214 protein-coding genes, 6 tRNA genes, 1 other RNA gene and 1 pseudogene (2 of these 222 running past the window's edge) are annotated in these 229,098 nt (G+C 58.6%); 90 read left to right on the top strand and 132 right to left on the bottom strand.

Features of this window, described 5'->3' with window-relative positions; genetic code table 11:
- The 3 genes from plsY to RSF91_RS01320 form a co-directional block, all read right to left on the bottom strand.
- Positions 1-4, bottom strand: the 5' portion of a protein-coding gene (gene plsY / locus RSF91_RS01330) for a glycerol-3-phosphate 1-O-acyltransferase PlsY (protein WP_099736532.1). 683 nt of this gene lie to the left of the window's left edge; 4 of the gene's 687 nt are visible here — the first part of the coding sequence; its start codon is at positions 2-4; its stop codon lies off the left edge, out of view.
- 112 nt (positions 5-116) lie between these two features.
- Positions 117-617 (bottom strand): Cys-tRNA(Pro) deacylase, encoded by a 501-nt coding sequence (ybaK, locus tag RSF91_RS01325; protein WP_099736531.1) that lies wholly within the window; start codon positions 615-617, stop codon positions 117-119.
- A 73-nt stretch (positions 618-690) separates the two neighbouring features.
- Positions 691-1,752, bottom strand: coding sequence for an aldo/keto reductase (locus tag RSF91_RS01320; protein WP_332566723.1), 1,062 nt, complete (start codon positions 1,750-1,752; stop codon positions 691-693).
- 181 nt (positions 1,753-1,933) lie between these two features.
- Between RSF91_RS01320 and RSF91_RS01315 the strand changes: the two genes are divergently transcribed.
- Positions 1,934-2,905, top strand: a complete 972-nt coding sequence (locus tag RSF91_RS01315) for an alpha/beta fold hydrolase (protein WP_332566722.1) — start codon at positions 1,934-1,936, stop codon at positions 2,903-2,905.
- 118 nt (positions 2,906-3,023) lie between these two features.
- Here RSF91_RS01315 and RSF91_RS01310 read toward each other — a convergent pair whose 3' ends face one another.
- Positions 3,024-5,669, bottom strand: a complete 2,646-nt coding sequence (locus RSF91_RS01310) for a penicillin acylase family protein (RefSeq protein ID WP_442878775.1) — start codon at positions 5,667-5,669, stop codon at positions 3,024-3,026.
- Between the two features lie 68 nt (positions 5,670-5,737).
- Here RSF91_RS01310 and RSF91_RS01305 point away from each other — a divergent pair, with 68 nt between their 5' ends.
- Positions 5,738-6,121, top strand: coding sequence for a hypothetical protein (locus RSF91_RS01305; RefSeq protein ID WP_332566721.1), 384 nt, complete (start codon positions 5,738-5,740; stop codon positions 6,119-6,121).
- 25 nt (positions 6,122-6,146) lie between these two features.
- Here RSF91_RS01305 and RSF91_RS01300 read toward each other — a convergent pair whose 3' ends face one another.
- Positions 6,147-6,395, bottom strand: coding sequence for a hypothetical protein (locus RSF91_RS01300; RefSeq protein WP_332566720.1), 249 nt, complete (start codon positions 6,393-6,395; stop codon positions 6,147-6,149).
- A gap of 261 nt (positions 6,396-6,656) precedes the next feature.
- Between RSF91_RS01300 and fusA the strand changes: the two genes are divergently transcribed.
- Positions 6,657-8,780: an elongation factor G gene (fusA, locus tag RSF91_RS01295; RefSeq protein WP_332566719.1), complete on the top strand. Its 2,124-nt coding sequence runs from the start codon at positions 6,657-6,659 to the stop codon at positions 8,778-8,780.
- Positions 8,781-8,848: 68 nt separating this feature from the next.
- Here fusA and RSF91_RS01290 read toward each other — a convergent pair whose 3' ends face one another.
- The 7 genes from RSF91_RS01290 to RSF91_RS01260 form a co-directional block, all read right to left on the bottom strand.
- Positions 8,849-9,214 (bottom strand): STAS/SEC14 domain-containing protein, encoded by a 366-nt coding sequence (locus tag RSF91_RS01290; RefSeq protein WP_332566718.1) that lies wholly within the window; start codon positions 9,212-9,214, stop codon positions 8,849-8,851.
- A 91-nt stretch (positions 9,215-9,305) separates the two neighbouring features.
- A complete protein-coding gene (locus tag RSF91_RS01285; RefSeq protein WP_332566717.1) occupies positions 9,306-11,099 on the bottom strand; it encodes a hypothetical protein in 1,794 nt (597 codons plus the stop codon).
- On the bottom strand, positions 11,096-11,566 hold the full coding sequence (locus tag RSF91_RS01280) for a hypothetical protein (RefSeq protein WP_332566716.1): 471 nt from the start codon (positions 11,564-11,566) through the stop codon (positions 11,096-11,098). The genes RSF91_RS01285 and RSF91_RS01280 overlap by 4 nt, the downstream gene beginning before the upstream one ends.
- Positions 11,567-11,641: 75 nt before the next feature.
- A complete protein-coding gene (locus tag RSF91_RS01275) occupies positions 11,642-12,688 on the bottom strand; it encodes an LD-carboxypeptidase (protein ID WP_332566810.1) in 1,047 nt (348 codons plus the stop codon).
- Between the two features lie 179 nt (positions 12,689-12,867).
- The gene (gene tadA / locus RSF91_RS01270; RefSeq protein WP_332566715.1) at positions 12,868-14,268 is read right to left on the bottom strand and encodes a tRNA adenosine(34) deaminase TadA; all 1,401 of its coding nucleotides are present in this window, start codon (positions 14,266-14,268) and stop codon (positions 12,868-12,870) included.
- 64 nt (positions 14,269-14,332) lie between these two features.
- Positions 14,333-15,532 carry a branched-chain amino acid ABC transporter substrate-binding protein gene (locus tag RSF91_RS01265; protein ID WP_332566714.1) on the bottom strand — a complete coding sequence of 400 codons (1,200 nt, stop codon included), beginning with the start codon at positions 15,530-15,532 and terminating at the stop codon, positions 14,333-14,335.
- A gap of 66 nt (positions 15,533-15,598) precedes the next feature.
- Positions 15,599-15,847: a hypothetical protein gene (locus tag RSF91_RS01260; RefSeq protein WP_099736519.1), complete on the bottom strand. Its 249-nt coding sequence runs from the start codon at positions 15,845-15,847 to the stop codon at positions 15,599-15,601.
- A gap of 116 nt (positions 15,848-15,963) precedes the next feature.
- On the opposite strand from RSF91_RS01260, the gene RSF91_RS01255 reads away from it, so the two are divergent.
- Positions 15,964-17,970, top strand: coding sequence for a peptidase U32 family protein (locus RSF91_RS01255; RefSeq protein WP_332566713.1), 2,007 nt, complete (start codon positions 15,964-15,966; stop codon positions 17,968-17,970).
- 266 nt (positions 17,971-18,236) lie between these two features.
- On the opposite strand, the gene RSF91_RS01250 is transcribed toward RSF91_RS01255, so the two are convergent.
- The 3 genes from RSF91_RS01250 to RSF91_RS01240 are packed head-to-tail and all read right to left on the bottom strand — an operon-like array spanning position 18,237 to position 21,466.
- On the bottom strand, positions 18,237-19,178 hold the full coding sequence (locus RSF91_RS01250; protein ID WP_332566712.1) for an alpha/beta hydrolase: 942 nt from the start codon (positions 19,176-19,178) through the stop codon (positions 18,237-18,239).
- A gap of 59 nt (positions 19,179-19,237) precedes the next feature.
- Complete coding sequence (locus RSF91_RS01245) at positions 19,238-20,701, bottom strand: flavin-containing monooxygenase (protein ID WP_332566711.1); 1,464 nt, start codon at positions 20,699-20,701, stop codon at positions 19,238-19,240.
- Between the two features lie 12 nt (positions 20,702-20,713).
- Entirely contained in the window at positions 20,714-21,466 is a 753-nt protein-coding gene (locus tag RSF91_RS01240) for an SDR family NAD(P)-dependent oxidoreductase (RefSeq protein ID WP_332566710.1), read from the bottom strand.
- A 301-nt stretch (positions 21,467-21,767) separates the two neighbouring features.
- On the opposite strand from RSF91_RS01240, the gene RSF91_RS01235 reads away from it, so the two are divergent.
- Positions 21,768-22,568 carry an SDR family oxidoreductase gene (locus tag RSF91_RS01235; RefSeq protein ID WP_332566709.1) on the top strand — a complete coding sequence of 267 codons (801 nt, stop codon included), beginning with the start codon at positions 21,768-21,770 and terminating at the stop codon, positions 22,566-22,568.
- 51 nt (positions 22,569-22,619) lie between these two features.
- On the opposite strand, the gene RSF91_RS01230 is transcribed toward RSF91_RS01235, so the two are convergent.
- The 12 genes from RSF91_RS01230 to RSF91_RS01175 all read right to left on the bottom strand — a co-directional run bounded on the left by RSF91_RS01230 (position 22,620) and on the right by RSF91_RS01175 (position 37,067).
- Complete coding sequence (locus RSF91_RS01230) at positions 22,620-24,206, bottom strand: class I adenylate-forming enzyme family protein (protein WP_332566708.1); 1,587 nt, start codon at positions 24,204-24,206, stop codon at positions 22,620-22,622.
- A gap of 63 nt (positions 24,207-24,269) precedes the next feature.
- Positions 24,270-25,073: an SDR family oxidoreductase gene (locus RSF91_RS01225; protein WP_332566707.1), complete on the bottom strand. Its 804-nt coding sequence runs from the start codon at positions 25,071-25,073 to the stop codon at positions 24,270-24,272.
- Positions 25,074-25,079: 6 nt separating this feature from the next.
- Positions 25,080-26,624, bottom strand: a complete 1,545-nt coding sequence (locus RSF91_RS01220) for a class I adenylate-forming enzyme family protein (RefSeq protein WP_332566706.1) — start codon at positions 26,622-26,624, stop codon at positions 25,080-25,082.
- A 15-nt stretch (positions 26,625-26,639) separates the two neighbouring features.
- Positions 26,640-27,506, bottom strand: a complete 867-nt coding sequence (locus tag RSF91_RS01215; protein ID WP_332566705.1) for a 3-keto-5-aminohexanoate cleavage protein — start codon at positions 27,504-27,506, stop codon at positions 26,640-26,642.
- Positions 27,507-27,568: 62 nt separating this feature from the next.
- Positions 27,569-28,729: an acyl-CoA dehydrogenase family protein gene (locus RSF91_RS01210; protein WP_332566704.1), complete on the bottom strand. Its 1,161-nt coding sequence runs from the start codon at positions 28,727-28,729 to the stop codon at positions 27,569-27,571.
- Positions 28,722-30,698 carry an acetyl/propionyl/methylcrotonyl-CoA carboxylase subunit alpha gene (locus RSF91_RS01205; RefSeq protein ID WP_332566703.1) on the bottom strand — a complete coding sequence of 659 codons (1,977 nt, stop codon included), beginning with the start codon at positions 30,696-30,698 and terminating at the stop codon, positions 28,722-28,724. The genes RSF91_RS01210 and RSF91_RS01205 overlap by 8 nt, the downstream gene beginning before the upstream one ends.
- Complete coding sequence (locus tag RSF91_RS01200) at positions 30,695-31,537, bottom strand: enoyl-CoA hydratase/isomerase family protein (RefSeq protein WP_332566702.1); 843 nt, start codon at positions 31,535-31,537, stop codon at positions 30,695-30,697. Before RSF91_RS01200 ends, RSF91_RS01205 begins: the two co-directional genes overlap by 4 nt.
- Positions 31,538-31,548: 11 nt before the next feature.
- Positions 31,549-32,727, bottom strand: a complete 1,179-nt coding sequence (locus RSF91_RS01195) for an acyl-CoA dehydrogenase family protein (RefSeq protein WP_099736506.1) — start codon at positions 32,725-32,727, stop codon at positions 31,549-31,551.
- A gap of 53 nt (positions 32,728-32,780) precedes the next feature.
- A complete protein-coding gene (locus tag RSF91_RS01190) occupies positions 32,781-34,424 on the bottom strand; it encodes an acyl-CoA carboxylase subunit beta (RefSeq protein ID WP_332566701.1) in 1,644 nt (547 codons plus the stop codon).
- Positions 34,421-35,311 (bottom strand): SDR family oxidoreductase, encoded by an 891-nt coding sequence (locus tag RSF91_RS01185; protein ID WP_332566700.1) that lies wholly within the window; start codon positions 35,309-35,311, stop codon positions 34,421-34,423. The genes RSF91_RS01190 and RSF91_RS01185 overlap by 4 nt, the downstream gene beginning before the upstream one ends.
- Entirely contained in the window at positions 35,311-35,958 is a 648-nt protein-coding gene (locus RSF91_RS01180; protein WP_332566699.1) for a TetR family transcriptional regulator, read from the bottom strand. Before RSF91_RS01180 ends, RSF91_RS01185 begins: the two co-directional genes overlap by 1 nt.
- An 89-nt stretch (positions 35,959-36,047) precedes the next feature.
- Complete coding sequence (locus RSF91_RS01175; RefSeq protein WP_332566698.1) at positions 36,048-37,067, bottom strand: AraC family transcriptional regulator; 1,020 nt, start codon at positions 37,065-37,067, stop codon at positions 36,048-36,050.
- Positions 37,068-37,181: 114 nt separating this feature from the next.
- Here RSF91_RS01175 and RSF91_RS01170 point away from each other — a divergent pair, with 114 nt between their 5' ends.
- From RSF91_RS01170 to RSF91_RS01135, 8 genes are all read left to right on the top strand, one after another.
- Complete coding sequence (locus tag RSF91_RS01170; protein WP_332566697.1) at positions 37,182-38,366, top strand: lipid-transfer protein; 1,185 nt, start codon at positions 37,182-37,184, stop codon at positions 38,364-38,366.
- A 10-nt stretch (positions 38,367-38,376) separates the two neighbouring features.
- Entirely contained in the window at positions 38,377-38,817 is a 441-nt protein-coding gene (locus RSF91_RS01165; RefSeq protein WP_332566809.1) for a MaoC family dehydratase N-terminal domain-containing protein, read from the top strand.
- A 14-nt stretch (positions 38,818-38,831) separates the two neighbouring features.
- Positions 38,832-39,245: a MaoC family dehydratase gene (locus RSF91_RS01160; protein ID WP_332566696.1), complete on the top strand. Its 414-nt coding sequence runs from the start codon at positions 38,832-38,834 to the stop codon at positions 39,243-39,245.
- Between the two features lie 29 nt (positions 39,246-39,274).
- Entirely contained in the window at positions 39,275-40,105 is an 831-nt protein-coding gene (locus RSF91_RS01155) for an SDR family NAD(P)-dependent oxidoreductase (protein WP_332566695.1), read from the top strand.
- A gap of 2 nt (positions 40,106-40,107) precedes the next feature.
- Entirely contained in the window at positions 40,108-41,268 is a 1,161-nt protein-coding gene (locus RSF91_RS01150; protein WP_332566694.1) for an acyl-CoA dehydrogenase family protein, read from the top strand.
- A gap of 50 nt (positions 41,269-41,318) precedes the next feature.
- Complete coding sequence (locus RSF91_RS01145; protein ID WP_332566693.1) at positions 41,319-42,875, top strand: acyl-CoA synthetase; 1,557 nt, start codon at positions 41,319-41,321, stop codon at positions 42,873-42,875.
- Positions 42,875-43,657: an enoyl-CoA hydratase/isomerase family protein gene (locus tag RSF91_RS01140; protein ID WP_332566692.1), complete on the top strand. Its 783-nt coding sequence runs from the start codon at positions 42,875-42,877 to the stop codon at positions 43,655-43,657. The genes RSF91_RS01145 and RSF91_RS01140 overlap by 1 nt, the downstream gene beginning before the upstream one ends.
- 129 nt (positions 43,658-43,786) lie before the next feature.
- Positions 43,787-44,431 carry a 3'-5' exonuclease gene (locus RSF91_RS01135; RefSeq protein ID WP_332566691.1) on the top strand — a complete coding sequence of 215 codons (645 nt, stop codon included), beginning with the start codon at positions 43,787-43,789 and terminating at the stop codon, positions 44,429-44,431.
- 25 nt (positions 44,432-44,456) lie between these two features.
- Here RSF91_RS01135 and RSF91_RS01130 read toward each other — a convergent pair whose 3' ends face one another.
- Positions 44,457-45,686 (bottom strand): GGDEF domain-containing protein, encoded by a 1,230-nt coding sequence (locus tag RSF91_RS01130; protein WP_332566690.1) that lies wholly within the window; start codon positions 45,684-45,686, stop codon positions 44,457-44,459.
- Between the two features lie 209 nt (positions 45,687-45,895).
- Between RSF91_RS01130 and RSF91_RS01125 the strand changes: the two genes are divergently transcribed.
- Positions 45,896-47,173, top strand: a complete 1,278-nt coding sequence (locus RSF91_RS01125) for an O-acetylhomoserine aminocarboxypropyltransferase/cysteine synthase family protein (RefSeq protein WP_332566689.1) — start codon at positions 45,896-45,898, stop codon at positions 47,171-47,173.
- 46 nt (positions 47,174-47,219) lie between these two features.
- Here the strand turns inward: RSF91_RS01125 and egtB are convergent, their stop codons facing one another.
- From egtB to RSF91_RS01105, 4 genes are all read right to left on the bottom strand, one after another.
- Entirely contained in the window at positions 47,220-48,560 is a 1,341-nt protein-coding gene (egtB, locus tag RSF91_RS01120) for an ergothioneine biosynthesis protein EgtB (RefSeq protein WP_442878777.1), read from the bottom strand.
- Positions 48,547-49,614 (bottom strand): L-histidine N(alpha)-methyltransferase, encoded by a 1,068-nt coding sequence (gene egtD / locus RSF91_RS01115; protein ID WP_332566688.1) that lies wholly within the window; start codon positions 49,612-49,614, stop codon positions 48,547-48,549. Before egtD ends, egtB begins: the two co-directional genes overlap by 14 nt.
- A 403-nt stretch (positions 49,615-50,017) precedes the next feature.
- Entirely contained in the window at positions 50,018-50,614 is a 597-nt protein-coding gene (locus tag RSF91_RS01110; protein ID WP_332566687.1) for an OmpW/AlkL family protein, read from the bottom strand.
- Between the two features lie 210 nt (positions 50,615-50,824).
- Positions 50,825-51,838, bottom strand: coding sequence for a DUF808 domain-containing protein (locus RSF91_RS01105; protein ID WP_332566686.1), 1,014 nt, complete (start codon positions 51,836-51,838; stop codon positions 50,825-50,827).
- 145 nt (positions 51,839-51,983) lie between these two features.
- On the opposite strand from RSF91_RS01105, the gene RSF91_RS01100 reads away from it, so the two are divergent.
- A complete protein-coding gene (locus tag RSF91_RS01100; RefSeq protein ID WP_332566685.1) occupies positions 51,984-52,193 on the top strand; it encodes a hypothetical protein in 210 nt (69 codons plus the stop codon).
- A 39-nt stretch (positions 52,194-52,232) separates the two neighbouring features.
- Here RSF91_RS01100 and RSF91_RS01095 read toward each other — a convergent pair whose 3' ends face one another.
- The 6 genes from RSF91_RS01095 to purL form a co-directional block, all read right to left on the bottom strand.
- Positions 52,233-53,354 carry a VWA domain-containing protein gene (locus RSF91_RS01095; protein WP_332566807.1) on the bottom strand — a complete coding sequence of 374 codons (1,122 nt, stop codon included), beginning with the start codon at positions 53,352-53,354 and terminating at the stop codon, positions 52,233-52,235.
- A gap of 101 nt (positions 53,355-53,455) precedes the next feature.
- The gene (locus tag RSF91_RS01090; RefSeq protein WP_332566684.1) at positions 53,456-56,011 is read right to left on the bottom strand and encodes a DUF5682 family protein; all 2,556 of its coding nucleotides are present in this window, start codon (positions 56,009-56,011) and stop codon (positions 53,456-53,458) included.
- A 169-nt stretch (positions 56,012-56,180) separates the two neighbouring features.
- Entirely contained in the window at positions 56,181-57,263 is a 1,083-nt protein-coding gene (locus RSF91_RS01085; RefSeq protein ID WP_332566683.1) for an ATP-binding protein, read from the bottom strand.
- Between the two features lie 34 nt (positions 57,264-57,297).
- Complete coding sequence (locus RSF91_RS01080) at positions 57,298-59,076, bottom strand: DUF5691 domain-containing protein (RefSeq protein WP_332566682.1); 1,779 nt, start codon at positions 59,074-59,076, stop codon at positions 57,298-57,300.
- A complete protein-coding gene (locus tag RSF91_RS01075; protein ID WP_332566681.1) occupies positions 59,073-60,485 on the bottom strand; it encodes an SWIM zinc finger family protein in 1,413 nt (470 codons plus the stop codon). The genes RSF91_RS01080 and RSF91_RS01075 overlap by 4 nt, the downstream gene beginning before the upstream one ends.
- 288 nt (positions 60,486-60,773) lie before the next feature.
- Positions 60,774-64,784 (bottom strand): phosphoribosylformylglycinamidine synthase, encoded by a 4,011-nt coding sequence (gene purL / locus RSF91_RS01070; protein ID WP_332566680.1) that lies wholly within the window; start codon positions 64,782-64,784, stop codon positions 60,774-60,776.
- Between the two features lie 173 nt (positions 64,785-64,957).
- Between purL and map the strand changes: the two genes are divergently transcribed.
- The 3 genes from map (at position 64,958) to RSF91_RS01055 (ending at position 68,928) form a co-directional block, all read left to right on the top strand.
- Positions 64,958-65,770, top strand: coding sequence for a type I methionyl aminopeptidase (map, locus tag RSF91_RS01065; RefSeq protein ID WP_332566679.1), 813 nt, complete (start codon positions 64,958-64,960; stop codon positions 65,768-65,770).
- A gap of 189 nt (positions 65,771-65,959) precedes the next feature.
- Positions 65,960-68,608, top strand: coding sequence for a [protein-PII] uridylyltransferase (locus tag RSF91_RS01060; RefSeq protein ID WP_332566678.1), 2,649 nt, complete (start codon positions 65,960-65,962; stop codon positions 68,606-68,608).
- A 56-nt stretch (positions 68,609-68,664) separates the two neighbouring features.
- A complete protein-coding gene (locus RSF91_RS01055) occupies positions 68,665-68,928 on the top strand; it encodes a hypothetical protein (protein WP_099736481.1) in 264 nt (87 codons plus the stop codon).
- Positions 68,929-68,994: 66 nt separating this feature from the next.
- Here RSF91_RS01055 and asd read toward each other — a convergent pair whose 3' ends face one another.
- Positions 68,995-69,858, bottom strand: a complete 864-nt coding sequence (gene asd / locus RSF91_RS01050; RefSeq protein WP_332566677.1) for an archaetidylserine decarboxylase — start codon at positions 69,856-69,858, stop codon at positions 68,995-68,997.
- A 406-nt stretch (positions 69,859-70,264) separates the two neighbouring features.
- Between asd and infA the strand changes: the two genes are divergently transcribed.
- On the top strand, positions 70,265-70,522 hold the full coding sequence (gene infA / locus RSF91_RS01045) for a translation initiation factor IF-1 (protein WP_332566676.1): 258 nt from the start codon (positions 70,265-70,267) through the stop codon (positions 70,520-70,522).
- 69 nt (positions 70,523-70,591) lie between these two features.
- Positions 70,592-70,668 (top strand) — tRNA-Pro (locus RSF91_RS01040).
- A 210-nt stretch (positions 70,669-70,878) separates the two neighbouring features.
- Here the strand turns inward: RSF91_RS01040 and RSF91_RS01035 are convergent.
- From RSF91_RS01035 to RSF91_RS00895, 29 genes are all read right to left on the bottom strand, one after another.
- Positions 70,879-71,328, bottom strand: a complete 450-nt coding sequence (locus RSF91_RS01035; RefSeq protein WP_332566675.1) for a hypothetical protein — start codon at positions 71,326-71,328, stop codon at positions 70,879-70,881.
- Positions 71,329-71,420: 92 nt separating this feature from the next.
- Positions 71,421-71,942, bottom strand: a complete 522-nt coding sequence (locus RSF91_RS01030; protein ID WP_332566674.1) for a hypothetical protein — start codon at positions 71,940-71,942, stop codon at positions 71,421-71,423.
- A complete protein-coding gene (locus tag RSF91_RS01025; protein WP_332566673.1) occupies positions 71,942-72,475 on the bottom strand; it encodes a hypothetical protein in 534 nt (177 codons plus the stop codon). Before RSF91_RS01025 ends, RSF91_RS01030 begins: the two co-directional genes overlap by 1 nt.
- The gene (locus tag RSF91_RS01020; protein WP_332566672.1) at positions 72,472-73,731 is read right to left on the bottom strand and encodes a phage head spike fiber domain-containing protein; all 1,260 of its coding nucleotides are present in this window, start codon (positions 73,729-73,731) and stop codon (positions 72,472-72,474) included. Before RSF91_RS01020 ends, RSF91_RS01025 begins: the two co-directional genes overlap by 4 nt.
- Positions 73,728-74,318: a hypothetical protein gene (locus RSF91_RS01015; RefSeq protein ID WP_332566671.1), complete on the bottom strand. Its 591-nt coding sequence runs from the start codon at positions 74,316-74,318 to the stop codon at positions 73,728-73,730. The genes RSF91_RS01020 and RSF91_RS01015 overlap by 4 nt, the downstream gene beginning before the upstream one ends.
- Positions 74,315-75,199, bottom strand: coding sequence for a hypothetical protein (locus tag RSF91_RS01010; protein ID WP_332566670.1), 885 nt, complete (start codon positions 75,197-75,199; stop codon positions 74,315-74,317). Before RSF91_RS01010 ends, RSF91_RS01015 begins: the two co-directional genes overlap by 4 nt.
- Positions 75,200-80,743 carry a phage tail length tape measure family protein gene (locus tag RSF91_RS01005; protein ID WP_332566669.1) on the bottom strand — a complete coding sequence of 1,848 codons (5,544 nt, stop codon included), beginning with the start codon at positions 80,741-80,743 and terminating at the stop codon, positions 75,200-75,202.
- A gap of 203 nt (positions 80,744-80,946) precedes the next feature.
- Positions 80,947-81,264 (bottom strand): DUF1799 domain-containing protein, encoded by a 318-nt coding sequence (locus tag RSF91_RS01000; protein WP_332566668.1) that lies wholly within the window; start codon positions 81,262-81,264, stop codon positions 80,947-80,949.
- 38 nt (positions 81,265-81,302) lie between these two features.
- A complete protein-coding gene (locus RSF91_RS00995; protein WP_332566667.1) occupies positions 81,303-81,788 on the bottom strand; it encodes a hypothetical protein in 486 nt (161 codons plus the stop codon).
- 53 nt (positions 81,789-81,841) lie between these two features.
- Positions 81,842-82,780: a hypothetical protein gene (locus tag RSF91_RS00990; protein WP_332566666.1), complete on the bottom strand. Its 939-nt coding sequence runs from the start codon at positions 82,778-82,780 to the stop codon at positions 81,842-81,844.
- 3 nt (positions 82,781-82,783) lie between these two features.
- Positions 82,784-82,984, bottom strand: coding sequence for a hypothetical protein (locus RSF91_RS00985; RefSeq protein WP_332566665.1), 201 nt, complete (start codon positions 82,982-82,984; stop codon positions 82,784-82,786).
- On the bottom strand, positions 82,981-83,415 hold the full coding sequence (locus RSF91_RS00980) for a phage tail terminator protein (RefSeq protein ID WP_332566664.1): 435 nt from the start codon (positions 83,413-83,415) through the stop codon (positions 82,981-82,983). The genes RSF91_RS00985 and RSF91_RS00980 overlap by 4 nt, the downstream gene beginning before the upstream one ends.
- A 2-nt stretch (positions 83,416-83,417) precedes the next feature.
- Positions 83,418-83,879 (bottom strand): gp436 family protein, encoded by a 462-nt coding sequence (locus RSF91_RS00975; protein WP_332566663.1) that lies wholly within the window; start codon positions 83,877-83,879, stop codon positions 83,418-83,420.
- A gap of 2 nt (positions 83,880-83,881) precedes the next feature.
- Entirely contained in the window at positions 83,882-84,190 is a 309-nt protein-coding gene (locus RSF91_RS00970; RefSeq protein WP_332566662.1) for a hypothetical protein, read from the bottom strand.
- Between the two features lie 4 nt (positions 84,191-84,194).
- Positions 84,195-85,151 (bottom strand): major capsid protein, encoded by a 957-nt coding sequence (locus RSF91_RS00965; RefSeq protein WP_332566661.1) that lies wholly within the window; start codon positions 85,149-85,151, stop codon positions 84,195-84,197.
- A 69-nt stretch (positions 85,152-85,220) separates the two neighbouring features.
- Complete coding sequence (locus RSF91_RS00960; RefSeq protein WP_332566660.1) at positions 85,221-85,586, bottom strand: DUF2190 domain-containing protein; 366 nt, start codon at positions 85,584-85,586, stop codon at positions 85,221-85,223.
- Positions 85,587-85,595: 9 nt separating this feature from the next.
- Positions 85,596-86,762, bottom strand: coding sequence for a hypothetical protein (locus RSF91_RS00955; RefSeq protein ID WP_332566659.1), 1,167 nt, complete (start codon positions 86,760-86,762; stop codon positions 85,596-85,598).
- Between the two features lie 71 nt (positions 86,763-86,833).
- On the bottom strand, positions 86,834-87,346 hold the full coding sequence (locus tag RSF91_RS00950; RefSeq protein WP_332566658.1) for a phage virion morphogenesis protein: 513 nt from the start codon (positions 87,344-87,346) through the stop codon (positions 86,834-86,836).
- Positions 87,347-87,631: 285 nt separating this feature from the next.
- Positions 87,632-88,933 carry a phage minor head protein gene (locus tag RSF91_RS00945; RefSeq protein WP_332566657.1) on the bottom strand — a complete coding sequence of 434 codons (1,302 nt, stop codon included), beginning with the start codon at positions 88,931-88,933 and terminating at the stop codon, positions 87,632-87,634.
- Positions 88,930-90,468: a DUF935 domain-containing protein gene (locus tag RSF91_RS00940; protein WP_332566656.1), complete on the bottom strand. Its 1,539-nt coding sequence runs from the start codon at positions 90,466-90,468 to the stop codon at positions 88,930-88,932. The genes RSF91_RS00945 and RSF91_RS00940 overlap by 4 nt, the downstream gene beginning before the upstream one ends.
- On the bottom strand, positions 90,465-91,817 hold the full coding sequence (locus RSF91_RS00935) for a terminase large subunit domain-containing protein (protein WP_332566655.1): 1,353 nt from the start codon (positions 91,815-91,817) through the stop codon (positions 90,465-90,467). Before RSF91_RS00935 ends, RSF91_RS00940 begins: the two co-directional genes overlap by 4 nt.
- Positions 91,814-92,347 carry a phage protein Gp27 family protein gene (locus RSF91_RS00930; RefSeq protein WP_332566654.1) on the bottom strand — a complete coding sequence of 178 codons (534 nt, stop codon included), beginning with the start codon at positions 92,345-92,347 and terminating at the stop codon, positions 91,814-91,816. Before RSF91_RS00930 ends, RSF91_RS00935 begins: the two co-directional genes overlap by 4 nt.
- A 14-nt stretch (positions 92,348-92,361) precedes the next feature.
- Positions 92,362-92,679: a hypothetical protein gene (locus tag RSF91_RS00925; RefSeq protein WP_332566653.1), complete on the bottom strand. Its 318-nt coding sequence runs from the start codon at positions 92,677-92,679 to the stop codon at positions 92,362-92,364.
- A 14-nt stretch (positions 92,680-92,693) separates the two neighbouring features.
- Entirely contained in the window at positions 92,694-92,987 is a 294-nt protein-coding gene (locus RSF91_RS00920) for a hypothetical protein (protein ID WP_332566652.1), read from the bottom strand.
- A 23-nt stretch (positions 92,988-93,010) separates the two neighbouring features.
- On the bottom strand, positions 93,011-93,553 hold the full coding sequence (locus tag RSF91_RS00915) for a hypothetical protein (RefSeq protein ID WP_332566651.1): 543 nt from the start codon (positions 93,551-93,553) through the stop codon (positions 93,011-93,013).
- Entirely contained in the window at positions 93,550-94,230 is a 681-nt protein-coding gene (locus RSF91_RS00910; protein WP_332566650.1) for a lysozyme, read from the bottom strand. Before RSF91_RS00910 ends, RSF91_RS00915 begins: the two co-directional genes overlap by 4 nt.
- Positions 94,231-94,274: 44 nt before the next feature.
- Positions 94,275-94,874: a hypothetical protein gene (locus RSF91_RS00905; RefSeq protein WP_332566649.1), complete on the bottom strand. Its 600-nt coding sequence runs from the start codon at positions 94,872-94,874 to the stop codon at positions 94,275-94,277.
- Entirely contained in the window at positions 94,871-95,434 is a 564-nt protein-coding gene (locus RSF91_RS00900; protein WP_332566648.1) for a hypothetical protein, read from the bottom strand. Before RSF91_RS00900 ends, RSF91_RS00905 begins: the two co-directional genes overlap by 4 nt.
- 22 nt (positions 95,435-95,456) lie before the next feature.
- Complete coding sequence (locus tag RSF91_RS00895; RefSeq protein ID WP_332566647.1) at positions 95,457-95,870, bottom strand: helix-turn-helix domain-containing protein; 414 nt, start codon at positions 95,868-95,870, stop codon at positions 95,457-95,459.
- Positions 95,871-95,989: 119 nt separating this feature from the next.
- Between RSF91_RS00895 and RSF91_RS00890 the strand changes: the two genes are divergently transcribed.
- From RSF91_RS00890 to RSF91_RS00820, 15 genes are all read left to right on the top strand, one after another.
- A complete protein-coding gene (locus RSF91_RS00890; RefSeq protein ID WP_332566646.1) occupies positions 95,990-96,244 on the top strand; it encodes a helix-turn-helix domain-containing protein in 255 nt (84 codons plus the stop codon).
- Between the two features lie 9 nt (positions 96,245-96,253).
- Positions 96,254-98,374 carry a Mu transposase C-terminal domain-containing protein gene (locus RSF91_RS00885; RefSeq protein WP_332566645.1) on the top strand — a complete coding sequence of 707 codons (2,121 nt, stop codon included), beginning with the start codon at positions 96,254-96,256 and terminating at the stop codon, positions 98,372-98,374.
- A gap of 82 nt (positions 98,375-98,456) precedes the next feature.
- Complete coding sequence (locus tag RSF91_RS00880; RefSeq protein WP_332566644.1) at positions 98,457-99,206, top strand: ATP-binding protein; 750 nt, start codon at positions 98,457-98,459, stop codon at positions 99,204-99,206.
- Positions 99,207-99,208: 2 nt separating this feature from the next.
- Positions 99,209-99,829, top strand: coding sequence for a hypothetical protein (locus RSF91_RS00875; protein WP_332566643.1), 621 nt, complete (start codon positions 99,209-99,211; stop codon positions 99,827-99,829).
- A complete protein-coding gene (locus RSF91_RS00870; RefSeq protein WP_332566642.1) occupies positions 99,816-100,190 on the top strand; it encodes a LysR family transcriptional regulator in 375 nt (124 codons plus the stop codon). The genes RSF91_RS00875 and RSF91_RS00870 overlap by 14 nt, the downstream gene beginning before the upstream one ends.
- Before the next feature lie 2 nt (positions 100,191-100,192).
- On the top strand, positions 100,193-100,372 hold the full coding sequence (locus RSF91_RS00865; protein WP_332566641.1) for a hypothetical protein: 180 nt from the start codon (positions 100,193-100,195) through the stop codon (positions 100,370-100,372).
- A complete protein-coding gene (locus RSF91_RS00860) occupies positions 100,369-100,503 on the top strand; it encodes a hypothetical protein (protein ID WP_332566640.1) in 135 nt (44 codons plus the stop codon). The genes RSF91_RS00865 and RSF91_RS00860 overlap by 4 nt, the downstream gene beginning before the upstream one ends.
- Positions 100,500-100,757 (top strand): hypothetical protein, encoded by a 258-nt coding sequence (locus RSF91_RS00855; RefSeq protein ID WP_332566639.1) that lies wholly within the window; start codon positions 100,500-100,502, stop codon positions 100,755-100,757. Before RSF91_RS00860 ends, RSF91_RS00855 begins: the two co-directional genes overlap by 4 nt.
- A 30-nt stretch (positions 100,758-100,787) precedes the next feature.
- Positions 100,788-101,210 (top strand): hypothetical protein, encoded by a 423-nt coding sequence (locus RSF91_RS00850; RefSeq protein WP_332566638.1) that lies wholly within the window; start codon positions 100,788-100,790, stop codon positions 101,208-101,210.
- A 37-nt stretch (positions 101,211-101,247) separates the two neighbouring features.
- On the top strand, positions 101,248-101,862 hold the full coding sequence (locus tag RSF91_RS00845) for a DUF3164 family protein (protein WP_332566637.1): 615 nt from the start codon (positions 101,248-101,250) through the stop codon (positions 101,860-101,862).
- Complete coding sequence (locus tag RSF91_RS00840) at positions 101,859-102,086, top strand: hypothetical protein (protein WP_332566636.1); 228 nt, start codon at positions 101,859-101,861, stop codon at positions 102,084-102,086. Before RSF91_RS00845 ends, RSF91_RS00840 begins: the two co-directional genes overlap by 4 nt.
- A 98-nt stretch (positions 102,087-102,184) precedes the next feature.
- The gene (locus tag RSF91_RS00835; RefSeq protein WP_332566635.1) at positions 102,185-102,457 is read left to right on the top strand and encodes a hypothetical protein; all 273 of its coding nucleotides are present in this window, start codon (positions 102,185-102,187) and stop codon (positions 102,455-102,457) included.
- Between the two features lie 26 nt (positions 102,458-102,483).
- Positions 102,484-102,744 (top strand): hypothetical protein, encoded by a 261-nt coding sequence (locus tag RSF91_RS00830; RefSeq protein WP_332566634.1) that lies wholly within the window; start codon positions 102,484-102,486, stop codon positions 102,742-102,744.
- A gap of 5 nt (positions 102,745-102,749) precedes the next feature.
- Positions 102,750-103,220, top strand: a complete 471-nt coding sequence (locus RSF91_RS00825; protein ID WP_332566633.1) for a gp16 family protein — start codon at positions 102,750-102,752, stop codon at positions 103,218-103,220.
- 7 nt (positions 103,221-103,227) lie between these two features.
- Positions 103,228-103,647, top strand: a complete 420-nt coding sequence (locus RSF91_RS00820) for a Mor transcription activator family protein (protein ID WP_332566632.1) — start codon at positions 103,228-103,230, stop codon at positions 103,645-103,647.
- Positions 103,648-104,076: 429 nt separating this feature from the next.
- On the opposite strand, the gene RSF91_RS00815 is transcribed toward RSF91_RS00820, so the two are convergent.
- The 5 genes from RSF91_RS00815 to RSF91_RS00795 form a co-directional block, all read right to left on the bottom strand.
- On the bottom strand, positions 104,077-104,625 hold the full coding sequence (locus tag RSF91_RS00815) for a DUF6933 domain-containing protein (protein WP_332566631.1): 549 nt from the start codon (positions 104,623-104,625) through the stop codon (positions 104,077-104,079).
- A 353-nt stretch (positions 104,626-104,978) separates the two neighbouring features.
- On the bottom strand, positions 104,979-105,110 hold the full coding sequence (locus RSF91_RS00810; protein ID WP_332566630.1) for a hypothetical protein: 132 nt from the start codon (positions 105,108-105,110) through the stop codon (positions 104,979-104,981).
- 168 nt (positions 105,111-105,278) lie between these two features.
- A tRNA-His gene (locus RSF91_RS00805) sits at positions 105,279-105,354 on the bottom strand.
- Between the two features lie 110 nt (positions 105,355-105,464).
- Positions 105,465-105,540, bottom strand: a tRNA-His gene (locus RSF91_RS00800).
- A gap of 64 nt (positions 105,541-105,604) precedes the next feature.
- Complete coding sequence (locus tag RSF91_RS00795) at positions 105,605-107,503, bottom strand: SurA N-terminal domain-containing protein (protein ID WP_332566629.1); 1,899 nt, start codon at positions 107,501-107,503, stop codon at positions 105,605-105,607.
- 544 nt (positions 107,504-108,047) lie between these two features.
- Here RSF91_RS00795 and RSF91_RS00790 point away from each other — a divergent pair.
- The 3 genes from RSF91_RS00790 to RSF91_RS00780 all read left to right on the top strand — a co-directional run bounded on the left by RSF91_RS00790 (position 108,048) and on the right by RSF91_RS00780 (position 110,340).
- Positions 108,048-109,198, top strand: a protein-coding gene (locus tag RSF91_RS00790; protein ID WP_332566628.1) for an IS3 family transposase whose coding sequence is annotated in 2 segments (ribosomal slippage) — positions 108,048-108,297 and positions 108,297-109,198 — 1,152 coding nt in all. Because the reading frame shifts where the segments join, the coding sequence is not laid out codon by codon here.
- Positions 109,199-109,226: 28 nt separating this feature from the next.
- Positions 109,227-109,619 (top strand): DNA breaking-rejoining protein, encoded by a 393-nt coding sequence (locus RSF91_RS00785; protein ID WP_332566627.1) that lies wholly within the window; start codon positions 109,227-109,229, stop codon positions 109,617-109,619.
- A 271-nt stretch (positions 109,620-109,890) separates the two neighbouring features.
- Positions 109,891-110,340: a universal stress protein gene (locus RSF91_RS00780; RefSeq protein WP_332566626.1), complete on the top strand. Its 450-nt coding sequence runs from the start codon at positions 109,891-109,893 to the stop codon at positions 110,338-110,340.
- Positions 110,341-110,688: 348 nt separating this feature from the next.
- Here the strand turns inward: RSF91_RS00780 and RSF91_RS00775 are convergent, their stop codons facing one another.
- Positions 110,689-110,922, bottom strand: coding sequence for a hypothetical protein (locus tag RSF91_RS00775; RefSeq protein ID WP_332566625.1), 234 nt, complete (start codon positions 110,920-110,922; stop codon positions 110,689-110,691).
- A gap of 177 nt (positions 110,923-111,099) precedes the next feature.
- Between RSF91_RS00775 and RSF91_RS00770 the strand changes: the two genes are divergently transcribed.
- A complete protein-coding gene (locus RSF91_RS00770) occupies positions 111,100-112,494 on the top strand; it encodes an aminotransferase-like domain-containing protein (RefSeq protein WP_332566806.1) in 1,395 nt (464 codons plus the stop codon).
- 171 nt (positions 112,495-112,665) lie between these two features.
- On the opposite strand, the gene RSF91_RS00765 is transcribed toward RSF91_RS00770, so the two are convergent.
- The 7 genes from RSF91_RS00765 to RSF91_RS00735 form a co-directional block, all read right to left on the bottom strand.
- Positions 112,666-112,741 (bottom strand) — tRNA-Val (locus RSF91_RS00765).
- 15 nt (positions 112,742-112,756) lie between these two features.
- The gene (locus RSF91_RS00760; RefSeq protein ID WP_099737394.1) at positions 112,757-113,029 is read right to left on the bottom strand and encodes an HU family DNA-binding protein; all 273 of its coding nucleotides are present in this window, start codon (positions 113,027-113,029) and stop codon (positions 112,757-112,759) included.
- Positions 113,030-113,433: 404 nt separating this feature from the next.
- Entirely contained in the window at positions 113,434-113,997 is a 564-nt protein-coding gene (gene pgsA / locus RSF91_RS00755; RefSeq protein ID WP_332566624.1) for a CDP-diacylglycerol--glycerol-3-phosphate 3-phosphatidyltransferase, read from the bottom strand.
- 64 nt (positions 113,998-114,061) lie between these two features.
- Complete coding sequence (gene uvrC, locus RSF91_RS00750; protein WP_332566623.1) at positions 114,062-116,014, bottom strand: excinuclease ABC subunit UvrC; 1,953 nt, start codon at positions 116,012-116,014, stop codon at positions 114,062-114,064.
- A gap of 160 nt (positions 116,015-116,174) precedes the next feature.
- Positions 116,175-117,161 carry a Bug family tripartite tricarboxylate transporter substrate binding protein gene (locus RSF91_RS00745; RefSeq protein ID WP_332566622.1) on the bottom strand — a complete coding sequence of 329 codons (987 nt, stop codon included), beginning with the start codon at positions 117,159-117,161 and terminating at the stop codon, positions 116,175-116,177.
- Between the two features lie 79 nt (positions 117,162-117,240).
- Positions 117,241-118,221 (bottom strand): hydroxymethylglutaryl-CoA lyase, encoded by a 981-nt coding sequence (locus RSF91_RS00740; RefSeq protein WP_332566621.1) that lies wholly within the window; start codon positions 118,219-118,221, stop codon positions 117,241-117,243.
- Positions 118,218-119,450: a CaiB/BaiF CoA transferase family protein gene (locus tag RSF91_RS00735; RefSeq protein WP_332566620.1), complete on the bottom strand. Its 1,233-nt coding sequence runs from the start codon at positions 119,448-119,450 to the stop codon at positions 118,218-118,220. Before RSF91_RS00735 ends, RSF91_RS00740 begins: the two co-directional genes overlap by 4 nt.
- A 137-nt stretch (positions 119,451-119,587) precedes the next feature.
- Between RSF91_RS00735 and RSF91_RS00730 the strand changes: the two genes are divergently transcribed.
- From RSF91_RS00730 to RSF91_RS00705, 6 genes are all read left to right on the top strand, one after another.
- The gene (locus RSF91_RS00730) at positions 119,588-120,502 is read left to right on the top strand and encodes a LysR family transcriptional regulator (protein ID WP_332566619.1); all 915 of its coding nucleotides are present in this window, start codon (positions 119,588-119,590) and stop codon (positions 120,500-120,502) included.
- Positions 120,503-120,507: 5 nt separating this feature from the next.
- Positions 120,508-121,620 carry an elongation factor P maturation arginine rhamnosyltransferase EarP gene (gene earP, locus RSF91_RS00725; protein WP_332566618.1) on the top strand — a complete coding sequence of 371 codons (1,113 nt, stop codon included), beginning with the start codon at positions 120,508-120,510 and terminating at the stop codon, positions 121,618-121,620.
- A gap of 194 nt (positions 121,621-121,814) precedes the next feature.
- Positions 121,815-122,369, top strand: coding sequence for an elongation factor P (efp, locus tag RSF91_RS00720; RefSeq protein WP_332566617.1), 555 nt, complete (start codon positions 121,815-121,817; stop codon positions 122,367-122,369).
- 195 nt (positions 122,370-122,564) lie between these two features.
- Entirely contained in the window at positions 122,565-123,308 is a 744-nt protein-coding gene (aat, locus tag RSF91_RS00715; RefSeq protein ID WP_332566616.1) for a leucyl/phenylalanyl-tRNA--protein transferase, read from the top strand.
- Between the two features lie 36 nt (positions 123,309-123,344).
- Positions 123,345-124,112, top strand: a complete 768-nt coding sequence (locus RSF91_RS00710) for an arginyltransferase (RefSeq protein ID WP_332566615.1) — start codon at positions 123,345-123,347, stop codon at positions 124,110-124,112.
- Positions 124,113-124,212: 100 nt separating this feature from the next.
- Complete coding sequence (locus RSF91_RS00705) at positions 124,213-125,049, top strand: IclR family transcriptional regulator (RefSeq protein ID WP_332566614.1); 837 nt, start codon at positions 124,213-124,215, stop codon at positions 125,047-125,049.
- A gap of 147 nt (positions 125,050-125,196) precedes the next feature.
- Here the strand turns inward: RSF91_RS00705 and pbpG are convergent, their stop codons facing one another.
- The 7 genes from pbpG to RSF91_RS00670 all read right to left on the bottom strand — a co-directional run bounded on the left by pbpG (position 125,197) and on the right by RSF91_RS00670 (position 134,653).
- Positions 125,197-126,414 (bottom strand): D-alanyl-D-alanine endopeptidase, encoded by a 1,218-nt coding sequence (gene pbpG, locus RSF91_RS00700; protein ID WP_332566613.1) that lies wholly within the window; start codon positions 126,412-126,414, stop codon positions 125,197-125,199.
- 112 nt (positions 126,415-126,526) lie between these two features.
- On the bottom strand, positions 126,527-128,065 hold the full coding sequence (locus RSF91_RS00695) for a 2-isopropylmalate synthase (protein ID WP_332566612.1): 1,539 nt from the start codon (positions 128,063-128,065) through the stop codon (positions 126,527-126,529).
- Positions 128,066-128,169: 104 nt separating this feature from the next.
- Entirely contained in the window at positions 128,170-129,843 is a 1,674-nt protein-coding gene (gene leuA, locus RSF91_RS00690; RefSeq protein ID WP_332566611.1) for a 2-isopropylmalate synthase, read from the bottom strand.
- Positions 129,844-130,072: 229 nt separating this feature from the next.
- On the bottom strand, positions 130,073-130,942 hold the full coding sequence (pssA, locus tag RSF91_RS00685) for a CDP-diacylglycerol--serine O-phosphatidyltransferase (RefSeq protein ID WP_198461732.1): 870 nt from the start codon (positions 130,940-130,942) through the stop codon (positions 130,073-130,075).
- A gap of 197 nt (positions 130,943-131,139) precedes the next feature.
- Positions 131,140-132,156, bottom strand: a complete 1,017-nt coding sequence (gene ilvC, locus RSF91_RS00680) for a ketol-acid reductoisomerase (RefSeq protein ID WP_332566610.1) — start codon at positions 132,154-132,156, stop codon at positions 131,140-131,142.
- A 63-nt stretch (positions 132,157-132,219) separates the two neighbouring features.
- Positions 132,220-132,711 carry an acetolactate synthase small subunit gene (gene ilvN / locus RSF91_RS00675; RefSeq protein WP_099737407.1) on the bottom strand — a complete coding sequence of 164 codons (492 nt, stop codon included), beginning with the start codon at positions 132,709-132,711 and terminating at the stop codon, positions 132,220-132,222.
- Between the two features lie 154 nt (positions 132,712-132,865).
- The gene (locus RSF91_RS00670) at positions 132,866-134,653 is read right to left on the bottom strand and encodes an acetolactate synthase 3 catalytic subunit (protein ID WP_332566609.1); all 1,788 of its coding nucleotides are present in this window, start codon (positions 134,651-134,653) and stop codon (positions 132,866-132,868) included.
- 264 nt (positions 134,654-134,917) lie between these two features.
- Here RSF91_RS00670 and RSF91_RS00665 point away from each other — a divergent pair, with 264 nt between their 5' ends.
- The 6 genes from RSF91_RS00665 to RSF91_RS00640 all read left to right on the top strand — a co-directional run bounded on the left by RSF91_RS00665 (position 134,918) and on the right by RSF91_RS00640 (position 138,382).
- Positions 134,918-135,487 (top strand): RNA polymerase sigma factor, encoded by a 570-nt coding sequence (locus tag RSF91_RS00665; protein WP_332566805.1) that lies wholly within the window; start codon positions 134,918-134,920, stop codon positions 135,485-135,487.
- Positions 135,484-135,936, top strand: coding sequence for a DUF3619 family protein (locus tag RSF91_RS00660; protein ID WP_332566608.1), 453 nt, complete (start codon positions 135,484-135,486; stop codon positions 135,934-135,936). The genes RSF91_RS00665 and RSF91_RS00660 overlap by 4 nt, the downstream gene beginning before the upstream one ends.
- 23 nt (positions 135,937-135,959) lie before the next feature.
- On the top strand, positions 135,960-136,772 hold the full coding sequence (locus tag RSF91_RS00655) for a DUF3106 domain-containing protein (RefSeq protein ID WP_332566607.1): 813 nt from the start codon (positions 135,960-135,962) through the stop codon (positions 136,770-136,772).
- A 61-nt stretch (positions 136,773-136,833) separates the two neighbouring features.
- Positions 136,834-137,382, top strand: a complete 549-nt coding sequence (locus RSF91_RS00650) for an RDD family protein (protein ID WP_332566606.1) — start codon at positions 136,834-136,836, stop codon at positions 137,380-137,382.
- A gap of 11 nt (positions 137,383-137,393) precedes the next feature.
- Positions 137,394-137,792, top strand: coding sequence for a diacylglycerol kinase (locus RSF91_RS00645; RefSeq protein WP_332566605.1), 399 nt, complete (start codon positions 137,394-137,396; stop codon positions 137,790-137,792).
- The gene (locus RSF91_RS00640; protein WP_332566604.1) at positions 137,789-138,382 is read left to right on the top strand and encodes a TIGR00730 family Rossman fold protein; all 594 of its coding nucleotides are present in this window, start codon (positions 137,789-137,791) and stop codon (positions 138,380-138,382) included. Before RSF91_RS00645 ends, RSF91_RS00640 begins: the two co-directional genes overlap by 4 nt.
- 112 nt (positions 138,383-138,494) lie before the next feature.
- On the opposite strand, the gene RSF91_RS00635 is transcribed toward RSF91_RS00640, so the two are convergent.
- Both RSF91_RS00635 and RSF91_RS00630 read right to left on the bottom strand, forming a co-directional pair.
- Positions 138,495-138,833 (bottom strand): P-II family nitrogen regulator, encoded by a 339-nt coding sequence (locus tag RSF91_RS00635; RefSeq protein ID WP_332566603.1) that lies wholly within the window; start codon positions 138,831-138,833, stop codon positions 138,495-138,497.
- 51 nt (positions 138,834-138,884) lie between these two features.
- Positions 138,885-140,525, bottom strand: a complete 1,641-nt coding sequence (locus RSF91_RS00630) for an NAD+ synthase (protein ID WP_332566602.1) — start codon at positions 140,523-140,525, stop codon at positions 138,885-138,887.
- On the opposite strand from RSF91_RS00630, the gene RSF91_RS00625 reads away from it, so the two are divergent.
- Positions 140,524-141,855 (top strand): GNAT family N-acetyltransferase, encoded by a 1,332-nt coding sequence (locus tag RSF91_RS00625; RefSeq protein WP_332566601.1) that lies wholly within the window; start codon positions 140,524-140,526, stop codon positions 141,853-141,855. The genes RSF91_RS00630 and RSF91_RS00625 overlap by 2 nt on opposite strands.
- Positions 141,856-141,934: 79 nt before the next feature.
- Here RSF91_RS00625 and RSF91_RS00620 read toward each other — a convergent pair whose 3' ends face one another.
- The 4 genes from RSF91_RS00620 to RSF91_RS00605 form a co-directional block, all read right to left on the bottom strand.
- On the bottom strand, positions 141,935-143,701 hold the full coding sequence (locus RSF91_RS00620; protein ID WP_332566600.1) for a methyl-accepting chemotaxis protein: 1,767 nt from the start codon (positions 143,699-143,701) through the stop codon (positions 141,935-141,937).
- Positions 143,702-144,162: 461 nt separating this feature from the next.
- Positions 144,163-145,947, bottom strand: coding sequence for a methyl-accepting chemotaxis protein (locus RSF91_RS00615; protein ID WP_332566599.1), 1,785 nt, complete (start codon positions 145,945-145,947; stop codon positions 144,163-144,165).
- A 137-nt stretch (positions 145,948-146,084) separates the two neighbouring features.
- The gene (gene ppa / locus RSF91_RS00610) at positions 146,085-146,612 is read right to left on the bottom strand and encodes an inorganic diphosphatase (RefSeq protein WP_219345463.1); all 528 of its coding nucleotides are present in this window, start codon (positions 146,610-146,612) and stop codon (positions 146,085-146,087) included.
- Between the two features lie 228 nt (positions 146,613-146,840).
- Positions 146,841-147,365, bottom strand: coding sequence for an Mpo1 family 2-hydroxy fatty acid dioxygenase (locus RSF91_RS00605; protein WP_332566598.1), 525 nt, complete (start codon positions 147,363-147,365; stop codon positions 146,841-146,843).
- Positions 147,366-147,426: 61 nt separating this feature from the next.
- Between RSF91_RS00605 and RSF91_RS00600 the strand changes: the two genes are divergently transcribed.
- The 6 genes from RSF91_RS00600 to RSF91_RS00575 all read left to right on the top strand — a co-directional run bounded on the left by RSF91_RS00600 (position 147,427) and on the right by RSF91_RS00575 (position 152,792).
- Positions 147,427-148,236 (top strand): Crp/Fnr family transcriptional regulator, encoded by an 810-nt coding sequence (locus RSF91_RS00600; RefSeq protein ID WP_332566597.1) that lies wholly within the window; start codon positions 147,427-147,429, stop codon positions 148,234-148,236.
- 215 nt (positions 148,237-148,451) lie between these two features.
- Positions 148,452-149,033: a DUF2889 domain-containing protein gene (locus tag RSF91_RS00595; RefSeq protein ID WP_332566596.1), complete on the top strand. Its 582-nt coding sequence runs from the start codon at positions 148,452-148,454 to the stop codon at positions 149,031-149,033.
- 97 nt (positions 149,034-149,130) lie between these two features.
- Positions 149,131-150,273, top strand: a complete 1,143-nt coding sequence (gene moaA / locus RSF91_RS00590) for a GTP 3',8-cyclase MoaA (protein ID WP_332566595.1) — start codon at positions 149,131-149,133, stop codon at positions 150,271-150,273.
- Positions 150,266-150,955: a molybdenum cofactor guanylyltransferase MobA gene (gene mobA, locus RSF91_RS00585; RefSeq protein WP_332566594.1), complete on the top strand. Its 690-nt coding sequence runs from the start codon at positions 150,266-150,268 to the stop codon at positions 150,953-150,955. The genes moaA and mobA overlap by 8 nt, the downstream gene beginning before the upstream one ends.
- 78 nt (positions 150,956-151,033) lie before the next feature.
- Positions 151,034-152,407 carry a molybdopterin molybdotransferase MoeA gene (moeA, locus tag RSF91_RS00580; RefSeq protein WP_332566593.1) on the top strand — a complete coding sequence of 458 codons (1,374 nt, stop codon included), beginning with the start codon at positions 151,034-151,036 and terminating at the stop codon, positions 152,405-152,407.
- A 58-nt stretch (positions 152,408-152,465) separates the two neighbouring features.
- Positions 152,466-152,792 (top strand): thioredoxin family protein, encoded by a 327-nt coding sequence (locus RSF91_RS00575; RefSeq protein ID WP_332566592.1) that lies wholly within the window; start codon positions 152,466-152,468, stop codon positions 152,790-152,792.
- A gap of 125 nt (positions 152,793-152,917) precedes the next feature.
- On the opposite strand, the gene rnhA is transcribed toward RSF91_RS00575, so the two are convergent.
- Positions 152,918-153,367, bottom strand: coding sequence for a ribonuclease HI (gene rnhA / locus RSF91_RS00570; RefSeq protein ID WP_332566591.1), 450 nt, complete (start codon positions 153,365-153,367; stop codon positions 152,918-152,920).
- Positions 153,364-154,209, bottom strand: a complete 846-nt coding sequence (locus tag RSF91_RS00565; protein ID WP_332566590.1) for a class I SAM-dependent methyltransferase — start codon at positions 154,207-154,209, stop codon at positions 153,364-153,366. Before RSF91_RS00565 ends, rnhA begins: the two co-directional genes overlap by 4 nt.
- A 19-nt stretch (positions 154,210-154,228) precedes the next feature.
- On the opposite strand from RSF91_RS00565, the gene gloB reads away from it, so the two are divergent.
- Together gloB and RSF91_RS00555 are read left to right on the top strand one after the other, a co-directional pair.
- Entirely contained in the window at positions 154,229-155,014 is a 786-nt protein-coding gene (gene gloB, locus RSF91_RS00560) for a hydroxyacylglutathione hydrolase (RefSeq protein ID WP_332566589.1), read from the top strand.
- The gene (locus RSF91_RS00555) at positions 155,014-156,519 is read left to right on the top strand and encodes a transglycosylase SLT domain-containing protein (RefSeq protein WP_332566588.1); all 1,506 of its coding nucleotides are present in this window, start codon (positions 155,014-155,016) and stop codon (positions 156,517-156,519) included. The genes gloB and RSF91_RS00555 overlap by 1 nt, the downstream gene beginning before the upstream one ends.
- Before the next feature lie 138 nt (positions 156,520-156,657).
- Here the strand turns inward: RSF91_RS00555 and recR are convergent, their stop codons facing one another.
- The 3 genes from recR to dnaX all read right to left on the bottom strand — a co-directional run bounded on the left by recR (position 156,658) and on the right by dnaX (position 159,965).
- The gene (gene recR, locus RSF91_RS00550) at positions 156,658-157,248 is read right to left on the bottom strand and encodes a recombination mediator RecR (RefSeq protein WP_332566587.1); all 591 of its coding nucleotides are present in this window, start codon (positions 157,246-157,248) and stop codon (positions 156,658-156,660) included.
- A 206-nt stretch (positions 157,249-157,454) separates the two neighbouring features.
- Complete coding sequence (locus RSF91_RS00545; RefSeq protein WP_099737431.1) at positions 157,455-157,787, bottom strand: YbaB/EbfC family nucleoid-associated protein; 333 nt, start codon at positions 157,785-157,787, stop codon at positions 157,455-157,457.
- Between the two features lie 27 nt (positions 157,788-157,814).
- The gene (dnaX, locus tag RSF91_RS00540) at positions 157,815-159,965 is read right to left on the bottom strand and encodes a DNA polymerase III subunit gamma/tau (RefSeq protein WP_332566586.1); all 2,151 of its coding nucleotides are present in this window, start codon (positions 159,963-159,965) and stop codon (positions 157,815-157,817) included.
- A gap of 101 nt (positions 159,966-160,066) precedes the next feature.
- On the opposite strand from dnaX, the gene ffs reads away from it, so the two are divergent.
- The 5 genes and pseudogenes from ffs to RSF91_RS00520 all read left to right on the top strand — a co-directional run bounded on the left by ffs (position 160,067) and on the right by RSF91_RS00520 (position 163,806).
- An RNA gene (gene ffs / locus RSF91_RS00535) (signal recognition particle sRNA small type) lies at positions 160,067-160,162 on the top strand.
- A 116-nt stretch (positions 160,163-160,278) separates the two neighbouring features.
- A pseudogene (locus RSF91_RS19790) lies at positions 160,279-160,458 on the top strand (DUF6538 domain-containing protein); the annotation flags it as partial.
- 183 nt (positions 160,459-160,641) lie between these two features.
- Positions 160,642-161,802 (top strand): site-specific integrase, encoded by a 1,161-nt coding sequence (locus RSF91_RS00530; RefSeq protein WP_332566585.1) that lies wholly within the window; start codon positions 160,642-160,644, stop codon positions 161,800-161,802.
- Positions 161,803-162,857: 1,055 nt separating this feature from the next.
- Positions 162,858-163,289: a hypothetical protein gene (locus RSF91_RS00525; RefSeq protein WP_332566584.1), complete on the top strand. Its 432-nt coding sequence runs from the start codon at positions 162,858-162,860 to the stop codon at positions 163,287-163,289.
- Positions 163,290-163,668: 379 nt separating this feature from the next.
- The gene (locus RSF91_RS00520) at positions 163,669-163,806 is read left to right on the top strand and encodes a hypothetical protein (RefSeq protein WP_332566583.1); all 138 of its coding nucleotides are present in this window, start codon (positions 163,669-163,671) and stop codon (positions 163,804-163,806) included.
- 278 nt (positions 163,807-164,084) lie between these two features.
- Here RSF91_RS00520 and RSF91_RS00515 read toward each other — a convergent pair whose 3' ends face one another.
- The 11 genes from RSF91_RS00515 to tolB form a co-directional block, all read right to left on the bottom strand.
- Entirely contained in the window at positions 164,085-164,234 is a 150-nt protein-coding gene (locus RSF91_RS00515; RefSeq protein ID WP_332566582.1) for a hypothetical protein, read from the bottom strand.
- A gap of 37 nt (positions 164,235-164,271) precedes the next feature.
- A complete protein-coding gene (locus RSF91_RS00510) occupies positions 164,272-164,985 on the bottom strand; it encodes a KilA-N domain-containing protein (RefSeq protein ID WP_332566581.1) in 714 nt (237 codons plus the stop codon).
- A gap of 84 nt (positions 164,986-165,069) precedes the next feature.
- Positions 165,070-165,216 (bottom strand): hypothetical protein, encoded by a 147-nt coding sequence (locus RSF91_RS00505; protein ID WP_332566580.1) that lies wholly within the window; start codon positions 165,214-165,216, stop codon positions 165,070-165,072.
- Between the two features lie 161 nt (positions 165,217-165,377).
- Positions 165,378-165,968, bottom strand: a complete 591-nt coding sequence (locus tag RSF91_RS00500) for a recombinase family protein (RefSeq protein WP_332566579.1) — start codon at positions 165,966-165,968, stop codon at positions 165,378-165,380.
- Positions 165,969-166,045: 77 nt separating this feature from the next.
- Complete coding sequence (locus RSF91_RS00495; protein ID WP_332566578.1) at positions 166,046-166,381, bottom strand: hypothetical protein; 336 nt, start codon at positions 166,379-166,381, stop codon at positions 166,046-166,048.
- 799 nt (positions 166,382-167,180) lie between these two features.
- Positions 167,181-168,560, bottom strand: coding sequence for a 30S ribosomal protein S12 methylthiotransferase RimO (rimO, locus tag RSF91_RS00490; protein WP_442878768.1), 1,380 nt, complete (start codon positions 168,558-168,560; stop codon positions 167,181-167,183).
- 193 nt (positions 168,561-168,753) lie between these two features.
- Positions 168,754-168,829: transfer RNA gene (locus tag RSF91_RS00485), tRNA-Lys, on the bottom strand.
- 87 nt (positions 168,830-168,916) lie between these two features.
- Positions 168,917-169,738: a tRNA threonylcarbamoyladenosine dehydratase gene (locus tag RSF91_RS00480; RefSeq protein ID WP_332566576.1), complete on the bottom strand. Its 822-nt coding sequence runs from the start codon at positions 169,736-169,738 to the stop codon at positions 168,917-168,919.
- Positions 169,738-170,499 carry a tol-pal system protein YbgF gene (gene ybgF / locus RSF91_RS00475; RefSeq protein WP_332566575.1) on the bottom strand — a complete coding sequence of 254 codons (762 nt, stop codon included), beginning with the start codon at positions 170,497-170,499 and terminating at the stop codon, positions 169,738-169,740. The genes RSF91_RS00480 and ybgF overlap by 1 nt, the downstream gene beginning before the upstream one ends.
- The gene (gene pal, locus RSF91_RS00470) at positions 170,499-171,026 is read right to left on the bottom strand and encodes a peptidoglycan-associated lipoprotein Pal (protein WP_332566574.1); all 528 of its coding nucleotides are present in this window, start codon (positions 171,024-171,026) and stop codon (positions 170,499-170,501) included. The genes ybgF and pal overlap by 1 nt, the downstream gene beginning before the upstream one ends.
- A 64-nt stretch (positions 171,027-171,090) precedes the next feature.
- Positions 171,091-172,410 carry a Tol-Pal system beta propeller repeat protein TolB gene (gene tolB, locus RSF91_RS00465; RefSeq protein ID WP_332566573.1) on the bottom strand — a complete coding sequence of 440 codons (1,320 nt, stop codon included), beginning with the start codon at positions 172,408-172,410 and terminating at the stop codon, positions 171,091-171,093.
- A 299-nt stretch (positions 172,411-172,709) separates the two neighbouring features.
- Between tolB and msbA the strand changes: the two genes are divergently transcribed.
- The gene (gene msbA, locus RSF91_RS00460; protein WP_332566572.1) at positions 172,710-174,575 is read left to right on the top strand and encodes a lipid A export permease/ATP-binding protein MsbA; all 1,866 of its coding nucleotides are present in this window, start codon (positions 172,710-172,712) and stop codon (positions 174,573-174,575) included.
- Positions 174,576-174,671: 96 nt separating this feature from the next.
- Here the strand turns inward: msbA and RSF91_RS00455 are convergent, their stop codons facing one another.
- The 6 genes from RSF91_RS00455 to mltG form a co-directional block, all read right to left on the bottom strand.
- Positions 174,672-175,406, bottom strand: a complete 735-nt coding sequence (locus RSF91_RS00455) for an ankyrin repeat domain-containing protein (protein ID WP_332566571.1) — start codon at positions 175,404-175,406, stop codon at positions 174,672-174,674.
- Between the two features lie 27 nt (positions 175,407-175,433).
- The gene (locus RSF91_RS00450) at positions 175,434-176,243 is read right to left on the bottom strand and encodes a TatD family hydrolase (protein WP_332566570.1); all 810 of its coding nucleotides are present in this window, start codon (positions 176,241-176,243) and stop codon (positions 175,434-175,436) included.
- A gap of 136 nt (positions 176,244-176,379) precedes the next feature.
- Positions 176,380-176,736, bottom strand: coding sequence for a PilZ domain-containing protein (locus RSF91_RS00445; RefSeq protein ID WP_332566569.1), 357 nt, complete (start codon positions 176,734-176,736; stop codon positions 176,380-176,382).
- 91 nt (positions 176,737-176,827) lie between these two features.
- The gene (locus RSF91_RS00440) at positions 176,828-177,865 is read right to left on the bottom strand and encodes a DNA polymerase III subunit delta' (RefSeq protein ID WP_332566568.1); all 1,038 of its coding nucleotides are present in this window, start codon (positions 177,863-177,865) and stop codon (positions 176,828-176,830) included.
- A complete protein-coding gene (tmk, locus tag RSF91_RS00435) occupies positions 177,862-178,551 on the bottom strand; it encodes a dTMP kinase (protein ID WP_332566567.1) in 690 nt (229 codons plus the stop codon). Before tmk ends, RSF91_RS00440 begins: the two co-directional genes overlap by 4 nt.
- A gap of 87 nt (positions 178,552-178,638) precedes the next feature.
- Positions 178,639-179,631, bottom strand: coding sequence for an endolytic transglycosylase MltG (mltG, locus tag RSF91_RS00430; RefSeq protein WP_332566566.1), 993 nt, complete (start codon positions 179,629-179,631; stop codon positions 178,639-178,641).
- Between the two features lie 44 nt (positions 179,632-179,675).
- Here mltG and ygfZ point away from each other — a divergent pair, with 44 nt between their 5' ends.
- The 4 genes from ygfZ (at position 179,676) to RSF91_RS00410 (ending at position 183,432) form a co-directional block, all read left to right on the top strand.
- Positions 179,676-180,632, top strand: coding sequence for a CAF17-like 4Fe-4S cluster assembly/insertion protein YgfZ (gene ygfZ, locus RSF91_RS00425; protein ID WP_332566565.1), 957 nt, complete (start codon positions 179,676-179,678; stop codon positions 180,630-180,632).
- Positions 180,633-180,707: 75 nt separating this feature from the next.
- Positions 180,708-182,207 (top strand): sensor histidine kinase, encoded by a 1,500-nt coding sequence (locus RSF91_RS00420; RefSeq protein ID WP_332566564.1) that lies wholly within the window; start codon positions 180,708-180,710, stop codon positions 182,205-182,207.
- Positions 182,204-182,785, top strand: a complete 582-nt coding sequence (locus RSF91_RS00415; protein ID WP_332566563.1) for a response regulator transcription factor — start codon at positions 182,204-182,206, stop codon at positions 182,783-182,785. The genes RSF91_RS00420 and RSF91_RS00415 overlap by 4 nt, the downstream gene beginning before the upstream one ends.
- A 131-nt stretch (positions 182,786-182,916) precedes the next feature.
- Entirely contained in the window at positions 182,917-183,432 is a 516-nt protein-coding gene (locus RSF91_RS00410) for a GlcG/HbpS family heme-binding protein (protein WP_332566562.1), read from the top strand.
- A gap of 232 nt (positions 183,433-183,664) precedes the next feature.
- On the opposite strand, the gene RSF91_RS00405 is transcribed toward RSF91_RS00410, so the two are convergent.
- Positions 183,665-184,522: a GNAT family N-acetyltransferase gene (locus tag RSF91_RS00405; protein WP_332566561.1), complete on the bottom strand. Its 858-nt coding sequence runs from the start codon at positions 184,520-184,522 to the stop codon at positions 183,665-183,667.
- Positions 184,523-184,542: 20 nt separating this feature from the next.
- On the bottom strand, positions 184,543-185,523 hold the full coding sequence (locus RSF91_RS00400) for an alpha/beta hydrolase (protein ID WP_332566560.1): 981 nt from the start codon (positions 185,521-185,523) through the stop codon (positions 184,543-184,545).
- Positions 185,524-185,788: 265 nt separating this feature from the next.
- Between RSF91_RS00400 and kdpF the strand changes: the two genes are divergently transcribed.
- The 7 genes from kdpF to RSF91_RS00365 all read left to right on the top strand — a co-directional run bounded on the left by kdpF (position 185,789) and on the right by RSF91_RS00365 (position 195,284).
- Positions 185,789-185,884 (top strand): K(+)-transporting ATPase subunit F, encoded by a 96-nt coding sequence (gene kdpF, locus RSF91_RS00395; protein ID WP_332566559.1) that lies wholly within the window; start codon positions 185,789-185,791, stop codon positions 185,882-185,884.
- A gap of 114 nt (positions 185,885-185,998) precedes the next feature.
- Positions 185,999-187,705 carry a potassium-transporting ATPase subunit KdpA gene (gene kdpA, locus RSF91_RS00390; RefSeq protein ID WP_332566558.1) on the top strand — a complete coding sequence of 569 codons (1,707 nt, stop codon included), beginning with the start codon at positions 185,999-186,001 and terminating at the stop codon, positions 187,703-187,705.
- A 55-nt stretch (positions 187,706-187,760) separates the two neighbouring features.
- Positions 187,761-188,447: a K(+)-transporting ATPase subunit C gene (gene kdpC, locus RSF91_RS00385; RefSeq protein WP_332566557.1), complete on the top strand. Its 687-nt coding sequence runs from the start codon at positions 187,761-187,763 to the stop codon at positions 188,445-188,447.
- Positions 188,448-188,450: 3 nt separating this feature from the next.
- On the top strand, positions 188,451-190,535 hold the full coding sequence (gene kdpB, locus RSF91_RS00380; RefSeq protein ID WP_332566556.1) for a potassium-transporting ATPase subunit KdpB: 2,085 nt from the start codon (positions 188,451-188,453) through the stop codon (positions 190,533-190,535).
- 28 nt (positions 190,536-190,563) lie between these two features.
- The gene (locus RSF91_RS00375) at positions 190,564-193,254 is read left to right on the top strand and encodes a sensor histidine kinase KdpD (RefSeq protein ID WP_332566555.1); all 2,691 of its coding nucleotides are present in this window, start codon (positions 190,564-190,566) and stop codon (positions 193,252-193,254) included.
- Positions 193,255-193,260: 6 nt separating this feature from the next.
- Entirely contained in the window at positions 193,261-193,971 is a 711-nt protein-coding gene (locus RSF91_RS00370; protein WP_332566554.1) for a response regulator, read from the top strand.
- 176 nt (positions 193,972-194,147) lie between these two features.
- Positions 194,148-195,284, top strand: a complete 1,137-nt coding sequence (locus RSF91_RS00365; protein ID WP_332566553.1) for an iron-containing alcohol dehydrogenase — start codon at positions 194,148-194,150, stop codon at positions 195,282-195,284.
- A gap of 81 nt (positions 195,285-195,365) precedes the next feature.
- Here RSF91_RS00365 and RSF91_RS00360 read toward each other — a convergent pair whose 3' ends face one another.
- The 7 genes from RSF91_RS00360 to RSF91_RS00330 form a co-directional block, all read right to left on the bottom strand.
- Complete coding sequence (locus RSF91_RS00360) at positions 195,366-197,765, bottom strand: AI-2E family transporter (protein ID WP_332566804.1); 2,400 nt, start codon at positions 197,763-197,765, stop codon at positions 195,366-195,368.
- Positions 197,766-198,116: 351 nt separating this feature from the next.
- Positions 198,117-199,136 (bottom strand): patatin-like phospholipase family protein, encoded by a 1,020-nt coding sequence (locus RSF91_RS00355; RefSeq protein WP_332566803.1) that lies wholly within the window; start codon positions 199,134-199,136, stop codon positions 198,117-198,119.
- A gap of 133 nt (positions 199,137-199,269) precedes the next feature.
- A complete protein-coding gene (locus tag RSF91_RS00350; protein ID WP_332566552.1) occupies positions 199,270-199,761 on the bottom strand; it encodes a sensor histidine kinase in 492 nt (163 codons plus the stop codon).
- Positions 199,762-200,130: 369 nt separating this feature from the next.
- Complete coding sequence (locus tag RSF91_RS00345; protein ID WP_332566802.1) at positions 200,131-200,814, bottom strand: response regulator transcription factor; 684 nt, start codon at positions 200,812-200,814, stop codon at positions 200,131-200,133.
- 254 nt (positions 200,815-201,068) lie between these two features.
- Positions 201,069-201,911 carry an HDOD domain-containing protein gene (locus RSF91_RS00340; RefSeq protein WP_332566551.1) on the bottom strand — a complete coding sequence of 281 codons (843 nt, stop codon included), beginning with the start codon at positions 201,909-201,911 and terminating at the stop codon, positions 201,069-201,071.
- 64 nt (positions 201,912-201,975) lie between these two features.
- On the bottom strand, positions 201,976-203,220 hold the full coding sequence (locus RSF91_RS00335; RefSeq protein ID WP_332566550.1) for an alpha/beta hydrolase family protein: 1,245 nt from the start codon (positions 203,218-203,220) through the stop codon (positions 201,976-201,978).
- A gap of 59 nt (positions 203,221-203,279) precedes the next feature.
- Entirely contained in the window at positions 203,280-205,676 is a 2,397-nt protein-coding gene (locus RSF91_RS00330) for a Tex family protein (protein ID WP_332566549.1), read from the bottom strand.
- Positions 205,677-205,855: 179 nt separating this feature from the next.
- On the opposite strand from RSF91_RS00330, the gene RSF91_RS00325 reads away from it, so the two are divergent.
- Positions 205,856-206,989, top strand: a complete 1,134-nt coding sequence (locus RSF91_RS00325) for a DUF72 domain-containing protein (RefSeq protein WP_332566548.1) — start codon at positions 205,856-205,858, stop codon at positions 206,987-206,989.
- A 137-nt stretch (positions 206,990-207,126) separates the two neighbouring features.
- Here the strand turns inward: RSF91_RS00325 and RSF91_RS00320 are convergent, their stop codons facing one another.
- From RSF91_RS00320 to cysQ, 3 genes are all read right to left on the bottom strand, one after another.
- Positions 207,127-208,230 (bottom strand): enoyl-CoA hydratase/isomerase family protein, encoded by a 1,104-nt coding sequence (locus tag RSF91_RS00320; RefSeq protein ID WP_332566547.1) that lies wholly within the window; start codon positions 208,228-208,230, stop codon positions 207,127-207,129.
- A 278-nt stretch (positions 208,231-208,508) separates the two neighbouring features.
- Positions 208,509-209,480: a tripartite tricarboxylate transporter substrate binding protein gene (locus tag RSF91_RS00315; RefSeq protein WP_332566546.1), complete on the bottom strand. Its 972-nt coding sequence runs from the start codon at positions 209,478-209,480 to the stop codon at positions 208,509-208,511.
- A gap of 85 nt (positions 209,481-209,565) precedes the next feature.
- Complete coding sequence (cysQ, locus tag RSF91_RS00310) at positions 209,566-210,339, bottom strand: 3'(2'),5'-bisphosphate nucleotidase CysQ (protein ID WP_332566545.1); 774 nt, start codon at positions 210,337-210,339, stop codon at positions 209,566-209,568.
- Positions 210,340-210,456: 117 nt separating this feature from the next.
- On the opposite strand from cysQ, the gene cysD reads away from it, so the two are divergent.
- The 9 genes from cysD (at position 210,457) to RSF91_RS00265 (ending at position 219,750) form a co-directional block, all read left to right on the top strand.
- A complete protein-coding gene (gene cysD / locus RSF91_RS00305) occupies positions 210,457-212,376 on the top strand; it encodes a sulfate adenylyltransferase subunit CysD (protein WP_332566544.1) in 1,920 nt (639 codons plus the stop codon).
- Entirely contained in the window at positions 212,376-214,289 is a 1,914-nt protein-coding gene (cysN, locus tag RSF91_RS00300; RefSeq protein WP_332566543.1) for a sulfate adenylyltransferase subunit CysN, read from the top strand. Before cysD ends, cysN begins: the two co-directional genes overlap by 1 nt.
- Positions 214,290-214,406: 117 nt before the next feature.
- A complete protein-coding gene (locus RSF91_RS00295; protein ID WP_332566542.1) occupies positions 214,407-215,516 on the top strand; it encodes a DUF1214 domain-containing protein in 1,110 nt (369 codons plus the stop codon).
- Entirely contained in the window at positions 215,513-216,709 is a 1,197-nt protein-coding gene (locus RSF91_RS00290) for a sulfotransferase family protein (protein ID WP_332566541.1), read from the top strand. The genes RSF91_RS00295 and RSF91_RS00290 overlap by 4 nt, the downstream gene beginning before the upstream one ends.
- A 28-nt stretch (positions 216,710-216,737) precedes the next feature.
- Positions 216,738-217,445 carry a hypothetical protein gene (locus RSF91_RS00285; RefSeq protein ID WP_332566540.1) on the top strand — a complete coding sequence of 236 codons (708 nt, stop codon included), beginning with the start codon at positions 216,738-216,740 and terminating at the stop codon, positions 217,443-217,445.
- 31 nt (positions 217,446-217,476) lie between these two features.
- Entirely contained in the window at positions 217,477-217,932 is a 456-nt protein-coding gene (locus tag RSF91_RS00280) for a nuclear transport factor 2 family protein (protein ID WP_332566539.1), read from the top strand.
- Between the two features lie 18 nt (positions 217,933-217,950).
- Complete coding sequence (locus tag RSF91_RS00275) at positions 217,951-218,430, top strand: SRPBCC domain-containing protein (protein ID WP_332566538.1); 480 nt, start codon at positions 217,951-217,953, stop codon at positions 218,428-218,430.
- 42 nt (positions 218,431-218,472) lie between these two features.
- Positions 218,473-219,267: an SDR family oxidoreductase gene (locus RSF91_RS00270; RefSeq protein ID WP_332566537.1), complete on the top strand. Its 795-nt coding sequence runs from the start codon at positions 218,473-218,475 to the stop codon at positions 219,265-219,267.
- A gap of 18 nt (positions 219,268-219,285) precedes the next feature.
- Positions 219,286-219,750 carry a nuclear transport factor 2 family protein gene (locus RSF91_RS00265; protein WP_332566536.1) on the top strand — a complete coding sequence of 155 codons (465 nt, stop codon included), beginning with the start codon at positions 219,286-219,288 and terminating at the stop codon, positions 219,748-219,750.
- 221 nt (positions 219,751-219,971) lie between these two features.
- Here the strand turns inward: RSF91_RS00265 and RSF91_RS00260 are convergent, their stop codons facing one another.
- A complete protein-coding gene (locus RSF91_RS00260) occupies positions 219,972-221,705 on the bottom strand; it encodes a class I adenylate-forming enzyme family protein (RefSeq protein ID WP_332566535.1) in 1,734 nt (577 codons plus the stop codon).
- Positions 221,706-221,761: 56 nt separating this feature from the next.
- Complete coding sequence (locus RSF91_RS00255) at positions 221,762-223,210, bottom strand: acyl-CoA carboxylase subunit beta (protein WP_332566801.1); 1,449 nt, start codon at positions 223,208-223,210, stop codon at positions 221,762-221,764.
- Positions 223,211-223,405: 195 nt separating this feature from the next.
- Between RSF91_RS00255 and RSF91_RS00250 the strand changes: the two genes are divergently transcribed.
- Positions 223,406-224,029, top strand: coding sequence for a TetR/AcrR family transcriptional regulator (locus tag RSF91_RS00250; protein ID WP_332566534.1), 624 nt, complete (start codon positions 223,406-223,408; stop codon positions 224,027-224,029).
- A gap of 339 nt (positions 224,030-224,368) precedes the next feature.
- Here the strand turns inward: RSF91_RS00250 and RSF91_RS00245 are convergent.
- Positions 224,369-224,445 (bottom strand) — tRNA-Pro (locus tag RSF91_RS00245).
- Positions 224,446-224,885: 440 nt separating this feature from the next.
- Between RSF91_RS00245 and RSF91_RS00240 the strand changes: the two genes are divergently transcribed.
- Positions 224,886-226,280 carry a tyrosine-type recombinase/integrase gene (locus RSF91_RS00240; RefSeq protein WP_332566533.1) on the top strand — a complete coding sequence of 465 codons (1,395 nt, stop codon included), beginning with the start codon at positions 224,886-224,888 and terminating at the stop codon, positions 226,278-226,280.
- Positions 226,281-226,428: 148 nt separating this feature from the next.
- A complete protein-coding gene (locus tag RSF91_RS00235; RefSeq protein ID WP_332566532.1) occupies positions 226,429-226,887 on the top strand; it encodes a helix-turn-helix transcriptional regulator in 459 nt (152 codons plus the stop codon).
- A 127-nt stretch (positions 226,888-227,014) separates the two neighbouring features.
- On the opposite strand, the gene RSF91_RS00230 is transcribed toward RSF91_RS00235, so the two are convergent.
- Positions 227,015-229,098, bottom strand: the 3' portion of a protein-coding gene (locus tag RSF91_RS00230) for a type I restriction endonuclease subunit R (protein ID WP_332566531.1). The gene runs 1,129 nt beyond the window's last position; 2,084 of the gene's 3,213 nt are visible here — the last part of the coding sequence; its start codon lies beyond the right edge, outside the window; its stop codon occupies positions 227,015-227,017.

Raw genomic sequence — 229,098 nt, 5'->3', positions numbered from 1 at the left:
TCAACGAAATTCCTCGGCCAGAATCTGGCACTGAGAGCCGCAGCGTCAAAAATGATGCGACTCGTGTTGTTGTTTGAGTTTTTACCTACCGGGCCAATTGCCCGCCAAGCCAGCCCCTATTCTGCCAGCGCGCAGTGCACCGGCTGGGCATTGAGCAGACGGGTACAAACCTCAGGGGCCAGTTGCACCAGATAACCGCGCCGCCCGCCATTGATGGCAATGCGGGGCAGCTCCAGAATGGTGTCCTCGATATAGACCGGCATATCGCGCTTGGTGCCAAAGGGCGATGTGCCGCCCACCAGATAGCCGCTATGGCGGTTAGCCACTTCGGGCTTGCAGGGCTCCACGCTCTTGGCGCCAATCTGGCGGGCCAGGTTCTTGGTAGAAACCTTGCAATCGCCATGCATGAGAACGATCAGCGGCTTGGCGTCCTGGTCTTGCATCACCAGCGTTTTGACCACCATGTGCTCGGTCAAACCCAGCTGCTTTGCCGACTCTTCGGTACCGCCATGCTCAACGTATTCATAGGGGTGCTCAGAAAACTCCACCTTGTGGGCCTTGAGCATTTGCGTGGCGGGGGTTTCGCTCACATGGGCGTTTTTGTCTTTTTTGGCCATGATTCAAATTTGATAGCTGTTAGCGCATACTGGATTTGCGCTAGCAGGCATTTTTACTCAAAACTGCACAGTCTCAAACCGCCGGGTCACGCATCTCCCAGCGGATGGCATCAATCTCGGCCAGCAGCTCTGGCGAGAGCTGGGTGCCCCATGCGTTCAAGTCCTCATCAAGCTGCGCTACTGAGGTCACGCCGATGATGGTGCTGCTCACCTGCCACTTGGTATAGCAAAACGCCAGCGCCATCTGCACCGCCGTCATGCCATGTTTGCGGGCCAGCGCGTTGTAGCGGCGAGCAGCGGCCAGTGCATCGGGGCGGCCCCAGCGCTGCTTTTGCACCGATTCATATTTGCCAATACGCGAATCCTTGGGTGCGCCCGCGTCTGTCGGGGCGAACTCGTCAAACTTGCCGGTCAGCAGACCAAAAGCCAGTGGCGAATAAGCCAGCAAGGACACATTCAGACGGTGGCAGGTCTCGTCAAGCCCATTTTCATAGCTGCGGTTAACCAGGCAATACGGGTTCTGCGTGGTGGCCACGCGCGGCAGGCCATGCTGCTCGGCCAGTCGCACAAATTCATGAACACCATAAGGGCTCTCGTTCGAGAGGCCGATATGGCGAATCTTGCCCTGCTTGACCAGACCGGCCAGCGCATCGAGCTGCTCATGGATGGGGGTGGCCGAGGTTTCCTTCTTCGGGTCGTAATACATGGCACCGAAGGCGGGCACATGGCGCTCAGGCCAATGAATCTGGTAGAGGTCAATCACCTCCGTCTGCAGGCGCTGCAGGCTGGCGTCGCAAGAGCGAACAATGTCTGCTGACGTCATGCCCGCACCTTCGCGAATCCAAGGCATGCCACGCGTCGGGCCGGCCACCTTGGTGGCCAGGGTGAGCTGCTCGCGCATTCCCGGACGGGCCTTGAGCCAGCGACCGATGATGGTCTCCGTCGCGCCAAAGGTGGCGGCCCGGGCGGGCACGGAATACATCTCGGCCGTGTCGAAAAAGTCCACGCCGCGCTCCACCGCGCGATCCATGATGCGGTGCGCTTGTACCTCATCGACCTGCTCGCCAAACGTCATGGTGCCCAGACAGATGGGGTTGACGCGCAAGTCACTCTGCCCCAGAGCGACGGGATTCATGGAAAGGCGATGGTTTTGAGCTGCAGAAGTCATAGGCATCAGTTTATGGCCTGAGCCTGCAAAACCACGGCAGCCCCCGTGTTTTTGCTGACGCCCCTCTTTCCCGTCTGTGTCCCATCTGTGTCCCATTCACGACGGCGCTGACCGCCACAACCGCAATAATCAAAACAACGGAGACACAATGACAACGCACACCCCAATCGATCAGAGCACCGCCACCGAGCAAACGCCCTACCAGCCCCGCCGCCAGTGGCAGTCGCACATGCTGCCGGTGCGCAATATGCACTACCACCTGCGCAGCTGGGAGCCCGCGCAGATCAACCCCGATCTGCCCGTGCTGGTGCTGGCCCATGGCTGGATGGATGTGGCCGCCTCTTACCAGTTTGTGGTGGATGCCTTTAGCGAAGCCTTTGCGCAGGGCCGCCGCATCGTCGCCCACGACTGGCGCGGTTTTGGACTCAGCCGTACGGCCCAGCCTTGCGACAGTTACTACTTCACCGACTATCTGGCCGATCTGGACATGCTGCTGGAGCAGGTCTCGCCAGACCGCCCTGTGGACCTGGTTGGCCACAGCATGGGCGGCAATATCTCCTGCATGTACGCCGGCGCGAGGGCCGAGCGGATTCGCCGCTTTGTCAATCTCGAAGGTTTTGGCATGCCCGAAACCGCTGCCAGCCAGGCCCCAAAGCGGCTGGCGCAATGGATGGACGAGCTGCGCGAGCAACGTGCGGGCGGCATGGCCCTGGCCCCTTATGAGAGCGTGGAAGCCGTGGCCAGCCGTCTGCAAAAAACCAACCGCCGCCTGCCGCGCGACAAGGCGCTGTGGCTGGCCCACCACTGGGCTGCGCCCGATGAGCAGGGCCGCTGGCGCATTCTGGGTGATGCATCGCACAAGATCACCAACCCCTATCTGTACCGGGTGGATGAGGCCCTGGCCTGTCTGGCCGCCATTACCGCGCCCACTTTGTCGGTTGAGGCGTCTGACGACAGTCTGGGCCAGTGGCACAAGGGCCGCTATTCGCTGGCCCAGTATCACGAGCGCCTGACGCATATTCCGCAGTGCGAGATAGCCGTTGTGCAAGATGCAGGCCACATGCTGCACCACGACCAGCCAGAGGCCGTGGCCAAGCTGATTGAAGACTTTTTGCGCTGAAGTTTTGCTATAGCCACATGAGCTTGTAGCGCTTGCATTGACTTGATTTCAGGCAATTTATGATCTGAAATCTATGAATTACCATCGCTAACAGCTCATATCTTCATAGCAACACTATTCAGCGCTTTGCGGCCTTCTGCGGCTGCAGCTCCAGCACATGGCGCCAGTGCGCGGGCTGCATCTGCAGCTTGCGATAGCGGCCATCGGCCCATTCCTGGCTCATATCGCCATAGCGCCCCGACAGCGCCAGCCCGCTCTGCCCCGTCTGATAAATGAACTGCGACGATTCCAGATCGCCCAAGTCATAAATGGCGCGCAACGACGGCGCATGGCGGCTGATAAAGCGCCCGCCCAGCAGCTTCCTGGCAGCCGCAGCTTTCACATCCGCAGGCACAGGGTTGGCGTTGTACTGACCGACGTTGACCGTATAACTATCTCCGCCCGATGGCACGCTGACATTAAAAATACCCGCCAATGCCGCCACCGATCCAAACGGTTTGTGCGCGCTCAGCGCAGGGTGCGCATCGCCCCAGCGCCACTGGCGCATATCGCTGCCGTAAGCAGCCTGCAGCTTGCTCAACGTGCGGGTCAGCGCCTCGCCTGCCTGCTGTTCACAGCTCAGCGGTGCGCACCACCACGCATCGTTGCGCGCCAGAATGCCTTCCAGCCCGGCACGAAAGTCGCGCTTGCCATAGGTCATGGCAAAGCGCTGCTCGCCAATGCGGGGGATGACGATGCCGCGCGTCAGTTCATCCACCCAGACCGAGAAAATCAGCGGCTCAGGGCGGACCTTGTCCATCTGCCCCTCAAACCCCGCCAGCAACTGCTGGGCCTGCTCAGCCAGTGCATGGTTTGACTGCAAGCTGCGCAGCACGGGCAGCAGCGCTTGCGTGGCCAGCGACTGCACATCGCCCTGCAGCGCCGCCATGCTGGCTGTGTCATGCTGGTTGCTGGCCACCAGCGCCTGTTCTATGCGCTGATAGCGATACGGCAGATGCCAGTCCTGGGTCAAGAAATGTGGGTAACCGGGCTCGGTCACGCGCTGGTTGGCCGTAGCCACAAAGCCGCGCGCGCTGCCATCATCCTGCGGAGTCTGGGCGTAACTCAGCCAGCCCTGCCAGTCATAGCGCGCATCCCAGCCGGGGGCCGGGGCCACGCCGCGCAAGTCATGCGCACTTGATCGCACCGGCACCTTGCCTGCGGCCTTGAAGCCGATAGCCCCATGCACATCGGCAGCCACAATGCTTTGCATGGGCGAGTGGTAGCCCGAAAATGCATCCAGCAGTTGCGCCACCGTCTGCGCGCCATTGGCTTTAAGACCGGCCTCTACCGTGCGGTTGTCCGTGTCCAGCGCCGCCCAGCGCAGGGCCAGCGCGTATTTATCGGTGTTGATGACCTTGCCGTATTGCTGCTGCGCATCACTGACCACCGGGCCATGGCGCGTGCTGCGCAGCGTCACTTTCACATCGCTCTGGCCTTTGACCTTGAAGACCTCCTCACGCACACCAAATTTTTCCCAGCCCGCGGGTGTGCGGTACTGGCTGGCATCTGCGGGGTTGATCTGCTCAAGATACAAATCTTGTACATCGGGATTGGTGTTGGTGAAGCCCCAGGCCACCTGGGCCGTTCGACCCAGCACCACAAAAGGCATTCCGGGCAAGGTTGCGCCCGTCACATCCAGCGCGCTCAGGGGACTGCCATCAGCCGCTCTGCCGCCCGGCGACTGCAAGCGGGCAAAGTACCAGATAGCCGGTGCGCTCAAGCCCAGATGCGGGTCGTTGGCCAGCAGTGGTTTACCGCTTTTCGTCTTGCTGCCTGCCACCACCCAGTTATTGCTGCCCAGCCCATCATTGGTGCCCATGTCACGCACGGCTGCGCCAGCCCATTGCTGCAGGGCCGATTGAATCTGCTGCGCTGGGGCGGAGACTTTTTGTAGGGCATCAGCGTTGCGGTACACGCCCAGCTGCCGATAAAGCTGGGCCAGATCAACCGCCGTAGCCGGTTGCTCCCCCGGATAAGCGGGCATCAGTTGCCACAGTTGCTCGGTACTCAAGACCTGAAGCAAGTTGAGCCGCGCAAATTCATTGCCCCAATTGCCCCCCAGATCCAAGGCCATCATCAGCGCCCAGCCGACGGTGTCTTCAGGGTCCCAGGCCGATGCCCCGCCCGCCCCGGCCTTGGTGCCCAGCAGCAAAAATTCAGGTGCCATGGCCTGCGAAGGCTTCGCGTAGAAAGCGGCAATACCGTGGCTGTAGACCTGCAGCGACTCCTGCACCGATGGCGGCAGGGCTTGGTACTGGCGGCGGGCGGCGCCGCGAATATCCAGAGAACGCATGAGTTGATCCAGCTCCAGCGTGGCCGGGCCCAGAATTTCAGACAAGCGCCCCTGCATCAGCCGCCGGTTAAATTCGAGCTGCCAGCCCCGCTCCTGCGCGTGCACAAATCCCAGCGCGCGCCACACATCCTGCGGAGATTGCGCGCTGATATGCGTGACATCCGCCTCATCTCGGCGTACCCACACCTTGCTTGCCAGCCCGGCCACGGCCAGTTTTCCATCCATGCGCGGCTGGGCCCGCACGCCATAGACGGCCCCAACAGCGCCCGCCAGCAAGGCCAGCCCAGTCAATGCAGCCCCGGCATGAAGTACGCGCCGAGTCCATGGGGCAGATGAAACCGTGCCTCCTGAGTTTTTGTCTGCCGCCATGTCTCCCATATGCACCTCTTTTTGCTGGTCTTCTTGCTGATCTGTGCGCAACAACCACATGGCCGTGGCCACAAAGCATGAGAGACAATACCTGTTTGGGCACAGGCCCGGTGTTAGGAATTCAACGCATGTGGCCATTCAGCCTGCTCAAAAAACTCAGCCAGGACCCTCCCGCAGGCCAGACCCGTGGCGACTATATTGGCTGCTATCTGCTGGGCACACACACCACGGGCCGCGACGATAACGTCAGCTATATCTCGCTAGCCACCACCCGTGAGCAGCTGGGAATAGATGCACGTCAATATCTGCAGGAGTTTTTGCAGCAGCACCCACAGCTCAAAGATTCTGAGCGTGTGGCCCTGCAAGACCTGCTTGAGCATTGGGAAGAGCGCGCTGACGCGCACCTGGCCGCCGCCACCGGCAAGCCCCTGGCCGTGCAAGGCGGCAGCGATCTGTTTTTGCGCACCGGCATGCGGGCACGCAAAAAAGAAAAAGGCATTTATCTGGAGTAAGGATGGGGCAGCCCCCTCCCTCTCTTTACTGGGTGAAGTTCATATCAAAACCGGCCTCGGTCAGGCGCACTTCAGCATCCGGACCTTGCTCCAGCCAGCCCTTGCTGATGGCCCAGTCCAGCGCAGGCTGACGCTCGCTCTCGCTGATGCCATGTCTTTGCAGATCTGACGCTAGCGCCTTGATGCTCATGCTCTCGCCGGCACGCAAGCTTTGCTCCACCACCAGGATGTAGAGAATTTTGTGGGCCGTAATCTGAATGCTTTGCTCCGCCATATTCCAGACTCCTTTGGCAGGCTTATCGCCTGTGTAACGTAAAAACCGCGCAGCGCCACGACGGCCAGAGCGACAGGCTCGGGCAGCAGTCACCAGAGCCATCTGCAAAATATTTTTCCTTGTATGCTGCCAGACTTCCCCGCGATACCTGCACTGGGAGTACGCTTGTAGCCGCGCATTCAGTGCGCTTCGTCAGGTTGCCGGTGCCGCAACGGCGGTTTCGGTGCTCCATTTGCAGAACCGTGTTTCAGGGAGGTCATCATGGCTCGCCATACCCCTATAGAGCGCTATCGCAATATCGGCATTTCCGCGCACATCGATGCCGGCAAGACCACGACAACCGAGCGCATCCTGTTCTATACCGGGGTGAACCACAAGCTGGGCGAGGTGCATGACGGCGCTGCCACCATGGACTGGATGGAGCAGGAGCAAGAGCGCGGCATCACCATCACCTCGGCGGCGACCACGGCCTTCTGGTCGGGCATGGAGCACCAATTCCAGTCCCATCGCATCAACATCATCGACACCCCCGGCCACGTGGACTTCACCATTGAAGTCGAGCGCTCCATGCGCGTGCTGGATGGCGCCGTCATGGTCTATGACTCCGTGGGCGGCGTGCAGCCGCAGTCTGAAACCGTCTGGCGCCAAGCCAACAAGTACAATGTTCCGCGCCTGGCCTTTGTCAACAAAATGGACCGCGTAGGAGCCGACTTCTTTCGCGTGCGCCAGATGATGATTGACCGGCTCAAGGCCCATCCCGTGCCCGTCGTCATCCCCATTGGGGCTGAAGCCGACTTTCATGGCGTGGTCGACCTCATCAAGATGAAAGCCATTCTCTGGGACGATGAATCGCAGGGCGTGAAGTTCGAATATCAGGACATTCCTGAAGCCTTGAAATCCAGCGCCAGCGAATGGCGGCAGAAGATGGTGGAAGCCGCTGCCGAGGCCACGGAAGCCTTGACCGAAAAATACCTGAACACCGGTGACCTGAACACAGAGGAAATCATCACTGGCCTGCGTCTGCGCACAATAGCGACCGAGATTCAGCCCATGCTCTGCGGCTCAGCCTTCAAGAACCGGGGCGTGCAACGGCTGCTGGATGCGATCGTTGAACTCATGCCCTCGCCGCTGGATGTTCCGCCCGTAGAGGGACACAGCGAAGACGACGATGCCAGCGCCACACTGGTGCGCCATGCCAGCGACGATGAAAAGTTCGCGGCCTTGGCCTTCAAGCTCATGACCGACCCGTTTGTCGGGCAACTGACCTTTGTGCGCGTGTACTCGGGCGTGCTATCTAAAGGTGATCTGGTCTACAACCCGATTCGCGGCAAGAAGGAGCGCATTGGCCGCATCGTGCAAATGCATGCCAACGCCCGCCAGGAAATCGAAGAAATCCGCGCAGGCGATATTGCTGCCTGCGTGGGGCTCAAGGACGTGAGCACGGGCGAAACCCTTTGCGACCCGCATGCCCCGATCGTTCTGGAAAAAATTGCCTTCCCCGAGCCCGTGATTGCCCAGGCAGTCGAGCCCAAGACCAAGGCCGATCAGGAAAAAATGGGGATTGCACTGGCCCGCCTGGCGGCTGAAGACCCCTCCTTCAGAGTCAGTACCGATGAGGAATCGGGCCAGACCATCATCGCCGGCATGGGCGAGTTGCACCTTGAAATCATCGTGGACCGCATGAAGCGCGAGTTCAACGTAGCGGCCAATGTGGGTAAGCCACAAGTTGCCTACCGCGAAACGATTCGCAAGGCCGTGGCCGATGTGGATGGCAAGTTTGTGCGCCAGTCCGGCGGCAAAGGCCAGTACGGCCATGTCGTACTGACAGTAGAGCCGCTTGAATCAGGCAAAGGCTTTGAGTTTGTGGACGAGATCAAGGGCGGCGTCATTCCACGCGAGTTCATTCCTGCCGTGGAAAAAGGCCTGCGCGAAGCCATGACTTCGGGCGTTCTCTCGGGCTACCCCGTGGTTGATGTGCGCGTGCGCCTGACCTTCGGCTCATACCACGATGTGGACTCGTCAGAGCAGGCCTTCAAGATGGCAGCCATTCTGGGCTTCAAGGAAGCCTGCAAAAAAGCCAGCCCGGTGATTCTGGAGCCCATCATGGCTGTGGAAGTAGAGACTCCCGAGGACTACGCAGGCACCGTCATGGGCAATCTGTCTTCACGCCGCGGTGCGGTTCAGGGCATGGACGATATAGCGGGTGGCGGCAAGACCATCAAGGCCGAAGTACCGCTGTCGGAGATGTTTGGCTACGCCACGCATCTGCGCTCTATGACCCAGGGCCGTGCCACCTACAGCATGGAATTCAAGCGCTATGCCCAAGCTCCATCGCAGGCTGTAAGCACCACCGCGACAGCGCAAGCCAGCCGAAAACAAGGTTAGAGGTTAGGCAGTGCCGCCATCTCTCTCGTATTTTTTGCGGGAGAGATGGCTCGCAGTTAAGACAAGGCTCAAGCCGAATGCAGCCATTGCATGGCCTTGGCATCTTCGGTAAACGGAAAATGCCGAACCTCGGCCCCCAAGAAATGCTTGCCCATGAACTCGGCCATACCTGCCAGATGGCTGTCTGTGACCAGAGCAACCTGCTCCACTTGCTTGCGATGGTCACGCACGAAGTTCATATGAGCACTGAACCCAGCCCAGTTTTCCCAGCCGGGAAAGTCCTTGGCCTGAACCATCACGCCGTGCAGCTTGGGGTGTTCTTCCAGAAATGCGTCCACATCCTGGCTTACGCCGTCGAAATCCTGCTCGGTCAACGGCCCATGGGGCTCCAGCAACAAGATTCCTTCAGGTTTCATAAGGGAGTAATTGAGCATGTTCAACTCCTGCAATGAATCATCACTGTACGACTTTGCAGGCGCGATCGCAGCCCTAGACAGTACACGCGTCGCAGGTTTTGAGCCCAACTTATGGGCAGCCCATGGCCTGACTCACTGCCTGAAGCTGCTCTTTCAGCGCCGTGCGCAAATCCTCGCGCATGGCGTCCCGGGTCAGCAGCTCCTCGGCGTATAGAGCAGCCCAGTCAATGCCCACGCCCAGCAAGGCACCGGCCACGGCTCCGGCAACCGCACCGGCAGCCGTACCAATGCCTGGCACAACCGAGCCCACGGCCGCACCAGCCACCGCTGCGCCTGCCTTGCCCAGCCCCTGCTTGGCGGCGGCTTTGGCCAGCACCTTGCTTGCGGCTTTCATGGAAGTTTTGGCCATGGCCTTGCCTGCGACCACCGCCGCAAAAGCGCCAGCCCCCGTGCCTGCCGCTGCGCTGACCGTCAGACGCTGGCGAGCATTGCCCAGCAAATCCAGTGCGGGCAATTGAGGCACAGCGGCCCGCACCCGACATTGGCTGGCATCCAGCGCCAGATGGTGGCGCGCCAGCGTTTCCTGAATCTGTTGCTGACCTTGTGAAAGGACTGCGCCACTTGTCTGAGCCTGCTTTTGCAGGCTCTGAATCCAGCCCTCAAGCCCGGGCGTTGCGCCTAAGGTCTCGGTCAGTTTGCGCTGCAAAAACTGACTGACATCACCCGTCAGCAGGCTGAAGATACGCCCCCACTCTGCGCCTAGGCTGAAGTACCAGTCCAGATAGCGCTCCACGGCCGCATCCAGTTGCTGATTGATGGCCGGAATGCTCTGGCACAGCGCCTTGCTCGCCTGTGTCTTGCCCAGTATTTGCAAGGCCTGCTTGCGTGTCGCCTCCAGCGTCCCAAGGCTGTAGAGCTGCTGACCAATGCGCTCGCATTCGATCAGAGGTTTAAGCGCCAGCGGGCTCTCGTTCTGGCGTGCCAGCCCATCCACACTGGCGGTGGTTTGAACCAGAATGCCCAGAACCAGCACAGCCACCAGTGCCAGCAACGGCGCGCTATTCACTGCAGAGCCAGCAGCCTGAGGCGGCCTGGCCTGCCGAAAAATAGCCGCAGAGCCTGCAGCCCCCTGCATGGCGCTGCCCAGACACAGCAGTACACCCACCGGCCCAAACAGCGCCAGCAGCAGCCAACGCAAAACAGGTGTTTGCGGTAAATCGGCCAGCGCGCCGCCTGCGATCTGCACGGCCAGCAAAGCATCCAGCCCCCAGCGCACCAAGCCAGATGGAGCAGCGTGAATCTGGTTCAACGCGGCATTCAATACCGCAGGCTCCATACCTGCAGAAAGCGCACGGCCAAAGTCCTGCTGGCGAGCCATGCCATACAACCAGGCGCTGCCCAGAATCACCAGCAGCAGCCACTTAGCCATGCGCTGGCTCCACGCCCATGCAAAGGCTGAAGAAGAAAATTCAAGCGCCAGCTTGCGCTGCGCCCACCCATTCCAGCCCACATACAGCAAGGGAGCGCAGGCCAGCAGCCCCCATTCCCAAGGCGCCAGAAACCATGATTGCCAGAGCGTTGCTGTGCACAGCAGCAACGCCAGCACCAATGCCTTGCAGGCTGGCCACCAGCCGCCTGAAAGCCAGCGCGCTATGCGCCCCTGTGGTGAAAATTGAAAGCGCAGCAGCTTTTTGCGCAGCATGAAAGCCAGCCACAGGCCCCATGCAGCCAGCAGTGCCAGCAGCAGTACGGCAAGCAGCCAGGCCCATGGCGGCAGCCGTGTCAGAAGGTGAGAAAAACCGGCCAGCGCTGCCAGCCAGAGCCAGCCCAGAAGCACCGTACGCACTGCCCGCAAAGGCATGGCGCGCATCAATTCAGCATCTGGCTGGTGGCTTGCACTCATGGCTGACTGGTGAGGTCTTCCGCTGACTGGCCTGTGCCACCTCTGCCCGCTGCCGCAATGCCTCGCGCCATGCGGGCGTTGTAAACACTCAGGCGGCTCAGGCCCAGCTGCAGGGCCACTTTGGCATCCGATGCGGTGCCGAGCAAGGCGACCGCAGCATCGCTCCAGACAAAAGCGCTGGTGCCAGCGCCGGTTACAGAGGCAATACCCAGCTCACCTCGCTTGGCCACTACGCTGGCTTTGCTGATACCCAGTTGCTTGGCCAGCTCAGCATCTGACTCGCTGCCCAGCAACGCAATGGCCTCAGGCGTCCACTGAAAATGTCCAAAAGCCGCAATCCCCAGCGCATTGCGTTTGAGGTTTACGGTCTTGGCCGATGTGCCCCAGCGCTCAGCCAGCACAGCATCTTTTTCGCGGCCCAGCTGGGCAAGCATCTCATCGGTCCATTGCAGTGCAGCTTTGCCCATGCGAGCCCATTCCTTTTTTGTATTCCATTAAAAACAGGCTGTAGCGCTTATTGATCAAGCGCCAGCAGCTATCAATTAATGAGTATGACCCCAGTAAATCAGGGCGTCACGGCCTTCCACGGACAAAGACACTTGTGCACCAACAGGCAGCAGCACCTTGGTCGGCACATGACCAAACGGCAGGCCTTGCAGCACAGGGCGCTTGATCTGCATGCGCAACCAGTCGATGACGGTCTGCAGCTTGAAGCCCTTGTCGTGCGTGGTGAGTTTGAACTCGGTGAACTGACCAAACACGATGGCCTTCTGCTTTTGCAGCACTCCGGCCAGCATCAGCTGAGTGAGCATGCGCTCAATCTTGTAGGGGTGCTCGCCCACGTCTTCAATAAACAGAATGCCGCCCTCAATCTGCGGAAAGTACGGCGTACCCAGCAGGGACACCAGCACCGCCAGGTTACCGCCCCACAGCGTGGCAGCGCCGGGCACATAGAAGTCCTTGAGCTGGGGCTTGCCGTTGGGCAGCTCGCCAATCTTGGGCATTTGCCAGCCTGCGCCCTCGCCCTGACCGCTGAGCAAATCCTCAAAACAGTCGAGCATGATGTCGTCCACGGGTTCACCCGTTTTCTTGGCGTCCACACCAAAGTCGGCATTCAGCGCGGGGCCAGCCCAGGTGGTTGCACCGGTCTGGGCCAGCATGGCCAGCTGGAAGGCGGTGAAGTCGCTCAGGCCCACAAACTTGGTGCCGTTGGCGATCGCCTTGGCCACGGTCTTGTACTTGATGCCAGGCAGGATGCGCGTGAGGCCGTAACCACCGCGCGAGATCAGTGCCACATCGGCGCCGCTGGCGGCAGCGCGGTGAATGGCGGCCAGACGCGTGGCGTCATCGCCCGCAAAGCGCTGGCTGCTGGTCAGTGCATCAGCATCGACCTCAACCTCGTGGCCCAGAGCCTCCAGTTGCTTGATACCGCGCTTGAAGGCTGCCTTGTCGCGCACCGCGCCCGAGGGCGAATAGATATAAATGTGCCTGGAACCATGGCTGTGGTCATGGCCACAGCAGCTGACGTCGGCGCTATGCACATGATCGTGATGCGCGTGGTGTTCATGGCCGCAATGCTCGTCGTGCACATGCTCTTCATGGCCGTTTTTGTGCGAATGCTGGTGTGCGTGATCGTGGCTGGATGCCGGGGATTTGCGCGAGGTTGCCAAAGCCTTTTCATGCAGCCGCTGGCTGCATGCTCCGTGAAAGGGTGATGAATCCGCAGATTCAAGAGTTCAGATCAATGATCTGCAGCATGGGCTGCAGACTACGGCGCAAAGTATTCCACAGCCGCTGCGGCGCTGCCCTGCTTTGTCGCAGGAACCGGAGAGCCATGCTGGGTTTGCAGCCAGACTTCAGACAATTGCGGCATCTGCGACAGTTGCGGCGCAGCTTGCTGCCATGCGGCCTGCCACTGCGCAAGCGATACGAGTTGCTCAGATGCTGACGGCTGCAGCCACAGCTTGCAGGCCTGCGCCCATTGCAGCAAAAGAGGCTCAGGCACGGCGGGCAATTCAGCCTGCACACGCGGCCAGGCCTTGAGCGCAGCGCGGTGACCGCTTTGCGCAAAAGGGGCGCTCCATGCACGGGCCTCTCCAGCCTTTTCGGCCTCATCTCTCTTTGCTCCGCCCTCAATCTGCGCCATCGCCTCGGTCACATCCCATGAGGGCTTGCGCGCCGCCTGCTCCATCCATTGCTGGCGGCGCTCGGGCTGCTCGGTCAGCGGCCAGACATCTATCAGCCATGCGCCTGCAAAACGCTCAGGCATGGCTTGTACAGCCGCCAGCCCCAGCCGCCCACCATCTCCACGGCCCAGCAAAATCACCTGCTGCAGATCCAGCGACTGAACCAGCTCTGCAATGATTTGCTGATGCCATTGCGCTGTGTGCTGCCTGTCTTTCTTGGGTTGGTCGCTGCGGCCAAAGCCCGGCAGGTCGGGCACAACCACCCTGTGCCCAGCCGCCAGCAGTCCCGCCAGCAGATGCCTGAATTCATAGCCCCAGCCGGGGCTGCCATGCAGGCACAGCCAGGTCAGCGGTGCGCTGGCTGGGCCTTCATCCAGCACGGCCAGACGCAGTCCGTTGAGTGCCGGCAGATCGCTGCGCCACTGCGGCTGCCATGGCCAGTGGGGTAAATCAGCAAAGGCTTCTGCAGGGTTGCGCAGCGCCCAGTCTTTGAGCGGGTGCGGCTCAAGTACCTTTTTTTCCTTGCGGCGCTGCTGAAAGAACTCGGCCATCAAGGCAGCGCATTCCTCGGCCAGCACGCCGCGCAGAACCTGAGTCTGGTGGTTGATTTCAGAGTAGCCAAACACATTGAGCACCGAGCCCGCCGCGCCAGTCTTGGGCTCGGCCGCACCATAGACCACCGTATCCACGCGCGCATGCAGCATGGCTCCGCTGCACATGGTGCAGGGCTCCAGCGTCACGTACAGGGTGCAGCCTTCCAGCCGGTAATTGCCCAGCGCCTGCGCCGCTTCGCGCAACGCCAGTACTTCAGCGTGGGCCGTAGGGTCGAGGGCAGACAGCGGACTATTGCGCCCACGGCCAATGACCTCGCCGTTCCTGACCACCACCGCGCCGACCGGCACCTCGCCACAAGCTGCAGCCGCGCGGGCCTGCTCCAGCGCCTGGCGCATGAAGTGCGGGTGCACGGAATCATCAAAATCCATAGCTATATGCGCTTTATGCGAAAGGGCTAGCGGGTGATTTCTTCAAAAACCAGCCCATTAACATTCAACGAGCCGGCACCACCAGCTCTTTGCGTTCGCCCGAGGCATAGCCGTAAAGCGTGACGCGCGGGTTCTCCAGCTCGCCTTGAGAATCAAAGGCAATCGTACCGGTCACGCCTTCGTAATGCGTCTGGCGCAGGCGGGGAAGATAGGCTTCGGGGTGAACAGAATCCGCGCTGATGATGGCCTGCGCCAGCACCATGGTGGCGTCATACGCGTAAGGGCTGTAAACCTGATATTGGCCGGGGAAGCGCTGGTCGTACTTCTGCTTCCACGCCAGACCACCGGGCATGCTGGCGAGCGAGTTGCCGCTCATCACGCAGACCACATTCTTGAGTGCGGGGGCCTTGTCGGCCATCACCGGCAAGCGCTCGGAACATTGGGCGTCACCGCCCAGAAACTTGACCTGATTCATGGCCAGCTGCGACATCTGGCGCAGGATGGGGCCCGCCTGAGCATCGAGACCCGCAAAGAAGATCGCGTCGGGCTTATGGCCCTTGATAGCAGTGAGGACGGACGAGAACTGCGTAGCCTTGTCGCTGGTGTACTGCTTATCCACGATCTGCACATCATGCTCGGCAGCGGCCGCTTCAAACAGCTTGACGATGCCCTGGCCATAGGCAGTTCGGTCATCAATGATGGCTACGCGCTTGACACCCTGATGCTTGACGGCATAGTCCAGCAAGGCATCGACCATGGCTTTGTCGCTGGCGATGACGCGGAAGGTGTCGTCATAGCCCACGTCAGTAATGGCTGGGTTGGTGGCTGCGGGCGTGATGTTAGGGATGCCGCATTCGTTGTAAATCTTGGCTGCAGGCAGCGTGGTGCCAGACTGCAGGTGGCCAACCACCGCTGCCACCTTCTTGTCGCAGAACATGCGCGCCAGAGAAGTGGCCTGACCGGGGTCACCGGCATCGTCACCAGCTTCCAGCTTCCACTGCACATTGCGCCCGCCTAATTGCAGCTTGCGGGCGTTGAGATCTTCAATCGCCATGCGCACACCGTTTTCTTCATCCTTGCCCAGCGCGGCGATGGGGCCAGAGATCGGGCCGCCATGGGCAATGCGTACCACCAGAGGCTTGTTCACATCAGCCGCGCCTGCTGCATACGCCATAGGCATCAGTGGCAGGCCTGTTGCAGCCAGTGCCAGAACGGATGGGATATGGATACAACGGCTCAGGGCCGCACGAACAGTCATGGACATGCTTTCTCCTAGGGTGAAACAAGAGGCTGGCACACCGGCCTGAGCGCTGCAGGCTTGGCGGTGAAATCAGGGCGCCTGGTCAGGCATGGGCCGCGGCGCATTGAGCGCGGACTCAAGCTGCTGGCGATATTGCTGCTGGACCTGCTGGCTGTGCTCACGCACATTGGCGGCCTCAGAGCCTTGATTGTGCCCTGCAGGCAAAGACGGGGTCTGGCGGGCCAGACTTTCCTGGCTGCTTTGCCAGCTTTTCTTGGCCATCACACCCACCACCGCCAGCACGATAACAAGGCTGAGCACCCCAAAGACAGCTCTCATGATGGAATCCGGCAGTTGCGACCTGGGGATTTGAACATGTCTTGACCACCGCGTGTTGACAGGCGATGCCCCACCGCAGCGCTGAAACAGGGCCTTCCTGAGATAATCCCGCCCCTATGTCTCTCCTGCCCCACCAGCTCGAACTCCTGTCCCCGGCCCGCGATGCCGATATCGGCATTGAAGCCATCAACCACGGAGCGGACGCCGTCTATATCGGCGGCCCGGCCTTTGGTGCGCGTGCCACGGCGGGCAATGACATCCGCGATATGGAGCGGCTCATCAAGCACGCCCACCGCTTTGGCAGCCGTATCTTCATCACGCTCAACACCATCTTGCGCGACGATGAGCTGGAAGGCGCGCGCCAGATGGCCTGGGATATGTACAACCTGGGCGCCGATGCACTGATCATTCAGGACATGGGCCTGCTGGAGCTTGATCTGCCGCCCATCCAGCTGCACGCCTCCACCCAGACCGACATCCGCACGCCCGAAAAAGCGCGTTTTCTGCAAGATGCAGGCCTGTCGCAAATCGTGCTGGCGCGTGAGCTGGACTTGCAGCAGATTGCCGCCGTGCGCGCAGCTACCGACCCGGCCCGCACCTCCATCGAATTTTTCATCCACGGCGCGCTGTGCGTGGCCTACTCGGGCCAGTGCTACATCACCCACGCCCACACCGGCCGCAGCGCCAACCGCGGCGACTGTAACCAGGCCTGCCGCCTACCGTATGAAGTGATGGACGACAAGGGCCGCATCATTGCCCACGAAAAGCATGTGCTGTCCATGAAGGACAACAACCAGAGCGACAACCTGCGCGCCCTGATTGATGCTGGCGTGCGCAGCTTCAAGATCGAGGGCCGCTACAAGGACATGGGCTATGTGAAGAACATCACCGCCCACTACCGCAAGCTGCTCGACGAAATCATTGAAGAGCGCGAGTTCTCCGAGCAGCCGCTGGCGCGCTCATCGTCGGGCACGACCACCTTCAACTTTGAACCCGATCCCGATCAGAACTTCAACCGCGAGTTCACCGACTACTTCGTCAACGGCCGCAAGGATGACATCGGCGCCTTCGACACGCCCAAGACCCCTGGCCGCGCCATTGGCTGGGTCACTCAAGTGGGTGATAAGTGGTTAGAGATCGAAACCAGCGACAAGGCCGCTGAGCTGCACAACGGCGACGGTCTGTGCTACTACGACCTGCAAAAAGAACTGGTGGGCGTGCACATCAATCGCGCGGAATGCATGCATGCCAAGAAAGGCATCTGGCGCCTGTTCCCCCGCAGCGAAATGACCGAGTTCAAGGACTTGCGCAAGGGCATGGAGATCAACCGCAACCGCGATATGGACTGGGTGCGCTCGCTGGAGAAAAAATCCAGCGAACGCCGCATTGGCCTGTGGGCCGAGTTCAAGGAAGCGGCCAACGGTTTTACCCTGACGCTGACCGATGAAGATGGTTTTGCAGCCACTGCATCCATCGAACAAGAGCACCAAGCAGCGACCGATACGGCCAAGGCCGAAGCCACGTTGCGCGAGCAACTGGGCCGCTTTGGCGCCAGCATCTTCTCGGTCAATGACATCAGCCTGACGCTGTCTCAGCCCTGGTTTGTGCCGGCCTCCGCCCTGAACCAGCTGCGCCGTGATGCGCTGGCTGCACTGGAGACCGCCCGTGCCGATGGTCTGGTGCGCCTGCCCCGCGCCCTGCCTGTGGAGCCGCCAACACCCTTCCCCGAAGACACGCTGACTTATCTGGCCAACGTCTACAACCAGAAGGCGCATGACTTCTATATGAAGCACGGCGTGAAGGTGATTGACGCCGCCTACGAAAGCAAGGAAGAAGAAGGCGAAGTCAGCCTGATGATTACCAAGCACTGCGTGCGCTTCTCCATGAGTCTGTGCCCCAAGCAGGCCAAGGGCGTGATCGGCGTCAAGGGCACCATCAAGGCCGAGCCACTGCAGCTCATCAACGGTAAGGAAAAGCTGACCCTGCGCTTTGACTGCAAGCCCTGCGAAATGCATGTGGTGGGCAAGATGAAGAAGTCGGTGATGAACCAGCACGCCAAGGAAATGCAAGAGCACCCGATGCAATTCTTCCGCACGCGCCCCACGCCTCAAAAGCCTGCGTAAGCACGTTTTAACGGCATCAAAAAAGCCCGCAACCGGCAACGGTTGGCGGGCTTTTTTGATGCCTGGCACCTACTAGAGAAAACCCTTAACTCAACTCTTTCACACGAATCGTCTATTTTTTAAGCAATCCGTGCAAAGCACCATCTGGCGCGGGTTTCAGCGTATTAAAGCGGAGTTTTCCACAAAAGCGTCCACACGATGCGGGGATAAAATCTGCAGCATCCTACAAACACAGCTGTACGCATTCACAGTTGCGAAAAATGGACTCAGCTCACAGTCCTGCCGCTGTGATTTTGCAGCTTGCTGCAGGCCTCTTCCAGCAAGCGGGCCACTGCCGGCACCAAGGTACTGAAGTTGGCAAAGCCATGCAGCATTCCCTCTGCGCGCATGCTTGAAACCGGCACGCCCGCCTGCTGCAAACGCTTGGCAAAGCCCTCGCCTTCATCTCGCAGAATGTCCAGCTCGGCTGTCACCAGCACGGCAGGTGGAAGAGCCGCGACATCGGGGTACTGCATGATGGATGCGAGCGGGTGCGCTGGCACGCCTGGGTGATAGTGACGCCACATGGCGGCCATGGCCTCACGCGTAAGAATCGGCATTTGCGCATACAGCGCATGCGATGGCGCATCCATGCGCGAATCACAAACAGGATAAAACAACAGCTGCTGCGTGATGCCCTTCCAGCCATCTTCCTTGGCGCGCAGGCAGGTCGCTATCGCCAGATTGCCACCGGCACTGTCACCCGCCACCATCAGCTGACTGGCATCACAGCTCAGCTCGGCCGCATGATCTGCCACCCAGCGCGTAGCAGCATAGGCATCATCCAGCGCAGCAGGGAACACATGCTCGGGTGCCAGCCGGTAATCGACCGACACCACATTCATGCCGGTAATGCGCGCCAGGTGACGGCACAGGTTGTCATGCGTATCCAGCGTACCAATGCACCAGCCACCGCCATGAAAATAAACCATGACGGGTGCTGACTGCGCGGTGCTGGGGCGGTACAGGCGCAGCTTCATGGCCTGCCCATCGCCACCGGGAACGCTCAGCTCACGCACCTCATGCATGGGCAGGTTGCCGGGTGGAAACGCCATGTGATCCATAAGCTTGCGGATTTCAGGCACGGGCGTATTCACAAAATCCATAGGCGGAGCATCTTTGAATTGCTCAAGCACAGCGGCCATTTCAGGGTGTATCTGCATCTTCATTCCTAGTCTTTACAGGGGCTGTCCGCAGCTCTCTGGCTGCGGACCATTCAGGCGAAAACTCAGGCCGCGACCTCTTCGGTCTGGTGATGGGTGAAGTCCTGCCACACGGGAGCGAGCATTTCTTGCCTGAAGCGCGACTGAGACCAAGGCCAGGTGTTGGGGACACCGTTCTTATCCAGATACCAGCTATTGCAACCCGAGCCAAAGACCGAGCCCTTGGCGGCCTGCTTTCGATCATGGTCGTACTGCGCCAGCGCCTCGGGCTTGGCAGACAGACCTGCCACGCCCGCCTGCTCACTACGCTCGATCAGCTGAAAGATATAGCCCCACTGCATCTCGGATGTGTCGATCAACGAGAAGTTGCCCACGGGCGATGTGGGCCCGTTCATGAAATAGAAGTTGGGGAAATCCGGCACCGAGATCGACTTATAGGCCGTGGGCACATCACTCCATGCCTGCTCAAGCGTCTTGCCCTGCAGACCCGTCACATTCATGGGGCGCACATAGCGATCGGTCTTGAAGCCGGTGGCCAGGACAATGATGTCCACCTCATGCAGCACACCATCGCTGGTGCGCACGCCACTTTTCTCGATCTGGCTAATGCCATCGGTAATTAGCTCAGAGTCGGGCTGCTGAATCGCCTTGTAATAGTCGGGCGAATAAATCAAGCGCTTGCAGCCCGCGCGGTAATTCGGCTGCAGCTTCTGGCGCAGTACCGGGTCCTGGATGGAGCCATCCAGGTTGTCCTGGCAAAGTTTCTGAATTTCCTGGATTTGCTCGGAGTTTGGATCCAGTACTGCCTCGGTAAACCGCTCCACATTGGCCAGATAAGTCGGCTCACGTTGCAAATAAGTCAACAAATCGCGGTTGCTGCGGAACTCGGCACGCTGCTCTTCGGTAAAAGCGGGATTCTCGACCGGGAAGATCCACTGCGCCGTGCGCTGAAAATGGCGTACTTTGCTGCGGGCAGCCAGTGCCGAGACAATTTGAACGCCCGTCGATCCAGTGCCGATAATGGCAATTTTTTGATCGTCCAGTGCTACCGAATGGTCCCAGCGTGCGCTGTGAATCACATGGCCACCGAAGTCCTCCAAGCCCTTGATCTGTGGATAGTTGGGGTGGTGCAGCACCCCCGTCGCCGCCACCACCACAGTGCCTTGGTAGCTCTGGCCATGCTGATCTTTCAGCTCCCAGGCGTCGCCCTTCCACGCAGCGCTGGCGATTTCGGTATGGAAACGCACATACTCGGCGATACCGTATTTATCAAATACGGCCTGAAAATACTGCTGAATCTCACCACCAGGTGGCAGAACACGCGACCATTCCGGATTGGGTTCAAAAGAATAGGTATATGCGTGGGATGGAACATCGCAGGTCAACCCTGGATATGTATTATCCCGCCAGGTCCCACCCAGAGTTTCCGCCTTTTCCAGAATAATAAATTTCTTGCCACTATTCTTCAGATGAATACCAGCCAGAATCCCAGACATTCCACAACCAATCACAATTACATCATATTTCATGGCGCTCACCCCTTAATACATTTCAATCACTTTGGCTGCTGAAAATCCGCCATCTACCGGGATATTGGTGCCGGTTATAAAAGACGCCATATCCGAGAGAAGGAATGCGATGGCATTGCCCACTTCACGGGCTTGACCCGCCCGGTGCAGCAAATGCTGTTTGACAAACCCGTTATAGGCAGGGCTTTGATCAAGGCCTGCGGTCATGGGCGTGTGAATCAGGCCCGGGCTGATGGTATTGATGCGTACGCCATGTGGACCCAGATCCGCCGCCAGGCTGCGCACCATCTGAATGACTGCGCCCTTGGAAGTGCAGTACGCAAGATTGCTGGGGTTGCCGAGAATGCCGTTGATGCTGGCAACGGCCACTATCGAGCCCTGCTTGCGCTGCTTCATGTGCGCAGCCACAGCCCTGGCGCTGAGCATGGTTCCCGTCAAATTCACCTGCAGTACCTGCTCCCACTCCTGCAGCGTCATCTCCTGCAAGTTGCCCACTCGCGAAATACCTGCGGAAGTGACCAGCCCATCAATTGCGCCATGCTGGGCCAGGACCTTTTCAACCAGCGCCTGCGTCATCTCCCAATCTGTCACATCGAGCGCTTGAAACTCGCAACCCGAAGGCAAGGCCTGGCTCTGCGCTACATCCGCGCAGATCACGTGGGCACCGCTGGCCGCAGCCACTTCAGCGGCTGCAAGGCCGATTCCCGAGGCGCCCCCCGTAATCAGAATGACTTTACCCTTCAATCCACTCAATAATTCGTTCATTCAAACCTCAACGCATATTCAATGAATCGCAAATTAGCGACATGGGTATTTTTCTCATTTGAAAAAATAAATCACTGTGAATTCTCCTCTTTACAAAAGCAGAATGTGATCGCAGCCTCTCGGGTAAACCATTAATCCATTTGGACGAGTGTCGACCCTTCTTTTTTTATGTCAATAGGCTATTTATTATTAATTTCTAGCACTGCGAACACACTCAAACTCTGTCAAGCGGGAATGCATCAAATATTTTCTTTATTACTAAATGCTTTAATAAAGCTGTATTGATTGAAATGAGGAAATCATGAAAGTAGCAGTCATCACTGGCGCTGCCAGTGGCATTGGAGCCGGCCTTGCCAAGCAGGCCGTCGCATTGGGAATGAAAGTCGTACTGGCGGACCGAGATCAGGCAGGACTGGAAAAAATAGCCCAGGAACTCGGTGACCAAGCGCTGGCAGTGGTGACCGATGTCACCAGTCAGGCCTCGCTAGACGCACTGGCCGACAAGGCCTATGCCGCTTTTGGTCAAGTAGACATGCTGTTCAACAACGCAGGCGTACTCACCACAGGAAACTGCTGGGAAATCAGCGATGCCAAGTGGCAGCAGGCCTGGCAGGTCAACGTCAATGGCATCGTCAACGGCCTGCGCACCTTCGTGCCACGCCTGCTCAAGGCAGACCGTCCAGCACGCATCATCAACACCGCATCAGTCGGCGGCTTTTTGCCCAGCCCGCTGATGAGCCCCTACTCGGCTACCAAATTTGCCGTGGTGGCACTGACCGAGAGCCTAGTCAATGAACTGGCCACGTTGAATCCAAAGATCAAGGTCTCTCTTCTTGCGCCGGGCCCGGTCAAATCCGCTATCTTTAGAGAAGCGCCATCCGAAGCATCTGCGCAGTTCCACAGCCTGATGACCCATATGCTTGATGAAAATGGGCTGGATGCAGATGAATTTGCCCGCCTGGTTTTTGAAGCCATTGACCGCGGTGAATACTGGATTGTTCCGCAGCCGCAAATGCTGGACCCTTTGCTGGAAGCTCGCAACAAGATCATTGCCGAGCGAGCCAACCCCGTCTTTGCCTGGGCACCCGAAGCCGTGAATTGATCGAAAAAAAGCCAGCGACAAGCTGGCTTTTTTGACGAAGCGCCGACTCTCTCAACCGCCCCAGAGTTCCTTGGCGATCTGCTCGAATTGGCGGCGCATCACATTCTTTTGCACCTTTCCCGTCGCCGTTGCCGGAAACGTATCTACAAAGTGCACCAGCTTGGGCACTTCAAAGCCGCCCAGATGATTGCGGCAATGCGCCAGCACGGACTCCACATCCACCGTCGCGCCAGGCTTTCGCACTACAAAAGCGCAGACCGCCTCACTCCAGTGCGGGTGTGGCAAACCCAAAACAGCCGCAGCCGCTACATCCGGGTGAGCGAGCACCACCGCTTCGACCTTGACGCTGGCCACGTTCTCTCCGCCGGTCTTGATCATGTCTTTTTTGCGATCAATGAACTCCAAGCGGCCCTGCTCATCCCAGCGCCCCAGATCACCCGTGTGGTGCCAGCCAAATTTTTGTGCCTCTGCCGTGGCCTTGGGATCCTTGAAGTAGCCCAGCATCACATTGGGGCCGCGATGCACGATTTCACCCAGTTGATTGGCCCCCAGTAAATTGCCGCTGTCATCCATCACCGCTGTCTCGCAGGTCGTCAGCGACCGACCCCAGAAGTTGGCATCGCACTCCGGGTTGTTCAGCGGGTAGAAGGTCATGGTCGCCGGGTAGATCTCGGTCTGCCCCGTAGCCAGCGAAATATTGCGGCACATGCGCTGGGCGATCTGCGCAATCAGCGGCTTGGGAATGGGTGCCATGGCATAGATGCATTGCCGAATCGAGGTGGGCGCGAAACCGGGGTCAGCCAGCACGGCCGCATACATCAAAGGCAGACCCACAAAAATCGTGACGCGCTCACGAATCACCAGCTGACTCACCTCGGCCGGTACAAACTGCCGCGTAAACACCGTGCAGGCGCCTGTCGCCAGCGCTGTCTGAACCAGAGCGTGCTGTGCACAGTGAAACAATGGCAACCAGCCACTGAGCACATCCGCCTCGGTGTATTTCATTTCATCAATATTGCCCTTGACCGCGGTGTAGACCGATAGATGCGAGTGCACCACGCCCTTGGGGTTACCGGTCGTGCCACTGGTGTACATCAGCAAGGCCGCCTGGTTGTCGTCGATATCAACCTCAGGCAAAGCATCCGGCTGCCCCGCCTCTGCCTGCTGCAAAGTCACGCCCGGAAGGCCTGAGCCGCCTTGCGCCTGCGACCGCGTAATGATGAGCGGCAACTGCAGGCTCTGCAAAAGCTCTGGCAAGCCGGGCAAGCCCAGCAGTTCCTGATCAACCACCACTGCCGAAACCTCAGCGTGCCGCAAGATGTAGTCAATGGCAGACACCTCCAGCTTGATGTTCACAGGCACCCACACCTGAGAGGCTTTGTGAATGCCATTGCAAGCCACCACCATATCGATGGAGTTGGCGCACAGCATGCCAATCTGTTTACCCGCGCCGAACTTTGAAAGCAGATAGTGCGCAAAGCGTGAACTGCGCGCATCCAGCTCGGCGTAGCGCAGGCGCTGATCGCCATCAACCAGCGCAGTGCGCTCGCCAAATTTCAGCGCCGTGCGATGCAGCAAGTCGCCCAGTGCAATGCGCCGGATACGGCGCGCCTCTTTCGTCAGACTCATCTCGATCATGGTTGTCCCCTTGATTGTGTGTGACTCCAAACCCCAGTGCCCACGCTTTTTATTGTTGTATCTCTACGCTTTCTCTCTCATACCGGCTGCCGCAGCAGTGATCATGGGAGACAGCTGCCCCTGCGCGCCCCCATCGCAGGCGATCACAGTGCCCGAGATATAGCTGGCCGCATCGCTGCCCAAAAACATGGCCAGCCGGGCAATGTCATCCGTTGTGCCCATACGCCCCAGCGGCACCATGCTGCGCACCATCGCATCCCCTTCTTCGCCCTGCGGTGCCAGTCGGCGCATGCCTTCCGTGCCTTCAATCGGACCGGGAGAAATCGCATTCACCCGCACGCCTTTGGCACCCCACTCCAGAGCCAGCACCCGCGACAACTGGTCCACACCAGCTTTGGCCGCGCAGACATGGGCCTGATACATCATCGGCACAGTGGACTGCGGTGCGGTGATGAAAATCAGGCTCGCACCCGGCTGGCGCAAATGCACCAGCGCCTGCCTTGCTACGTGAAAGCTGCCCAGCAAATCAATATCCAGCACCACCTTGAAGGCGTTGGAAGACATCTGCTCCGCAGGCGCCAGAAAATTCCCTGCCGCGCCAGACACCAGTACATCCAGCTGCCCATGGCGTGCCTCGGCCTGTGCAAGCGCAGCCGCAACCGCTTGCTCATCGCGCACATCGGCTACCACGCCTAAAGCGTCTGCCCCCAGCGTGGCAACCGCCGCATCCACATTGGCCTGCTTGCGACTGACGACCGACACCTTGGCACCCGCTTTGGCATAGGCCTGCGCAATCCCCAGATTGATGCCCGTAGTGCCGCCAAACACCATCACATGGCGGCCTGTGAAATCGAATTGCACATTCATGATGTTTCAGCCCTCTGCGCGCAACAGCGCTTTTTGAATCTTGCCCGCCGGAGTCAGCGGCAGCTCCGCCCGCAGCACCAGCTGGCGCGGTACTTTGTAATCTGCCAGGTGCTGGCTGCAGTGCGCCAGCAACTCGGCCTCTTTCAAAACCACACCCGGCCTGCCCACCACGTAGTAGCGCCCCACCTCGCCCAGCACCGGGTCTGCCACGCCAATGCCCGCGACCATCATCACGCCCGGGTAGCTGGCGATGACCGCCTCCACCTCGCTTGGGTAGACGTTGAAGCCGCCCTGAATGAACATGTCTTTCTGCCGCCCCTTCAGATAGATCAGGCCTTGCTCATCCACAAAGCCCAAATCCCCTGAATGCAGCCAGCCTCCGGCAAAAGCATTCGCGTCTTGCTGCTGCCCCACATAGCGCTCAATCACCCCTGCACCGCGAAACCACAGCTCGCCCACTTCACCGGGTGGCAATGCTGCGCCATCGACCCCGGCCACGCGCATTTCTGCTCCCGCCAGCGGCTTGCCAATACTCTGGAGCAACGCCTCCTGACTCGCCTGCCAAGGCGTCATCACAATCGCCCCCGAAGTCTCAGACAAGCCATAAAGATTCATGATGGCCACGCCCGGGAACAGCTGCTGAATACGGCTGAGCAATGCGGGTTCCACATTCGAGCCACCCACCACAATCAGGCGCAGCTGGCTCAAATCTGTCTCTGGCAGCAGCGGATGCATGAGCAGCAAAGTCAGCATCGTGGGCACACCTACCAACCATGTCGGGGGGTGGCGCTGCGCCATCTGCAGAACCACTTCGGGGCTGAACATGGGCACCAGCTCACAGGTTCCGCCCGCCAGCAGCATGGTCAACAAGCCACAGGTAATGCCGCCCACATGATTGAGCGGCATGGCCAGTTGCACCAAATCATCCGCACTGGCGCACACATGGCTGCACTGCGCCAGCGCAGAGCCCAGTTGCGAGCGATGCGTGAGACCTGCCGCCTTGGGCCTGCCTGTTGTGCCCGAGGTGTAAATAATCATCAGCAGGTCATCGGGCTGCGCACCCTCCCCATAACCCGAAGATTCATGAGTTGCCTGCAACTGCTGCTCAAGCCCGGCATCCACCCACAGCAAATGCTGCAATGACTCAAAACGCTGTCTGGCTTGATCCAGATAAGCCACATAGTCAAACCCCGCCATCTCGCGTGGCGCAAGCACGGCCTTGATGGCGCTGTCTTGCAGCATGAAATCCAGCTCGGTGCTGCGATAGCGAACACTGAGCCCGACCACGACCGCGCCCATTTTTGCGGCGGCCAGATACGTCAAAATCCACGGCAAGCCATTGGGCAAGATGATGCCAATGCGGTCACCGCGTCGCAGGCCTTGGGCAAACAAAGAATGCGCCCACGCCTCAGCCATGGCATCGACCTGCTGCCAGCTGTAGCTTCGGCCTTGGTCGATATAAGCCGTTTTATCGGGATATGCGGCTACCGTCTGGGCCAAGGCCTGCGCAACGGTTTCAGGAGTGGTCTGCTGAATCGGTAGAGCGTTCATATACAGCTCCTCAACTCAGGCCGCCAGATGCAGTATTTTTCGCGCTTCTTGCGGCGTGGCCACTTCGCGCCCCACATCCCGGGCATAGCGCGCCAGTTGCTCAATCAGCGGCGCATTCGAGGTGACCTTGCGCCCGTCTGGCAGATAGAAGGTGTCTTCCAGACCGCTGCGCAGATGACCTCCTAGCTCTGCGGTACGCAAATGCGCAGGCCAGATTTCACTGCGGCCAATCAAGGTGGTCTGCCAGGGCGCATCCTTGATCTTGAGCTTGAGCAAAATGGGCAGCAAATCCGGGTCGGCAGGCATGCCGGATTCCACGCCCATCACAAAGTTGTACTCGGGCAAGCCTTTGTACATGCCGGTTTCCACATACATGCCCACGCAGCGAACAATGCCCACGTCAAAGCATTCAAACTCAGGCAGCGTATTCGTTTCAGCCATCACATCCAGAAAATCCTGCACCTTGGCGGGCTGGTTATCGAACAGCATGGGTGGCCAGGCCCAGCTGCCGTTGCTGCGCGTTTTCAGGTAATTGAGCGAGCCCGCATTGCAAGCCGCCATCTCGGGGCGCGTGGCACGCAGGCAGTCCAGCGGACCTTGGTAATCAGGCCCGACCACGCCCGTGGTCTGGTTGATGATGATGTCCGGGCAAGCATCGCGCATGGCATCAACGCAGGCCTTGGCGACTACGGGGTCCCAGCTCGGCAAGTGACCCTTGCCCTCTTCCTGCTTGCGAAAGTGCACATGCACCACCGATGCTCCGGCGTCGTAAGCCCGGCGTGCTTCTTGCGCCAGTTGCTCTGGCGTCACAGGCACATGGTGCTGCTCAGGATCGGTAAGAACACCTGTGATGGAACAGGTGATGATGGCTTTATCGGACATTGTTGCTCCTTAAATAGAAGCTGATAGCGCTTGATAGATAAGCGCTTCAGGCTAATTTCTCTTTAAATTCGCCACTGACTTGCAGCCAGTTCCTTCATGATTTCCTCAGTGCCACCGCCTATGGTCAGCACCTTGACCTCGCGATAAATACGCTCGCTGACCGTGCCGCGCATAAATCCCATGCCGCCCAGAATCTGCACGGCGGTATCGGCGCAGAACTGCATGGTCTGCGTGGCGTGGTTCTTCAGCACGCAGACCTCACCAACCCAGTCAGCGCCGGTGTCTCCGTCATCGGCCCGCACGGCTACGGTGTTGAGCCAGGCCTCGGTGCTGCGAATGCGCTGCTGCATATCCACCAGCTTGTGGCGTATGACCTGATGCTGGTTCAGCGTGACGCCAAAGGTCTTGCGCTGCTGTGCCCAGCCCAGTGCTTCGTCGTAACAAGCCTGCGCAAAGCCCAGTGCAGCGCAGGCAATCCCCAGCCGCTCACCATTGAAGTTCTGCATGATGGCGCGAAAGCCCTGGCCTTCTGCGCCCAGCAAATGACTGGCAGGTACGCGAACCCCGTCAAAGAACAGATGCGCCGTGTCTGAGCATTGCCAGCCCATCTTTTGCAGCGGGCTGCGCGACAGGCCTGCACTGCCGCCTGGCACCAGCAGCAGTGAAATACCTGAGGCTCCTTTTTCCTCACCCGTGCGCACTGCCACCGTCAGCCAGTCCGCCCGCACACCCGAGGTGATGAAGGTCTTCTCGCCATCAATCACATAGTCATCACCATCGCGACGCGCCTTGGTGCGCAGTGCCGCCACATCCGATCCGCCACCGGGCTCGGTAATGGCCAGCGCCGCGATCTTGCGACCTGCCAGCACATCAGGCACGACCTGCTGCTTCAAGGCTTCGCTGCCCAGCAGCACCACGGGTGGCAGGCCGATGTTGTGAGACAGCAAACTGGCCAGCACCCCGCCGCTGCCGCCATACCGGCATAGCGCTATCCAAAGCGCCGCACGCAGGCTATGCGTGGCAGGCGTACCGCCCAGCTCCTGCGGGTAGCCAATACCCAGCAAGCCTAGCTCGGCCGCTTGCCGGTACAGCTGGCGCGGAAACTCGCCCGCTTCATCCCAGGCCGTGACATGGGGCGCAATTTGCTCAGTCGCAAAGCGGCGCACCATGTCGTAGAGCATGTCGCGTTCAGACATATCAGAGGCATCCAACGCATTAGTCATGCTTGACCTCCGGCATGGGAGCCAGTCGCAGCAGAACCTGCCCCGGCGATACCTGCTGGCCACTACTGACCAGTACGGCTTCAACCACGCAGGCGGCCTTTACGCTCAGGCTGTGCTCCAGCTTCATGGATTCAATGACGATGGCAACCGCACCTTCCGCCAGCGCCTGCCCCAGCTCAGCATTCAGCAGCACCACACGTCCGTTGAACGGGGCTCTCAGCTCGGCGGCCTGAGCGGCTCCGCCTGCATTCTCGGGCGGCTGGTAGCTCACATCCTGCGCCCACCAGTCCACCGCACCGGCCTGCAAATGCCAGCGGGAGCTACCGTCCTCTGCATCCATCGCCACCGCGTTCACGGTTTGAGTCAAACCACCCCGTCGCGCTTTCCAGCCATGCGGTAGAAGCTCATCAATCTGTAGCAAAACGGGTTCTTCATCTTTCGCCTGCAGCGACCAGCTTTGCGCAGTTTGGGGCTGCAACTGCAGCTCTTGTGTATCGCCACGATGACGCAATTTGCGCAGCTGCGGGTAGCTGCAGGCCAGCGGCCCGGGCATCTGGCCCACAGCGCATAGCGCGCTCCATTGCTGATGCGCCTGTGCTTCACGCTGGCGCAACTGCTGCTGCAAACGCGGCGCATCACCAGCCAGATAGGAGATCAGCGCCTGCCCTTGCCTGAACACCGAGTCATTCAGACATTCCATTAAAAAAGCGCGATTAGTCGGCAGACCCAGAACCTTGAGCTGACCCAGCGCATGAATCAGCTGGTTGATGGCCTGCTCTCGCGTATCGGCATGAACAATCAGCTTGCCCAGCATGGCGTCGTAATAAGGTGTGACCTCGCTGCCATTGCGCACGGCGTGGTCAAAACGCAGCGGCGCGCGGGTAAAGGCGCTTGCTTGCGGCGCAGAGAAAAAGCGCACAACGCCGGTATGGGGCTGAAAGCTTTCGTCCTCCGCGCACAGCCTCACTTCAATGGCATGACCGCTAAACCGAACCTGCTCCTGAGCCAGCGGCAAGGCCTCGCCGCACGCCACACGAATCTGCCACTCCACCAGGTCAAGCCCGGTCAGCGCCTCAGTTACCGGGTGCTCGACCTGCAGACGGGTGTTCATCTCCATCAGATAGAACTGCTGGCCTTCGACCAGAAACTCCACCGTACCTGCCCCCACATAACCGGCTGCAGCGGCCAACGCCGTGGCGCATTGGCCCATGCGCGCACGCAGTTCTGCGTTGACTGCGGGGCTGGGTGCTTCTTCAATGATTTTTTGATGACGGCGCTGCACCGAGCAGTCCCGCTCCCCCAGATGAATCACATGGCCATGCGCATCAGCAAAAACCTGCAGCTCAACATGACGCGGGTTCTTCACCGCTCGCTCGACCAGCAAGGCACCATTACCAAAGCCCGCCAGTGCTTCAGATCTGGCACTGGCCAGAGCGGCCACCAGCTGATCGGCCCTCTCCACCAGCCGCATACCGCGCCCGCCACCACCGGCCACGGCCTTGACCATGACGGGGTAGCCAACCCTCTCGGACTCTGCGGCAAATCGGGCATCAGACTGGTTATCACCTTCATACCCGGGCAAGCAGGGCACGCCATGTGCCTTGGCCAGTTGCTTGGCCGCGGCCTTGCTGCCCAGCTGACGAATCGCCTCGGGTGGCGGGCCAATCCAGATCAGGCCCGCATCTTGTACGGCCTGCGCAAAGCCAGCGTCCTCACTCAAAAAACCATAACCGGGGTGCAGGGCATCGGCCCCTGTGGCCTGCGCTGCGGCCAGCAGCTTTTGAATATCCAGATAGCTTTGCGCTGATGTCAAACCGCCCAGCGCATAAGCCTGCGTGGCCTGCTGCACATGGGCGCTGCCTGCATCCGCATCGGAATAAACCGCGACCGTTTCTATGCCCATGCGCTGGGCCGTGGCCATGACACGCAGCGCAATCTCGCCGCGATTGGCAATCAGAATGCGCTTCATGCAATGCTCTCCTGATTCGGTGAAACGGCCCAGGGCGCAGGCTGCTTGTGAGAAAAAGCCTTGAGCCCTGCGCCCGCCTCTGCACCGCGCAGCGCACTGGCAAAGGCCTGCGCTCCTTGATTCAGCGATGCATCCAGACTCTGCGCGGGAATGGCTGCCAGCAGTTTTTTGGTGGCTGCCACGGCAGCCGGTGCGGCCTGCGCACAGAGATCAATCTGGCGCTGCAACTGGCTTTGCCAACCTTCCTCATCACTGACATTGACCAGGATTTGCACCAACCCTGCCTCATGTGCCTTAGCTGCAGACCAGCGCTGACCGCACAGCAGCCACTGCCGCGCGCGCGCCTCACCCAATCTGCGCAGCACAAAAGGGGCAATCTGTGCGGGAATGATGCCCAGCGTGACCTCTGGCGTGCCAAACACAGCTGCCTCGTCAGCCACCACTACATCTGCCACGCAGACCAGCCCCACACCGCCGCCCATGGCAGCGCCCTGCACAGCAGCGATCAGCAACTGCGGCAAGCCCGCCAGTTGCTGCAACAAACAGCCATATTCGCGATTAACGTTGACCAGTGGGTCAAATGCATCCGCGCCTTCCAGCGGTTTGCCAATGCTGCTGGCAAAACCACCCAGACTGCCACCGGCACAGAAATGTCCGCCATTGCCGCTCAGCACCACCACGCGCAACTGTGCATCTTGAGCCGCGCGTCGGCAGTGTTGCAGCAAGGCCTGCACCACCTCATCCGTCAGCGCATTTCGGGTCTGCGGTGAGTTCAGTCGCCACCACTCTACAAAGCCATTGCCCAGCGGCTGGCGTTCTACTTCAAGCACCTGAGTCATGCCCAGCTCCCTCACTGCGCAGGGCGCTTGATCATTCCCATGGTCTTACCGATGATGCCCAGCATCACTTCATCAGCACCGCCGCCGATGGAGCCCAGACGCCCATCGCGATACAGGCGCGAGACGCGGTTCTCCCAGGTAAAGCCCATGCCGCCCCAGAACTGCAGGCAGGTGTCCGCCACCTCACGCGTCAGCCGCCCCGTCTTGAGCTTGGCCATGCTGGCCAGTTGCAGCGCATCCTGCCCGCCCATGTACAGGTCAGCGGCGCGATAGGTCAGTGCGCGCAGCGCTTCCACCTCGGTCTGCAACTCGGCCAGTTTGAACTGCACCCACTGCTGATCTATAAGCGTGCTGCCAAACATGCGCCGCTGCTGCGCCCATTCGATGGTCTCTTGAATGCACTCATCCATGGCCACCAGCCCGCTGGCCGCGCACCACAGCCGCTCCTCCTGGAACTGCTGCATCTGGTAGATAAAGCCTTGCCCTTCCTGCCCAATCAGATAGCTCTGGGGCACGCGCACTTCATCAAAATAAATCAGGCCCGTGTCAGAACTGTTCATGCCGATCTTGCGCAGCTTCTTGGCCACTTCGATGCCCTTGGTCAACTTGCCATTCGGCCCGTCACGCATGGGCACCATGATGAGGCTCTTGTTCTTGTGCACCGGCCCATCGCTGGTGTTGACCAGCATGCACATCCAGTCCGCCTGAATGCTGTTGGTGATCCACATTTTCTGGCCCGTGATGACGTAATCGTCGCCATCTTTGCGCGCATGGCTTTTGATGCCCGATACATCGCTGCCCGCACCTGGTTCGCTCACACCAATGCAGCCCACCATGTCGCCCGCAATGGCTGGTGCCAGAAATTGCTCCCGCAGTGCATCGCTGCCAAAGCGCGCCAGCGCGGGCGTGCACATATCGGTCTGCACCCCAATGGCCATGGGCACACCGCCGCAGCGAATGCTGCCCAGCGTCTCCGCCATCAGCAGGTTGTACGAATAGTCCAGACCCGCGCCGCCATAGGCCTCGGGCTTGGTCAGCCCCAGCAGCCCCAGATCACCCAGCCCCTTGAACACCTTGTGGGCGGGAAAGATTTCCGCCTCCTCCCACTCATCGACATGAGGATTAATCTGCTCGTCGATATAGCGCTTCAGGGTCTTGCGCACTTCCAGATGCTCATGGGTCCACTGCATGACTTGTCTCCGTTGATATCTCTGAAGGGGAAAGGTGAAAGGCGGGTGCTCCGCTACATGCGCGCCACCCCAAACTGCATGGGGCGCACCGTGCGCTGCTGCGCTTCTTGCAAGGTAGCCAGGCAGAACGACAGCACCTGGCGCGTGTCGCGCGGGTCAATCACACCGTCATCCAGCAGCAAGCCGCTGGTGTAGAGCACATCGGCCTGTGCTTCAAACATGGCGACGATCTGGTCGTACTGTTTTTGCATCTGCTCGTCATCCACCGGCAGGCCTTTGCGGGCCATGGCCGCCTCAGTCACCTGGCGCATGGTGCTGGCGGCCTGCTCGCCGCCCATCACCGCCGTCTTGGCGCCGGGCCAGCTGAACAGAAAACGCGGCGCATAGCCACGGCCACACATGCCGTAGTTGCCCGCGCCAAAGCTGGCACCGCACTGGATGGTGATCTGCGGCACGGTGGCATTGGTCACGGCCTGAATCATCTTGCTGCCGTGCTTGATCATTCCGGCCTGCTCACTGTCCTTGCCCACCATATAGCCCGTGGTGTTTTGCAGATAGATGATGGGGTGGCCCAGTTGGCACATCCACTGAATGAAGTGCGCCGCCTTATTGGCACCAGCTACATCAATGGGGCCGTTGTTCGATATCAGGCCCACGGCATGGCCGTCGATATGCGCCTGCGCACAAAGCGTGGCCGCGCCATAGCTGGACTTGAATTGCAGCAATGCAGACCCATCCACCAGTCGCGCCATGACTTCACGCATATCCACCGGCTCGCGATGGTGGGATGGCATCAGGCCTAGTAACTCTTGTGAGTCATAACGCGGCTCAGACACTCCCGGTTTGATAGCTGCTGGCGCTTTTCCATATTGCGCAGTCGGCTGTTTCCATTGTGAAAGCTGTGCCACTACATCACGCGCCAGACCCAAGGCGTGGCGGTCGTCCTCAGCCAGATATTCACCTAAACCGGAGATAGCGGTGTGCATCTCGGCCCCGCCCAGTTCTTCTTCAGTCGCAATCTCACCCGTTGCAGCCTTGAGCAAGGGCGGGCCCGCCAGAAAGGCCCGTGACCGGCCGCGCACCATGATGACCACATCCGATAGCCCGGGCATATACGCGCCGCCTGCCGTGCCCGATCCATGCTGCACCGTGATGACGGGAAGACCAGCAGCAGACAGCCGCGCTAGGTTGCGAAACAGCGCGCCGCCCATCACAAAGCCTTCAACGCGGTAACGCATCAGGTTTGCGCCAGCGCTTTCCACCAGATGGATGAAGGGCAGCTTGTTCTGCAGCGCGATCTCTTGCACGCGCAGCATCTTGTCCAGCCCTTTTTCTTGAATTGCGCCGGCTTCAATGCCCGAATCACTAGCCACCACCATGCAGCGCACGCCACTGACAAAACCAATCCCGGCCAGCATGCCGCCTCCCGGTACCGACTTGGCCGGGTCATCGCGGTCTTGCATAAAGCCAGCCAGCGTGCACAGCGGCAACCAAGGCGATCCGCTATCAAGCAGCAGTGCCACACGCTCACGCGGCAGCAACTGGCCACGCTTTTCAAACTGGGGTTTGGCGCGCTGCGATGCCTGTGCCGCACGCTGCTCCAGCTCGCGTAGCGCCTCAATGCGTTTCAGCGTGGCTGCGCTGCGCTGCCCGGCCTGCTCACTACCGGCATTCCATTGCGATTCATAGACATTCATGACTGAAACACCTTCGGTGTCTGGTAGAGCGCAAAGCCATCAAAGGCACGCACGGCGGCGCGTTGCTGCACTTCAGCACTGGCCGCTACCGGCCCCATGCCCATGCGCACCTGCGGGCGCGCACCATCGACCCGCAGCACCGTACCGCTGATGAAGCTGGCAGCAGGGCTGAGCAAAAAAACAATGCTGGCCGAGACTTCTGCTTCATTACCAAAGCGGCCGGCAGGCACGGTGGCAGGCATCTTGCGCAACATGGCTGCGGCCTCTGGCGGGTATTGATCCATGCCACTTGAGGCGATATAGCCAGGCGCAATGGCATTGACACGAACGCCGTGCGGTGCCCATTCCACCGCAGCCGTTTCGGTCAAGCTGACCATGCCTGCACGCGCTGCGCCGCTGTGGCCCATGCCGGGCATGGAACCCCACATATCGGCCACCATGTTGACGATGGAGCCACCATGCTTGGCCATGTGCTGCACAAAGCATTCACGCGCCATCAGAAAGCCGCCAGTGAGGTTGGTGTCCAGCACCGCCTGCCAGCCCTTGGCACTAATCGTGGCCAGCGGGGCAATGTACTGACCACCCGCGTTATTGACCAGTGCATCAATTCGGCCATGCTGCCCAAGAATCTGGGCCACCAGAGCCTTGACGCCTGCCTCATCCCGAATATCCCCGCTGTGGCAGCTGACGCGTGCGGCATCCACGCCCTCCTGCCCCAGCTCTTGCTGCACAACGCTCAGTTTTTCGGGGTTACGGCCAACCAGTGCCACCGTGGCACCCAACCCTGCCAGCTCATGGGCCACGCAGCGGCCTATGCCTGAACCGCCACCGGTCACCACTACCACCTGTCCCGCCATCAATGCGGGACGGAAAACGGATTGGTACATCAACGCGCCCCAATGAATAAAGCCAGAGATTGATCGGTCAACTCATCAAGACTGAGGCTGCCGCTATCCGAATACCATTGCGCCGTCCAGTTCAGCGCGCCAAAGATCAAAAGGCGCGCAATCTCGGGTCTGGCCTTGAGCTTTCTAGTGCGGTAGAGGGCCTGCAGCACGGGCATCCACTGCGCCTCATAGGCATCTTTTTGCTCTGCAACATCAAGGCGTTGCTCATTGCTGAGAAGTCGCCATTCGTAAAGCATGACGGGGATGAAATCGCTTCCAGGCCCTACCATGATTTGCAGGTGATTGCGTATCAACGCCTCAAGCCGCGTCACACCACTGGCACGCGAACTAAGCGCCTCCAGCGCAGCCGCCTGAGCCACTGCAGCCTGAGCCATTCCATCGCGCATCACCGCGTGCAGCATGGCTTCTTTGCTCTCAAAAAAATAGAACAAAGAACCCGCCTGAATGCCTGCTGCCGCTGCGATGTCGCGGGTACTGGTGCCATGAAAACCGCGCTGCCGAAACTGCTTGGCAGCCACACACACCAGCTCCATGCGGCGCGCACTTTCATTGCGCTCACCTACCGACTTGGCAGGTCTGCCGCGCTTGCGTTTGGGTACCGAAACTTCATCCACGTTTGCTTGCATGAATGGCAGCATATCGGCATTTTTTATTTTTACCAATCATTTGTTTGGTAAAAATATCTAGGGCTTTTACTCAAGGGTTTTCGGCAGCTTCAGTCCACTACAGGGCGGGCGCGGTACAGACCCGGAGAGCTGCCCGTCCATGTCTTGAACGCCCGCTGAAAAGCCGCAGCATCGGCAAAACCCAGGTCTGCCGCCAGCGCTGAAAAACTGACCTTGCTGGTCCCCAGCCTGGACACCGCAATATCGCGGCGCAGCTCATCCTTGATGGCCTGAAACGTGGTGCCGACGGCCGCCAGTTTGCGCTGCAGCGTAGGCGCCGACATGTGCAGCGCCAGCGCCGTAGATTCCAGCCCCGCCCAGCCCGGGCGCGACTGCAGCAGATGGGTGTGTACTCGGGCATCCATGCCCTCCCCCATGCGCGAGGGCATGATGGCCGCTGCAGGCCAGCTGGCTACAAAATTTCTCAGCGCCTGCTCATCACGACTGCAGGGGCGTGACAGCTTTCGGGCATCAAACCAGAAGGCCGATGCAGGCAGACCAAACTGCAGTGGTGCAGGAAAGGTGTCGCCGTAATCGTTCACGTAATCGGGCTGCGCAAACGCAAAGTCAAAGCGCTGCACCTTGAGCGAGCCGCCCATCAACCAGGACGTAACACGCCACAGCACGCGCAGAGAAAATTCGTGCAGAAAATTGGGCTGCGGCTGGTTAGGCAGCGGCGTAATCACAATGCCTGCCAGAGAGCCATCTCGCACCAGCGATATTGCTACGTCATCCTGCAGCAAAGAAAGCGCCTGGCACATGCGCCTGAGTGAGGCCTCCAGCGTTTCACCGGCTAGCGCATGGCGGGCAATCAGCTCCAGACTCCCCCTTCTTAACGGGCGCGAGAACTGGCACATGGCCTCATCACCCAAGGTCTCCACCACTCGCCACATCAGCGCCACATATTGGTCGGCAGTGACCCGTGCGCCCTCCTGCTCCAGCAGTTCAGGCGCAATGCCTGCGCGTTGCAGCAATCGGTCGTACTCAAACCCGCGCCGGTTCACACCCGCAGCAATACCGCGCACCAGCGCCATGGACACCGTAAAGGGAATAACTGAAGAACGGGTCATGCGCACATCACTTTGAGGTTTTTTGACATATGAAAGATGCGCTCCGCAATGGGTTTGCGCATCAGTAATTTCTACGATGCGTTGTGTTGCCCCACTGTTTTCAAGGAGCTGTTCATGAGTCGTGATGTGTTTGTTGCCGGCGTTGGCATGATTCCCTTCGCAAAACCCGGAAAGAGCGATCTCTACTACCAGATGGCGGCGACCGCCACAGGCTTGGCGCTGACCGATGCAGGCGTCGCTTATGACGCAGTGCAACAAGCCTATGTGGGCTATGTCTATGGCGACTCGACCTCGGGCCAGCGTGCGCTGTATGAGGTCGGCATGACGGGCATTCCCATCGTCAATGTCAACAACAACTGCTCCACCGGCTCTACCGCGCTGTATCTTGCACGCCAGGCCGTGGCCAGCGGCGCGGCAGACTGCGTACTGGCTTTGGGCTTTGAGCAGATGACTCCCGGCGCACTGAGCTCCGTCTTTAACGACAGACCCAGCCCATTCGATCTGTTTGAAGCCGAGACCGATGCACTGGTTGGCGACAATGGCGTGCCGCTAGCTCTGCGCTACTTTGGCGGTGCAGGCAAGACTCACATGGATCAGTACGGCACCAAGCTGTCCACATTTGCCAAAATTCGCGCCAAAGCCAGCCGCCATGCAACGCGCAACCCGCTAGCACTGTTCCGCACCGAAGTGACAGAAGAAGAAGTCATGGCATCGCCCGTGATGTGGCCTGGTGTCATGACCCGCCTCATGGCCTGCCCTCCCACCTGCGGCGCAGCGGCTGCGCTGCTCGTGTCAGAGAGCTATGCGCGCAAGCATGGCTTGGACCGCAGCGTGCGCATTCGCGCCCAGTCCATGACCACGGACAGCCGCAAGACTTTTGATTCCCACGATATGCGCGAAGTGGTCGGCTTCAGCATGGCTCAAGCTGCCGCCAATCAAGTTTATGAGCAGGCCGGCATCAGCCCCAAAGATTTGAATGTGGTGGAGCTGCACGACTGCTTTGCTCATAACGAGCTGCTGACCTATGAAGCGCTGGGCCTGTGCCCCGTGGGCGGCGCCGAAAAATTTGTCTGCGATGGCGACAACACCTATGGCGGCCAGTTTGTGACCAACCCCTCGGGCGGTTTGTTATCCAAAGGCCACCCTCTGGGCGCAACCGGTCTGGCGCAATGCACAGAGCTGGTTCAGCAACTGCGCGGCCGTGCCGAGCAACGCCAGGTGGAGAACGCCCGCCTTGCCCTGCAGCACAACCTGGGGCTGGGCGGCGCGTGCGTGGTGACTCTGTATGAACGCGTCTGAAGGGCTGGCCATGATCGACAAAAGATGGATAGGTTTCAAACTCCCCACATCAGAGCTGACTATTGACCGCAGCCGCCTGCGCTTTTTTGCCAAGGCCATTGGCGAAACCAGCAGCGTCTATACCGATGTGCAAGCCGCTCGCGCCGCTGGCTACGCCGACCTGCCTGCGCCGCCTACTTTTCTGTTCGCCGCCGAGCTGGACAGCGGTGCCAGCGATCAGTTGCTGCAAAAGCTGGAGGTACCGATTGCCAAAATTTTGCACGGCGAGCAAAGCTTTTGCTACCACCAGAGTGCCTGCGCGGGCGACACCATCACCGTGCGCTCCCAGGTGGATGACATCTATGACAAGAAGAACGGAGCGCTGGAATTCATCGTCAAGTCCTCACGTGCCACCAATCAGCACGAGCAGCTCGTGGCGGAGATGCGCACCGTCATTGTGGTTCGTAACTAAGGAGAACAGACAACATGAGCACTCCACGTTTTGATGAAATTCAGGTGGGCGACACCCTGCCCGCGCTGAACCTCCCGCCCATCAGTCGCACGACTCTGGCCTTGTTTGCCGGGGCATCTGGCGACCACAACCCCATTCATATCGATACCGACTTTGCCCGCAAGGCTGGCATGCCCGATGTCTTTGCACAAGGAATGCTGAGCATGGCGTGGCTGGGCCGCCTCATCACCCAATGGGCACCCCAGTCGCAACTGCGCCAATTTGACGTGCGCTTTCTGGGCATTACCCATCTGACCAATGCCATTCACTGCAGCGGCCACGTGGCCGAAAAGCGTGATGCCGACCGCTGCGTACGTATCGAGGTGCAAAGCACCAACCAGCATGGCCAGACCAAGATCGCAGGGGATGCCTGGGTCGCCCTTCCCTGAAGCCCCTGAAGAAATCAACGGAGATAAAGATGGCAAGAAAACTCGAAGGCAAAGTGGCTCTGGTTTCAGGTTCGGGGCGCGGCATTGGCCGCAGCATCGCGCTCAAGCTGGCCAGTGAAGGAGCAAGACTGGTCATCAACGATCTGGATACCGAACCCGCCGAAGAAACCATCGCATTGATCCGCGAGATGGGCGGCGAAGCCGTGGCCTGCGTGGGCAATGTCACCCATACCGACTTTGCCGAGCGCTTTGTGGGCACCGCCGTGCAGGAATTCAAGGGTCTGGACATCATCATCAACAACGCAGGCTATACCTGGGACAACGTGATCCAGAAGATGACAGACGAGCAGTGGTACGCCATGCTGGACTGCCACCTGACCGCACCATTTCGCATACTGCGGGCGGCCCAGCCCGTCATCAAGGCGCTGTCCAAATCCGAAATGGATGCAGGCCAACGTGTCATGCGCAAGGTGGTCAACATCTCCTCTGTGGCCGGTCTGTTCGGCAATCCGGGGCAGGCAAATTACTCCACCGCCAAAGCCGGCATCACGGGCCTGACGATGACGCTGGCCAAGGAATGGGGCCGCCTGAACGTTAACGTGAACTGCGTGGCCTTTGGCCTCATCAAGACGCGCCTGACCAACTCCGCGGCAGCAGGCGAGACCGCCAATATTGAAGGTCGAGAGATCAAAGTGGGCGTGAACCCTGGACTGATGGCGGCCATGGAGCAGGCCATCCCGCTAGGCCGTGGCGGCACCCCTGAAGAAGCAGCTGGTGCCGTCTATCTGTTTTGCCAACCCGAGTCGGACTACATCAGCGGCCAGACCCTGATGTGTACTGGCGGCCTGACAGGAGTGTGAATATGAGCATCTTGCCCAGGGTACTTCAGCATGCGTGGATGGATGCCGATATCGAGTCCTTCCGTGAGCAGGTCCGTCGCTATGTGGAACGCGAACTCACACCCCATGTCCCCGCTTGGCGCGCACAAGGCTATATACCGCGCGAGACCTGGCGCGGGTTTGGCGAGCATGGATTTCTGCTGCCCGAGATGGATGAGCAATGGGGCGGTGGCGGTGGCAATCTGGCCTATCAGCTGGTGGTGCAAGAAGAGCTGACCAAGGCCGAAGTCCACGGCTCCACCAGCGTTCATACCATTGCATCGCACTACATCAAGACCTACGGAACCGATGCACAAAAGCAGCGCTGGCTGCCCAAACTATGCAGCGGTGAAATGCTGGCTGGCATTGCCATGACGGAGCCCGGCGTTGGCTCTGACCTCAAAGCCATGACCAGCCGCGCCCAGCGCGATGGGGATCATTACGTCATCAACGGCTCCAAGACCTTTATCACCAATGGCTACACAGCCAACTTGCTGGTGGTGGCTCTGCGCACTGGCGATGCGGGCAGCTCAGGTGTCTCGCTGATGGTGCTGGAGACTGAAAACCTGTCGGGCTTTCGCGTGGGCCGCAGGCTTCACAAGATTGGTCAGCATATTTCAGACACGGCAGAGTTGTTCTTTGAAGATCTGCGCATTCCTGCAGCCCAGTTGCTGGGCGGCACAGAAGGTCAGGGCTTCAAGCAACTGATGAGCCAGCTGCCTTATGAGCGAACGCTGCTGGCCGTCTCAGCCGCCACCGCGATTGAAATGGCCGTGGAACTGACGGTGGACTACACCCAGCAGCGCAAAGCCTTCGGCCAGACGATTGCTGACTTTCAGAACACGCGCTTCAAGCTGGCCGAGTGCGCGACCACCGCCCATGTGGTGCGCAGCTTTGTGAATGACTGCATACAGCGCCTGCTCGATGGCACGCTGGAAAACGAAGCCGCCTATATGGCCAAGTGGTGGTGCAGCGAGCAGCAATGCAAGGTCATGGATGAATGCCTGCAGCTGTTTGGCGGCTACGGCTTCATGGAGGAGTACCCCATTGCACGCATGTACACCGACGCCCGCATTCAGAAAATCTACGGCGGCACCAATGAAATCATGAAGGACCTGATCGCCAGACGCCTGTTCGCCCGCTGACCGGAATTCACTCAACGACTCTCTAACCCCTGTGCCCCGAAAGGCTTGCCATGTACCTCACTCAAAGTCTGCGCCGTGCCATTCAACAGTCTCCCAATGCCACCGCCAGCATTTACAACGGGCGCAAACGCAGCTTTACGCAACTGGGCGACCGTGTCGCCCGCTTTGCCGGTGCTCTGCGAACACTGGGTGTGCAGCCCGGTGACCGGGTCGGCATTCTGAGCCTGAACTCTGACTGGTATTTGGAGTACTACATGGCCAGCTACTGGGCGGGCGCGGCGGTCAACCCCATCAATATCCGATGGAGCGCGGCCGAGATCGCCTACTCTCTGGACGATTGCGAGACCCGTATCCTGCTGGTGGACGATACGTTTGCGCCCCTCACCCCAGAGATCAAAAAGCTCTCCAGCGCTTTAAAGACGCTGATTCATCTGGGCGACGGCGCAGCGCCGCAAGGCATGCGGTCATATGAAGCGCTGGTTGCCGAAGCTGCGCCTGTCGAAGATGCCATGCGCAGCGGCAATGATCTGGCTGGGGTGTTCTATACCGGCGGCACCACAGGCTCGCCCAAGGGCGTGATGCTCAGTCATGGCAACCTCTACACCAACTCGATTCTGGGCGTGGCCGAAGGTACCGTCCGGCGCGGCAGCATTGGCCTGCATGCCGCCCCCATGTTCCACCTGGCCGATGGTGCCTTCATGAATGCCCTGTTTGCCGCAGGCTGCTGCCACGTCATGCTCCCGCGTTTTGACCCGATTGGTGTGTTGCAAGCCATCGCCGCCCACGGCGTGACAGACATGCTGCTGGTCCCCACCATGATTCAGATGCTGGTGGATCACCCAGATATCCAGCAATACGACCTGAGCTCCCTGCAGCAGATGTTGTACGGGGCCTCACCCATCTCAGAAGGGCTGCTGGACCGCGCCATGAAGGCCATTCCTCATGCAGGCTTTATTCAGGCCTACGGCATGACAGAACTGTCGCCCGTTGCCACCATCCTCAAACCCGAAATGCACCGCGAGAAAGGCCGCGCCAAGGGCTGGCATCGCAGCGCAGGCCGCGCCACGGTCTGCACCGAAGTACGCATTGTCGACCCCGAAGGCAATGAGCTGCCGCGCGGCGAAGTGGGTGAAGTCGTCGTGCGTGGCCCGGGTGTCATGCTCGGCTACTGGAACAAGCCGGCAGAAACTGCGGCTGCCATCCGCAACGGCTGGATGCACACCGGTGACGGTGGGCGCATGGATGAAGACGGCTATGTTTTCGTCGTAGACCGTATCAAGGACATGATCGTCACCGGTGGCGAAAACGTCTACAGCATTGAAGTGGAAAGCGTGATTGCCACCCACCCGGCCGTAGCAGCCTGCGCCGTCATCGGCACGCCGCATGAGCAATGGGGCGAACAAGTGCATGTCTTCATCGTGCGCAAGCCAGGGCAGGCGCTGGAGGCCGAAGAGTTGATTGATTTTTGCAAGGTTCGCATCGCCAGCTACAAGTGCCCGCGTGAAGTGTCTTTTGTCGAGGCCATGCCGCTGTCTGGCGCAGGCAAGATTCTCAAGACCACGCTACGCGCCCCGTTCTGGGCGCATCAAGAAAGAAAGGTCGCCTGATGTCTGATCTCGTCCTCTGGAAAGAGCGCAACGGCGTGGGTCATGTCGTGCTGAACCAGCCCGAGTTGGGTAATGTCATCAGCACGCCCATGGCACATGCACTGGCAGGCGTCGTAGCGCAGGCCCGCGTGGCTGACGTTGGTTCGATTCTGATTTCAGCGACGGGCAAACAGTTTTGCGTGGGCGGCGATATCCGCGAATTTGTGCAGAACCGGGATCGCCTGCCGCAAACCATCCATGAAATTCTGGCTGTGCTCAACCCCACCATGCACACGCTGGCCACACTGCCCATCCCCGTCATCAGCGCCATTCAAGGCGCGCTGGGCGGCGGCGGTATTGGCATAGGTCTGTGCGCCGATATCGTGCTGGCCTCAACCAAGGTGTTCTTGCGCGGTGGCTACTCCGCCATTGGCCTCAGCCCCGATCTGGGTTCGTCCTACTACCTCACGCGCCGCGCTGGTGCTTCTCGCGCCAAATATCTACTGATGAGCAATCGCCCGGCATCGGCTCAGGAGTGCCTGCGCATGGGCATATTTGATGAGCTGCACGAGCCAGATGCACTGGCTGCACAGGCGCTGCAACTCGCCGAGGAACTGGCGGCAGGCTCTACCAACTCGCTGGCCCATATCAAAAAGCTCTGCGACGAGGCTCACGACCATGCTTTGCAAGCCCACCTTGAAGCAGAACGCTACGCGATCAGCGTCTGCGCGGGCGCAGCCAACAGCCTTGAAGGCGTCAACGCCTTTCTGGAAAAGCGGACTCCCGCATTTGTGCGCTGCTGATATCGCCTATTTTTAAGGCACTCCTTTCAAAGCGTTACCAGCAAAGGCTTTGAAAGGTTTTGCCTCTATTTACCCACAGGCCAGCCCACATGTACTGGGGATAAGAGAAGCTGGTGTGTAATCACCGTCATGCACAGACTCATTGCCCCTAACAAGGACGAAAGCGCCCTGCTTCCCCAGTTTTTGGAACTGCCAGAGCAAGCAATCCATATCCCCCAGACAGAGGCTGAATTTGAGGCCGCGTTTCGTTCCATCAACGCCGAGCCGGTTCTGGGCTTTGATACGGAGAGCAAACCACTTTTCAACGTGGGCCAGCATGACAGCGGCCCTCACCTGGTGCAGCTCGCGACGACGCAACAAGCCTGGCTGCTGCAACTGCACCTGCCCATGGCCCTTGAGCTGTCACGCAAGGTGCTGATCGCTGAACATATCTGCAAAGTCGGCTTTGGACTGGACAATGACAAACACACTCTACCCCGCAGACTGGGCGTGCCGCTGATGAATATTCAAGACTTGGACAGCCGCTTCAAGCAACTGGGATATGGCGCATCAGTGGGTGTGCGGGCGGCTGCAGCGCTGGTGCTCAAACAAAGCTTTCGCAAGTCCAAGCGCACCACCACGTCCAACTGGGCGGCGATAGACCTGACTCCAGCCCAGCGGCGCTATGCGGCCAATGATGCCCATGCACCGGCCGTGATTTACGCGCACATGGCGGTATGGGAAAGCACCGTTCCCATTCAACCGCGACGCAGACCGCAAAATCCCAAAGTTTGATTTCTGAGTCAAACAGGCCTTTAGCCTATGCAGATAAAGCGGCATTAGCTACTGATTCAATAGCTTCGCGTTCATCATCAACGGGTTTGGCAGCTGTCATCGCAGCCTGCACGCAGTCCCGGCCCGCCCCCTTTGCGGCATAGAGCAACGCATCTGCCTGGCACAGTGCCTCGGCCAGTTCTTCGGCAGAGCGCACTGGCACGATGCCAAAGCTGGCCGTCATGCGAATACGCTCTGGCAGATGGTCAAACGCATGGGCACTCATCTGCACCCGTACTCGATCCACAATGGCATGAGCCTCGCTCATCTGCACGCGGTTGAGCAGCAAGATGAATTCTTCGCCACCAAAACGGGCAACCAGATCTTTATCTCGCACCTGCAGCGGTAGCAACTGGCCCAGTTGAACCAAAACCTGATCACCTGCCGCATGGCCCCAGTTGTCATTGATGCGTTTGAAGTGATCAATGTCCACCGCCACCAGCGCCCAAGGAGCCAGTCTACGGTCAGCCAGCAAAGACTCACCCGCTTCCATAAAAGCGCGGCGGTTGAGCAGGCGGGTGAGCGGGTCGCGATTGCGCTCATCACGCAGATTGGTCACCATGTCTCTCACCGAGCAGGCCAGCAGCCCCACCGTGAACAGCATGGCAAACACCAGGGCCACGACTTGCGAAAAAGCCCAGTAACCCGAGCGCGTCAAATCCTGCAGCTCATTCACAGGTAACAGGCTCACGGCTAGCGGCCTGAACAAGGAATAACCAACGCTGAATCCGTAGGTCCAGCGAACTAGGCTCTCTACCCAGTCCTGTGCAGGCTTAAGCTGAACAAATGCAGGCAGGGCCAGTGCCTGCATCAAGGCCATGGCGAACGCCAGACTTTGAATGCGAAGCAGCAAATCATTCTCAAATTGCGAGTAGTAGAACAGCACGGCCAGAGTGACCGAGGCAATCAGCAAGCCACTGCTCACACTGACGCCCTTGCCTCGCAGGCGAAGAGACATGCCTTGCGCCAGTGACCAGCAGCCCATCAGATACAGGCAAGCGGTAGCCAGTGCGAACTGCCCCAACTGGGCATTACTCATCAAGCTTTGCAGGGCCAGTGCCGTTGCCAATGACATAAAACTGCCGCTGAGCCACAGCAGAAATACCGCCTGCGGCTGACGGCGCTGCACATACCAGCAAGTCAGCAAGGCAAGCCCAAATAGCGCCACACAAGTGGGCGCTATCAAAGCAAAGTACGTGATGGCTGGCTGGTTCAAGAGGGCAGTCTTGGTGTAAGAAATTGTGAATTATTTTGTCAGCAATTCTCCATTACACAAAGCACTGAATATTTCAATTTCAAAGGTCATGGTTTGCGCTGGCATAAGCACATAGCAATTAGGTCGTTCTTTTGACGCAGCTGGCTACCCATAATCTGCGAGGCCTTGGTATTTACTCAGGCCTTCAAGTAACCAACCGAAAGAGACACATGCGCATAGAGACACTCGCCGTACATGCAGGCTACTCGCCCGACCCCACCACCAAGGCCGTGGCTGTGCCCATCTACCAGACGGTGGCCTATGCGTTTGACAGTGCCCAGCATGGCGCGGATTTGTTTGATTTGAAGGTGCCGGGCAATATCTACACCCGCATCATGAACCCCACCACCGACGTACTGGAAAAGCGCGTAGCGGCGCTGGAAGGCGGTATCGCCGGACTGGCCCTGGCATCGGGCATGGCCGCCATCACGGCAGCCATCCAGACCCTGGCCGAAGCTGGCGACAACATCATCAGCGCCAGCACGCTGTACGGCGGCACCTACAACCTGTTTGCCCACACCTTTCCGCAGCAAGGCATTGAAGTGCGCTTTGCCGACCCGCGCGACCCGGCCAGCTTTGGCAAACTGATAGACGCCAAAACCAAGGCCGTGTTCATCGAATCCATAGGCAACCCGCTGGGCAATGTGACCGACATCCGCGCGCTGGCCGATGTGGCCCATGCCCACGGCGTGCCGTTGATTGTGGACAACACCGTGCCATCGCCCTACCTGCTGCGACCTATCGAGTTTGGTGCCGACATCGTGGTGCACTCGCTCACCAAATACCTAGGCGGCCACGGCACCAGCGTAGGCGGCGCGATTGTGGACAGCGGCAAGTTCCCCTGGGCCGAGCACAAAGCCCGCTTCAAGCGCCTGAACGAGCCCGACGTCAGCTATCACGGCGTGGTCTACACCGAAGCACTGGGCCCGGCCGCCTTTATTGGCCGCGCCCGTGTGGTGCCGCTGCGCAATATGGGCGCGGCTATCTCGCCGCAAAACGCCTTCCAGATCTTGCAAGGCATTGAGACGCTGGCTCTGCGCATGGACCGCATCTGCGAGAACACGCAAAAGATTGCAGAAGTGCTGCAAAAGCACTCGAAGGTGGAATGGGTGCGCTATGCCGGGCTGAAGGACCACCCCGATCACGCCATTGTGCAAAAGCAATCGGGCGGTCGCGCCTCAGGCATTTTGTCGTTCAGCCTCAAGGGGGACGAAGGCCGCGCTGCTGGCGCACGCTTTCTGGATGCGCTGCAGCTGTTCACCCGCCTGGTGAACATTGGCGATGCCAAGTCACTGGCCACGCACCCGGCATCCACCACCCACCGCCAGCTGGATGCTGCCGAGCTGGCCAAGGCCGGCGTGACCGAGGGCATGGTGCGCCTGTCGGTGGGCATTGAGCATATCGACGACCTGCTGGCCGATTTGAATCAGGCGCTCGAACAGGTTTAAGCAAACTCTGCGGCGCGCAGGCTGTTAAAGCGCTGGCGCGAGACGCTCATGCGTCGCGTGCCAGACGCAGCCCCGTCATCTGCCAGCGTGCTGTCGCCGGAAAGAAGTTGCGGTAAGTCAGCCGTGCATGACCGGCGGGCGTCAGGCAAGAGCCGCCGCGCAACACATACTGGTTGACCATGAATTTGCCGTTGTATTCACCTACAGCCCCATCGGCCACGCGAAAGCCCGGGTAGGCGGCATAGGACGATTGGGTCCACTCCCAGACCTGACCGATGACGGGTGCAAGGTCGCCTGTCATCGGTTCTGGATGCAGGCTTGGGTTGGCACCCAACAAAACTTCAGGCCAAGCATGCCCGCCCATTGCCACCTCCCACTCCATTTCTGTGGGTAGACGCGCACCGGCCCAGCGCGCATAGGCATCGGCTTCGAAGTAAGAGAGATGGCAAACCGGCCTCAGCACATCCAGCGCAGTCGCACCATGCAAGCTAAACTCCTGCCAGCCCTCTGCTCCTGAACCATTTTCAAGGGCTCGCCAGTACCAAGGATGGCTCAGTTGCTGTGCCTGGCACCAGTCCCAGCCTTCAGACAGCCACCATTGCGGTTGGCTGTAGCCCCCCTCCAGCACAAAGCGTAAATACTCTCCATTACTCACCGGCCTCAGTGCAATCTGCGCCGCTTGCACATACACGCTATGTCTTGGCATTTCATTGTCAAACGCAAAGCCACTGCCGGCGTGACCTATGGCATAGACCCCCGCCTCAATCGATTGCCATGAAAGGTTGGTGGCAGCACTTTCAGCAATCGCATTCGCCAAACCGTCTGAAGCATAGGCAGGCCAAAGAGGGTGGCAAGACAGCAAATGCTTGATGTCGGTCAGCAGCAGCTCCTGATGCTGCTGCTCGTGCTGCAAGCCCAGGGCAATGATCTGAGCAGCGGCCCGCTGCTCAACCACACTCCTTATGTTCATCCCGGCCATCAGCGCCTGCATCTGTGCATCGACTGCCGCGCGGTAAGCCATCACATGAGTCAGAGGCGGCCTTGTCAGCAAGCCGCGCTGGGCTCTAGGGTGGCGTGCGCCTACCTGCTGGTAGTAGGAGTTGAAGAGCATGCGAAAGCTGGCGTCAAAAGGGCTATGCCCAAGCTGGTGCGCAGAGAGAACAAAGGTCTCGAAAAACCAGCTGCTATGCGCCAGATGCCACTTGGCCGGGCTGGCATCGGGCATGGATTGCACACAGGCATCTTCAGCGGACAGCGATGCGGCCAGCCTTTGCGTATGCGCGCGGACCCTCTCATACTGAAGAGCCAGTGAAGCCCAGTCGGGCTGACCGGCATGCGCAGGCATCATGGGCTGCAGTCCTTGATCAACAGCTTCACGCATGGGCATGAATGACGGCAAACCATTGCTGCTCATCGGTCCAGACATGGGTTGCACCAAAACCCGCAGCCCTCAGCATGGAGAGAAAATCAGACAAGGGGTACTTGTAGCTGTTTTCCGTATGAATGGTCTCGCCCTGCGCAAAGTAGCGCACGCCCTGTGGCCAACACACCATGACGGCGTGGCGCGCACGCAAATGCATTTCTATGCGTGAATGCCGGGTGTCAAAACGGGCCTCATGCTCCCAGTCCTCGGGATTGAAGTCGCTGCCCAGCAAACGATTCACATGGCTGAGCACATTGAGATTGAATTCGGCCGTAACGCCCTGCTCATCATCGTAAGCAGCTATCAAAACAGGTAGCGGCTTGGGCAGATCGATACCGATCAGCAGCCCTCCATCGCCATTCAGCAGCGAATGCATATGTTTGAGCATATGCAGTGCCTGCTGCGTATCAAAATTGCCAATGGAAGAGCCCGGATAAAACAGTTCGCGCCGGGCCTGCGGCACGTCTGGCGGCAAATGCCAGTCGGCAGTGAAGTCGGCGGCCACGGCACGCGCCGTCATCTGCGGAAAATCCTGCCCCAGCCGTGCAACGGCCTGCTGCAGAAACTCCACCGCAATATCCACGCCCACAAATTGCTGCGGTGCAACACTACGGCACAAACGCCGTACCTTCTCGCAATTGCCAGCACCCAGCTCGATCAGTACCTGGCAGCCACTCATGGCTTCGGCCATATCGACTTCGTGCTGCGCCATGATCGCCGCCTCGGTGCGCGTGGGGTAATACTCGCGCAGCTGCGTAATCTGTTCAAACAAGGCGCAGCCGCGCGCGTCGTACAGAAACTTGGGAGAGATCTGTGCCTGCTGCTGTATCAGACCTTGCGCAAGCTCATGTCGCAACGCCGCTTGGGCATCCTGCGGATGCTGCGTGGCTGCCCGGACATCGCAATCCCCGCCCTGACGCTGAGACGGAGCCTGAAAAGACGCCAGGGGCAAGGGAATGCGCCCGGCACGAGAGAGAAACTCGATAGACGCTGCCTGTCTGTCTGGTACCGCGCGCATGCTGATCCTCCTGAAAGGCTGATCGCACGAGACCGCTCCCGCACCATCACTGCCAAGTCTGGTCGCCAGCCCGGCAGAGCGCGGTCAAAATCGCGCGGGTGCCGGGTAGTCATCAGCCTAGCGCCGCCAGCAAGCGGCCAAAGTAGGACTGAAGCCAGCACTCTTTGTACCGCATCACCATGCAACGGTGCTGACAGAAGCAATACTTGTCAGCCAATGCATCAACGTCAAAAAAAATCGGTACCCCGCCTGCGCGGAATACCGATCTAAACATACACCCTAGCCTCTGAAGCCAGCCGGTCATGCAGACCTGCCAGCCTCAGTGCACCACAGAGCTTGCGGTGCGTGAGCCTCATCTCCAGCAGAAGGTCCGGAGACAAGATCACTCTTTACTGTGGCTCTATCAGAAGCGATAGCCCACACCCACGCCGACCAGCCATGGGTCAACCTTGAATTTGCCAAAGCCGGCAGTGACATTGGTGTCGATGAACACCTTCTTCACGTCAAAGTTCACCGACCAGTTCTTGTCCAGCGCATAGTCAAAACCGACTTGCAGCGCGCCGCCAAAGCTGTTTTTCTTGATGCTCACGCCTTGAGGCAAATTGACGCTGGAAAAGCGCGTGTAGTTCACGCCAGCACCCACATACGGCTTGAATGCGCCAAAGTTGGTGAAGTGGTACTGCGCCAGCAAGGTGGGGGGCAGGTGCTTGAGCGAGCCAATATGCTGGCCATCCAAACGCACGTCCTGCTTTTGCGGATAGGTCAGCACCAGCTCAGCCGCGATATTGGGCGTGAAGTAGTACGACACGTCCACTTCAGGCATCCACTTGTTGTTGATGCTTAGACCCGCATTACCAGCAGCACCGCCGTTATCGCTATTCAAATGCAAGGCACGCACGCGCACTTGCCAGGGGCTGCTGCCATCAAAGGATTGCGCAAAAGCGGTACCAGCAGTCAGTGCGCTGGCAGCGGCGGCAATCGCGATCAGAGTCTTTTTCATGGGCTTTTTTCCTTGAGTAAATCGGTGGGAGCACTTGTTTGCATCCCTTGGCATTGATTGAAACAAAGCCACCTGCTTCCGGGTTTGTCCCAAGTCAACCTGTCCACCGACTCCGCCAAAGAAAAAGCGGGCGTTGCCCAATGGCCACGCCCGCTTTGATGTCTGATACAGCGCAAACCATTGCTGAATCAGCGGTGCTAGCTATTAAATTTAAAGCACGGTCTTTGCAGGTCGCAGCTTATGCCACAGCTCGACGCACAGCACCACCGCACCGCCGATGACAGCGCCCACCACCACATGCACCAGCACCGGGCCCAGCGCTGCAGCCATGCCGCCCAAGGGAATCACCACTGCCTGTACCCAATGCTCAATCGGCGCAATGCCATGCACCAGCAAGCTGCCCCCCACCATGAACATGGCCGCCGTGCCCACAATCGACAGGCCGCGCATCAGCCATGGTGTGAAGGCAATCATGCCCCGGCCCAGTGCCTTGGCGGTGCTGCTGCTCTTGGCCATCAGCCAGCCGCCCACATCATCCATACGCACAATGCCGGCCACCAGGCCATAGACAAACACCGTAATGGCCAGAGCCACTGCAACCAGCACAGCGCCCTGCTCCCAGATCGGTTTAGTGGAGACCGTGCCCAGCGCAATCGCCATGATTTCGGCTGACAAAATGAAGTCGGTACGCACCGCGCCGCTGACCTTTTGCTTTTCGTACTCCATCGGGTCCATATGCTGCTCACGCGCAGCGCGAACTGATGACGGAGCCACACCTTTCAGAGCAGCCTCCTGCGCATCGACCACAACTTCTTTTTCGCTGTGCGTCTGCTTTTTGTGGAAAAGGTGCAGAATTTTTTCCACGCCCTCAAAGCACAGAAAAGCCCCGCCGACCATCAAAAGTGGCGTAATCAGCCAAGGTGCAAACGCACTGATCAGCAAGGCGGCAGGCACCAGAATGGCCTTGTTCCATAACGAGCCCTTGGCCACGGCCCAGACCACCGGCAACTCTCGGCTGGCCTTGACGCCTGTGACCTGCTCGGCATTCAGCGCCAGATCGTCACCCAGCACACCGGCGGTTTTTTGCATGGCCACCTTGGTCTGCATGGCCACATCATCAAGAATCGCCGTGCTTTTGCCTGCAGCGGTCTTGGTCATCAACGCTACGTCATCAAGCAAGGCTGCAATATCGTCAAGCAGCATCAAAAGGCCGGCACCCGCCATCGCACTCCCCTGTTGGTTTCAATGGCTGCCATCATGCCTTTAAACCGCGTCGGCACTGCGACAGGAATTTGCCATTCACATCGGCTAAAAATGTTCTTGGTGCGTTTTGCAACGACAATGGGCGCTCTTATTGAACGGACATCCTGTGAACCAACCTATTGCACACGCCGAGCTGATCGCCAGCTACCGAAAAGTCGCGGCTGAAGCCGCCAAGAAGGCGGAGCTGATCAAGGCCTCTGCTGGCAAAGGCCCCCGCACCATCGCCACCGTGACCGAGACGGCCAACAAAGCCGCTCGCCGACGCGATGTGCTGGCCAGCAAGCTGGCCAAGCTTGGCCTGGTTCTGGCGGACTAAGCCACCCCATCAAAACAGCCTGCAACTGCAGGCTGTTTTTTATTTGCTGGTCTTGAAGCCCTGCGTCGCCGCCCAGGCCGCCACATCGTCACGGCGAATGGCGGCAGCCATCAGTTGCGGGAAGGCGTCTGGCGTGCAGGCAAACGATGGCACGCCCAAGGCAGCCAATTTGGCCGCCAGATCAGCGTCATAGGCCGGCGCACCCTCGTCGCTCAGCGCCAGCAGCGTGATGAACTGCACGCCAGACTCGACCAGCTCATTGGCCCGACGCAGCAGGCCGGATTCGACGCCGCCTTCATACAAGTCAGAGATCAGCACCAGAATGCTGTTGCGCGGCTCGCTGATGATGCCCTGGCAGTAACCAACCGCGCCGTTGATGTCCGTGCCGCCGCCCAGCTGTACGCCAAACAGCACATCCACCGGGTCGTCCAGCTTTTCCGTCAGGTCTACCACCGCCGTATCAAACACCACCAGCTTGGTCGCCACGGCAGGCAGGCTGGCCATCACCGCGCCAAAGATGCTGGAGTAGACCACCGAGTTGGCCATGGAGCCGCTTTGGTCAATGCACAAAATCACCTCGCGCTGCGGGCGGCGCGCCTTGCGGCCGTAGCCAATCAGCGTCTCGGGGACGATGGTCTGGTAATCAGGCTGCCAGTGGCGCAGATTGGCGCGGATGGTGCGGTTCCAGTCAATCTCGGCATGGCGCGGGCGGCGGTTGCGCTGGCTGCGGTCCAGCGCCCCGCTTACCGCGCTGCGCATGGGTTCTTCCAGCTTTTTCATCAGCTCGTCGACCACCTTGCGCACCACCAGACGGGCCGTGGCCTTGGTGTTTTGCGGAATCACCGAGCCCAGCGAGATCAGATCGGCCACCAGATGCACATCGGGCTGCACGTTCTCCAGCATCTCGGGCTGCAGCAGCAACTCGCGCAGGTTCAGGCGCTCCATGGCGTCGCGCTGCATGACCTGCACCACCTGACTAGGAAAGTACTTGCGGATATCGCCCAGCCAGCGCGAAACGGATGGCGATGAATTGCCGCGCCCGCCCTTGCGGGAGGAGAGCTTGCTGTCTTCCTCATACAGCGCAGCCAGCGTCTGGTCCATTTCCTGCAAGCGTCCCGTCACGCCGCCGCAGCTGGCATCGGCCGGGCTGCCCAGCACCATGCGCCAGCGCTGCAGGCGGGTGGTGGGCTGAAGCTCTTCGGTGACCTCTTGAAGTGCATTGGCGTCGGTGTCGATATCGGTATTGGCTATCTGGTTCATCGTCACACCTTGGCAGAAGACGCTTCAAAATTAGTAGCTTTCAGCGCTTGATCTATGAGCGCTTGCGGCAGATTCAGGCCCAGAAGCGCGTTCAGCACGGGCAGCGCCAGCGCAGCGCGTTGCTCGTCCCACGGGGCATCGTCTCCGTCGCTGGCGACAGGTGCCGCAGCAGCAGCACCAGAGACGGGCACCCGCTTGGCTTTCTCGCCAAGGCTTTGCCGCTCATGCTTGCTGAAGTTGGCAAAGCTGCGGCGCACCAGCGGCAAAATTTGCGCAAACTGCACCTCGCCCAGCCCGCTGAGCCACGCATCAATCGCGCCCCAGATGGATTCGTCGTGCAGCAGCACCAGCGCCTGCTGGTTCAGAAATCCATCCAGCCAAGCCGCCACATCCATGGGCGCAGCGCCCAGCGACAAGTTGCGGTTGAACTGCTGCACCACCTCGGCGCTTTCCAGCAGATGCTCATCGAGCAGCAATCGGCAGGCCATGCCGCGCAGCAAGGCCGCAGCCGCATCGCCCATGGCCAGACTGCGCAGGGCGGCGCGCCAGGCGTCTACGGCCTCTTGCGCTTTGCCATCCGTTCCACGCAAACGCAAGGCGTCATGCGCGGCCAGCACCTTAATCTTCATGGCGGCAGCGGCATCGTCATCCATGGCCATGCAGGCCACGGGCAGGCCGATAGAGGCGCGCACGATGAGGGAGTCAATCACCGTGGCCAGCAGCGCTGTATCTGTCTGGCGCACGCTGCCATAGCGGTACACATTGGCCAGCGGCGGCAGCGCCTGCAGCAGCTGGGCCACATCGCCCGTGGTGGCGGCACGCTCAGCCAAGGTTTCAATCAGCGCTTCAACCAGCTGGGGCAAATTGGCCAGCAACGCATCGTCAATAGCCTGCGCAATCTCAGGCAGCGCCGTGTCGGGCTTGAGGCTGGCACGCAGCTTGGCCGTGGCGGCCTGCGCCACGGTGGCACCATGCACGCTGGCTTCGATGATGCGCACGGCCAGCTCGGGCTCCCACTGCAGCTGCCAGCTTTCGCGGAAGGTGCCGCGGTTGCGCTGTGCATCAGCCGCGCGCGTGCCCCAGTCAATGCCCAGCAGACGCAAGCGGTGCACGAAGTGGCTGCGCGCCAGATCAATGTCCTTGCGCAGGTCCAGCGCCAGCAGCTTGCTTGCGGCTTCGGGCTTCATGCGCAGCGACTTTTGCTGCTGCTCCATATCGCGCTGCAGCGGCACCTGCGGCACATCGGCAGGCACGCCGCCCAGCACATGACCCACAGTCAGCTCATCGTCAATCAGCTGCAGCGGCGCAGTCTCGCCCATGCAGATGACGGTGACGATGGATTCGTTAATTTCCTCCAGCCCCGGCGTGGGCTGACCCCGCAGCGCGGCCAGACTTTCGGCCAGTCGCGTGGCTTCGATGATGTGGGCGCTGGAGCAGTCCAGGTCTTTTTCACGCAGCAAATGGGCCACACGCGTCAGCCAGCCGGCGGTGCGCCTGATGGCGGGAGTGACTCCGCCACTCGCTCCTTCTTTGATAGCTACCAGCGCTTTTCCATCCTGCGCTACAGCCCTGTTTGATTCAATATCTGCCTGATAGCAGCGCCACAGATGCTGGTACCAGCCCGGTGAGGTCACGCCCGCACCATAACCGCTGTGGCTGGCCAGATTGCGGTAAGTCCACGGTGCCCAGGTAGCCATGACCTTGGCCTTGGGCAAGCCCTTGAGCAGGGCTGCATCGGCCTTGGCGGTGACGCTTTGCTGCAGCGCGGGTACATGCCATGCACCACAAACCACGGCAATGCGCTGGTAACCGGCCTTGGTGGCATCGCGAATGCACTGGCGCATATGGGCTTCGCGCAATGCCTCGCGCTGCACATAGGCTTCGCCGCGCCAGTGCTCGCCATCCTTGGCCAGCTCGCTGCGCACGGCGGTCATGGCTTCGTTGATAGATTCAAACAGCGATTCGCTGTCGCCGCGCTCTTCCACCAGCCGGTTCCACCAGGTCTCACCATCTTCAAAACCAGCGGCCTGGGCCAGCCAGTCCAGCGGGTCGCGGTGAATTTCGACGGGCAGTTCAACGGTGACTTCTACATCGGTCGTTTCTGCTTCTACGGCGTCCTCGGCACCGGCATCTTCAGGCAACTCATCCACTGCCAGCTCGCCCTCTTGCGCAGCATCATCCTCCGCGTCCGCCACCAGCCTCAAGGCTTCGCGCCGCGCCAGCTCAATGGCCATGGCATGGGTCTGGGGCAGATCGATAAAGCGCGTGACAACGCTGTTGCGACTGGCCCATTGCAGCGCCTGCCATTCAGGCGAGAACTCCGCAAACGGATAAAACGCCGCCTGACTGGGTGTGTCCTGCATGTAGACCAGCATGGCCACGGGCGGGCGCAGTTCGGCGCTTTGCAGCATGGGCAGCAGCGACTCACCCTCAGGCGGGCCTTCCACCAGCAGGCAGTCGGGCTGCAAAGCTTCAAGCGCCTGCAGCAGGCTGCGCGCACAGCCGGGGCCGTGGTGGCGTATGCCAAAAAAATGAATCAAATCAGCGGAAGTGGCCATGGGCTTGTCGGGCTGCGGAATGGAGGACGTAGCAATTTCTCAAGCAGTGAAGACAGCTCAGCCCATCGCAGATGGGCGGTTGAGACGAGGCGTCCTTGCTGCAGACAGTAGCAGCGCTACGGCAAAGCAAGGCAACGACGTATCAAGAGCTGTATTCACTGCAGCCAACTCACAGTTGTTCGCGGCAGGCGCGGTACAAATCCTTCCAGTCACTGCGTTCCTTAACCACGGTTTCCAGATATTCCTTCCACACCACGGTGTCCTGCACCGGGTCTTTGATGACCGCACCCAGCAGGCCAGAGGCCACATCGCCTGCGCGCAGCACGCCGTCGCCAAAGTGGCCAGCCAGTGCCATGCCGCTGTTGATGACCGAGATTGCCTCAGCCGTAGACAACGTGGAGCTGGGCGACTTCACGCGCACAGTCTTGCCGTCTTCGGTCTGGCCGTTGCGCAGCTCGCGGAAGATCTGCACCACGCGGCGCACTTCCTGCAGGGCTGGCGGCTCGGCGGGCAGGGCCAGCGCCCGGCCTTGTTCGGCCACGCGCTTGGTGACGATCTGCACTTCTTCATCTTGCGATGCAGGCACGGGCAGCACCACGGTGTTGAAGCGGCGCTTCAAGGCGCTGGAGAGTTCGTTCACGCCTTTGTCACGGTTGTTGGCCGTGGCGATGACCGAGAAGCCCTGCACGGCCTGCACTTCGCTGCTGAGCTCAGGAATGGGCAGGGTCTTTTCAGACAGCACGGTAATCAAGGTGTCCTGCACATCGGCGGGGATGCGGGTCAGCTCTTCGATGCGGGCAATCTTGCCCAGCTTCATGGCGTGAACCAGAGGGCTGGGGATCAGCGCCTTCTCCGAAGGACCGTGGGCCAGCAACTGAGCGTAGTTCCAGCCATAGCGCAGCTGCTCTTCGCTGGTGCCGGCAGTGCCCTGGATCAGCATGGTCGAGTCGCCACTCACGGCAGCCGACAGATGCTCAGACACCCAGGACTTGGCCGTACCTGGCACACCGTAGAGCAACAAGGCGCGGTCGGTGGCCAAGGTGGAGACGGCAATCTCCATCAGACGCGGGCTACCGATGTATTTGGGACTGACCTCAAAGCCGTTGCTGAGCTTGCCGCCCATGAGGTACTGCAGCACCGCCCAGGGCGAGAGTTTCCAGTTCTGCGGACGCGCGCGGTCGTCCACTTTTTGCAGGGCATCGAGTTCTTCAGCAAATTGCGTCTCGGCGTGCTGACGTAGTACTTGGCTCATGATGTGCTTCCGGTATGAATTCAGAAAATGGGGATCAGCTGCGCAGCTCGGCATGCAAGGCCATGCGCAGATCGACAATGCGGTTCAGTTGTGCCAGTACCTGCTCGTCATCCCAGGGACGCAGGCGGGCACGGTCCAGTCTGGCTTGCTGCTCTGGCGTAAGAGTGCTGGCCACGACAGCGGCTGTGGCGTCTTCCACCACGGCGTCGGTCTTGGAAACCAGCTTGCGCCACAGCTGCGTCAGCCTGGGCATCACCGCCGTTTCGGCGGCCGTGGGCGATTCGGCATCCACAGCCGCTTCAGGCACGGATTCGGGGGCTGGAGCGGACTGGCGCCAGAGCTGCGCAAAGCGCGGCAACATGGCCGCATGCAATCTGCGGGCGCAGACCAGCACCGCCTGATCGGCCTGCCAGCTATGCCAGCTGCCCGTGGCCTGCTTGCCGCCCAAGGCCTTGTCCAGCTCGTCCATCACACGCTCGGACATAAGCAGTGAAAACTCGCCCACCACCGGCATGCCGCCTTCCAGCGTGTTGATGCGGTCGATCAGCGTGCCCTTGGCCTGCTGCAACTGGCGCAGCCAATACTCCTCGCGCTGCTCGGGACTGAGCTGGTCGAGCAAGGCGGGCAGCAAGGACTCTGCCCGCGCGTCGCGGTCCATGGTCTGCAGCAGACCGATCCAGCGCACATCAGGCTGATCGCGCAAGGCTGCCAGCCATCCCTGGCGCAGCGCCGTCTTCCAGTCACTGCGGCGGCTCCACTCCCACAGCTGCTCAGGCGTCATGCCCAGCTGCTGCATCCAGAAGTCCAGCGGTGCCAGCTCCACCATCTGCTGCAGCCACCAGGCTTTCACACCCTTGATATATGCAGGTGGCTGCAGCGCAATGCCATCGCGCTCCCAATCCTTATTACCTTCTTCTGGCGGCTCAATCTGCCATTCTCCCTTGGTGTTCTGGGTGAGCATGGCTTGCAGCCAAGAGGTAATACGCTGGCTATGGGCGCTTTGCGGCATACGCGACAGCAGACGGGCCGCATTTTCGCGCACCTCCTTGCTGCGGTCGGTCAGTAGCTTTTCCAGCAGCGGCTCGTCGTCCATGGAAAGGCTGATTTCCAGCGCCATCACCATGGGTGCGCGCTCTTTGGCGCTGAGCTCTTTGAGGCTGCCTTCCAGCCGGGTACGTGCCTGGCTTGCATCGCGCGCGCGCTCATCGCGCAGCAAGGCCACGCGCTGATCGATAGAGCCTTCCTGCCAAATCTGGTCGGCGTTGGCCGTCTCCTGCACACCGCTGGCATAGGCCCACTGCGGGTTCAGCGCTGCCAGCCAGCGGCCACGCTCGCCCAGCACCGGCGTCAGCCATGTGCGCAGTTCCACAGACTGGCGACCTTCATTCAAGGCCGGCACCAACAGCTCATGAGACAGGCGCATGCCGGTCTCATTCAGCCTCTGAAACATGGGGGCCAGCAGGTCTCGCGGGCCATGCTCCAGCACATCCTTCATCATGGTCAGCAGTAGCACGCTTTGCGGTGCATGGCGCGACTCTGCGGCGGGCAACGCTGGCAACGCCAAGCTCTGGCTCAGTCTGATCTGCGCGCCGGGCGTCCAGCCCGCACGCTCCAGCACGGCGGCTACGGCACTGGCCCGCAGCACTTGCGCAGCGGTCGATGTCGCGGGCTGCTGCAGGGCACTTTCCAAGGCTTGCCTTGTCGGCGACAGAGATGCATCGGCACCCGCAACCAATGCCGCAGGCACGGGCAAGCGATCGGCGCCGACCAGGCTGGACTGCTGCAAGGCCGCCCATAAATGGGTGCTGCTCATAAAACTTCTCCCTGGTTCTGCCACAGCTTGCGCAGGATCTGACCTGATTCATCGGCCTGCCAGGCGCTGAGCAAACGCCAGCGCCCCAGTTGCGGCCCCGGCTCCCATTCGCCAAACAAGGCCATGGGCGCACCGCCCGTCAGCGCCAGCAGATGCCAGGCTTGCTCATCCGCAATCACGGCAGGGACCGGCGCGTGCGAATCCTTGTCTTGGGGCCAGGCCACCAGCCATTGCCCATCGGCAAACACCAGATGTGCCTGCGTGCACCACAGCGGCTGGACGGGCTGCAAAGGATTGGCGGCAATGCGCTGGCTCAGCCGCTGCAAGGGCTGGGCCAGGACGGCTGGCTTCAACGGCGCAGCGTCCGCAGGCCCCAATGCCTGCGCGCCGCTGGCGGCAATTGCCCGCAGCGGGGCATTGCCGGGGTAAAAACTCAAGCGGCTGCGGTAGGTAGAGCCCGGCACCAATGCGGTTTCAAAGCCGCGCCCCCCTTGCGAATAGTCCAGCACCAGCGCCATGCGCCCGGTCTGCAGACCTTGCAACCAGACGCGGCGCTCAACCAGGCGGCCTTCACGCTCCAGCATGCGCAGGCCGACCACCAGCCAGTCGTCGCTGATGGTTTCGCCCAGCGCCTGCACCTCGACCTTGTCCATGGGCCAGCCCAGCGCTGCCATGACATCAGCTTTGACCTCGGGGCTCAGCGACTCGCGGCGCTCAACAGCATCGACCAGCAACTGCCAATGCCCCAGCTGCACCAGCAAGTCACGCGCCCAGTTGGGGTGGCTGTCCACCACTTCCCATGCCTCTTTAATGCGGGCGGACATGCCAGTCGCCTGCGCATCGACCATACGTGCAGCCATGGTGTGCCAGTGCTGACGGGCTTGCACATCGCTGGACTGATTGGCCAGGCCCGTGCGCACCATGTCCTGCATCCACAGCGACAGCTCCTGCATACCGGCAGATACTTTGTCCCAGCGTTTGTCATCACGCTTGGCCTGCTGTTTGGCAAGGACTTCAGGATCGGCAGCGGGCGCAGCAGCAATGGCTGCTGCCTTGGCCTCTTTTTTCTCGGCCTTGTCTTGTCTACCACCCAACCAGGCATTGACCCATTCTGGTGATTCACCACCTTCGGGCACCTGACCTGCCGCACGCAGCAGCATCAACGCCAGGCCATGCTTGCAGGGAAATTTGCGGCTGGGGCAGCTGCACTTGAAGGCCGGGCCGCTAAGGTCGACCTGGGTTTGATAGGGCTTGCTGCCACTACCCTGGCATTCGCCCCAGACTGCGACATTGTTGCTGCCCACGGTAGGCCATTTGCTGATGGACTGCAGCCCTTTGGCGGCTTTGGACGAAGCGGCATCCGGCGACAAGGCCAGAACTTCTGCTTCTGTAGCTAATACACGCGACACCGATGATCCCCCGTTCGATCAAGTTGCTGCATTCAAATTTGGTAGCTGCATACACTTATGTAGCAAGCGCTAGAGGCCTATTGATCTCTGAATCGCGAGTCTGCGCATTGTTTGAGACTTGCCCGCCTGAAGCAGGGCCAGTCGTTTACCGGGCATCAGCCTAACACCAGAGCCAGGGCCTCCAGCTGAAACAAAATAAAAATTCACGAAGCAAAAAAGCCGGCTGACTTGCGTCAACCGGCTTCTGCTTTTTACGAAGAGCGTTTAACTCTCAGCGGCGCTGAAACATCAGCCCAGCCACTTGCGGGCGTTGCGCCACACATTCATCCAGGGGCTGAATTCGGACTTGTCGCCCGAAGTCCAGCTCTTCTGCACGTTGCGGAACACACGCTCGGGGTGGGGCATCATGGCGGTGAAGCGGCCGTCTGCCGTTGTCACAGCCGTCAAACCACCGGCCGAACCGTTGGGGTTGAACGGGTACTGCTCGGTAGGCTGGCCGTGGTTGTCCACGTAGCGCATGGATTTGACGACCTGATCCGCGTTGCCACGGAACTGGAAGTTGGCAAAACCTTCGCCATGTGCCACGGCGATCGGCAGGCGCGAGCCAGCCATGCCTTGCAGGAACAGGCTGGGCGATTCCAGCACTTCGACCATGCTCAGACGCGCTTCAAAGCGGTTGCTCTGGTTTTGCGTAAAACGCGGCCAGTCTTGTGCGCCGGGGATGATGTCGGCCAGTTCGGCAAACATCTGGCAGCCGTTGCACACGCCCAGACCGAAGGTGTCGGTACGGCCAAAGAACGCCTGGAACTGCTCCGACAGACGATCGTTGAACGTGATGGAGCGTGCCCAGCCAATGCCAGCGCCCAATGTGTCGCCGTAGCTGAAGCCACCGCAGGCCACCACACCAGCAAAGTCTTTCAGCTGTGCGCGGCCAGCCTGCAGGTCGCTCATGTGCACGTCCACCGCTTCAAAACCGGCTTCGGTAAAGGCGTAGGCCATTTCCACATGGGAGTTCACGCCCTGCTCGCGCAGCACAGCCACGCGCGGCTTGGCAGCCACGTTGATGAAAGGCGCTGCCACGTTGACCTGGGGGTCGAACGTCAGGTGCACATGCATGCCGGGATCGTTTGCTTGGCCAGCGGCTGCGTGTTCGCTGTCGGCGCACACGGGGTTGTCGCGCTGCTGGGTAATCTTCCAGCTCACGGCGTCCCACACCTGGTGCAGGTCGGAAAGCGTTGCGCCAAACACCTTGTTCGCATCGCGCCACACTTGCAGCTCGCCCTTGCCAGCATCCACGGGGGACGACACAGGGCGGGTCTTGCCAATGGTGTGGCTGCACTGGATCAAGCCGTGCTCGCGCAGCACTTGCAGCACTTCGGTGCGATCCGCAGTCTTGATCTGCAGCACAGCGCCCAGCTCTTCGTTGAACAGTGCGCGCAGGGTCAGGTCTTCGCGGCGGCCGGAGACTTGCTTGCCCCAGTTCTTGCCTTCGCCGCTGTCCATTCGGCTGTCAGAGATGCCGTCGCCTTCGGTGATGAGCATGTCCACATTCAGCGCCACGCCCACATGGCCCGCAAAAGCCATTTCGGCCACGGTCGCCAGCAGCCCGCCGTCGCCCTTGTCGTGGTAGGCCAGGATCAGGCCCTTGGCGCGCAGTGCATTCACCGCATCCACCATAGCGATCAGATCCTTGGCGTCGTCCAGATCAGGCACTTCGTTGCCGGATTGGTTGAGCACTTGACCCAGAATCGAGCCACCCATGCGCATCTTGCCGCGGCCCAGATCGATCAGCACCAGGGTGCTGTCGTCTTCCTCGGCATTGAGCTGGGGCGTCAGCGTGGTACGCACATCGTCAATCGATGCAAAGCCAGTGATGATCAGGCTCACGGGCGAGGTGACCTTCTTGGTCACACCGTTTTCGCTCCACTGCGTACGCATCGACAAGCTGTCCTTGCCCACGGGAATCGAAATATTCAGCGCAGGGCACAACTCCATGCCCACAGCCTTCACCGTGGCGTACAGCGCAGCATCTTCACCGGCTTCGCCGCAGGCGGCCATCCAGTTGGCCGACATCTTGACTTTGGACAGCTCGATAGGCGCAGCCAGCATATTGGTGATGGCTTCAGCCACGGCCATGCGGCCCGAGGCGGGAGCGTTGATGGCGGCCAGCGGTGTGCGCTCGCCCATGGCCATGGCTTCGCCCTTGAAGCCCTTGTAGTCCGCCAGCGTCACAGCCACGTCGGCCACGGGCACTTGCCATGGGCCAACCATCTGGTCGCGGTGGGTCAGACCACCCACAGCGCGGTCGCCGATGGTGATGAGGAAGCGCTTGGAGGCCACGGTGGGGTGTGCCAGCACATCGATCACGGCCTGCTCCAGCGCCACGCCGGTCAGGTTAATCGCGGGCAGCTCGCGCTCTACGGTGGTCACATCTTTGTGCACCTTGGGCGGCTTGCCCAGCAGCACTTCCATGGGCATGTCGACCGGGAACTTCTGGTCGCCAGATTCCACGGCCGTGTCTTCCAGCACCAGTTGACGCTCTTCGGTGGCCGTGCCGATGACGGCAAACGGGCAACGCTCGCGCTCGCAGAATGCGGCGAACTGTGCCAGCGATTCAGGGGCAATGGCCATCACGTAACGCTCTTGCGATTCGTTGGACCAGATTTCCTTGGGCGACATGCCCGATTCTTCGAGCTTCACAGCGCGCAGATCAAAGCGCGCGCCACGACCCGCGTCGTTGGTCAACTCAGGGAAGGCGTTGGAAATACCACCAGCGCCCACGTCGTGGATGGCCAAGATGGGGTTCTTCTCGCCCTGCTGCCAGCAGTGGTTGATGACTTCTTGCGCACGGCGCTCAATCTCTGGGTTGCCGCGCTGCACCGAATCAAAGTCCAGCTCTGCCGCGTTGGTGCCCGAAGCCATGGAGCTGGCTGCACCGCCGCCCATGCCAATGCGCATGCCGGGGCCACCCAGCTGGATCAGCAAGGTGCCTGCGGGGAACAGAATTTTCTTCGTCTGCTCAGAATCAATCACGCCCAGACCACCAGCGATCATGATGGGCTTGTGGTAGCCACGGGTGATGTCGCCGATTTGCTGCTCATATTCGCGGAAGTAACCGGTCAGGTTGGGGCGGCCAAACTCGTTGTTGAACGCCGCGCCACCCAAGGGGCCTTCGATCATGATTTGCAGCGGGCTGGCAATGTGCTCAGGCTTGCCCACTTCACTGCCCCAGAGCTTGGACACGGTGAAACCAGTCAGACCCGCCTTGGGCTTGGAGCCACGGCCGGTTGCGCCTTCGTCACGAATTTCGCCGCCGTTGCCGGTGGATGCACCTGCGAACGGAGAGATGGCCGTGGGATGGTTGTGCGTCTCCACTTTCATCAACACATGGTTGATGGCAGTCTTTTTTTGATAGCTAGGAGCGCTTACGCTGTCTGTGCCAGCATTGAATTTGGCGGTAAAACGCTCGACTTCATGACCTTCCATGATGGAGGCGTTGTCCGAGTACGCGACCACCGTGTGCTGGGGCGACACGGCTTCGGTGTTGCGGATCATGCCGAACAGCGACTTCTCTTGCGCCACACCGTCGATAGTGAAGTTGGCGTTGAAAATCTTGTGGCGGCAGTGCTCGGAGTTCGCCTGCGCGAACATCATCAGCTCCACATCGGTGGGGTTGCGCTTCAGGCCCTTGAAGGCGTTTTCGAGGTACTCGATTTCGTCTTCGGCCAGGGCCAGGCCCCACTGCTTGTTCGCTTTTTCCAAAGCAGCAGCGCCGCCACCCAGCACATCCACAAACTCCATGGGCTCTGCAGCCAGGGTTGTGAACAGCTGCTCGGCCTCTGCACGGGTGGCAAAGACCGATTCGGTCATGCGGTCGTGTAGCAGAGCAGCGATTTGCGCGGTTTGCTCTTGCGACAGCTCGGGCTTGCCACCGAGGATGCCGGACTTGAGTTCCACACGGAACTCGGTCATGCGCTCGACGCGAAAGACGTTCAGGCCGCAGTTGCGGGCAATGTCGGTCGCCTTGGAGGCCCAGGGCGAGATCGTTCCCAGACGGGGCGTGACAATAAATGCCACACCTTCGGCTGTGCCGATGTAGGGATCGCCATAGGTCAAGAGTGCCGACAGGCGCTCTTGCAATGCGGGAACCGGAGCACCCTCCGTAGCCACCAGATGCACAAAGCGTGCTGACACGCTGGTGATCTTGGGGTGGATAGCGACCAGATCGGTCAAAAGCTGTTGAGCGCGGAACGAGCTAAGAGCGTTTCCACCCTCAAACTGTGTCAAATGCAAGGTCACGTGGCGGCCTGTTTATGTGAAGGCTGGTGAATGCGCCCCCGCCTCGACCCGTTAAAGGTCAAAGCCAAGGCACTGTATCGGTGAGCCTCACATTTTACCGTCCCTCGGGCTTACCCCAGGACCTCGCGTCCCTTGCCCCTGCAAGTTCAAGCCCGCGATGGGATAATTCCCCCATGAGCATCACACTGAAAACCCCCGAAGACATCGAGCGCATGCGCATTGCTGGCCGCTTTGCTTCGGATGTGCTGGACTACATCACCCCCCACATCAAGCCGGGCATCACCACCCAGCAGATCGACGACCTGTGCGCCGCGCGCATGGCCGAACAAGGCACCAAGACCGCCTGCCTGGGCTATCAGCCGCCGGGCATGACGCCCTACCCGGCCTATGTCTGCACCTCGGTCAACCACGTGGTCTGCCACGGCATTCCCAATGACAAGCCACTGAAGAAGGGCGATATCGTCAATGTGGACGTGACCGTGATTACCGATGACGGCTGGTTTGGCGACAACAGCCGTATGTTCCTGATCGGTGACGGCACGATTGCTGGTAAGCGTCTGAGCAAGCTGACGTTTGAAGCCATGTGGAAGGGTATCGAGCAGGTCAAGCCCGGCGCCACGCTGGGCGATATTGGCCACGCCATCCAGACTTTTGCCGAAGGCCACAACCTGACCGTGGTGCGTGAGTACTGCGGCCACGGCATTGGCAAAGTCTTTCACGACGAGCCACAGGTGCTGCACTACGGCCGCCCCGGCGACGGCGTGGTACTGGAAGAAGGCATGGTCTTCACCATTGAGCCCATGCTGAACCTGGGCAAGCGCGACATCAAAGCCATGCCCGATGGCTGGACTGTGATTACCAAAGACCGCAGCCTGACCGCCCAATGGGAGCTGATGCTGGCCGTTACCAAGACCGGCTATGACGTGCTGACCTGGTCGGATGGCTCTCCCACGCCCCCAGATTTCATCAAAGCCATACGCACCTGATCATTTTTCAGCTGCCCGAGGATCATGCCGCACCCAGCCAGACTGGTTGCGGCATATTTTTTGCTTGCAACCCTTGTGTCGCAAGCGCTTTGCGCTCACCTTTTTGCAGACACCGGCTTCAAGCCCAAGTCAGTTGAGTTAAGGTGGTAGTTAAGCAATTGCCCTGTTGAAACCCTTTTTCTGCTGCGCATGACCTCCTCTGCCCTCTCTCCTGCCACCGCGCCTGATGCGCCCGATCAACTCTCGCTGCAAACTCTGCGCGAGGAATTCCGCACGGCTAAGGCCAAGCAGATAGCGCTGCTGCAAAACCCGGCTCTGGGCCGGCGCAGCGTTCGGGGTGTGCTGCACCATTTCAGTGAACTGGCCGATGGCCTGCTGCGCACACTCTGGCAGCGGGCGCTAATGCCAGAGACCGCAGCCCTGCTGGCCGTGGGTGGCTATGGGCGTGCCCAGCTCTTTCCTTATTCAGACATTGATGTGTTGGTGCTTCTGCCCCAAAGTGGGGCGCAGCCTGCTCCTGAAATTGCAGCACGTATCGAGCAATTCATCAGCAGTTGCTGGGATGCGGGGCTTGAAATTGGCTCCAGTGTGCGCAGCATTGCCGAATGCTTGCAGGAAGCCGCGCAAGACCTGACGGTGCAGACCGCTATGCTGGAGTCACGCCGCATCACCGGCAACCAGCCCCTGTTCGCCGATTTTGAAAGCCAGTTCCGCGCGCAGCTGGAGCCCAAGGCGTTTGTCGAAGGCAAGATTCTGGAGATGCGCCAGCGTCATGCCAAATATGACTTCACGCCGTATTCGCTAGAGCCCAATTGCAAGGAATCTCCCGGCGGCCTGCGCGATCTGCACACCATGCTCTGGCTCACCAAGGCCGCAGGTTTGGGCTGCAGCTGGCATGAGCTGGCCGAGCAAGGTCTGATTACCCCGTTTGAGGTGCAGCAGCTCGAATCCAATGAATCGCTGCTCAGCCTGATCCGCGCCCGCCTGCACGCAGCAGCGGGTCGGCATGAAGACCGTCTGGTGTTTGACTTGCAAACCGCCGTGGCTGAGGCCTTTGGTTACCGATCCACCACGCCCGAAGGCCGCAAGCTGGCCATGCGCGCAGGTGAGACGCTGATGCGCCACTACTACTGGGCGGCAAAAGCCGTCACGCAGCTGTGCCAGATTGTGCGCATGAGCATTGAGGAGCGCCTGAACCCCAGCTCGCATGAGCTGATTCGCCTGAACGAGCGCTTTTGCGAGAAGGCTGGCGCCATTGAAGTCGTCAGCGACGACCTGTACGAGCGCGACCCACATGCGATTCTTGAGACTTTTCTCATGTATGAGCAGCATGAGGGGCTGACCGGCCTTTCCACCCGCACCCTGCGCGCGCTGTATGCCAGCCGCGATGTGATGGACAGCGCTTTTCGCCATGACCCGGTGAACCGCGCCACCTTCATGAAAATTCTGCAGCAGCCGCGCGGCATTACCCATGCCATCCGGCTAATGAACCAGACCTCGGTGCTGGGTCGCTACCTTTGGCCGTTTCGCCGCATCGTGGGGCAGATGCAGCATGACCTGTTCCACGTCTACACGGTGGATCAGCATATTTTGATGGTCCTGCGCAATGTGCGGCGCTTCTTCATGGCAGAGCATGCCCACGAATATCCGTTCTGCTCCCAGCTGGCCGCTGGCTGGGACAAGCCTTGGATTCTGTATCTGGCCGCCCTGTTTCACGACATCGGCAAGGGCCGCGGAGGCGATCATTCCATCATCGGCTCGGTAGAAATCAAGCGCTTTTGCCGCGCCCACCAGGTTGACAAAGCCGATGCCAAACTGGCCGAGTTTCTGGTGCGCGAGCACCTGACCATGAGCCAGGTCGCACAAAAACAGGACTTGTCCGACCCCGACGTGATTCGCGCCTTTGCTGATCGCGTGGGCAATGAGCGTTATTTGACCGCTCTGTACCTGCTGACGGTGGCCGACATTCGCGGCACCAGCCCCAAGGTCTGGAGCGCATGGAAGGGCAAGCTGCTGGAAGACACCTACCGCCTGACACTGCGCGTGCTGGGTGGGCGCGCCCCCGATGCCGCAGCCGAAGTGGAAGGCCGCAAACGCGAGGCATTGATCCAGCTGGCCTTGACGGCGCAGCCCTTTGAGTCACACAAAAAACTCTGGGAATCGCTGGATGTGAGCTACTTCATGCGCCATGAAGCGGCTGACATTGCATGGCACACCCGGCATCTCTCACGCCATGTAGGCTCAGGCAAACCCGTGGTGCGCGCCCGTCGATCACTGGCGGGCGAAGGCCTGCAGGTGCTGGTGTATGCGCCAGACCAGGCCGATCTGTTTGCCCGCATCTGCGGCTATTTCGACCGCGCCAGTTTTTCGATTCTCGACGCCCGCGTTCATACGGCCAACAACGGCTATGCGCTGGATACTTTCCAGGTCATTGCCCCCACCATGCAAGAGCAGTACCGTGAACTGATGCACATGGTGGAAAACGACCTGACGCACGCTCTGCTAAAGGGCGGCCCGCTGCCCACGCCCTCTCAAAGACGGCTGTCTCGCCGGGTCAAGAGCTTTCCGTTTGCACCGCGTGTCTCGCTACGGCCTGATGAGAAGGCTCAGCACTGGCTGCTATCCATCTCCGCATCGGACCGCGCCGGCCTGCTCTACATCATTGCCCGCATCCTAGCTCAGCACCATATCAGCGTGCATCTGGCCAAGATCAGTACGCTGGGCGAGCGGGTGGAAGACACTTTCCTGATCGAAGGGCCGGAGTTGCAAGATAACAGCAGCCAGTTGCGCATAGAGACCGAGCTACTCAAGGCACTGGCCCAGCCCAGCGGAAATTGAGGCTTCAGTTTGGAGAAAAGCTGCCGATAAGCATTCACCACTACTACGGAAAGCCTATGCAGCTCGCCTCCAATGAAGTTGCGGCACCGCCGCCCAGCACTACCCGCAGTGGCCTGTTTCATATGCCGCTGTTTCGCCCTGGTACCGAGGTGACCCAAAATGGCCGACGAGAAGTCGTCAGCCACGTCATTCTGCGCAGACGAGAGCTGATGGTTTATCTGCAAGGCCATGACGACCCCGTCAAACCAGACCGTCTGCACTTGGCGCCCTCGCTGTTCACCACCGAGCGCAGCCCCCAGCCGCTGACCTGGTTTCTGTAAATAGTCAGGCATCAAAAAAGCCGCTGACGCTTATGGCATCAGCGGCTTTCGCTATGAAACTTGAACTCAGTTCAACTGGGTCTGCACATTGGCCATCACCTGACCCAGTTGCACCGGCGCTGCAGGCTGCCACTGCGCATTGAATTGCAGCCCCGCGCTTTTCGGGAACAGCATGACCACGGTGGAGCCCAGCTGAAAACGGCCCATTTCGGCGCCCTTGGCCAGCTCTACGGCTTCAGCGCCTTCATAGTTCCAGGTCTTGATGTGACCAGGGCGCGGCGGGTTGATCAGGCCATGCCAGACCGTCGCCATGCTGCCCACAATCGTGGCGCCCACCAGTACCATTACAAACGGGCCGTGTGCAGTATCAAACACACAGACCACGCGTTCATTGCGCGCGAACAGGCCGGGCACGCCACGCGCCGTCACCGGGTTCACTGAAAACAGATCACCGGGCACATAAGTCATGCTGCGCAGCTTGCCTGCACAGGGCATATGAATGCGGTGATAGTCACGCGGGCTCAGATAGATGGTGGCAAAGCTGCCATCATCAAACTGGCGCGCCAGTGCGGCATCGCCCCCCACCAGCGCGGTAGCACTGTACTGGTGGCCCTTGGCCTGAAAGATCTGCTCGCCTTCAATTTTGCCAAACTGGCTGATGGCGCCATCGACAGGGCACACCCAGTCCGCCTGAGCCAAAGGACGAGCACCATCCTTGAGCGCCCGCGTAAAAAAGGCATTGAATGTCTTATAGGCCGCTGGATCGGGGTTAGCCGCCTCGGCCATATTGACCTTGTAACGCTGGATAAAGCGACGAATGACTGCCGTCGTCAAGCTTCCGGCCTCGGCCTGGGCCAATTTTCCCATCAGGACGGTCAGAGCCTGCTTGGGCAAGAAATATTGAGAAAGTACGGCAAGTCGATCAGACACAGTGGTTTTTTGCTATCAAAGTTATAGAACAGTGGACAGGATTCTAGCCAAGACAACGGCGACCGCCACAGTCTTTCAAAACACCGGCCTGCGTCTGTATCTATTGCACCTGCAAAGCAGCCATAGACATCCGTGAATCCTCTATGAAAAAGTGCACAAAACCCGTCTTATCGATGCGACGTCCTACCCTTTTTCCAGAACATAAGCAAGGCCAAGACGCTACAATTCTGGTGTTTAGCTGAATGCTTTTTGCGGCATTGCTAATGGGATATCGGCCTTTTGTTTGGTCTGCGCAGTCTGCGCTGCGCGCCCGCAACGTAAAAGGCCTGAGTCACACAACACTCAGGCCTTTTACGTGGCGATGACGAACAAGCGCCGCAACTGACCTTTTTGAGAGATTGAACAAATGGCCAAGGAAGAACTGATTGAAATGCAAGGCTCCGTGACGGAAGTCCTGCCTGACTCGCGTTTTCGCGTCACGCTGGAAAACGGTCACCAACTAATTGCCTACACCGGCGGCAAGATGCGCAAGCATCACATCCGCATTCTGGCTGGCGATAACGTGTCGCTGGAAATGTCGCCCTACGACCTGACCAAGGGACGCATTACCTTCCGCCACCTGGCCAACCGTGGCCCAGGCCCCGGCCCGCGTCGCAATAAGTAATCAGTCTCTTCACTCAAAAGTAGCTACTCTTCCAAAACGAGCTGATTTTTGTGCCTATAATAGAGGCTTCGGAGCGTAGCGCAGCCTGGTAGCGCATCTGCTTTGGGAGCAGAGGGTCGCGAGTTCGAATCCCGCCGCTCCGACCAAATGATTCAAGGACTTAGCTGAGAAATTGGCTAAGTCCTTTTGTCTTTTCTGGGCTGAGGGGTAAACAAAAAATTTGCTACCTTCGCCCCTTTCTGGACTCTCCGGCTATGAGTCCTTGCTATGACAAAGTGTAATTGGCCGCGTGGCTCTGAACATTCGGACGCATGGGCCTGAACTCGCGTTGACGCCCATGCTCGAAACCTAGAGGGTCACCCTCCAGGAATGCTTCTGAAAAACTGGCCAAGCTTGTCAATGCCATCCACGATGCCACAAGAGGTAGCGAACACCTCTAGTCCTTTCCACGCTGTGGCGAGAGCACCTAGGTCAGGAGATGGTTGCTGCATGGCCACTCTTAAATCCATCGCACCACGCGTCAAGCGATCCGCTTCTATGGTCCCAAGACCTGATGCTTGCTGGATCAGTCCGTTAAGTTCGCGCAGTAGCTCCTCAAGGGCAACTGGTTTGAGTCCGCCAAGTGCGTTGGCACCGATAGCAATCGAGTCTCCATAAGATCTTGCCCCTCTCCCCATAGCCATTGCCTGGTTAAGCATGACGTTTCCCGCTGCATCAGTTGCTCGCCAAATTACATTGCCGTTGCCAATCACCGCGTTTTCGGGGAATTTCCCCACTAATACGTTGTCATCACCTACGTACTTCATAACCTGATCCTCTCTTTTGTTGAAAGCCTATTCTTACCTGCAAGTGGCATCAGAGCTACAATGCAAAATCGAATTTTTTGTTCGAGGCCTACTTACGCCCAAACAATAGCGGCAGCGGGCAGGTTGGCAGGATCAAATCGCCAAGCATCATCCTTTGCCATGCCTAGTGCAGAGGCGCAGGCCTCGCTGCAGGTCCAGCGCTGGTCTTTCTGGGGGATCACCCAGCTCATGAAGCCCAGGATCAGCTGCCAGTCGTACATTTCACCCTCATGCACCCTAAACCAATGGGCCGTGGCCATAGGGTCCAGGTTGATCTTGACCACATCCCAGCGGCTTGGGTCGAGCACTACTCGCTTGAAGCGCACGCCGCCCGTCTTGCCTGCCCTGCGTGGAGAAAACGTCGGTAGCGCCTCGGCTGCCACGCTGCTGGCGCACCAGAGTGAGCCGTCCTTGTCGGGCTCGGCCATGCCATCGGGCATAAGGTGGCCAACGCCGTCCCCTGGCTCGAAAACAATCTCGCTGTGGCTGTACTGGCCGCGCAGGCGCAGCCGGATGATGCGATTGAACAGGCCCTGCAGACCTGGACGGGTGGACTTGTAGCTGGCCAAGAGCATCAAAGGCCTCCAGCTTGAATGAAGATCGCATCCAGGCCCGAGTCATCCAGGCCCAGGGCGTAGCCCAGCTGGACCAGCAAGGGGCGTTCGCGCTCAAAGTCTTGGCTGTCATCCCATTCGATCTGTGCGAGCTGGCGCGCGATGGGGTCTGGGATCGCGTCGATTGCAGGCTGCACTTTATCAAGCAGCCCTGCAAGCAAGAGAGCCTGGCGCGCCTGGCGGCGTGTCACCTTTGCCGGAACACGAGGCATATCAACCTGATCACCACCAGCAAAGACGCGGTCAGGCGTGGCGGGCGGGTCGATCTCATAGTCCTGAAGCGCTGGCACACGTTCAGACAGATTGACGTGCCAGCCAGGAACGGGCCCAAACTCGGGCTCATAACCGTCTGGCGTGGATACCTGCGCACCAGTCGGCCTGTAGATGACGCCCACTACATCCACAGCAGCAGATCCGATATAGGCTGGCCATGTTGCCGCTTCAATTGCCCGCAGCGCGGACGCCTCATCTGCAAAACGTAGATAGACCATCATGCTGTAAGCCTCCCCAGTTCCGGTCCGGTCACGGCCGCAGCAAAAAATGCAATCTTGCGGATATGTCCCGTGAACTGGTATCCGAAGCTGATGAAGTTAATCGCTGGCAATTCACCCGTGGCATTGACAAGTACGCCGTTGAACGCAGAAGTAAAGTTACCAGCGTCGACAGCAACGCCGATCTTGTTCCACACGGCACGAGGCGCAGAGCCAAACGATGTTCCGAGATAGATCACATCAGCTTTTTTGATGTAGACCGCTGCACTGCTTAGCTCAGTGTTATTCGACTGCGATAGCCAGGCCGAGACGCAGTTTGCGTTCTGAAACGTCACCGACGGCCCTAGAAAGAACGGCATGCACGCTCGAAAGCGCAAGTTCATCCGAGCTTCAGCAACCATCGTCCCTCGCTGGCCCACCCAGCCGAGATCACGCGCCGCCATGCTGGCAACATCTGCTGCGCGAGTTACTTGGGCCGTTGTAGTCGCAATGTATGACGACGACCAATTGCGCTTTGTGCACTGTGCGCCGAACAAATAGAGGTCTTGGGCACCTGTTCCGTCATACAGCGTCGATGTCATCAAGTCTGCTGGGTAGACGTATGCAACGAGCGGGTCTGCGCCATCTGTCGAGCCTGCAAAGTATTCGATGCAGCACCATGTCCAGCCGTTGGGCAGCTTTTTGCGCTGCAAAGACAGCGTTGCGCCCTGACTGGCTCCCGTGACATTGGTTTCTCCCGTCACGAGATCAAAATAGCCTGTGACGAACCCAGAAGACAGCGAGCGGCGCAGACGCAATGCGACTTTGGACTTCTGACCAGGCTTGACAAAAACGCTGAAGAAAAAGCGATCTCCCTGGGCGAATGTCGCAGCCATGTTGAGTTGAGATACACCGTGCTCCGCTGCCGCCTGGTTGTCGCTAACCAGAGCATCAGCCATCGCTGTGCCGTCAGGGCTCAGCATCACTTTGGCCGCAATCGTTGCGCGCTGCTTGACCCATGCGGCGTTTGCAAAGTCTTCAGACTGCAGGGCCAGATTGGTTTCGCTCTCTTCAAAGAGGAGACCCAGGCATTCGCCAGTCTCCGGGTCATAGTCGATGCGGGGCACATTACTGCCGACTCGGCGTAGCAGCCCATCTGGTCCGAAGCAAGTCCCGACGCTTGCGCGAGAAAACTGCATCAGAGGATGAATACGGCCACTGCCCGCAAAGTCAAACTGTCGCGCGGGCCGCGCCGCTGGCAAGTTGGGAATAGTCGTCATGTCCAGCTCTCCGAACGGCTGCGGATAACACCGTCGAAGCCGTGAAACTTGATTGTTGTGGTGGTGTCGTTGACATACTCACGCCAGCAGTCGCCTGGGCGGCTATCGGGCGTATGTCGGTACATCAGTCCAATGCCCTGGCTGCCGTATGCATCGTGAGACAGGTCCTTGCCCGCAGGCACTTGATTGGGGCGCGAGCCCACAGGAAAATTGCGCGACAGCTCCCAATGCGTGGGGTCAGCACTGGGGTCTGCTCCACCAGCCCCTGCCGTCAGGCGTCGGTAGATCAGGCCGTTTGCGGGACTCCAGCACAAGTCACCCGACTGGTAAGCCGCGGTGGCGGAATACCTTCCCGCGCCCACCATGGAAATGGCTTCATCAGCAGCGGACTTGGCGGCCGCAGAGTGTGATCCCGCAGTGGCTGCAGCTGTTGAAGCTGTAGATGCGGCGAGATTGTTCTCTCGCGCCTGGGCATTTGCGGCTGCTGAAAACCCACTTACAGCTGACATCCAGGCATCGGCCCGAACCGAGAAATTGACCGGGTCAGTACTCTGCGGTGGCGGCGGAAGTTCAGGAATCATGGTCATGTCAGGCTCTCAATCTCAAGGGAACATAGGTGCTTGGTCGGATAGGCCACTTCCAAAGAAAAGTCTTTGTAGGGGCCATAGATCGTCATGGGGCTGTAGGTCTCTCGGCCTGGCACGCCAAGCCAGACGCAGGGCGTGGCCCGGACGGCTTCCAGCACGCGCTGCACGGCGGGGTATCGCTCTCGGGGCTGCTCCAGACGCACGGACATACGGCGGCTGAAACGCCCGGCTTCAAAGGACTGCACGCCATCGGCCGTGGTGTTTTTACGGCTGTAGTCGATGATGGAAGTGGTAGCGCCCCACTGGGCATCACCAAGATCAAACGTATTGCCCACCACGATGGCTGCGCACCGAGCCGGGCCGGTGATGGTGATTTCCAGGCGGCTACCGCTGGAGGGCACCAAGCCTGTGAAGATGGCCTCCGCGATCTGCTCGGGCTCGGCATAAAAGTATTCGTACCAGTCCGAAGGCTGGGTGCGAAGCACCTTGGCGAATTGGCACAGCAGCACATTGGCGGCGCTGCGCTGCACGACTGTCACTTTGGAGCCCACCAAGCCAAACAGCGCCACAGCATTAACGCGGCCTGGAACCGTGACCGTAGTGGTCAGATCGCCTGCAGTGGTCGTGCTGGTACTGATCTCGGTGTCAAACATGGACCACCGGTTGGAAGGCGCGGCTAGCATCCAGTAAAGCGGCTCGGACGCGGGGCTCTTGTCCATGGCAGGTTCCTGCACGCATTCATAGGTCTTGCCCGTCGAGGCTAAGAAGACGCGCTTGCCCAGGGTGTAGCTGACTGTGGCCGAGTAGTCTGGGTCTGCAGCACCTGCATTGCTGGCCGTGACCATCGTTGGAGTGACCTTTAAAGGGCGAATCAACAGCATTTAAACGGCCTCCAAACGCATGACGAAGTGCTGGCCATCGGCATTGCGCACAGGGATGCCCTCCACGGAGAAACGGTCCAGCAGGCGCTGGGTCTTACCCGTGTTGGTGGCAATCGCACCCGCATCGGCGCGGCGCTCGACCCGCAGATCGGCCACTTCATGGCGCAGGCGCACCAGCTCGGCCAGCAGCGGCGCCAGGTCAAGGCTCTGGCTCGGCGCGGCCAGCATGCGGCTGGTCATGTCTGCACTGAAATACCGAGCAGGCCCAGTCACTTCCAGCTCGGGCCCACGCTCGCCCACCAGGCGCAGGCCACCCGCGTGCAGACCACCAGCCGCGAATGCCGGCACGGGTCGGCCCTGCAGGGCAGCGATCACTGCGCGCAGACCGTCGCGGGTCGTGTCGGTACCGGCCTTGATGGCCTCTGTCATGATCTGGTCGCTGCTCTTGGCACCGGCTTCCAGGGCGGCCAGGGTGCTGTCGATCTGGCCCAGCAGGCCCAGAGACTCTTCCTGGTAGTTCTTGGGCGCGTCCTTTTCAATGCGCCCCGCAATGGCTTCGGCCCTGGCCAGCAGCGTGTTGACCAGGCTGGCGTACTCGGCCCCGCCCAGGCCCGCTTCCTGGGCCTTTTGCAGCAGGGGCTGCAGCAGCGAATTCATCTCAGAGCCATAGCCAGCCAAGGTTTCACCCGTGGTGGACATGGCCATGGAGTACGCCACGTTGTAGCGCTCTTGCATGTTGGCGAACTGCCCGGCCGTGCTCATCTGGCTAAAGCGGATGTCTGCCACGGTGGAGCGCAGGCCGCTGGCCGAGGCATTCATGGCTTGGGCCAGTTGAGCCTGAGACTGGTAGTAAGCGACGGTTTCTTCGCGCAGCTTGCTCAGATTCGACACGGCTTTGCCGCTGTCCAGGCTGTACTTCTGCAGCGCGGCCACATAGTCGAGCTGGGCCTTTTGCGCGTTGTTGGTCGCATTGCCTTGTGCAGCACGGGCTGCGGCCAGGGCTTGCTCGGCACTGGTCACCTTGCTGGCCAGCGTGGCAGCCTGGTCACGCAGGGACTGGGCTTTGGCGCGGTTCGCGGCCTCTTCGTCCATGGCCTTCTGGTAAGCGGCCAGGGCATTGACGTAAGTGTTGGTACTGCTCAGACCGCCACGCAGCCCGCCCGAACCCAAGCGCGTGAGCTGGTCGGCAAAGGCTTGAATCTCGGATGTGGGCAGGTTCTTGAGCTTGGCCAGCATATTGGCCTGTGTATCTTCATAAGTCACCAGACCAGCCAGGCTGCCCGGCACGCCTTCACCATGGACGCCGTTCTGCACGTTGCCATAACGCAGGTATGTGGCTACCAGAGAGCGAGCCGCATCGCCACGCTTGGCATCGAGCGCGGCCGCACTGCTTTGCAGGCCAGGGGCCTTGTTCGCGTTGTTGGCAAAGGCCGTGGCGTATTCACGCTCGCGCTGGCCAATCAGTGCATCGGCGCGGGCCAAGGCCGTCTGGGCGTTGGCAATGCCGGTTTGACCCGGCAGCGCCACGGTCTGTTGCTTGATCTGGGCCCGAATCTGGGCGGGCGTCATCGTCGTGGGGCCAATGATGCTGATGGCGGCTTCACGCACGGCCTGGCGCTCGCTGGCAATGCTGCTCAGATCGTCACGCACGCGCTGGGCGATCAGCTCAAAGGCGCTGGTAATCGTGGCTGTGAAGGTCTTGGCATCGACTCCTTGTAGAGCTTTGGACAGCCCGTCGATGTTGATCACCGTGCCGCTGGCCGATGTCTGCAGGGCGTAAATCTCACTACGCAGCACACTGACAGCCGCCTGGGCAGGGTTGAGCACAGCTGTGCTGGACTGCACTTGGTTGGACCATGTCAGCACGCCGCTGGAGCTGTCACCCAGAATTTTGTTGATGCTGGACATGGACCCACCCAGCTGCTGCGCCTGATTGGTAGTGCCCGTCATAGCCTCCCGTGCAATCTGCATGCCTGGTGCCACGGCCGCAGCGCGGGTGTAGGTCGATATCAGGTCTGCCGCCGCAGCCTTGGCCAGTTCGTCCAGCTGCTTGGCTGTCTCGTCAAACTGGGGAGCCATCTGCAGCAACGTGGCGTATGCCAAGCGGCCATGCTCTGTCGTCAGGTCCAGGCTGGAGACCAGCGCACGGAACTCGGACTGCGTGCCAGGCAGGGTCAGGCCCAGCGTGGCCAGCTGCTTGGTCATTGCGGCCGTGCTGTTGTTGGCACGCTCGGCCTGGCTGTAATAGGTCTTGTAATAGGCTTCCGACGCCGAGATATAGGCATCTACGCTGCCAAAGTTGGCCACCAGCTTGCTGGCCATGTCCGCGCCAGTCAGACCCACGCTGTAGAGCTTGAGGTTCAGTGTCTCAAACGTGGCATTGGTCGCTGCCAGGCTGGTGGACAGGCGCGTCAGCGTGGCGGACTGGCTCTCACCGGCCTTGGTGTACCTGGTCGTGTCCAGTACCAGCCCGGCCATGGTGTTGCCTGCGGCCGCCATTTCCTCCTGCAGGCGAGCCGTGATCTGGTCGCCGGTCAGGCCTTCCGTGCTGAAACGAATGTCCCGCGTGTATTTCTTGACTGCATCAGAAGACAGGCCCAGGGCCTTGGCCTGCTCACCAATATGGGTCTGCAGGCCCTTGAAGGTCTCCTGCAGGGCCGCATTGGCTTCCAGCTTGCCGATCTTGCTCCAGCTGCGATCGCTACCGAACCAGCCACCGTCCCGCTCAAACTCGGCATAGCCGCTGAGCTGGCCGCCAAGGCTGCCCGTAATGCCAGAGCCGGTCTGCGTGACTTCACCGCCCCAGATTCCCATGCCATCGACCAGACCGCCCAGCACCGAGCCAATCATGGTGCCAATGCCCGGCATGATGTAAGTGCCAATGGCCGAGCCAATGGCAGAACCATATTGGCCTTGGCTGAGGCTGTAGATGCTGCCCAGATAGCCCGCTGCCGAGCCAAGACCCCCTTCAAAGCCCGGCAGTGTCTTGAGGTACGCGTCGGCACCCTGCACCGTCTGCCCCAGGGACATCAAGGACGATCCAGCAGACTCCCAGCCCTTGGTGACCATGCTCATGCCCTGATCCATCAACCAGCTGCTGCCCTTGGCTCCCCAGGTGGACCAGTCGGCAAAGCCTCCATTCATCAAGTTGCTGCTGGCATTGCCCAGCAGGCCCGAGCTATTGGCCAGGCTGGCGGCCGTTCCCGCTACGCCACCGGCACCGCCACCAGACAACCCCAGCATCTGCCCCACGATGCGCACCACAAAAGGCTGTGCAAAGGCCTTGTAGATTTGATCGGCAACCGTGGTCTTGAAGGTGGTGGCCAGGCTCTGCGTCCAGGACTTCCAGCCGCTCTTGCCGTTGTTGAGCATGTCCGCAAAGCCTTTGCGAAACACGTCGTCATACTGCTGCACGGACTCGCTCCAGACTTGCAGATTGACCTTGGCGCCAGCGTTGGCCAGCTCCTGCAGGCGAGCCTGTTCCAGCGTGGCCAAGGCGGCTTTTTTCTCGGCATCGCCCAGGTTGAGCTTGTCTACGGCGGCGATTTCCTTGGCGTAACGCAGCTCCACCTGGCGTTGTGCGGCAATGATCTGGCGCTGCTGGGCGCTGGCGCCAGACAGGGCGAACTCTTCTTCATAGGTCTTGCCCATGGCCTGAGCACTGCGCAGCAACTCATCAGCCTGCTGCTGCACCGCCTTGTAATCGGCCTGACCCAAAGCGCCTACAAAGTCCTTTTGGGCGGCAATCTTCTCGCGCAGGGAGGCGATGTACTTGGGGTCGAAGCTGTCGCTGCCCTCGGCCTCCGCCAGCTGGTGCTGCAGCGTGGCCAGGGTCATTTGCTCAATGGCAGTGCGGCCCTTGCCGAAAACCTCATTGGCCGCAGCCTGGTCGCGGGCGCGCTGACCAATGGCCTGGGCGTCCTTGTAGTTGGCGTCAATGGCCTGCTGGTGCGCCTTGTATGACTGCTCCAGACCTTCATTGCTGCGCAGCTGAGCGGCCAAGGTGTCAGCAATGGCCTGCTTTTCTTTGAGGCGGGCAATGGTCTTGCCATCGGTGGCCAGCTTGATCTGCTCGCCAATCTTGAGGCTTTCGCGCTCGGCCGTATTCAGCTCTGTGGCACCGCTGCCCATGGTGAGCAGCTGCTGGTGGTACTGCTGCGCGGCCACCAGTTGGCTGCGCATGCTGGCCATTTCGGTGTCGGTGATATGAATACCGCCAGCACCTTTGCTACCGCCTTTTTTGTTGTATTTTTCGCGAATGCCGCCAATTAACTGCTCCAAGTCTTTACGTGCTTGAGCATCAGTTTTTGCTAGCTCGCCATATTTGGCCTCGGCCTGCGTGATTTCTCGGCGCATTTTGACAGCGTCGCTGTCATATTTAGCTGACTCGCGCTGCAGATCAATTCCAGACTGGCGATTTTTATTCTCTTTATCAATTGCGTCAGCTGTCGCTTTGGATGCAGATTCAGATAATTGCGCAATGCCTTTCGCATTTTCAAGCTGGGCTTCCTTTTGCGCAGTGGCCTTTCCATCCTTTATTCTTAAATTCGCGTTATTTTCTTTACGCCGACGAATATCCTCTTCCAGTGCCTGTATCTGTCCCTCGGCCTGATCCTGTACGGTGGTTGGACGACCGATATTCAAAAAGGCATCCCATGCCTCTTTGGCCAAGTCGCGCGCACCACGCCAGCCTCGTTCGATATAGCCCAGCTCGCTTTCCAATTGCTTGGTTCGCGCTGACATAGCTGTGCTGTAGGTTTTCTGAGCAAGTGCGGCAGCTTCTTCAGTTCGCCCCTGATCTTCAAGAGCCCTGATTTGCCTATAAACGGCAGGCGTCAGGTAGTTATAGGACTCATTGAGTTTTGCGGATGCCTCAGCGGGCTTGGTGCCCAACTGCTCCAACTCTTTGGCAGTCTGTTCAATAGAGCGGCCCGCCAAATCCTCCATACGCACAGCCACAGTCGTGAATTCGACCAAGCTGTCTCTGGAAATTTTGCCGCTGCTTGCCAAAATTGCCAGGCCTTCAGCTGCCTTGGATTGCGTGCCATAAATGCCATCGACCTCGCGCGACATGCGACTCAGGGCCTCGGCCGTCACGCCAGCCGCATTGCCGTTGAGCACAGTCAGCTGTCGAAACTTATCCTGCTCTGCACTACCTTGGTAGTACGCAGCAGCTACCAGTCCTGCGCCGATGGCGAGACCTCCGATAGCTGCCGTTGCAGGAGTAATAGCGCCCACCATGGCTCTGGCCGCCGCACTTGTGCCACCAAAACTGTCTTTGATCTGCCCGCCTTGCTGGATAGCCACCATCCAGATCGGCATTCCGGATGCAATGCTGGTGACAACGTCTGTCATCTGCATAGGAAGCATGCGCATAGCCTGGGCATGCTGGGCTGCAGAGATCGCCCCATTTCTATGCAGATCGTTGCTGGAGCCAATGACACGCAAATACTGAGGTGCAGAGCTGCTGATGTCTGCCTGAGCTTTACGCAGGCTCTGCGTGCCATTAGCTGCATCTGCGCCAGACTGAGCTACCTGCTGCATGCCTTCACTGGCTCTTGCAGCCCCTACCTGGACCTGAGCGCCCATTCGGATTGCTTCAGCTGCCACACCTTCAATGCTTTTGGCTGCAGCAGTACCGTTGATACCGGCAAGCGCCTGGGTAGCCTCGGCCGCGCCAGCCTTGACATCACTGGATGTCTAGTGTGACGCGGTATTCAACGGTGTTATTGCTGCCTGCCATGTTGCTATTGCTTGTTGCGCAGCTTGCGCGCTTCGTCTTCAAGAATGCGCACCTGCATGAGAACAGTGCGCCGCTTTTTTGGCTTGATGCCGTGCATGTCCATCACGGCCAGAAGAGATGCGTAATCAATCCCTTCGTAGAACACCTGGGCCAGTCCGGCGATCACGCGCCACTGGGTCCAAGTGGCCAGAAAGCACTCCCATGCGGGCCAGAGTTCGTCAGAGAGTTCCAGGTCTTCGTCCTGGTCGTCTTCGGTCTCCGGGGGCTGGGCCTGCTTGACCTGGTCAGGGTCTACGCCGAGCTTTTTCCACTGCTCCCGCAACTCGGCGTCATCCTCTTCAGTGCTGCGCGATGGCCCGTTCAGGAGGTGGTGACGGACTGCGCTTCGGAGTTTTTTTCTACATCCTCGGCCGTCACAGGTTTGTTGATGGCATCGAAGTAGGCCTTGACCAGGCTGCCTTCGAGGCCATCCAGGTCTTCCTCCAGTTCGGTGCGAGTGGCATGCGTGTAGGGCACGAACTCACCCTGGTGGTCGTGCAGGTCCCAGTCAACCAGCACATCGTTGAGCATTTCCGCGTCCGTCATGGTCTTGGCGGCCAGTCGGTCTTTCCAGAAGTCACGCTGATGGGCTTCCGTGGCAGGGTCGTCAATCAGCTTCTGGATGGATTGGCGCACCTCGGCTGTCATGCCCATGGCGGCCACACGATGGTTCAGAGCCACACGTTCAGACTTCTTCAGGCGCTTGAAACGGGCACGAAACTTCAGGACTTCGGGCTTGCCGTCGTCACCCACGCGGGCGAAAGTGACAGGCGCAAAGAAGGCGACGGATGCAAGGATGACGGTCATGGTTACTCTTTTTGAAACAGGTTTTCAGGGGCTTGGAAGGCTGGGCGTTGCGGTCAGACCGTGATGGTCCATTCGTCATTGCCTGCATCGGATGGGATCAAGGTCAGCGGGATAGTGATCATCTGAATGCCGTCTTGGTCGCTGAAGCTGGGCTTGCCGATCTGAGCCAGGGGCGCGGCAATGGCCACGGTGTTGGTCGCTGCCTGGCCATGCTTGAGGGCCAGAGGCACCTTGACGCCAGCTCGGGCCATTTCGATCCAGTTCTTGGTAGCCACATCCGTATTACGGAAGGTCACGCTGGCGGTGGATTCGCGGCCCGTGATTTCCGTGTTGTCCACGTTCATCAAGTCCTGCTTGACCACTTTGTTGCCGAAGTCCAGATTGAAGCTGCTGGCTTCAGCCTGGTAGCCATCCAGGCTCAGCGTGCTGTTGAGCTTGTTGACGCCCAAGGGGCGCTGGAATTTGGCGTAGTTCACGGCAGGCATTTGCGCAGCGTCTTCCACAGGGATGAATGCGCCCGTGAATTCAAACTGCCACTTGGGAATGCCCTTGGCGTCAATCACGGCCTTGCAGTTGCCGCGTGCGCCGCTCATCTTGTAGACCAGCTTGTCCAGCGTAGCGATGATGGTCAGGCTCTGCAGGTTGTCGGTAACCGGCGCAAACACGGTGCCTGCGTTAGGGCCTGGAGCTGCAGTGTTGGTGGCACTGGTGGCGCAAGCTCGCATCAGTGCTTCATAGCCAGGCAGGTCGCCTGCCACGCCCACACCGGCCAGGCCGACGCTGAAGGACATCTTGCGGTAGACGGTGACCAGGACTTTCTCAGAGGCGCCGAAGAAAGGGCGAATCACGCCTTGGCTGGCTTCGTCGCCTTCCAGAGGCGTCAGCGTCACATCACTGACTTCAATGGCATTGGCTGCCACAGGCGCGGCCAGGGTGCCGGAGACGGCTTCGATCATGGCCAGGATGGCCAGCTTGCTGATGTATTTCGCCATGGTTTACTCCTTGGGTGTTACGGGCTTGTCGGCAACGCGCTGGCGTTTGCCGTCAATAACTTGGTAGAGACCGCCTTGGCCGTGGAACTCATCGGGCTCGATGGCCTGGCTGGTCTGCGCGGGCTGAACCACGGCCAGATCGGTGGCTCCTGTGGGGGCACCGGCTTGCGGCGCGGTCGATTTCTGCTCATTGGCTTTGCTCATTGCTGTGTCCAGTAATAGGTAATGAGGTATTCGTCAGACCACCAGGTGCGACCCTCAGCAAAATTCAGAAGCCGACCTTTGCCCGCGTAAACAGGCTCTCCGGCTTCCTCATCGGGCACCCAGCCCAGTAGTGCTTTACGGACCTTGGCGCGTAAGGTGTTGAGGTCCATGACGGCATCAGCACCCAGCTCGTCGCGGTAGTGGTCCAAGCAAAAGATCACGGCCACAGTGCCCTCCACGCGCTGGATGGTCCTGCCCGCAAACGACTCATCGCGGTTGGGCAGGTCAGCGATAGGTACCACAAAGGCTGCGGGCGTATCGACTCGGCTATCGCTGTTGATGACCGTGTCCAGCTCGATGGCGCCGCCTACCTGGCGCAGGTCGGAGACCTGATCCAGCAGGCGGGCGATGGTGGCGGCAATCACGTCCATGGCTACAGCACCCGATTCATCAGTGAGCCGCCGAACATGCGCTCACCAGTGCGCACAGATGTGGGCCCGCCCGTGGGCGCTGGCCCGCCAGAAGGTGCCGCTGCAAGCCCAAGGCCCAGCAGGATGGAGCCATTGGCCACGCCTTCAAGCCATTTGATGGTGGACTTGTAGCGGGTGGTGATCTCTTCCTGGTTGCGCACCTCGGTGCCCGTGCCGTGATAGCGGGCCATGTTGAGCACTGCCAAGCGCAAAGGCTTGGGAGCCTCAGCAGCCTGCCCACCCACATTGGTCAGCGGCACGGCATAGCGACGGCCGACATAACCATTGGCCTCATCGCTGGCCAGCTCAATCAGGCGCTCCAGGGCGGCGTTGTCAATGACGCCGCTCTTGTTGCGATCTGACAGAGCGAGGGCTTCGCGCTGGCCGAAGTGCTCAATGAAGTCCTGGGCTGTGGCGTAGACCATGGTTATTCCTCGGCGGCCAGGACAATGCCTGCAGGCAGACCTTCGACCTGGTCGGCAGTCAGCGTGATGGGGTCGCCCGCCTGGTAGGCCTTCCCATCCAGATGCAGAGAGTCCTGCACGATGTAGCCGCGCTTGGCGGTTGTAAGGGCCAGAAGCTGGTCTCTTGTTTCAGATGCTGAGTACGTTCGTACTGGATGCATCGTCACCAGGTCAGCTTCCCCCTTCACTGAGGAAGAGGCCGGTGCAGAAGCTGCTGCCACGGCCTTGGTCGGTTTGCCGCCCTTGACGGCAGCGGGCTTGGTTGTGGCCATGACGTCAGGCCACCGCGTTCTGGAAGAAGCAGCCAGCCTCCTGGAAGGAGACCAGTTCCTTGACCTGTTCGCCCACGCGCACCAGGGTGGAGCCGCGCAAGCCCATGCGGGGCAGGTCCATGGTTCCAGCGATACGGTCACCCCACTGGGCGGTAAAGCCGAAGGAAGGCAGTGAGCCGCGTGGGTCCTTGACGGACTTTTCCAGTCGCATGAAAGCGGCATGCTTGCCCCAGCAGCGGGACATGGCTGCGTTCTGGCCCTTCTTGGCGTTATTGATGAAGCTCTGGCCCACATGCAGCTCGCTCAGCTCCAGCAACTCAGCCACGGCCGCGCGGCTGGCCATGCCCTTGGCTGCAGCACTGGCGTTTTTGCCGCCGATGTTCAGCACGGCCGCCACGACAGCGGGGTGGGTGCGGAACTTGGTCCAGGTCTGTTGCCCGAACACTGCGACGTTAGGACGCACCAACATTTCATCAAAGAGCGTCAGGATGGCCGTGATGGGATCGCTGTCGGCATGGCTCCACTGGCTGGTGCCAGCCAAGGTGGTACGCAGACCTGCTGCGTAGGTGCCAGGATTGAAGTACAGGCTGGCCACGCGCTGCTCACGCGCCAGCTCCACCAGCAGCGAGGTGCGCTCAGCGGCTACGCCCAGCGGGTCATAGTTATTGGCACCGCTTTCTGCCGCCAGGATGTCGCGATTGGGGACGACGTCATCCAGACCGTGGTCTTCGACCTGGTCGGTCACGTCCTTGCCGCCGAACTCCACCACGTTGGGCTCACTGGTGCGGCCCACGTTGGTATCGGGTACCGTGAAAGAGTCTTCAGTGGTAAAGCGGGTGTAGACGAACTTCTCGCCTTCCACGGGGATACGGGGGCAGACCAGATCGGCAATCATGCCTTCGGGCTTGACCGCCATGGCGATCTGGGTCAGTTTGGGCTGTGTATTGAATGGGCCAGACATTGCAAAAGTCCTTGGATGGGGCGAGTTAAACGGGGGCTAAAACAGAAATAAAAGCGGCTTTAAAGGCGCTTAGGCTGCAGCGCTGCTGGGGGCGATCAGTACCAGGCAGACGTCACCGGCCACGCCACTGACCTCCGCCACAGCAATGACGCGGGCGGCACCGGCCGCAGCCACAGCACGGCCCTGGGCGTCTGCCGTCAGCAGCTGGCCACGGGTGACCGCGCCGCCGTACTCGACCAGAGTCAGGCCGGTGCGCACCACATCCACACGGGCACCGGCTGGGCAGTCGGTGGCACTGCGGTCCGTGATGCCGATGGAGGCATCAGCAGCGGCTGCTGCGTGCTGGACTTCACCGTCGGCTGCACCGAACTTGACGATGCGATAGGCCGCCAGGGCAGCGGCTGCGCGGTAGTTCTTGGCGAGATAAGAATTCAAGACTTACTCCTAGGCTTGGCTGACAGAAGTGGTGGCTTCGGCGGTGACATGGCTGACCGCATCGGTGAAGCTGACGTAGCGGCCTTTTTCGGCCTGGCTGTTCTTCCAAGCGACGGCTTCATCGGCGATCTGGCGGTCGGTCTTGGCCGCCGTGGTGCCTGCGGCCGCAGACTTGGTGGCCACATCACCAAAGGAGATCAACGGGGGCAGCTCCTGCAGGCCAGCGCGCAGGGCTTCGTGCAGCGGCTTGGCGGCATCACCGTCACCAAAGGAGATGCACTGACCTTCCACGGGGGCACTCAGGTGGTTCAGGGTGCTGGCCAGCAGATCGCGGTGGCCAGAGGGCCAGCGGCCGGTTTTGATCAGGCCGTCGGCAAAGGACAGGTTGGCGGCCACTCGCTTGTCGGTCTCGGCCTGGACCTGCAGCTGCTGCAGACGGCGGTTTTCTGCCTGCAGCTCGGCGTTCTTGCGCTCGGCCTCGGCCAGTTGAGCCTTTTCGGCGTCAGTCATGGGGGATTGCTCCTGGTTAGATGCCGCGTCCGCAAAGCTGCGCAAACCGGCGGTTGGGGAACTGGGGGTCTCGGCGGCGCGCTGGGACATCTCGCGCAGGGATTCGATTTCCCAGCCAGGGACGATGCGTTCAGCGGCCTCAACGCCTGATTGGCTGATAAGCCAGTCACGAAAGCGGCCGAGTACACGAGCAACAACCGATCCGCCATAGGCAGGGAAGTCCGCAAAGGACAGCTCGCAGGACGCCAGCTGGCCAGCGTCATCACCAAAGGAGAAAGTGCGCAGGCCCTTGACTGCGGGAGCCATGGCGCCCAGGAAGCCCACGTCACGCAGATAGAACTGGCCGGGCGTCGGGTTGTTGGGGTGATCAGGCGTGAAGAAGCGCGCAGACAGCTTCTTAAACAGGCCCTGTTTGCGCATATCGGCAAACTCGGCCTGCACCTGGTGCTCATCGGCCTGCAGGCGGCCGTCGGCAAAGCTCAGGCCCTTGACCCAGCCAAAGGCGGGTGCATCGTGCTGAGGATGACCAATGATGAGAGGGGCTTCGTGCAGCGACGGGTCGTAGCGTTCGGCAATGCCGCGCAGGTCATCGTCTGAGAAGCTGACCGCCTTGCCTTCCATGGCAGCGACGGTGCGATTAGCAATGAAGAGGTCAAAATCTGGCATGCCCAGACTTTGAAGTTTGGGAGCCAGTTTGAGAGGCGTGACAGCGGTCACGTCCCTCTATATAGATCAGCTCAGATCAGCTTGTTTTGGCGCAGTATTTCGTCGTACCAGTCGTTGATGTCTTCGCTCAGGTCCACCATGTCCTGGTCAGTGAGCTTGAGGAATTCACGCGCCGGGATGCGCACCGACTGGGCCATGACGCCGCCAAAGCGTAAGGCCTTGGCTTTCTTGGCGCGGATGACGCCACCTGATTGCTGGATACGTGCATAAATCAGATTGGTGCCGACGGCGGCCAGGCTCGGGCTCCAGTGTTGGGTGATACTGTTTTTAAGGCGGCCAGAGCGCTGCAGTATCTTGCCCGGCCAGTGGCCGTCCTTTTTGCGCTGCTCAATAGTGAGAGCGCTCAAGGGTTCCCACTTGGGCCGCCCCTGATCTTCAAAGTTATCTTCCACTGCCGCCAGCAAGCTGCCGCTGATGCGCTTCATCAGCTCATTGCCTTGGCGCGCATCCATTTGTTGGACCGCCCGGCCCAGCAACTTGAGTACATCCGGGTTTTTCAGCTCAATTTTGAGGATTGGCGGCATGGGGGCCTCTTTCTATAATGGGCAGTGACGGGTGGCGCGCGATGTGGTGAGGTTCATGCAGACCATTGACCCACTGAGGTGAGCCCAACGTGTGCATGCACGCAGTTCGGATATAGACCGCCACCCGTTCTTTTGGGCTTTTGCAGCCTTTCGCGGTATCTGCAGACCGCGCCTGAATTCAAAACCACCCCGCCGAGGCAATTTAAAGGGGGACGATAGTCGGTGTTTTGACAAACCGAGGGGGTTGCACCCTCAGCACGGCAAAAGCGCTCAAATCGCCTGATTTCATTTCCCCCAAAGCAGCTTTCCCTTACGCTGCCTATCCAATGCCCGGCTTTGAGCGTGCATCAGGTTCCAGAACACCGTGCCGTCTGCCATGACCTTGGCCACCACTAGGATGTCGTATTTGCTGGATCGGTACAGGCCGATATAGCGCCTGCGGGGCCTGCCATCGTCATACATCGTGAGCCAGACTTCATAGGGGTCCATCAGTGTGGGCAGGATGAAGTTGGCAAAGCGCTCACGGGCGTCTGCATCTTTCTCGGTCACATGGTCGATGTATTCAGAGCGCAGCAGCACATCACCGGCCGGGGTTTCGACCAGACGCGTGGCCTTGTCTGCCAGGCCCAGCACCGAGCGCACCACACCTGCTGCAGCCGAACGTGTCGCAGCCTTGGGCAATAGTGCTGGAGCCGGTAACTTCAGCTCGTCGCTGACCTTTTGCAGCGGCTGCAGTTGCAGGTCTGTCCAGTTGATCTGCCCGTCCAGCTCGCGCACAGGCCGACGCACAGCAGGATCAAGCTGCGGAAAACGGATGCCTGGATTGCTGTCAAAGCCCGCATCAGGCTGGAACACTGCACCGCCTGGAATGCCATCGTCATAGCGGGTGACAGTGATGGAGCTGCCATCACGCTGGGGCACTTGCACCTGGTTCAGCTTGCTTTCGGAGCTGCTGACGCCCAAGCCCTTGCGTGCCAGGTCCCGCTCACTCAGGGCGCGGACCGAGCAGCGGCAGTTGTAGCCATTGGGCGGAAAGATCACTTTCCAGATCGGATCGTCCCAGCGAAACACCTTGCCATGCAGCGCAGCATGCTCTGGCCGGGTGCGTGCATCCATCACTGCCAAGTATTGCCAATAGGGACGAGTATCGACCTGCTCGCGCAGCTCACGGTAGCGGCCAGCCATAAAAGCCGACTGCATATTGGTTTGAAAGATGGTTTTAAGGCGGTGAGACGTCAGGCCTTTGCGGATTTCGCCCGTGGCCGGGTCAATGCGGCCAGCACGCTGCAGCTCCTGCGCGCTGTAGTCACGGCCCCACCAGCCCTTGGTCTGCAGGCGCGGAATCAATTGATCCTTGAACTGCTGCAGGGTGCCGCCTTCGCGCATGGTGCGCAGCAGCTCGGTATGGATGTCGGCCAGGACGTCCGCCTTGAGTACATTGGCTACTGTGAAGTCGCGGGCGTGGGCCTCGTCCCGCATTTCTGTCCAGTTGCCAGTGACCCGCAGGCCCTTGCTCTGCAGGTAACGAATGGCCCGCGTGGGAGGCAGGCCAAAAGCATGGGCCAGCGCTGGAGCTTGGACGGTCATGCCTGGTTACCTCCGCTGTCTCCCCCGTCGCGTCCCGAATCCATGCCCGCGAGGTCAGCCACAAAGCAGGCCTGGCCAAGCAGCTCGCCAATGGCTTGCGTGTCCATGTCTGGCCAAGCATCCAGCAGGGCTTGCTCAACAGCCTGCAGAGACTCAGCGCGGGCTATCGCATCCAGGGCAGGCTGCAGCAGTGTGCGCATTGCGCCATTGATGGCGTCATCGTCCAGCTGGTCAATAGCAGCATCCAGCGCAGCTTGACTGGCAGAGAGAGGTAGATCACCACCAGGCAGATCGTCTGCAAAGCTCAGGTCCTGTGTGGCCGAGGGCTTGCCTGGCACAGCCGGATCCTCTTCATGCAGATCACCTTCTTCTAGGTTGTAGGTACGCTGGAAGTATTTCTGCGTAAAGTTAGCGCCTGCTTTTTTAAGCGTTTCGTCGCGCTTGGCTCGGATATCGTCCACGCGCTCCTGCCGCCAGAACTTGAAGACGGGCGGCTCTGCACCGGGGAAATTGACTGCGCAAAAGTCATTGACCCACTGATTGATGCCTTCGGCCACCATCTGCGCGTCGTCGTCCTGCAGGTCTTCTTCGACCTCACCGCCAGCCGTGGCGCTGGCCCGGTTGGAGTCCTGCTCCACGGTCTGGTTATTGCCCAGCAGCGCGATATTGATTTCGCTGCGGCAGAACATCAGCAGCTCTTTATAGAGATCAGCATTGGAAGTGCTGCCCACGGACTTCAGCTCCACGCTGGCGTCATCAGGCACCACGGCCACGGCATCACGCACCATCTGCATGAGGTCGCCAGCGAGGGAATCCATCTCTGCCTGGGCCGTGCCGCGCGGCAGCTTGCCGATGGCCCAGGGCATGCCGTATTTCTCGGTGAAGGTGACCCAGAACTTCATGCCACCGCGCTTGAACGTCACCGGCCAGAAGCACGGTGCCAGGTCGGGCTCTCCGTATGGGTTCTCCCAGCTGCGCATCTTGCCCACCACCACAAATTTGCGCTCTGGCACGGGCACGCCCTGGGCGTGGCCACGGGCTTTGAACAGCAGTTCGCCCGACTCATGGTGAAAGCCAAACCACTCCGAAGGCTTGGCAACGGGCACCGGCACCAGTTGCCCATCGATATAGCGCCAGTCATATTCCAGGACACGGTAGCCAAAGAAGGCTCCATCCATCATGGCGCGCAGCTGGGCTTCAATGCCCAGATGACGGGCCACAGCGGCCTCGCAGGCCCGGCGCACGCGCACCGGCGTATTGCTAGCGTCCTGCTCAAAGCCGCGCTCCATGGACAGCACGGCCGCAATGCGTCGGCGGCGGATGCCCTTAATTAGAGGGTCGGCCAGCAGGTTCCGGTAAACCGCGATGTCCTGGCCAAGCGCCTTGAGCACCGGGTCAGGATTGGGCAGCAGGCCAAAGAAGGAGTTGAGGTCGCCTGCGGCCATGCGCGTTGCGATCTGGCCCGCCATGGGCTTTTCGACCTGGTCGGCAAAGCTGCGGAAATGCGTGGGGGAGATATAGAGACCGTGTTTCATGTGAGATAGCCTTTCAGCTGCTCGGCTACCGACTTGGTGGATGGGGGACGGGCGCTGGCCACGCGCACGGGGCCTGCCGCGCCATGCGCTGCCAGGCAGGACAGCGCTTTGGCCCAGAAGCGGTCCGCGTGGCCATTGGCGTCAGAGTCGGCATCAAACCGGGGCACGCCCGTGGGGCTGGGAATCTTGCGGACCTTGTGCAGGTCAGAGCGCAGTTTCTCGTCAGCCATGGGAATGCGGCTTTTACGATCCTCAAAACTCTGTTTGATGAGCGTGGCCATGGTCATCTTGGTGCTGGAGTTGAAGAGGATGCCTTCCACGCGGTTGACACCGTAGCGGCGTTTGGCATCCTCCACCGGCTTTTCGCCCATGCTGGTCTGGTCCATGCAGTAGCGCACCACGTTGTATCGCTGCTCCACATCGTCCTGCAGCGCATCCTGCTCGGCAAAGCTGATGCGCTTCTTGACGATGACTTCACGGGTCCAGAGCACGTCGCCCACCAGCTCGTCCACCCAGATCACAAAATTGTCATTGCGCGCAGCGATGTCCACACCCACATAGCAAGGGCCGCCCGTGTAGTGGTCGGGAATGCCCGCGTGGTCATGCTCCACGCTGTTGATCAGGTCATAGGACAGCCAGGAGCTGGCCTCGTCCAGCCATTCAAGCAAGAACTCCTGCGACCATGCATCCTCATCCATGAGCGCGGCGCGCAGCTCGTCGGCATTGCGCGGCAGGCCGTCGGCAATGGCCTGGTGGATGTCAACGACGTGGCGAGACCAGATGGAATCGTCGCCCGTGGACAAGTCATAGAACTTGTTGCCCTTGCCATTGGGCGTGCTGGTCACGCGCAGGCGCCAGCCCGCCGAGATCACGGGAAACAGCGCCGTCCAAATCTTGCGGCTGTCTTTGTGGAAGGCAAATTCGTCCAGGAACACATTGGCCGAGAAGCCGCGCGCTGTGTCTGGGTTGGCAGGCAAGGCGCTGATCTTGTTGCCATTGGGGTAGATCAGTTGCAGGGCCCGGCGACGAATGCCGGACTCTTCGTCGTAGAAGTCGGTGTCTTCGCGGGCCACCTTCATGGCCGCGCCGTAGGCGGCCTGATGGCGCATGACGCCTTCCTCCATGGCCTCCAGCGCCTGGCGTTCACCACGACTCAAGATCACCCAGGGAGAGCGCAAGCTGCGAATCTCGGCCTCGGCCACATCGTCCACGATCTCCAGCGTGGTGGTGAAGGTCTTGCCAGTCTGGCGGGCGAAGCGGCCGAGCTTGAAGCGGGCCTTGTCCTTGATCCAGCGCACCTGGTACGGATACAGCAGCCCACTGCGAGACGGTACAGCGACGGCATTCATAGAGCGCCTTCGTAGACGGCCCGGACTTTTTCCAGCATGGCCAGGGCGATATCGCGGCTTTCGCCCTTCATGGCCTTGGCCTCGGCCTCCACCTCTTTCATGCGCTGCTCGGCCTTGGCGCGTACCTCGGCGGCGTACTTCTTCATGGGCAGGCTGGCACGCACCAGGCGCGAAACCTGCAGCGTGAGCTTGCCCAGGTCCATCTTGTCCGGGTCGATCTGCACCACCTTAAGTACTTCAAAGACCTTGTGCTGGGTCATGCGCATCAGCGCCTGGCTCATGGAATCGTCTTCATCGGGGTTGGCCGCGATGACGGCGCGGGCCTGCTCACCAGCAATGCGCATATTGGCCAGATCGGCTTCAAACTGGCTTCCATAACGCTGCAGGCCGCTCTTGCTGACATCGGCACCTTTGGCGCGCAAATCGGCAGCCAGCTGCACATAGTCGCCAAATCCCCGGCGCACCAGCTCTTCATCAAGCCAGGCCTTTAGCTCGGGCGGCATGGTCTCAATTTTCTTGCGTGGAGGCACGTCGTACCCTCCGGTCAGCCGCGCGATGCGTGATTGATAGGGCGGGCAATGCCCGGCTGGCAGTCAATGGCGTATTCGACCATGTCAATGCCGAAGCGGGTCAGCTCCACATACCAGCGGTCTGTGGGGTCCTTCTTGACCTTTACCAGCTCGCGCTCTTCCAGATAGTCCAGGTTGCGGCGCACCTCGTTTTCGGTGGCATCGGGATACACGCTCTGGATGATGGGCAGCATGGCTTCGGTGTAGATGCCCTGGGGGCGGGCCACATCAGCCACTTGCAACAGGTGCCAGCGCATGGCTTCACGACGGATTTTTTCGGAGAGTTGTTTCATCATGGCTGGTGCTTTCAGTGCTTGTCGCGCTCTAAGAGGGCGCGTTCGATAGTCAGGCGCAGCTGGTCAACGCGCACGTCAAAGCTGCCGATGGCGCGGATGAAGTCATCACGGCGCACATATTCACGGGGCAGCTCGGCGCGCATGTCACCCACCTGTCGCTCCAGGCGCTTGTCGGACTCTTCCTGGCTGTCCAAGCGTTTGTTGATCAGGACAAACTTCTCTTCGAGGTTTTTTTGCCCCTGGTTGAGCATCATCTTGGCCATGGCCCAAAAGCCGCCAATGATGGTGATAACCAAAGAGATCACATGCCAAAGTTCCAGCGTCAAAATCACTGAGTCACCCCTTCCAACTTGAACAACTGAGCCCGGCACGATGCATACGCTGCATTGACGGTTTCCGCTTCGGCGATCACTGCTCCAAGGCGTCGAGAATTGCTTTCTGGAAGTAGCCCGTAGGCTTGGGCTGGGTTTCCTGCACCAGCTTCGGCACTGGCGGCAGCGTCACCTTGGGTGCCTCCACCACCAGACCCACACTGGGCTGGCTGGGTGACGATGCGCACGCGCACAGGGCGATGCTCAAGCTCGCCAGCAAGGCGGGTAATTTCCAGCGTTGCAGCTTCATCCTTCTTCTCCTGAGTTTTTTGAAAGTCATTCAGCTCGGTCTGCTTGGCATCACGCTGGCGCGTTATCTCGTCCAGCTTGAGCTTGGCCAAGTCGGCCTGGTGCTGCACCTGGCCCTGCAAGGTCTTGAGTTCCTTGGCGTTGGCCGCAGCCAGGTCGCGGTAATGGCCAGCGCCCCACGCCAGAAAAAAGCCGAGCAGCAACAGCACGATCACGAACCAGTCGCGCAGGTCATCCAAGAGGTTTTTCATTGCCTGGTCTCCTGGAACACCTCGGCCGCGCCGATGTCATAGACCGGAGCTGGCGTGGTGGGAGCTGGGCCATGCCAGAGCTGGCGAAGCTGCTCAGCGGGCATATTGAGGCGCTGCAGACACAGCGTCATTTCATGGCTGCGACGCTTGACCAGGCCGGGCCAGCGCACACCGCCAGCAGTGACCCAGGCGGGCATTTGCGTGCAGGCCTGGGCAATGCGGCCCGCGTGCAGGTGCTGCAGCATGGTGGAATTGCGGCCACTTTTAAGCCACACAAAACCGTCTTTAACACCGCCTTTGCCGGGGCCGACGTTGTAGATAAAGCTGAGGAAACTGGCGACAGTCTCAGCAGGCATGCGCTCGCGCACGGTCTGGGGTACATGGCGCATGAAAATGTCCAGCGCCTGCTCAATGCCGCGCATGGTCAGCTCATCGCACTCTGCCTGCGTGGCCCGGTCACCCAGACGCACGCCTTGGGTCCAGCCCTCACAGATCGTTGGAATGCCTATAGGATCAAGATAGGCCTTGGTGTACCGGCCTTCTTCTTGGGGAATGACGCCGCTGCCATTGGTGCCCACAAGGATGGCCAGCACAGCGGCACCGATGCCACCGCCACCGAGCGTGGCGATGATTCTGGAGCGTGTAGAAAGAGACATGCCCAGCATCGTGCCGGGCATGGGTGATTTTTAGAGGCGTGACGGAGGTCACGCTCAAGCAGTTGCTACGGTGTGGCGGGACGGGCGGAGTTGGTGCGGTAGATAGCATCTTGCGCTAAAGACTGGGCATCACGTTCAGCTTGCGATGTGAATCGAACCTCGCACAAGCGATCAGAACACATTTGCTGGATACCAACGCCTTGGCTCAGCCATTTAGCGGATGATGCAGCGCTCTGTGCCAACGTGGTTTCCAGTGGCAAGCCAAAACGTTGTGATATTGAGTTGGCAATCTCAGATTTTCTAGAGCTATTGATATCGGTGAGATTCAACCATTTCAATGTTCCATCCTTGCCAATACCCGCCTTGAAAGACGCATAGGCAGCCCATTCTGGTCTACCGTCTGGATTGGGTAGAACAACTTCGCCAATAGCTGTGCCATCTTTATCTTTGAATGGCTTGTCAACCCAGCACATAGCTTTCGCAGTAGCTCCACTTCCCAAGGCCGATGAAGGGCATACCTTGAGCTGTTGAGACAGTTTTCCGCCAATGGGAAGACCAAAAACCTTAGTCACTGGCGCAGCTGCATGAACAAGACTCAACGTGAGCACGCTGCAAGTGATGATCGAAAAATCTCTTGCAAAGCGGATAAGTGAAAGTGTCTTCATGGATGGATCTTTACACGTCTGATCTGGCGAATAGGCGAATACGACCTTTCTATGCTGGCTTCACCTTTTGACTTCTTATCTTCATAAACCACTGTGCACCATCGATTCAAACGGTACAACTGTGCCTTGTTGAGGCTCATGACTTCTTTGGTGCCGAAAGCGTCAACCATAAAACTATAGACGAAGAGCCGCGTAATTTCTAATCCGTCAAACCGCTCCAGCCAGGTGAAAGTTTCCTTACGCATTCTGATCACCTCTGGTGGATCGATTACGCGCCCGGTCTTGATTGCAGGTTTACTTGAATCTATAGGTTTGCGATGAATCGTTGGCTTGCTCGATGTAAGTGGTTCTCGATTTGATTCCTGACTAGTAGCTATTTCTGCAGTGATGGCCACGCCATGAATATGAATATTGATTTCAGGCTGTTGAGCCTGGTTTATGACGTTGCCCTGAACATTACCAATTTGGACATTGCTATCACCTGCTTCCTGCATGCTTTGCCGCTCGGGCCGCCGCGACATGAAATTAAAAATCTTATTTAGCAGGTCCTTCAAAAACACTTCGTCTCCCTCTCTTTTGCACTTACTTGGTCACTCGTCTTCTTGTTGTCGATCGGCCTACATTGAGTCCACCTTCAACGTTTCCCGCTTGCACATTTCCTGATCCGACATTGCTCATAGTCTGACCACCGCTGGTACTTGCGCCAACCAGCGCACCCAAGGCAGCCGCTTTGACTGGCGGCGTAGCTGAGCGATACATCTGGATAACCAAAGCCTCATCGCTCGACAGTGATGCTTGGTCAAGCCGTCCCGTGAGGATGTAGAGCACATCCGCTCCGATCTCTGCAAAGCGCGAAAGAGCTTCAGCTCCAGGTAACGCAGCGCCTCCCTCCCAGTTAATTAAGGAGCGCTTTGTAGACCCCATCCTCTCTGCTGCTGCCTCTTGCGTAAGGCCGAGCCGCTTGCGTTCTTCCTGAATGCGTTGAGAGATTCCCATTTATTTCACTTTTAAGTGTTGCAAGGTGAAAGATATTTCACCATAATTGCGCCTAAGCCACCACCGTAACCGCTACGGCGGCGAATTACCTAACTTCTTAGGCAGAGGATAACAAAGCAATGCACCCGGAAGAGATCAAAGCAGCCATGCGTATTGCAGGAACTACCCCTGCAATGCTTTGCGATGAGTTGCAAGTGGCTGCATCGTCCGTCTCTCAGACCATCAGCGGCCACATCAAGAGCCAGCGCATTCAGAAGCGCATTTCCGAAATCATCGGCAAGCCCATCGAGGTCATTTGGCCAAACCAAGTGGTCCTGCGCCGCAGCCGTGCGCAGATCGAAGCCCAGCGCGCAGCGCGCGATAAAAGCAAATGAGGCTCCTGTATGGCATACGCAACAGCTACTGAACTCACTTCACTTCCAGGATTTCCTGGCAGTGAGCGCAGAGCCAGAGATATGGCAATGCGTCTAGCAATTCCCACACGTCCTCGTCAAGGTCGTGGTGGAGGTCTGGAGTACCTGGTCGAAGCACTTCCCGCTGAGGCACGCCTGGCATTTGCAGCCCGTCATGCCAGCAATGCTGCGAACAGCCCGGCTCTTATTGATGGCGCCGAAGCAAACAGCATTCGCACATCCCGCTTGCGCGGCACGCAGCAAGCTGCACATGCCACCGGCTGGCAGCGCGAGCGCCAGGAGGGTGTTGCCCAGGTTCTGGCCATCTTCAAGCACTTCCATGCCCAGCTCGGTGGCGCGCTGACTCCTGCCTTTCGTGCGTTTTCGACTGCATGGAATCAGGGCCGCATTGAGGCTGACCCGGCTTTGCGCCAACGCTTCGCCAGTATGAGCTGGAGCACTGTCCGCAGCTGGTATCTGGCCGTCGAAGAGAAGGGTCTGGCTGGTATCACTCCACCCGAGCATCACCGAAAAGGGCAATTTAAGGCCCTGGCCGGTGAAGTCGGCAATGCCGTGCTGGCCATGCTGATTGACAAGCCGCACCTGTCGGCCACCGCCATTTATTTGGCTGTTGAAACCCAGTTTGGAAACACTATCCCCAGTGAGCGGGCATTCAGGCGAGCGCTTGCTTACTGGAAGGAGCAAAACGCCCAGTTGTTCACGGCTGTGACCAACCCGGACGCATGGCGCAATAGCTACATGAGTGCAGCGGGCAAGGCTGATGAGCACATCACCCGCGTGAACCAGAGCTGGCAACTGGACAGCACACCAGGCGACGTCATGCTCAATGACGGCAAGCGTCATGCGGTCATCGCCGTGATTGACGTTTATACGCGTCGCCGCATGTTTGCGGTCAGCCGTACCAGCCGCAGCGGCGCCATCATGGCGCTGATGCGCCGGGCCATTGCGGCCTGGGGCATGCCCGAGAGCATCAAGACCGACAACGGCAAGGACTACGTGGCCAACCAGTTGGACACGGCTCTGATCGGGCTGGGCATCGGCCATGAGCTGTGCCCACCGTTCACGCCGCAGGCCAAGCCCCATGTGGAGCGCGCTATTGGTGCGCTGATGCATGAGCACTTTGAGCTGCTGGACGGCTACATCGGCCACAACGTGGCTGACCGCAAGGCTATCGAAGCCCGCCGCGCTTTCAGCGAACGTCTGTTCGACAAGTCCGAGCTGCTGGAGCTGCGCCTGTCGCCCGAGCAACTGCAGGCCGGCATTGATGTCTATTGCGACCGTCTGCACAGCCAGGGCCGTGACGAACTGAAAGGCCTGTCCCCGAATGAGCGCGCTCTGGGCTTTGTTTCGGCGTCTGTGCCCGAGCGTGCACTGGACGTGCTGCTGGCCCCGAGCGCTGGCAGTGGCCTGCGCACCATCGGCAAGAAGGGCATCCGCATGGAGGGCGGCAACTACAACCACGCCTATCTGGGCGGGATGGAGGGCCAGCAAGTCCAGGTGAAGGTGGACGAGTCCAACCTAGGCCGCTGCTGGGTTTTCACGCTGGATGGCGTGTTTGTTTGCGAAGCCCTGGACTACGAGCGCATGGGCATCAACAGCGCCGAAGTGGCGGCTGAGCGCCGTGCTCACCAGGCCAAGGTCATGCGTGAGTCCAAGCGTCAGCTCAAGGCGGTCACCCGTGGCTTTGACACCCGCGCCGCCATTGAGCAGATCACCACCAAGCGCACCCAGGAAGCGGTGAAGCAGTCGGCCAATGTGGTCACGCTGGCCAGCAAGCCCCGCTTGCACAGCACCACGGCCATTGACTCCATTCAGGCCGCAGGCGTTCCGGTGGTAGACGAGGCCCAGATCGCAGCAGCCAAGGCTGCCATGGAAAGACGCCCAGTTGCCCAGGTCAAGGCGATTCCCGAGACCCCGCAGATGCGCTACGCCCGCTGGCTCAAGTTACAGCAGCGCGTTGAAGCCAATGAGGCCTTGGCCTCAGACGAGCGCAACTGGTTTGAAGGCTACGCGCATGGCTCCGAGTGGGCCTCCATGCAGCGTTATTTCGAGACTTTTGGTTTGGATGCCGACCAGGTACTGGCCGGTTGATAGAGGAAGACCCGGCCTGGGTGCCACCAGAAACCGGGTCAATTGCAAAGCAGAAAGAAGTTCGCTCAGCGAGAGAAAGTATATGACAAAGAACCTGAACACCAAGATCGGCACCGGAGGGTCCATCGCTAACACCAGCAATATTGCTCTGGTGCACACCACGATGGATGCGCTGCTCCAACGTGCTCCCACACTGCCCGGCATTGGTACTTTTTACGGCCCGTCTGGCTTGGGCAAGAGTGTGGGCGCGGCCTATGCCAGCCACCCTGCGGGCTTCAATGGTATCTACGTGGCCTGCCGTTCGTTCGAGACCAAAAAGAGCTTTGTGGAGCAAATCTGCAAGTCCATCGGTATCCAGGCACGCGGCAATATTCCGGCCATCGTGGATGAAATCGTCCAGGTGCTGGCCCTGACGGCCCGTCCGCTGATCGTGGATGAAGTGGACTACATCGCAGACAGCCGCACCCTGGAGCTGGTCCGTGATTTACACGATGCCTCTGGCGCAGCCATCTTGTTGATTGGCGAAGAGAACTTGCCTAGCAAGCTCAAGAAGCATGAGCGCTTCGACAACCGTGTGCTGGTCTGGCAGCCCGCTGCTGCCTGCTCGTCGGCTGACTTTGATGCTCTGGTCAAGCAGTACGTGCCTGACATTGAGATTGCGCCTGAACTCAAAGCCCGCGTGCTGGAAGAAACGCGTGGCATCACGCGCCGCGTCGTGGTCAACCTGGAGCACATCAAGCGCTGGTGCGGTCAAAACGGCATCAAAGCGGCCCCAGGCAATGCAGACATCAACCTCTACACCGGCAACGCCCCTGGCCGAAAGGGTCTGTGAGCATGGCGCGCAAACCGATTGAGCATGAGCGCGTGGGTATGTTGACGCCTCGGGAACGTATTTGGCAGGCAGTGCGCAAGCTGCGCACAGGGTTCACGACCAAGGATTTTGACGTAGTACTTCGCCCCATCGTGAAGAAAGACACGCTGAATTCCTATATGACCGGCCTGGTGGCTGCTGGGTATCTGAAAACAGAGCGTCCAGCCAGTGAACTGAGCGTGGGTGAAATCCATGTTTACACGCTGATTAAAGACAGTTTTGAAGCACCCCGCGTGAGCAAGACTGGCAAACCTGTCAGCCAAGGGGTGGCAACGCTGGCCATGTGGCGTGCCATGCATGTCCTGGGCACGTTCGACCACCGTGATATCGCCAAGTCCGCAAGCCTTGGCACTACACAGATCAGCCCCGCAGTAGCCAAGGCCTATGTCCTGCAGTTGCACAAGGCGGGCTATTTCCGCGTCGTAAAACCGTCGTCCCCTGGCGTGCCAGCCCGCTATCAGCTGGTGCGCTACACGGGTGCAGAGCCACCAGCCGTGACCAGCCGCAAATGCGTGTTTGACCGCAACCTCGGAAAGTTCACCTGGGAAGCCGCAGAGCAGGAGGTGTGCGATGACATCGCTTAATGCTCCAACCGCAGTGAAAACGCCCATGGCCAAGGCCTTGCCTTCTGATGCGCTGAAGGCTCTGCAATCCTTTTGCGTCAGTGCCGGATCGCAAGCCGCTGCTGCCCGCCGTCTGGATGTGTCGCAGGGGACCATCAGCAACGCCCTCAAGGGCCGCTACATCGGCAACGTGGACAAGCTGGCCGAGCGCATCCGTGGTGAGCTGCTGGCGGCCACGGTGGTCTGCCCACTGCTGGGCGAGATCAGCAGCCGCATCTGCCAGGACGAACGAGCCAAGCCTTTTGCCGCCAACCCTCTGCGTGTGCAGATGTGGCGTACCTGCAAGACCTGTCCACACAACCACGCGAACAAGGAGGCGTGAGCATGCAGGAATACCTCATCCTCATCACGCATTGCGTCAACCAGGCCCGGCCTGCGGAATACAGCAAGGCTTTTGAAGACATCACTGCGGCAACAGCGTTTGCACTCAGTACATGGCCCAAGGCCCACAAGCTGGAAATTTCTGCAGTGCCTGCAAAGGGCTGCAAGCGGGAGGCGCAATGAGCCGCCGACCTGAATCCACCCGTGGAGAGCTGCTTGCTTTGACGGTGTTTTTCTTCTTCTGCTTGATGGGGATCGGCTACCTGGTGGCCTCCCTGGTCGGCCTGGTTGAGTTCCAAGGATTCTCTCTATGAGCACCCTCCAGCATCTGACACCTAAGCAGCTGGCGAAGTACAGCGCGGAAGTCGCAGCTCTGCAACACGACTTGCTGCGCTTGATTTTGGATTCGGGCGTCAAGGACTCAGGCGTGGCAATGGACGCCTTGCTGCAGGCATTGCTGGAAGTTGGCCAATCGTCCAACCGCCTGCCCGAACTGCGTATGGCCTTTGCATCGCATGCCAGCGCCACCCCGGCATCCAGCGCCGGGACTTGGCTTCACAAGCACTAACCAATTTCATCTCTTCACCTGGAGTTAGCAATGTCTCGTAAATCGACCATGAGCGCAGAGTCCAAGGCAATCGTTGACTATCTGCGCAAGTTCGGGCCCACCAATCGCACAGTGCTGAACTCGGCCATGAGCGGGCAAACCGCCGATGAAATTACCAAGCGTCTCAACAACTTGAGCATCGCAGGCTGGGTGCGCTTCTCTCCGGTCTATCGGGTCTGGGAAATCAGCCCATCTGCACACGGCATGTTTCCAAGCCTGGACATGGCCAGCAAGCGCCTTGCCGTGAAGAAGGCCAAGGCTGCTGTCAAAGCAGGAGCTGCTGAGCCCGCTGAGTTGGTGCTTCCCCGCACGTTCAATTTTCACGGCACGACCTATGTGCCTGCCCAGATCACACCAGCGCGCCAAGGTGCGCTGGACTTCGGGCGAATCGCGAGCCGTGGCCAGCGCTGCTGATCCATGCCACTTTTAATCACCATAAAACGGAATAGAAATGTCTGAAAACGTCCCTGACGGATACATGAAGAACGCCTTGGGCCATTTGGTGCCCCGCGCCAACATCCGCGAGCAAGACCTGCTGCGCGATGAGATCGCAAAAAAGGTGGCGGACCGCGCCATCCGCCTGAACCAGGAGCTGACGGAGTTCAAGAAGGAAACGCTGGGCGAGCTGGCCGACCTGATCAAGATTGCTGGCGAGCGCTATGAAGTGACCTTGGGCGGCAAGAAGGGCAATGTGTCCATCAGCAGCTATGACGGCAAATACAAGGTGCTGCGTTCGGTGGCCGACCGCATCCAGTTCACGGAGGAGATCGAAGCAGCCAAGGCCCTGATCAACCAGTGCATTGCACGTTGGAGCGAGGGAGCTAACGACAACATCCGCGCCATCGTAGATCGCGCTTTCAACAAGGACACCAAGGGCCAGCTCAAGACTGCAGCCGTGCTTGACTTGATGCGCCTTGAGATCAACGACGCCGAGTGGAAGCGCGCTATGGACGCCATCCGCGACAGTATCCAGACCACCGGCACTGCCATCTACGTGCGTGTGTACGAGCGTATAGGTGACTCGGACCAGTACAAGGCAATTCCATTGGACCTGGCATCTGTATGAGCATGACCCGCACCGCCACCACCACCGATGTCGCTCAATCAGTCTGCAGCTGCGATGGTGCAGAGGGACTGCCCATCATTCAAACCGCGCAAATCGTGGACTTCACTTTGCGCACGGTCATTGGCCTGAATTGCTTGGGCGGCAATGTTCTGGACATCGACCTGGGTAATGGTCATGTCTTGAGCTGCAGCGTCAAGCAAGCCGTCGGACCTACTGATATTTGAAGGAGCGCATATGTTCGTCGCTGTATTTGTTGTTGGCTTGCTTATCGGCGCCTCTTTGGGCGTTGCCGGAGCTGTGACCAGCATGGAGGGCTATTGAAATGGCCCGTCCAGCAGCCCCTAAATCTGTGCCAATGGCCTGCCTGACCATTGGCTACACGCAATACCTGTTGCCTTCGGCCAAACCCATGAAGGTTGCTGAACTGATGCAGGAAGCCTTTGAGTGCGATCAGCAATACACGGACCGTGAGGTGGTGTACCAAGTACAAGCTGAGCAGCCAAGAGTAGCTTTCGCGCTGGTTCGACCCAGCCAAGTGCGCATGCCGCATGGCGAGACGTCGCCTATTTCCGCCAAACCAAGGCAGCTTCGCTGATGCCTTACTACCGCACATCCTTCGGAATGGTCCACATGCGTGGCACCAACCTGCCTGATCCCTGCGGTGCTCGCGTGTTAGTCGCTGGCCAGGAGCAAATTTGCATGGTGGCCAGCGACTATCTCTGCGACGCCCCTGATTCCACCGGCCAGCGCAAAACCTGCGATGCAGCTGTCTGCGAGGCTCATGCCCATGAAATCGGCCGCAATCGCCATCTTTGCCCCGCTTGTCATCTAAAGCGCCGCGATGCTGACCAGCAGCGTGGCCTGTTCACCTCACTTGTTTAGACCATATGGCAACTACTCCACGTAGCCGCATTGCGGCCCACAGCAACCAAGTAGGCCGCAATGCAGACCTGGCCAAGATTCATCTGGCCAAAAAGCAGTTGGGCATGAGCCAAGAGGAGTACGCGGCCATGCTCCAGTCGCAGGCTGGCGTATCCAGCTCAGCCGACCTGGACCAAAACGGACGCCAGAAGGTGCTGGCCTATCTGGCCCGCCAGGGATTCAAGGCCAAAGCCAGTGCAACAACAGGCCGCCCCAAGCGGCCCACGCCTTCGACAGACAAGCTGCCGCTGGTCCGTCGTATCCGCGCCCAGCTCATCAGCCTGGATCGCAAGCCCGATGAATATGCCGACGGCATTGCCCAGCAGATGTTTGGCAAACACGTCCAGTTTTTTGAGTGGTGCGACAACGACCAATTGCACAGCATCAGCACAGCCTTGAACTATGAGCAACGCCGAACAGGCGCCGCCACCCAGTGATTCCGACATGAGCCAGACCCATCAGATGGAGCTTTTTGACGCCACACAGCCCCTGCGCAAGCCGGAGCAGGCCAAGGCGTTGCCCGCTACAGCTCAATATCTGGTGGAAATCATTGGACTGGACGCCACCATCGACCTGGTCAAGGAAGAAGGTGGCAATGAGCTGAAAATCCCCAGTGCAGTGGCTGGCACCAGCCGCATGTGGGATAGGCTAGTGGAGGTCATCGGCCCGACTGCAGCCAAGGCGCTGGTCTTGCGCTGCGCCAACACCACGATCTATGTACCGACCTGCGCCGCAGCCCTGCGCCAGGTGCGCAACCGGGAAATCATCCGCCGTTATGACGCTGGCGAGCCCTTCGACAGCATCCGGCGCAGCTACAAAATCAGCCGAAGCTACCTTTTTAGGTTGCTTAAAAGGCCGATTTAAGACCTATCCAACCCTTGCAAAGCTCCTTTTAAGGAGCTTTTTTGTTGTCTCAACTCGATTTCTCCTTGCTCAAAGCGTCCAAGTTCAAAACGGACTGCAGAAGGACTCTGTTTGAATGTGGCTTTTGAAATCAATGGTTTAGCGCATCAGACAAAAACTTTGAAACTAGGACGACAGCGTCCAAGTTGCTGCCGCACGCGGATCAAATTTGGCAGCACGGCCTAGGAGCCTAAATGCGCGCCACAAAAGGAAAAGCCCCTGAGTAAGGGGCTTTGTGGGGCTGGGCTGCAATAAGCCCGTATGGCGCGTTCTCGTGGCCCGTGCTGGGAAATCCATGCGTCCGAGCCCAAATATCTGACCGCCGCGCCAAATTGGTCTAAGTGGCTGATTCCATGGGCCAAACCCAAGACTACCCAGTTAGCCCAGGCTCTACCCACTTAGTTCAGAAGCATGCGTCCCTTCACACAAAGCACGCAACTTGCTCTCGGCCACGTCCCAAGAATAGGCCCAGCCAATGGTTCGCTGCGGCGTGTTATTCATCTTGAAGATGATTTCTGTCAGGTCACAGCGTGCAAGCCCGCCCATGTAATCAATCACGGACTGATAGCGCCCCACCAAATCATTCATACAACCCATGGCTGCACGGTTGTCATTTTTGGCGTAGCGAAATTCAACGTAAGGATCAATTGCTCGTGCGATGGCGTCACCAGGCAAGCCCCGCAACTGCAGCAGTTGCACTAGCCCTTCAATCAGCATGTCTGGCAAGCGCTGCGGTGTCATAGGAACCTGGCCGCTCAACAAAATAAAAGGCACCAGTGTGGATTCGCTCATGAAAACATAAGCCTTCCTGCGCTCCACCATAAAACGGTTGACCATCCAACACCCCAACGGGGCCTCTGATGACTCAATAGGCGAAAGTTGGCTTTTGTGCAGACCGATTGTTTTTTGTACATCCGCCGTACATTTCAAATAAAGCATGCTCTTTCGCCTTTTTGGGAAAACCGCGCCAAAGCAGCCTTTATCTGCTCATAACGCGGCAAGATCAAAGACACAAAGTCACCTTCCCCGTGCGCACGATCCACAGATAGCCACGGGTGCACCACCTCTGCAGCACTGCCTGCCGTAGCAGCTTGCGGGGTAAACAACGAGTCAGCGCGAAGAATGTCCACAGCGGCCAGCCTGCTTCTACTGGCCCTTCCGCAGGCAAGCCTGCCTTGGCCTGCTCCAGCGCCTCTACCAAAGAAGCACCTAACGCTTGGGATTACTCCAACAAACCTTGGGATGATGAACGAGATTTCCGCCGTTCGTATCGCCCCCCCACATTGCGCAGGTTAGGTATCCGCCATCGCCGTCCATATCAACTGCGTCATTCCACCGCGTCTATGCGTTTGATGACCGGCCAACTGACTGGCTACGCCGCTGGCCAGATGGGTCACAGCGTGGACATGTTTACGCGGACTCATACCCTTTGGCTGGATGGCGCGCACAACAACGTTGAATTGGACAAGTTTGAGCAGCTCACAACCTCAAGCACCCCAACTTCTCAAAATATTTTCCTGTGCGTCGCGTAACCTCCATCAGCCCAGCAAAAGAAAAAGCCCTGCAAGAATTTCTTGCAGGGCTTTATTATTTGGGGCGAACAATGGGGCTCGAACCCACGACAACCGGAATCACAATCCGGGGCTCTACCAACTGAGCTATGTCCGCCATATCAGCTTTCTATTCTACATCAGGCCGCTGCGCCTTTTTTCATTTCTCTCAGCTTTTTCCCAGAAGGGTTAGTTAAAAGCTAAGCTTTTAATCTTAAAGAGAAATCTTGGGGTGGCTGATGGGGCTCGAACCCACGACAACAGGAATCACAATCCTGGACTCTACCAACTGAGCTACAGCCACCGTAGAAGCATCTATTGTAATCCAGAAATCAGGTCCGAAATAATTCAAACCTGATTTATCTGCCTTACTGTGGACGCGGCACCTTGATCTGAACCTTGAAGTCCTTCTTCAACTGTTCATAGTAGGCCATGACTTCCGCCACGGAAGCCCACTGCGTGAACTGCGACTTCTGCTGCTCGACCACCTGAGCATCTTGGGCTGGGCGCTCGGCAATGCGATTGATCTTGATGACGGCGTAGCCAGCATTACCCAGATCAACACCTTCCCACGCAGGCAAAGCATTGGTTGGGGCACGCAGCGCTGCATCCAGCACTTCGCGGGGCAGGTCCTTGGCCTGATCGCGACCCACTTCTACCGCAGCAGGAAGTTGAGCCGTTTCAGGCTTGGTTTTCCACTCCGCCATCTTGGCCTTGGCATCCTGCTTGGCCAGCTCTGCAGACTGATGAGCCACATAGAGCTGCTTGAGCTTTTCACCCACTTCATCCATAGATTGGGTATGCGCAGGGGAATAGCTCAGCACACGACCGGCAACCAGAGTGCTTGGAGCCAACTCCACAGCATCGGTATTGCGCTTGTTTTCCAGAGAGTCGGCAGAGAACAGTGCTTCCAGGAAACGCTTGCTGCCCAAGGGGCCTTGTGCGCCAGGGGCAGGCTCGCGCGTCACATTTTCCGCCTTATGAATGGTCAGCTTGAATTTCTCAGCCACAGGCTTGAGGCTGTCAGACTGCTCATAGACACCATTGGTGAAGGCTTCAGCAGCTTCTGCAAACTTGCGCTGCGCCTGCTGCTGTTTGAGATCTGCTTCCAGCTTGGGGCGCATTTCTTCAAACGATGGCACCTTGGGCTGCTTGATGCCTGTCAGCAGGATGATGTGAAAGCCAAAGTCAGACTCAATCACATCGCTGATTTCGCCTTCCTTCATCTTGAAGACGGCTTCCTCAAACGGCTTGACCATCGCGTCGCGACCAAAGTAACCCAGATCACCACCACTGGCTGCCGAGCCTGGATCCTGCGAGTTGGCCTTTGCAAGCTGTGCAAAGCTCTTGGGGTCTTTGCGCACTTCGGCCAGCAATTCTGCAGCCTTGGCTTTCGCTTTTTCACGCTCAGCAGCAGGCATATCCTTGCTGGCATTGATCAAGATGTGGCTAGCACGGCGCTCTTCAGGACCGGCCAGACGCGCTGCGTTTTCCTTGTAATAGGTACGCAGATCGTCTTCGCTGAGAACAATGCCTTGCTGCACGGCAGCCAGATCCAGCTGCAGGTATTCCACAGTGGCTGCTTCTGCTTGCTTGAACTGGCTTGTGTGTGCGTCATAGAACGCCTTGAGTTCAGCTTCAGTCGGCTGCACCTTGCTCGCATAGGCGGCAGCATCAAAGCGCGCCACCTGAATTTCGCGACGCTGATACAGCGCATTCATCGCTTGCTGAAGCTGCGCATCCGTCGCAAAGCTGCTCGACGTCACGCCGCCCAGCACCTGGTTGAGAGCCAGCTCACGGCGCAGGTTCGCCTCAAAGCCTTCAGGGGTCATGCCTTGCGAGCCTACCAAAGCCTTATAGGCTTCTGCATCGAGAGAGCCATCGGGCTTTTGCAAAGCGGCAATCGCAGGAATCTCACGCAAGGTACGCACCAATTGGGCATCCGGGGTGGTCAAGTGCATCTTGTTGGCTGCAGCCGCCAACACGCGATCGCGCACCAGCTTCTCCAGCGTCGCATAGCGGGCCTCTGGCGAATCAAGCAATTTGGCATCCATGGTCGGATTCTGCGCACGCAGTCGATCACTTTCAGCCCGGTGAGCGTTGTCCCAATCTTGCTGGGTAATGTCATGACCATCCACACGAGCCACAGCCTGGCTGGATTCGGTGAAGTAGTTCTGATTGACCCCGACAAAAATGAAAGAGGGAATAATCAGCAAGAACAACAAGATCATGATGAACTTGGAATGCTTGCGGATGGATTCGAACATGGTCAATCTTTCTGCGGCAGCAAAAATAAAGGCGAACTTACGTTCGCCTCATTAACAATGGTGAAAGCCGTGCGACCCGAGTGCGCCACCGACCGGGCCTCTACAGGGCATTGAAGCACTACAGAACTGCCATCCAACCTCCACCAACAGGGTTAGGCTAATCTCACTCATTCTAACTGCGCACTTTTCAATTGCTGCAGTCGTGCAAGTGCATCGTGCGCAGAAATACCCTCAACCAGCACCCAAGGGCACGAATGCAAGCGCCAAACGCAAAAGGCTTAGAAAACTCTAAGCCCTTTTTTGCGCTTTAGTGGTGAGTCTTGACGATCTCGAACCGCCGAGCTACTCAGAATAAAAATTTATAAGATTTTTACAAATCAACACCTTGCGGAGAACGCTAACCAAACTCACCCACTTGGTGCAACTTTGACTCCTTTGAGGATGTAGCAGGCTCTAGATGGTGATTTCGCGCACACGCGCATGAATCGACCAGCATTTTGTAGATAGTTCAAAGCCTCCTATTTCCGTTCAAATAGTAGTCCATATGAACGCACAACGCTACCCAGAAGAATTCAGAATTGAGGCCGCTAAGCAAATCTTGGAACACGGCCACAGCGTTGCCGATGTTTCACGCCGTTTAGGCGTGAGCACGCATAGCTTGTACAAATGGGTTCGCTTGCAGCAAATCCCTGCTGTGCAGCGCCTGGAGAAAGTCAATCAAAGCGAAGAGCTACGGCGAGTAAAAGCCGAGCTCAAGCGAGTGACTGAGGAGCGTGACATTCTAAAAAAAGCGGCGGCGTACTTCGCTCGTCAGTGCGACTGAAGTACGCCTTCATTGCCAAGCATCAGTCGATTTACAGTGTGCTGCGCATGTGCCGGGTGTTGCAGTTACACCCCAGTGGCTACTACGCGTGGAAAGCACGACCACAGAGTCAGCGTGCACTCGATGACCAACGTCTGCTGGGACTTCTCAGGCATGCTTGGCTGGAGAGCGGCTGTGTATATGGCTACCGCAAACTAACACTGGACATGCGTGACTTGGGCGAGGCATGCAGCAGACATCGAGTGGCAAGGCTGCTGCGCTGCGAAGGTTTAAAGGCGCAGCGAGGCTACGGCAGGCGTCCTCGTGTTCGTGGAGGCACTCCAGCAGTCGTGGCAGCCAATTTGCTGTCGCAGCAGTTCACCGTGCATGCGCCAAACAAAGTGTGGGTCACTGACATCACCTACATCAGCACCCATGAGGGGTGGTTGTATCTGGCAACGGTGCTTGACTTGTTCTCACGCCAAGTCGTTGGTTGGGCCACAGGTAGCCGCATCGACACTCAATTGCCTCTGGATGCCTTGCATATGGCCGTCTGGCGCAGACGGCCACGTGAGACAGTCATCGTTCATTCTGACCAAGGGTGTCAATTTACAAGCCATGAGTGGCAACGATTCTTGGCTAGCCACAACCTGCAGCCAAGCATGAGCAGACGAGGCAACTGTCATGACAACGCCGTGGCCGAAAGCTTCTTCCAGTTGTTGAAACGGGAGCGCATCCGCAGGCAAATCTATGCCACTAGGCAAGAAGCACGCAGCGATGTCTTTAGCTACATTGAAATGTTCTACAACCCCATCCGCAGACATTCGTCTGCGGATGGCCTGTCTCCCATAGAGTACGAGAGACGTAATTTCGTGAGGCTGGCAGCTATCTAGGAAATGCTGGTCGATTCACTTCCAACCGATGCTTGCAACCGCCGGCCTCCTCGGCCTTATCAGCCCACTGCTTGGCAACGCCGCCATGGCACAGGCGCACTCCAACTACAGCACACTTGGCACGCCCACGAGCAGCTACAGCGGCCAGATCACTGGCAATGGCATCGTGCAATACGGGCTGGATACTCGGCCGCACCAGCAACTGACCATCCAGCTCAACACCAACAACCCCAGCAGCCGCATCAATGTCTTCAAGGACGGCTCTGCCAAACCGCTGTGCCAAAGCTCCGCCACCCAAAACACCTGCAGCTTTCGCACAGAGCCAGATGCAAACTACCGAGTGCTTATCAGCCTGACGCCCGAAGCCGCCCAGCGCGGAGAAAGCGCGCGCTTTACGCTAACCGTCGCGCAGGGCATCTGACATGCAACGCAGATGCCAGCACCTGGTTGTATGAGCAGAAGGCCACAGCAGCTATTCCCGACCAGTGGTACATAGCGCTCAAATAATCTACTTTTAATAGCTGTCAGCGCTTATTTAATAAGGGCTAGAGGCTGTTTTTTACTTGAGTGAGTGGGTTTGGATGTCCATTTAAACCCGCAAAAATGCGCGCGATGAGGTGTTGCATTCGCTGCGCCGGGGTGTGACCATGGGCTCAGCAATCGCTTTGTTTCATCGCACAAGGAGGCTGGATATGTTCAAGCACATTCTTATTCCTACAGACGGATCAAAACTCTCTGAGGCTGCTGTGCGCTCAGGCATCCAGTTGGCCAAGGAGCAAGGTGCCCAGGTGACGGCGCTGTACGTGATGCCTGACTACTCCGCCATGATCTATAGCGCCGATGCGTTAATGACATACAACGCTGCAGAGTTCGAGAAAAGCACCCAGAAGGACGCCGACAAGGTGCTGCAGTTTGCAGTCGACATTGCCAAAGCCGAAGGCGTGGAATGCAAGACGGCGCGGGTGATGAATATTTCCGTCAACCAGGCGATCGTGCAGGAGGCGCAAGACAGCCAGTGCGATCTGATCTGCATGGCCTCTCACGGACGCAAGGGCATCGCCGGCATTCTGCTGGGCAGCGAAACTCAGCGCGTTCTGGTCAACAGCAAAGTACCGGTGCTGGTGCATCGACCCGTGCTGTAGGACTGCTAAGCGGCGGCCTAGGTCTCTATGTCTGCATCTGCCATGTCCTGCACGGCAGAGCGAACAACCAGAACAGCAAACACCCCAATCGCGATCACAAGATATGTCATAGCAGCCCCTTTTCTGCCAAGTCTTACGGCATCAGATGACTGCTTCATGACCAATATAGGGTGTGGAAGTCAGCTCAGACAACCGCAACATCAAGGCGATGGATGAGCTGAACGACGATCACCAAGTACGCGCGGGTGGACGCGCTGCATGGGGGCTGGCGAGATGAAAAAGCTGCAAACCAGCCAGCACCCGTCAAGAAACACTCACTTCTGGAAATCTGCAAGTCAACCTTTGTCATCATGGGAGACTCAAGTCCATCCCGAGCATCTTGGCAAGACCAAAGGTGAAAAGCAGCACTGCCAAGAGTGCCAACAGGAAAATGGCAACCAGCTTGGCACCCGTGCGTAGCAGCGCGCGCTTGTCCATCCCCTTCTTGCCTTGGTCGTAATGCCACTTGATGGCGAAGAACATGCACGCGCCGAATATGAGAACCTTAAACACAACGAAAACTACGGGGATCCAATCGATCATTTGAAAATTTCCAGCCTGTGACTTGACACTGTCTATCGTGAGGAGCACTACCTCCGAGACAAGATAGACGAAAACGTCAGCGACTACTACACAAGGATGTGTGCTGCTGAACGTTCAGGGACATACTACTTAAAAGCAATTTCCATACATTGAGACAAATTGTCCCAGTCAAAACCCATACAAGATGAAGATTTGCCAATCTGGCTGCCGCGTTTGACCGCACAGGGCGGTCCCCGTTTTTTACAGATCGCGGATGCGTTGCAGGCGGCAGTGGCAGACGGGTCGTTGAACCCGGGTGACCGCCTACCTCCTCAGCGCCGGTTGGCAGCACAACTGGATGTCGATCTGACGACGATCACGCGCGCGTACGATGAGGCCAGACGCCGCCACTTACTGGAGGGGCGCGGCGCCCGGGGCACTTATGTCGCAGCGCCGAAAGTCGAATTGACCTCCATCCTCGATCTGAGCATGAATACCCCACCACCGCCGAATGGCGTGGACTTCGACGACATGTTGAAACAAGGCTTGTCTCAAGTCTTAATGAGGACAGATGCTGAATTGCTGATGACTTACCACCTGGGCGGGGGAAGCAACTCTGACCGCAAGGCTGGAGCCCAATGGCTTGAACCGATGTTTGGAGTTCTGGATTCAGAGCAAGTTGTTGTCTGCCCAGGCGCACAAGCCGCGATCGCCGCGCTGATTCTTGCACTGACGCAGCCTGGCGATATGATCCTGGCAGAGCCAACCAGTTATCCCGGCTTGCGTGTCGCAGCGACCCAGTTGGGCCGACGCATCATTGCAGTGGAAGCGGATAAGCACGGGATGATTCCCAAGATGCTGAACCAAGCGTGCTGCCAGCACAAGCCTGGGCTGCTCTACCTTAATCCGACATTGCAGAACCCGACCGCCATCACCATTCCGCAACGACGACGCAAGGAGCTCGCCAGTATCGCGAAGCGCTGCAATGTACGCATCATTGAGGACGATCCCTACTGGTTGCTTGCCGATGCTCCGCCGCCACCTATTGCCGCGTTTGCCCCGGAACAGGTGAGCTACGTCTCCACCCTGTCGAAATGTCTGACGCCCGGCCTGCGTGTCGCGTTCGTACTCATACGTGACCCGCACGAGCGCGAACGTTTTCTGGCTGCACTCAGATCCTTTGCACTGATGACTGCTCCGCTGACAGCCGCACTGGCCACGCAGTGGATCCTCGACGGCTCGGCCGCCAGATTAATGGAGGGCATACGCAAGGAGGCGCGACTGCGCCACTGGATGGCAAGGGATATTCTGGCGGGTCGATACAGCGGCGCTGGAGACGGCCTGCATGTATGGCTCGAGTTGCCGGGGTATTGGAACTCATCACAGCTTGCGCGTGCAGCCGACCGCGAGGGCATCGCTATCACGCCTGCAGAGGCATTCGCCACCGATAACGGATCCGGAAGCGGATCCGTGAATGCGATTCGCATCTCTTTGGGCAGCATCAAGGACCGTGAACGCTTACAGGCAGGTCTTCAACGACTATCTCATCTGCTTGCGCGTCGACCCGAATCGTTCAGTGCAACGGTGGTTTAGCCTGCCAGCAAACTCGATGCAGAATTCAAGAATCTACCCAATGGCCTGCGCACGATCTACCCGCTGATCGGCGCGCTTGGTTGGTAAGGATTACCTATGACAGTATCCTTCAAAGGTAAACAGGCAAAGAAAAAGGGCTTAGATTGCTCTAAGCCCTTTTTTACTTTTAAGTGGTGGGTCCTGACGGTCTCGAACCGCCGACCTACTCCGTGTAAAGGAGCCGCTCTACCAACTGAGCTAAGGACCCACTTAAACTTTTTTGTCAGTTCAGAGCATCTTTCAATGCTTTGCCCGGACGGAATTTTGGCACTTTGGCCGCTTTGATTTTGATGGACTCGCCAGTACGTGGATTACGACCGGTGCGTGCAGCTCGTTTGCCAACCGCAAATGTTCCAAAACCAACAAGCGATACTGTACCACCTTTTTTCAGTGTTTTCTTCACTGCGTCGATCGTAGAGTCCAATGCGCGCGCTGCGGCTGCCTTGGAAATATCGGCGTTGTTAGCGATGTGCTCAATCAGTTCGGTTTTATTCACAAGATGCCTCTCGAGAAATCAGTAAATGGAATGTCTCTTTTAGCGCAAACTTTGCACAGTAAGAAACCAGTCGCGATGAGGACAAAATTCAGCACTTCAGTTTTGAGTATTTTTGCACCCATTTTTATTTGAAGTGGCTGACGTTCTTGATGTCAGTTCGCGCTGCGCATTCCAGCGACAGGACCAGATTCTATGCGGTTTTTGAGCCGGCTCTGGCATTCGGGGCAGCTTTTTTAAACGATAGTTTCGTGTCGGCTTCACCGATTGACAACAAGCCGCAAAGCCTGCAGCCCTGCAACTATCTGATTTCGATCATCAAATCACATCAAGCACATCTAAAACTACGAAATAGATAGCAAAAAGCGCTTGATAAACAAGCGCTTTGAGGTGGTTAGAGTCGAGGATCAGAGTCTGGCTCTGATTTCTGGCAATGCTTTTTTCAGGTAATAAACCATGGACCATACGGTGAGGACCGCGGCAATCCAGATCAGCCACTGCCCCCAGACGCCTGTATCCATCACGCCAAAGGCTACGCCGTCGTAGAGAAGAAAGGGAATGGCAACCATCTGCGCCATGGTCTTGAGCTTGCCGATCATATGAACCGCAACACTCTTGCTGGCACCCAGATGCGCCATCCATTCGCGCAGCGCAGAGATCGCTATTTCACGGCCGATGATGATCAGCGCGACAAACACGTCGGTGCGCTGCAGATGAACCAGCACCAGCAGGGCTGCGCAGACCAGAAATTTGTCGGCCACCGGGTCAAGAAATGCACCAAAGGCCGATGTCTGATTGAGCTTGCGGGCCAGATAGCCATCAAACCAGTCGGTGGCAGCAAACACGATGAACATGATGGTCGCAATGAGGTTGCGAGTCTGCATATCCAGCGGCGCATAAAACACCCCGACGATGAGCGGAATCGCCACTATCCGCGTACAGGTCAGCAAGGTTGGGATGGTCAAGAACATGAGCGCCATTGTGTCACGCGCAGCAGCGCACAGCGGCATATCCCGCTACATGCACTGCTGTCACTCAGTGCAGCGCGCGGTAAATTTCTTCGGCCAATGTGGCAGATATGCCTTCAACCGTCATGAGATCTTCCACACTCGCGTCGCCCACGCCACGCACGCCGCCAAAACGCTGCAACAGACGCGCACGTTTTTTAGGACCCACGCCCGGAATTTCTTCCAGACTGCTGGAGCCCGTGCGCACTTTGGCTCGCGCCGCGCGCATGCCGGTGATGGCAAAGCGGTGGGCTTCGTCCCGAATCTGCGCCACCAGCATCAGCGCGGCAGAGTCGTGACCCAGGTAGACCTTATCGCGCCCATCGGCAAACACCAACTCTTCCAGACCGACCTTGCGGCCCTCGCCTTTTTCCACGCCCACGATGCGTGACAGATCAAGCCCCAGATCGGTAAACACTTCGCGCGCCATGCTGACCTGGCCCTTGCCCCCATCGACCAGCACCAGATCAGGCAGATGCGGCTGCTTGCCGGTCAGCTCGGCACCGCCCGCTTCGCGCTGCGCATCGGCCACAGGCTTGTAGCGGCGCGTCAACACCTGGCGCATGGCCGCATAGTCGTCGCCACCGGTAATGCCTTCAATATTGAATCGGCGGTATTCGCTGCTCTGCATCTTGTGGTGATGAAACACTACGCATGAAGCCTTGGTGCTTTCGCCGCTGGTGTGCGAGATGTCAAAGCATTCAATGGTCAACGTATCAAGGTTCTCGACCGGCAGATCCAGCGCTTCGACCAGTGCACGCGTGCGGGCCTGTTGCGAGCCTTCCTCAGCCAGCAAACGCGCCAGCTGAATATCCGCATTTTTTTGCGCCATCTCCAGCCAGATACGACGCTGCTCGCGCGGCTGCTGCACCACTGTGATGCGCACGCCTGTCTGCTCAGTCAGTAGACTAATCAGTTTTTTCTCTACAAAGTGGCTGACGATGAGGGTGGGCGGCACGGCAACATCTACATAGTGCTGCGCAATAAAGGCTTCCAGCACCAGCTCTTCCACAGGGCGCTCTTGCCCAGCGACATCAGCCTCTTCCTCGCTGAAGTAGACCGAGGTGGCATCACCCAGATTGACAGGAAAGTAAGGCCGATCGCCCAGATGCCGCCCGCCGCGCACCATGGCGAGGTTGACGCAGGCGCGGCCGCCCTGGACCTTCACCGCGAGTATGTCCACATCCTTATCGTCTGCCGTTTCAATCACCTGCTGGTGCAGCACGCGTGATAGCGCCGTGATCTGGTTGCGCACTTCGGCGGCCTGCTCGAACTCCAGCTGGTCGGAGTGGGTCATCATGCGCACTTCCAGCTGTTTGAGCAGCTCACTGGTTTCGCCGCGCAGCATGGCTTCAGCATTACGCACATCGAGCGCATAGGCTTCGGGCGAGATCAAATCCACGCAGGGACCGCTGCAGCGCTTGATTTGATAAAGCAGGCAAGGCCGCGTGCGATTGGCATAAACCGTGTCTTCGCAGGTGCGCAGGCGAAAGACTTTTTGCAGCAGCTGAATGCTTTCTTTGACAGCCCAGGCACTGGGGTAAGGGCCAAAGTAGCGGTGTTTTTTGTCCACTGCACCGCGGTAGTAGGCGATGCGGGGGAATTCCTGAAACGCCGGCTCGCCCTCTTTACCGTCTCGATGCGCCACACCGGTGATCTTGAGATAGGGGTAGCTTTTGTCATCCCTGAACAGGATGTTGTACTTGGGGTGCAGCGTCTTGATGAGGTTGTTTTCCAGCAGCAACGCCTCTGCCTCAGAGCGCACCACCGTTGTCTCCATGCGCACAATCTTGCTGACCATATGGCCTATACGCGTGCCGCCATGGTCTTTTTGGAAATAGCTAGAGACGCGGCGCTTGAGGTTGATGGCCTTGCCCACATAGAGCAGGACATCTGCAGCGTCGAAATAGCGATAGACACCGGGCAGTGGCGGCAGCGCAGCCACCTGGGCCAGCAGTTCAGCGGAGTGCGTGGAAGACATAAGCGCTATTTTCATGCGCTTTGCCTGCCAAATTTCATCAAAACAAAAACTATGCTTTTGATAGCTGCTAGCGCCTTATTTATAAGCGCCACAGCCTTATTTCATTAAAAAAGGCCTGACGAATCAGGCCTCGAATGTGCGTTACCGCTGAAGCAGCGACTTATTCCGCTTCGATTTTGGAAGACTTCACCACCTGTGCCCAGTTGGCGTATTCGGTCTTGACCATGGCACCCAGCTGCTGCGGGTTCATATAGTCAGCGCGGGCGCCCTGCTCTTCGGCTTTTTTCTTAAAAGCGGGGTCTTCCACTACTTTTTTGATGTCTGCGGTCAGCTTGTCAATCACAGGCTGGGGCGTGGCCTTGGGCGCAAAAATGGCAAACCACGATGTGGCGTTGACGCCGGCATAACCCGCCTCAGCCGTGGTCGGCACTGTAGGCAAACTGGGCAGACGCTGCTTGCCCGTCACCGCCAGCACACGCAGCTTGCCGCTTTGCACATGGGGCATAAAGGGCGGCGCGGTGCCAAAAGTCAGATCCACCTGACCACCCAGCAAATCCTGCAGCGCCGGGCCTGTCCCCTTGTACGGCACGTGCACCATCTTGGCACCGGCCTGCTGCTCCAGCATGGCTCCCGTCACATGCTGCAGCGAACCATTGCCCGACGAAGCGTAATTGAGCTTGCCGGGATCGGCCTTGGCATAACTGACCAGCTCGGCCAGCGTTTTCACTGGCAAATCAGCGCGTACCACAATGATCTGCGGTGCGGACAGCACATTGGCCACAGGCACAAAGTCGCCCTGCTCCCAGCTCTTGGCCTTGACCAGATGGGGCGAGATGACGTGATAACCCGAGTACTGCATCAGCAGCGTGTAGCCATCGGCATCGGCACGCTTGACCAGATTGGCGGCAATGGCACCGTTGCCACCACCTTTGTTATCCACCACCACCGACTGGCCAAGCACCGGGGCCAGTGCCTGCGCTGCCATGCGACCGGAAAGGTCAGTCGTTCCGCCTGCGGCAGTGGGAACGATCAGCAGCACGGACTTGCTGGGGTATGCGCCCTGCGCCATGGCTGGCGCGGCAGTCAGCACTACTGCAGCAGCCGCCGCAGCAAGCACGAAAGATAGGCGTTGACGTTGAAATGTCATGTTGTCTCCTTGTTGGTATATCTGACAGCGCCAGCCCTTTCCCCCGAAAGAACTGGCACGGTATGGCATCTGCGCAGACTCAGACCTTGGCCAGAGCACGCTCTTTGATGTCTGCAAAATCTGCGGGTAGCTGGTGCAAATCCCCGCGCGTGCCAGCTTTGACGATCTGGCTGGGTGTCTCATGCCCGATCAGCGCGGGCAAGGCCCGTGCCGCCGCCACGACCTGCGCCAGGTCTGTACCGGTGTCATAGCCCATGAGCTGCAGGGCATGCACGATCTCTTCAGTACAGGCATTACCCGAAGCACCGGGCGCATAAGGGCAGCCGCCCAGCCCGCCAATGGATGCATCAAACCTGTCAGCACCGGCATCAATAGAAGCCAGCACGTTTGCAAGCGCCATGCCGCGCGTGTTGTGAAAGTGCAGCGTCACACCCAGCTGCGGCCAGCGTGCTTTGAAGGTCTGCACCATGGCATGCACCTGACTCGGGTAGGCCATGCCCGTGGTGTCGCACAGGGTGATGCCCTGCACACCCAGATCCGCAAAGCGCTGCACCCAGCTCAGCACTTCGGCCTCAGGCACATCACCCTCCATAGGGCAACCAAAGCAGCAAGACAGCGATACATTGACGGGCGTTGCCGCCTGCTGCGCCACGGCGATGACCTGTTGGAGCGCTTCAAACGACTGACTGCGCTGCATGCGCAGATTGCAGAGGTTATGCGTCTCGCTGACGGACATCACCAAATTCAACTCATCGGTATGCGCATCAATGGCGCGCTCCGCGCCGCGTACATTGGGCACCAACGCCGTATAGATAGTGCCCGAATGGCGCGCGATCTCGCGCATCACAATCTCGCCATCGCGCAGCGCGGGGATGGCCTTGGGCGAAACAAAAGCCGTGACTTCAATTTTGGACAGCCCGGCTTGCGACAGCGCATTGACCAGCGCAATCTTGTCCTCAGTCGGTACAAACGCGGCCTCCATCTGCAAGCCATCACGCGTACCGACTTCGTTGATATAGATACGGCGACCCGCACCATTCCAGACATTCAAGCTGTTCATTGAATGATCCCCTTGGCGCGCAGTTGCGCAATCTGCTCGGCGCTCAGGCCCACTTCGGCTAACACGGCGTCGGTGTCGTCACCCACATGCGGCGCACTGCGGCGCACGGTGCCGGGCGTCAGCGAGAGCTTGGGCACCACGCCGGGCACTTTCACATCAAAACCGTCGCGTGTACGCTGAGTCAAGATCATCTCGCGGGCATGGTAGTGGGGGTCTTCCGCAATATCTTTGGCGGTGTAGACCTTGCCTGCGGGCACGCGGGCATTGCCCAGCTCTTCCATCACAGCCTGCACGGTGCGGACTCGCGTCCAGTCGCCGATCGCGCCATCGATCTCTGCCACACGGGCCACGCGGCCCGCGTTGTCGGCCAAATCTGGCGCATCAGCCAAGTCCTGGCGGTCAATCGCCACCATCAGCCGCTTGAAGATGGAGTCGCCATTGCCGGCCACCAGGACCCAACCGTCCTGGCAAGGGTAGGCATTGGACGGAGCAATGCCCGGCAGCGCGCTTCCGGCCGCCTCTCGTACCGCGCCAAAGGCGCTGTATTCGGGCAGCAGACTTTCCATGATGTTGAACACGGCCTCATGCAGGGCCACATCAATCACCTGGCCGGGGCCGCCATTCACCTTGCGGTGGTACAAGGCCATCATCACGCCCACCACACCGTGCAAAGCCGCCAGCGTGTCTCCAATCGAGACACCCACGCGCACCGGCACGCGACCCGGCTCAGCCGTCAGGTGGCGCAGGCCGCCCATGGCCTCACCAATCACGCCAAAACCCGGCAGATCACGGTAGGGGCCGGTCTGGCCGTAGCCCGAGATGCGCAGAATCACCAACCCGGGGTTGATGGCATGCAGCTCTTCGGGCGACATACCCCAACCCTCCAGCGTGCCGGGGCGGAAGTTCTCGACCAGCACATCGGCCTCGGCAATCAATTTGCGGGCCACGTCCTGCGCTTCTTTCTGGCGCAAATCCAGCGCGACAGATCGCTTGTTACGCGACTGCACCTGCCACCAGACCGATGTACCTTCTTTAATCAGGCGCCAGTTGCGCAGCGGGTCGCCCGCGCCGGGGGCCTCGATCTTGATCACGTCAGCGCCAAATTCACCCAGCGTCTTGCCGCAGAACGGGCCGGCAATCAGTTGCCCCATTTCCACGACCTTTACGCCCTCAAGCGCACGCGGCGTGGCGGTTTGCGTGGCAGGGTCTTTGATATTCATCATTGTCATTGTTTGTCTCTTGCTATGCCGCTTTGCGTTGCCCAGAGCGGCTTTTGAATCATCTTGCCCTTTAGAACAGTTCCGGCAAAACGCTGATATGCGAAGCTGCCATCGCATTTGGGCATAGCTGAGATAATGGCCGCCTCATGAAACTGGACCCAACCACCCTGAGCCTGTTTGTTGCCGTGATGGAAGAAAACGCCATCGCCCGCGCCGCTGCACGCGAGCACATTGCACCGTCTGCTGCCAGCCGCCGCCTGGCAGAGCTGGAAGATCAGCTGCAGGTAGAACTCTTTACCCGCAGCAACCGCGGCAGCGTGCCTACGGCGGCCGCCTATGCGCTGCTGAACATGGCACGCGGCGTGCTCAATAACATGGATGGCATCGCCACACAGATGAAGGACTATGCGCAAGGCGGCCAAGAAGGCCTGCGCGGCCATGTGCGGGTGATGGCCAATATCTCCAGCATCACCCAGTTTCTGCCAGCGCAGTTGCAGCGTTTTTTAAGCCAGCACCCACATGTAGATGTGCGCCTTCAAGAGCGCGTGAGCACCGATATTGCGCGCGCCGTGGCAGATAACGAGGCCGATATAGGCCTGCTGAACAACGGCAGCTACGGCAATAAAATCAGCCTGCGCCCCTACCGGCGCGACCGGCTGGCCGTCGTCATGCCGCAATCCCATCCGCTAGCGCGCAAGCGCAGCCTGCGACTGGAACAAGTCGTAAAGCATGACCTGATTGGCATGCACGCCGACAGCGCTCTCAACCATCTCATTACCCGCGCAGCCGCAGACCAAGGCTTGCAGCCACGCCTGCGCATGAAGGTAACGGGCTATGACGCGCTGTGCCTTATGGTGGCATCAGGCCTGGGCATCGGCATCCTGCCCGAGGGCAGCGCACGTATTTACATGGGTACGCTGCCGCTGCGCTGCATCCGGCTGGATGAAAGCTGGGCCGAGCGCCAGTTGATGCTTTGCGTGCGCTCACAAGACGCCCTCTCCCCTGTAGCGCAATTGCTGGCCGAGCACCTGTGCCAGCCTGAAGAAACTCATAAAGACTAGAAGCCATGCTGGATTTTTTACCGCTGCCCGAATCGAATGTCACGACCCAACACCCATCTCTGACCTGGGATATTTTTTGCCAGGTCATTGATAACTTTGGCGATGTGGGCGTGTGCTGGCGCACTGCAGCAGAACTGGTTGCACGCGGCCAGCAAGTACGCCTGTGGATGGACGATGCCAGCGCCTTGCAGTGGATGGCCCCGCAGCCATGGCCACAGGGTTTGAGCGCCCATGCATGGCCTGCTCTGACGGCCGACATCCCCGCCGTGATCGGTGATGTGGTTGTTGAAGCCTTTGGCTGCGAGATTCCCCTGCCGTTTGTCGCCGCCATTGCACGCAAGGCAGAGCAATGCCAGCCTCCAGCCTGGATCAATCTCGAATACCTGTCTGCTGAAGATTACGTAGAACGCTGCCACCGCCTGCCGTCGCGCATCATGTCTGGCCCGGCAGCAGGGCTGACTCGCTGGTTTTTTTACCCCGGCTTTACCAGCGCCACAGGCGCACTGGTGCGAGAGCTGAACTTGAGCCAGCGCCAGAGTCGTTTTGCAGGTGAGCGCCTGCACTGGCGTGCTGCGCAAGGCGTTCAAGCCGATGAATACGCTGTTTCGCTGTTTTGCTATGAGCCAACAGCCCTGCCACAGTTGCTTGAGCAAATGCCCACACTCAACGCCAGACTGCTGGTCACCCCCGGCCGCGCTACGGCAGCTGTCCAAGCACTGCCAGCCGCGCAGCTATTGAACATGCAATATCTGCAACCCTGCCCGCAGCCTCAGTTTGATGAAATGCTCTGGGCCTGCGACCTGAATCTGGTGCGCGGTGAAGACTCTCTGGTTCGCGCCATCTGGGCGGGTCAGCCTTTTGTCTGGCATATCTATCCGCAGCATGACAATGCCCACCACGACAAGCTCAACGCCTTTCTTGAATGGCTGAACGCACCCGAAAGCCTTGTGCGCTTTCACCACGCCTGGAATGGCATGACCGTACCGCAAGCATTGCCTTTACTGAGCCGTGAAATGTTGGCTGAATGGGCCTTGTGCGTAAGGGCTGCACGAGAAAAATTAGCGCTTCAGACTGACTTGATTGAGCAGCTTCAAGCTTTTGTCGCCGAAAAAAGATAAAATCCACGTTTTGCCTCTCTGAGGGCAAGCGTACCCGGCCCGCCGAGCGATCTTGCTTATCAGGGTCGCGCCCCGCCGCGGTACACGCGGCAGGCCCCGCCGCCGCACTATTGATGCGTTGCTGACTCAGCAACCATTGCGAACAGCTTGCCTGCCGTGTAGAGCGGCTCCAACCTTTCAAACGCAAGCAAGCCATGAAAATCGCTCAAGAAATCCGCGCAGGCAATGTGATCATGTTCGGCAAGGACCCCATGATCGTTCTGAAGACCGAATACGCTCGTGGCGGCCGTGGCGCTGCTACCGTGCGCATGAAGCTCAAGAGCCTGATCGGCAACTTCGGCACTGAAAACGTGTTCAAGGCCGACGACAAGATCGACAACGTGATCCTGGACAAGAAGGAGTGCACCTACTCCTACTTCGCCGACCCCATGTATGTGTGGATGGACGAAGAGTTCAACCAGTACGAAGTCGAAGCCGAAAACATGGCTGACGCTCTGAACTACCTGGAAGACGGCATGACTGCCGAAGTGGTGTTCTATGACGGCAAGGCTATCTCGGTCGAACTGCCCACCACCATCGTGCGCGAAATCACCTGGACTGAGCCAGCCGTCAAGGGCGACACATCCGGTAAGGTTCTGAAGCCCGCCAAGATCGCTACCGGCTTCGAAGTGGCTGTGCCTTTGTTCGTGTCTCAAGAAGACAAGATCGAAATCGACACCCGCACCGGCGAATACCGCAAGCGCGTGTAATGCGGCAGCAGCTCTTGCAGCTGCTACCTCAACAAAAAGGCTTCCTGATGGAAGCCTTTTTTGTTGCTGCTGAAAAATAAGCAAGTTAAGTCCGCACACCAAGCAGTCAGCCAGCAGCCACCCAATTCAGCGCATATTCACAAAATGCGCCAAGTCTGTGCAAGACTAAAGACTCTCCATCAACCCCATCGGCAAATGACGCATTCCCTGCCTTGGCTGCAGCCTGAACAAGAATTTCCACCGATCAATCAGACTTGGGGCGAGCAGGATCCGATTCCCGGACTACTGGCAGCAGGCAGCTCACTGGATGCAGCACACCTGCGTGCTGCCTACAGCCAGGGAATTTTCCCCTGGTTCAGCGACGGACAACCGGTGCTCTGGTGGTCCCCCAACCCGCGCATGACTCTGCACCCTGACGAGTTCCGGCTCCGCCGCAGTCTGCGCAAGACGCTACAAAAATTTCGCGACACCCCCGACTGCGAGATTCGCATCGACAGCGCCTTCTCAACAGTGATGCAGCACTGCGCCCAAGCCCCGCGCGATGGGCAAAACGGTACCTGGATTGTTCAAAGCATCATCGATGCCTATACAGAGCTGCACCAGCAAGGCGCAGCGCACAGCGTAGAGACCTGGGTGGATGGCAAGCTTGTGGGCGGCCTTTACTGCGTGGCACTGGGCAAGGCGGTGTTTGGCGAATCCATGTTTGCGCTGCAAACCGATGCATCAAAGATTGCCCTGTCTGCGCTGGTGGCACTATGCCGCGCCCATCAGGTTCCACAAATTGACTGCCAGCAAGCCACTGCCCACCTGTCATTCATGGGCGGTCGCGAAATCCCCAGAGAGCAATTTGCGCAGACTGTCAGAGCGCAAGCTCAGTTGCCTGATATGCGCTGGCAATTTGCCCCCCTATACTGGGATCAATTGCTGAGCACCCCCTGAAGTTTGACGCACCGCATCTGCAGCACCGGCCTGATCATGACGCACCCGAACGACCTACCGCTACATGCCCTGCAGTTTTATGCCACGGCAGCCTACCCCTGCAGCTATCTGCCGGGGCGACTGGCCCGTTCTCAGGTCGCAACCCCCAGCCATCAAATCCAGAATGCGGTTTACTCAGAGCTGGTCACCATGGGGTTTCGTCGCAGCGGCATGTTCACATACCGCCCTTATTGCGACGGCTGCCAGGCCTGCATTCCGCTGCGCATCATCAGCAATGAATTTCGCCCCAACCGCAGCCAGCGGCGCTCGGCCAATCAGCACGGTCAGCTGATCACTTCCATACAGCGGCTGCACTACTCTGACGAGCACTACCAGCTTTATTTACGATACCAGCAGCACCGCCACAGCGGCGGCGGCATGGACAACGACAGTGTCGACCAGTACACACAGTTTTTGCTGCAAAGCCGCGTCAACTCTCGCTTGGTAGAGTTTCGGGAGCCGACCGACACTGGGGCACCCGGCGTGCTCAAGATGCTCTCGATTCTCGATGTACTGGAAGACGGCCTGTCTGCGGTCTACACCTTCTATGACCCGGAAGATCACGCCAGCTACGGCACCTTCAATGTGCTGTGGCAAATTCAGCAAGCCAAGGCCATGGGCCTGCCTTATGTATACCTTGGCTACTGGATCTCGGACAGCCAGAAGATGCGCTACAAAGCCAGCTTTTTGCCGCATGAAATTCGTCAGGGTGAACAATGGCGCCGCGTTGACAGGCAAAGCATTACGCGCTCACAAATTGATTGATGTTGCTGAAAAACTCAGCACATGGATATATAGCAGATGACATGCCTGCGCGGCTATAGCACCGCTAGAATGCCTTCATCCCGCAAAGTATCTCCAACGCATGAAAAAAGACGACCTATCGGCCTCCGCAAAGCCCAGCGTCCAGGTTCTGGAACGCATGTTCACGTTAATCGACGTGCTGGCATCGCGTGAGGAAGCGGTTTCTTTGAAGGAGATCAGCGAACGCACAGGCCTGCACCCCTCGACAACGCACCGCATCCTCAACGACCTGGCTCTGGGCCGCTTTGTGGATCGCCCCGAATCCGGCAGCTATCGCCTGGGCATGCGTTTTCTGGAGCTTGGCAATCTGGTCAAGGCCCGCCTGAATGTGCGCGAGGTAGCGCTGACGCCCATGCGCCAACTCTACAAGCAGATTCAGCAGCCCATCAGCCTGTCTGTGCGCCAGGGCGATGAAATCGTATATGTGGAGCGCGCGTACAGCGAGCGCTCCGGCATGCAGGTAGTACGGGCCATTGGCGGTCATGCGCCGCTGCATTTAACCTCCAACGGCAAGCTGTTTCTGGCCGCCGATGACTCCCAGCAAGTGCGCGCCTATGCCACACGCACAGGCCTACCCGGCAAGACCCACTTCAGCATTACCCAACTGGGTGAGCTGGAGCATGAACTGGCCAAAGTGCGCCAGTACGGCATTGCGCGCGACAACGAAGAGCTGGAGCTGGGCGTGCGCTGCATGGCAGCCGGTATTTATGACGACCAAGGCAAGCTGATTGCCGGCCTGTCTATCTCAGCCCCCGCAGATCGCTTGGATGAAAGCTGGGCACCGAGACTGCAGGCGACTGTGCAGGAGATTTCTTCCGCGCTTGGCTGCGCCAGTGCACGCAAGCCAAACACCCAACCCGCAGCTGATACTTACAGCCGCAGCCACCAGCAGGGCTAATACTTCTGCTTCATATTTATGAGCTGTCAGCGCAACCCCTGCAAGCGCTAGAGCCTGATTTTCTTATCAAACAGCAATAAAAAAGCGCTACCTTGAGTAGCGCTTTTTTGTGGCCTCGTTCAAAGGCCAGATGCTTATTCAGGACGGTTACCCGCGAATACGCTGTCCAATAGAGTTGCTTGCACTGGGCATGGCTTCAATCCAGTGACGTACTCGCTCGGCATCGGCCAGACGGCTGAACTTACCAGCTGAATCCAGGAACACCATGATCAGTTTGCGGCCTGAAACCTGAGCCTGCATCACCAGGCAGCGACCAGCTTCAGAGATATAGCCGGTCTTTTGCAGACCGATATCCCAGTTGTCGCTCTTGACCAGACGGTTGGTGTTGTTGAACTGCAAAGTGCGACGCCCCACCGCCACTTCGTAGCCATGCGATGTCGAGTACTCGCGCATCAAAGGGTCTGCGTGTGCGACAGCGACCAGACGGGCCAGATCCCGTGCGCTGGACTGATTGCTGCTGGACAGCCCTGTGGGCTCCACATAGCGCGTGTCCTTCATGCCCAGCTGCAAAGCCTTGGAATTCATCTGCTGCACAAACTGCCCCAGACCACCGGGATAGGTTCGACCCAGTGCATGGGCTGCACGGTTCTCGCTGGACATCAGTGCCAGGTGCATCATCTCGGAGCGCGTCAAGGTCGTACCCACGCGCAGACGCGAGCTGCTGTGCTTTTCGGTATCCACATCGTCTTGCGTGATGGTGATCATCTCATCCATGGGCAAGCGAGCCTGAGACACCAGCAGACCGGTCATGAGCTTGGTCAGCGAGGCAATCGGCAGCACAGCCTGATCGTTCTTGCTGAGCAGAACCTCATGCGTGTCCTGGTCGATCACATAAGCCACACTGCTTTGCAGATCCAGCGGATCAGACACCGAGTGCAGACCTGCCATCTGGCCATAGGACTGGCGAGCTGGCTCTACAGACGTAGCAACGGCTGCTGCAGCCACCGCTGCGCTGGCTGCACCAGCCTTGGCCAGGCGCTTCTTGCCCGAGGCTTTTTCTGGCTTTTCAGCCTTAGCAACGACAGCAGCCTTGCTGCCTTTTTTACCGGCAACCTTGGCTTCAGCCTTGTCTTGCTTACCCTTGGCGACTTTGGCACCCTTGGCTTTAGGCTCAGCAGCCGCACGGGCTTTGCCTGCGGGTTCTTTAGCTGCTTTTTTGGCGGAAGCAGGGGCAGCCGCAACGGGCTTTTTAGCGTCTTTTTTAGGCGCAGCCTGTGCTGCAGGCACGGCCAGAGCACAGCTCAACAGAGCCAAAGACAACACCTGGGTTAGTTTTGCAAGGCGAAAAGAACGCAGCAGCGGCATGCGATACTCCAGACAACAAGGTGTAAGGATTTAATTCAATCAAAAAAGTTGTGCAGTGACAAGCACTTGCACAACTTTCTCGATAATCTGAGTGAAATTATAAATCCTGCACTCAACCTTGTGCTGCTACAACTTCATGATTGCTATGCAATTTGTTCAAAGCACTCAGATAAGCCTTGGCAGAAGCGACCACAATATCGGGGTCTGCCCCCACGCCATTGACCACCCGGCCATTGCGTTGCAGACGCACCGTTACCTCGCCCTGGCTCTCGGTAGACCCGCTGATGGCATTGACGGAATAGAGCACCATCTCGGCTCCGCTCTTGACCTCAGACTCAATGGCCTTGAATGAGGCATCGACCGGGCCATTGCCTTCAGAGCTAGCCTTGACTTCCCGACCCGCATTGCTGAACACAACTGACGCATGTGGGCGCTCACCTGTTTCACTTTGCTGGGCCAGCGAGATGAACTGAAACTGACTTTCCTGGCCCTGACCACCATCGACATTGACCAGAGCCAGAATGTCTTCATCAAAAATTTCGCTCTTGCGATCGGCCAGCTCCTTGAAGCGTGTGAAAGCCTGATTGATGGCGGCCTCGCTATCCAGCTCCACACCCAGCTCCTGCAGGCGCTGCTTGAAGGCGTTGCGACCGCTGAGCTTGCCCAGCACGATTTTGTTGGCAGCCCAGCCCACATCTTCCGCCCGCATGATTTCATAGGTGTCACGCGCCTTGAGCACGCCATCCTGGTGAATACCAGAAGCATGAGCAAACGCATTGGCACCCACCACCGCCTTGTTGGGCTGCACGATAAAACCTGTGGTCTGGCTGACCAGACGACTGGCCGCCACGATGTGCTGGGTCTCGATATTCACATCCAGCCCAAAGTAATCCTTGCGGGTCTTGATGGCCATGACGACCTCTTCAAGTGAGCAGTTACCTGCGCGCTCACCCAGGCCATTGATAGTGCACTCAATCTGGCGTGCGCCTCCAATCTTCACACCAGCCAGCGAATTGGCCACAGCCATACCCAGATCGTTGTGGCAGTGCACGGACCACACAGCCTTGTCACTATTGGGCACGCGCTCGCGCAGATTGCGGATGAACTCGCCATACAACTCAGGAATGGCATAGCCCACGGTATCGGGCACGTTGATGGTGGTTGCACCTTCGTTGATGACAGCTTCAATCACCCGAGCCAAAAAATCGGGCTCACTGCGGTAGCCATCTTCGGCGCTGAACTCGATGTCATCCATCAGGTTGCGCCCAAAACGCACGGCTTGCTTGGCCTGCTCCAGCACCTGCTCGGGTGTCATGCGCAGCTTTTTTTCCATGTGCAGCGGGCTGGTCGCAATAAAGGTGTGGATGCGGCCACGATTGGCATCCTTCAACGCCTCGGCAGCCCGCGCAATATCGCGATCATTGGCACGCGAAAGTGAGCAGATGGTGGAATCCTTGATGCTGCGGGCAATCGTCTGGATCGACTCAAAGTCTCCATTGGAGGCGGCCGCAAACCCTGCCTCGATCACATCCACCTTCAGACGTTCCAGCTGGCGGGCAATGCGCAGCTTTTCATCGCGCGTCATCGAAGCACCTGGCGACTGCTCGCCGTCACGCAAGGTGGTGTCAAAAATAATGAGCTGATCGGACATGGTGGGGTCTCTCTGGGTTGTGGCGCGGATAAACGCCGGTTTTTACTGGAGGATTGCCGATAAAAAAGCCGGTGCGCTTTTGGCGGCACCGGCTCACAGGTCTTTTAGGCAGCGACCGCTTCTTCAGCGGCGACCGGGACACGTTGCACTCCCGAAATAATGGCGCGAAGTGAGGCAGAGACGATATTGGCATCCACCCCAACACCGTAGCAAACTTGGCTGTCGTCGATGCGCAGCTCGACATAGGCAATGGCCTTGGCGTTCGCACCTTCGCCAATTGCGTGTTCAGAGTAGTTCAGCACGCGCACGTTGCGGCCCACAGCAGCCGACAAGGCTTGCACAAAGGCATCAATGGGGCCCGTACCTTCGCTTTCCAAAAAATACTTCTGGCCTTCCACTTCAATCTCGGCGCTCATGCTGACCACGCCATCGGCTTCACTCAGGCGGTACTGAGGCGCCTTGACGGTGTTGACGCCATATTCGCGCTGGAACAGCTCCCACAGGGCCGCAGCAGACAATTCCTTGCCGCTAGCATCCATCTCGCGCTGGACCACCTGGCTGAATTCGATCTGCAGGCGGCGGGGCAATTGCAAGCCATATTCGCTTTCGAGCAGATAGGCAATGCCGCCCTTGCCCGACTGGCTGTTGACGCGAATCACAGCCTCATAGCTACGTCCCAGATCCTTGGGGTCGATAGGCAGATAAGGCATATCCCAGATATCGCCATCCTTGTGAGCGGCGAATGCCTTCTTGATGGCGTCCTGATGAGAGCCAGAGAAGGAGGTGTAGACCAAGTCACCCACGTAAGGGTGGCGAGGATGCACGGGCAACTGGTTGCAATGCTCAACCGTTGCGCGGATTTCGTCGATATTGGAGAAGTCCAGACCAGGGTTCACGCCCTGGATATACATATTGAGGGCGACGTTCACCACGTCGAGGTTACCTGTGCGCTCACCGTTGCCGAACAAACAGCCTTCCAGACGGTCAGCACCGGCCATCAAAGACAGCTCGGCAGCCGCCGTGCCCGTGCCGCGATCGTTGTGGGGGTGAACCGAGATCACCACGCTGTCGCGGCGCTTGATGTTGCGGTGCGTCCACTCCACCATGTCGGCAAAGATATTCGGGGTGGAATGCTCCACCGTAGTGGGCAAGTTGATGATGCACTTGTTCTCGGGTGTGGGCTGCCACACATCAGTCACCGCATCAATCACGCGCTTGGAGAACTCCAGCTCGGTATCTGAATACATTTCAGGCGAGTACTGGAAGGTCCACTTTGTGCCGGGGTTCTGCGCAGCGATGTCCTTGAACATCTGGGCATTCGTGGCAGCCAGCTCCACAATCTCGTCTTCGCTCATGTTCAGCACCACACGGCGCATCACAGGGGCTGTTGCGTTGTAGAGGTGAACAATCGCACGGGGCGCGCCTTGCAAGGCTTCAAAGGTGCGGCGGATCAGGTGCTCACGCGCCTGTGTCAGCACTTGCACTGTCACATCATCAGGAATGCGGTTTTCTTCGATGAGCTTGCGCATGAAGTCAAACTCGACCTGCGATGCGGAGGGGAAGCCCACTTCAATTTCCTTGAAGCCAATCTTCACCAGTTGCTCAAACATCTGCACCTTGCGATCGATGTCCATAGGCTCGATCAGGGCCTGATTGCCGTCACGCAAATCCACGCTGCACCAGACCGGGGGCTTGGTGATGACCGCATCGGGCCAGGTGCGGTCAGTCAAGCGAACAGGGGCGAAAGCGCGGTATTTGGTGGAAGGGTTTTGCAACATGGTGAGTCTCTTTTGTCGAATTAGAAGAATTTAAACCCAGCTCCAGCGACGCCCAAAAACAAAAACGGCCCGTCGCTAAAGCTACGGGCCGTGAAGTAGGTGTGTTTGTACGCGCGCGCTACTTTCCCTGCCCGATGGACATTAGTAGTAGAGCTAGCGACAGGTTTTTCATGCGGATCACTTTAACACAGGAAAAGTTGACAATGCCAGCACTTTTTGTGCGACTGCATTAATCGTCATGCAACCCACGCTCGTCGGGCTCATCTTTTGATGTGGACACAATGCTCACATGCTCGCCCTTGGCGCGGCGCCAGACGTAGATCACATAGCCAGAGATCGAGTAGCCGACGAACACCAGAAACAGCATGGTTGCAGGCTCGATGCTCACCAGCGCCATCAGCAATGCCACGACCACCAGAGAGACAAACGGCATGCTCTTGGCCCCGCCAATGTCCTTGAAGCTGTAGTAAGGGATGTTGGTGACCATGGTCAGGCCCGCAAACAGCGTGATGGCAAACATGACCCAGGACAGATCAGCGCGGTCTGTGGCGTAGCCACCAAACCAGGACATCACATCGCCAAAAATTGGCACATCGCGGTGAGACACCAGCAAGGCACTGGTCAGCCAGATAAAACCTGCTACCAAGGCCGCCGCCGCAGGCGAAGGCATGCCCTGAAAGTAACGCTTATCGACCACCGCCGTGTTCACATTGAAACGTGCCAGACGCAGCGCAGCGCACGCACAGTACACAAAAGCGGCCAGCCAGCCCCAGCGACCCAGCGGACGCAGCGCCCATTCATAGGCAATCAGTGCGGGAGCCGCACCAAAGGAAACCATGTCGGAGAGCGAATCCATCTGCTCACCAAAGGCACTTTGCGTGTGTGTCATGCGGGCCACACGACCATCCAGACTGTCGAGCACCATGGCGCAAAAAACGCCCACAGCCGCCAGTTCGAACTTGTTGTTCATGGCCATGACGATGGAGTAAAAACCTCCAAACAGCGCTGCCAGCGTGAACAAATTGGGCAGCACATAAATGCCTTTGCGCATCTTGCGCTGAGCGCCGCCTGCGTCGGCAGAATCATTGCTGTTTTGCATTAAACAGACCTCCAGTGCTTGCATGTCATGCGCATGCAGCTATTAAAACCATAGTATTTCAAGCAAAACCATCATAGCAATGCCCTGCCCCCAGTGTACCCGCCGCACACACTGCGCCCAGAATGAAAAAGGCCACCTAAACGGTGGCCTCTTGCTGGCACAAGGTCATCCAGCTTTCGCCGAATGACTCGCGTGCATTAGTTGCGGGTTTGGTCAACCAGCTTGTTCTTGGAGATCCAAGGCATCATGGCGCGCAGCTGGCCGCCCACTTGCTCGATGGCGTGCTCAGCGTTCTGGCGACGACGTGCAGTCATCGATGGATAGTTCAGGCGACCTTCGCTGATGAACATCTTGGCGTATTCACCGCTCTGGATGCGCTTCAGGGCGTTGCGCATGGCTTCGCGGGACTTGTCGTTGATGACTTCAGTACCAGTCACGTACTCACCATACTCGGCGTTGTTCGAGATGGAGTAGTTCATGTTGGCGATACCGCCTTCGTACATCAGGTCAACGATGAGCTTGAGCTCATGCAGGCACTCGAAGTAAGCCATTTCGGGAGCGTAACCGGCTTCGGTCAGGGTTTCGAAGCCCATCTTCACCAGTTCCACCGCGCCGCCGCACAGAACGGCTTGCTCGCCGAACAGGTCGGTCTCGGTTTCTTCCTTGAAGTTGGTTTCGATGATGCCGCCCTTGCCGCCGCCATTGGCCATGGCATAGGACAGAGCGACGTCACGGGCCTTGCCGGACTTGTCTTGGTAGATGGCGATCAGGGAAGGAACGCCGCCGCCCTTCAGGTACTCGGAGCGCACGGTGTGGCCAGGGCCCTTGGGGGCGACCATGATCACGTCCACGTCGGCGCGGGGCACGACCTGGTTGTAATGCACGTTAAAGCCGTGGGCAAAAGCCAGCACTGCGCCAGCCTTGATGTTGGGAGCGACGTTGTTGTTGTAAACATCAGGGATGTTTTCGTCAGGCAACAGCATCATGACCACGTCAGCGGCCTTCACAGCTTCGTTGACTTCCATGACAGTCAGGCCGGCCTTGCCAACCTTGTCCCACGAAGCGCCACCCTTGCGCAGACCAACCACGACCTTCACGCCGCTGTCGTTCAGATTTTGTGCATGTGCGTGGCCTTGGCTGCCGTAACCAATGATGGCAACGGTCTTGCCCTTGATCAGGCTCAGGTCACAGTCTTTGTCGTAGAAAACTTTCATGTTGGCTCCAGGTCTCTTATCTTGAGGGGTTTAAAAGGTTTGAAAAGGTTCGAAAAGGGTCAATTAGACACGCAGAATTCGCTCGCCGCGGCCAATGCCCGAGGCTCCTGTACGCACTGTCTCCAAAATGGCAGTACGGTCAATTGCTTGCAGGAAGGCATCGTTCTTGGACTGGTCACCGGTCAGCTCTACGGTGTAGCTCTTTTCGGTCACGTCAATGATGCGGCCACGGAAGATGTCGGCCATGCGCTTCATTTCTTCGCGCTCCTTGCCCACAGCTCGCACCTTGACCATCATCAGCTCACGCTCGGTGTAAGAACCCTCTGTCAGGTCCACCACTTTAACCACTTCAATCAGGCGATTCAGGTGCTTTGTGATTTGCTCAATCACATCATCTGAGCCGGTGGTCAGTATGGTCATGCGGGACAGTGACGGGTCTTCCGTCGGCGCCACAGTCAGAGATTCGATGTTGTAGCCACGGGCCGAGAACAGGCCCACGACGCGCGACAGTGCTCCGGGCTCGTTTTCGAGCAGGACGGCAATAATGTGTTTCATACCCAGATTCCTCTTTTCGTCGCCCTCCCCTGACACCGGTAAGTGCCAAGCTCGGCGAGCAATAGATTCGTCAAAAAACGCTATTTAAAATATAGCTGCTTGCGCTTGATAGTTAATGGCTAGAAGCCGGTTTCATTCAAAACCGGCTCACGCATTACAGATCGTCGGCGCCCAGCAGCATTTCCGTGATCCCACGGCCAGCCTGCACCATGGGGAACACGTTTTCGGTGGGATCGGTGCGGAAGTCGAGGAAGACGGTCTTGCTCTCTTCACGCACGATACGACGCGCCTCGCGCAGCGCGCCCTCCACATCCGCAGGCTTTTCGATCAGCAGGCCTCGGTGGCCATAGGCTTCAGCCAGCTTAACAAAGTCAGGCAGGGAGTCCATGTAGCTGCTTGAGTAGCGGCCCGAGTACTCAATTTCCTGCCACTGGCGCACCATACCCAGGAAGCGGTTGTTCAGCGCGCAGATCACCACGGGCGTGTTGTACTGCTTGCAGGTGGCCAGTTCCTGAATGTTCATCTGAATCGAGCCTTCGCCCGTGATACAGAACACTTCAGAGTCAGGCTTGGCCAGCTTGATACCCATGGCGTAAGGCAGACCCACACCCATGGTGCCCAGACCGCCAGAGTTAATCCAGCGACGGGGTTCGTCAAAGCGATAGTACTGCGCAGCCCACATCTGGTGCTGGCCGACGTCAGAAGTCACGTAAGTGTCGGCATCCTTGGTCATCTTCCACAGCGTGTCAACTACGTACTGGGGCTTGATCACATCGGGGTTGGACATGTCATAGGCCAGGCAATCGCGGCTGCGCCAGCCTTCGATGCTGCTCCACCACTGGCTCATAGCACCTTCGTCGGGGCACTGAGCAGATTCGCGCAGCATGGCGATCAACTCGACCAGCACATCCTTGACATCGCCCACGATAGGCACATCCACCTTCACTCGCTTGGAGATGGAGGAGGGATCCACGTCGATATGGATGATCTTGCGCTCTACCGACATGAAGTGCTTAGGGTTGCCAATCACGCGGTCGTCAAAGCGGGCACCTACAGCCAGCAGCACATCGCTATTTTGCATAGCGTTGTTGGCTTCAATCGTGCCGTGCATGCCCAGCATGCCGAGGAATTTTTTGTCGCTGGCTGGATATGCTCCCAGACCCATCAAGGTGCTGGTAATGGGGTAGCCCAGCATGTCCACCAGCGTGCGCAGCTCATTCGTTGCATTGCCCAGCAACACACCGCCGCCGGTATAGATATAGGGACGCTTTGCCGTCAGCAGCAGCTGCAGTGCCTTGCGAATCTGACCAGCATGACCCTTTTTGACGGGGTTGTACGAGCGCATTTCCACTTTTTCAGGATAGCCCGTGTACAGCGCCTTCTTGAAGGACACGTCTTTCGGAATATCCACCACCACAGGGCCGGGACGACCAGTGCGGGCGATGTGGAAGGCCTTCTTCATGGTCTCAGCCAGATCGCGAACGTCCTTGACCAAGAAGTTGTGCTTGACGATGGGACGCGTAATGCCCACGGTGTCACATTCCTGGAAGGCGTCGGTACCAATGTAGTTGGTCGAAGTCTGACCGGCCACCACCACCATGGGGATGGAGTCCGTATACGCTGTAGCAATGCCGGTAACCGCATTGGTCAGGCCGGGGCCGGATGTCACCAGCGCCACGCCCACTTCACCGGTTGCACGTGCAAAGCCATCGGCAGCATGCACAGCCGCCTGCTCATGGCGCACCAGCACATGCTGAATGCTGTCTTGCTTGTACAGCGCGTCGTAAATATAGAGAACTGCCCCGCCTGGGTAACCCCACAGGTGCTTGACACCTTCAGCCTGAAGAGACTTGATGAGGATTTCGGAGCCCATTAATTCCTGGGCGCCCTTGGGGGACGATGCTGCGGCTGCAGAGGCCAGCTCGGCTTTGGAGATTTCCATGATCAACCTTTGTGAATTTCTCTAACGAAAAACCTTCGGTGCCCTTAGCCTGAAGCCCTTGTGAGGCCGGTTTAGGACTTAAGACCACAAGCCATGGGCGTTTGTGTGTACGCCGGACCGTGATCCGTTTGCTTCTTTAAGTTGAGAACATTATCGCACTGCAACAAGACCTTCAAATGCACTACACAAAAAAACATCAGTGGATGCGATAATCGACAGCTTTCCCACGGGCACTCCCCCGATTTCTTCCAGGGTTACTCTCTCTTGGCCACAGAACAAGAACTGTCTGCATTCCTCAAAGGCGTAGAAAAGCGCGCGTTCAAGCGCAGCTTTTTTCACGTCCGCGATGAGGAGGCCGCCCTGGATATCGTGCAGGACAGCATGCTCAAGCTGTCCCAGCACTATGGGGACAAGCCCATCAATGAGCTGCCCATGCTGTTCCAGCGCATTCTCTCGAACAGCACGCTGGACTGGTTCAGGCGCCAGAAGACGCAAAAAGCCCTGTTCACACATTTCAGTGATCTGGAATCGTCGTCAGACGATGATGGTGGCTTTGACTGGCTGGAGACCTACGCCACCAATGCCGACGAGGCCGCCGCCCACAATGTGGAAAGCATCACTGAGCGCAAGCAGACACTGCAAAGTATCGAAAAAGAAATACAAGAGCTTCCAACGCGTCAACGCGAAGCATTCCTCATGCGTTATTGGGAAGAGATGGATGTTGCGGAGACCGCTGCAGCCATGGGCTGCTCTGAAGGTAGTGTTAAAACACATTGCTTCCGCGCCATCCAAACATTGAGCAAGGCACTCAAGGCCAAAGGAATCGAGTTATGAAATCCGCGCCCACATTCCTGCAAGAACAGGCTGCCGACCGCTTCGCCCGTCATATCACGGCCCGTTTGAGTGAAGGCGAGGCCTTGTTACCCTACGAAGTGACCGAGCGCCTGCGTGCTTCGCGCGAGCGTGCCGTCTCTGAACGCCGCCGCGAAGCGACAGTGCTGCACGCGCAAACCAGCGCTGCAGCATCTTCCCAGGGCAGCACCATGACCATGGGCAGCCCCAATGAAGGTGCTGGCTGGTGGCGTGCATTGATCTCTGCCATTCCTGTGTTGGCGCTGATTGCCGGTCTGGTGATTTACAACGCGGACACTGAACAAAGTATGCTGAGCGAAGTCACCGCAGTCGATACTGCTTTGCTGACTGACGACTTGCCACCCGCTGCATACTCGGATCCGGGCTTTATTCAGTACCTCAAGACTTCGGCCCCCACCTCAGAACACTAAACAGCCCGCCGCACCCTGCATTGATGCCTACTGAAAAGCGCTCCATCCTGAGTCCTAACAACACCGCCGCCGTCATGGCGGCGGTGTTGTTGATGGCTCTGTCCTGGACAGGATGGAATGTGGTGCAGCAAGTCAGACTCGCTCCAAGCGCTGTGCCGCCTGCGACCATGGCTGCATCCAAGACCATGCACGTGGACCCGTCCACGCGCCAGCGAGCCACGGCACAAGCCTCTGGCCCGCGCTGGGCGGAACTCAGCAGCCATCAGCGTCAAGTACTTTCGCCGCTGGAAGAACGCTGGCCCATGGTTGGCTCGGTACAAAAGCGCCGCTGGATTGCGCTGGCTGATGGTTTTGACAAGCTCAGCGAGCGCGAGCAGGAAAAACTGCGTGACCGTATGGAATCATGGTCTAGCCTGAGCGCGGCGCAGCGCAATCAGGCTCGCCTGAACTTTGCTATCACTAACCGACTGGCGACAGACAAGCAGGCCCAGTGGGAAGCTTATCAAGCCCTGAGTGATGAAGAAAAGCGTTTGCTTGCTTCCCGCGCCGCACCCAAAGTGGTGACAGCCGCACCGGCCATCAAGCCAGTGGCACCCAAGAAGCTGGCGCGCATCCCTGCAGCTACAGCCACACCCAATACGGTGCCGAATCTGCCCAAGATTCCTCCGGCTACCATTCATCATCCTCCGCCAGCCGTACCTGCCACACCAGCAATGGTGGAAACGCACCCTGTGCGCACTCCATCCGTGATCGTGGAAACAGCGCCGGTGGATATTCCACGCGCCACGCCCATCACGCTGCCGCCGCTGGATGCGCCAGCTCAAGACTCGCACTGATCTAGCTTGAATGCTGCAATCAGAGCATCAAGGTCGCCAAGTCGCCACCTACAATGCCTTCATGCAGCAAGATATTTCGATTGATGATGGCAGCGCAACACCCTCAAATACTCCTGATTTCATAGCTCCAAGCCTGCGCCGCAGAATGGCTTGCTGGCTTTATGAAGGCATGCTGCTGTTTGGCGTGGTGTTTATTGCAGGCTATCTGTTCAGCACGCTGTCCCAAACCCGCAATGCGCTCGACAACCGCCACTTGCTGCAAGCTTTCATGATGGTGGTTCTGGGCATTTACTTTGTCTGGTTCTGGAGCAAGGGCCAGACCCTGGCCATGAAAACCTGGCATATCCGCGTGGTTGATGCTCAAGGCAGCCCTTTGACCCAGACCCGCGCCCTGCTGCGCTATGCCGCCAGCTGGATGTGGTGGTTGCCGCCTCTGGCTGTGCTCTACCCCTTTGGCCTTCCGCCTCAGGAAGTACTGGTGCTGATGCTGGGCTGGATTCTGGTCTGGGCCCTGCTCAGCCGTTTTCACCCTAAAAAACAGTTCTGGCATGACGCCTGGGCTGGCACCCAGCTGGTGCATCAAGCCCCCGCCCCTAAACGCATCCGCTGATATTGCTCCGCATGACCTCCTCAACACCCGACCCCGTCAATCCCCAGAAAAGCCGCACCGGCCTTTCTCGCGTGCTGCATGCAGGCGCCTATTCGCTGGAGGGCCTCAAGGCAGGCTGGTACGAAAAAGCCTTTCAGCAAGAGGCCATCTGCGCTTTTGTCATGATTCCTGCGGCCTTCTGGCTGGGCACAAGCTGGGAGCAGGTCGCCCTGCTGGCCGCAACGGTCACACTGGTTCTCATCGTCGAGCTGCTCAACACCGGCATTGAAGCCGCCATTGACCGCATTGGCCCCGAGTGGCATGAGCTGTCCAAGAAAGCCAAAGACATGGGCAGCGCCGCTGTTTTATTGTCGCTATGCCTTTGCGGCGCCGTCTGGACTGCCGCCATTTATCACCGATTCATCGCATGACTACTCCAGCCTTCTCCATCTGCGTGTACTGCGGCTCGCGCCCCGGCACCAACCCTCAATTTACCGAAGTCGCCAAGGCCGTCGGCCGCTGGATTGGCGAGCGCGGCGGTCAGCTTGTTTATGGCGGCGGGCGCAGCGGCCTGATGGGCGTGGTTGCTGAAGCCACGCAGCAGGCGGGCGGCCGTGTGATCGGCATCATTCCTCAGGCCTTGGTCAATAAAGAACTGGCCAATCAAGCCTGCGATGAGCTGCATGTCGTCAAGAACATGCACGAGCGCAAGGCCATGATGGCCGAGCGCAGCGATGTCTTTGTGGCCCTGCCCGGCGGTATTGGCACCTTTGAAGAGCTGTTTGAAGTCTGGACCTGGCGCCAGCTGGGCTATCACGACAAGCCCATCGGCATCCTGAACGTGGATGGCTACTACGACACCATGCTGCAGTTTCTGCAGTCCTGCGTCAGCAACGAATTCATGGGTGAGTGGCAGATGGGGCTCATCGAGACCAGTTCTGACACAGACGCGCTGCTGCAAAATCTGGTGCAGAACGCAGGCAATCGACTGGATACGCCGCCGCTGCGTTCGGTCATTTAACCCCTCGCTTGCCCAAAGAGGGCGACAGATTAGCTCGCGTCCGTTTTAACGGCCCTGAACAAAAAAGCCAGACTCAAGGTCTGGCTTTTTGCTGGGTGCGCGGCATGACGACTTAGACAGCGGTGTCGTCCAGCTCGCCTGTGCGAATGCGCACCACGCGCTCCACGGGGGTGATGAAGATCTTGCCGTCACCAATCTTGCCTGTGCGTGCCACGTTGACGATGGCATCCACGCAGTGGTCCACATCTTCGTCCTTCACAACAACTTCAATCTTCACTTTGGGCAGAAAGTCCACTACGTACTCAGCACCGCGGTACAGCTCGGTATGGCCTTTCTGGCGGCCGAAACCTTTGACTTCTGTCACGGTCAGACCATTCACCCCACACTCGGCCAAGGCCTCGCGCACTTCCTCAAGTTTGAAAGGCTTGATGACGGCGGTAATCATTTTCATGGGGCTTATTCCTCAATAGATTGAAATCGGCAACGCGCCAGAGGCTTGGCCTCAGGCACGAAATTTGTTGGTTATCGGGTAGCGCCAGTCTTTGCCAAAACTGCGCACCGTCACGCGTGGGCCGACGGGTGCCTGGCGACGCTTGTGTTCATTGATTTGTATCAGACGCGTGACGCGCTCCACATCAGCGGACGCAAAACCCTTGGCTACGATGGAGCTTACGCTCTCATTATTTTCCATGTAGTGCGTGACGATGGCGTCCAGCACCTCGTAGTCAGGCAGGCTGTCCTGATCTTTCTGGTCCGGGCGCAACTCGGCGCTGGGCGGGCGCGTAATGATGCGATCGGGGATGGGATCGAGCCCCGTGCCAAACGGGTCATGGGCATTGCGCCAGCGCGCCAGCGCAAAGACTTCGGTCTTGAGCACATCCTTGATGACAGCAAAGCCGCCAGCCATATCGCCATACAGCGTGCAATAGCCGGTCGACATTTCGCTCTTGTTGCCCGTGGTCAGCACCATATGGCCAAACTTGTTGCTCATAGCCATGAGCAACGTGCCGCGAATGCGCGCCTGCAGGTTCTCTTCGGTCGTGTCTTCAGCACGGCCTGCAAATGTAGTGACCAGCGCGGCCTTGAAGGCCTCGAACTGCGGCGCAATATCAATCTCTTCGTGCTGCACGCCCACACGCTCAGACATTTCACGGGCATCCAGCCAGCTGATGTCTGCGGTATAGGGAGATGGCATCATCACCGTGCGCACCTTGTCCGCGCCCAGCGCGTCCACCGCAATAGACAGCACCAGCGCCGAATCCATACCGCCCGACAGGCCGATGAGCGCACCAGGAAAGCGGTTCTTGCCCACATAGTCGCGCACGGCCAGCACCAGCGCCGACCACAAAGCGTGGTGATGGCTAAGCGGGGGCTTGACTGCGCCCATCAGACTGACACGGCCGTCCACCAGATGGGCAGCCACCAGCGGCAAGTCTTCTTCAAAAGCCGCAGCGCGTGCGGCCAGTTGGCCATTGGCCTCTACGGCAAACGAGCAGCCGTCAAAAACAATCTCGTCTTGCCCACCCACCAAGTGGGAATAGACAACAGGCACTACATTTTCAATAGCACGTTGCTCAATCACTGCCTCGCGCTCAGCGGGTTTTCCGCTATGAAATGGCGATGCATTGATGACCACCAGCAGCTGCGCGCCAGCGGCCACGGCAGCTTGGGCCGGGCCGACATGCCAGGCGTCTTCGCAAATCAGCAGACCGACCTGAATGCCAGCCACATCCACCACGCAAGGCATATTGCCTGCGGCAAAGTAGCGCTGCTCGTCAAACACGCCAAAATTAGGCAGCAACTGCTTAAAGTAATGGGCAATCTGCTGACCATCACGCAGCACGCTGGCGGCGTTGAACAGTTTTTCCCCATCACGTTGTGGGTGACCGATGACCAGCACCAGCCCCGGCCATTGGGCGCTGGCGGCCTGCAGCTCTAGCAGCGCGGCATCGCAGGCATCAAGGAATGCGGGGCGTAAATAAAGGTCTTCAGCCGCATAGCCGCACAGAGCCAGCTCGGGAGTGAGCAACAGGCGGGCACCGTTGGCATAAGCTTCAGCAGCGGCGGCAATGATTTTCTGGACATTGCCAGAGAGGTCACCCACGACAAAATTGCGTTGGGCACAGCAGATAGAAAGCGTCATGAAAAGCAAGCTAGGCGGTGAGGCTACCGGCGCCCGCGACAATCAGGGCATGGCCGAAAACACAATTATCACTCGCGTGCTCACCAGCGTGCAGCAGCTGGACGCACAAAACTGGAATGCGCTGCTGGCCTCTCAGTCCACGCCCACGCCTTTCATGCGCCACGAATACCTAGCCGCCATGGAACAAAGCGGCAGTGCCACGCCTGAAACGGGCTGGGTCATCCGGGTCATCACCATCTGGGATCAAGGCGAATTACTCGCCGCCTGCCCCCTCTACATCAAGACCCATTCTTACGGCGAGTATGTGTTTGACTTTGCTTGGGCCCGCGCTTATGAGCAGCATGGCCTGCCCTACTATCCCAAGGCCGTGCTGGCCGTGCCTTTCACCCCCGCGCCCGGCTCGCGCCTGCTGGCGCGCACGCAGGCGCTGCGCGTGGCGCTGGTGCAGGCCATACAGGAATGGGCAGAGTCACTACAACTGTCATCACTGCACCTGCTGTTTGGCGATGCGGATGACCTGGCTGCCTGCGCCGCAGCAAGCTGGATGCAGCGCAGCACCGTGCAGTTTCACTGGACGAACAAGGTACCCGCGCTCAGCGAAGGGGCTGGCGAAGAATCGACAAACACCGCCTCCAACGAAGCCACTGCCTGGCGCGACTTTGACGACTTCCTCGCCTCACTCAATCAGGAAAAGCGCAAAAAAATCCGGCAAGAACGCCGCAAGGTGCGCGACGCCGGCGTGAGCTTCAGAGCTCTGGAAGGCCGTGACATCAGCACGGAGGACTGGAATTTTTTCTACCGCTGCTACGAGCGCACTTATCTGGAGCATGGCAACGCCCCCTATTTGTTGCCCGCATTTTTTGAAGCCATGGCGGGCGCCATGCCTGAGAACTGGGTGATGTTCATTGCCGAGCACGAGGGCCAAGCCATTGCCTCAAGTTTGATAGCTGTCAGCGCCAGTAGTGCAACAACTTCAACATCAAACCCATCCATTAACGATGCAGATAATGCGCAAGCAGCTATCAATAACAGAGTAGCCTACGGCCGCTACTGGGGCGCACTGCAGCGCGTGGACAGCCTGCACTTTGAAGCCTGCTACTACCAGCCCATTGAATGGTGTATTGCCAATGGCATTACGCGCTTTGAAGGGGGCGCGCAGGGTGAGCACAAGATGGCCCGCGCCCTGCTGCCGATAGAAACGCCCAGCGCCCACTGGGTGTCCCACCCGGCTTTTGCCGATGCCATTGCCCGTTTTTTGCAGCGCGAAGGCGAAGGCATGGCCGACTATGTGCAAGACCTCAAGACACACAGTCCTCTGCGCAAAGTGTGATTTCCGGCAAGGTCGAACCTCACGAGTACAAAAAAAGGTCGCCTTGCAGCGACCTTAAAGTTCAGACCTTCAGAGACATTCAGAAAGTTTCCCAATCGTCCTCATTCATAGACGACTTGCGCTGATTGCGATTGGGAGCCGATTCAGTGGCCGCACTGCCCATCAAAGACTGGGGCGCGGTTTGCATGGGTGCAGGGCGAGCCCCCACTCGGCGAGTGGGCGCCAGGCGCGAGTGACTGGCCGAGGCAGCAGCAGAACTAGCCGCCGCACGCGCCGTCACCTTCGCGGCTTGCTCATAAATGGCACTGGCGGGCAGCTGAAACACGGCCACGGCCTGCACCAAATCTTGCGCCTGCTTGCGCAGCGAACCTGCGGCGGCAGCGCTTTCCTCGACCAGTGCGGCGTTTTGCTGCGTGGTCTGATCCATCTGAGTCACCGCTTCGCCCACCTGAGCCACACCCTGGCTTTGTTCCTGGCTGGCGGCGCTGATCTCGGCCATCAAGTCCGTCACACGGCGAATGGCCGAAACAATGTCCGCCATGGTGGTGCCAGCCTTGTCCACCAACTGGGTGCCTTGCTCCACGCGCTGCACGCTGGTCGTAATCAGCCCCTTGATTTCCTTGGCGGCCTCGGCGCTGCGCTGGGCCAGCGTGCGCACCTCGCCGGCCACCACGGCAAAGCCACGACCTTGCTCACCAGCGCGGGCGGCTTCCACGGCAGCGTTCAGTGCCAGAATATTGGTCTGGAAGGCGATGGAGTCGATGACCGAGATGATGTCGGCAATCTGATGGCTACTGTTGTTGATGCCCTTCATGGTCTCAACCACTTCAGCCACCACCGCACCGCCCTGGGCAGCCACTTGCGAGGCATTCACCGCCATCTGGTTGGCTGCACGGGCGTTATCGGCATTCTGTCGCACGGTGGAGCCTAGTTGCTCCATAGACGCCGCTGTTTCTTCCAGCGCGCTGGCCTGTTCTTCGGTACGACTGGAAAGATCGGCATTGCCCGATGCAATCTGCGAGCTGGCCGATGCCACGCCTTCCGCGTTCTGGCGCACGCTGCGCACGGTCTGCACCAGGCTGTTCTGCATACGCTCCAGCGCATTGAGCAGCTGGCCGGTTTCATCCTGGCGTTCCACATGAATGGCGCCGCTCAAGTCGCCATTAGCCACACGATCTGCGGCTTGCACGGCTTGCAGCAACGGCGCACGAATAGATCGCACCAGCAAGATACCGGCAATCACGGCGACCAGCACAGCGATGACGGCCGCAACAATCAGCATGGTGACGGCCTGGCTATACACATTGACCGCAGCGCTGGTTTCTTTCTTGGCCGCATCGCTGTTGTACTTGATCAGCTTTTTCAGTGTTTCCGAAGACGCGTTGTAAACCGTCAGCGACTCTGCACCCAGCAGCTCCTTGGCTTTTTCTTTGTCACCGCTGCGAGAAACCTCGAACAGCTTGTTGTGCAACGCCACATAACGCTCACGCTCACTTAAAAACTGTGTATACAGCTGACGTTCCTGATCCGTAACGATCAAAGGTTCATAAATATTTTTTTCTTCGGCCAGTCGGTGCTGCAATTGCTCGAACTGCTTTTCGATATCAGCGATATAGGCCGGATCGGTGTTGTTGACATGTCGCAGCTCCAGCAATCGCGCCCGAACCAGGTCGGTATTGAGGGTGTTAATGACCTCCACGCTGGGCAAAGCCTTGCCGGTGATGACTTCAGAGCTGTCTTGCATGGAGCGGAACTGCATCAGCGCCATAGCCACCATGGCCAGCAGCAGCGCCACCAGAATCCCGAAAGTGCCCAGAATGCGCGTGGAGATTTTGATGTTCTTCATATATTGCACTGCCCTCTTTTCCGTTCAGGTTTTCACAACCCATTTGGTTTTAGCGTTTACACATACCGAGAATCATTTGTCTGCAGCATGCGCACCTAAATATCTTTTAAAAACCGAACTAACCTAAAAACAATTCAGAAACAGTCTAATTTGTTTTTAATTGTTTCAAATTCCATATTTCTTGCATATCAATGATTACCTACACGCAGGTAAGAACATTCCTACATATCAGAAAGAAATTACTCGTAATCACTGATCAATAAGCGGCGCAATTTTCAAACTTATTAACATTTGGCTTTTCTTTAGAACGACTCAAACCCGTACTTTCTTGATGTGAATCAAGACAAAAGAAAAGAAGCCATGCAAAAAGCCCCGGCTGCTCGCGCAGGCCGGGGCTTGTGATGGGTCGCAACGTGCTTTTGCCCGCACTCAAGGCATCGCTCAACGCTGTAGCGTCACTGTCAGAACTGTTCCCAGTCTTCATCATTCGTCAGCGCGGGCTTAGGTTTAGCCGATGCCATCACCTGAGCCTGCGCGCGCGGGGCGGGAACTGCACGAGGCGCTACACGCGGCTCTTCACGGCTGGCGAATCGCACGCCTGCCTCTGAACGCGCTCCCGCATCCAGGCGCGGCTTCAGCGCAGCACTAGCAAAGCCTTGCTCCTGCTGGCCTAGCTGAAAGATCGCCACAGAATCCACCAGTGCCTTGGCTTGGCGCTGCAGGGAGTCAGCTGCCGCAGCGCTCTCCTCCACCAGTGCCGCGTTTTGCTGCGTGGTCTGGTCCATCTGTGTGACCGCCTCGCCGACCTGCGCAACCCCTTGGCTTTGCTCGCGGCTGGCGGCGCTGATCTCACCCATGATGTCGGTCACGCGGCCAATGGCGCTGACGATCTCGGCCATGGTTGTGCCCGCCTTGTCCACCAGTTGCGAGCCCTGCTCTACGCGCTCCACACTGGCGCTGATGAGCTGCTTGATTTCTTTGGCAGCCTCAGCGCTGCGCTGCGCCAGAGTACGCACCTCGCCTGCCACCACGGCAAAGCCACGGCCTTGCTCGCCCGCGCGGGCGGCTTCTACCGCTGCGTTCAGCGCGAGGATATTGGTCTGGAAGGCGATTGAGTCGATCACGCCAATGATGTCGGCAATCTGGCGACTGCTGTCGTTAATGCCCTTCATGGTGTCCACCACCTGCGCCACGACGGAGCCGCCACGGCCCGCGACATCGGATGCGGTCTTGGCCATCTGATTGGCCGTCTGTGCGTTGTCAGCGTTCTGGCGCACGGTGGAGCCCAGTTGCTCCATGGATGCCGCTGTTTCTTCCAAAGCACTGGCTTGGCTCTCGGTTCGAGCGGACAGGTCCGCATTGCCCTGCGCAATCTCACTGGATGCCAGGGCCACGCCATGGGCGTTGCCACGCACGTCCTGCACCACAGATGAAAGCTGGCGACGCATATCCTCCAGCGCATTGAGCAGCAAGCCCATTTCATCACGGCGCTCGCTGTGCACCTGCATGCCCAGCTGGCCTGCGGCCACGGCCTGGGCCAGCTCGACTGCCGTCGCAACCGGGGTAGTGATGGCTCGCGTCATGGCAATGCCCACCGCAGCAGCAATCAGCACCACCAGAGCCAGCGTGCCCAGCACCCAGTAGCGGGCCAGCTCAAAGCTGGATTTTTCGGCCTGCTGGGCGCGGGCGGCACTCTCCAGCTGCAGATTCATGAACTTGCCTGTGCTCTCGGCCAATTGGCCGAATGCCTGCTCAGACTGGCCCGCAAAGAACAGGCCCAGCTCGTCGCCCATGGCCGCCTGGCTTTCTACGGTGCTGTAGTTGCCATCGCGTGCCTGAGCCAGCAACTGGTCGTGCAGCTTCAAAAACTCCGCCTTGTTGGCCTGATAGCTGCTGTAGGCCTGGCGCAGCACATCGCTGGCAATCAGGCCATCTATGATTTTTTCCTGTTCAGCAATGGTCTTGAGGCGCTGCTGAACCTGTTGCTCGTAGCCTTCGATCTCGACCAGCGTACGGGCGGTAGAGATACCGGCTTCATGGCGGCGCAACCGGTTGTACTCAGAGCGCATGGAAGCCGCGTTGTAGACGCTGGGCAAAGCCACTTCTGAGATGGCGCGCCCCGCTGAATGAATGCTGGTCAGCTGAAGCCAGGCCACAAACCCCAGAAGGGCCGAGAAAAATACCAGCGTCAAAAAGCTGATGCCCAGCTTGGTTCCCACGCGCCAGTCCGAAATCTTCCAACTCATGCGATCCCCTCGTGTCTGCCGATTCAGGCAATAAAAAACGCACCCGGCGTTTTCTGCCTGGTGCGTTTCAAATTGTATCGGCGACTCAGGTCAAAGCCTGCTGCGCGTAAAGGTTAGAGAGCCTTTACTGCTTTGGATTAACCCTTGTATGCGGCGATGCCGTCAACGATTTCCTTGTGTGCTTCGTCCACGCCCTTCCAGCCCAGAACCTTGACCCACTTGCCCTTTTCCAGGTCCTTGTAGTGCTCGAAGAAGTGCGAGATTTGCTGCAGCACCAGATCGTGAATGTCGCTCAGGTGGTTGATCTTGTCGTAGCTGGGCAGCAGCTTTTGTGTAGGCACAGCCAGCACCTTGCCGTCCACGCCGCCTTCGTCTTCCATGTGCAGGATACCGATGGCGCGGCAAGGCACGACCACACCTGCAGGCAGGGGGAAGGGAGTCATCACCAGCACGTCCACGGGGTCACCGTCGCCAGCCAGAGTCTTGGGCACATAACCGTAGTTCACGGGGTAGTGCATGGCGGTGCCCATGAAACGATCCACGAACAGGCAGCCGGTTTCCTTGTCCACTTCGTACTTCACGGGAGCGGAGTTAGCCGAGATTTCGATGATGACGTTGAAGACGTCAGGAGTCTTGGAGCCGGGGGTCACATTGTTCAGAGACATGATGGTTGGGAGGAAGTAATACAAAAAAGCCCCGTCAGGGCTGATGAAGCGTCAGCGCCTGCGGGCCACCCCGTAATTCTAGGCGCATGACCCTAACGCGGGCATTACATGTTTGAAAGATGCGGGGGCTTACAACAGCATCACTATGTGCAGACCCCAAAAATCTCAAGAAAAACCGCCTCAAGCGCTCTGTCTATATGCGCAAGCAGCTATACAAATCATAGTCAATCAAGCGTGAGCTGATTGCCTGCGGCGCACCGGGCCGCTGCGCAACTCCACGGCGGCCTGTACGGACTTGCGCAGGCCCAGGGCAAAACCCAGCTCAGCCACCACAAACAGCGGGCCGACGATGAGGCCCATCACATCGTCAAAAAACGCGGGCTTGCGGCCTTCGTAGTAATGACCAATGAACTGAATCACCCAGCCCACCGCAAACAGTCCCACACCCCACGCCAGCCACAGCGTGGTGGACTGCGCCGCAATCGGCGTGGCCAGCGCCAGCATGGCGACCAGCAGCGCTGTCATGAACAGGCCATAGCGCATATCCAGCGCGCAGTAATAAACCGCAGCGGCTACGGCCCCCAGCAAGGCCAGCGACAGCGGCACCCCGGCCAGCGCGCCCCACTGCAGCCGGGCCAGCAAGATGACCACGGCCAGCATGATCATCGGCACGCCGATGTAGTGGGTGACGATATTGCGCGGGTCGCGGTGGTAGGCGGCGTAGTTGGACAACTGATCGATTAGGGTTTTCATCGCTGTATCTCCGTGTCGCTTGTCCGAGCATGGTGACGCAGTATCAACCTTGCAGTCTGTCATGCCGCCGACACAAGACCTCATACCATCGCCCAAGCCTGCTCTGGCCCCCGCACCGCCTGCGCGCAAGCGCAGCTTTGAACATGTGGGTACTCACGACCTCTGGGCCATTGTGCAGGCCGGGCGCTGGTTTCGCGGCCTGCCGCCAGAGCTGGCCGCGCACATGCAGCTCATAGCTCAGCCCCGCCTGCTGTCGCCCGGTGAATGGCTGTTTCGCCGGGGTGATGCGCCCTGCGGCCTATATGCCGTGGCCCGCGGCTCGCTCAGCATCTCTGGCACCGCCGCGCTGCAGGAAAACACCCGCACCGCCCTGCTCACCTTGATAGAAGCGCCCAGCTGGCTGGGCGAAATTGCCCTGTTTGATGACGAACCCCGTACACACGACGCCTGCGCCAATACCGCCTGCGCCCTGCTGCATATCCCCATAGCGCCGCTGCGCGAATGGCTGGATGCCCACCCCCAGCACTGGCACCCCATGGCCCTGCTGCTGACGCACAAGCTGCGCGCCAGCCTGATTGCGCTGGAAGAGCAGACCGTGCTACCCGCCCCCCAGCGTGTCATGTGCCGGCTGGTGCAGATGGCCATGGGCCACGAGCAATGGGCAGACCGCACCCGTACTCATCGCGAGCTGGCCGTATCGCAAGAGCAGCTGGCCCGCATGCTGGGCCTGTCGCGCCAGACCACCAACCAGATCCTGCAAGAGCTGCAACTGGCAGGCTGGCTGCAACTGAGACGCGGCAAACTGGAAGTACTGAACCTCCCCGCCCTCAAAGGTGCCGCTCTGACGGGGCGAATCAGTGCCAATTGCTGAATAGATTGCTGAAAGCGGGCTGACACCCTGCCCCTGTCAGCGCCCCGTTTCACATCCTCATTTCGCCCGCTGTCCGTTTCTTGCTGGACAAGTCTGCTATCTCTTTGATAATGAAAATAACGCCCCCACGGCGTTCATTCAAAAATCATCGCGGGCGATAGAGCTATAGACAGAACACCCATCCGTTATCGCCCGCCATTACAACGGATACCCCCATGCCCCTGTCCCCCAGTGCCAATCGCAAGCCACTGCCCATTCATATGCGCGACGTCAAATACCGGGGCTACACCCGTCATGACGGCATGTGGGATATAGAGGCCGAAATGGTCGACCAGAAGACTTACGACATCGAACTGCATGGCCACCGCAAAGTGCCTGCCGGCAAGCCGATTCACCATATGTGGATTCGCCTGACCATTGACGCCGACATGGTCGTGCACGGCATAGAAGCCGTCATGGACGACCACCCGCTGGGGCACTGCCCCGAAGCCACAAAATCCATGCAAAAAATGGTGGGCTGCTGCATCGCCCGTGGCTGGCGCCGCGCCATTGCCGACAACCTGGGCAGCGTGGCAGGCTGCACCCACCTGCGCGAGCTACTGTTCAACATGGCCACGCCCGCCTTCCACACCGTACTCAACCAGTTCAACACCAACGACTCTGGCGAGCCGCCGCGCCATCTGGGCCAATGCCTTGGCTGGGACTTCAACGGCCCCGGCGTGGCTGAGTTTTACCCCGAGTTCAAGGGCTGGAAGCCGCTGACGCAGCAGCCCCAAGAAAATATCAAACAAGGCTGACTCGCAATACCATCAAGCGCAACCAGCTATCAAATTTGATAATCCACAACAAGCCCGCAGGCGGCCCGGACATCGCGCTTGCGGCACAATCAACCCCATGGCAGAACGAGTGATTCCCTTGGTCGATGAGCGTGCGGCATCCCGCAGCGCTGTCGTCCCCAGCGTCTTGCAAGCCCCCACCGGGTTGCTGCAAGATCAATGGGGACGGCCTTTGCGCGACCTGCGCATCAGCGTCACCGACCGCTGCAACTTCCGCTGCAACTACTGCATGCCCAAGGAAGTTTTCGATAAAAATTACCAGTACCTCCCCCACAGCTCCCTGCTGAGCTTTGAGGAAATTACGCGTCTGGCCCAGCTGTTTGTGCAGCACGGCGTGCGCAAACTGCGCCTGACCGGCGGCGAGCCACTGCTGCGCAAGAACCTCGAAGTGCTCATCGCCCAGCTGGCCGAACTGCGTACACCCGATGGCCAGCCGCTTGATCTGACCCTGACCACCAATGCATCGCTGCTGGCGCGCAAGGCTCAGGCTTTGAAAGATGCGGGCCTGAACCGCGTCACCGTCAGCCTGGATGGGCTGAACGACGAGGTTTTCCGCCGCATGAACGATGTGGACTTCCCCGTGGCCGATGTGCTGGACGGCATTGAAGCGGCGCGCGCCGTGGGCCTGTCGGACATCAAGGTCAACATGGTCGTCAAACGCGGCACCAATGATGATCAGATTCTGCCCATGGCCCGCCACTTCCGCGGCACAGGTGTGACGCTGCGTTTTATCGAATACATGGATGTCGGCGCCACGAACGGCTGGCGCATGAATGAGGTGCTGCCGTCCGATGACGTCATCGCCCGCCTGCGCACCGAGCTGCCATTGATCCCGCTGGAGCCCAGCTCACGGGGCGAAACCGCCGTGCGCTGGGGCTATGCAGATGCCGCTGGCCAGCACGACCCCCAGCTGGGCGAAGTGGGCGTTATCAGCAGCGTGACCCACGCTTTTTGCGGCGACTGCAACCGCGCACGCCTGTCTACCGAAGGCAAGCTGTATCTGTGCCTGTTTGCCAACCAGGGCTGGGACTTGCGCAGCCTGCTGCGCAGCGGTGCCAGCAATGCTGAAATTGCGGCAGCCATCGCCCCCATCTGGCAGCAGCGCGATGACCGCTACTCACAGATGCGAAGCGAAATGCCACCCGATGCAACGCCCGCCAGCAGCGGCCGCCGTATCGAAATGAGCTACATCGGTGGCTGATTCACCCATCACCGCGGACCAGATCACCGGCTGCATATTGGCCGGTGGGCGCGGTGCGCGCATGGGCGGTGTGGACAAAGGCTTGCAGCCCTTTCAAGGCCTGCCACTGGCGCTGCATGCACTGCAGCGCCTGGCACCGCAGGTCGGCCCCCTGCTCATTAACGCCAACCGCAATACCGAGCAATACGCCGCGCTGGGCCAGCCGCTGAGCGCCAAAGTCTGCCCCGACGCCCTGCCCGACTATCCCGGCCCGCTGGCAGGCTTCATGGCGGGTCTTGCCCAGTGCCAGACGCCTTGGCTGCTGTGCGTGCCTTGCGACACCCCCTTGTTCCCGATGGATCTGGCTGCGCAAATGATTGCTGCGCGCGGGGATGCAAGCACCGAAATAATCATCGCCCACGGCTGGGACAATGGAGATAGCGAACGCACCCAGCCCGGCCAACCGCCTGAGCTGCGTGCCCAGCCCGTGTTCTGCCTGATCAGGGCCTGCCTCAAACACAGCCTTGAAGCCTTCATCACCAGCGGCGGCCGCAAAATTGACGCCTGGACCATCCAGCACCACTGCGCGCAAGCCATGTTTGACCGCCCCGGTGATGAGCATGCCTTTGCCAACGCCAACACACTGGCCCAGTTGCATGATCTGGAGCAACTCGCTCCCGTCGTACAAGCCCAGACACCTTAGCCCGCAAGCCAAACGCGTAAAGTACGGTAACAGCCCCATGGCGGCACCCGCCATGAGGTTTTTTCTTTGGATGCTGCTATGACCGCGATTTTTCAACCTGCCGCCGCCACCAACGCCCAGACGCTGACCACCACACAGGTACACCAGAAACTGCAGGCATTGCTGCAACCGCTGGGTGCTGTTGCCGAAGTAGAAACCGTGGCCCTGCCCGATGCACTGGACCGCGTGCTGGCAGCCGACGTCATCTGCCCCGTCAACGTCCCCCCCCACGACAACAGCGCCATGGACGGCTATGCCTTTGCAGGCAGCGGGCTGAAAGATGCCCAGCCCGACCAGCACCTCACTCTGCGCGTCGTGGGCGCAGCCCTGGCCGGAGCGCCCTGGCATGGAGAACTGGCTGCGGGTCAATGCGTAAAGATCATGACCGGCGCTGTCATTCCCGCCGGGCTGGATACCGTTGTGCCGCATGAGCAAGTGACGGCCAGCGATGCCTTGATTGAACTGGATGCCAGCACTGTGCGCGCCGGTGCCAACCGCCGCCTGCGCGGTGAAGATTTGCAGCAAGGCTCGGTCGCCCTGCCTGCGAGTCAGCGCCTCACGCCCGCCGCCTTAGGCCTGCTGGCCAGCCTGGGACTGGGCCAAGTCAGCGTGCGCCGCCGCCTGTGCGTGGCCTATTTCTCAACCGGCGATGAACTGCTAAGCTCAGGTGACGCACCGCGAGAAGGCGCGATCTACGACAGCAACCGTTTCAGCCTGCAGGCGCTGCTGCGCCGCATGGGCGCCAAAGTGCTTGATCTCGGCGCCATCCCCGATGAGCCTGCCGCATTGCAAGAGCGCCTGAGCCAAGCCGCATCGCTGGCCGATGTGGTGCTGACCAGCGGCGGCATCAGCGCTGGCGAGGCCGACCACACCCGCGCCATGCTGCAGCGCATGGGATGCGTGGAGTTCTGGCACATCGCCATGCGCCCCGGCCGGCCGCTGGCAGTGGGTTTACTCACCCCAGTCGCTGCCAATTTTTCCGAAAAATCGGCCTGCAGCGCAAGCACGACAAGCGCAGAAAGCTCTCAAAAGCAGAGCAATACCGCATCGACCCTGCGCCCCGCCGTGCTGCTGGGCCTGCCCGGCAACCCGGTGGCCGCCATGGTCAGCTTTCTGATGTTTGTGCGCCCGGCACTGGCCCTCCTGGCCGGTGAGCGCGCTGAGCCTGTGCCGCAGTTGCAGGCCATCAGCAGTGAGCGCCTGCGCAAGCGCCCCGGCCGCACCGAATATCTGCGCGGCGTGATTGAAATCAATGCGCAAGGACAGGCCACGGTGCGTACTACCGGCCCTCAGGGCTCGGGCGTGCTCAGCTCCATGGTGGCGGCCAACTGCATCATCGTGCTGAGTGATGAGTGCGGCGATGTGCTGCCCGGAGAAAGCGTCAACGTTCTGCTTTTGCAGGGCCTGATCTGAGGATCAGACTCGCTAGCCTCTCCAAATTACGCCCAAGATCACTTCAGGAAGAGACTCCATGCCATACCAAGCCACCCACTGGGCCACAGAACCCACAAGGCAGGCCATCGATGCACTCAAGGGTGCAAACTTGCTGGAATTTGGCACGCCCTGGTGCGGCCACTGCCAGCGCGCTCAGCCCCTGCTGCAGGCCGCGCTGGCGGCCCACCCCGACCTGCCGCATATCAAGGTGGAAGACGGCCCCGGCCGTCCGCTGGGCCGCAGCTACCGCATCAAACTCTGGCCTACGCTGATCTTCTTGCGCGACGGCAAGGAAGTGGCGCGAGTGGTACGACCCGAGTCAGAGCAACAGATAGCTGAAGCACTGGCTCAAATCACCCCCTGAGGCCATTGACCCTTCTGTAAGCGGCTTTGCCGTGGGGCCGCCTTTGCTGGGTGTCATTTGCTTGAGTCAGCCAACTCAGCACAAGCCAGCGCAGATTGCTCATCTGCCCTGGCCCATCACTCCTGTCAACCGTTTTTCAGCGCCAGCTCCACGCCCTTGTTGGCCAGCGAGTCGGCATGCTCATTGCCGGGGTCGCCGGCATGACCCTTGACCCAGCGCCAGTCAATGCGATGGCCGCTACCCTGCACCAGTGCATCCAGCTGCTTCCACAGGTCTGCATTCTTCACGGGTTCTTTGGACGCAGTCATCCAGCCCTTGGCCTTCCAGCCATGAATCCACTCGGTAATGCCTTTGCGCACGTACTGGCTGTCAAGGTACAGCACCACATCGCAGGGGCGTTTGAGGGCGGCCAGCGCCTGAATCACTGCCATCAGCTCCATGCGGTTGTTGGTAGTGCCCAGCTCGCCGCCAAATAATTCTTTCTGTGCCGATCCGGCCTGCAGCAATGCGCCCCAGCCGCCAGGGCCGGGGTTGCCCTTGCAGGCGCCATCGGTGTAGATCACAACTTGATTCAATTTTTTTCCTTGTTGCGCCAGATCGTATCTGGCGGCTGCTTATTGGTTACCGGTGCCTTCATGCCTGCGGGCGCGCTGCGATTGCGCCAGCTGGGGCTCATCATCCGCGTGCCCGGCACACGCTTGACGGCCACCACGCAATACACACCACCCAGCACTGGCCAGCAACGGTGGCCCACACTTTCCATAAACTGCCAGCGGCTCAGCCACTGCGCACTTTGCGTGGCAGGACGATAACAGCCAAACTGCACGGCTTCGATCTCAAAGCTCAGCAATTGCAGCCAATCGCGCAAACGCCAGTAACCCACGCCCAGACTCAAATCCGGCAGATAGCCCGCGCTGCGCTCTACCCGGCGCTGCAATCCCAGCAGACTGACAGGGTTCAGGCCGCTGATGACCAGCCGCCCCTCAGGCACCAGCACCCGCGCAGCCTCGCGCAGGGCGGCATGCGGGTCGTTTGACGCCTCCAGCGTATGCGGCATGAGCAGCAGATCAAGACTGGCCTCGGAAAAAGGCAAGGCCTCTGCCGCCGTCATCAGGACAGGCGTTTGAGATTGGACCGAAGACTGCTTTGTACTCTCCGTTTCACTAGCGGCCGCCCTCGCAAGCCCGGCTTGCGCTACAGTGCCTGCTTTGCAATCTGGATTGACATTTGAAGCAGCGCCGGAGCCATCCAGCGCCAGCCAGCGGTGCGGCATGCGGTTATTGCGCAGACCCTCAAGCGGCGGTAAGCCCAGTTGAAGCGCGTGATAGCCAAAGATATCGGCCACCGCTTCATCAAAGCGCTGCTGCTCCCATTCGAGGAGATAGTGCCCAAGGGCTGATTCTGTCCAGTGATGCATCTTTATAATTTTGCAGCTCATGAACCTGTTGCCCATTCCTGCCTTTTCCGACAACTACATCTGGATGATCCACGATGCAGAGCATGCCGTGGTCGTCGACCCGGGACAGGCCGAACCCGTGCTGAGCATGCTGGCGCAGCTGGGCTTGAAGCTGCAAGGCATTCTAGTCACCCATCACCATGCCGACCATGTCGGCGGTGTGGACGCGATCCGCGCAGCCACAGACGCACCTGTCTGGGGACCCGCCTACGAGACCTTGCCCGAGCCCGTCACCCGCGTGCAAGGCGGTGACAGCATTGAGCTGCTGGGCGGCCCATGGCAAGTCATTGATGTGCCTGGCCACACCAGCGGCCACATCGCCTTTTTTAGCGCACACGCCAATATCAGCAATCAAATGCAGCCCGTGCTGTTCTGCGGCGACACCCTGTTTTCGGGTGGCTGCGGGCGATTGTTTGAAGGCACAGCCGCACAAATGCAGGCCTCGCTCGATGCGCTGGCCGCCCTGCCCGCCAGCACACTGGTGTGCTGCGCACATGAATACACAATTTCAAACCTGCGTTTTGCGCAGGCCGTGGAACCAAACAACCCAGATCTGGCTCAGTATCTGGATCATTGCCAGAAGCTGCGTGCGCGCCATCAGCCCACGCTGCCTTCAACTCTGCAAACCGAACTGGCCATCAATCCATTCATGCGCAGCCGCGCTGCCGATGTCATCGCAGCCGCCGTGCACCATGACCCTCAAACCAAGCCCCGGGAGCCTGCCAGCGTGCTGGCGACCCTGCGCCAATGGAAAAACGTTTTCTGATGAAACTGCTCTCCACCCTGCTGCTCACCAGCGTGCTGATTCTCACCGGCTGCGCCACCACCAGCAGCGTCGACCCCATGTATCCCGACGGCCCGCTCAAGCCTCTTGGCCAAGGCAAGGTCGGCAGCTCTGAAGTCGCCGAACTCGAAGCCACGGGCGACCTCTGGCTGCGTATCCGCAAGGGCTTTGCCATGCCCGACCTGGAGCAGGATCTGGTGCAGAACCAGGAGCAGTGGTATTCCACACGCCCTGACTACATCCAGCGCATGACGGAGCGCTCCAGCAAGTACCTGTTCCATATCGTCGAAGAGCTGGAACGCCGCGGCATGCCCACCGAACTGGCGTTGCTTCCCTATATTGAAAGCGCGTTCAACCCTCAGGCCGTATCCAGTGCCAAGGCCGCAGGCATGTGGCAATTCATGCCCGCTACCGGCACGTATTTCGACCTCAAGCAGAACATCTTCCGCGACGACCGACGCGACGTACTGGCCTCCACCCGCGCCGCGCTCGACTATCTGCAAAAGCTGCACAACATGTTTGGCGACTGGCATCTGGCCCTTGCCGCCTACAACTGGGGCGAAGGCAGCGTGGGCCGCGCCATCAAGCGCAATGAAAAGCTGGGCCTGCCCACGGGCTACCTCGACCTGCAGATGCCGGCCGAAACCCGCATGTACGTGCCCAAGCTGCAAGCCGTCAAGAACATCGTGGCCAACCCCGAGCGCTTCAACGCCGAGTTGCCCATCATCGAGAACCACCCCTACTTTCAGGTCGTGAACCTGCCCCACGACATTGATGTGGAACTGGTGGCTAAGCTGGCCGATGTAAGCGTCAAGGACTTCAAGGCGCTCAACCCCAGCTTTCACAAGCCCGTGATCTTTGCCCGCGCCACACCGCAGGTGCTGCTGCCCTGGGACAACGCCAAGGTCTTCCGCCGCAATCTGCAAGCCTATAGCGAAGGTCAGTTCGCCAGCTGGACGGTGTGGACCGTGCCCACCACCATCACCGTGGCCGAAGCCGCCCAGCGCGCCGGGCTGGGTGAGGCCGATCTGCGCGCCATCAACAACATCCCCCCGCGCATGCTGATCAAGGCCGGCTCGGCCCTGATGATCCCGCGCGATGCCGATGTCAAGACCGATGTGCCCGGCCACGTCGCCGACAACGGCCAGATCTCCTTCGCCCCGGAGATCGTGACCGTACGCACCACCGTCAAGGCCCGCAAGCGCGATACGCTAATCAGCGTAGCCAGCCGCTACGGCGTCAGCGTCTCCAATCTGGCTGACTGGAACGATTTGAAGTCCACCGCATCGCTGCACGCCGGTCAATCTCTGGTTGCCTATCTGCCAAGCCGCGCCGCACGCAGCGCTCGCGCTGAGGCCAGCAGCCACGAAGTCAGCCGTAGCAAGGTATCCGCCTCCAGCAAAAGCAGCAAAGCTGCACCTGCGGCGCGCGGTGGCAAGAGCGAGCCCAAAACACGTGGCGGCACACCTGCCAAGAAACGCAAGTAAAAGCGCAAGCAAGTCACTGCACAACAAAAAAGCCCGCCAGTTGCAAACCTGCGGGCTTTTTCACGGCCATCAGCCCCTCAATTTGATAGCTGCTTGCGCTTTATCGAAAAGCGCTAGAGGCCTTTTTGACTGATATCTTTAGCGCCTGTCCACCAGGGCATGGGCAATCGTGCCCAGATCCACATATTCCAGCTCGCTGCCAATCGGCACACCCCGCGCCAGGCGCGTCACCAGAATACCGCGCGACTTCAGCGTTTCACTGATCGCGTGGGCCGTGGCCTCGCCTTCGGCGGTAAAGCTGGTGGCCAAAATCACCTCCTGTACCGCGCCATCGCAGGCCCGCTCCAGCAGCTGCTTCATGCCAATCTCTTTGGGCCCCACGCCATCCAGCGGCGACAAACGGCCCATCAGCACGTAGTAAAAGCCTTGATAAGCGCCCGTGCGCTCCATTGCCGCTAGGTCGGCAGGGGCCTCCACCACACACAGCCGAGCACTATCGCGCCCTGCGTCATCGCAAATACGGCAAATCGCCCCTTCGGTAAAGGTGTGGCAGCGCTCACAGTGGTGCACAGAATTCACCGCCGAATCCAGCGCCCGCGCCAGTTGCAGCGCCCCCGCCTGATCGCGCTGCAGCAAATGAAACGCCATGCGCTGAGCCGACTTGACACCCACCCCTGGCAAGCGCCGCAGGGCTTCAATCAAGACATCCAGAGATTGCACATCAGACATGCGCGGTCCTTTCACTCACCAGAAAAAAAGCGATCTGCAAACCACAGATCGCCATTCATTTTTACTCCGCCACTCAAAGAAACTGCCTTAGATCAGGCATGTCCCACATCAGTGGCAACGAGCAAGGGCCGCCCCGCAGCGAGGTTGCCGTCCCCCTCCCGCAAAGCGAGAGAGGGGGAAGCGGCGCAGCCGCTCAGGGGGAGTTCTCAGAACGGGAACTTCATGCCGCCAGGCAGGCCAGGCATACCGGCGGTGATCTTGCCCATCTTCTCGCTGGAGGTTTCTTCAGCCTTGCGCACAGCAGCGTTGAAAGCAGCAGCGACCAGGTCTTCCAGCATGTCCTTGTCTTCAGCCAGCAGGCTGGGGTCAATGGTGATGCGCTTGACGTCGTGCTTGCAGGTCATCACAACCTTGACCAGACCGGCACCGGATTCGCCTTCAACTTCGATGTTGCCCAGCTCGTCCTGAGCCTTCTTCAGGTTGTCTTGCATGGACTGGGCTTGTTTCATCAAACCGGCGAGTTGTCCTTTGTTGAACATGTGAATTCCTTCTTTTGTTGAAACGCCTTATTCAGGCTGAATGGATAGGGGCTTGACGCTGCCAGGCACGATTTTCGCGCCAAAGTCTCGCCTCAAGGTTTGCACCAGCGAATTGCTTTTGACAATGTCTTCAGCAAGCAGCTGGTGCGTTTTCTTTTCAAAGGCCAGTCGACGTGCCGGAGTATCGGTCACCGGGCCCAGCTCAACTTGCAATTGTCGCGCATGACCAGCCGCTTCCAGCGCAGCACGCAGGCGATCGCGTGAGCCCGTTTGATTCAAAGAGCTGGAATCGACCCGCAAATGCCACAAATCACCGTCACGGGCAATCAGTTGCGACTGCAGCGCCAGCTGCCGCGCCAGCGCCGCCACGGCTTCAGTCTGCAGCAATTGCTCCACCACGCTTTGCCACAGATCACCTTCGGCCGTGCGCTCTACAGGCGCAACATCCTGAGCGGTGCTGACATAGCCACCAGCCGACTCCTGCGCCGCAGGCTCTTCCTGCTCCAGGGAAGGTATCGCAGGCATGGAATTCATGGGCTGGCCGACATCCACATCGGCGTCATCACTCCAGCGCCCATCATCCGCCCAGCCCTCTTCGGGCATACCAGCCCAGGCGGCTTCGCTGGGGTCCACTTCTTGCGGAGTGTCTGTTACATCGGCCGGATCAGCCATTTCTTCTGATTCCGAGGCGTCTTCTTCTGAATCTACAGCCTCTTCAGTCTCTACGGCAGGCACTTCAGCGGCATCCGGCGTAATCGACTGAGGCACTTCCAGCGCTGGGGCAGGAGCGTTGTCAGACACAGCCTGTTGAGGCTGGGCGAGCACAGGTTCAGCTACCAATACAGTAGCTTCATCCGCTTGATTTGTATGGACCTCAGGCTGTTTTAACGCTAAAACTTCAGAGGCAAGCTGAGACTGTCCCACCTGCGGCTGCACGGGTGGAGCAACAGGCGAGATAGCCACGGGCGTGGCCACCGGAGCCTGCAGCACTACAGGTTCAACAGCCGGTGCAGTAGCAACCGGGCGACTAGGCCTCAGCGCTGGAGTTTTTTTTTCAGCCGTGCCGGCTTCGGCATTTTCGGGCTTAAAAGCCAGCAGCCTCAGCAGCGCCATGGTCAGCGCCGCATATTCGTCAGGAGCCAGACCCAGCTCTGCACGGCCATGCAGGCAGATGCTGTAGAGCAGTTGCGTCTCGTCACGCGGCATCAGGCTCGCAAGACGATCGACTTCAGCGGCTTCCGGGTCGCTGGCGTCCAATGGCATATCAGGCACGGCCTGCAGCACGGCCATGCGCTGCAGCACAGCGCACATTTCTTCCAGCGTAGAAGCGGCCGACAAGCCGTTGTGGCGCAACTCTTCAGAAGTCTCAACCACCGTGCGGCCATCGCCCTGCGCCAGAGCATCAATCAGGCGGAACACATGGCTGCGGTCCACACTGCCCAGCATCTGGCGCACCGAGGCTTCCTGAAGCTGACCGCTGCCAAAGGCAATGGCCTGATCGGTCAGACTCAACGCATCACGCATGGAACCGCGCGCCGCCCGCGAGAGCAGGCGCAATGCCTGCGGCTCAGCAGGCACGGCCTCTTTGGCCAGCACTTGCGTCAGGTGTTCCAGCACCGTCTCAGGCGCCATGGGTCGCAGGTTGAACTGCAGGCAACGCGAAAGCACCGTCATAGGCACTTTCTGCGGATCGGTCGTGGCCAGCACAAACTTCAGATATTCAGGCGGCTCTTCCAGCGTCTTCAACATGGCGTTAAACGCCGTGTTGGTCAGCATGTGCACCTCGTCGATCATGAAAACCTTGAAGCGCCCCTGCACCGGCTTGTAGACAGCCTGCTCCAGCAGGCTCTGCACCTCGTCCACCCCACGGTTAGACGCAGCATCCAGCTCGGTGTAATCAGGAAAGCGGCCGCTATCGATTTCAGTGCATGCAGCGCATACGCCGCAAGGAGTTGCAGTGATTCCACCATTGCCATCTACGCCCTGGCAATTCAACGACTTGGCCAGAATGCGCGACACCGTGGTCTTGCCCACGCCACGCGTGCCCGTGAACAGATAGGCGTGGTGCAGGCGCTGCTGGGTCAACGCATTGGTCAGGGCCTGAACCACGTGCTCCTGCCCCACCATTTCGGAGAAGGTACGGGGCCGGTATTTACGAGCAAGCACTAAATAAGACATAGTCTTCAATTCTACGGGGCAAGGGCATGTCAACACGGCTGCACCTGAAATCTCATGCAATGAGAATTCAGAGTGTGTCTTTTCAACCTATAATCAGCGGTGACGGGCCTCCTCGCATGGGGAAGCGGCCAACCGGGTCAGGTGGGGAACCAAGCAGCCCTAACTGTGAAACCAGTGCCGAGGTAAGGTTCGTCACCTTTCGATGGAAAACCTCTTTGTAGACAAGAGGTCATCTTCCTAGAAAGGAGCTTTTTTGGTCTTTGTGGCACTTTGATGTGGTACTTCTGTCAATCAGACAAGAGTATTCAAGACCATGCCAACCCTCACAGGGCTGCATTTAAGAGCTGGCGTTTTCCAACTGTGCATAGTCGTTCCGACAGACCTTAGAGCAAGGTTTGGGCGCAGCCGTTTCCGCAAGAGTCTGGGGACTTCTGATAGGTCTGAGGCGGAGCTGCTGGGGACATTGGAGCGTGCAAGGCTGCTGGCGCTGTTTGCTGCGGCCAGGAAACCGTCTGGCACTCTTTCGCATCTCTCCGCTCAAGCGCAGAAGGTCTTGGAGCCTTTGCAAGGCATCCTCCTGCCTACCGAGCCACACGCAGCCCTACTAGAAAGCACTCAGACAGGCGCAAATACCAAGGCCCCAGCCACCCTGGCATCCACATCGAAAAGAGCTGCAGTGAATCCTCAGGCTGGCCCAGCCCTGTATGCAGAGATGCCCACACTGAAGGAGCTGTACAAGCGCTGGCTGCGAGTCAAGAAGCGAACGAAGTCATCTGAGCAAGCCTGCCTGCTGGCTATAGAAACCTGCGACAAAGCACTGGGTCGCTTGCCCATTAACCAATTCACCAGAGCACACGGCGATGCCTTCAGGTCATGGCTGCAGGAGCAACCCATATCACTGACCACCGCCCGCAATAGATTCGTCTGGGTGAAGTCCTTGTTGGTCTACGCCTACCGAGAGCTGGAGCTGATACCCAAGCAGCCTTGGGAAGGGATGGAGATTCAGGTCAGCAAGGCCCAGACCCGCAGGCCTTGGAAAGACGAGGAGCTGCAACAGCTATTCAGTCAGCCGCTGTTTACCACTTACGACACCCCAAAGGGCAAGAAGTCAGGCAGCGATGCAGCCTACTGGGTGCCGCTTATGGCGCTGTACTCAGGGGCACGCATAGGAGAACTGTCTCAGCTTCGTACTTGTGACATCAGCCTGATAGATGGCATTCCCATGCTGACCATCACAGACGCAGGAGATGGGCAACGAGTAAAGAGCAATGCAGGCTTGCGCAGCATTCCAATCCACCCTGAGCTAGTCAGGCTAGGATTGCTGGAGTACGTCCAAGCCATCCGAGACGCAGGCCACGACAAGCTATGGCCCATCCTCCGCGTTGACCCAGAGCGCCCCGGCTTGACCCTATCCAACTGGTTTGGAGAATACCGACGCAGCGTGGGCCTGACAGAGCGCTACCCAGACTTCCACTCCTTCCGGCATTCCGTGCGCACACGCATGTCCAGAGCCAAGATACCAGAGAAGGTGCAAGACGCAATCACAGGCCATGAGACGCTGGGAAGCATTGGAACAAAGGTCTACCAAGACGTCAGCCTTGAAGACCGCCGGGAGGCCATCCAAGCCATCTCCTACCCTGCTCTCAGCTTGCCTAAGGTCTACACAGAGCCACGCATGGAGACTGCCCAGCGTGGAGGCTTCAGGGCCAGAGTGGAAGCTAGGAGAAAACTACAGGGGGGCGCAGATGCATTCCGTATTGTGAAAGCACAACGAAAACAACAGACAGCAGACCTCGTGCCCAAGACCACAGTCAAGGCCAGCACAGAGAAGCCTTGAAGGCCTCCAGCCATGGCAGGCACTACGCATGAGCCTTAAACCACCTCAAGGGACGGCTGCTGATGCTGGCGCTGCATGGCTGAAGCTGACAGAGCGAGGAAGGAGAACAGAGGCAGCAAGGACACCACGACAAACAGGAACCGCACCTGTGATAGCTCCTTCCTCATTCATTCGCATGGGAGGGCTTGGAAGGCCTCAAGGGAGGCATGGAGCATGCTTGGCATAGGCATAGGCATAGGCATGGTCATGGCTTGAAGCTATCCATGGCAGGCTTGGAGGTGCCTTGGCAAGGACTCCTATGAATGAATCTTCTATTACTACTTATTAGTTCATTACCAAGGACTACTGGAAGAAGAACCAGAGGACTACTGAAGGATTACTTAAGGCTATCTTTAGGATATGAACTTATAGATATCTGAAAGGGGCTAAGGGCTATACGTCCCCGTAATTCAAGGCCTTGCCAGTAAACGATTTCATGCTATTCATATGATAGCAAACTCCGCCACAGCAGAGACGGGGAGAACCAGTCACCGCAAGGCAGACACCAAGACACCCCACGGAGGGCACCCATGCCACCCTAGAAGCGCCGCAAAGGCCGCGCCTATACCTTGCATACCCCAGAAGCGTCAAGCCGTTCTAGGCCTTTCCCGTTGTTCTTGCCTGCCGCAGAATCTGGTTGAATCGGTCAGTCGTTCTGACGACCCATGGACAGACACCTGACTGACTCTGGTCAACAAGATGATTGTCTTGGACAGTCCTTAACCGGCTGTTTTCGGCCATGAGCAGTCTCTCAATGATTGCTTATTCATGTGCTACAACCGCTTCATTGCTGCTCGACTTACTAGGTTGAGGAGTGAATGGCTGCCCGGGGTCGGTATTGGCCTTGCGACCTAACTTATACGGAAAGTACAAAACTCATTGAGAAGCGAGGACCAAATGCACCTCTTAGTTCTACTCTAAATCATTGATTTCTAGTTTTCGTGTTACACACATTCTGCGAGAAACGACAATAGAGTAGATTTTATTCCTAACATTACACTAGGCCTAGAAGAACAATGCACTCAGGAATTGCCATCCCTCTAAAGTATAGGCACAACCATATCGAAGATGCCGCTCTCCTTTATACGAGCATCTACTGTATTGTTTACCTATTAGCCGAAAGCATTGCGGAAGCGCCATCATTTGTAAAACTGCAATTTGAAGGTGCCCGTTGTGTCCGTAGCGCAAGAACTGATTGCAGCCCGGCCATCGGAATATATCCTTCCGATCCCGAGGCGAGTTTCATCGTCGAACTGAATAATTCCAATTGGCCAACCGAAGCTCACAAAAGCTATACGTACCAAAACTCAGCCCTCAAACCAAGAGGGAAGCATTATGTCGTTTCCAATCACGATGTCTTTCACGAAATACTGGCTGATACTTTCTCTGAGTCTCTGATTACTGAAGGCTGTGCTGAATATGAGTTTGTTAAGCATTACTTTGCGTAGCGTGATAGAAAGTCAGCCTAACCCTGCAGTCCTGAGAGGCAGACTTCCTGCGGGATTCGCTCAATTCCAGCCTTTCCCTTATCTCAAACGTCGAGCGACTGCTTTGTACAGTCCTCTACTACCGCTTTGGGTCGTTTGCAGCCGCCCATGTCGACCAGCGACGTGACCATGAGGCTTCAGATTGCGGTCCACCAACCAGAAATAGTTACCACGGGTGACTAGATTTCGCAAAGCCTAGAACAGCATCCTCTTCAAGAGGTTTGATAATCTGCCAGTACTAAAGCCACCGAGCAGCAGCAAGCTCAGGTGATAGGCCAGCAGGCGCACGGCTCGCCATCAAAGCAGCAGCCAGATAGAAGCCTCCGCACAAGAGCACGCCGTGGGCAATCTGCCATGGCAAGGCAAGGGACACAAACGACAGTTGCAACAGCATGAAGGTCAGTACCCCAAGGGCCAGACCAAGCAACAATCCCCGCCTGTAGCAGGTCAACGTCTGCCCGTGGCTCTGGACTTGTAGAAAAGGCTCGCCCCTCAAACGACGCAGCAACAAGGACATAACCAGCACTCCCTCAGTGAGGCTTCATTCTTGGTGCAGTGCGTGCGTAGGTCAAGACTTGCAAAGGCTTGCATTTGCCTACGGCGTCTCTCGATTAACGAAACGACCTCCGCAGGTAATGAAGGATGACTCGCGTGACTCAGCCATTCATTAATGACCGAGGGCTTTTTCTTTCGGGTTGCCATAAACGACAAAAAGCCACCCGGAGGTGGCCAATGGTTTAGTTAGTGAGCGGCTTATTACTGTTTCGCTTGCGCCTGAGTGGCCGCTTTGGCTTGAGCCTCACGCGCCATCTCCATACGTGCGGCGGCAAACAGACGCTCGGCAAAGGTTGGAGACTGTGCTGGGGTCGGGGTTTCGGGGAAGGAATGTGGTGTGTTATGGGTCATTGGGGAAACTTTCAGAGTGGTGGTTAAAGGTTTGGCTTTAGTTCGTGGCGAGAATGACGCCGTGCTCCAAGGCTACTCGGGGGTAGACCTTCACCATGTTGTTATAGGTCTCACCGTTAATGGGGCTGGTGTACGACATGGGCTTGCGGGTGATTTCCAAGCCTTGAGCCAAGCAGTAGCCAGCGGCATAGCGGGCAATCTTGCTGCGCTGCGAGGGGCTGAAGTAGCGACCAGCAGCAGTCTGGAACTCACTGACTGTGAAGTGGTTGACCTCGTGGGTCAGCACGGCCACCTCCTCCTTCAGCTCGACGTTCTCCAGCTTCAGGGCTTCGGCGCGCTCCAGCTCTGCCAGCCAGCGCTTACCTGCTTCCAGCATGCTGGATGGCATCGCCAGGATTTCCGAAGTCTCGGGCTTGGTGATGACCACCTCGGCCTTGCCGCGCAGGATGTCGTCAATCACGGTGTCGCACCACACAGCAAAGGCGTCGTCCAGCCACTGGGCGAAACGAATGGCGAGCTTGGGGTGCGCCCATGTGCCACCTTGATTACCGCGCTTGGCCTCCATCAATTGCGGGAAATTGCCGCATTTGGTCAAGGCATTGATGTACCCCTGAGTGGCGGTTGCGTACAGAAAATCACGCACGTCCTTGCCGAAAGCCTTCGCGGCCTTGGTCATGTTGAACCAGCCGTCATTGCGGAAGGTCAGGACGGTGTCGTTGTAGTTCTTGGTGATGATTGCGTTGGTAGTCATGTCGTTTTCCTAGAAGTGTTGATGTCTGTTTGCTTAGGCGTTTTCGCTTTAGCTATACGTCCCCCTAATTCGGGGAAGAGGTGTTCAGTAGCGGTTTCGGAGTTCTTCTTCTGCTTTGGCGAGGGCTGCTAAATGCTTGTCCAGCGCCTTGAAGTCCTTGGCTTCCCACAACTCGTAGGCGTGGCTGTTCTTGGCGATGAGCACGGCGCGGTACTGGATGTAGTTCTTCATGTGTTTCCTTGAGTGATAGGCCTTCACGCCATGGCTCTGAACACCACGCACATCGAGCGGCCAACAAAAAGCCCCCGCAAGGCGAACCCTGCGGGGGCATGAAGATAGAAATGGAAACGACTGTGAGCGCTATTGCTGGCGCTGGTGATAGGCGCAGGAGGTCAAGCCTCCGCTGCTGCCGCGTCTCTGATGTTGATGATGGATGTGCGGCTGATGGCGTAGTCCCTCGCCACTTGAGAAACGGTATCGCCAGCATGGAGCCTTGCCAAGATGGTCTGGCGGTCTTCCTCGCTGGTCTTGGAGGGTCTGCCCAGTTGCTTGCCTTCGGCCTTGGCACGGGCCAGACCAGCCTGTGTACGCTCGACCAACAAGTCCCGCTCCATCTCTGCGACTGCTGCAAGGACACGCACGGTTACCTTGCCTGCTGCACTGGTGAGGTCAACATCCCCCAGAGCCTTGACCTTGACCCGGATGCCGCGCTCCTCCAAGGTCTTCAGTGTCTGCAGTACATCAATCATGTCTCGGCCTAGGCGGTCGAGTTTGGAGACCAGCAGCAGGTCACCTTCCTCCAGTCGCTCCAGTAGCTTGGAGAACTGGGGGCGCTCCTTGGCAGGCACCTTGCCTGAGATGGTGTCCGAGAACCACCGCTGTGATAGCAGCTCATGGCCCATGCCCTCCAGCTCCTTACGCTGGTTCTCTGTGGTCTGGTCTGCTGTACTGACACGGCCATAGCCGTAGATGCGTGCGCTCATGCTCCACCCCTGTAAATAATGGGTGTAAGTATTGCACGACTGCAATAAAGTCTCAATCCTATTTTGTTTACATGTTTTCAGGGGCGGCAGAAGGGGTGTAAGAAACCGAACGATTTCTGACATCCAGGAATCAAGATGGGGCGGAGCCGTCCAATAGCCTCAGAAAGATTGTCAGCGCAACTGAAAATTTCTTTACCTCGCCGTTCACCCCACTTCCCGTCGCCACCCAAGACGCGCTGGTTATCAAGCATTTCTTTAAGGTCATCAGCAATTGCATAGACCTCAGCCATAGCAAGCGCTGCATTCTCAGGGTATGAGTCAGCGGCATCAAGGCATTCTTTGAGTATGGGGCTGTGCAAGCATTTAATCGTCTCCAAATAGTCCAGGTCATCGCGGTCTTCTGGAAAAAACACGAGGCCTCTTACTCCTGTCACCCCTCGATGAAGTCGCTCCATCTCTATTTCCAAGAGTCTCGCGGCAACTCTTGTACGTATCCTTTCTTGCTCTTGGCGTATTCTCCTTGGCTCCATACCTATATAGAACGCAATCCATGCTGTGACTGCCGTAGCAATGCTTCCAATGCCAGCTATGACTGTTCCGATAACAGCCCAATCCCATCTCAAGTAACTCACAGCCTCCAACATCCCTACACCTCCTCGTTAATTCACAAGGAGCATACCGGGGTAGAGGGGGGAAGACAGCCGACACCACCTCATCAAAGGCCGTTCAGAAATTTCGCCGGAAAACATTTCCGCCATCCTGCTAGACTCGCCAACATTCCGCGTGCTACTTCACTGTGGCATAAGGGCCGATAGAAACGCACAACCCCACCTCCTACCCATCAACAACGGCAACAGATGGAACCCAAGCGGGTACTAACTGACAGCCAGTGAATGGGCGAGGTAAGGTTCGTCACCTTTCGATGGAAATCCTCTTTGTAGACAAGAGGTCATCTTCCTAGAAAAATATTTCTGAGCATGTGCGACACAACACTGTGACACCTAGTCAAATCGACAGGTGTCTTTTTGCGTTCATGACTGCATCAGCAAGATGCTTCAACAACTCGGACGACTTGCAATTGCGAGCCTCGCCTCAGTCAAAGATTTAACAGCTCAATTGAGCAATACCTGACAAAGCACAGACGCAAAAAGGGCCGCAGAACGCGGCCCTTTTGAGTTTTTGATGCAGCCTGCAAAGACTGCTTTGATTCACTTAGACGGGAATACCCACCAGATCATGGCCTTGCGTACCAACGATACGCACGCTGATCAAATCACCTACCTTGTAGGACTTGCTGGCTTTTTCAGGCGGCTGGATGTGCACCACGCCGTCGATCTCTGGGGCGTCAGCATAGGTACGGCCTACGCCGCCCTTTTTACCCAAGCTGATGGCCTTGTCGACCAGCACCTTCATGACCTGACCCACGCGGCGCTGCAGGCGAGCGGTGGAGACTTCCTCCGCCACTTCCATAAAGCGGGCGCGGCGCGCTTCGCGCACTTCTTCGGGCAGCATGCCAGGCAATTCATTGGCGGTAGCGCCTTCGACCGGGCTGTAGGCAAAGCAGCCTGCACGGTCAATTTCCGCTTCGCGAATGAAATCAAGCAAGTGCTCGAATTCTTCTTCAGTCTCGCCAGGGAAGCCAGCAATGAAGGTAGAGCGAATCACCAGCTCTGGGCAAATCTTGCGCCATTCGCGGATGCGGTCGAGGTTTTTCTCGCCGGATGCGGGGCGCTTCATGCGCTTCAGAACGTCAGGGTGGCTATGCTGCAGCGGCACATCCAGGTATGGCAAGACCTTGCCTTCAGCCATCAACGGCAGCACGGCATCAACCGTGGGGTAGGGGTACACGTAGTGCATACGCACCCATGCGCCGTATTGTTTGGCCAGTTTGCCCAATTCATCGGCCAACTCCAGCATGCGGGTCTTGACGGGCTTGCCATCCCAGAAACCGGTGACGTACTTCACATCTACACCGTAGGCGGAGGTGTCTTGGCTGATAACCAGCAGCTCTTTGACGCCGCCTTCAAACAGCGCTTTGGCTTCTTTCAAGACATCGCCAATCGGACGCGAAACCAAGTCGCCGCGCATGGAGGGGATGATGCAGAAGGTACAACGGTGATTGCAACCTTCAGAAATCTTCAGGTACGCATAGTGCTTAGGCGTGAGCTTGATGCCCGCATCGCCAAAGCTGCCGGGCACCAGGTCCACAAACGGGTCGTGGGGCTTGGGCAGGTGGGCGTGCACGGCATCCATCACTTCTTGCGTGGCATGGGGACCGGTTACGGCCAGCACGCTGGGGTGCACTTCAGCCACCATAGTGGCGCCGCCTTCTTTGCCAGCCTTGGCGCCCAGGCAACCGGTGACGATCACCTTGCCGTTGGCAGCCAGCGCTTCACCAATGGTGTCCAGGCTTTCTTTGACAGCATCGTCAATAAAACCGCAGGTGTTGACGATGACCAGGTCAGCACCTTCAAAGGTTTTGGAGGTCTGATAACCCTCTGCACTCAATTGCGTGAGGATCAGTTCGCTGTCGGTCAGCGCTTTAGGACAGCCCAGCGAGACGAACCCGACTTTCGGGATACTCGTTTGCATCGTGCGATCAGAATCAGTTGATTTCATTTGATTTTTCCAGCGGCGCAGCCTCTACGCGAAAGCAGCGATTTTAAGCTAATCGCAAATTTTGGCAGGCGCGATACCATTGCCCGACTCGACGTACAGGCCGACAGTCAATGGATAGATAAACGAAAAAGGCGCTACAGCTTTTATAGCTGTAGCGCCTACATTCTGGTGGGTCCTACGAGATTCGAACTCGTGACCAACGGATTAAAAGTCCGCTGCTCTACCGGCTGAGCTAAAGACCCCTCCACACCTCAGAAGCAATGTTTGCTTATTCAGTGGAATGACGTTATTGTAATCTATTTTTCCTGCCTCTCAGGAAAGTGACTCAATTAATTGGATTTGCGTGCCAATTGATCCAGAACCCAGCCTGCCGCGCACTGGCCGAACGTTGCCGTCACAGCCACTACCGAGCCATAGCCGTGACAGTTCAAGCTACCGTCACCCTCGATAGCGCAAGAGGCATCAGGCGGCGCAACCGCTTCGCGGCTGAACACACAGGTCACTCCCATACGCTTGCCATCTTTAGGCGCACCATGCTGCTTGCGCAGGCGATAACGCAACTGCGAGAGCAGCGGATCATGCGTAGTGGCGCTGAGGTCAGCAATATCCACCAGATGCGCCAGTCGCTTACCGCCCGCTGCACCCACCGCAATAAAGCATTGCTTGGTCTTGCGGGCATGGGCTGCCATTTCAGCCTTTGCTTTGACCTGATCGCAGGCATCAATCACGGCATCCGCATCTGCGGGCAGCAACTGCAGCCAGTTCTCGGGTTCCACAAAGTCATCAATGCAAACCACCTGACAAGCAGGATTGATCAACGCAATGCGATCGCGCATGGCTTCAATCTTGGCCTGCCCCACGGTATTGGTCAGCGCATGAATCTGGCGGTTGATATTGGACTCAGCCACATGATCCATGTCGATCAAGGTCAAACGACTCACACCACTGCGCGCAAGCGCTTCAGCCGTCCACGAACCTACGCCACCAATACCGACCACCACCACGTGGGCTGCACGAATGTGGGCTGCGCCCTTCACGCCGTACAAGCGCTCCAGCCCGCCAAAGCGGCGTTGCAGGTCTGCGTCGTCCGTTAAAAAAACAGCGCCGGACTGGGGCGCTGTTTCCGCTTGAGACTGCGAGTGATCGGCCATCACTTGAGCGTCGCCAGCTTGGACTTGGCAATCCCTGCGGCTTCCGAGTTCGGATAGGCCTGCAACAGATCTTCAAGCGTCTTGCGCGCTGCCTTGGTGTCTTTCAACTCAACCTGGCAGTTGGCAATGGACAGAGCTGCTTCCGGCGCACGTGCATGCATGGGCGCATTGGTCAAGACCGAGCGGAAGTTGGCAATGGCGTTTTTGTAGTCACGCGTAGCGTACTGCGAGTTACCCAGCCAGAAACGCACAGAAGGCGTATAGCCACTCCTGGGCCACTGGCGCAAGAAGGCGGCAAAAGCCTGACCCGCTTCGGGAAACTTGCCCGAACGGAACAAGCCCAGAGCTTGCTCAAAGTCTTGCTGCTCGCTGCGATCTGCAGTGAACTCAATGCCATCGACATTCACACTCACAGGCTCGAACTGGCGCAAGCGCTCATCAAAGCCCTTGGCCAGATCCTTTTGACCGCGCTGCAACTCGGCCACGTCACGAGTCAGTTGCTCGTTCTGACCACGCAGCTTGGCTTGATCGGCCTTGAGCGCTTCGATCTGCGACTGCAGATCAAGCAGGCTACGGCGAGTCTGCTCTTGCGATTGCTGCAGGCCGTCGGTGCGCTGGCGCAACTCGATGATGGCGCGGCGCGCCTCGTCATCACCAAATAAAGCTGCATGCGCGCTGATGGCAGAGCTGGCCAGCAGGCCAGCCACCACCAGTTGCGGCAGCGTTGCGTGACGGAGAGTCAACAAAGCCTGCTTCATCATTAACGGTAATTAATTTCAACGCGACGGTTTTGGGAGAAGGCGCTTTCGTTGTTGCCTTCCACAGCAGGCTTTTCCTTGCCGTAGCTCACTGCTTCCATCTGAGAATCATTCACACCCAGCAGACCCAGGGAGCGGCGCACAGCTTCTGCACGCTTTTGACCCAGAGCCAGGTTGTATTCACGGCCACCGCGTTCGTCAGTGTGGCCTTCCAGCTGCACCTTGGCAGCGGGGTTGGCCTTGATGAACTTGGCGTGGGATTCAATCTGGGGCTGTGCATCAGCCTTGACAGAGTAGCTGTCAAAGTCGAAATACACGATACGGCTGACACCCTGAGGGCCGGCCTTGGACGCAGCGGAACCGGTCAGGTCCACGCCGGACACACCGCTTTGGCCTTGGCCGTTAGCGCCAGCACCTTGGCTGGACAGCGAGCCGTCCACAGGCTTGTCGTCGAGCTTGACGCCCGAGCTGCAACCTGCAACCAGAGCCGTTACGGCCAAAGCCAAAGAAAGACGTTTGATAGTCAACATGAGATTTCTCCGAATAGTCCACAACGGACTTCATCACTAAATAAGAGGGAACGAAAACTTCAGATCACTGTTTTTGGAACGGGCCCCAGTCGGGCTCACGTATATCTCCACCTGCCCCTGCCAGACGTGCCTTGATCTTGCCGTCCAGCGTTGTAGTCATGAGAGCTTCACGACCACCCTGGATGGTGGCGTAAACAATCAGGCGGCTATTAGGAGCAAAGCTTGGGCTTTCATCCGCATTGGTGTCCGTGACGGAATTCACGGCACCCGTTGCCAAGTCCATGACCTGCAGCTTGAAGCCACCGCCAACGCGAGAGACATAGGCCAGCCATTTGCCGTCGGGGCTGATGGCGGGCGAGATGTTGTAGGTGCCAGTAAAGGTCACGCGCTCGGCGCTGCCGCCCGAGGACGAGACTTTGTAGACCTGCGGCGCACCGCCACGGTCGCTGACGAAATAGATGGTGCGGCCGTCACTCGAAAAGCAAGGCTCGGTATCAATACCACTGCTTTGCATCAGGCGACGGGGCTCACCGCCCTGGGCGCTGAGCAGATACAGCTGCGAGCCACCATCACGGCTCAGCGTCACAGCCAGGCGGCTGCCATCAGGCGACCATGCAGGCGCGCTATTGGAGCCACGGAAGTTGGCCAGCAGACGGCGGTGGCCGCTGGCCACGTCGTGCACATAGACCACAGGCTTGCGCGACTCAAACGACACATAGGCCAGCTGAGTTCCGTTGGGCGCCCATGCTGGCGAAATGATGGGCTCAGGACTGGAAAGCGCGGACTGAGAGTTTTCACCATCAGCGTCAGCAATCCACAGGCGGTACTGCGCACCGGACTTGGTGACATAAGCGATACGGGTGGAGAAAATACCTTTCTCGCCCGTGAGCTTTTCGTAGATGTAGTCGGCAATGCGGTGTGCAACCAGACGCAGATCGCCCGTCGTGACCGCAAAGCCCTGACCACCAAGGTCCTGGCCTTTGACCACATCCCACAAGCGAAAGCGCACATCCCAGCGGCCATCAGCCAGACGGGTCACGCTGCCGGTGGCCAGAGAGTCAGCGCCCTTTTGGCGCCACTGCGCCACATCGGGGCGCGATGTTTCATCAAGCGCGATGCCCGAGGCGTCAACGCCGCGGAACTGGCCGCTGCGCTCCAGATCAGCCTGAATAATGGCGGAAATCTTCTGCGGGGCCGAGCCCTCTCCCTTGAATGGGGCAATTGCAATCGGCAACTGTGTCAGGCCCACGCCTGTTACCTCAACCCTGAACTGGGCCAATGCAGGAATGGCCGGTGTAGCAGCCAGCGTTGCCAGCATGGCTCTACGAGAAGCACGCGGCCCTGCCGCCCAGGTTGTCAGGGATGGAAGTCGGTCAATAGTCATTGGCAGCCATCTAAATTTCCGGAAGTGCCCGGTACAAACACAAGCTCGAATGTTACACACACTGACGGATTCCTGATGTAAGAACGTACTCAGTAGGGTGATCAAACGCAAGTGCCACAAAATAATCAGATCGTGAGCATGCCAGAGACTGCAACAGGCGCTGGCAATACCCTCTGTGATTTTGCCGCAGGCTTGCGCTTTATATCCAAACAGGCATAGTTGGTTACAACTTCATCTCGAAATTCATCTATCGGGGTCAGCGCCAACTCCGAAAGCGCAAGCCCTAAAATTACGCGCTTATGCAAGCCACACCGCCCACACCGCCAAGCGAGGCCACCAAGACCGCGCAGGCACCATCGCCAGCTCAATCTGCCACCGTCAACCCAGCCGATCTGCCTTTAATGCAGCGCCTGAAGCGGCTGACGCCTTATTTTTCAGGCCAGCGCTGGGCCTGGGGTCTGGCCATTCTGGCAACCCTGGTCGGTGCTGCGACCGAGCCCGCCATGCCCGCCCTGCTCAAGCCCCTGCTCGACAGCGGCTTCACCCAGGGCTCACTCGACCTGTGGATGGTGCCCGTCTTCCTGATTGGACTGTTCGTCATTCGCGGTCTGGCTCAGTTTGCCGGTCAGTACGCACTGGCACGCATCACCAACGACGGGATGCTGGCCCTGCGCAAAAAACTGTTTGAACGCCTGCTGGCCGCCGACATGAGCCTGTTCTCGCGCCAATCGGCCTCGGCCCTGTCCAACACCGTGGTCTATGAGGTGCAGACCGGTGCCCAGCAGCTGGTGCAGGCCATGATGAGCATCTCGCGCGACGGCTTTACGCTCATTGCTCTGCTCGGCTATCTGATCTATTTGAACTGGCAGCTCACGCTGATCGTGGCCTTCATGGTTCCTGGCGTGGCCTGGGTCATGAAGACGCTCTCGCGCCGCCTGTACCGCATCACCAAGTCCAGCCAGACTGCGACTGACGAGCTGGCCTATGTGGTGGAAGAAAACGTGCTCGCCCACCGCATGGTGCGCCTGCATGGTGCCCAAGAGTCACAGCAGTCGCGCTTTGGCGCGCTGAGCAACCAGCTGCGCGGCCTCAACACCAAGGCCACGATTGCCTCTGCCGCCATGACACCGCTGACGCAAGTACTGGCCGCGATTGCGCTGTCCGTCATCCTCTGCATTGCCCTGTGGCAAAGCCGCCAGGGCGCAAGCACTGGCACCACTGTGCAGGATGTGACCGTGGGCGGCTTTGCAGCCTTTATCTCAGCCATGCTGATGCTGATTGCCCCCATTCGTCGCATTGCCGATGTGGCCAACCCCATCACGCGCGGCGTAGCAGCGCTGGAACGCGGCCTGTCTCTGCTGGAAGGCTCCAGCGATGAGCAAAGTGGCACTTTCAAGCCCACAGGTCCCGTCACCGGCACACTGCAGTTGAGCGATGTCACTGTGCAGTTTGGCCCCGACAAGGCCCCTGCCCTGTCTCACCTGAACCTGAATGTGAAGGCTGGCGAAGTCGTGGCCCTGGTCGGCCCATCGGGCGCGGGCAAGACCACGCTGGTCAATTTGCTGCCGCGCTTTTTCTCGCCCACCAGCGGCCAGATCACGCTGGATGGCGTGCCGCTGAGCGATTGGGACTTGAACGCACTGCGCCAGCAGTTCGCCATGGTCAGCCAAGATGTTGTCATGCTCAACGACAGCGTGGCAGCCAACGTAGCGCTGGGCACCGAGGTGGATGAAGCCCGCGTCTGGTCTGCGCTTGAAGCGGCAAACTTGGGCGACTTTGTACGCAGCCTGCCGCAAAGCCTGCACACCTTGGTCGGCCACAACGCCAGCCAGCTCTCTGGCGGCCAGCGCCAGCGCCTGGCCATTGCCCGCGCGTTGTACAAGAACGCGCCGATTCTGATTCTGGACGAAGCGACTTCGGCTCTGGACAACGAGTCCGAGCGCCTGGTGCAGGAAGCCCTGAACCGCCTGATGCAGGGCCGCACCACACTGGTGATTGCACACCGCCTCTCCACCATCGAACATGCCAACCGTGTGGTGGTGATGGAGCGCGGCCAGATCGCAGAGCAAGGCACGCATGCCGAGCTGATTGCACTGGGCGGCCTTTACGCCCGCCTGCACACACAGGTACGCAGCACAGCCACTCCTGGCGAGGCACAAATTTAATAGCTGCTTGCGCTCATAGAAAAAGGACTTCAAGCCCGAACAGGCTTGAAGTCCTTTTTTATTGAACGCTACCAGCTATCAAATTAATACGAGCACTTACCAAGTACCGCGTGACGGCTGTGTGCGTCGCTCTTGTTTCAGAGCCTTGCCAAGCAAATCCGCCATGTACTGGCGATCTACCAGTTTGGCAAAGTCTGCCGCCGTCAAGTTGCGCTGATTGCGCAGTGTGATGTCCGCCCCCTCCTCCAGCAGCAGCTTGACCACTGCCTCGCTGCTGTACTGGGCCGCCATCATCAGCGGTGTCGTGCCGTTGGGCGATGCAGCGTCGATATAGGCGTTTTCTTCCAGCAAAAGCTTGATGATGTCTAGCGTCTGCGGCGTATCGGCCGATGCCGCGTAGTGCAGCGGTGTCCAGCCTTCGCGGTTCACATCCGCGCCGCGCTTGATGAGTTCTTTGACCAGCTTGAGATGGCCTTTGATGCAGGCCATCATCAATGGCGTCTCATTCTGGCGAGAGGCCAGGTTCACATCAATCTTGGGCGCTTTGAGCAGCACATCAAACACCTTGAGCGAATCCTGATGCAACGCCGCCACCAAGCCGGGACGCCCACGCGAGTCCAGAGTATTGGCATCAAAGCCGCGAAAGATCAGGTTCACCATGGTGCTGGAGTTATCACTGACCAGCGCCCGCGAATAGTCCTCAAAATCGCTGGCCCAGCCCATGCCTGGCAGACCGGCAGCCCCCGCAACGGCCGCACCCAGCCAGCGCAGGCTGTGGCGACGGTTCAATGGCGATGCGGTGGTGATGGTTGGGGCTGCGAACAGTTTCATGCACTGGCTCCAGAATTCACGGATGGCTTACGGCTGGGTCACGCCCTTGAACAGGCGATCAAAGTTCGTGCTCGTGGCCTCGGCCACCTCTTCCACGGAAATACCGCGCACCTCGGCAATTTGCTTGGCCACAAACGGCACGTAGGAAGGATTATTCGTCTTGCCACGGTAAGGCATGGGCGCGAGATAGGGGCTATCGGTTTCGATCAGCAAACGATCCAGCGGTACAAAGGCCGCCACATCGCGCAGATGCTGTGCATTTTTAAAAGTCACGATGCCCGACAGGGAGATGTAGTAACCCATATCCAGCCCGGCACGAGCGACTTCAGCAGTCTCGGTAAAGCAGTGAAAGACGCCGCCTGCCTGCGTGGCGCTATCAGCTTCGCCGCACTCGTGCAAAATGGCCAGCGTGTCGGCAGAGCTGCTACGGGTGTGAATGACTAGCGGCTTTTGCGTAATCTGCGCCGCACGGATATGGGTGCGAAAACGCTCGCGCTGCCACTCCAGATCGGCAATCGTGCGGCCGCCCTTGCGGTCTTCCATGCCGTAGTAATCAAGACCCGTCTCGCCAATCGCCACCACACGGGGTAGCGCGGCGCGATCGACCAGATCCTGCACGCTGGGCTCGGTCATGTCTTCGGTATCGGGGTGCACGCCCACCGTGGCCCAGAAATTGTCATAGTCCAGCGCCAGCTGGTGCACATCCGGAAACTCTTCCATCGTCGTGCAGATGCACAGCGCACGCGTGACCTTGGCAGCGGCCATCGCCTCGCGAATTTGCGCAAGATTGGCGCTCAGATCAGGATAGTTCAGGTGGCAATGCGAATCGGTAAACATAGAAAATCTCAGCCCCTGAGCGGCTGCACCGGCTCCCCTCTCTCGCTTCGCGGATGGGAAACGGAAGCATCGCCAGGCGGCTTTTGCTTGGCTACCCTGGCTTGGGCAGCGTCAGTTTGAAGGCTACGCGAGGTAGTTACAGAGTTTGCGTCGGTTTTTCAGAACCCATTGACGTGCCGAGAATTTGCTCAATCTTGGCTTTGAGCTCGGCAGACTTGGCGTCTTTGGGGAATTGAAGACCGATGCCCTGCGTGCGGTTGCCAGAGGCTCGCTCAGGCGTGACCCAGGCTACGCGCCCGGCTACGGGGTAGCGCTGCGGGTCTTCAGGCAGTGTCAACAACACATAGACATCATCGCCCAGACGATAGTCTCGCTGCGTGGGTACAAAAATCCCCCCCTCGGCAAACAAAGGAATATAGGCCGCATAAAGAGCGGCCTTTTCCTTGATCGCCAGCTGCATTACGCTGGGACGGGGGGCGGTAGTTGCGTTCATAGTGGGATTACAAAATTCTTGAAACGGCCGAGCGGCAGCACTTTGTAGAGTAACACCCTGCAAAACATTCACCAAACCCGACGGCTATGACTCAGCGTGCGGCTCTGGCGGATTTGCCTGAGGTCAATACACTGCGCGCCCGGGAGGCCAGCGCCTCCATCATCAGCCCGGCGTTAAAGGGGTGATCGGCCGTGCGCGCAGCCTGCACCAGCTCGCGCGACCAATCAGCCAGCAGCATCATGGACAGGGGCTTTCCCGGCAAATCCGCCGGCGAGAAGTAACGAGGGCTAGCTCCGCCTGCCAGCGCCATCAGGTCATGGCAGATTTTTTGCAGCGCTTCCACCGCATCCACAGGGCCAAAGGCAGCCAGCGCCGCCACATCGCCCTTGGCCAGCTGGCGCGGCAATTGCGCCCAGGCAGCTGCACGGCCTGCATCGCCAGCCATGCGAAGGGCATCGCCGGGGCGGCCGCCTGCAGCTTGCAACGCAGCTGCTGCATCGGCTTCGCTCATGCCTTGCGACTGCAACCATTGCGCGGCTTCTGGCACGGCTGGCCAAGTCATGGTGTGGGCCAGGCAGCGGCTGCGAATAGTGGGCAGCAGCAGGTGCGATGCCTCGCTGGCCAGTACAAAACGGGCGTCGCCTGGTGGCTCTTCCAGCGTCTTGAGCAGCGCATTGGCCGTGATGGCATTCATCTGCTCTGCCGGGTAGACCAGCACCGCCTTGCCACGACCGCGTGCGCTGGTGCGCTGGCAGAACTCCACAGCATCGCGCATGGCATCCACACGGATTTCTTTGCTGGGCTTGCGCTTTTTGTCGTCAATATCGGCCTGCGCTTTTTCAGACAGCGGCCAGCCCAGCTCCATCATCTGCACCTCGGGCATGAGCACGCACAAATCCGCATGGGCACGCACATCAATGGCGTGGCAGCTGGCACATTGACCACATGCGCCTTGCGCCGAAGGCTGCTCACACAACCAGGCGCGCACCAAGGACAAGCCCAGCGCGTACTGCCCCAGACCCGACGGTCCCTGCAGCAACCAAGCGTGGCCGCGCTGGGCCAGCAACTGGCTGCGCTGCGCGGCAATCCACGGAGCTTCAGTCCCAGACTCGATGCCCGCCTTGCTCATGCCTTGCTTTCCGCCGCGCTGCTCAGCCAGCCTTTGCCCGCCACAGCTTGCGCAATCTGTTCCCACACCGCTTCACGGCTGGTGTTGGCATCTACGCGCACAAAGCGCTGCGGCGCCGCTTGGGCGCGCTGGGCGTAGCCTTGGGCCACACGGGCAAAAAACTCGCCAGGCTGGGCTTCGAAACGATCGGGCACACGGGCTGTAGCCAGCCGCACAGCTGCCACTTCGGCAGGCAAATCGAACCACAGCGTCATATCAGGCTCACGCATGAAGTTTGATGCCAAATCAGCCTGCAACGCAGTACCAGTCTGCGCCATGCGCTCCAGAGCTGATAGCTGACTCCAGTCAAAACCCCGGCCTGCGCCCTGATAGGCAAAGGTGGCATCGGTAAAACGGTCGCTGATGACCACTTCGCCACGCGCAAGCGCGGGCTCGATGACTTGCACCAAATGGTCGCGGCGCGCGGCAAAGGCAATCAGCGCCTCGGTCAACGGGTCCATGGCGTCATGGAGCATCAGGGCGCGCAGCTTTTCAGCCAGCGGCGTGCCGCCGGGCTCACGCGTCAAAGTGACCACGCGGCCCTGATCGCGAAAGGCTTGCGCCAGACCGGCGATATGCGAGGACTTGCCCGCACCGTCAATGCCTTCAAAACTGATGAACAGACCCTTGGGTGAAGCTGTACTCACAGATATTTCCTCTAGCGCACCTCATGGCAGCGCCAGCTTGTTGATTCAAACGAGACGCAGGCATCACACACCTGCGACCTTCAAAGATTACTGACCGCGCTGGTAGCGGTTGACGGCCCTATTGTGCTCGTCCAGCGATGCGCTGAAGTGGCTGGTGCCGTCGCCCTTGGCCACAAAGTACAGGGCCTTGGTCTGATCGGGCTGCACCGCCGCCATCAGCGCTGCCTTGCCGGGCATGGCAATGGGCGTGATGGGCAGACCGGCACGGGTATAGGTGTTCCACGGCGTATCGGTCTGCAAGTCTCGCTTGCGCAGATTGCCGTCAAAGCTCGCGCCTACGCCGTAGATGACCGTGGGGTCCGTCTGCAGGCGCATGCCTATGCGCAGACGGTTGGCAAAAACGCCAGCAATCTGCGCACGATCGGCTGCGCGGCCGGTTTCTTTTTCTACGATACTGGCCAGAATCAGCGCTTCATCGGCAGACTTGAGCGGCGTATTGGCCGCGCGCATGGCCCAAGCATCGGCCAAGCGCCTATCCATAGAATGCATTGCGCGGCGCAGCACCGCCATATCAGAGCTGCCCTTGGCGTAGGTATAGGTATCGGGGAAGAAGCGGCCCTCAGGCATCACGCCCACGCGGCCCAGCGCTGTCATCACCGCTTCATCGCTGAGACCAGCACTATCTTGTTTGAGGAATTCCTCTCGTGCCAGCGCAGCGCGCACCTGGCGCCAGTTCCAGCCTTCGACAATAGTCAACGCGCGCAGGCTTTCTTCACCGCGCGCCAGCTTTTGCAGCAGTTCATAAGGCGTAAGGCCCGTGCTCAGTTCATAGTTGCCAGCCTTGATGGCTCTATCCTTGCCCGAGAGACGAAACCACGCATACAGCAAACGCGCATCGGTCTGCACACCGGCCTTGACCACGTTCTGAGCCACGCCACGCGGAGTAGTGCCAGGCTCGATCTCCAGCTCCAGACTGGGCGCAGTCAAGTTCAGTGGCTGGTTCAGCCACCACCACGCTCCACCAACAGCCAAGGCAGCCAAAAGCAACAACAATATCAGTGCACGAATAAGGGCACGCACAGGTTCAATCCATAAAGACGCAGAGCGACGATCATAATTCAGCCATGACCCAGCCAAAGACGCTGCCCCTGAACGGCATTACCCCCATTTCCCATCTTGGTGTGATCCGCGCCGTTGGCGCTGATGCAGCCAGCTTTCTGCACGGCCAGTTGAGCAATGACTTTGTGCTGCTCAAGCAGGATCAGGCCCGGCTTGCCGCTTTTTGCACCGCCAAGGGCCGCATGCTGGCCAGTTTCATCGGCTTCAAGCGCAGCGCCGATGAGATTGTGTTGATTTGTGACCGCAGCCTGCTCGCTCCCACGCTCAAGCGCCTGTCCATGTTTGTGATGCGCGCCCAGTGCAAGCTCAGCGACGCTACGTCAGACTTTGCACTTTATGGCCTGACGGGCACTGCGGCTGCGCAATACCTGAGCGCGGACTCTGCCCCCTGGGCACTCAAAGCCGTTGGCGAAGCCCATGTGCTGGCACTCTACCCCGCCGCAGGCAACCAGCGTGCGCTGTGGGTGGCCCCAGCAGGTCAGGCCCCAGCAGGCGAGCTGCTGAGCGAAGACCTGTGGCTGTGGTCTGAAGTACAAAGCGTGGTGGCCACGCTGTCCGCCCCGGTGGTCGATGCCTTTGTGCCCCAGATGCTCAATTACGAATCGCTGGGCGGCGTCAACTTCAAAAAGGGCTGCTACCCCGGCCAGGAAATCGTGGCCCGCAGCCAGTTTCGCGGCACGCTCAAGCGCCGCGCCTATCTGGTGCATGCCGACAAGGCGCTGAGCGTGGGTCAGGAAGTCTTCACCGCCGAAGACTTGGAGCAAGCCACTGGCACCGTGGTGCAGGCTGCCGCTGCGCCTGAAGGTGGCTGGGCTGCCATCGTTTCCATGCAAATTGCCTCGTCCACGCGGGACGACCTGTTTGCTCATGCCGCGCTGGCAGAAGGCCAGAGCGCCGATGCGGCCCACGGCGTGGCGCTGCAGGTGCAACCACTGCCTTATGAGTTGCTGGCAGACATTTAAGGTTTAAGCCAGCTCCAAAGCACGCCAAGGCCCAGCCTTGGCATTTTTTTGCCCGCTGCCACTACACTTTTACGCATGAGCATCACGTCACCAGACTCTCGCCGCCGCTGGCTGCTGGCACTGGCCTGGGCCTTGCTGTGCGCGCTGATGCTGGCTCTGCAATGGTGGCAGGCCCATGCCCAGCAGCAACGCGAGCAATTGCAGCTGACTCAGACTGTGCAGCGCCAGATGCTGGAGAAAGTAGCCCAGCACAAAGCCCACCTGACGGCGCTGACTGCCGTGGCACCGCTGCAGGCGTCCGAAGAATCATCGGCCCTGCGCCGCGTGGCCAAGTCCATCGAGACCATTTACCCACGCATTCAGGAAGTGCAACTGGTCACTGCAGCCACCCCCGCTACCGGCAGCTGTCAGGTTCCCGCTGCCGCACAAACGGCTGCGCCTCTGCAGCCCGGCTCCAGCGCCAGCCTGCCTGATGAGCAACATCCGGGCGACTATTTGTTCGTCAAAAAAGTAGCATTACCCGCAGACTGGCTGTGCGTTCGCATCCATTCCGCCCAGTTGCTGGGTGAAAAAATTCTGCCCGCGCACAGCGGCCTTCGCATCCGCCTCAATGGTCACACTCTGCTGGAGCCTAGCCCCCCACTGCAGCCAGCGCGGGTCTTTGGCCAGTTCACACTGGCCGGCTATGACCAGCCTCTTGAAGTGCAGCTGCTCACCCGCCCCCAAAACCTGCTGAGCTGGAGCATGGTGCTGATCAGCGTTCTGCTCAGCACGCTTTTGGTAGGTGCTGCCAACCTGATCTGGAAAAGCCGCCAGCAAGCCCGACGCCACCAGCAACGCGCCCAGTTGCTGGCGAATGAGGCACAACTGGCCCATGCATCGCGCGTCAACGGCATGGGCGAGATGGCATCTGGCATTGCCCATGAACTGGCCCAGCCCGTCACGGCCTTGCTAAGCCAGAGCCAAGCCGCCCTGCGCGCCCATGAGCTGGGCAAGCCTGAGCTGCTGGCCACAGCCCTGCAGGCCAATGTCCGCGAGGCAAGGCGCGCCGGTGCCATTCTGGAGCGCATGCGCGGCTATATCAGCAACGCGCCCAGTCAGCCCCAGCGGCTGGATTTGCCTCAGGCCGTCAACCAGGCCCTGCTGCTGCTCGATGGCCCGGCCCGCCAAGCCGGTATTGCACTGCGCTGGCAGGCACCGATGCAGCCCTGCTGGGTCTGGGCCGACCCAGTCTCACTGGAGCAAGTGCTGAACAATCTGGTACGCAACGCACTGGATGCGCTAAGCCATGCCGTCACACCCGATGCAAACATTGAAATCACGCTGCACATAGAAGCCAAGCAGGCCTTGCTAACCGTGCAGGACAACGGCCCCGGCGTAGATGCAGCCACCGCCCAGCGCATGTTTGAGCCCTTCTTCACCACCAAGACCGATGGCATGGGGCTGGGCCTGCCGCTTTGCGCCACGCTGATGGAGCGCATGGGCGGCAGCCTGGAATATGTCCACAGTCCACGCGGTGCCTGCTTTGTCATGCACTTGCCGCTGGCTTCTGACGAACTCACTGCACACCCATGATTTATTTAATTGATGACGACCCCTCGGTGCGCGAAGCCCTGCACTTGCTGTTGCAGACCTATGAGCTGCCCGTCACCTGCTTTGAGTCGCCTGCCGATTGCCTGGCTCATCTGGACCGCAGCCAGCCCGGCATTCTGATTACCGACCTGCGCATGCCCATGATGTCCGGACTGCAGTTGCACGAGCAGTTGATGGCGCAGGGCGTGGACTGGCCCACGATTGTGATTACCGGCCACGGCGACCTGCACGCCTGCCGCCGCGCCTTCAAGGCCGGGGTGACCGATTTTTTGACCAAACCCATCGAAGAACAGACCCTGCTGCAGGCCATTGAATCTGCGCAAAACCGCCTGAACCAGCAGGCTGAACGCAATGAAGCCCGCCAGAGTCTGCGCAGCCTGACCGAGCGCGAGCGTGAGGTGCTGGAGCTGATTACCAAAGGGCTGGGCAGCAAGGAAATTGCCGCCGCACTGGATATTTCAGTACGCACGGTAGATACACACCGCGCCAAGCTGGCAGAAAAACTGGGCACGGGATCAGTGGCCGAACAGACCCGGCTGCTGCTGACGGCTGCAATCTGAACCCATCGCACTCCGTAAGATTACCGATAGCCATCCGTTGCCTTGCGAATGGGCGGCCAGGGCGGCAATCCCTAAAGTTCATTCATCGCTTGATCACCTCTGATCTGAGCCGATCCTCAAGGAGCTTTGACATGAACCAACGCCTGCTGAACACCGCCAAAACCGCCCTCTGCGCCATCACCGTCACCGCCACTATGGCTGGCGCGACTGCTGCAACTGCTGCCACTGCATCCACTCGCAGCATTGCCAGCGCTACCGCCGTGCAACTGGCCCAACAGACCGTGGCCGCCTGCACCGCTGATGGCTACAACGTTACCGCCGCCGTGGTGGACCGTTCTGGCGTGCTGCTGGGCCTAGTGCGTGCCGATGGCGCTGGCCCCCACACCACGCAGGCCGCAACATCCAAAGCTTTTACCTCTGCCTCGTCGCGCAACCCCACCAGCGGCATTGCCAAGGCCATTCAGTCCAACCCTGATGCGGCTGGCATGGCCAATATTCCGGGCTTTCTGGTGCTGGCTGGCGGCGTTCCCGTCAAGATTGGCAACGAGACCATTGGCGCCATTGGCGTAGCCGGTGCCCCCGGTGGTCATCTGGATGAAGCCTGCGCGCAAAAGGCCATCACATCCCTGAAAGACCAGCTGCAATAAGCGGTCAGCCAGGCAATAGCCCACAAAAAAGCGGCCCCATCATTGACTGATGGGGCCGCTTTTTTCAGTTTGACCTCAAAACACACCGTAGCGATAAGCCACATAGGCCGCTGCGGCCACTCCGATCAGGCACAAGATTGTCATAACTCGGCTCATCGCTCACCTCCATTTTGAGTAAAAAAAGGCTCTACCGATTACGCAGAAAGCGCAGGCAGCTATCAATAACGAAGTATCAAAGTACTTGGCGCATGGTGATATGGGGAATGCCCGCCTCTTCATAAGGCTCACCCACCGGCGTAAAGCCTGCGCGCAGATAAAATTTCTCGGCATGGCGCTGAGCATGCAGCACGATTTCTTTGTCGCCACGGTCACGCGCAGAGGCGACCAAGCTATCGAGCACCATGCGGCCCCAGCGGCCACCACGCACGCTGCGGTCCACGGCCATGCGGCCAATGCGTGCCACGCCCGGTGCATCGCTGACCAGTCGGCCTGTGGCCACAGGCTGGTTCAAGCCGTTAAACAGCACCACATGGCGGGCCACAGGGTCAAACTCATCAATCTCGATCTCACGCGGAACGCCCTGCTCGCGTACAAATACGGCCAGGCGCAGACGCTCGGCATCGCGGCCCAGATCATTCCAGCTGCCAGATCGCAAAGTCACAACCTCCTGCCCCGCTTCATACGCTGTCAACAGGTCGCGCAGAACCTGCGGCACGGGCTTGGGGGCCTGCGTGGCGGCATCGGCAAACACATAGACCAGCTCTACCGTGTTGAGCAGCTCCATGCCGCGGAAGATGCCCGCCTCGAACTGCAGCGAGGTATTGCCCTGCTTGACGCAGCGGATGCCCACATCCAGCACATCGCCCAAGGTGGCTGAGCCGTGAAAGACCGTACCGGCCTTTTTCACAAACATCTCGCCGCCCAGCGATGCAAAACCCGTTTCGTACGGAATGGCCAGCTGGCGCCAGTAGTTGCTGATGGCCACATCGGCGTACATCAGGTAATGGGCGTTGAAGACGATCTTCTGTGCATCCACCTCGGCCCAGCGCACTTCAATACGGGTAAAGCTGCGAAAATCCTGTCGGTTCATATTGCTTTGTCTCTCTCGGTTTAATTCAGTCCAAACGCACTGCGCAAGGCCTGCGCCATATCCTGATGGGCCTGCCGCGCCTCGGCAATCACACGCCCCATCTTGATGAATTCATGGGTCACACCCTTGTAGATTTCAAGCTCTACCGGCACGCCAGCCATGCGCAGCTTGTCGGCATATTCAACGCCCTCATCGACCAGCGGGTCGCACTCGGCCAAGCCTATCCATGCAGGCGCCACCTCATCCACATCAGGGGCCAGCAGCGGCGCAAAGCGCCAGTCTTCTCTGTCCTTGGGGTTGACAATGTATTGCGCAAAAAACCAGGTGATGGAGGGCTCTTCCAGGACCAGTCCATGGGCATAGCGGCGGTGTGAGTCTGTATCCTGGTGCGCAGTGGTGCCGGGGTAGATCAGCAATTGCAGCGCCAGCTTCAGGCCCGCATTGCGTGCCTCAATTGCGCAAGCTGCAGACAAGGTACCACCCGCACTGTCGCCGCCCACGGCGATACGGCTGGCATCCGCACCCAGACCAGCAGCATGGGCAGCCAGCCACTGAAGCGCATCCCAGGCATCGTTATGGGCCACGGGAAATTGAAACTGGGGAGCCAGCCGGTAATCCAGCGACACCACCATGCAGCCAGCCAAGTGCGCCAGCTGGCGGCAAAGCTGGTCATGCGTGGCCACGCTGCCCACGGTAAAACCGCCGCCGTGCAGATACAGCAGCACGGGCAGGCCAGCGGCAGGGGCTTCATCCCGCGTCACCGGGGCATACAGACGTGCAGGCAGCTGTGCGCCATCGCGTGCAGGTATCTGCAAATCTTCCACACGCGGCAAGGCTTGCTTGGGGATTTCAAGCACGCCAGCGCCAGCTTCATAGGCCACTTTTGCGGCATCAGCGCCCAGTTGGTACATGGGGGTCCGCGCGGCTCGCTCCATGCGGCGCAGCACATCGCGCATAGAAGTTGTCAGGCTGGCGGGCAAAGCCGCAGAAGAGTCAGGCATGTTCACGATGAATTTTGACAAAAACACAGGCTGGCATTGTGAGGCGCGGACCTCAGCGCTGCATGTCGCCAATTATTCCCCGTAAATCATGAACCCCTGGGCGATAGTGAATCACCACTCAACAGCCAGCGCCGATCAATATCAAGGGCATCTTGATGCCGTCTTGATACCGCAGCTGCAAATCTCTACCCGCTCTTGACGGGTGAATTTCTACATTTCTTCCATCGCAGCAGGGCGCAATGCAGCGCCTGCGGGAGGAAATGCAATGACATACGACTGGATCGCCACCTTGGCCGTGCTGACCGCACTGGGCCTGTTTGCCTATTTGGGCTATGCGCTGCTGCGCCCCGAAAACTTTTAAGGGGCTGCCATGCAAGTGCTGCAAGACATCATTTTTGTGAGCCTCACCGTGGTCTGCTTTGTCGGGCTGCTGAGCTTTGTGCGCGCCCTCGCGCGTCTGTAAGGGAGCAAGATCATGTGGCTACCCTGGATCGAATTTGCCGCCGTACTGACGGCGGTGACGCTGCTGACCATTCCCATGGGGAAATGGCTGGCACGTTGCTTTACGAGTGAGCACCACACGCTGCTGGAGCGGGTGAGCTACCGCATCATTGGCGTGAACCCGGCCCAGCGCATGGGCTGGCAAGCTTATGGCGGTGCGCTGTTGATGAGCAATGCGCTGATGCTGCTGCTGGGCTACCTGGTGCTTAGGCTGCAAGGGTGGCTGCCGCTGAACCCGCTGGGTATTGCGGCGCAGACGCCCGATCTGGCCTTCAACACTGCCGCCTCTTTCATCACCAATACCAACTGGCAGGCCTATGCGGGTGAAGCCAGTTTGACGAATGCCACGCAGATGGCAGCCATCACCTTTCTGATGTTTGCTGGCGCTACAACAGGTGTAGCAGCTGGCGCAGGCTTTGTGCGCGGTCTAGCACGTTCCAGCAGTCAGGATATTGGTAACTACTGGGTGGACTATGTGCGCGTGTTCTGGCGCGTGCTGCTGCCGCTGTCTTTTGTCATGGCGCTGGTCTATGTATGGCAGGGCATTCCGCAAACACTGGATACCCAGACCGTAGCGACCACTCTTGAGGGTGCCAAACAGCAGCTGATGCTGGGGCCGGTTGCCAGCCTGGAAAGCATCAAGCACCTGGGCACCAATGGGGGCGGCTTTTTCAGCATGAATGCGGCGCACCCGTTCGAGAACCCCACGCCGCTGACGAATATGCTGCACATCCTGTCGATGCTGCTGATTCCTGCAGGTCTGACCTATGCCTTTGGCTCCATGCTGCTGCGCCGCAAGCAAGGCTGGGTCTTGTTTGGCGCCTGCATGGTGATGTTTGTCGGCTTTTTGAGTCTGGTGTTTGTGGCAGAGCAAAACGGCAGCCAGCTGCTGGCCCGCGCCGGTGCAGATCAGCAATACAGCCTGACCCAGAGCGGCGGCAATATGGAGGGGAAGGAGCTGCGCTTTGGCATTGCCGATACCGCCTTGTTTGTCGCCACCACCACGGCAGCAACGACTGGCTCGGTCAACGCCATGCATGACTCGCTGACACCGCTGGGCGGCATCACGCCGCTGGCGATGATGATGCTCAACTGCGTGTTTGGCGGCGATGGGGTGGGTCTGATCAACCTGATCCAGTACGCCATCCTCACGGTGTTTCTGGCCGGCATGATGATTGGCCGCACGCCAGAATTTTTGGGCAAAAAGATCGAGGTGCGCGAGATCAAACTGGTCATGCTGTCGGTGCTGGCACACCCGGCCGTCATGCTGGGCCTTACGGCGCTGGCCGTGCTGTGGCCCGATGCCACGGCCAGCCTCAACAACCGCGGCCCGCACGGCTTTAGTGAAATTCTGTATGCCTATGCCTCGGCCACAGCCAATAACGGCTCGGCTTTTGCTGGTCTGAACGCCAACACGCCCTTCTTCAATACTACGCTGGGCCTGGCCATGATGGGTGGCCGCTATCTGACGCTGCTTCCTTTGCTGGCCGTAGCCGGCAGCCTGGCCGCCAAGGCCACCGTACCTGCAGGGCCCGGCACCTTCCCCACGGCCACGCCGTTGTTTATGGGACTACTGGTGTTTGTGGTGCTGGTGGTGGGTGGGCTCACCTTCTTGCCGTCGCTGGCCCTGGGCCCGGTGATTGAGCATTTGCAAATGCTGATCGGCCAACTCTACGCATAAGTAATTTTTTGCCAAAGGCCTGCAGCCCACGCGCTTGCAGGTCAAGGAGCAAGTCATGACAACTACCAATCTCACACTTTCCAACACTGCCGTGAATGCGCAGTCCGTCCGCTGGCCCCTGCTGCTAGGCAATAGCCTGCGCGCAGCCGTTCTGGTCATGCTGGTGGGCGGCATTGCCTACCCTTTACTAGTCACCGGCATTGCACAGACGGTGCTACCCCACACGGCCAATGGCAGTCTGATCGAGCGCAATGGCCAGGTTATTGGCTCGGCACTGATTGGCCAATCCTTCGCTGGTGCGGGTTACTTTCACAGCCGCCCCAGCGCCACCACAGCGCCTGACCCTGATAAAGAAGGCAGCAGCATCGCCGCGCCCTATAACGCCGGGCTGTCTGCAGCCAGCAATCAGGGGGCAACTCACCAGGGCCTGATGGACAGCGTGAGCGAACGCGTGGCCCAGTACCGGACTGATAACCGCCTGGCAGCCAGTGCACTGGTGCCGGTGGATGCCGTTACGGCATCTGCATCGGGGCTCGATCCACATATCTCACTGGCCAATGCCCAGCTGCAATTGCCGCGTGTGGCGCAGACCCGTGGTCTGCCGCTAGAGCAAGTGCAACCGCTGCTGCAGCAAGCCACTGAGCAGCGCACGCTGGGCGTGCTGGGTGAGCCGCGCGTGAACGTGCTGCAACTCAATCTGGCGCTGGATGCACTGCAACCCGCTGCCAAGCCCAAGGAGTAAGTCATGAGACATACAACAAGCAAATCACCACTGTTCAGTGTGGCACTGGTGCGTACATCGCTGTGGGATGCGCTGCGCAAACTGTCGCCGCGCACGCAATGGGCAAACCCGGTCATGTTTGTCGTCTACCTGGGCGCCATTTTGACCACCCTGCTGTGGGTGCAGGCACTCAACGATCCAGCATCCACCGATGCAGGCTTTACGCTGGCCATTGCACTGTGGCTGTGGTTCACCCTGCTGTTTGCCAACTTTGCCGAAGCACTGGCCGAAGGCCGCAGCCGCGCCCAGGCCGCCAGTCTGCGCGGCATGAAGCGCGACACCGTGGCCAAGGTGCTGCAGCAACCTCGATACGACAGCAGCTGGCTACCCATGCGTGCCAGCGAACTGCGCAAGGGCGTGACCTTGCTGGTTGAAGCGGGTGATGTCATTGCGCTGGACGGTACGGTCATTGAAGGCGTGGCCTCGGTGGACGAAAGCGCCATCACGGGTGAATCAGCCCCCGTGATTCGAGAGGCCGGGGGCGATTTCTCCTCGGTCACCGGTGGCACTCGTGTGCTGTCGGACTGGCTGGTGGTGGAAGTCACCGTCAACCCCGGTGAGTCGTTTCTGGACCGCATGATCTCCATGGTCGAATCGGCCAAGCGCCAGAAAACACCCAACGAGCTGGCGCTGACAATTCTGCTGGTCGGCCTGACACTGGTGTTCCTGCTCGTCATCGTCACGCTATGGCCGTTCTCGACCTTCGCCGTGGCGCAGGCAGGAGCCGGAAACGTGGTGAGCATCACGGTGTTGATTGCGCTGCTGGTCTGCCTGATTCCCACCACCATCGGCGGCCTGCTATCGGCCATTGGCGTGGCGGGCATGAGCCGCATGATGCAGGCCAATGTGATCGCCACCTCGGGCCGCGCAGTGGAAGCTGCCGGTGACGTGGACGTGCTGCTGCTGGACAAGACAGGCACCATTACTCTTGGCAACCGCCAGGCCAGCGAGTTCTTTGCTGCCCCCGGCGTAAGCATGCAGCAGCTGTCCGAAGCGGCCCAGCTGGCATCGCTGGCCGACGAGACCCCCGAAGGCCGCAGCATCGTAGCGCTGGCGCGTGAACACTACGGCCAGCCAGAGCGCAGCGTGGCCGATATTCAAACGAGCCAGCCGGTGGAGTTTGTTCCCTTTACCGCCCAGACCCGCATGAGCGGTATCGATATAGGCCCGCGCAACCTGCGCAAGGGTGCAGCCGATGCAGTACGCCGCCATCTGGAGGCACTGGGCGGCCAGTTCCCCGGCCAGGTACAGCTGGCGGTGGACAATGTTTCGCGCAAAGGCAGCACGCCGCTGGTGGTGGCCGATGGTGCCAAAGTGCTGGGCGTGATCGAGCTCAAAGACATTGTCAAGCCCGGCATGAAAGAGCGCTTTGCCGAGCTGCGCCGCATGGGCATACAGACCATCATGGTGACCGGCGACAACCCGCTCACCGCCGCCGCCATCGCGGCCGAGGCGGGTGTGGATGACTATCTGGCCGAAGCCCGGCCCGAGGACAAGCTGCAGCTGATTCGCAGCCACCAGGCAGCTGGCCGTCTCGTGGCCATGACTGGTGATGGCACCAACGATGCGCCTGCGCTGGCTCAGGCCGATGTGGCCGTGGCCATGAACAGCGGCACGCAGGCCGCCAAAGAGGCCGGCAATATGGTGGACCTGGACAGCAACCCCACCAAGCTGATCGAAGTGGTGGAAACCGGCAAGCAGATGCTGATGACGCGGGGCGCACTGACCACCTTCAGCATTGCCAACGATGTAGCCAAGTATTTCGCCATTATTCCTGCCGCCTTTGTGGGCACCTATCCGCAACTGGCTTCGCTCAACGTCATGCAGCTGCACAGCGCGGACTCGGCCATTTTGAGTGCGGTCATCTTCAATGCCCTCATCATCATCGCCCTGGTGCCGCTGGCCTTGCGTGGCGTGTCCTACCGCGCCGTGGGCGCTGCCGTGCTGCTGCGCCGCAACCTGCTGATCTATGGCCTGGGTGGCCTCATCGTGCCCTTTGTCGGCATCAAGCTCATTGATCTGCTGCTGTCGCTGACAGGGTTGGTATGAGATGTAAATCTTCGACAATGGCAAAACCATGGCCATAAACCCCAGCTCTTTTGCGCCAGCACCTGCGCGCCCAGACCCCGATGCGCTGGTCGCCCAGTTGCAGGCTCAAGCCGAGCAGGCCGCTCGCGGCAAGCTGCGCATTTACTTTGGCTCCAACGCCGGAGTAGGCAAGACCTGGGCCATGCTGTCCGCTGCCCAGCGGGAACGCCAGTCAGGCCGCCGCGTTCTGGTGGGCTTGGTTGAAACCCATGACCGGGCCGAGACCGAACAACAACTGCACGGCATGGATCAACTGCCGCGCCGTGCAGTTGTCTATCAAGGCCGGCAGCTCACCGAGTTCGATCTGGATGCAGCGCTGGCGGCCCACCCCGATGTGCTGCTGCTGGACGAGCTGGCACACAGCAATGTAGCCGGGTCACGCCACCCCAAGCGCTGGCAGGATGTGCTGGAATTGCTGGACGCTGGCATTGAGGTCTGGACGACGATGAATGTGCAGCACCTGGAGAGTCTGAACGATGTGGTGAGCGGCATCGTCGGCATACAGGTGCACGAAACCGTGCCAGACCATATCTTTGATGATGCCAATGAAGTCATCGTCGTTGACATCCCGCCTGAAGAGCTGCTCAAGCGCCTGAAGGCAGGCAAGGTCTACCCGCTGGAGCAGGCCGAGCGCGCTTCGCACAACTTCTTTCGGCTTGGCAATCTGCTGGCCCTGCGCGAGTTGGCTTTGCGCCGCACGGCCGACCGCGTCGACGAGGACATGCGTGACTACCGGCGCGAGCGTGCAATTGGCGATGTCTGGCCCGCCCGCGAGCGGCTGATGGTAGGTATTGGCGGCCGTGCGGGCGACGATGCCCTGGTACGCCAGGTGGCACGACTGGCACGGAGGCTGGAGGCCGAGTGGCTGGTGGTCTATGTGGATGCCCCTGAGCGCCAGCATCGCCCAAAGCATGCACAGGCCTCCATGCTCAAAACACTGGCACTGGCCGCCCGCTTGGGGGCGGACACAGCCACCATTCCCGGTGCTGACGTGGCGCAGGCACTGGTGGGCTTTGCCCGCGAGCGCAATGCCAGCCACCTGGTGCTGGCCCGTGTGGCCCGCACCGGCTGGAAGTGGTGGAGCCGTAGTTTGCCCGAGCAAATCACGCGTTTAGACCCAGGGCTGGATGTGCTGGTGCTGTCCGTTCCAGTCAATAAAAAAGAGAGCACCCTACGCCCGCCAGCAGAGCGCCAGAGGCCTGTGGCATGGAAAGGCTACTTAGGCACCAGTCTGGCCTGCTTTGCGGCTGCAGGTCTGGCCGAACTGCTGCTGCAGGTGTTTGCCCCTGCCAATGTCGTCATGCTGTTTTTGTTGGTGGTGGTGCTGTCGGCCCTGCGCTGGGGACGCGGACCCGGCGCATGGGCGGCGCTGCTGTCCGTGCTGCTGTTTGACTTTTACTTTGTGCCGCCGCTCAACTCTTTTAATGTCAACGACACACAATACGTCTTTACCTTCTTCCTGATGCTGGGCGTGGCGCTCGTCTGCGGCCAGCTCATGGCCAGACTGCGGCATGAAGCCCGAGTGGCCGCAGAGCGCGAACGCCGCGCCGGTGCGCTGGCCCGGCTGGCGCGTGATCTGTCGGGTGCTCTCACGCAGGCGCAGGTTGCCAACATTGCACTGACCACAATGTCAGGCGTTTTCGATGCACAGACTGCGTTGCTGCTACCCGATGCAGAGGAACAGCTCCATATACAAGCTGGCAGCGATGCGCCGGTGGACGCCAGCATTGCCCGCTGGGCCATGGAGCATGGCCAGATGGCTGGGCAAGGCACAGACACGCTGGCTGCAGCGCCCGCTTTGTATGTGCCGCTGATGGCTCCCGTGCGCTCGCGTGGCGTGCTGGCCTTGTTGCTGCGCACACCTCAGCGACTGAATGTGCCTGAAGAACACCGACTGCTGGACGCCTGCGCCAGCCAGATAGCTCTCGCCCTAGAGCGCGTGCACTTTGTCGAAGTAGCGCAGCAAACCCAAGTGGCCATGGAAGGCGAGCGCATGCGCAACACGCTGCTGTCTGCCGTCTCTCACGATCTGCGCACCCCGTTGACCAGTATTCTGGGAGCCGCCCAGACGGCCTTGCCCCATGCGCCACCGGGTCTGCTGGCGGATATGCTGGGGCAAATCCACAATCAAGCCCAATCCCTGCAGCAACTGGTAGACAACCTGCTGGCCATGGCCCGCCTGCAGCAAGGGGGCGTGCACCTTCAACGTGACTGGATCCCGGTGGATGAGCTGGTGGGTAGCGCACTGGCGCAAATGCGTGAGCGACTGGCCCAGCACCCCGTGCGCACGGCATTGCCTGCAGACTTGCCACTGCTGCAAGTCGATGCCTTGCTGATGGAGCGCGTGCTGGTCAATCTGCTGGACAACGCTGTCAAATACACGCCCGCAGGCACCCAAATTACGGTCAGCGCGCAGGTGGACGGCAGCAACTGCTTGGTGGTTCTGCACGATGATGGCCCCGGACTGCCATCACACATGCCCGCCGACCAGTTGTTTGCGCCGTTTACGCGTGGCGTGACGGAATCGTCCATCTCGGGAATGGGGCTTGGCCTGGCGCTGGCACAGCGCATCGTGCAAGCCCACGGCGGCAGCCTCGCCGCCAGCCCCGCCGCCGATGTGCCCGGCACGGCTTTCACCATCTGCCTGCCTGTGCTGCCCCAGCCTCGTCTTGATGAATAATTTCGCATGAACTCCGCCAGCCCCCGCATTCTGTTGATTGAAGACGATGCCAGCATCCGCCGCTTTGTGCGGCTGGCGCTGGAAGACGAAGGCTGGCAAGTCTTTGAAGCCGAGACCGCCAAGCGCGGCCTGATTGAAGCTGCCAGCCGCCAACCCGATGCCGTGGTGCTGGATCTGGGTCTGCCCGACGCCGATGGCAAGACCGTCATCAGTGAGCTGCGCAGCTGGAGTCAGTTGCCGATTCTGGTGCTTTCGGCGCGAGATCATGAGGATGAAAAAGTCGCCGCGCTGGATGTGGGTGCCGATGACTACCTGAGCAAGCCCTTTGGCGTGCCTGAGCTACTGGCCCGCCTGCGCGTCATGCTGCGCCGCCGCCAGCAGGCACCCGCCCAGCAACCCAGCAGCGAGGTGCAGTTTGGCGATGTGCACGTCAACCTTGCCACGCATGAAGTGCGCAAGGCAGGTGCGCCCATACACCTGACCCCCATTGAGTTTCGCCTGCTCGCCGCGCTGATCGCCGGGCAAGGCCGCGTGCTGACCCATCGTCAGCTGCTGCTGCAAGTCTGGGGGCCTGAGTATCTGGATCGCCCCCACTATCTGCGGGTACACATGGCTAACCTACGGCAAAAAGTGGAAAACGATGCGGCGCAGCCCGCGCACCTGATGACCGAGCTGCAAGTGGGCTATCGTCTGATTCTTGATTCGACGCATCGTTGATGCTGCACAGACTGACTATGTAGAAACGCATTTTTGCTTTCCCGCAGCCATCACCCAGAGCATTCCATGTCCCCGGCGCGACGATTTAGACATGGTCCTCAGGGTTTGCGTTCTTGGCCCTGAGCCTGAGGACTTCTAGATTGTTCTGATCTCCGTTTCGACCGAATAAGCAAGCCATGGCTTTTATCAACTACGTCACCCAGATCCAGTTTGACTTTGGCGCCATCCAGCTGCTGCGCGCTGAGTGCGAGCGTGTGGGCATCACCAAACCGTTGATCGTGACCGACCCCGGCGTTAAAGCTGCAGGCATTTTGCAAAAAGCGGTGGATGCGCTGAGCGGCCTGCCCCATGCGGTGTTTGACCAGACCCCTTCCAACCCGACAGAAGCAGCCGTGTGCGCTGCGGCTGAAATCTACACAACCCAGCGTTGTGACGGACTGATTGCCGTGGGTGGCGGCAGTGCCATTGATTGCGCCAAGGGCGTGGCCATTGCCGCCACGCATGAAGGTCCGCTGTCGCACTACGCCACAATAGAAGGCGGCTCGCCACGCATCACCGAACAAGTGGCACCGCTGATTGCCGTGCCCACTACCAGCGGCACGGGCAGCGAAGTGGCACGCGGTGCCATTTTGATCGTGGATGACCACCGTAAGCTGGGCTTTCACAGCTGGCATCTGGTGCCAAAAACCGCCATCTGCGACCCTGAACTGACCTTTGGCCTGCCCCCCATGCTGACAGCCGCCACGGGCATGGATGCGATTGCCCATTGCATGGAAACCTTTATGGCCGCCGCCTTCAACCCACCTGCGGATGGCATTGCGCTCGATGGTTTGACACGCGGCTGGGCGCACATCGAACGCGCCACCCGCAACGGACAAGATGCGGAAGCCCGCCGCCAGCTAATGAGCGCCAGCATGCAAGGTGCCATGGCCTTCCAGAAAGGTCTGGGCTGCGTGCACAGCCTGAGTCACAGTCTGGGCGGCGTGAACCCGCGTCTGCACCACGGCACGCTCAATGCCATGTTCTTACCGGCTGTTGTGCGTTTCAATGCTGGTGCCGAAAGCGTGCAGCGCGAAGATCGCCTGAACCGCATGGCCCATGCAATGAACCTGAGCAGCGGCAGCGACATTCCCGGTGCGATTCGCGAGATGAATGCCCGACTGGGTCTGCCCACCGGCCTTGCCGCCATGGGCGTGGAAAGCGCACAGTTTGAAGCCATCATCAGCGGGGCGCTCAAGGATCATTGCCATGCCACAAACCCGCGCCTGGCCACCGTTCAGGACTACGAGCAGATGCTGAGCACATCGCTCTGATACGACACTGAAGTCTGCTCGCCAAAACAACACCGCCCTCCGCACCAATATGCGGAGGGCGGTGTTGCATCATCCTCAAAATCAAGCCTCGACTGCAGGCCCTTGTGCAGACCCTTGTTTCAGCGCCTCGCGCACTTGCTCCATCAACTGCTGGGCCATGCTGCTGAGCACGGCCAGTTCATCGTCAGACAGGTTGCGGGGCTCATTATCCAGAATGGCAAAGCAGCCCAGCACATGGCCTTTTTTATCGATCAAGGGCACGCCCGCATAAAAACGCAGCTTCAGGCTTTGTACTGTCGGGTCAGCCGCAAAGCGCGGGTCTCGCGCCAAGTCACCCACGACAATGGCTTCTTCTTCATAGACCACATAGGATGAAACCGTGCTTTCGCGCGGAAGACTGTGCAGCACCGTTCCTTCATCAGGCGATGGCAGCAAACTGCCCGGCGTATAGACCCTGTCTGCATCCACCCATGAGACCTGCGCCCATTTGACGTTGAAGGCGTTGATGGCCTGCTTGGCAGTCTCGTGATAAAGCAGCGTGAGCGACGGGCTCAGCACACCACTGGCATGCAGCGCTTTAACGCGCTGCGCATCACCTTCTGGAATCGGCGCGGCAATCACGCTTTCACCAGAGTCATCAACCTGCATGGCTTCTACCCACAGATGCAGCTCATGCAGACTGGTCACGCAGGCCTGCGCACCGCATTGCGCTGCAAAATTAGGGTCTGCAGCCACGGCAGGTGCATTCCACAGGCACAAAACCACCCGGGCCCGTGGCCAGTGACGGCGAATACGGCGCACCATGCGCCGCGCCATGCTTTGGGGCTGGTTGCTAAAAATGGAAAGCACCAGCAGGTCAGAGGTCTGCATGGCCTTGGCCCATTCGCCATCTCCCAGCTGTCCATTCGCATCCGGCAGCAAGGCCTGTGAATCGGTGGTCAAGGCCCATTCAGAGCAGCTCACCTCATGGCCATGCAAGCTCTCGGTGTGCGCCACCATGGCCGCACCCAGTGCATCGACCTCCCAGCGTGCGCCAGCGCAATGAATACGCAAGCGGCGACGTTGATCGCTTTCAGGCAACTGTGTACCGCGGCGCTTACCGCCGACATGAGGAGCATAGTGATCGCGCAACTCTTCAAGCAAGGCACCCATACCGTTAGACAGACGCAGTCGATGCACGGCAGTGGCCGACTCCAGATGCTGCTGAGTGGCAATGCGCAAGGCAGGAATGGCCACTTCATCATAGAAGCCACTGATGGCATTGGCCCGATCTTCCGAGGTGGGTTTGGATGGCAGGCGCTCTTCCACAGACTCCACGGCCATGCTGATAGCGTCATCCGCATCATCAGCCAGCAAACGCTGATAAAGCCGCTGCTGCGGGCCCAGCACAGGCTCGCTACCCAGCAAAACTTCCATGAATTTGAGCGAGGGGATATAGCGCCCCAGCACCAGCAAACACACTGTCAGCGGCGTTGAAAGGATCAAGCCAATAGGGCCCCAGAGTGCCGTCCAGAAAGTCGCAGCCACAATGATGGACAGGGTGGACAAGCCGGTACTCGCACCATACAGCCACGGCTCAATCACGTTGTTGCTGATTAGCTCCAGCAACAAAATCAAACCCAGCGTCAGCAAAAACATGTTCCAGCTAGGGTCCACCGCAAAGGCCAGCGCCAGCGGGAACACGGCCGACATCATCGGCCCCACATAGGGCACAAAACGCATGATGGCGCCCAGCACCCCCCAGAGAATCGCCCCCGGCACGCTGATAAACCACAGGCCCGCCGCCAGCGGAATGCCATAGCTGACGTTGACGATGAACTGCATGCGCAGATATTTACCAATGCGCTCTGACGCCTCATCCAGCGCATCGGTCGCTACATGGAGATTGCCACCCATCAGACGCAGCAGCCGGTCACGCAAATCATCTCTGTCCAGCAAAATCAAAATCACAAACAGCAGCACAATGCCTGCGGTCGTCACGGGTTCCACAATGCGCACCAGCCACTGCAACATCTTCGTGGTGGGCCTGGACTCAGGGCTTTGCACCTCGACCTTCTGCACCCGTGCAGTGGCTCCATCAGCGCTGGAAATTTCCTTTTCAAGCGTGTTGTAGGTTTTGAAAACACCATCCCACGCACTGGGCATGTTGGCGCTCTTGCGCAACCCACGCAGTTTGTCGCGAATCGTAGACTGATACGTAGGCAGATCGGCGCTAAGTTGCTGCACCTGACTACCCAGGTACATGCCCAGGCCACCCAGCGCCGCCAGTGCAAAAGCCACCACCACTATGGCCGCAGCCATGCGCGGCAGCCCCCAGCGCTTGAGTCTGGATACAGCCGGGTCCAGCAGAAAACCCAGCAACATCGCCAGCGCCAGCGGAATCAACATGTCCCGCCCGTAAAACAGCGCCAGGATCACGATAAAGGCAATCAGCAGCCCAATCAGCAGGCGCAGGGCGGGAACCAGATCAGCCAGCTGCATGACGCCGGGCACCGTAGTCGATCGAGCGCGTCTGTCTGCGCCTTCCCAGGAGGCTGAATCGCTACGTACTGCTCGCTCTTCGCGATGCTTCTGCACCAGCGGCGCTGCGGTTTCAAGTTCTACAGGCGCTCCCGCATGGGGTTCATTGGGCGCAACAGCCCCAAAATTGACGGCAACCGAAGCAGATGAATCGGCAGGCTTCGACGATTCTGTGGAAAGGTCAGTCATATGCGGCCTTGCTTGTTGTTATTGATGTGAAGGGAAACTCGGACTCAGGCATTGCACGCGACCCGATCAACACAGCTTGTCAGGATTCACCACAATTTCCAAATCACACAGAAAAATCAAACGCTACAGCGACTCAACCCGCCCCATATCTGCCGTACCCAGCCACTGCGCAAACTCATCAGCCAGTTGCTGGCTGGCTCCAACCGAGGCATTCCATGCCTTGGCCCGCCCCTCGTGATCGGTGCCATAGCTCAAAAAATCATGTCTATCGGGCAGCTTTCCATTGGGCAAACCAGCCACCCATGCAGGATCGGGAGCCAGCACGATCATGGAATCAAGATACGCAGTGGGTTGGTGGCGGCGCTTCCAGTTTTTGTCCAGCCAGCCGGGCACCACTGCCTTCTGAAAATGCGGGTACAGCACCACCCCTTGCCCTGTCTGCGATGCCAGATAGTCCAGGTGCATGTGATAGTCCGTAATGCCACCATCCCAGTAAGCGCCGCGAGGCGCGCCCTGAATGTCATGCACAGCATCCAGCACAAAGGGGATGGAGCAACTGGCACGTACGGCATCCATAAAATTGGTGCTCGTCAGACCCGCCTGTGCAGAGCGAAGGTCATTCACGCCAAATGGCAAGCTATGCAGGCTAACCCCCTGAGATGTTGAAAACACCACACGTTCCAGCCATGAGCCCAGCGCCTGGCGACTGAAAGCATTGCTAAGAAAAGCTCCAGCATAGCCCAGCGGGGTACGCCAAGGTGTGGCGCGCGACAGCAGGCCTTGGCCCCGGGATGCAATGACATGCAAGCGATAGCGCGGGTGATTCAAGATTTCTGCGACACGTCCACCGAGGAACTCTTGCAGGCTTTGTGAAAAACGCTCGCTGACCAGGCTCGCTGGAGGGCGCTTTTGCCCGTCGGGAGGGTCAAAGCGCTGAGCAATATAGTCACGCTCAAGCCGCTCAAAAGCCAGAACAGAATCATTCAAACAAGCTGTCGCCATGCGCCAGGCACCTATCGATGCCCCAACCAGATCGACTTGACGGTGAGTTTGCATCAACCAGTGACCAAAAATGAATCGATCCAGAGGCCCGAGAATCAGCCCCTTGGGCCCACCCGCCGCAGCCGGTATGACTTTGACCACTTCAGGCTGCAAGCCTTGCTGCTCTAGAAGTTGCCGGGCTTTGCTGCCAGCATAGATGCGTAATGCTCTTGGTGGTGACGTCATTCAGCCATTGTGCTTGACGAGCGATGCACGACCACAGCGTCCAGAGCAGTCACCACGTGATGGTAATTTTTGTCCCGCCACCAATGCGGGGCTGAATTTCCAGTTTGCCACCTATAGCGTGCGCTCGGCGGCGCATATTGAGCAAGCCCATGCCAGTAAAGGACTCTGTGCCCGTCTCTTGCCCTACCGTCTGCGCCAGACCTTTGCCGTCATCTTCTATGCTGAGACACGCATGCACAAAAACGCTTGAGGTATCGGTTTGAGCCGTCGCCGCCAAGCTAATCCATACCTCATGCGCTTGTGCATGTTGAAGCACGTTGCTGATGGCTTCCTGCACCACAGCCATGATTTCTCTGGCCATGGTGCCGCGTGGCAAGCAGCCTGACTCACCCAGGACTTCGGGATCCCAGACATCCCAGTGCAGACTCATGCCCTGGCGCTCGAGAACTGGTTGTAGGCGATGCCTGTATCTCGCCAGCAGTACAGCTAACGATTCATCCTGCGCATCCATTGAATCAACAGTCAAGCGCAAATCCAGCAAGCACTGCTCCAGCGCCCGACGCATTGCTGGATCAGGGTGCTTTTCAGACAGACTGATCAGGTGTACCAGCTGGCTGCCCACGCCATCATGCAAAGCAGCAGCCATGCGCCGCCGCTCTATTTGGACCTCTCGTGAAGGTCGGACACTTTTGCGCCTGCGCCACAGCAAGCTGCGATAGGCTTTGGGCAGCAGCCAGACAAGAGCGGCGGCACTGAGCAGCGCGCCCAATGCGGCGCACCCCCCTCTGACAGAATGCAAAGCCGCTGAATCCTGAGCTAAGCAAAGCAACCACAACAGCAGTTGGATGCCCCAGAGAAGTGACTGCCAAACGTAAATCATTCAAGACCTTTTGCTGGCGACCTTGGTGAACTAAAACCAGCCTCGCAGCGATGCAAAGCGCACGGCCTGCGCACGCGTGCGCACTTGCAGCTTGCGATAAATATTCTTGATATGCGTGTTGACCGTCATGGCACTGATTTGCAGCTGTACACCAATTTCAACACTGGTATGGCCGCCGGCCACCATGCGCAGCACTTCACTCTCGCGGCTGGAAAGTCGGTCTGGCGTGCTGGGGCTGACTTGCGGGTCTGAGGCTGGCTTTTTGTCATAGCGCTGCAGCAGTCGCCGGGCCAGACTGGGCGTAATGGAGGCACCACCATTGGCCACCTGCAGCACGGCCTGCGGGTAGTTGCCAAACCAGGAGTTTTTGACCAAGTAGCCGGTTGCGCCCAATTCAAAGGCTCGCAACACCTGCTCTTCGGTTTCCATCACCGACACCACGATGGCTTCTGCATGCGGGTGGTGGCTTTTCATCACGTCAATCATCTCAAGTCCATCGCCGTCGCCCAGATTCAGGTCGAGCAGCATGACATCGAAGTCATTTTGGCGAATTGCTTTTCTCGCATCCTTGAGATTACCGGCCTGCCCCACCACCATGGTGCGGCGATCATTCATGATCTCCTGCGCAATCACCATGCGCAGATGAACATCATCATCAATCAGCAGCACCCGAACCGGCTTGTCGGGCTGGCCCACCATGTGATCAGGCCACATGGAAGGACTCCCAAGCTCCACGGACTGAGAACGCACAGTCAGCGTGTCGCTCGTAAAGATTGCATCATTCAAGTCCATCTTTTACTCCTGGCCGGATTGGTTTGATATTGCACTGAATTGAGGTGCTTGGCACTTCATAGACAAAAACTCTTCAATTCATCATTAAATAGTTTTTAACAATAAACCTAAAATTCCAGCGTAAGAAGAAATGCAATTTACGTAACCAAAATCATCTTACGCAGCCAGATAAAAATCTAAAACTGCACATCCAGAGAATTAGCGGCATACCAGTTGATAGAGGCTTGGCGCAGCACCATGTCGATATCCATGCCCAGCGCAAGGCCCGCCTCCGCAGGGAATGACACGGCCAGCTGACGCTCGCTCCAGTTCAAGGCCCGGGTCGATGCACGCCAGATGGCCAGATGCAGCACGCCGGTCAACGGCTCAAAGACCGGCTGCTCCAGCGGCGTATTCATATACTGAAAGGCATCGCTCATGAGCAGCGGAAAGTTCCACTGCCGGGCCAGGTGGGCAGTAATCTGCCCTGTGCAATAGCCCATCAGCTGCCTTTCCACCTGCGGGCGCTTGGGGTGCATAGGCTCCAGCAGCTCAGCCAGTCGCACAAAGGTCTCTGGATCAGCCGTACGCAAAAGCAGCTGCCCCAAGCCATGCAGCAAGCCCAGCGTATAGGCCGCCGAGGCATTGGCCTGCACCGACATGGCCAGCGCACGTGCGATGCGCGCGGTATCAAGGCTGTAGCGCCAGAAGCCCGCCAGACTCCAGCCCCCCTGAACATGGGTTGCCCCCGTGGGTGCAGATTTCTGCACCAGCTGGCGCAGCTGGACGGGTGCCAGCACCACCAAGGCCTCAGGAATGCTATGCACACGCTGGGCTAACTGGTGCGCTGGCCCATTGGCCACAGCCAGCATGCGGGCCGTCAATACCGGGTCTGTTGAGAACAATTGCACCAGACTGCGCATGCCCGGCTCTGGCTGGCGCAGCTCACTCGACAGCAGTGCAACCGCGCGTGGCTGGCTGGGCAGCAGCGCATGCTGCTCCAGCAGCATTGACAGATTCAGGGGTTTGGCGCGGCTCATGGCGTGGGTCATCTGCAGTGGGGCTACAACGCCTGTCGGACTGGATACAGACAGGCTTTAACAGTTACAGCTTTTCATCTCTTTGCAGTTGCACTGGCTGACCCATTACCAGCTGGCTTGCAATCTTGCGTGTGATGGGTTGTAACACGGAAAAGTGATCCGCTCCCTGAACCGAAACGCAATGCACCTGCTCCGACTTTCGAGCCGCGCACAGATTGTCCAGACTGTTGATATTGCTTGGCCGCTTGCTGCCTTCAACAATCCAGGTCGGGCTCTTTATGGCATGCATCCAGTACATGGGAGAACGCATGCGCTTTTCATCGGCAGAGACCAGCGACCACTTCACAGGCCAGTCATAACCACTGATCTCATCCACCGGGCCAAAAGCAAATACGCCCTGCACCGGCAAGCCCGCCGTGGCCGTCAGCAGCGCCAGCGTCGCCCCGGTGCTGTGCCCGCCCAGATAGATACGCGTGGGGTCGACATAAGGCAGTTGCGCTGCCTCCAGGATGGCGGCGGCTACATCCTGCACCTCGCCCCAGAAATATTCACGCTGACCCGGGTTGTCATTGCCGCCGCGCAGTGTGGGGAACAGCATGGCCATGCCCGCCTTGCGAAACGCACTGGCACTTTGATCGTTGGCCACGGAGCCTTCTGTCCAGAAATCATCCAGACTATTGCTATCGCCGCCCGTCAGCCACACCATCAGCGGCAACTTTTTTCCATCACCCGGATTAGGGGTCACAAACGCCTTAAGGGAGAGATTGCCACTCTGATAGTTCATGGGCACAAACATCTGCGCCGGTGGCTTAGGCATGGCCTTGATGGGCATGTGCGCAGCGGGGAGCAAGGCGGTGGAGATCATCGTGGTCTTGCCAGCGCGCGCCTGCATCAAATTCTGCAAGGTGATGGTGCCTGTTGAAATCTGCTGCTCAACCGTTTTTTCAATCTCCGCTTGCTCTACATCATGGGCAGCACGCTGCTTTCTTTGCGCTGCATGGCGAACTTTTGCCGTTTCATACTCATCCATGGCCGTGCGGGTGATGCAGCGCCGCTGCTGGTCAATCGGAATGCCCTCTTCCGTTGCCTTATCGATCTGAGCAAGATTGAGCTTGATGGTGTGGCAGAAACTATCGCTTTGTGGAGCCAGTGCGGGCGGCCAGACCAAGGGCGCAGTTTGGCCGGCCTGAGCCTTTTGCTTGGCTTTATCCAGAGACACCCAACCCCGTGATGTCATCTTGGCGCCGATAAAGACGACCAGCAGAACCACGCCAATAACGGGCAAGATTCTGCCCCTGACTTTTCGCATTCCGATCTCCCACAAAAAGGCCGCCTGTCATTTCTATGAATTGGCGGCCCAGTGGGAGATTATTTCTTCAGTCCCTGCAACTTGGCAAAGGCTGAAGCCATGGCGTTTTGCTGTGTTGGCTGATTACCACGCTGCGGCTGGGTATAAGCATCACGACCGCCCCGATTGCCGCCACCTCCGCCGTAGCTATTGCCACGACCAACACCTTCAAAGCGATTGTCGCGTGGACCATCCCGGCGGGCAGGCGCAGCGTCCAGCTTCATGGTCAGGCTGATGCGCTTGCGCTCGACATCCACTTCCAGCACCTTCACCTTGACGATCTGACCGGTCTTGACGACCTCTCGTGCATCTTCGATGAACTTGTGGCTCATCTGGCTCACGTGTACCAAACCATCCTGGTGCACGCCCAAGTCCACAAAGGCGCCAAACTGGGCCACGTTGCTCACCGTGCCCTCCAGCGTCATGCCTTCCTTCAGGTCCTTGATGTCTTCTACGCCATCGTTGAAGCGGGCCACAACAAAGTCAGGGCGCGGGTCACGGCCGGGTTTCTCCAGCTCGCCCAGAATGTCCTTGATGGTGATGGAGCCAAACTTCTCGCTGGCAAACTGCTCGGGCTTCAGGCTTTTCAGCACCTCCGCACGGCCCATGATCTGGTCCACAGCCTTGCCAGTCGAGACAATGATCTGCTCCACCACCGGATAAGTTTCGGGGTGCACGCCGGTCATGTCGAGAGGGTTCTCGCCCCCACGAATGCGCAAAAATCCTGCCGCCTGCTCGAAGGTCTTGGCGCCCAGGCCCGAGACTTCCATCAGTTGCTTGCGGCTTTTAAACGAGCCATTGGCATCGCGCCAGCGCACCACCGACTTGGCGACCGAGCCCGAGAGGCCCGACACGCGGGAGAGCAGCGGGGCCGATGCCGTGTTCAGGTCCACGCCCACCGAGTTCACGCAGTCTTCCACCACAGCATCCAGCTGGCGGGCCAGCTCGCCTTGGTTCACATCGTGCTGGTACTGGCCCACGCCAATGCTCTTGGGGTCGATCTTGACCAGCTCGGCCAGCGGGTCTTGCAAGCGGCGGGCAATCGATGCCGCACCGCGCAGGCTCACGTCCACATCAGGCATCTCCAGCGAAGCAAATTCACTGGCGGAGTAGACCGAAGCGCCGGCCTCGCTCACCACCACTTTATCAATCTTTTTATCGGCCTTTTCGGCAATCTTGATCAGATCGGCGGCCAGCTTGTCGGTTTCGCGGCTGGCGGTGCCGTTGCCAATGGCAATCAAGTTCACACCGTGCTTTTCGACCAGCTTGGCCAGCGTGGCCAGCGATCCATCCCAGTCGCGGCGCGGCTCGTGCGGGTAAATGGTCGATGTTTCCAGCAGCTTGCCCGTGTGGTCCACCACAGCCACCTTCACGCCAGTACGGATGCCGGGATCCAGACCAATCACGGTGCGCGGGCCCGCAGGGGCAGCCAGCAGCAAATCGCGCAGGTTGTCGCCAAACACCTTGATAGCCACCTTCTCGGCGTCTTCGCGCAGGCGGCTGAACAGGTCGCGTTCGGTCGAAAGGCTCAGCTTCACGCGCCAGGTCCAGGCCACGCATTTGCGCAGCAGGTCATCAGACGCACGCTTGGCGTGGCTCCAGCCCAGGTGCAGAGCAATCTTGCCTTCGGCCAGGCTAGGCTGACCCGGCTCAGGCTCGACAGGCTGAATCAGCTTGGCTTCGAGAATTTCCAGAGCGCGACCACGAAACACGGCCAGTGCGCGGTGCGATGGCACGCGGCCAATCGGCTCGTCGTATTCAAAATAATCGCGGAACTTGGCGACTTCCGGGTCGTTCTCGTTCTTGGATTCCACCTTTTTCGACTTAAGCAACCCTTCTTCCCACAGCCATTCACGCAGTTTTTGCACCAAGGCCGGGTCTTCGGCCCAGCGCTCGGACAAGATATCGCGCACGCCATCCAACACGGCAAAGGTGTTGGAGAAATCCGGGCCGGGTTTGCCATCGTCCAGCACCGTGGCGGGCTTGCAGAAAGCCTCCGCTTCTTTGTGCGGATCTAGCGTGGGGTCGGCAAACAGCAGATCGGCCAGCGGCTCAATGCCAAACTCTTTGGCAATCTGGCCCTTGGTGCGACGCTTTTGCTTGAAAGGCAGGTAAATGTCTTCCAGCTCCTGCTTGGTGGGTGCAGTGGCAATGGCCAGACGCAGTGCATCGGTCAGCTTGCCCTGCTCATCAATCGCTTTGAGCACCGTTTCACGGCGGTCATCGAGCTCGCGCAGATAGCTCAGGCGCTCATCCAGCGTACGCAGCTGCGTATCGTCCAGGCCACCTGTCGCTTCCTTGCGGTAACGGGCAACAAACGGCACCGTGGCACCACCATCGAGCAACTCCACCGCTGCGCTCACCTGCTGCGGCTTGACGTTCAGTTCTTGAGCAATCTGACCAATGATTTTTTGCATTCGATACTCGCCCCACGGCGTCTGACAGAGGAAACGAAATAGTTTGCCATAGGCAAAACGGCTCGCCAGACTCAAAGCCCGAGGCAATTGCAAGCAAAGCGTAAAAACTATGCTTTTCATAGCTGCTAGCGCTTTAGGGATAAGCGCTAAGCGCCAATTTCATTAAAATTACGTCTGCCATGCCAGATACGTTTCAGGATGATTTTTTTGCCGACGACTTACCGCCGCCCAGCGCAGGCGCAGGTCAATCGCGGGCCAAAGCGGCAAAGTCATCCACTGAACCTGCCGACGAAACGGCAACCACCCAGCGCCAGGCCAAGCGCGGCGATGTGGCGCTGGTACCCAATGCTGCCCAGCACGCACCACTGGCCGCACAACTACCGCCGCAGTTGCGCATGGGCGTATCCACCTGGTCGTACCCGGGCTGGGAGGGACTGGTCTGGGACGGAGCCTATGACAGCAGCGTGCTGGCCAAAAAAGGACTCAGCGCCTATCACCAGCACCCGCTGCTGCGCACTGTCTGCGTGGATCGCACCTTCTGGCGACCGCTGACCGCCAGTCAGTACGCAGCCTTTGCGGCGCAGGTCGATGCCGATTTTCGCTTTGTCGTCAAATGCCCGGCAGGCATTACCGATGCCCAGGTGCGTACCGAAGAAGGCAAGCCGCGCGAGCTCAACCCCGCGTTTCTGGATTCGTGTCTGGCGATTGAGCATTTTGTGGTGCCCACCCTAGAAGGGCTGGGCGACAAACTGGGCGTACTGGTTTTTCAGCTCAGTCCCCTACCTTGGGGCTTGCTCAGCCAGCCCAGCCGGGTGCTGGACAAGCTGGGACTGCTACTGGCTGCGGTGCGAGAAGCGCTGGTGAAGCATACACAAGTGATTGTGGCCGTGGAGGTGCGCGACCCTGAACTACTCAGCCCATCCCTCGCCCAGACACTCAAAGCTCATGGCGCCACCTATTGTCTGGGCTTGCACGGCAAAATGCCGCCTATTGAAGCGCAGCTCCCCATACTGCGCGCCCTGTGGCCCGGCCCTCTCGTCTGCCGCTGGAACCTGAACCGCATCTTTGGTGCCTATGGCTATGCCGATGCGCAGAAAAGGCACGAGCCATTCAGCGAGATTCGCAGCGAAGACCAACACACACGCGAGCTGCTGGCCCGCACGATTGCCGGCATCACCGGCGCAGGCCAGCCAGCGTTCGTGACCATCAGCAACGATGCTGAAGGTTGCGCCCCCCTGTCGATTGCGCTGCTGGCGCAGGCCGTGACCCATCTCACACAAGAATCTCATGCTCCAAAACTGAACAAGAGCTGATCAGCGGCAACAAGCCAGACGCCTAAGAATCATCATCAAAACAGGCTTTAGCGCTTATCTATAAAGCGCTTTCAGCTATCAAAAACAAAGCCCGCCAAGTTCAACACTTGCCGGGCTTTGTTCTCCCAAAGGCTCAATCAATCTTGCAGCATGGCCAGTGGGTGTGAATGCGCGGGCCACGGGCTGTCAAAAAAAGCCTGCCACTGTGCATCGGTCACATCCTCAATACGGGCAGGGTTCCAGTGCGGGTTGTGGTCCTTGTCCACAGCCAGGGCGCGAATGCCTTCCAGCGTTTCGCTCTGACCGGGGCGCAGATAAAAGCAGTGGCGCACCATATCGCGCTCCATGCGCAGGTCTTCGGCCAGCGTCATCTTGCGGGCGCGGCGAATTTGCTCCAGCACGACATGCATCATCAGCGGCGAGCGCTTGCGCAAGGTCTGGGCCACGGCCTTGGCCCAGTCGCTGCCGGCCAGCAAGGCTTGTTCAATCGCAGCAACGGTTGGCAGGCCAAAACAGGCATCAATCTCAGCGCGATGCGCTGCAAGACTAGGCTCTGCACTCACAAAGCGGGCACGCACCACGGCATTCAGCGCCTCGACGTTGGCAAACGGCGTCGTCGCCAGCGTCTCCCACAAATCTGCCTGTTGATCGGCGGGAATGCAGCCATCCGCCAGACCAAAGGCCACGGCATCGCCCGCGCCGATGGTGTCGCCGGTCAAGCCCAGCCATTCACCCACCGCACCGGAGCAGCGCGAGAGGAAGTAGCCGCCGCCCACATCGGGGAACAGGCCAATCGCGGTTTCGGGCATGGCCATCTTGGTGCGCTCAGTCACGATGCGCAGCGAACCGCCCTGGCTGATGCCCATGCCACCGCCCATGACGATGCCATCCATAAAGGCGATGTAAGGCTTGCCAAGGCTGTGAATCAGATGGTTGAGCGCATATTCTTCAGTGAAAAAATCTTCCAGCTGAGGATTGCCGCTGCTGCCTGCGGCATGCAGAAAGCGGATATCGCCACCGGCGCAGAAGGCGCCAAACACGCCTTCCTTGTTGCTTCCGCGAATGGCCACGCCCAGAATGGATTCATCCTTTTGCCAGGCCAGCAGCGTGGCCAGCAAGTCACGAACCATGCCCAGAGACAGCGCATTGAGCGCCTTGGGGCGGTTGAGCGTAATCATGCCCAGCTTGCCCCGAACTTCGGCAATCACTTCGGGGGCTTGGGTGGTCTGGGGGCTGTTCATTGTCAGTGGCTCCTTGAATCATGGCTTACTTGGCTGATTCAATTATGCGTGGACAGCTTGAAGACAGCCGGTCAATCATGTGACAAAAGCTGCCAGAACCCATACCTATTGCGCGCTATGCGCTGCACGTTTCATAGCAAAAGAATGGCGGCAATGCACCCAGGCTACGTATGGACTGCCGTGCAACGAAAAAGCGCGGGCAAAGAAAAAGGCTTCTGAATTTCATAAAAAGCCTTTTTTGTATTGCTCGGAATGGCGGCGTTCGAACTCGCGCCCCGTCAATTTAAAAAACCGTTTTTCCTAAAGAAGCTTCGGTAGCTCTGACCTTCAGCCTGCAAAAATGGCTTGAATTGTTTGTAGTCTTTGTATGCGACTTCAAAACCTAAATTTTCTAACTGGTCCACAAAGCCCGTGTCTTTGACCACCTCGTTGATTTCGACGGATAGAAAGAGGGCCAGTTCGGATGATGCCCCTTTGGGAAGAAAGATTCCTTGCCAGTATTCAAAGCTGACGCCTTGGAGCCCCTGTTCCTGAAACGTTGGGACATCCGGTAAGCGTTTCGACCGGTGAGCCGATGCAATGCTCAATGCACGCATCTTCTGGCTTTCTAGATGAGGAGCGACGGGAGCAAGCCCCGCAAAGAGTAAGTCCACTTGATTGCTCATCAGGCTTGCAGTTGCAGAAGCAGCTCCCCCGTATGGAATGTGCAGTAGCTCCACCCCCAGTGCTTTGCCCATGCTCTCGCCGACCAAATGCTGCAAGCTGCCAACTCCTGAGGATGCGAAGCTCAGGCCATGGGCATTCTTTGGGGCTGCAATTGCGATATCACCCAGCTGATGTATTGCGGAGTCGCCCCGCGTGGCAAGTACGATAGGAGCGGAGGAGACTTTGGCGACCGGCACCATTTCATCGACTTCGCCCGACTCCTTTCTTCTCGTGTAGATTGGATTGATGAAAATTTCGGCAGGCGACGCCAAGAGCAGCGTATTCCCATCAGGTCTTGATTGCGCCACATAGTTCGCAGCAATGGCTCCACCTGCGCCCACCCTGTTTTCCACATAGACGGGACGCTGCATTCGCGCTGAGAGACGAGTGGCAAACGTGCGCGCCAAGGTATCCATCGCACCACCGGCTTCGAAGCCAACAACGATTTTGACGGGGTGGCGAGACGCTGCTTTATCAGCACAAGCGCCACTCATCAGCAGCCCGCAAAGCAGGCAAGCTCGAATTAGCGTCGCGGCATAGTTCATCAATCGTCAAACAGAAAAGGAAAGGGATGAATGCCCGTATCCAGGGCATTCCGTCAGGTGGCAATTGCGGTGTGATAGCTTGAGATCAGCGGTAATCTGCCGAGCAGGCATAGAAATGAGGATTGCTCAAATCTCGCTTTCCATAGCTCAGAACATCTCCATTGAGTGCATGAATCTGGCCACCTGCAGCGACCAGCACCGCATGGCCTGCAGCGATATCCCACTCCATGGTGCGCCCCAAGCGGGGATAGAGGTCCGCTTCTCCCTCGGCAACCAGACAAATCTTGAGCGATGAGCCTGCACTTTTGCGTGATCGCACCAAGCGCCCATTGAGAAACTGATCCAGCGCATCAGCATCGCTATGCGAACGACTGGCCACCACATCAAGGCCATCCTCTGGAATGCTTCTGCATTCAATGGCTTGGCGCTTCCCTTGCACTTCCAGCCATGCGCCAAGTCCTATGGCGCCCGCGTACATGCGATCCAGCGCTGGTGCGAAAACGACGCCCATCACCGGGATTCCATTTTCGATCAGCGCGATATTGACGGTGAACTCGCCATTGCGATTGATGAATTCCTTGGTGCCATCAAGAGGATCAACGAGCCAGAAGCATTGCCCCAAATCAGGCACATAGCCTGCGGCAGCTGCTTCTTCAGAAACGACAGGAAACTGCGACTGCAAGGTGCCCAGACGCTCAAGAATCAGGTGCTCTGCCTTTTCGTCGGCTTCAGTCACAGGCGAAGCATCTTGCTTGCCGCGCACCTCAAAGTCGCTGCGGTAGATCTCCATGATTAAAGCACCCGCTTCGCGGGTGATGGCCATAACGTCTTCAAGCAGTGCGCCTTGAGTCTGAGTCACAAAAGTCTCCTGTGTTGTTCTTCATGTGGTCCGTTTGGCCTATGCGCCAATCAGAGGACAGGCCGACAGTAAATGCATCCGGTTCTTCGCAAATAAGCGAGTGAATGTTTAACAGGAATGCACATGGCTGTTGGTAAGAAGCTCAGTGTTCAGGAAATCAATCCACTGCGAATTCAGGCAGTGAAATTGCGGCTTGAAGGTAAAACACTCAAAGAAATCGGCATGGCGACAGGCCTGTCCACTCCAACCATCATTGCCGCCCATAAAGCCTGGCAGGAAGGGGGATGGAACGCTGTCCTTGTGCGCGAGCGCGGTCGCAAACCGGGAGAAGGCCGCACCTTGTCGGCCATGCAGGAGCAGGACATCTATGTCCAGCTGGTCAGCACACAGCCCGCCGACCATGGCTTGCCTTTTCTGCTGTGGCAGCTGGAAGCCATGCAACAGCTGATCCTTCAGCGCCAGCAGCTTGAGTTGCCCGAGCGCACCAATGCCCAATACCTGCAGCGCTGGAATCTCAATGCCGAACGCCCCGTCAAGCGCATGAAACAGGCATCCAGCAATGTGCAGCGCTGGTACGCCAGCACTTATCTGGACATCTGCGCACAAGCCAGAAAAGAGTGTGCCAGCATTGTCTGGATCGACGATTTTGGTGCCCACAACAACTGCCCCGGACGTCTCAGGCACGGCATTCTGCGTGCCGTCAACAACCGCGGTAAGGTGTATTGGCAACCTTATGAGGGCAGTTTATGCGCCGCGCATCTGGAAGATTTTTTTGATCGATTGAGGCGTTCCAGCGAGGGCAAGATTTTTGCCTTGCTTCCTGCCATGCAGTGGCAGCGCGCCGCCACTTTTTCATCGCTTGCCAGCGACAGCAACGACCGGCTTCGCCTGTTTCACCTGCCCGCCGCCACAGAGATGCTCAGGCAGTCAAGCGAATTGGCCAGCAGCGTTTTGAAGGCTGCGCAAGACACCGCGCAGGCACCGAAAAACACCCACGCAAAGACTCCAGAACCACCAAAGCTCGACCCTATGGCGAGCATGACGCAGCAACTTCTAAAACATCAATTCGCGCAAAAATTTTCTTTAACGGACTCCTACAGTTGGCAGCATCCAAAACAAAAAACCAAGGAGAAATCTGTGGTGCTGACTCATTTGCAAAGGCTGGAATCCGAAAGTATTCAGGCCATGCGCGAGGTTGTTGCTGAGGCAGAAAACCCCGTCATGCTTTATTCCATCGGCAAAGACAGTGCAGTCATGCTGCACCTGGCCATGAAGGCGTTTTACCCCGCCAAGCCTCCGTTTCCTTTGCTGCATGTGGATACGACCTGGAAGTTCCAGGAGATGTATCGCTTTCGCGATCAGATGGCCGCGAAGCTGGGAATGGATCTGCTGGTCCACATCAACCCCGAAGGCCTTGAGATGGGTATCAGCCCATTCAAGCATGGCTCGCAGATTCACACCGATGTGATGAAAACCGAGGGTTTGAAACAGGCGCTGGACAAATACGGCTTTGATGCTGCATTTGGCGGGGCGCGCCGCGATGAAGAGAAATCCCGAGCCAAAGAGCGCATCTTTTCTTTCCGCTCGGACCAGCATCGCTGGGATCCAAAGAATCAACGTCCCGAGCTCTGGCACCTCTACAACACACGCAAAAACAAGGGTGAATCAATCCGCGTGTTCCCGCTATCCAACTGGACCGAGCTGGATATCTGGCAATACATCTATCTCGAAAACATCCCAATTGTTCCCTTGTACCTCTCAGCACCGCGTCCTGTCGTGGAGCGAGACGGCACGCTGCTAATGGTCGATGACGAGCGCATGCCGCTCAAGAGCGGTGAAGTACCCATGATGCGCAATGTGCGCTTTCGCACCCTGGGTTGCTACCCACTGACAGGTGCCGTCGAATCCGATGCCAACAGCTTACCCAAGATCATTCAGGAAATGCTGCTGACCCGTACTTCGGAACGACAGGGCCGGATGATCGACCACGACTCGGCCGCATCTATGGAAAAGAAGAAGCAAGAGGGGTATTTCTGATGTCACATGTATCTGCACTTATCTCTGAAGATATCGAGAAATACCTGAAGGCACACGAGCAAAAAAGCCTTCTGCGCTTCATCACCTGCGGCAGCGTGGATGACGGTAAGAGCACGCTGATCGGGCGCTTGCTGTATGAGTCCAAGATGCTCTTCGAGGATCAGATGGAAGCGCTGGTCGCGGACTCCAAGAAAGTCGGCACGCAGGGCGGCGAGCTGGACTTTGCCCTGCTGGTGGACGGCCTGGCTGCAGAACGCGAGCAAGGTATCACCATTGATGTGGCCTACCGCTTCTTCTCTACCGATCAGCGCAAGTTCATCGTGGCAGACACGCCTGGCCACGAGCAATACACCCGCAATATGGTTACTGGCGCATCGACTGCTGATGTGGCGGTTGTCATGATCGATGCTCGCCGAGGCGTGCTGACACAGTCCAGGCGCCACAGCTATCTGGCTTCACTGATCGGTATCCGGAAAATTGTGCTGGCCGTCAACAAGATGGACCTGATGGGCTATTCCGAAAAAGTCTTTGACGACATCGTGGCCGATTACCGCGAGTTCGCCAAGAAAATCAATCTGGAAGACATCACGGCCATCCCCATGTCGGCCTTACGCGGCGAAAACATCACCGAACAAAGCGAACACATGCCCTGGTACCACGGTACCACGCTGATGGGCTACCTTGAAACGGTGGAAATTGACGAAGCACGCCAGCAAAAACTGCCATTTCGCATGCCGGTGCAATGGGTCAACCGCCCTAATCTGGATTTTCGCGGTTTCGCCGGCTGCATTGCCAGCGGTCAGATCAGCCCCGGTGATTCGGTTCGTATTCTGCCCAGTGGCCGGGTTAGCAAGGTCGCACGTATCGTCACGCAGGATGGCGATCTTCAGCAAGCAGTTGCCGGGCAATCCATCACGTTGACCTTGGCCGACGAGGTCGACTGCAGCCGCGGCGATGTCATTGCAGTGGCCGATGCACCTGCAGATGTTGCTGATCAGTTTCAGGTCACGCTGATCTGGATGCATGAGCAGCCCATGCTGGGCGGTCGCCCTTATCTGATGAAGATGGGCGGAAAGACGATTCCCGTCACCTTCGCCGCGCCCAAATACAAGATCAACGTCAACACTTTGGAGCAGCTGGCCGCCAAAGAGCTGGCGCTCAATGAAATCGGCGTCTGCAATCTCTCTAGCAGCCAGCCTATCGCCTTTGATGCCTATAAAGACAATCGCGAAACCGGCAGCTTCATCCTGATTGACCGGCTGAGCAATGCCACAGTAGGCGCTGGCCTGATTGATTTTTCACTGCGTCGCTCTCAGAACATTCACATGCAGCATGTGAACGTGAATCAAAAAGACCGCGCCGAGCGTTTGCAGCAAAAGCCTGCACTTCTCTGGTTCACAGGCTTGTCAGGAGCAGGAAAGTCGACGATTGCCAACCTGCTCGAAACACAGCTGCACGCCCGCGGCAGGCACACCTATCTCCTCGATGGAGACAACGTGCGCCACGGACTCAACCGAGACCTTGGCTTTACCGATGCAGACCGGGTAGAGAACATCCGCCGAGTGGCCGAGGTCGGAAAGCTGTTTGTGGACGCAGGACTGATTGCAATCACGGCATTCATATCCCCCTTTCAGGCTGAGCGCGAAATGGCGCGCAAGCTGGTAAGCGATGGCGAATTTCTGGAAGTGTTTATTGATACACCCCTGGCTGTCGCCGAAGAGCGCGATCCCAAAGGGCTCTACAAAAAGGTGCGCAGGGGTGAGCTGAAAAACTTCACAGGCATCGACTCGCCCTTTGAAGTCCCAGAGAACCCAGACATCCATATTTCCACGACAGCGCTGACAGCGCAGCAAGCCGTGGACAGGATCATCGCTGAATTGGTGGCACGCAAAATCATCACTGCAGACAGCTGAAACAGCTCTGCACCTGAATTGCGGATTTAGCAAACCCTTCTTTCTTCTTTCCCCCTGGCAGTGCAAGGCAGGTCCGCAAGGACCGGGCATTGCGCAGCCTTTAAAGAGATTCAGATCATGGACAAGCAAACCATCAATGAAAAACTTCTCACGGGTGAAACCTGGTCAGAGTTTTGCGACCACCTCAAACGCTGTGGTCAGCAGATTCTTCGCCCGGAAACCCCTGCAGACCCCGCCACGCGCGCTGAAGGCTACCGGTACCTGACCCGGCTGCTGCGCATCGCGCTGGAAATGCATGTGGAATTTGCCGACCCGGCGTTTCCCAGCTTTTTCAAGACATCGCATGAAACCGCCAAGATTGGCGCAGACAACCCCGACAACATCTACGAATACTCGCGCCTGAATGGTGCCATGGAGTACCGCATTCATGGCAATCGGGGCAGTGTTTCGTACCTGAGCTTTTGCACGCAAAAAGGGGGCTACGAAACCGACGGCCGAATGATCGTGACCGGCTTTCTCGATGCCACCCAATTGAAGACTGACAAGGACGGCAATTTCGAGATCATCATCAGCCGCGAGCCTCAGCCCGGTAACTGGCTCCCCATGGAAGACAACTCCGTTTCCATTCTGGTGCGCCAGACCTTCATGGACCGCAAAAGCGAAGTTCCCGCCAAGCTTTCCATTGAGCGTATCGGAACGCAAGACAAGCCCGGCCCACTGGATCCACTGGTTTTTGCGCAGTCCTTGCAGCGCGCCTCGTCCTTTGTTGAAAACACCGCTGCGCTTTTTGCAGACTGGGCTCAAAGCTATCTTCCTCATAGCAACCAGCTGCCACCGGCCGATCAGGCTTACTGCCAGTCAGTGGGAGGAGACCCCAACATCTTCTACTACCACTCGCACTGGAAGCTTGATGAAGACCAGGCGCTGGTGATTCATGTGGACAAGGTCCCCGAGTGCTCATTCTGGAATTTGCAGATCAACAACTACTGGCTGGAGTCTCTGGATTACCGCCATCACCAGATCTGCATCAACAAACACCAGGCCCAGTACGACGACAAGGGCGGTGTGACTCTGGTTCTGAGCGAGCAAAACCCCGGCCTTGCCAACTGGCTCCAAACCGCAGGCGTTCGGGAAGGGACCATGTGCCTGCGCTGGGTAGGGGCCAAGGAGCAATGCCACCCCAGCACACAAGTCGTTTCCATGGACCAACTGACGGAGACTGTATGAACGCCCACACTCCACTCCAAACGCCCCAAGCGCTTCAGGTCGAAGAGCTGTTGCAGGCAGCACGTGGCCGGACCCCCGACTTGACCGATTTCGGCGATGACAACTACCGCCAGGCACTGGCAGTGCTAACCCAGTCGCTGAACACGGAAGCCAAGCTGTCAACTACTGGCCTTGTCATGATGCGCGAGCGTCTGGTGGGCCAGCTCGTCAACCGCCTGATTATGGAAGACTATTTCAGGCGCTTCCCCGAGATTGGCCAGATTGAGATTGATGACCCCTTGGTCATCGTTGGCCTGCCTCGTACGGGCACCACCATGCTGCAGCGTACGCTGGCCGTGGACCCTCGCTTTTATTCCGCTGCCTGGTGGGAAACCCGCTACCCCTCACCACTCGTGGGGGAAGGTCCGCAAGATTCCGCAACCCGTATCGATTTGGCCAAGGCCGAAGTGGCGCAGACCATTGAAGCCATCCCACAAATCCTGTCCATCCACCCGATGAACGCCACGCTGTGCGACGAGGAATTCATGCTCATGGAGCATTCCTTTCTCTGCGCCATGGACGCCTATGCCGATGTCCCCAGCTACACCGCCTGGCTGGACCAGCAGGATCAACGCCCTGTCTATATGCAGCTCAAGAAGATGCTTCAGTTCCTGCAGTGGCAAAAGCGCCAGCGAGGCGAGCCACAAGGGCTGCGCTGGTTGCTTAAGGCTCCCCAGCATCTGCACACCCTTGAAATATTGCTTTCGGTGTTTCCCAAGGCGCAGGTCATTCTGACCCACCGTGAGCCAGCGCAGACCATTCCATCCATGGCCAGCATGGCCCACACCCTGTGGCAAATCTACAGTGACACACCAGACCCGCTCTCGACGGGTCGCCAGTGGAACACCCGTATGGCTCGCGGCATTCATCACTCCATGCAAGTTCGCGACCAGCAGGATACGGCCCGCTTTCTGGACATTCATTTCTCCGATACGGTGGAAAAGCCCATGGCAGTGCTGGAGGCGGTGTATCAGTTTGCAGGGTTGCCATTCACCGACAAGGCTCGCACAGACGCGCAGCAATGGTTGTCCAGCAATGGCCGTGAAAAGCGCGCCGGCCATGACTACAGTCTGGAAACCTTCGGCCTGAGCGAGCAACAGATGCAGACCGACTACGCACAGTACCGTGCTCGTCACCTGCAGACTGCGCACTGAGCGAGACGACTGAATCATGGAAAAAATCATGTTCAGTCTGTGGCGCCCCGAGCAGCAATCCGCAGAGCACTGGCGAGATGCCCTGATCGGACTTCAAGACATGCTAGAAGTCCTTGGCGCCCGGGAAATATGCGTGATGGTCGTCGACCAGGACGTGGAAAAAGCCTCCCCGCAGCGCATGACGGCTAGCATGCAGCCCCCGCATGGGATGCTCAGCATCAGGCTCGAAGGTGCTAGCGGACTGGACCCTGTACTGGGATTGCTTCAAAAGCATGTGGCTCGGTTGCACGCCTACCAAGTCAAAGAAAGCATGCCCTGCACGGAGAAGCGCATCGCGCGCAAAGCCCAGCTGGGCATCAAAACTCGTATCGGCGAGCGTGCGCCCGGTATGTGCCAGGTGTCCCTGTTCAAGTGCCCTCCCCGGCTGCAGCGCGAACAATGGAGCAGCTACTGGCGTGAACACGGATTCAATGCCTACATCCTTCAATCGATTTTTGACTGCCGGCAAAACACCGTCATCAATGCACTGACCTCGGGCGCCCCAGAGATTGATGCCATTGTCGAAGAGCACTACCCAGACGCGGCCATTGGCAATCCTGATGGCTTCTACGGCACCCAAGGGAATTCAGAGCTTCTCTATGCCCGCGAGCAGGCCACATCCGAGTCCGTATGCCGATTCATGGACTTTGGCAGCCTGGACTGCATTCTCACCAGCTTCTACCAAGTCAGCGCTTGAAACCCGCCCCACAACAACTGGAGACATACAAATGCTGGACCTCGAAGCCATAGAACTCATCAAACAACTGAAAGCGCGTTACTTCCGCTCCATTGATACCTGCGACCTCGAAACCTTGAAGTCAATACTGACCCCTGACATCAAGTTGGCCTTCAAAAGCCCTGCCTACGAATTTCATCTGGAAGGTCTGGACAAGGCACTGGACTTCTACAAAACCTCTTTCACCAAGACCCGTTTGGCCATGCACAACGGCCATACACCGGAAATCGAGGTCAACGGCCACGAAGCCAAGGGCTTCTGGTATCTGAACTACGTCTTCATCAACCTCGAAGAAAAGACCCATATGAATGGCGGAGCCATCTATGAGGACCGCTATATCAAGCGGGATGGACGCTGGTGGATTGCCCAGACGGGCTACAACACCTTGCTGGAAACCATTCAACCCTTGAGCGAACAGCTGCAGATCACCTCCAAGCCCATCAACTGATTCAGAAGGAACGTGCCAATGACCAAATCAGCCAATCTCGTCACCTCAATCACGGTAGAAATCAATGCGCCGGCCAGTCTGGTCTGGGAGGTTCTGACAGATCTGGACAACTACAAACACTGGAACAGCTTCTGCTTCAGTGCACGCTGCGGCATGCAAATCAACGACCTGGTTGAAATGCTGACTCGTCACCCCGACACGGGAGAGACCTGGCCCGTCAATGAATACCTGGTGGCCTGCGAGCCAGAGTTGCTGCTGTCCTGGGAGCAGCGCCCCGTTCCGGAAAACAAAGACGCAGCGCGCCGCGATCAGTACGTGGAGGCCCTTGATGCCAATCGCTGCACCTACTTCACCACGGACCAGTTTCTCGGCATCAACGCCGACACCATCATGGCCGAGCACGGTGCCTGGGTAAAAAAAGCTTTTGACCAGGTCGCCCGCGATCTCAAAAAGCGTGCCGAAGCACTGCAGGCCGAGCGCTCCGCGATGCACGCTTGAGCCCAGCGATCCAGAAACACAAAAAATCTTAAGGAGACATCTATGCTTTTGAAAGACAAGGTCATCATCATCTCAGGCATTGGCCCCGGAATGGGCATCAAATTGGCCTTGCGTGCCGCGGAATATCAAGCCAAGGCCGTGGTGCTGGCGGCACGCACCCAGTCCATGCTGGACGATACGGAGGCCGCAATCCGCGCCGCCGGGCATCAATGCGAAATTCTCAAAGTCGCCACCGATATCTCGAAACCCGAGCAGTGCCAAAAACTGGCCGAGCTGACGGTTGAGCAGTTTGGCCGTATCGACGCCCTGATCAACTCGGCTTACGCACACGGAACCTGGGGCTCTTCCAGCAATTCATCCATGGATGACTGGCGCAAAGTCATGGAGGTCAACCTCTACGGCTCCATGAACATGACCCAGGCAGTTGTGCCTCAGATGAAGAAGCAAAAAGACGGCAGCATTGTGATGATCAACACCATGGCAACTCGCCGTCCCAACCAGCTAGAGGCCGGTTATGCAGTCTCCAAGGGGGCCCTCAAGACCGCGGTGCAATATCTGGCCGAGGACCTGGGCCCATTCGGCATTCGGGTCAACAGCACCTACAACGGCTGGATGTGGGGTGCTCCTGTCAAAGGCTACTTCCAGGCAGAGGCCAAGCGTCAGAGCGTCCCCATGGAGTCACTCGTGGATGTCATCGCCAAGCAGATTCCATTGCGCAACGAGATCCCTGACGATGCTGATTGCGCATCTGCAGCACTGTATTTGGCCAGCGACTATGCGCGTGTCGTGACTGGTGCCCAGCTTGATGTCAGCGGTGGTCACTACCTGCCTCACTAAGTCTCAATGGAAAAAAACATGCAAACTCTTTTTGACATCGAAGAGATCAAACAACTCAAAGCACGTTACTTTCGAGGCATTGATACCTGCGAGCTGGAACTCCTGCAAACAGTTCTGAGCAATGACGTGCATATTCGCTTCGACAGCCCGACTTATCAGTACGAAATCAATGGCATCAACGAAGCCATGGACTTCTACCGCAATGCGTTCACTCATCGGCGCTTTGGCATGCATAACGGGCACACACCTGAGATCAAGGTAGAAGGCGACTCGGCCACTGGAATTTGGTACCTGAATGACTTGTTCATCAACCTGGACGAACAGACCATTCTGACCGGCAGTGCTCTGTACGAGGATTGCTATATCAAGGTCGCGGGGCAATGGCGAATTCAACGTACAGGCTACAAGAGGCTGCTTGAAATGATTGAACCTCTGAGCAATGGTTGCCGCATCACATCGCAACCTATTACGAAGATCTCCTAGGTGACACGTGGATTGCGGCCTTGGACTGCCCCAGGCAGGTAGACGAGCCCGTCTATCTTTTGCGCATAGGAGTCAGTCCAAGCCACTCCATGTCCCGCATTGGTAAGAGCAGCCTTTGAGCGTTAAAAACTCCAAGGTGGCTCTCAGCCTGAACCTGACTTCTTACGCTTTTAGTCATCGACGTCAGCAATCAGTTTGTCGACATCTCTGATATGGCAAGCCTAGCCATGCGCGGTATTCTGTAGTTTGAATTTCGCTTGCAATTCATGACGAAGAACCTTGCCACTGGCATTTCTGGGTAATTGCTCCATAAAAATGAAGCTCTGAGGAATTTTGTATGCCGCCAGCTTTTGAGCCAGGTAAGCCATGAGCAGTTGGTCGGTAATGGTGACCTTGCTACGAGGCACAATTGCCAGGACAAGCTTTTCGCCGAGTCTTTCATCCGGTACGCTGAATGCGGCGGCATCTTCAACATCGGTAAGTTCCGCCAGCGCGGATTCAACTTCAGAGCAAGAAATGTTCTCGCCCCCGGAAATCACGATGTTCTTCTTGCGGTCTACCACATGCAAGTAGCCACGTTCATCCAGACGTCCGATATCACCGCTCTTCAGCCACCCATCCTGCAGCATCTCCGAGGTTGCCTTAACCCTGCCACAGTATTCTGTCATCAGCATTGTGCCAGCGATCAGAATCTCTCCTTCCTGATTTTGCGCGACTTGCTCGCCTCGCTCATCCACAATCTTGATATCCACGGAAGGCAGCACTTGTCCCGCTGCAGTGAGGCGACTGGCGAGCTCTTCGCCTCCAATGGCGCAGATCGTTCCGCCACATTCCGTCATGCCGTAGCCGATGCCAAGCACCGCATCCGGGAACGCACTGGCGATATCTTTCAATAGGCTGGGCGCAAAAACCTGACCGCCGGCGCCAATCGACAAGAGAGATTGAAGCCTGCGACCACCACGCTCCGTGCGCAGTAAGTCCCAGTACATAGCGGGAGCTCCTGCGAAGGCAGATACTTGCTCCTGCTCAATCAGCCCCAGGGCTTTTTCCGCATCCCATTTGGAAAGCAAGACCACCTTTGCTCCACGCATCAGACCCGACAGAAAAACAGCGTAGCAGCCGCTGACATGAAATAGCGGAAAGGCTAGCAAGGACGCAGCCTGTTTTTCAGCAGCATTGGCAAAAATACCGGCGCCACGTTTGGCAACAATATGCTCCGCTACCAAGGCACCTGAAAGCTGAATGTGCATGAGCGCCGTCATTACGGCCCGCTGGTCAAACAACGCCGCTTTGGAAGGCCCGGTAGTTCCGGAAGTGAACATGATGAGTGCTTCATCCTCCGGGCGCATGGATACCGGCGCAAGAGTGGCTGATTCCCAGCCCTGAATTACCTCAGCAAAAGGTGTCCAGTTGCCCTCATCCAGAACGGACTTATCTCGAGCTTCACTCAACACAATCATGTGACGGCCACGGGCTGACTCTGAAAGTTGCAGTGCTCTTCGTTCGTCAGCCAAAATCATTACGGCCTGAGTGTCCTCCAGCGCTTGTGCCAGCTCAGGCACTGAGCCCCGACTGTTGACCAGCACAGCGGTTGCCCCCATCGCTGTGATGGCGATAAACGAGACCATCCATTCGGGTCGATTGCTCATGACAATTGCAATTCGCTGCCCTTGCAAAGGCTGTGCACCACCCAGTCGTTTGAGAAATGCTCCCAGGGCGGCTGCCTTGCTAAAGACTTCGGCGTAGCTCATCTGCGCGGTCTCGCTCACAATCATGGTGCGCGGCCCAAACGGTAATGCCATGCGATAGATGTCTGCGAAGCTCTGTGGAGCATTGCAGAAAACGCGCCGTGCAAAACCCCGAATGCTCTGCGCCTGCATCTCAAACGGTGCGCCTGCTGCAGTCAGCGTAGTCAATAGTGCGTTAGTGCTGTTGTGACTGGAAATATCTTCCATTGGAATCTCGCCTCTCGTGCTTTGAGTCAATGTGATTGCTGATTTCGACACTGCATTCAAGGTGTGATGCCCGACACCAAGCGCGGCTCGCAGACGCCGCTTTGGCGGCCAGCGCTGAGCTTCAGACCGCGCATCAACGCATTGCGCAAATCACGGGGATCAATGATGTCGTCATAGACCATTCGGTCCGCGATCTGGTAGGAACCACCGACTTGTTCGGCCTCAATTCTTGCGCGTGTTGCTTCGTCAAGCTTTGCTGAATCCGCGCCGCTGGCAACGGGAGACGACCCCAAAGTCACGGCCGGAAATGCAAGGCTCAAGGTCTGTCCATCGAATGGATTCATTGCCATGATGGAGGAGCCAAAACCGAATGCTTTGCGCAAGGTGACATGCAGTTTGGGCACTTTCAGGCGGCGCTGCGCCACAAACATGCGGGCGGCATGACGCAGTGCGCCAGACTGTTCGGCCCTTGTTCCGCCCATCACGCCAGGGTTGTCGGCCAGAAAAATCACCGGCAAATGGAAAGCTCCAGCGACATCCATAAAGTGCGTGGCCTTGTCCGCACCGTCCGCATCGATCGTCCCGGCCATCACACTGGGATCGTTGGCGATGATGGCCACGCTATGCCCACCCAGTCGCGCTAGCGCCACGACAACAGAGGCCCCAAATTTGGGCTGGATCTCCAGCAGGCTGCCTTCGTCCACCAACAGCTCAAGCACCTTGCGCATGCGATAGGGTCTGCGAGAGTTGGGACTGATCAGGTCAAGGATGGCGTCCAGGCTGCGCTCCTCGACATCACCATGTGTTTTTTTCGCTGGGCGCTCCCATGCATTGAGGGGAAAGTAAGAGAGGTATTTCCGTGCCAGATCAATCGCTGCTTCGTCATCCACGCAAAGGTTGTGAGCCACTCCCGAAACCGCTACATGTACCTGCGGGCCGCCCAGCTGCTCCTTGGTGACGATTTCGCCTGTGGCTGCTTTGACCAGCGGAGGACCTGCCGCAAACATGGATGCAGCTTCTGTCATCACCACAAAATCTGACATGGGAGCCGTCAATGCGCCATGCCCCGCTGCTGCCCCCATCACCAGACAGACAATCGGCACTTGACCAGATAAATCGGCCAATCCTTGAAGGTCGTTGGGACGTCGGCCAGCGTGGGAATTGGTCAGTCGATGACCAGCACCTTCGAGCATGAAGATAAGTGGCACGCGCTCCTGCGATGCCAATTGCGTCAGGCGATAGCGCTTGTCTGCAGCGCCGTCGCCAATCGATCCTCCCAAGACCGTGAAGTCTTCGGCCGCAGCCAGTGCAGGTCGGCCATCAATTTCGCCAAATCCAGCTACCAGTGCATCGGCAGGTACGGAAGCATTTCCATCTGCTCCGACCCCACCCACAAACGCCCCCAGCTCCACAAAGGTTCCAGCATCGAAAAGCTGCGTCAACCTTTGCCGGGCGTCCTGTTTTCCGCTGTTGCGATGACGTTGGACCTTCTCGCTCCCACCCATCGCCTGAGCAGCTGTACGACGTTGCTGAAGGGTTTGAAGGATGGCTGCCCACTCTTGATTCTCTGTACTCACTCGAACGTCTCCGTAGTTTTGTTGGCTGCGTGACGTGTCCCCATTAGGGATTAACTGTTTATCGCAGCAAGTGTAGTCAATGACTACACTTGCTTTTTATACAATGCACCAGATCGAGTCAAGATGGGTTTCAAGGAGATGGCATTGAATGTTTTGGAAGATGGCTCTGACACAGCGGCGACGAAAACCAAACCCCTTGGGGGCATTGAAGTGCGCCAATCCATCTTGGATGCGGCAGTAAAACTCATGAGCGAGCGAGGCACTACCGATATCGCTTTGCGCGAAATTGCCCGAGAAGCCAATGTCAATCACGGCCTCGTTCATCGTCACTTCGGTACCCGCCACGATGTTCTGATTGCTGCACTGAAACGACATTCGGCAAGCGGTGCTGAATTTCTGCAAGATGTCTCAGACATAGACACCGCCATCGACAAGCTCTGGACACACCCCAACATGGCCGAAAGCTCAAAGTTGATGGCCAGTGCGCTTCTCGGGGGGGTACCTCCCGAATCAATCGCAGAAGGTCATGCGCTACGCAGACTAGAACAGTTGCTGACGAGCAGCGGCAATACTGCCGCCGGAACCAATTCAACAGCCATCGCTGTCACGCTGTCTTGCCTCATCCTGGGCTGGGGAATATTCGGCAATTACCTCACTGCAGTTGCCAAAGATACGGAGCCAGAACAATTGCGCTCCGATGTGCTGAACATCCTGCAGTCACTTGCACATTACAAACAAGATTCGTGAACTAGAGCGGGTCCCGGCCGTTTGAACAACTCAACCCCGTGGCCATCTGTTCGTTGGGATGTCTGTGGTGATAGGCCAAGAGTGATCGCAGACCATCGCAGCCGCCATCCCCCAGCTGTTGATGATGGGGCCTAGTTTGACTGGCTCGGTGTGCGACACAGGCACGAGTCATTCGCACAAAATTTCGTGTTTAGCTTCTTGCACAGAAAGCCGGAGCCACCGCCAGCAGTCGTACACCGCTTCTTCGACTGTTACCCCAAAAATTACCCTGATTTTTGGGACGTACGTCACAATAGAAAAAGGACTCCTAACTTCATAGCTAGGAGTCCTTATCTAGTTTGGTCGGAATGGCGGGATTCGAACTCGCGACCCCTTGCACCCCATGCAAGTGCGCTACCAGGCTGCGCTACATTCCGTGTTGCTGTCAATTGTAGCCGAAAATTTCAGCATTCTGACCAAGAAGCGTGACTTCAGATGGTCTACACCTCAAACAGGATCAAGCTTGAGTGCTGCACGTTTCATAGCAGCTACATATTCAGAGATGAATTTCAACGCTGGAATTGAAAAACGGGTCCTGATTTTCATCAAGCCCCGTTTTCAAATTGGTCGGAATGGCGGGATTCGAACTCGCGACCCCTTGCACCCCATTTAAGAGGCTGCAAATCCAAAACCTCAAATGAAATTGGAATTTTTTTCAACTAACTTATTGAAATTAAATGAGAAATTAAAATTTCACGTTGTTCGCCAAAGTTCGAGATGTGTTGCCAAAGTACATCAAATTACTTTTTAACAGTTACCCTACTGTTACCCCAATTTCAACACTGGACTTATCATGACTCCATCTCAGGAGACTCGTATGAGCCAGCTTCAAGTCAAAGATCTCAAGAACCTAACACTTCAAGATGTCGGGCGTACTCTGTCGGACGGTCAGTCGGTACAGGGGCAAATCAGAGCAACCAAAAAAGGGCTTTCCAATTCATCTGGCTTGCCCGCTTTGAGCGTTGACTTCAGACTTATCTATCGTTTTGCAGCTAAGCAACACAAGCTCTATTTGGGATCCTGGCCTAAATCGTCTCTGACAGAGATACGGGCTCAGCGTGACTTCTACAAAGGTATGTTGGCGAATGGAATTGATCCCATCGCGGAAATTGCTAGGCAGCAAGAAATACGTAGCCTTGACCATGAGATTGAACATCTGCGCCAAAGTGCAGAACGGCAAGAGCAGCAGGAATTAGCAAACAACAGACTTCTCGAAATTCAACAACGACGAGAACGCCAGACCTACCGCCAATTTTTTGAACAGGACTTCTTCCCCAATACCCTCAAGCTCGGGCGTGCCGACGGTGGCGATGAAGTCATACGCTCATTCGAGAAAGATGTTTTCCCGATCATTGGGGATATTGCTCTGGAAGATGTCTGCAAAGAGCACTTGAAGCTGATTTTGGACACCATCGGTCAGCGGGCTACCAAATCTCAGAATATGGTCCGCACGAAGAAAAAGGTGCTTTCCGACGTTCGTCAAAGCCTAAGCTACGCGTTTGAAAACGACCTGATTCCAGGAGATCCCAGTCAAAAGATTTCCAAAAAGAGCCTTGGCAAAGACAAGATGGGAGATCGAGTGCTTAGCGAGTATGAGATCGCTGAGCTCATGCAAAAGCTGCCAAACTGTGATCTGTCTCTGAGCTACCAACTGGCTTTACTTATCACGCTGGCCACTGGCGTCCGGGTAGCCGATGAACTGCTCACCGCTCGGTGGACACAAGTGGACTTCACCGCTCGCATCTTCTATGTGCAAGATCCAAAAAATGGTGTGAACCATCAGATTCACCTCTCAGACTATGTCTGGAAAAAATTCCAAGCGTTGCATACGATCTCTGGTCACACTGAATGGATCTTTCCAAGCCAACGCAACCTCGACAAGCACATCAACATCAAGGATCTGGCCAAAAAAGTCGCAGACCGTCAACGCGGAGCCGAGCCAGCACTTCAGGGGCGAACGCAAGCTCATAAAAATTCACTGGAATTACCTCTGGGCAAATGGAGGCCACATGATCTGCGCCGAACCATGTCAACCACCATGGTTGAGCTGGATATAACGCCGGATATTGCAGATAAATGCCTGAATCACTTAGAAAGCGATTCAAATCGAAGAACCTACATTCTTGCCAAAAACAAGAAGGCAATGAAGGCCGCTTGGGATCTTATTGGCTCACATCTTCAATCCATTGAATCCAGGATCAATGCCAAATAATTTTCAACAATAAAGCAAGCCAAGACTCACCCATAACCACAATTATATTTGAAATATTCTTTCGCCAACTTCATACTAATCTGTTGCTTTCCTGTCACAGAATTTTTGTATTAGCATTCGGCAATGTTCTTTTCGGGAAAAGATGCAAATGCAAAAAATTGAGTTGCTTCTGAATAATTCTTTATTCTCACAGCCTCCCATTGAATCCATTGGCTTGGGATTGCAAATCAGTGACCGGCTCATTGACATCAATGAGGTCATGCGTATCTTTTCCATCAAGCGGACAACGCTCTACAAAGGCATTAAAAATAAAGTCTTCCCTGAGCCGATTAGATTTAGCAAGAGAATGGTGCGCTGGCGATTAAGCGATGTAATGGCTGTGGTAGGGCAATCCAAGCCATTTATTCCCAACATGCCTGCTGCCAATGATATTGTTCCCATTACCCATTTAAAATCCACCACCCCAGAAGTAACCGAACCCCCTCCATCACTTAAGTTGAAGAAACTGGAGGATCGCAAGCGAGAGCTTCTCGCTAATGCGAATTCTTTGAAATCACGCGCTCAATTGCCAGTGAAACGTCGATACTCCGGAATTCAAAAGCCATAGACTCTTCGATGGAAAATGTTCTTTATTGCAAGAAAACATTTCGAATAAGCAGAATGGCAGGTGTTGTACTTTGGTCTTTAATCTGCCCCGCATATCTCCAGCAAAGCCCTTTGAGTGCAAATCAAAATTAGGCCCAGCTTTCTCCCAATGCCTTGGCCTGCTCCAGCACCAGCTCTACAGCATTCTCTGCCAAGTCAGGCGGGTACTTGTACTTCTTCAGCACGCGCTTGACCATCAAGCGCAATCGGGCACGCACGCTCTCCCGCTCGGCCCAGTCCACGGTCACGTTCTTACGCAGGTTATCCGTCAGCTCCTGTGCAATTTTCTTGAGAATCTCATCCTTGAGTTCCCGCACTGCCGATTCGTTCTCAATCAGCGCCTCATAGAACTTAACCTCATCTTCGCTCAGGCCCAGTAACTCGCCACGCTGGGCGGCTGCGCGGAATTTCTTGGCCATCTCGACCAGCTCTTCCATCACCTGTGCCGCTTCAATGCTGCGGTTTTGGTAACGGGTCACCACATTGCTCAGCAGCTCAGAGAACTTCTTCTGCTGCACCACATTGGTAGCAAAGCGCGATTTAATCTCACCCTCTAAGAGACGCTCCAGCAACTCAACCGCCAGGTTGCGCTGCGGCAGGTTCTTGACCTGGGCCAAGAAGTCATCGTCCAACAAGCCAATATTGGGCTTGTCCAAGCCCACGGCAGAGAAGATATCCACCACCTGCTCACTGACCAAGGCTTTGTTGATGATTTGGCGCACCGCTGCATCCTTGGCCTGATCGTCCTGCTTCTTCTTGCTGATATCTCGCTTGGTCAGCAGCACCTTCACTGCCTGCATGAAGGCAACTTCATCACGCAAGGCCTTGGCTTCATCCAAGGTGCAGCACAGGCTGAATGCCTGCCCCAGTGCCAGTGCGTTATCAGCAAAGCGTTTCTTACCATCCCGCTCTTCACCTGGTCTGGAAGGCGGCAGCCCCAGCACATGGTCACCAGCGCCAGCCAGTGTCTTGTGCCCACCCGTGCGGAAGTTGCTCCAGTCATAGCCATGCAACAAGGCTTTGAGCACATCCAGCTTCTCCAGCATCACCGCCAGCGCTTCGTGGGCATCCACGGTGGGCTTGCCTCGTCCCTTGCTGGCTGTGTACTCCTTCATGGCGGCTTTCAGCTCATTGCCAATGCCCAGATAGTCCACCACCAAACCGCCTTGCTTGCCCTTGAACACGCGATTCACCCGTGCAATGGCCTGCATCAGGTTATGCCCCTTCATGGGCTTGTCGATGTACATGGTGTGTACGCAGGGCGCATCAAAGCCCGTCAACCACATGTCGCGCACGATAACCAGCTTGAGAGGATCTGCCGGGTCTTTAAAGCGTTTCTCCAGTCGCTTCTTAATGGCGTTGCCGTAAATGTGGGGACGCAGCAAGGCTTTGTCGCTGGCGCTGCCCGTCATCACAATCTTGATGGCTCCATCCTCCGGGTCATCGCTGTGCCAGTCGGGGCGCAGTTTGATGATGGCGTCGTACAGGTGCACGCAAATGTCACGGCTCATGCCCACCACCATCGCTTTTCCGGGGCTGGCTGCGTCTCGCGCCTCGAAGTGCTCCACCAAATCCTGTGCAACACTGTCAATGCGCGACGGTGTACCAACCACCTTCTCCAGGGCCGTCCATTTGCTTTTGGCCTGGGCCTGCTGGTCTTCTTCCTCATCCTCCGTCAGCTCATCGACCTCGTCATCCAGCAGCGGCAGCAGCTCTTCATTGAGTTTGAGCTTGGCCAAACGGCTTTCGTAGTAGATGGGCACAGTGGCCCCATCTTCCTTGGCCTGCTGCATGTCATAGATGTGGATGTGCTCGCCAAACACCGCCTCGGTGTTCTTGTCGCTGCTACTCACAGGTGTGCCCGTAAACGCCACAAACGTGGCCTGCGGCAATGCATCGCGCAAGTGCTGGGCATAGCCTGCCTGATACGTCAGCACTTCATTGTCAGTCGGAGCAAACTCGGCTTGCTGCGCCACAGGCTTGCCATCAGTGGTCAGTGGGGCAGCGCTGCCAGCCACGGGGTATTTGAGCTTGCGCACCTTGAGCTTGGCCGCAAAGCCGTATTGGGTGCGGTGGGCCTCATCAGCCAGCACAACGATATTGCTGCGCTCCGACAGGATGGGGAAGGTGTCCTCATCCTCACCCGGCATGAACTTCTGAATGGTGGCAAACA

The organism is Comamonas sp. (assembly GCF_036643215.1).
In the GTDB taxonomy this organism is placed as follows: Bacteria; Pseudomonadota; Gammaproteobacteria; order Burkholderiales; family Burkholderiaceae_C; genus Comamonas.
The sequence above is the reverse complement of the archived record's forward strand: the minus strand, read 5'-3'. Positions and strand labels throughout refer to the sequence as shown.

Excerpts from the sequence above, each read along its gene's own strand:
- ybaK (WP_099736531.1), bottom strand. The coding sequence starts at position 617 with ATGGCCAAAAAAGACAAAAACGCCCATGTGAGCGAAACCCCCGCCACG.
- RSF91_RS01320 (WP_332566723.1), bottom strand. The coding sequence starts at position 1,752 with ATGAATCCCGTCGCTCTGGGGCAGAGTGACTTGCGCGTCAACCCCATC.
- RSF91_RS01315 (WP_332566722.1), top strand. The coding sequence starts at position 1,934 with ATGACAACGCACACCCCAATCGATCAGAGCACCGCCACCGAGCAAACG.
- RSF91_RS01310 (WP_442878775.1), bottom strand. The coding sequence starts at position 5,669 with ATGTGGTTGTTGCGCACAGATCAGCAAGAAGACCAGCAAAAAGAGGTG.
- RSF91_RS01305 (WP_332566721.1), top strand. The coding sequence starts at position 5,738 with ATGTGGCCATTCAGCCTGCTCAAAAAACTCAGCCAGGACCCTCCCGCA.
- RSF91_RS01300 (WP_332566720.1), bottom strand. The coding sequence starts at position 6,395 with ATGGCGGAGCAAAGCATTCAGATTACGGCCCACAAAATTCTCTACATC.
- fusA (WP_332566719.1), top strand. The coding sequence starts at position 6,657 with ATGGCTCGCCATACCCCTATAGAGCGCTATCGCAATATCGGCATTTCC.
- RSF91_RS01290 (WP_332566718.1), bottom strand. The coding sequence starts at position 9,214 with ATGCTCAATTACTCCCTTATGAAACCTGAAGGAATCTTGTTGCTGGAG.
- RSF91_RS01285 (WP_332566717.1), bottom strand. The coding sequence starts at position 11,099 with ATGAGTGCAAGCCACCAGCCAGATGCTGAATTGATGCGCGCCATGCCT.
- RSF91_RS01280 (WP_332566716.1), bottom strand. The coding sequence starts at position 11,566 with ATGGGCAAAGCTGCACTGCAATGGACCGATGAGATGCTTGCCCAGCTG.
- tadA (WP_332566715.1), bottom strand. The coding sequence starts at position 14,268 with ATGGATTTTGATGATTCCGTGCACCCGCACTTCATGCGCCAGGCGCTG.
- RSF91_RS01265 (WP_332566714.1), bottom strand. The coding sequence starts at position 15,532 with ATGTCCATGACTGTTCGTGCGGCCCTGAGCCGTTGTATCCATATCCCA.
- RSF91_RS01260 (WP_099736519.1), bottom strand. The coding sequence starts at position 15,847 with ATGAGAGCTGTCTTTGGGGTGCTCAGCCTTGTTATCGTGCTGGCGGTG.
- RSF91_RS01255 (WP_332566713.1), top strand. The coding sequence starts at position 15,964 with ATGTCTCTCCTGCCCCACCAGCTCGAACTCCTGTCCCCGGCCCGCGAT.
- RSF91_RS01250 (WP_332566712.1), bottom strand. The coding sequence starts at position 19,178 with ATGAAGATGCAGATACACCCTGAAATGGCCGCTGTGCTTGAGCAATTC.
- RSF91_RS01245 (WP_332566711.1), bottom strand. The coding sequence starts at position 20,701 with ATGAAATATGATGTAATTGTGATTGGTTGTGGAATGTCTGGGATTCTG.
- RSF91_RS01240 (WP_332566710.1), bottom strand. The coding sequence starts at position 21,466 with ATGAACGAATTATTGAGTGGATTGAAGGGTAAAGTCATTCTGATTACG.
- RSF91_RS01235 (WP_332566709.1), top strand. The coding sequence starts at position 21,768 with ATGAAAGTAGCAGTCATCACTGGCGCTGCCAGTGGCATTGGAGCCGGC.
- RSF91_RS01230 (WP_332566708.1), bottom strand. The coding sequence starts at position 24,206 with ATGATCGAGATGAGTCTGACGAAAGAGGCGCGCCGTATCCGGCGCATT.
- RSF91_RS01225 (WP_332566707.1), bottom strand. The coding sequence starts at position 25,073 with ATGAATGTGCAATTCGATTTCACAGGCCGCCATGTGATGGTGTTTGGC.
- RSF91_RS01220 (WP_332566706.1), bottom strand. The coding sequence starts at position 26,624 with ATGAACGCTCTACCGATTCAGCAGACCACTCCTGAAACCGTTGCGCAG.
- RSF91_RS01215 (WP_332566705.1), bottom strand. The coding sequence starts at position 27,506 with ATGTCCGATAAAGCCATCATCACCTGTTCCATCACAGGTGTTCTTACC.
- RSF91_RS01210 (WP_332566704.1), bottom strand. The coding sequence starts at position 28,729 with ATGACTAATGCGTTGGATGCCTCTGATATGTCTGAACGCGACATGCTC.
- RSF91_RS01205 (WP_332566703.1), bottom strand. The coding sequence starts at position 30,698 with ATGAAGCGCATTCTGATTGCCAATCGCGGCGAGATTGCGCTGCGTGTC.
- RSF91_RS01200 (WP_332566702.1), bottom strand. The coding sequence starts at position 31,537 with ATGACTCAGGTGCTTGAAGTAGAACGCCAGCCGCTGGGCAATGGCTTT.
- RSF91_RS01195 (WP_099736506.1), bottom strand. The coding sequence starts at position 32,727 with ATGCAGTGGACCCATGAGCATCTGGAAGTGCGCAAGACCCTGAAGCGC.
- RSF91_RS01190 (WP_332566701.1), bottom strand. The coding sequence starts at position 34,424 with ATGAATGTCTATGAATCGCAATGGAATGCCGGTAGTGAGCAGGCCGGG.
- RSF91_RS01185 (WP_332566700.1), bottom strand. The coding sequence starts at position 35,311 with ATGTACCAATCCGTTTTCCGTCCCGCATTGATGGCGGGACAGGTGGTA.
- RSF91_RS01180 (WP_332566699.1), bottom strand. The coding sequence starts at position 35,958 with ATGCAAGCAAACGTGGATGAAGTTTCGGTACCCAAACGCAAGCGCGGC.
- RSF91_RS01175 (WP_332566698.1), bottom strand. The coding sequence starts at position 37,067 with ATGACCCGTTCTTCAGTTATTCCCTTTACGGTGTCCATGGCGCTGGTG.
- RSF91_RS01170 (WP_332566697.1), top strand. The coding sequence starts at position 37,182 with ATGAGTCGTGATGTGTTTGTTGCCGGCGTTGGCATGATTCCCTTCGCA.
- RSF91_RS01165 (WP_332566809.1), top strand. The coding sequence starts at position 38,377 with ATGATCGACAAAAGATGGATAGGTTTCAAACTCCCCACATCAGAGCTG.
- RSF91_RS01160 (WP_332566696.1), top strand. The coding sequence starts at position 38,832 with ATGAGCACTCCACGTTTTGATGAAATTCAGGTGGGCGACACCCTGCCC.
- RSF91_RS01155 (WP_332566695.1), top strand. The coding sequence starts at position 39,275 with ATGGCAAGAAAACTCGAAGGCAAAGTGGCTCTGGTTTCAGGTTCGGGG.
- RSF91_RS01150 (WP_332566694.1), top strand. The coding sequence starts at position 40,108 with ATGAGCATCTTGCCCAGGGTACTTCAGCATGCGTGGATGGATGCCGAT.
- RSF91_RS01145 (WP_332566693.1), top strand. The coding sequence starts at position 41,319 with ATGTACCTCACTCAAAGTCTGCGCCGTGCCATTCAACAGTCTCCCAAT.
- RSF91_RS01140 (WP_332566692.1), top strand. The coding sequence starts at position 42,875 with ATGTCTGATCTCGTCCTCTGGAAAGAGCGCAACGGCGTGGGTCATGTC.
- RSF91_RS01135 (WP_332566691.1), top strand. The coding sequence starts at position 43,787 with ATGCACAGACTCATTGCCCCTAACAAGGACGAAAGCGCCCTGCTTCCC.
- RSF91_RS01125 (WP_332566689.1), top strand. The coding sequence starts at position 45,896 with ATGCGCATAGAGACACTCGCCGTACATGCAGGCTACTCGCCCGACCCC.
- egtB (WP_442878777.1), bottom strand. The coding sequence starts at position 48,560 with ATGCCCATGCGTGAAGCTGTTGATCAAGGACTGCAGCCCATGATGCCT.
- egtD (WP_332566688.1), bottom strand. The coding sequence starts at position 49,614 with ATGCGCGCGGTACCAGACAGACAGGCAGCGTCTATCGAGTTTCTCTCT.
- RSF91_RS01110 (WP_332566687.1), bottom strand. The coding sequence starts at position 50,614 with ATGAAAAAGACTCTGATCGCGATTGCCGCCGCTGCCAGCGCACTGACT.
- RSF91_RS01105 (WP_332566686.1), bottom strand. The coding sequence starts at position 51,838 with ATGGCGGGTGCCGGCCTTTTGATGCTGCTTGACGATATTGCAGCCTTG.
- RSF91_RS01095 (WP_332566807.1), bottom strand. The coding sequence starts at position 53,354 with ATGGTGCTGGGCAGCCCGGCCGATGCCAGCTGCGGCGGCGTGACGGGA.
- RSF91_RS01090 (WP_332566684.1), bottom strand. The coding sequence starts at position 56,011 with ATGGCCACTTCCGCTGATTTGATTCATTTTTTTGGCATACGCCACCAC.
- RSF91_RS01085 (WP_332566683.1), bottom strand. The coding sequence starts at position 57,263 with ATGAGCCAAGTACTACGTCAGCACGCCGAGACGCAATTTGCTGAAGAA.
- RSF91_RS01080 (WP_332566682.1), bottom strand. The coding sequence starts at position 59,076 with ATGAGCAGCACCCATTTATGGGCGGCCTTGCAGCAGTCCAGCCTGGTC.
- map (WP_332566679.1), top strand. The coding sequence starts at position 64,958 with ATGAGCATCACACTGAAAACCCCCGAAGACATCGAGCGCATGCGCATT.
- RSF91_RS01060 (WP_332566678.1), top strand. The coding sequence starts at position 65,960 with ATGACCTCCTCTGCCCTCTCTCCTGCCACCGCGCCTGATGCGCCCGAT.
- RSF91_RS01055 (WP_099736481.1), top strand. The coding sequence starts at position 68,665 with ATGCAGCTCGCCTCCAATGAAGTTGCGGCACCGCCGCCCAGCACTACC.
- infA (WP_332566676.1), top strand. The coding sequence starts at position 70,265 with ATGGCCAAGGAAGAACTGATTGAAATGCAAGGCTCCGTGACGGAAGTC.
- RSF91_RS01035 (WP_332566675.1), bottom strand. The coding sequence starts at position 71,328 with ATGAAGTACGTAGGTGATGACAACGTATTAGTGGGGAAATTCCCCGAA.
- RSF91_RS01030 (WP_332566674.1), bottom strand. The coding sequence starts at position 71,942 with ATGCTCTTGGCCAGCTACAAGTCCACCCGTCCAGGTCTGCAGGGCCTG.
- RSF91_RS01025 (WP_332566673.1), bottom strand. The coding sequence starts at position 72,475 with ATGATGGTCTATCTACGTTTTGCAGATGAGGCGTCCGCGCTGCGGGCA.
- RSF91_RS01020 (WP_332566672.1), bottom strand. The coding sequence starts at position 73,731 with ATGACGACTATTCCCAACTTGCCAGCGGCGCGGCCCGCGCGACAGTTT.
- RSF91_RS01015 (WP_332566671.1), bottom strand. The coding sequence starts at position 74,318 with ATGACCATGATTCCTGAACTTCCGCCGCCACCGCAGAGTACTGACCCG.
- RSF91_RS01010 (WP_332566670.1), bottom strand. The coding sequence starts at position 75,199 with ATGCTGTTGATTCGCCCTTTAAAGGTCACTCCAACGATGGTCACGGCC.
- RSF91_RS01005 (WP_332566669.1), bottom strand. The coding sequence starts at position 80,743 with ATGCAGCAGGTAGCTCAGTCTGGCGCAGATGCAGCTAATGGCACGCAG.
- RSF91_RS00995 (WP_332566667.1), bottom strand. The coding sequence starts at position 81,788 with ATGACCGTCATCCTTGCATCCGTCGCCTTCTTTGCGCCTGTCACTTTC.
- RSF91_RS00990 (WP_332566666.1), bottom strand. The coding sequence starts at position 82,780 with ATGGCGAAATACATCAGCAAGCTGGCCATCCTGGCCATGATCGAAGCC.
- RSF91_RS00985 (WP_332566665.1), bottom strand. The coding sequence starts at position 82,984 with ATGAGCAAAGCCAATGAGCAGAAATCGACCGCGCCGCAAGCCGGTGCC.
- RSF91_RS00980 (WP_332566664.1), bottom strand. The coding sequence starts at position 83,415 with ATGGACGTGATTGCCGCCACCATCGCCCGCCTGCTGGATCAGGTCTCC.
- RSF91_RS00975 (WP_332566663.1), bottom strand. The coding sequence starts at position 83,879 with ATGGTCTACGCCACAGCCCAGGACTTCATTGAGCACTTCGGCCAGCGC.
- RSF91_RS00970 (WP_332566662.1), bottom strand. The coding sequence starts at position 84,190 with ATGGCCACAACCAAGCCCGCTGCCGTCAAGGGCGGCAAACCGACCAAG.
- RSF91_RS00965 (WP_332566661.1), bottom strand. The coding sequence starts at position 85,151 with ATGTCTGGCCCATTCAATACACAGCCCAAACTGACCCAGATCGCCATG.
- RSF91_RS00955 (WP_332566659.1), bottom strand. The coding sequence starts at position 86,762 with ATGCCAGATTTTGACCTCTTCATTGCTAATCGCACCGTCGCTGCCATG.
- RSF91_RS00950 (WP_332566658.1), bottom strand. The coding sequence starts at position 87,346 with ATGCCGCCAATCCTCAAAATTGAGCTGAAAAACCCGGATGTACTCAAG.
- RSF91_RS00945 (WP_332566657.1), bottom strand. The coding sequence starts at position 88,933 with ATGACCGTCCAAGCTCCAGCGCTGGCCCATGCTTTTGGCCTGCCTCCC.
- RSF91_RS00940 (WP_332566656.1), bottom strand. The coding sequence starts at position 90,468 with ATGAAACACGGTCTCTATATCTCCCCCACGCATTTCCGCAGCTTTGCC.
- RSF91_RS00935 (WP_332566655.1), bottom strand. The coding sequence starts at position 91,817 with ATGAATGCCGTCGCTGTACCGTCTCGCAGTGGGCTGCTGTATCCGTAC.
- RSF91_RS00925 (WP_332566653.1), bottom strand. The coding sequence starts at position 92,679 with ATGAAACAACTCTCCGAAAAAATCCGTCGTGAAGCCATGCGCTGGCAC.
- RSF91_RS00915 (WP_332566651.1), bottom strand. The coding sequence starts at position 93,553 with ATGAAAAACCTCTTGGATGACCTGCGCGACTGGTTCGTGATCGTGCTG.
- RSF91_RS00910 (WP_332566650.1), bottom strand. The coding sequence starts at position 94,230 with ATGCCCGGCACGATGCTGGGCATGTCTCTTTCTACACGCTCCAGAATC.
- RSF91_RS00905 (WP_332566649.1), bottom strand. The coding sequence starts at position 94,874 with ATGAAGACACTTTCACTTATCCGCTTTGCAAGAGATTTTTCGATCATC.
- RSF91_RS00895 (WP_332566647.1), bottom strand. The coding sequence starts at position 95,870 with ATGGGAATCTCTCAACGCATTCAGGAAGAACGCAAGCGGCTCGGCCTT.
- RSF91_RS00890 (WP_332566646.1), top strand. The coding sequence starts at position 95,990 with ATGCACCCGGAAGAGATCAAAGCAGCCATGCGTATTGCAGGAACTACC.
- RSF91_RS00885 (WP_332566645.1), top strand. The coding sequence starts at position 96,254 with ATGGCATACGCAACAGCTACTGAACTCACTTCACTTCCAGGATTTCCT.
- RSF91_RS00880 (WP_332566644.1), top strand. The coding sequence starts at position 98,457 with ATGACAAAGAACCTGAACACCAAGATCGGCACCGGAGGGTCCATCGCT.
- RSF91_RS00875 (WP_332566643.1), top strand. The coding sequence starts at position 99,209 with ATGGCGCGCAAACCGATTGAGCATGAGCGCGTGGGTATGTTGACGCCT.
- RSF91_RS00870 (WP_332566642.1), top strand. The coding sequence starts at position 99,816 with ATGACATCGCTTAATGCTCCAACCGCAGTGAAAACGCCCATGGCCAAG.
- RSF91_RS00865 (WP_332566641.1), top strand. The coding sequence starts at position 100,193 with ATGCAGGAATACCTCATCCTCATCACGCATTGCGTCAACCAGGCCCGG.
- RSF91_RS00860 (WP_332566640.1), top strand. The coding sequence starts at position 100,369 with ATGAGCCGCCGACCTGAATCCACCCGTGGAGAGCTGCTTGCTTTGACG.
- RSF91_RS00855 (WP_332566639.1), top strand. The coding sequence starts at position 100,500 with ATGAGCACCCTCCAGCATCTGACACCTAAGCAGCTGGCGAAGTACAGC.
- RSF91_RS00850 (WP_332566638.1), top strand. The coding sequence starts at position 100,788 with ATGTCTCGTAAATCGACCATGAGCGCAGAGTCCAAGGCAATCGTTGAC.
- RSF91_RS00845 (WP_332566637.1), top strand. The coding sequence starts at position 101,248 with ATGTCTGAAAACGTCCCTGACGGATACATGAAGAACGCCTTGGGCCAT.
- RSF91_RS00840 (WP_332566636.1), top strand. The coding sequence starts at position 101,859 with ATGAGCATGACCCGCACCGCCACCACCACCGATGTCGCTCAATCAGTC.
- RSF91_RS00835 (WP_332566635.1), top strand. The coding sequence starts at position 102,185 with ATGGCCCGTCCAGCAGCCCCTAAATCTGTGCCAATGGCCTGCCTGACC.
- RSF91_RS00830 (WP_332566634.1), top strand. The coding sequence starts at position 102,484 with ATGGTCCACATGCGTGGCACCAACCTGCCTGATCCCTGCGGTGCTCGC.
- RSF91_RS00825 (WP_332566633.1), top strand. The coding sequence starts at position 102,750 with ATGGCAACTACTCCACGTAGCCGCATTGCGGCCCACAGCAACCAAGTA.
- RSF91_RS00820 (WP_332566632.1), top strand. The coding sequence starts at position 103,228 with ATGAGCCAGACCCATCAGATGGAGCTTTTTGACGCCACACAGCCCCTG.
- RSF91_RS00815 (WP_332566631.1), bottom strand. The coding sequence starts at position 104,625 with ATGCTTTATTTGAAATGTACGGCGGATGTACAAAAAACAATCGGTCTG.
- RSF91_RS00810 (WP_332566630.1), bottom strand. The coding sequence starts at position 105,110 with ATGAGTCCGCGTAAACATGTCCACGCTGTGACCCATCTGGCCAGCGGC.
- RSF91_RS00795 (WP_332566629.1), bottom strand. The coding sequence starts at position 107,503 with ATGTTCGAATCCATCCGCAAGCATTCCAAGTTCATCATGATCTTGTTG.
- RSF91_RS00785 (WP_332566627.1), top strand. The coding sequence starts at position 109,227 with ATGCTTGCAACCGCCGGCCTCCTCGGCCTTATCAGCCCACTGCTTGGC.
- RSF91_RS00780 (WP_332566626.1), top strand. The coding sequence starts at position 109,891 with ATGTTCAAGCACATTCTTATTCCTACAGACGGATCAAAACTCTCTGAG.
- RSF91_RS00775 (WP_332566625.1), bottom strand. The coding sequence starts at position 110,922 with ATGATCGATTGGATCCCCGTAGTTTTCGTTGTGTTTAAGGTTCTCATA.
- pgsA (WP_332566624.1), bottom strand. The coding sequence starts at position 113,997 with ATGTTCTTGACCATCCCAACCTTGCTGACCTGTACGCGGATAGTGGCG.
- uvrC (WP_332566623.1), bottom strand. The coding sequence starts at position 116,014 with ATGTCTTCCACGCACTCCGCTGAACTGCTGGCCCAGGTGGCTGCGCTG.
- RSF91_RS00745 (WP_332566622.1), bottom strand. The coding sequence starts at position 117,161 with ATGACATTTCAACGTCAACGCCTATCTTTCGTGCTTGCTGCGGCGGCT.
- RSF91_RS00740 (WP_332566621.1), bottom strand. The coding sequence starts at position 118,221 with ATGAACAGCTTGAATGTCTGGAATGGTGCGGGTCGCCGTATCTATATC.
- RSF91_RS00735 (WP_332566620.1), bottom strand. The coding sequence starts at position 119,450 with ATGACAATGATGAATATCAAAGACCCTGCCACGCAAACCGCCACGCCG.
- RSF91_RS00730 (WP_332566619.1), top strand. The coding sequence starts at position 119,588 with ATGAAACTGGACCCAACCACCCTGAGCCTGTTTGTTGCCGTGATGGAA.
- earP (WP_332566618.1), top strand. The coding sequence starts at position 120,508 with ATGCTGGATTTTTTACCGCTGCCCGAATCGAATGTCACGACCCAACAC.
- efp (WP_332566617.1), top strand. The coding sequence starts at position 121,815 with ATGAAAATCGCTCAAGAAATCCGCGCAGGCAATGTGATCATGTTCGGC.
- aat (WP_332566616.1), top strand. The coding sequence starts at position 122,565 with ATGACGCATTCCCTGCCTTGGCTGCAGCCTGAACAAGAATTTCCACCG.
- RSF91_RS00710 (WP_332566615.1), top strand. The coding sequence starts at position 123,345 with ATGACGCACCCGAACGACCTACCGCTACATGCCCTGCAGTTTTATGCC.
- RSF91_RS00705 (WP_332566614.1), top strand. The coding sequence starts at position 124,213 with ATGAAAAAAGACGACCTATCGGCCTCCGCAAAGCCCAGCGTCCAGGTT.
- pbpG (WP_332566613.1), bottom strand. The coding sequence starts at position 126,414 with ATGCCGCTGCTGCGTTCTTTTCGCCTTGCAAAACTAACCCAGGTGTTG.
- RSF91_RS00695 (WP_332566612.1), bottom strand. The coding sequence starts at position 128,065 with ATGTCCGATCAGCTCATTATTTTTGACACCACCTTGCGTGACGGCGAG.
- leuA (WP_332566611.1), bottom strand. The coding sequence starts at position 129,843 with ATGTTGCAAAACCCTTCCACCAAATACCGCGCTTTCGCCCCTGTTCGC.
- pssA (WP_198461732.1), bottom strand. The coding sequence starts at position 130,942 with ATGCAAAACAGCAATGATTCTGCCGACGCAGGCGGCGCTCAGCGCAAG.
- ilvC (WP_332566610.1), bottom strand. The coding sequence starts at position 132,156 with ATGAAAGTTTTCTACGACAAAGACTGTGACCTGAGCCTGATCAAGGGC.
- ilvN (WP_099737407.1), bottom strand. The coding sequence starts at position 132,711 with ATGAAACACATTATTGCCGTCCTGCTCGAAAACGAGCCCGGAGCACTG.
- RSF91_RS00670 (WP_332566609.1), bottom strand. The coding sequence starts at position 134,653 with ATGGAAATCTCCAAAGCCGAGCTGGCCTCTGCAGCCGCAGCATCGTCC.
- RSF91_RS00660 (WP_332566608.1), top strand. The coding sequence starts at position 135,484 with ATGAAATCCGCGCCCACATTCCTGCAAGAACAGGCTGCCGACCGCTTC.
- RSF91_RS00655 (WP_332566607.1), top strand. The coding sequence starts at position 135,960 with ATGCCTACTGAAAAGCGCTCCATCCTGAGTCCTAACAACACCGCCGCC.
- RSF91_RS00650 (WP_332566606.1), top strand. The coding sequence starts at position 136,834 with ATGCAGCAAGATATTTCGATTGATGATGGCAGCGCAACACCCTCAAAT.
- RSF91_RS00645 (WP_332566605.1), top strand. The coding sequence starts at position 137,394 with ATGACCTCCTCAACACCCGACCCCGTCAATCCCCAGAAAAGCCGCACC.
- RSF91_RS00640 (WP_332566604.1), top strand. The coding sequence starts at position 137,789 with ATGACTACTCCAGCCTTCTCCATCTGCGTGTACTGCGGCTCGCGCCCC.
- RSF91_RS00635 (WP_332566603.1), bottom strand. The coding sequence starts at position 138,833 with ATGAAAATGATTACCGCCGTCATCAAGCCTTTCAAACTTGAGGAAGTG.
- RSF91_RS00625 (WP_332566601.1), top strand. The coding sequence starts at position 140,524 with ATGAAAAGCAAGCTAGGCGGTGAGGCTACCGGCGCCCGCGACAATCAG.
- RSF91_RS00630 (WP_332566602.1), bottom strand. The coding sequence starts at position 140,525 with ATGACGCTTTCTATCTGCTGTGCCCAACGCAATTTTGTCGTGGGTGAC.
- RSF91_RS00620 (WP_332566600.1), bottom strand. The coding sequence starts at position 143,701 with ATGAAGAACATCAAAATCTCCACGCGCATTCTGGGCACTTTCGGGATT.
- RSF91_RS00615 (WP_332566599.1), bottom strand. The coding sequence starts at position 145,947 with ATGAGTTGGAAGATTTCGGACTGGCGCGTGGGAACCAAGCTGGGCATC.
- ppa (WP_219345463.1), bottom strand. The coding sequence starts at position 146,612 with ATGTCTCTGAACAATGTGACCCCCGGCTCCAAGACTCCTGACGTCTTC.
- RSF91_RS00605 (WP_332566598.1), bottom strand. The coding sequence starts at position 147,365 with ATGAAAACCCTAATCGATCAGTTGTCCAACTACGCCGCCTACCACCGC.
- RSF91_RS00600 (WP_332566597.1), top strand. The coding sequence starts at position 147,427 with ATGCCGCCGACACAAGACCTCATACCATCGCCCAAGCCTGCTCTGGCC.
- RSF91_RS00595 (WP_332566596.1), top strand. The coding sequence starts at position 148,452 with ATGCCCCTGTCCCCCAGTGCCAATCGCAAGCCACTGCCCATTCATATG.
- moaA (WP_332566595.1), top strand. The coding sequence starts at position 149,131 with ATGGCAGAACGAGTGATTCCCTTGGTCGATGAGCGTGCGGCATCCCGC.
- moeA (WP_332566593.1), top strand. The coding sequence starts at position 151,034 with ATGACCGCGATTTTTCAACCTGCCGCCGCCACCAACGCCCAGACGCTG.
- RSF91_RS00575 (WP_332566592.1), top strand. The coding sequence starts at position 152,466 with ATGCCATACCAAGCCACCCACTGGGCCACAGAACCCACAAGGCAGGCC.
- RSF91_RS00565 (WP_332566590.1), bottom strand. The coding sequence starts at position 154,209 with ATGCATCACTGGACAGAATCAGCCCTTGGGCACTATCTCCTCGAATGG.
- gloB (WP_332566589.1), top strand. The coding sequence starts at position 154,229 with ATGAACCTGTTGCCCATTCCTGCCTTTTCCGACAACTACATCTGGATG.
- RSF91_RS00555 (WP_332566588.1), top strand. The coding sequence starts at position 155,014 with ATGAAACTGCTCTCCACCCTGCTGCTCACCAGCGTGCTGATTCTCACC.
- recR (WP_332566587.1), bottom strand. The coding sequence starts at position 157,248 with ATGTCTGATGTGCAATCTCTGGATGTCTTGATTGAAGCCCTGCGGCGC.
- RSF91_RS00545 (WP_099737431.1), bottom strand. The coding sequence starts at position 157,787 with ATGTTCAACAAAGGACAACTCGCCGGTTTGATGAAACAAGCCCAGTCC.
- dnaX (WP_332566586.1), bottom strand. The coding sequence starts at position 159,965 with ATGTCTTATTTAGTGCTTGCTCGTAAATACCGGCCCCGTACCTTCTCC.
- RSF91_RS00525 (WP_332566584.1), top strand. The coding sequence starts at position 162,858 with ATGCACTCAGGAATTGCCATCCCTCTAAAGTATAGGCACAACCATATC.
- RSF91_RS00515 (WP_332566582.1), bottom strand. The coding sequence starts at position 164,234 with ATGACCCATAACACACCACATTCCTTCCCCGAAACCCCGACCCCAGCA.
- RSF91_RS00510 (WP_332566581.1), bottom strand. The coding sequence starts at position 164,985 with ATGACTACCAACGCAATCATCACCAAGAACTACAACGACACCGTCCTG.
- RSF91_RS00505 (WP_332566580.1), bottom strand. The coding sequence starts at position 165,216 with ATGAAGAACTACATCCAGTACCGCGCCGTGCTCATCGCCAAGAACAGC.
- RSF91_RS00500 (WP_332566579.1), bottom strand. The coding sequence starts at position 165,968 with ATGAGCGCACGCATCTACGGCTATGGCCGTGTCAGTACAGCAGACCAG.
- rimO (WP_442878768.1), bottom strand. The coding sequence starts at position 168,560 with ATGCAAACGAGTATCCCGAAAGTCGGGTTCGTCTCGCTGGGCTGTCCT.
- RSF91_RS00480 (WP_332566576.1), bottom strand. The coding sequence starts at position 169,738 with ATGGCCGATCACTCGCAGTCTCAAGCGGAAACAGCGCCCCAGTCCGGC.
- ybgF (WP_332566575.1), bottom strand. The coding sequence starts at position 170,499 with ATGATGAAGCAGGCTTTGTTGACTCTCCGTCACGCAACGCTGCCGCAA.
- pal (WP_332566574.1), bottom strand. The coding sequence starts at position 171,026 with ATGTTGACTATCAAACGTCTTTCTTTGGCTTTGGCCGTAACGGCTCTG.
- tolB (WP_332566573.1), bottom strand. The coding sequence starts at position 172,410 with ATGACTATTGACCGACTTCCATCCCTGACAACCTGGGCGGCAGGGCCG.
- msbA (WP_332566572.1), top strand. The coding sequence starts at position 172,710 with ATGCAAGCCACACCGCCCACACCGCCAAGCGAGGCCACCAAGACCGCG.
- RSF91_RS00455 (WP_332566571.1), bottom strand. The coding sequence starts at position 175,406 with ATGAAACTGTTCGCAGCCCCAACCATCACCACCGCATCGCCATTGAAC.
- RSF91_RS00450 (WP_332566570.1), bottom strand. The coding sequence starts at position 176,243 with ATGTTTACCGATTCGCATTGCCACCTGAACTATCCTGATCTGAGCGCC.
- RSF91_RS00445 (WP_332566569.1), bottom strand. The coding sequence starts at position 176,736 with ATGAACGCAACTACCGCCCCCCGTCCCAGCGTAATGCAGCTGGCGATC.
- RSF91_RS00440 (WP_332566568.1), bottom strand. The coding sequence starts at position 177,865 with ATGAGCAAGGCGGGCATCGAGTCTGGGACTGAAGCTCCGTGGATTGCC.
- ygfZ (WP_332566565.1), top strand. The coding sequence starts at position 179,676 with ATGACCCAGCCAAAGACGCTGCCCCTGAACGGCATTACCCCCATTTCC.
- RSF91_RS00420 (WP_332566564.1), top strand. The coding sequence starts at position 180,708 with ATGAGCATCACGTCACCAGACTCTCGCCGCCGCTGGCTGCTGGCACTG.
- RSF91_RS00415 (WP_332566563.1), top strand. The coding sequence starts at position 182,204 with ATGATTTATTTAATTGATGACGACCCCTCGGTGCGCGAAGCCCTGCAC.
- RSF91_RS00410 (WP_332566562.1), top strand. The coding sequence starts at position 182,917 with ATGAACCAACGCCTGCTGAACACCGCCAAAACCGCCCTCTGCGCCATC.
- RSF91_RS00405 (WP_332566561.1), bottom strand. The coding sequence starts at position 184,522 with ATGAACCGACAGGATTTTCGCAGCTTTACCCGTATTGAAGTGCGCTGG.
- RSF91_RS00400 (WP_332566560.1), bottom strand. The coding sequence starts at position 185,523 with ATGCCTGACTCTTCTGCGGCTTTGCCCGCCAGCCTGACAACTTCTATG.
- kdpF (WP_332566559.1), top strand. The coding sequence starts at position 185,789 with ATGACATACGACTGGATCGCCACCTTGGCCGTGCTGACCGCACTGGGC.
- kdpA (WP_332566558.1), top strand. The coding sequence starts at position 185,999 with ATGTGGCTACCCTGGATCGAATTTGCCGCCGTACTGACGGCGGTGACG.
- kdpC (WP_332566557.1), top strand. The coding sequence starts at position 187,761 with ATGACAACTACCAATCTCACACTTTCCAACACTGCCGTGAATGCGCAG.
- kdpB (WP_332566556.1), top strand. The coding sequence starts at position 188,451 with ATGAGACATACAACAAGCAAATCACCACTGTTCAGTGTGGCACTGGTG.
- RSF91_RS00375 (WP_332566555.1), top strand. The coding sequence starts at position 190,564 with ATGGCCATAAACCCCAGCTCTTTTGCGCCAGCACCTGCGCGCCCAGAC.
- RSF91_RS00370 (WP_332566554.1), top strand. The coding sequence starts at position 193,261 with ATGAACTCCGCCAGCCCCCGCATTCTGTTGATTGAAGACGATGCCAGC.
- RSF91_RS00365 (WP_332566553.1), top strand. The coding sequence starts at position 194,148 with ATGGCTTTTATCAACTACGTCACCCAGATCCAGTTTGACTTTGGCGCC.
- RSF91_RS00360 (WP_332566804.1), bottom strand. The coding sequence starts at position 197,765 with ATGCAGCTGGCTGATCTGGTTCCCGCCCTGCGCCTGCTGATTGGGCTG.
- RSF91_RS00345 (WP_332566802.1), bottom strand. The coding sequence starts at position 200,814 with ATGTGGCCTGATCACATGGTGGGCCAGCCCGACAAGCCGGTTCGGGTG.
- RSF91_RS00340 (WP_332566551.1), bottom strand. The coding sequence starts at position 201,911 with ATGAGCCGCGCCAAACCCCTGAATCTGTCAATGCTGCTGGAGCAGCAT.
- RSF91_RS00335 (WP_332566550.1), bottom strand. The coding sequence starts at position 203,220 with ATGCGAAAAGTCAGGGGCAGAATCTTGCCCGTTATTGGCGTGGTTCTG.
- RSF91_RS00330 (WP_332566549.1), bottom strand. The coding sequence starts at position 205,676 with ATGCAAAAAATCATTGGTCAGATTGCTCAAGAACTGAACGTCAAGCCG.
- RSF91_RS00325 (WP_332566548.1), top strand. The coding sequence starts at position 205,856 with ATGCCAGATACGTTTCAGGATGATTTTTTTGCCGACGACTTACCGCCG.
- RSF91_RS00320 (WP_332566547.1), bottom strand. The coding sequence starts at position 208,230 with ATGAACAGCCCCCAGACCACCCAAGCCCCCGAAGTGATTGCCGAAGTT.
- RSF91_RS00315 (WP_332566546.1), bottom strand. The coding sequence starts at position 209,480 with ATGAACTATGCCGCGACGCTAATTCGAGCTTGCCTGCTTTGCGGGCTG.
- cysD (WP_332566544.1), top strand. The coding sequence starts at position 210,457 with ATGCACATGGCTGTTGGTAAGAAGCTCAGTGTTCAGGAAATCAATCCA.
- cysN (WP_332566543.1), top strand. The coding sequence starts at position 212,376 with ATGTCACATGTATCTGCACTTATCTCTGAAGATATCGAGAAATACCTG.
- RSF91_RS00295 (WP_332566542.1), top strand. The coding sequence starts at position 214,407 with ATGGACAAGCAAACCATCAATGAAAAACTTCTCACGGGTGAAACCTGG.
- RSF91_RS00290 (WP_332566541.1), top strand. The coding sequence starts at position 215,513 with ATGAACGCCCACACTCCACTCCAAACGCCCCAAGCGCTTCAGGTCGAA.
- RSF91_RS00285 (WP_332566540.1), top strand. The coding sequence starts at position 216,738 with ATGTTCAGTCTGTGGCGCCCCGAGCAGCAATCCGCAGAGCACTGGCGA.
- RSF91_RS00280 (WP_332566539.1), top strand. The coding sequence starts at position 217,477 with ATGCTGGACCTCGAAGCCATAGAACTCATCAAACAACTGAAAGCGCGT.
- RSF91_RS00275 (WP_332566538.1), top strand. The coding sequence starts at position 217,951 with ATGACCAAATCAGCCAATCTCGTCACCTCAATCACGGTAGAAATCAAT.
- RSF91_RS00270 (WP_332566537.1), top strand. The coding sequence starts at position 218,473 with ATGCTTTTGAAAGACAAGGTCATCATCATCTCAGGCATTGGCCCCGGA.
- RSF91_RS00265 (WP_332566536.1), top strand. The coding sequence starts at position 219,286 with ATGCAAACTCTTTTTGACATCGAAGAGATCAAACAACTCAAAGCACGT.
- RSF91_RS00260 (WP_332566535.1), bottom strand. The coding sequence starts at position 221,705 with ATGGAAGATATTTCCAGTCACAACAGCACTAACGCACTATTGACTACG.
- RSF91_RS00255 (WP_332566801.1), bottom strand. The coding sequence starts at position 223,210 with ATGGGTGGGAGCGAGAAGGTCCAACGTCATCGCAACAGCGGAAAACAG.
- RSF91_RS00250 (WP_332566534.1), top strand. The coding sequence starts at position 223,406 with ATGGGTTTCAAGGAGATGGCATTGAATGTTTTGGAAGATGGCTCTGAC.
- RSF91_RS00240 (WP_332566533.1), top strand. The coding sequence starts at position 224,886 with ATGAGCCAGCTTCAAGTCAAAGATCTCAAGAACCTAACACTTCAAGAT.
- RSF91_RS00235 (WP_332566532.1), top strand. The coding sequence starts at position 226,429 with ATGCAAAAAATTGAGTTGCTTCTGAATAATTCTTTATTCTCACAGCCT.